The organism is Paenisporosarcina quisquiliarum (assembly GCF_043641925.1).
GTDB lineage: Bacteria > Bacillota > Bacilli > Bacillales_A > Planococcaceae > Paenisporosarcina > Paenisporosarcina quisquiliarum_A.
Genome location: NZ_JBHZRU010000004.1, coordinates 1 through 206,611, shown reverse-complemented (window position 1 = coordinate 206,611; position 206,611 = coordinate 1). Strand labels below are relative to the sequence as shown.

Annotated in this window: 217 protein-coding genes, 17 tRNA genes, 1 rRNA gene, 2 riboswitches and 2 other annotated features; of the genes, 64 read left to right on the top strand and 171 right to left on the bottom strand. The window is 37.7% G+C overall.

The genetic code is table 11. From position 1 onward, the window contains the following. Window positions 1–216: 216 nt before the first annotated feature. The 24 genes from ACHUE4_RS05200 to acpS all read right to left on the bottom strand — a co-directional run bounded on the left by ACHUE4_RS05200 (window position 217) and on the right by acpS (window position 12,517). A tRNA-Gly gene (locus ACHUE4_RS05200) sits at window positions 217–290 on the bottom strand. A 26-nt stretch (window positions 291–316) separates the two neighbouring features. Next, window positions 317–393: transfer RNA gene (locus ACHUE4_RS05195), tRNA-Arg, on the bottom strand. 8 nt (window positions 394–401) lie between these two features. After that, window positions 402–487: transfer RNA gene (locus ACHUE4_RS05190), tRNA-Leu, on the bottom strand. 62 nt (window positions 488–549) lie between these two features. Beyond that, window positions 550–625: transfer RNA gene (locus tag ACHUE4_RS05185), tRNA-Lys, on the bottom strand. Window positions 626–647: 22 nt separating this feature from the next. After that, a tRNA-Gln gene (locus tag ACHUE4_RS05180) sits at window positions 648–722 on the bottom strand. A gap of 10 nt (window positions 723–732) precedes the next feature. Beyond that, window positions 733–808, bottom strand: a tRNA-Asp gene (locus ACHUE4_RS05175). Window positions 809–811: 3 nt separating this feature from the next. Continuing rightward, window positions 812–888, bottom strand: a tRNA-Met gene (locus tag ACHUE4_RS05170). A gap of 242 nt (window positions 889–1,130) precedes the next feature. Continuing rightward, window positions 1,131–1,205: transfer RNA gene (locus ACHUE4_RS05165), tRNA-Glu, on the bottom strand. 6 nt (window positions 1,206–1,211) lie between these two features. Further along, window positions 1,212–1,286 (bottom strand) — tRNA-Asn (locus ACHUE4_RS05160). 88 nt (window positions 1,287–1,374) lie between these two features. Then, window positions 1,375–1,830 carry a SprT family protein gene (locus tag ACHUE4_RS05155; protein WP_394188313.1) on the bottom strand — a complete coding sequence of 152 codons (456 nt, stop codon included), beginning with the start codon at window positions 1,828–1,830 and terminating at the stop codon, window positions 1,375–1,377. Window positions 1,831–1,893: 63 nt separating this feature from the next. Next, a complete protein-coding gene (locus tag ACHUE4_RS05150) occupies window positions 1,894–4,062 on the bottom strand; it encodes a Tex family protein (RefSeq protein ID WP_394188312.1) in 2,169 nt (722 codons plus the stop codon). A gap of 118 nt (window positions 4,063–4,180) precedes the next feature. Beyond that, complete coding sequence (locus tag ACHUE4_RS05145; RefSeq protein WP_394188311.1) at window positions 4,181–4,780, bottom strand: PP2C family serine/threonine-protein phosphatase; 600 nt, start codon at window positions 4,778–4,780, stop codon at window positions 4,181–4,183. Further along, entirely contained in the window at window positions 4,780–5,562 is a 783-nt protein-coding gene (gene sigB, locus ACHUE4_RS05140) for an RNA polymerase sigma factor SigB (protein WP_394188310.1), read from the bottom strand. The genes ACHUE4_RS05145 and sigB overlap by 1 nt, the downstream gene beginning before the upstream one ends. Further along, window positions 5,540–6,010, bottom strand: a complete 471-nt coding sequence (rsbW, locus tag ACHUE4_RS05135) for an anti-sigma B factor RsbW (protein ID WP_394188309.1) — start codon at window positions 6,008–6,010, stop codon at window positions 5,540–5,542. Before rsbW ends, sigB begins: the two co-directional genes overlap by 23 nt. Further along, entirely contained in the window at window positions 6,007–6,342 is a 336-nt protein-coding gene (locus ACHUE4_RS05130; protein WP_394188308.1) for an anti-sigma factor antagonist, read from the bottom strand. The genes rsbW and ACHUE4_RS05130 overlap by 4 nt, the downstream gene beginning before the upstream one ends. Before the next feature lie 72 nt (window positions 6,343–6,414). Further along, entirely contained in the window at window positions 6,415–7,428 is a 1,014-nt protein-coding gene (locus ACHUE4_RS05125; protein WP_394188307.1) for a PP2C family protein-serine/threonine phosphatase, read from the bottom strand. A gap of 15 nt (window positions 7,429–7,443) precedes the next feature. After that, entirely contained in the window at window positions 7,444–7,845 is a 402-nt protein-coding gene (locus ACHUE4_RS05120) for an anti-sigma regulatory factor (RefSeq protein ID WP_394188306.1), read from the bottom strand. Between the two features lie 2 nt (window positions 7,846–7,847). Then, window positions 7,848–8,210, bottom strand: coding sequence for an STAS domain-containing protein (locus tag ACHUE4_RS05115; RefSeq protein WP_394188305.1), 363 nt, complete (start codon window positions 8,208–8,210; stop codon window positions 7,848–7,850). Further along, the gene (locus ACHUE4_RS05110) at window positions 8,207–9,037 is read right to left on the bottom strand and encodes an RsbT co-antagonist protein RsbRA (RefSeq protein WP_394188304.1); all 831 of its coding nucleotides are present in this window, start codon (window positions 9,035–9,037) and stop codon (window positions 8,207–8,209) included. Before ACHUE4_RS05110 ends, ACHUE4_RS05115 begins: the two co-directional genes overlap by 4 nt. A gap of 145 nt (window positions 9,038–9,182) precedes the next feature. Further along, window positions 9,183–9,533, bottom strand: coding sequence for a type II toxin-antitoxin system PemK/MazF family toxin (locus ACHUE4_RS05105; protein WP_394188303.1), 351 nt, complete (start codon window positions 9,531–9,533; stop codon window positions 9,183–9,185). Between the two features lie 4 nt (window positions 9,534–9,537). Beyond that, window positions 9,538–9,819 carry a transcriptional regulator gene (locus ACHUE4_RS05100; protein ID WP_394188302.1) on the bottom strand — a complete coding sequence of 94 codons (282 nt, stop codon included), beginning with the start codon at window positions 9,817–9,819 and terminating at the stop codon, window positions 9,538–9,540. 132 nt (window positions 9,820–9,951) lie between these two features. Further along, window positions 9,952–11,052 carry an alanine racemase gene (gene alr / locus ACHUE4_RS05095; RefSeq protein WP_394188301.1) on the bottom strand — a complete coding sequence of 367 codons (1,101 nt, stop codon included), beginning with the start codon at window positions 11,050–11,052 and terminating at the stop codon, window positions 9,952–9,954. Window positions 11,053–11,093: 41 nt separating this feature from the next. Continuing rightward, the gene (locus ACHUE4_RS05090; protein ID WP_394188300.1) at window positions 11,094–12,104 is read right to left on the bottom strand and encodes a LolA family protein; all 1,011 of its coding nucleotides are present in this window, start codon (window positions 12,102–12,104) and stop codon (window positions 11,094–11,096) included. 59 nt (window positions 12,105–12,163) lie between these two features. Next, a complete protein-coding gene (gene acpS / locus ACHUE4_RS05085) occupies window positions 12,164–12,517 on the bottom strand; it encodes a holo-ACP synthase (RefSeq protein ID WP_394188299.1) in 354 nt (117 codons plus the stop codon). Between the two features lie 71 nt (window positions 12,518–12,588). On the opposite strand from acpS, the gene ACHUE4_RS05080 reads away from it, so the two are divergent. Continuing rightward, on the top strand, window positions 12,589–13,200 hold the full coding sequence (locus ACHUE4_RS05080; RefSeq protein WP_394188298.1) for a rhomboid family intramembrane serine protease: 612 nt from the start codon (window positions 12,589–12,591) through the stop codon (window positions 13,198–13,200). A 297-nt stretch (window positions 13,201–13,497) separates the two neighbouring features. Here the strand turns inward: ACHUE4_RS05080 and ACHUE4_RS05075 are convergent, their stop codons facing one another. The 7 genes from ACHUE4_RS05075 to ACHUE4_RS05045 all read right to left on the bottom strand — a co-directional run bounded on the left by ACHUE4_RS05075 (window position 13,498) and on the right by ACHUE4_RS05045 (window position 22,306). After that, entirely contained in the window at window positions 13,498–14,985 is a 1,488-nt protein-coding gene (locus tag ACHUE4_RS05075) for a PH domain-containing protein (protein WP_394188321.1), read from the bottom strand. Beyond that, entirely contained in the window at window positions 14,978–15,457 is a 480-nt protein-coding gene (locus ACHUE4_RS05070) for a PH domain-containing protein (protein WP_394188297.1), read from the bottom strand. Before ACHUE4_RS05070 ends, ACHUE4_RS05075 begins: the two co-directional genes overlap by 8 nt. A 792-nt stretch (window positions 15,458–16,249) precedes the next feature. Then, entirely contained in the window at window positions 16,250–17,779 is a 1,530-nt protein-coding gene (locus ACHUE4_RS05065; RefSeq protein ID WP_394188296.1) for a DEAD/DEAH box helicase, read from the bottom strand. A 420-nt stretch (window positions 17,780–18,199) separates the two neighbouring features. Beyond that, window positions 18,200–18,919: an alpha/beta hydrolase gene (locus ACHUE4_RS05060; RefSeq protein WP_394188295.1), complete on the bottom strand. Its 720-nt coding sequence runs from the start codon at window positions 18,917–18,919 to the stop codon at window positions 18,200–18,202. Between the two features lie 52 nt (window positions 18,920–18,971). After that, complete coding sequence (locus ACHUE4_RS05055) at window positions 18,972–20,342, bottom strand: UDP-N-acetylmuramoyl-tripeptide--D-alanyl-D-alanine ligase (protein WP_394188294.1); 1,371 nt, start codon at window positions 20,340–20,342, stop codon at window positions 18,972–18,974. A gap of 11 nt (window positions 20,343–20,353) precedes the next feature. After that, window positions 20,354–21,445: a D-alanine--D-alanine ligase gene (locus ACHUE4_RS05050; RefSeq protein WP_394188293.1), complete on the bottom strand. Its 1,092-nt coding sequence runs from the start codon at window positions 21,443–21,445 to the stop codon at window positions 20,354–20,356. A 90-nt stretch (window positions 21,446–21,535) separates the two neighbouring features. Continuing rightward, window positions 21,536–22,306: a hypothetical protein gene (locus ACHUE4_RS05045; protein WP_394188292.1), complete on the bottom strand. Its 771-nt coding sequence runs from the start codon at window positions 22,304–22,306 to the stop codon at window positions 21,536–21,538. A gap of 153 nt (window positions 22,307–22,459) precedes the next feature. On the opposite strand from ACHUE4_RS05045, the gene ACHUE4_RS05040 reads away from it, so the two are divergent. After that, the gene (locus ACHUE4_RS05040; RefSeq protein WP_394188291.1) at window positions 22,460–23,647 is read left to right on the top strand and encodes an FtsW/RodA/SpoVE family cell cycle protein; all 1,188 of its coding nucleotides are present in this window, start codon (window positions 22,460–22,462) and stop codon (window positions 23,645–23,647) included. A gap of 209 nt (window positions 23,648–23,856) precedes the next feature. Here the strand turns inward: ACHUE4_RS05040 and ACHUE4_RS05035 are convergent, their stop codons facing one another. Further along, complete coding sequence (locus ACHUE4_RS05035; RefSeq protein WP_394188290.1) at window positions 23,857–23,994, bottom strand: Lmo0850 family protein; 138 nt, start codon at window positions 23,992–23,994, stop codon at window positions 23,857–23,859. 197 nt (window positions 23,995–24,191) lie between these two features. On the opposite strand from ACHUE4_RS05035, the gene ACHUE4_RS05030 reads away from it, so the two are divergent. From ACHUE4_RS05030 to ACHUE4_RS05010, 5 genes are all read left to right on the top strand, one after another. Continuing rightward, window positions 24,192–24,632 carry a CBS domain-containing protein gene (locus ACHUE4_RS05030; RefSeq protein WP_394188289.1) on the top strand — a complete coding sequence of 147 codons (441 nt, stop codon included), beginning with the start codon at window positions 24,192–24,194 and terminating at the stop codon, window positions 24,630–24,632. Between the two features lie 163 nt (window positions 24,633–24,795). Beyond that, the gene (locus ACHUE4_RS05025) at window positions 24,796–25,134 is read left to right on the top strand and encodes a metal-sensing transcriptional repressor (RefSeq protein WP_394188288.1); all 339 of its coding nucleotides are present in this window, start codon (window positions 24,796–24,798) and stop codon (window positions 25,132–25,134) included. Window positions 25,135–25,149: 15 nt separating this feature from the next. After that, window positions 25,150–25,365, top strand: a complete 216-nt coding sequence (gene copZ, locus ACHUE4_RS05020; RefSeq protein ID WP_394188287.1) for a copper chaperone CopZ — start codon at window positions 25,150–25,152, stop codon at window positions 25,363–25,365. Between the two features lie 100 nt (window positions 25,366–25,465). Then, complete coding sequence (locus ACHUE4_RS05015) at window positions 25,466–27,880, top strand: heavy metal translocating P-type ATPase (RefSeq protein WP_394188286.1); 2,415 nt, start codon at window positions 25,466–25,468, stop codon at window positions 27,878–27,880. A 279-nt stretch (window positions 27,881–28,159) separates the two neighbouring features. Next, complete coding sequence (locus ACHUE4_RS05010; RefSeq protein ID WP_394188285.1) at window positions 28,160–29,341, top strand: MFS transporter; 1,182 nt, start codon at window positions 28,160–28,162, stop codon at window positions 29,339–29,341. Between the two features lie 14 nt (window positions 29,342–29,355). On the opposite strand, the gene ACHUE4_RS05005 is transcribed toward ACHUE4_RS05010, so the two are convergent. After that, complete coding sequence (locus tag ACHUE4_RS05005; RefSeq protein ID WP_394188284.1) at window positions 29,356–30,669, bottom strand: MFS transporter; 1,314 nt, start codon at window positions 30,667–30,669, stop codon at window positions 29,356–29,358. A gap of 111 nt (window positions 30,670–30,780) precedes the next feature. Here ACHUE4_RS05005 and ACHUE4_RS05000 point away from each other — a divergent pair, with 111 nt between their 5' ends. Next, window positions 30,781–32,016, top strand: a complete 1,236-nt coding sequence (locus ACHUE4_RS05000; RefSeq protein ID WP_394188283.1) for a helix-turn-helix domain-containing protein — start codon at window positions 30,781–30,783, stop codon at window positions 32,014–32,016. A gap of 496 nt (window positions 32,017–32,512) precedes the next feature. On the opposite strand, the gene ACHUE4_RS04995 is transcribed toward ACHUE4_RS05000, so the two are convergent. Beyond that, entirely contained in the window at window positions 32,513–34,078 is a 1,566-nt protein-coding gene (locus ACHUE4_RS04995) for a GNAT family N-acetyltransferase (protein WP_394188282.1), read from the bottom strand. Window positions 34,079–34,272: 194 nt separating this feature from the next. Continuing rightward, window positions 34,273–35,166 carry a DUF4097 family beta strand repeat-containing protein gene (locus ACHUE4_RS04990; protein WP_394188281.1) on the bottom strand — a complete coding sequence of 298 codons (894 nt, stop codon included), beginning with the start codon at window positions 35,164–35,166 and terminating at the stop codon, window positions 34,273–34,275. Between the two features lie 274 nt (window positions 35,167–35,440). Here ACHUE4_RS04990 and cls point away from each other — a divergent pair, with 274 nt between their 5' ends. The 5 genes from cls to queF all read left to right on the top strand — a co-directional run bounded on the left by cls (window position 35,441) and on the right by queF (window position 39,481). After that, the gene (gene cls, locus ACHUE4_RS04985) at window positions 35,441–36,895 is read left to right on the top strand and encodes a cardiolipin synthase (protein WP_394188280.1); all 1,455 of its coding nucleotides are present in this window, start codon (window positions 35,441–35,443) and stop codon (window positions 36,893–36,895) included. 108 nt (window positions 36,896–37,003) lie between these two features. Then, a riboswitch (PreQ1 riboswitch) is annotated at window positions 37,004–37,047 on the top strand. 125 nt (window positions 37,048–37,172) lie between these two features. Next, window positions 37,173–37,841 (top strand): 7-cyano-7-deazaguanine synthase QueC, encoded by a 669-nt coding sequence (gene queC, locus ACHUE4_RS04980; protein ID WP_394188279.1) that lies wholly within the window; start codon window positions 37,173–37,175, stop codon window positions 37,839–37,841. Then, entirely contained in the window at window positions 37,838–38,263 is a 426-nt protein-coding gene (queD, locus tag ACHUE4_RS04975; protein ID WP_394188278.1) for a 6-carboxytetrahydropterin synthase QueD, read from the top strand. Before queC ends, queD begins: the two co-directional genes overlap by 4 nt. Continuing rightward, complete coding sequence (gene queE, locus ACHUE4_RS04970) at window positions 38,257–38,967, top strand: 7-carboxy-7-deazaguanine synthase QueE (protein WP_394188320.1); 711 nt, start codon at window positions 38,257–38,259, stop codon at window positions 38,965–38,967. The genes queD and queE overlap by 7 nt, the downstream gene beginning before the upstream one ends. Window positions 38,968–38,983: 16 nt before the next feature. Further along, window positions 38,984–39,481: a preQ(1) synthase gene (queF, locus tag ACHUE4_RS04965; RefSeq protein ID WP_394188277.1), complete on the top strand. Its 498-nt coding sequence runs from the start codon at window positions 38,984–38,986 to the stop codon at window positions 39,479–39,481. Window positions 39,482–39,911: 430 nt separating this feature from the next. Here queF and ACHUE4_RS04960 read toward each other — a convergent pair whose 3' ends face one another. Both ACHUE4_RS04960 and ACHUE4_RS04955 read right to left on the bottom strand, forming a co-directional pair. Then, window positions 39,912–40,322 (bottom strand): GNAT family N-acetyltransferase, encoded by a 411-nt coding sequence (locus ACHUE4_RS04960; RefSeq protein WP_394188276.1) that lies wholly within the window; start codon window positions 40,320–40,322, stop codon window positions 39,912–39,914. 479 nt (window positions 40,323–40,801) lie between these two features. Further along, on the bottom strand, window positions 40,802–41,710 hold the full coding sequence (locus ACHUE4_RS04955) for a M15 family metallopeptidase (RefSeq protein WP_394188275.1): 909 nt from the start codon (window positions 41,708–41,710) through the stop codon (window positions 40,802–40,804). A 123-nt stretch (window positions 41,711–41,833) separates the two neighbouring features. Between ACHUE4_RS04955 and ACHUE4_RS04950 the strand changes: the two genes are divergently transcribed. Next, window positions 41,834–42,988 carry an MFS transporter gene (locus ACHUE4_RS04950; RefSeq protein WP_394188274.1) on the top strand — a complete coding sequence of 385 codons (1,155 nt, stop codon included), beginning with the start codon at window positions 41,834–41,836 and terminating at the stop codon, window positions 42,986–42,988. 231 nt (window positions 42,989–43,219) lie between these two features. On the opposite strand, the gene ACHUE4_RS04945 is transcribed toward ACHUE4_RS04950, so the two are convergent. The 5 genes from ACHUE4_RS04945 to ACHUE4_RS04925 all read right to left on the bottom strand — a co-directional run bounded on the left by ACHUE4_RS04945 (window position 43,220) and on the right by ACHUE4_RS04925 (window position 46,969). Next, window positions 43,220–43,756, bottom strand: a complete 537-nt coding sequence (locus tag ACHUE4_RS04945; RefSeq protein ID WP_394188273.1) for a superoxide dismutase family protein — start codon at window positions 43,754–43,756, stop codon at window positions 43,220–43,222. Window positions 43,757–43,821: 65 nt separating this feature from the next. Next, complete coding sequence (locus tag ACHUE4_RS04940; protein WP_394188272.1) at window positions 43,822–44,067, bottom strand: hypothetical protein; 246 nt, start codon at window positions 44,065–44,067, stop codon at window positions 43,822–43,824. Window positions 44,068–44,193: 126 nt separating this feature from the next. Beyond that, the gene (yidC, locus tag ACHUE4_RS04935) at window positions 44,194–44,958 is read right to left on the bottom strand and encodes a membrane protein insertase YidC (RefSeq protein WP_394188271.1); all 765 of its coding nucleotides are present in this window, start codon (window positions 44,956–44,958) and stop codon (window positions 44,194–44,196) included. 163 nt (window positions 44,959–45,121) lie between these two features. Further along, window positions 45,122–45,904, bottom strand: a complete 783-nt coding sequence (locus tag ACHUE4_RS04930) for a helix-turn-helix transcriptional regulator (protein ID WP_394188270.1) — start codon at window positions 45,902–45,904, stop codon at window positions 45,122–45,124. 168 nt (window positions 45,905–46,072) lie between these two features. Further along, a complete protein-coding gene (locus tag ACHUE4_RS04925; protein WP_394188269.1) occupies window positions 46,073–46,969 on the bottom strand; it encodes a diacylglycerol/lipid kinase family protein in 897 nt (298 codons plus the stop codon). A gap of 85 nt (window positions 46,970–47,054) precedes the next feature. Here ACHUE4_RS04925 and ACHUE4_RS04920 point away from each other — a divergent pair, with 85 nt between their 5' ends. Beyond that, on the top strand, window positions 47,055–47,705 hold the full coding sequence (locus tag ACHUE4_RS04920; protein ID WP_394188268.1) for a LytTR family DNA-binding domain-containing protein: 651 nt from the start codon (window positions 47,055–47,057) through the stop codon (window positions 47,703–47,705). A 129-nt stretch (window positions 47,706–47,834) separates the two neighbouring features. On the opposite strand, the gene ACHUE4_RS04915 is transcribed toward ACHUE4_RS04920, so the two are convergent. Together ACHUE4_RS04915 and ACHUE4_RS04910 are read right to left on the bottom strand one after the other, a co-directional pair. Further along, window positions 47,835–48,176 carry a hypothetical protein gene (locus ACHUE4_RS04915; RefSeq protein WP_394188267.1) on the bottom strand — a complete coding sequence of 114 codons (342 nt, stop codon included), beginning with the start codon at window positions 48,174–48,176 and terminating at the stop codon, window positions 47,835–47,837. A 98-nt stretch (window positions 48,177–48,274) separates the two neighbouring features. Further along, on the bottom strand, window positions 48,275–48,712 hold the full coding sequence (locus ACHUE4_RS04910; RefSeq protein ID WP_394188266.1) for a GNAT family N-acetyltransferase: 438 nt from the start codon (window positions 48,710–48,712) through the stop codon (window positions 48,275–48,277). A 107-nt stretch (window positions 48,713–48,819) separates the two neighbouring features. Here ACHUE4_RS04910 and ACHUE4_RS04905 point away from each other — a divergent pair, with 107 nt between their 5' ends. Further along, window positions 48,820–49,302 (top strand): GNAT family N-acetyltransferase, encoded by a 483-nt coding sequence (locus ACHUE4_RS04905; RefSeq protein ID WP_394188319.1) that lies wholly within the window; start codon window positions 48,820–48,822, stop codon window positions 49,300–49,302. A gap of 23 nt (window positions 49,303–49,325) precedes the next feature. On the opposite strand, the gene ACHUE4_RS04900 is transcribed toward ACHUE4_RS04905, so the two are convergent. From ACHUE4_RS04900 to ACHUE4_RS04870, 7 genes are all read right to left on the bottom strand, one after another. Continuing rightward, window positions 49,326–49,838, bottom strand: a complete 513-nt coding sequence (locus ACHUE4_RS04900; RefSeq protein ID WP_394188265.1) for a DUF4064 domain-containing protein — start codon at window positions 49,836–49,838, stop codon at window positions 49,326–49,328. A 329-nt stretch (window positions 49,839–50,167) separates the two neighbouring features. After that, complete coding sequence (locus ACHUE4_RS04895) at window positions 50,168–50,449, bottom strand: GNAT family N-acetyltransferase (protein WP_394188264.1); 282 nt, start codon at window positions 50,447–50,449, stop codon at window positions 50,168–50,170. Window positions 50,450–50,481: 32 nt separating this feature from the next. Further along, complete coding sequence (locus tag ACHUE4_RS04890; RefSeq protein WP_394188263.1) at window positions 50,482–51,450, bottom strand: ring-cleaving dioxygenase; 969 nt, start codon at window positions 51,448–51,450, stop codon at window positions 50,482–50,484. 969 nt (window positions 51,451–52,419) lie between these two features. Then, on the bottom strand, window positions 52,420–53,334 hold the full coding sequence (locus ACHUE4_RS04885) for a DUF1002 domain-containing protein (protein WP_394188262.1): 915 nt from the start codon (window positions 53,332–53,334) through the stop codon (window positions 52,420–52,422). Window positions 53,335–53,493: 159 nt separating this feature from the next. Further along, window positions 53,494–54,360 carry a CvfB family protein gene (locus ACHUE4_RS04880; RefSeq protein ID WP_394188261.1) on the bottom strand — a complete coding sequence of 289 codons (867 nt, stop codon included), beginning with the start codon at window positions 54,358–54,360 and terminating at the stop codon, window positions 53,494–53,496. Window positions 54,361–54,383: 23 nt separating this feature from the next. Next, window positions 54,384–54,806 carry a transcriptional regulator MntR gene (gene mntR, locus ACHUE4_RS04875; RefSeq protein WP_394188260.1) on the bottom strand — a complete coding sequence of 141 codons (423 nt, stop codon included), beginning with the start codon at window positions 54,804–54,806 and terminating at the stop codon, window positions 54,384–54,386. A 74-nt stretch (window positions 54,807–54,880) separates the two neighbouring features. Continuing rightward, window positions 54,881–55,162: a late competence development ComFB family protein gene (locus ACHUE4_RS04870; RefSeq protein WP_394188259.1), complete on the bottom strand. Its 282-nt coding sequence runs from the start codon at window positions 55,160–55,162 to the stop codon at window positions 54,881–54,883. A gap of 118 nt (window positions 55,163–55,280) precedes the next feature. Here ACHUE4_RS04870 and ACHUE4_RS04865 point away from each other — a divergent pair, with 118 nt between their 5' ends. Then, window positions 55,281–55,436 carry a lmo0937 family membrane protein gene (locus ACHUE4_RS04865; protein WP_394188258.1) on the top strand — a complete coding sequence of 52 codons (156 nt, stop codon included), beginning with the start codon at window positions 55,281–55,283 and terminating at the stop codon, window positions 55,434–55,436. 120 nt (window positions 55,437–55,556) lie between these two features. Here ACHUE4_RS04865 and ACHUE4_RS04860 read toward each other — a convergent pair whose 3' ends face one another. Genes ACHUE4_RS04860 through ACHUE4_RS04850 form a run of 3 tightly spaced genes read right to left on the bottom strand, consistent with a single transcriptional unit; the run spans window position 55,557 to window position 59,157 of the window. Beyond that, a complete protein-coding gene (locus tag ACHUE4_RS04860; protein ID WP_394188257.1) occupies window positions 55,557–56,675 on the bottom strand; it encodes a GNAT family N-acetyltransferase in 1,119 nt (372 codons plus the stop codon). Between the two features lie 21 nt (window positions 56,676–56,696). Continuing rightward, window positions 56,697–58,805 (bottom strand): heavy metal translocating P-type ATPase, encoded by a 2,109-nt coding sequence (locus ACHUE4_RS04855; protein WP_394188256.1) that lies wholly within the window; start codon window positions 58,803–58,805, stop codon window positions 56,697–56,699. Continuing rightward, a complete protein-coding gene (locus tag ACHUE4_RS04850; protein WP_394188255.1) occupies window positions 58,792–59,157 on the bottom strand; it encodes an ArsR/SmtB family transcription factor in 366 nt (121 codons plus the stop codon). The genes ACHUE4_RS04855 and ACHUE4_RS04850 overlap by 14 nt, the downstream gene beginning before the upstream one ends. A 279-nt stretch (window positions 59,158–59,436) precedes the next feature. On the opposite strand from ACHUE4_RS04850, the gene ACHUE4_RS04845 reads away from it, so the two are divergent. Both ACHUE4_RS04845 and ACHUE4_RS04840 read left to right on the top strand, forming a co-directional pair. Beyond that, a complete protein-coding gene (locus tag ACHUE4_RS04845; protein WP_394188254.1) occupies window positions 59,437–59,856 on the top strand; it encodes a universal stress protein in 420 nt (139 codons plus the stop codon). Window positions 59,857–59,913: 57 nt separating this feature from the next. After that, the gene (locus tag ACHUE4_RS04840; RefSeq protein ID WP_394188253.1) at window positions 59,914–60,894 is read left to right on the top strand and encodes a DmpA family aminopeptidase; all 981 of its coding nucleotides are present in this window, start codon (window positions 59,914–59,916) and stop codon (window positions 60,892–60,894) included. A gap of 351 nt (window positions 60,895–61,245) precedes the next feature. On the opposite strand, the gene ACHUE4_RS04835 is transcribed toward ACHUE4_RS04840, so the two are convergent. From ACHUE4_RS04835 to ACHUE4_RS04810, 6 genes are all read right to left on the bottom strand, one after another. Then, window positions 61,246–61,590: a fluoride efflux transporter FluC gene (locus ACHUE4_RS04835; RefSeq protein WP_394188252.1), complete on the bottom strand. Its 345-nt coding sequence runs from the start codon at window positions 61,588–61,590 to the stop codon at window positions 61,246–61,248. Next, window positions 61,587–61,931, bottom strand: coding sequence for a fluoride efflux transporter FluC (locus tag ACHUE4_RS04830; RefSeq protein ID WP_394188251.1), 345 nt, complete (start codon window positions 61,929–61,931; stop codon window positions 61,587–61,589). Before ACHUE4_RS04830 ends, ACHUE4_RS04835 begins: the two co-directional genes overlap by 4 nt. Before the next feature lie 19 nt (window positions 61,932–61,950). Beyond that, entirely contained in the window at window positions 61,951–64,317 is a 2,367-nt protein-coding gene (locus ACHUE4_RS04825; RefSeq protein ID WP_394188250.1) for a penicillin acylase family protein, read from the bottom strand. Between the two features lie 117 nt (window positions 64,318–64,434). Then, window positions 64,435–65,907, bottom strand: coding sequence for a potassium/proton antiporter (locus ACHUE4_RS04820; protein ID WP_394188249.1), 1,473 nt, complete (start codon window positions 65,905–65,907; stop codon window positions 64,435–64,437). 90 nt (window positions 65,908–65,997) lie between these two features. Further along, window positions 65,998–66,924: a UDP-N-acetylmuramate dehydrogenase gene (gene murB / locus ACHUE4_RS04815; protein ID WP_394188248.1), complete on the bottom strand. Its 927-nt coding sequence runs from the start codon at window positions 66,922–66,924 to the stop codon at window positions 65,998–66,000. Between the two features lie 75 nt (window positions 66,925–66,999). After that, window positions 67,000–67,308 carry a winged helix-turn-helix transcriptional regulator gene (locus ACHUE4_RS04810; RefSeq protein WP_394188247.1) on the bottom strand — a complete coding sequence of 103 codons (309 nt, stop codon included), beginning with the start codon at window positions 67,306–67,308 and terminating at the stop codon, window positions 67,000–67,002. A gap of 214 nt (window positions 67,309–67,522) precedes the next feature. On the opposite strand from ACHUE4_RS04810, the gene ACHUE4_RS04805 reads away from it, so the two are divergent. Next, window positions 67,523–68,050: a YceI family protein gene (locus ACHUE4_RS04805; protein WP_394188246.1), complete on the top strand. Its 528-nt coding sequence runs from the start codon at window positions 67,523–67,525 to the stop codon at window positions 68,048–68,050. Window positions 68,051–68,709: 659 nt separating this feature from the next. Here ACHUE4_RS04805 and ACHUE4_RS04800 read toward each other — a convergent pair. Then, window positions 68,710–70,875, bottom strand: coding sequence for a bifunctional diguanylate cyclase/phosphodiesterase (locus tag ACHUE4_RS04800; RefSeq protein WP_394188245.1), 2,166 nt, complete (start codon window positions 70,873–70,875; stop codon window positions 68,710–68,712). A 190-nt stretch (window positions 70,876–71,065) separates the two neighbouring features. On the opposite strand from ACHUE4_RS04800, the gene ACHUE4_RS04795 reads away from it, so the two are divergent. Together ACHUE4_RS04795 and ACHUE4_RS04790 are read left to right on the top strand one after the other, a co-directional pair. Further along, window positions 71,066–72,793 carry an ABC transporter ATP-binding protein gene (locus tag ACHUE4_RS04795; protein ID WP_394188244.1) on the top strand — a complete coding sequence of 576 codons (1,728 nt, stop codon included), beginning with the start codon at window positions 71,066–71,068 and terminating at the stop codon, window positions 72,791–72,793. Window positions 72,794–72,934: 141 nt separating this feature from the next. After that, window positions 72,935–73,300, top strand: a complete 366-nt coding sequence (locus ACHUE4_RS04790) for a DUF2500 domain-containing protein (RefSeq protein ID WP_394188318.1) — start codon at window positions 72,935–72,937, stop codon at window positions 73,298–73,300. 95 nt (window positions 73,301–73,395) lie between these two features. On the opposite strand, the gene ACHUE4_RS04785 is transcribed toward ACHUE4_RS04790, so the two are convergent. Next, the gene (locus ACHUE4_RS04785) at window positions 73,396–74,031 is read right to left on the bottom strand and encodes an FMN-dependent NADH-azoreductase (protein WP_394188243.1); all 636 of its coding nucleotides are present in this window, start codon (window positions 74,029–74,031) and stop codon (window positions 73,396–73,398) included. Between the two features lie 118 nt (window positions 74,032–74,149). After that, the gene (locus tag ACHUE4_RS04780) at window positions 74,150–74,857 is read right to left on the bottom strand and encodes a DsbA family oxidoreductase (protein ID WP_394188242.1); all 708 of its coding nucleotides are present in this window, start codon (window positions 74,855–74,857) and stop codon (window positions 74,150–74,152) included. A gap of 105 nt (window positions 74,858–74,962) precedes the next feature. Between ACHUE4_RS04780 and ACHUE4_RS04775 the strand changes: the two genes are divergently transcribed. Then, window positions 74,963–75,751, top strand: a complete 789-nt coding sequence (locus ACHUE4_RS04775) for an AAA family ATPase (protein ID WP_394188241.1) — start codon at window positions 74,963–74,965, stop codon at window positions 75,749–75,751. Window positions 75,752–76,143: 392 nt separating this feature from the next. Here ACHUE4_RS04775 and ACHUE4_RS04770 read toward each other — a convergent pair whose 3' ends face one another. Beyond that, window positions 76,144–77,073, bottom strand: coding sequence for a manganese-dependent inorganic pyrophosphatase (locus tag ACHUE4_RS04770; protein WP_394188240.1), 930 nt, complete (start codon window positions 77,071–77,073; stop codon window positions 76,144–76,146). Between the two features lie 47 nt (window positions 77,074–77,120). Continuing rightward, window positions 77,121–77,558, bottom strand: coding sequence for an RrF2 family transcriptional regulator (locus tag ACHUE4_RS04765; RefSeq protein WP_394188239.1), 438 nt, complete (start codon window positions 77,556–77,558; stop codon window positions 77,121–77,123). 154 nt (window positions 77,559–77,712) lie between these two features. On the opposite strand from ACHUE4_RS04765, the gene hmpA reads away from it, so the two are divergent. Further along, a complete protein-coding gene (hmpA, locus tag ACHUE4_RS04760) occupies window positions 77,713–78,897 on the top strand; it encodes an NO-inducible flavohemoprotein (RefSeq protein WP_394188238.1) in 1,185 nt (394 codons plus the stop codon). Window positions 78,898–79,473: 576 nt separating this feature from the next. Here the strand turns inward: hmpA and ACHUE4_RS04755 are convergent. Together ACHUE4_RS04755 and ACHUE4_RS04750 are read right to left on the bottom strand one after the other, a co-directional pair. Further along, the gene (locus ACHUE4_RS04755; RefSeq protein ID WP_394188237.1) at window positions 79,474–80,268 is read right to left on the bottom strand and encodes an alpha/beta fold hydrolase; all 795 of its coding nucleotides are present in this window, start codon (window positions 80,266–80,268) and stop codon (window positions 79,474–79,476) included. 77 nt (window positions 80,269–80,345) lie between these two features. Continuing rightward, window positions 80,346–81,137, bottom strand: coding sequence for a GNAT family N-acetyltransferase (locus tag ACHUE4_RS04750; protein WP_394188236.1), 792 nt, complete (start codon window positions 81,135–81,137; stop codon window positions 80,346–80,348). A gap of 241 nt (window positions 81,138–81,378) precedes the next feature. On the opposite strand from ACHUE4_RS04750, the gene ACHUE4_RS04745 reads away from it, so the two are divergent. After that, window positions 81,379–82,176 carry a GNAT family N-acetyltransferase gene (locus ACHUE4_RS04745; RefSeq protein ID WP_394188235.1) on the top strand — a complete coding sequence of 266 codons (798 nt, stop codon included), beginning with the start codon at window positions 81,379–81,381 and terminating at the stop codon, window positions 82,174–82,176. Between the two features lie 40 nt (window positions 82,177–82,216). Here ACHUE4_RS04745 and arsC read toward each other — a convergent pair whose 3' ends face one another. From arsC to ACHUE4_RS04715, 6 genes are all read right to left on the bottom strand, one after another. Continuing rightward, entirely contained in the window at window positions 82,217–82,636 is a 420-nt protein-coding gene (gene arsC / locus ACHUE4_RS04740; RefSeq protein ID WP_394188234.1) for an arsenate reductase (thioredoxin), read from the bottom strand. A 17-nt stretch (window positions 82,637–82,653) separates the two neighbouring features. Continuing rightward, window positions 82,654–83,949, bottom strand: coding sequence for an arsenic transporter (locus ACHUE4_RS04735; protein WP_394188233.1), 1,296 nt, complete (start codon window positions 83,947–83,949; stop codon window positions 82,654–82,656). A gap of 14 nt (window positions 83,950–83,963) precedes the next feature. Next, the gene (locus ACHUE4_RS04730; RefSeq protein ID WP_394188232.1) at window positions 83,964–84,329 is read right to left on the bottom strand and encodes an ArsR/SmtB family transcription factor; all 366 of its coding nucleotides are present in this window, start codon (window positions 84,327–84,329) and stop codon (window positions 83,964–83,966) included. Window positions 84,330–84,661: 332 nt separating this feature from the next. Further along, window positions 84,662–85,792 carry a M20 peptidase aminoacylase family protein gene (locus ACHUE4_RS04725; protein ID WP_394188231.1) on the bottom strand — a complete coding sequence of 377 codons (1,131 nt, stop codon included), beginning with the start codon at window positions 85,790–85,792 and terminating at the stop codon, window positions 84,662–84,664. 180 nt (window positions 85,793–85,972) lie between these two features. Further along, window positions 85,973–86,491, bottom strand: coding sequence for a type 1 glutamine amidotransferase domain-containing protein (locus ACHUE4_RS04720; RefSeq protein WP_394188230.1), 519 nt, complete (start codon window positions 86,489–86,491; stop codon window positions 85,973–85,975). Window positions 86,492–86,555: 64 nt separating this feature from the next. Beyond that, window positions 86,556–87,146 carry a DNA-3-methyladenine glycosylase gene (locus tag ACHUE4_RS04715; protein WP_394188229.1) on the bottom strand — a complete coding sequence of 197 codons (591 nt, stop codon included), beginning with the start codon at window positions 87,144–87,146 and terminating at the stop codon, window positions 86,556–86,558. A 67-nt stretch (window positions 87,147–87,213) separates the two neighbouring features. Here ACHUE4_RS04715 and ACHUE4_RS04710 point away from each other — a divergent pair, with 67 nt between their 5' ends. Together ACHUE4_RS04710 and ACHUE4_RS04705 are read left to right on the top strand one after the other, a co-directional pair. After that, window positions 87,214–87,516, top strand: coding sequence for a nucleotide pyrophosphohydrolase (locus ACHUE4_RS04710; RefSeq protein ID WP_394188228.1), 303 nt, complete (start codon window positions 87,214–87,216; stop codon window positions 87,514–87,516). 90 nt (window positions 87,517–87,606) lie between these two features. Next, window positions 87,607–88,401 (top strand): SGNH/GDSL hydrolase family protein, encoded by a 795-nt coding sequence (locus ACHUE4_RS04705; RefSeq protein WP_394188227.1) that lies wholly within the window; start codon window positions 87,607–87,609, stop codon window positions 88,399–88,401. Window positions 88,402–88,492: 91 nt separating this feature from the next. On the opposite strand, the gene ACHUE4_RS04700 is transcribed toward ACHUE4_RS04705, so the two are convergent. The 6 genes from ACHUE4_RS04700 to ACHUE4_RS04675 form a co-directional block, all read right to left on the bottom strand. Next, the gene (locus ACHUE4_RS04700; protein WP_394188226.1) at window positions 88,493–89,404 is read right to left on the bottom strand and encodes an ABC transporter substrate-binding protein; all 912 of its coding nucleotides are present in this window, start codon (window positions 89,402–89,404) and stop codon (window positions 88,493–88,495) included. 12 nt (window positions 89,405–89,416) lie between these two features. Then, window positions 89,417–90,058: an ABC transporter permease gene (locus tag ACHUE4_RS04695; RefSeq protein ID WP_394188317.1), complete on the bottom strand. Its 642-nt coding sequence runs from the start codon at window positions 90,056–90,058 to the stop codon at window positions 89,417–89,419. Beyond that, on the bottom strand, window positions 90,051–91,028 hold the full coding sequence (locus tag ACHUE4_RS04690; RefSeq protein WP_394188225.1) for an ABC transporter ATP-binding protein: 978 nt from the start codon (window positions 91,026–91,028) through the stop codon (window positions 90,051–90,053). The genes ACHUE4_RS04695 and ACHUE4_RS04690 overlap by 8 nt, the downstream gene beginning before the upstream one ends. A 137-nt stretch (window positions 91,029–91,165) precedes the next feature. Beyond that, a complete protein-coding gene (gene abc-f / locus ACHUE4_RS04685) occupies window positions 91,166–92,761 on the bottom strand; it encodes a ribosomal protection-like ABC-F family protein (protein ID WP_394188224.1) in 1,596 nt (531 codons plus the stop codon). A 269-nt stretch (window positions 92,762–93,030) separates the two neighbouring features. Then, on the bottom strand, window positions 93,031–93,393 hold the full coding sequence (locus ACHUE4_RS04680) for an MmcQ/YjbR family DNA-binding protein (RefSeq protein WP_394188223.1): 363 nt from the start codon (window positions 93,391–93,393) through the stop codon (window positions 93,031–93,033). Continuing rightward, complete coding sequence (locus ACHUE4_RS04675; RefSeq protein ID WP_394188222.1) at window positions 93,394–94,254, bottom strand: GNAT family N-acetyltransferase; 861 nt, start codon at window positions 94,252–94,254, stop codon at window positions 93,394–93,396. It lies immediately after the preceding gene. A 199-nt stretch (window positions 94,255–94,453) separates the two neighbouring features. Here ACHUE4_RS04675 and ACHUE4_RS04670 point away from each other — a divergent pair, with 199 nt between their 5' ends. The 4 genes from ACHUE4_RS04670 to ACHUE4_RS04655 all read left to right on the top strand — a co-directional run bounded on the left by ACHUE4_RS04670 (window position 94,454) and on the right by ACHUE4_RS04655 (window position 98,542). Then, window positions 94,454–95,041 (top strand): RNA polymerase sigma factor, encoded by a 588-nt coding sequence (locus ACHUE4_RS04670; protein ID WP_394188221.1) that lies wholly within the window; start codon window positions 94,454–94,456, stop codon window positions 95,039–95,041. Continuing rightward, window positions 95,022–95,771: an anti-sigma factor gene (locus ACHUE4_RS04665; RefSeq protein ID WP_394188220.1), complete on the top strand. Its 750-nt coding sequence runs from the start codon at window positions 95,022–95,024 to the stop codon at window positions 95,769–95,771. The genes ACHUE4_RS04670 and ACHUE4_RS04665 overlap by 20 nt, the downstream gene beginning before the upstream one ends. A gap of 764 nt (window positions 95,772–96,535) precedes the next feature. Beyond that, window positions 96,536–97,897, top strand: a complete 1,362-nt coding sequence (locus tag ACHUE4_RS04660; protein WP_394188219.1) for a copper amine oxidase — start codon at window positions 96,536–96,538, stop codon at window positions 97,895–97,897. 3 nt (window positions 97,898–97,900) lie between these two features. Further along, a complete protein-coding gene (locus tag ACHUE4_RS04655) occupies window positions 97,901–98,542 on the top strand; it encodes a class F sortase (RefSeq protein ID WP_394188218.1) in 642 nt (213 codons plus the stop codon). 17 nt (window positions 98,543–98,559) lie between these two features. On the opposite strand, the gene ACHUE4_RS04650 is transcribed toward ACHUE4_RS04655, so the two are convergent. The 7 genes from ACHUE4_RS04650 to ACHUE4_RS04620 all read right to left on the bottom strand — a co-directional run bounded on the left by ACHUE4_RS04650 (window position 98,560) and on the right by ACHUE4_RS04620 (window position 103,703). Continuing rightward, window positions 98,560–99,102 carry a P-loop NTPase family protein gene (locus ACHUE4_RS04650; RefSeq protein ID WP_394188316.1) on the bottom strand — a complete coding sequence of 181 codons (543 nt, stop codon included), beginning with the start codon at window positions 99,100–99,102 and terminating at the stop codon, window positions 98,560–98,562. After that, a complete protein-coding gene (locus ACHUE4_RS04645; RefSeq protein ID WP_394188217.1) occupies window positions 99,092–99,463 on the bottom strand; it encodes a VOC family protein in 372 nt (123 codons plus the stop codon). The genes ACHUE4_RS04650 and ACHUE4_RS04645 overlap by 11 nt, the downstream gene beginning before the upstream one ends. 43 nt (window positions 99,464–99,506) lie before the next feature. Continuing rightward, window positions 99,507–99,848, bottom strand: a complete 342-nt coding sequence (locus ACHUE4_RS04640) for a DUF6054 family protein (RefSeq protein WP_394188216.1) — start codon at window positions 99,846–99,848, stop codon at window positions 99,507–99,509. Between the two features lie 162 nt (window positions 99,849–100,010). Further along, the gene (locus ACHUE4_RS04635) at window positions 100,011–101,228 is read right to left on the bottom strand and encodes an MFS transporter (RefSeq protein WP_394188215.1); all 1,218 of its coding nucleotides are present in this window, start codon (window positions 101,226–101,228) and stop codon (window positions 100,011–100,013) included. Window positions 101,229–101,426: 198 nt separating this feature from the next. Continuing rightward, window positions 101,427–102,236, bottom strand: a complete 810-nt coding sequence (gene zupT, locus ACHUE4_RS04630) for a zinc transporter ZupT (protein ID WP_394188214.1) — start codon at window positions 102,234–102,236, stop codon at window positions 101,427–101,429. A gap of 88 nt (window positions 102,237–102,324) precedes the next feature. Continuing rightward, complete coding sequence (locus tag ACHUE4_RS04625) at window positions 102,325–102,984, bottom strand: uracil-DNA glycosylase (RefSeq protein ID WP_394188213.1); 660 nt, start codon at window positions 102,982–102,984, stop codon at window positions 102,325–102,327. Window positions 102,985–103,082: 98 nt separating this feature from the next. Next, window positions 103,083–103,703 (bottom strand): phosphatase PAP2 family protein, encoded by a 621-nt coding sequence (locus ACHUE4_RS04620; RefSeq protein WP_394188212.1) that lies wholly within the window; start codon window positions 103,701–103,703, stop codon window positions 103,083–103,085. A 173-nt stretch (window positions 103,704–103,876) separates the two neighbouring features. Here ACHUE4_RS04620 and ACHUE4_RS04615 point away from each other — a divergent pair, with 173 nt between their 5' ends. Then, entirely contained in the window at window positions 103,877–104,221 is a 345-nt protein-coding gene (locus ACHUE4_RS04615) for a YflT domain-containing protein (protein WP_394188211.1), read from the top strand. Window positions 104,222–104,289: 68 nt separating this feature from the next. On the opposite strand, the gene ACHUE4_RS04610 is transcribed toward ACHUE4_RS04615, so the two are convergent. Together ACHUE4_RS04610 and ACHUE4_RS04605 are read right to left on the bottom strand one after the other, a co-directional pair. Next, window positions 104,290–105,147: a DUF6612 family protein gene (locus ACHUE4_RS04610; RefSeq protein WP_394188210.1), complete on the bottom strand. Its 858-nt coding sequence runs from the start codon at window positions 105,145–105,147 to the stop codon at window positions 104,290–104,292. Between the two features lie 241 nt (window positions 105,148–105,388). Further along, a complete protein-coding gene (locus ACHUE4_RS04605) occupies window positions 105,389–106,876 on the bottom strand; it encodes a peptide MFS transporter (RefSeq protein ID WP_394188209.1) in 1,488 nt (495 codons plus the stop codon). 182 nt (window positions 106,877–107,058) lie between these two features. On the opposite strand from ACHUE4_RS04605, the gene ACHUE4_RS04600 reads away from it, so the two are divergent. Further along, complete coding sequence (locus ACHUE4_RS04600; RefSeq protein ID WP_394188208.1) at window positions 107,059–108,777, top strand: ABC transporter ATP-binding protein; 1,719 nt, start codon at window positions 107,059–107,061, stop codon at window positions 108,775–108,777. A 52-nt stretch (window positions 108,778–108,829) separates the two neighbouring features. On the opposite strand, the gene hflX is transcribed toward ACHUE4_RS04600, so the two are convergent. From hflX to ACHUE4_RS04570, 6 genes are all read right to left on the bottom strand, one after another. Continuing rightward, window positions 108,830–110,101 carry a GTPase HflX gene (hflX, locus tag ACHUE4_RS04595; protein ID WP_394188207.1) on the bottom strand — a complete coding sequence of 424 codons (1,272 nt, stop codon included), beginning with the start codon at window positions 110,099–110,101 and terminating at the stop codon, window positions 108,830–108,832. Window positions 110,102–110,455: 354 nt separating this feature from the next. Then, window positions 110,456–111,085 carry a TetR/AcrR family transcriptional regulator gene (locus ACHUE4_RS04590; RefSeq protein WP_394188206.1) on the bottom strand — a complete coding sequence of 210 codons (630 nt, stop codon included), beginning with the start codon at window positions 111,083–111,085 and terminating at the stop codon, window positions 110,456–110,458. After that, window positions 111,085–111,882 (bottom strand): ABC transporter permease subunit, encoded by a 798-nt coding sequence (locus ACHUE4_RS04585; RefSeq protein WP_394188205.1) that lies wholly within the window; start codon window positions 111,880–111,882, stop codon window positions 111,085–111,087. Before ACHUE4_RS04585 ends, ACHUE4_RS04590 begins: the two co-directional genes overlap by 1 nt. Continuing rightward, entirely contained in the window at window positions 111,872–112,771 is a 900-nt protein-coding gene (locus ACHUE4_RS04580; RefSeq protein ID WP_394188204.1) for an ABC transporter ATP-binding protein, read from the bottom strand. The genes ACHUE4_RS04585 and ACHUE4_RS04580 overlap by 11 nt, the downstream gene beginning before the upstream one ends. A 134-nt stretch (window positions 112,772–112,905) precedes the next feature. Then, a complete protein-coding gene (gene putP / locus ACHUE4_RS04575) occupies window positions 112,906–114,390 on the bottom strand; it encodes a sodium/proline symporter PutP (protein WP_394188203.1) in 1,485 nt (494 codons plus the stop codon). A 154-nt stretch (window positions 114,391–114,544) separates the two neighbouring features. After that, the gene (locus ACHUE4_RS04570; RefSeq protein ID WP_394188202.1) at window positions 114,545–116,182 is read right to left on the bottom strand and encodes an AMP-binding protein; all 1,638 of its coding nucleotides are present in this window, start codon (window positions 116,180–116,182) and stop codon (window positions 114,545–114,547) included. A gap of 145 nt (window positions 116,183–116,327) precedes the next feature. Then, window positions 116,328–116,472, top strand: a riboswitch (FMN riboswitch). Window positions 116,473–116,776: 304 nt separating this feature from the next. On the opposite strand from ACHUE4_RS04570, the gene ribE reads away from it, so the two are divergent. From ribE to ACHUE4_RS04545, 5 genes are all read left to right on the top strand, one after another. Then, complete coding sequence (ribE, locus tag ACHUE4_RS04565) at window positions 116,777–117,406, top strand: riboflavin synthase (RefSeq protein ID WP_394188201.1); 630 nt, start codon at window positions 116,777–116,779, stop codon at window positions 117,404–117,406. 12 nt (window positions 117,407–117,418) lie between these two features. Continuing rightward, window positions 117,419–118,612, top strand: a complete 1,194-nt coding sequence (locus ACHUE4_RS04560; RefSeq protein ID WP_394188200.1) for a bifunctional 3,4-dihydroxy-2-butanone-4-phosphate synthase/GTP cyclohydrolase II — start codon at window positions 117,419–117,421, stop codon at window positions 118,610–118,612. Between the two features lie 13 nt (window positions 118,613–118,625). Continuing rightward, window positions 118,626–119,093, top strand: coding sequence for a 6,7-dimethyl-8-ribityllumazine synthase (ribH, locus tag ACHUE4_RS04555; RefSeq protein WP_394188199.1), 468 nt, complete (start codon window positions 118,626–118,628; stop codon window positions 119,091–119,093). Between the two features lie 155 nt (window positions 119,094–119,248). Further along, window positions 119,249–119,797 (top strand): histidine phosphatase family protein, encoded by a 549-nt coding sequence (locus ACHUE4_RS04550; protein WP_394188198.1) that lies wholly within the window; start codon window positions 119,249–119,251, stop codon window positions 119,795–119,797. Window positions 119,798–119,917: 120 nt separating this feature from the next. After that, complete coding sequence (locus ACHUE4_RS04545) at window positions 119,918–121,078, top strand: class I SAM-dependent methyltransferase (protein ID WP_394188197.1); 1,161 nt, start codon at window positions 119,918–119,920, stop codon at window positions 121,076–121,078. A 101-nt stretch (window positions 121,079–121,179) separates the two neighbouring features. Here ACHUE4_RS04545 and ACHUE4_RS04540 read toward each other — a convergent pair whose 3' ends face one another. The 4 genes from ACHUE4_RS04540 to ACHUE4_RS04525 all read right to left on the bottom strand — a co-directional run bounded on the left by ACHUE4_RS04540 (window position 121,180) and on the right by ACHUE4_RS04525 (window position 123,795). Beyond that, complete coding sequence (locus ACHUE4_RS04540) at window positions 121,180–121,554, bottom strand: hypothetical protein (protein WP_394188196.1); 375 nt, start codon at window positions 121,552–121,554, stop codon at window positions 121,180–121,182. A gap of 105 nt (window positions 121,555–121,659) precedes the next feature. Further along, the gene (locus ACHUE4_RS04535) at window positions 121,660–122,319 is read right to left on the bottom strand and encodes a Dph6-related ATP pyrophosphatase (protein WP_394188195.1); all 660 of its coding nucleotides are present in this window, start codon (window positions 122,317–122,319) and stop codon (window positions 121,660–121,662) included. After that, window positions 122,319–122,813, bottom strand: a complete 495-nt coding sequence (locus tag ACHUE4_RS04530) for an AAA family ATPase (RefSeq protein WP_394188194.1) — start codon at window positions 122,811–122,813, stop codon at window positions 122,319–122,321. Before ACHUE4_RS04530 ends, ACHUE4_RS04535 begins: the two co-directional genes overlap by 1 nt. Continuing rightward, on the bottom strand, window positions 122,803–123,795 hold the full coding sequence (locus ACHUE4_RS04525; RefSeq protein ID WP_394188193.1) for a GNAT family N-acetyltransferase: 993 nt from the start codon (window positions 123,793–123,795) through the stop codon (window positions 122,803–122,805). The genes ACHUE4_RS04530 and ACHUE4_RS04525 overlap by 11 nt, the downstream gene beginning before the upstream one ends. Before the next feature lie 108 nt (window positions 123,796–123,903). Between ACHUE4_RS04525 and ACHUE4_RS04520 the strand changes: the two genes are divergently transcribed. Both ACHUE4_RS04520 and ACHUE4_RS04515 read left to right on the top strand, forming a co-directional pair. Beyond that, on the top strand, window positions 123,904–124,158 hold the full coding sequence (locus ACHUE4_RS04520) for a hypothetical protein (RefSeq protein WP_394188192.1): 255 nt from the start codon (window positions 123,904–123,906) through the stop codon (window positions 124,156–124,158). 534 nt (window positions 124,159–124,692) lie between these two features. After that, window positions 124,693–125,748, top strand: coding sequence for a GtrA family protein (locus tag ACHUE4_RS04515; RefSeq protein ID WP_394188191.1), 1,056 nt, complete (start codon window positions 124,693–124,695; stop codon window positions 125,746–125,748). Between the two features lie 13 nt (window positions 125,749–125,761). Here the strand turns inward: ACHUE4_RS04515 and ACHUE4_RS04510 are convergent, their stop codons facing one another. The 9 genes from ACHUE4_RS04510 to ACHUE4_RS04470 form a co-directional block, all read right to left on the bottom strand. Next, complete coding sequence (locus tag ACHUE4_RS04510; RefSeq protein WP_394188190.1) at window positions 125,762–126,226, bottom strand: NUDIX hydrolase; 465 nt, start codon at window positions 126,224–126,226, stop codon at window positions 125,762–125,764. Further along, window positions 126,186–126,878, bottom strand: coding sequence for an HAD family hydrolase (locus ACHUE4_RS04505; protein ID WP_394188189.1), 693 nt, complete (start codon window positions 126,876–126,878; stop codon window positions 126,186–126,188). Before ACHUE4_RS04505 ends, ACHUE4_RS04510 begins: the two co-directional genes overlap by 41 nt. A 45-nt stretch (window positions 126,879–126,923) precedes the next feature. Next, on the bottom strand, window positions 126,924–127,859 hold the full coding sequence (locus ACHUE4_RS04500) for an HD-GYP domain-containing protein (RefSeq protein WP_394188188.1): 936 nt from the start codon (window positions 127,857–127,859) through the stop codon (window positions 126,924–126,926). A gap of 189 nt (window positions 127,860–128,048) precedes the next feature. Next, a complete protein-coding gene (locus tag ACHUE4_RS04495) occupies window positions 128,049–129,590 on the bottom strand; it encodes an SPFH domain-containing protein (RefSeq protein ID WP_394188187.1) in 1,542 nt (513 codons plus the stop codon). 18 nt (window positions 129,591–129,608) lie between these two features. Next, a complete protein-coding gene (locus tag ACHUE4_RS04490) occupies window positions 129,609–130,130 on the bottom strand; it encodes a hypothetical protein (protein WP_394188186.1) in 522 nt (173 codons plus the stop codon). Between the two features lie 735 nt (window positions 130,131–130,865). Then, window positions 130,866–131,498, bottom strand: a complete 633-nt coding sequence (locus ACHUE4_RS04485; RefSeq protein WP_394188185.1) for a pentapeptide repeat-containing protein — start codon at window positions 131,496–131,498, stop codon at window positions 130,866–130,868. Between the two features lie 20 nt (window positions 131,499–131,518). Next, entirely contained in the window at window positions 131,519–131,899 is a 381-nt protein-coding gene (locus ACHUE4_RS04480) for a DUF3221 domain-containing protein (protein WP_394188184.1), read from the bottom strand. Between the two features lie 57 nt (window positions 131,900–131,956). Then, window positions 131,957–132,409 carry a GNAT family N-acetyltransferase gene (locus ACHUE4_RS04475; RefSeq protein WP_394188315.1) on the bottom strand — a complete coding sequence of 151 codons (453 nt, stop codon included), beginning with the start codon at window positions 132,407–132,409 and terminating at the stop codon, window positions 131,957–131,959. A 2-nt stretch (window positions 132,410–132,411) separates the two neighbouring features. After that, on the bottom strand, window positions 132,412–132,879 hold the full coding sequence (locus ACHUE4_RS04470) for a hypothetical protein (RefSeq protein WP_394188183.1): 468 nt from the start codon (window positions 132,877–132,879) through the stop codon (window positions 132,412–132,414). Between the two features lie 106 nt (window positions 132,880–132,985). Continuing rightward, window positions 132,986–133,190 (top strand) — a binding site (T-box leader). A 119-nt stretch (window positions 133,191–133,309) separates the two neighbouring features. Here ACHUE4_RS04470 and proS point away from each other — a divergent pair. Next, a complete protein-coding gene (gene proS / locus ACHUE4_RS04465) occupies window positions 133,310–134,740 on the top strand; it encodes a proline--tRNA ligase (protein ID WP_394188182.1) in 1,431 nt (476 codons plus the stop codon). A gap of 174 nt (window positions 134,741–134,914) precedes the next feature. On the opposite strand, the gene ACHUE4_RS04460 is transcribed toward proS, so the two are convergent. Next, on the bottom strand, window positions 134,915–135,340 hold the full coding sequence (locus ACHUE4_RS04460; RefSeq protein WP_394188181.1) for an NUDIX hydrolase: 426 nt from the start codon (window positions 135,338–135,340) through the stop codon (window positions 134,915–134,917). Window positions 135,341–135,351: 11 nt separating this feature from the next. Further along, complete coding sequence (locus ACHUE4_RS04455; protein ID WP_394188180.1) at window positions 135,352–136,086, bottom strand: glucose 1-dehydrogenase; 735 nt, start codon at window positions 136,084–136,086, stop codon at window positions 135,352–135,354. Between the two features lie 206 nt (window positions 136,087–136,292). Here ACHUE4_RS04455 and ACHUE4_RS04450 point away from each other — a divergent pair, with 206 nt between their 5' ends. Then, window positions 136,293–137,234, top strand: a complete 942-nt coding sequence (locus ACHUE4_RS04450; RefSeq protein ID WP_394188179.1) for a 3-hydroxyacyl-CoA dehydrogenase NAD-binding domain-containing protein — start codon at window positions 136,293–136,295, stop codon at window positions 137,232–137,234. Window positions 137,235–137,274: 40 nt separating this feature from the next. Here the strand turns inward: ACHUE4_RS04450 and ACHUE4_RS04445 are convergent, their stop codons facing one another. The 11 genes from ACHUE4_RS04445 to ACHUE4_RS04395 all read right to left on the bottom strand — a co-directional run bounded on the left by ACHUE4_RS04445 (window position 137,275) and on the right by ACHUE4_RS04395 (window position 146,659). Next, window positions 137,275–138,942, bottom strand: a complete 1,668-nt coding sequence (locus ACHUE4_RS04445; RefSeq protein ID WP_394188178.1) for a hypothetical protein — start codon at window positions 138,940–138,942, stop codon at window positions 137,275–137,277. 119 nt (window positions 138,943–139,061) lie between these two features. After that, window positions 139,062–140,006: a dipeptidase gene (locus tag ACHUE4_RS04440; protein WP_394188177.1), complete on the bottom strand. Its 945-nt coding sequence runs from the start codon at window positions 140,004–140,006 to the stop codon at window positions 139,062–139,064. Between the two features lie 32 nt (window positions 140,007–140,038). After that, complete coding sequence (locus tag ACHUE4_RS04435) at window positions 140,039–140,542, bottom strand: GNAT family N-acetyltransferase (RefSeq protein ID WP_394188176.1); 504 nt, start codon at window positions 140,540–140,542, stop codon at window positions 140,039–140,041. 27 nt (window positions 140,543–140,569) lie between these two features. After that, entirely contained in the window at window positions 140,570–141,172 is a 603-nt protein-coding gene (locus tag ACHUE4_RS04430; RefSeq protein ID WP_394188175.1) for an FMN-binding negative transcriptional regulator, read from the bottom strand. Between the two features lie 16 nt (window positions 141,173–141,188). Continuing rightward, a complete protein-coding gene (locus tag ACHUE4_RS04425; RefSeq protein ID WP_394188174.1) occupies window positions 141,189–141,881 on the bottom strand; it encodes a Type 1 glutamine amidotransferase-like domain-containing protein in 693 nt (230 codons plus the stop codon). A gap of 11 nt (window positions 141,882–141,892) precedes the next feature. Then, window positions 141,893–142,285: a nucleoside 2-deoxyribosyltransferase gene (locus ACHUE4_RS04420; RefSeq protein ID WP_394188173.1), complete on the bottom strand. Its 393-nt coding sequence runs from the start codon at window positions 142,283–142,285 to the stop codon at window positions 141,893–141,895. Between the two features lie 25 nt (window positions 142,286–142,310). Then, window positions 142,311–142,505, bottom strand: a complete 195-nt coding sequence (locus ACHUE4_RS04415) for a YwbE family protein (RefSeq protein ID WP_394188172.1) — start codon at window positions 142,503–142,505, stop codon at window positions 142,311–142,313. A 260-nt stretch (window positions 142,506–142,765) separates the two neighbouring features. After that, window positions 142,766–143,410 carry a YIP1 family protein gene (locus tag ACHUE4_RS04410; RefSeq protein WP_394188171.1) on the bottom strand — a complete coding sequence of 215 codons (645 nt, stop codon included), beginning with the start codon at window positions 143,408–143,410 and terminating at the stop codon, window positions 142,766–142,768. A gap of 275 nt (window positions 143,411–143,685) precedes the next feature. Next, window positions 143,686–144,447: a 3D domain-containing protein gene (locus ACHUE4_RS04405; RefSeq protein ID WP_394188170.1), complete on the bottom strand. Its 762-nt coding sequence runs from the start codon at window positions 144,445–144,447 to the stop codon at window positions 143,686–143,688. A gap of 167 nt (window positions 144,448–144,614) precedes the next feature. Beyond that, window positions 144,615–145,415 carry a protein phosphatase 2C domain-containing protein gene (locus ACHUE4_RS04400; protein WP_394188169.1) on the bottom strand — a complete coding sequence of 267 codons (801 nt, stop codon included), beginning with the start codon at window positions 145,413–145,415 and terminating at the stop codon, window positions 144,615–144,617. Window positions 145,416–145,804: 389 nt separating this feature from the next. Beyond that, window positions 145,805–146,659 carry a GAF domain-containing protein gene (locus ACHUE4_RS04395; protein WP_394188168.1) on the bottom strand — a complete coding sequence of 285 codons (855 nt, stop codon included), beginning with the start codon at window positions 146,657–146,659 and terminating at the stop codon, window positions 145,805–145,807. Window positions 146,660–146,836: 177 nt separating this feature from the next. Here ACHUE4_RS04395 and ACHUE4_RS04390 point away from each other — a divergent pair, with 177 nt between their 5' ends. Continuing rightward, on the top strand, window positions 146,837–147,286 hold the full coding sequence (locus ACHUE4_RS04390) for an OsmC family protein (protein ID WP_394188167.1): 450 nt from the start codon (window positions 146,837–146,839) through the stop codon (window positions 147,284–147,286). 120 nt (window positions 147,287–147,406) lie between these two features. Here ACHUE4_RS04390 and ACHUE4_RS04385 read toward each other — a convergent pair whose 3' ends face one another. The 3 genes from ACHUE4_RS04385 to ACHUE4_RS04375 all read right to left on the bottom strand — a co-directional run bounded on the left by ACHUE4_RS04385 (window position 147,407) and on the right by ACHUE4_RS04375 (window position 149,707). After that, on the bottom strand, window positions 147,407–148,480 hold the full coding sequence (locus tag ACHUE4_RS04385) for an ATP-binding protein (protein ID WP_394188166.1): 1,074 nt from the start codon (window positions 148,478–148,480) through the stop codon (window positions 147,407–147,409). A gap of 178 nt (window positions 148,481–148,658) precedes the next feature. Beyond that, window positions 148,659–149,048 (bottom strand): NUDIX hydrolase, encoded by a 390-nt coding sequence (locus tag ACHUE4_RS04380; RefSeq protein WP_394188165.1) that lies wholly within the window; start codon window positions 149,046–149,048, stop codon window positions 148,659–148,661. Window positions 149,049–149,191: 143 nt separating this feature from the next. Further along, window positions 149,192–149,707, bottom strand: coding sequence for a TraR/DksA C4-type zinc finger protein (locus ACHUE4_RS04375; RefSeq protein WP_394188164.1), 516 nt, complete (start codon window positions 149,705–149,707; stop codon window positions 149,192–149,194). A gap of 125 nt (window positions 149,708–149,832) precedes the next feature. Between ACHUE4_RS04375 and ACHUE4_RS04370 the strand changes: the two genes are divergently transcribed. The 3 genes from ACHUE4_RS04370 to ACHUE4_RS04360 are packed head-to-tail and all read left to right on the top strand — an operon-like array spanning window position 149,833 to window position 151,588. Further along, entirely contained in the window at window positions 149,833–151,023 is a 1,191-nt protein-coding gene (locus ACHUE4_RS04370; protein ID WP_394188163.1) for a YbfB/YjiJ family MFS transporter, read from the top strand. Continuing rightward, the gene (locus ACHUE4_RS04365) at window positions 151,001–151,372 is read left to right on the top strand and encodes a VOC family protein (RefSeq protein ID WP_394188162.1); all 372 of its coding nucleotides are present in this window, start codon (window positions 151,001–151,003) and stop codon (window positions 151,370–151,372) included. The genes ACHUE4_RS04370 and ACHUE4_RS04365 overlap by 23 nt, the downstream gene beginning before the upstream one ends. Window positions 151,373–151,384: 12 nt before the next feature. Next, window positions 151,385–151,588: a 2-hydroxymuconate tautomerase family protein gene (locus ACHUE4_RS04360; protein WP_394188161.1), complete on the top strand. Its 204-nt coding sequence runs from the start codon at window positions 151,385–151,387 to the stop codon at window positions 151,586–151,588. A 49-nt stretch (window positions 151,589–151,637) separates the two neighbouring features. On the opposite strand, the gene ACHUE4_RS04355 is transcribed toward ACHUE4_RS04360, so the two are convergent. Beyond that, entirely contained in the window at window positions 151,638–152,135 is a 498-nt protein-coding gene (locus ACHUE4_RS04355; RefSeq protein WP_394188160.1) for a GNAT family N-acetyltransferase, read from the bottom strand. Between the two features lie 138 nt (window positions 152,136–152,273). On the opposite strand from ACHUE4_RS04355, the gene ACHUE4_RS04350 reads away from it, so the two are divergent. The 3 genes from ACHUE4_RS04350 to ACHUE4_RS04340 all read left to right on the top strand — a co-directional run bounded on the left by ACHUE4_RS04350 (window position 152,274) and on the right by ACHUE4_RS04340 (window position 154,322). After that, window positions 152,274–152,720 carry a MarR family winged helix-turn-helix transcriptional regulator gene (locus ACHUE4_RS04350; protein WP_394188159.1) on the top strand — a complete coding sequence of 149 codons (447 nt, stop codon included), beginning with the start codon at window positions 152,274–152,276 and terminating at the stop codon, window positions 152,718–152,720. Between the two features lie 66 nt (window positions 152,721–152,786). Continuing rightward, entirely contained in the window at window positions 152,787–154,109 is a 1,323-nt protein-coding gene (locus ACHUE4_RS04345) for an NAD(P)-binding domain-containing protein (RefSeq protein ID WP_394188158.1), read from the top strand. 18 nt (window positions 154,110–154,127) lie between these two features. Then, entirely contained in the window at window positions 154,128–154,322 is a 195-nt protein-coding gene (locus ACHUE4_RS04340) for a hypothetical protein (protein WP_394188157.1), read from the top strand. A gap of 32 nt (window positions 154,323–154,354) precedes the next feature. Here the strand turns inward: ACHUE4_RS04340 and ACHUE4_RS04335 are convergent, their stop codons facing one another. From ACHUE4_RS04335 to ACHUE4_RS04325, 3 genes are all read right to left on the bottom strand, one after another. Then, window positions 154,355–154,594, bottom strand: coding sequence for a hypothetical protein (locus ACHUE4_RS04335; RefSeq protein WP_394188156.1), 240 nt, complete (start codon window positions 154,592–154,594; stop codon window positions 154,355–154,357). Between the two features lie 34 nt (window positions 154,595–154,628). Continuing rightward, on the bottom strand, window positions 154,629–155,111 hold the full coding sequence (locus ACHUE4_RS04330; RefSeq protein WP_394188155.1) for a DinB family protein: 483 nt from the start codon (window positions 155,109–155,111) through the stop codon (window positions 154,629–154,631). Between the two features lie 434 nt (window positions 155,112–155,545). Further along, window positions 155,546–157,243 carry a M3 family oligoendopeptidase gene (locus tag ACHUE4_RS04325; RefSeq protein WP_394188154.1) on the bottom strand — a complete coding sequence of 566 codons (1,698 nt, stop codon included), beginning with the start codon at window positions 157,241–157,243 and terminating at the stop codon, window positions 155,546–155,548. Between the two features lie 176 nt (window positions 157,244–157,419). Between ACHUE4_RS04325 and asnB the strand changes: the two genes are divergently transcribed. Beyond that, a complete protein-coding gene (gene asnB / locus ACHUE4_RS04320) occupies window positions 157,420–159,267 on the top strand; it encodes an asparagine synthase (glutamine-hydrolyzing) (RefSeq protein WP_394188153.1) in 1,848 nt (615 codons plus the stop codon). 324 nt (window positions 159,268–159,591) lie between these two features. Here the strand turns inward: asnB and ACHUE4_RS04315 are convergent, their stop codons facing one another. The 4 genes from ACHUE4_RS04315 to ACHUE4_RS04300 form a co-directional block, all read right to left on the bottom strand. Beyond that, window positions 159,592–160,356: a MerR family transcriptional regulator gene (locus ACHUE4_RS04315; RefSeq protein ID WP_394188152.1), complete on the bottom strand. Its 765-nt coding sequence runs from the start codon at window positions 160,354–160,356 to the stop codon at window positions 159,592–159,594. 341 nt (window positions 160,357–160,697) lie between these two features. After that, the gene (locus tag ACHUE4_RS04310) at window positions 160,698–161,540 is read right to left on the bottom strand and encodes an aldo/keto reductase (protein WP_394188151.1); all 843 of its coding nucleotides are present in this window, start codon (window positions 161,538–161,540) and stop codon (window positions 160,698–160,700) included. Between the two features lie 202 nt (window positions 161,541–161,742). Further along, window positions 161,743–162,501, bottom strand: coding sequence for a hypothetical protein (locus tag ACHUE4_RS04305; protein WP_394188150.1), 759 nt, complete (start codon window positions 162,499–162,501; stop codon window positions 161,743–161,745). Continuing rightward, window positions 162,485–163,006 carry an RNA polymerase sigma factor gene (locus ACHUE4_RS04300; RefSeq protein ID WP_394188149.1) on the bottom strand — a complete coding sequence of 174 codons (522 nt, stop codon included), beginning with the start codon at window positions 163,004–163,006 and terminating at the stop codon, window positions 162,485–162,487. The genes ACHUE4_RS04305 and ACHUE4_RS04300 overlap by 17 nt, the downstream gene beginning before the upstream one ends. A gap of 788 nt (window positions 163,007–163,794) precedes the next feature. On the opposite strand from ACHUE4_RS04300, the gene ACHUE4_RS04295 reads away from it, so the two are divergent. After that, the gene (locus ACHUE4_RS04295; RefSeq protein ID WP_394188148.1) at window positions 163,795–164,031 is read left to right on the top strand and encodes a hypothetical protein; all 237 of its coding nucleotides are present in this window, start codon (window positions 163,795–163,797) and stop codon (window positions 164,029–164,031) included. Here the strand turns inward: ACHUE4_RS04295 and ACHUE4_RS04290 are convergent. From ACHUE4_RS04290 to dacB, 3 genes are all read right to left on the bottom strand, one after another. After that, the gene (locus ACHUE4_RS04290) at window positions 164,020–164,739 is read right to left on the bottom strand and encodes a YebC/PmpR family DNA-binding transcriptional regulator (protein ID WP_394188147.1); all 720 of its coding nucleotides are present in this window, start codon (window positions 164,737–164,739) and stop codon (window positions 164,020–164,022) included. The genes ACHUE4_RS04295 and ACHUE4_RS04290 overlap by 12 nt on opposite strands. 141 nt (window positions 164,740–164,880) lie before the next feature. Then, entirely contained in the window at window positions 164,881–166,272 is a 1,392-nt protein-coding gene (locus ACHUE4_RS04285; protein WP_394188146.1) for a bifunctional metallophosphatase/5'-nucleotidase, read from the bottom strand. A gap of 135 nt (window positions 166,273–166,407) precedes the next feature. Beyond that, window positions 166,408–167,901, bottom strand: coding sequence for a D-alanyl-D-alanine carboxypeptidase/D-alanyl-D-alanine endopeptidase (gene dacB / locus ACHUE4_RS04280; RefSeq protein ID WP_394188145.1), 1,494 nt, complete (start codon window positions 167,899–167,901; stop codon window positions 166,408–166,410). A gap of 409 nt (window positions 167,902–168,310) precedes the next feature. On the opposite strand from dacB, the gene ACHUE4_RS04275 reads away from it, so the two are divergent. Beyond that, window positions 168,311–170,047: a methyl-accepting chemotaxis protein gene (locus tag ACHUE4_RS04275; protein ID WP_394188144.1), complete on the top strand. Its 1,737-nt coding sequence runs from the start codon at window positions 168,311–168,313 to the stop codon at window positions 170,045–170,047. An 85-nt stretch (window positions 170,048–170,132) separates the two neighbouring features. Here ACHUE4_RS04275 and ACHUE4_RS04270 read toward each other — a convergent pair whose 3' ends face one another. Further along, the gene (locus ACHUE4_RS04270; protein WP_394188143.1) at window positions 170,133–170,459 is read right to left on the bottom strand and encodes a hypothetical protein; all 327 of its coding nucleotides are present in this window, start codon (window positions 170,457–170,459) and stop codon (window positions 170,133–170,135) included. Between the two features lie 413 nt (window positions 170,460–170,872). On the opposite strand from ACHUE4_RS04270, the gene ACHUE4_RS04265 reads away from it, so the two are divergent. Together ACHUE4_RS04265 and ACHUE4_RS04260 are read left to right on the top strand one after the other, a co-directional pair. Continuing rightward, complete coding sequence (locus ACHUE4_RS04265) at window positions 170,873–171,685, top strand: DUF2785 domain-containing protein (protein WP_394188142.1); 813 nt, start codon at window positions 170,873–170,875, stop codon at window positions 171,683–171,685. An 85-nt stretch (window positions 171,686–171,770) separates the two neighbouring features. Further along, window positions 171,771–172,042: a binding site (T-box leader), on the top strand. 62 nt (window positions 172,043–172,104) lie between these two features. Further along, on the top strand, window positions 172,105–173,316 hold the full coding sequence (locus tag ACHUE4_RS04260) for an MFS transporter (RefSeq protein ID WP_394188141.1): 1,212 nt from the start codon (window positions 172,105–172,107) through the stop codon (window positions 173,314–173,316). Between the two features lie 64 nt (window positions 173,317–173,380). On the opposite strand, the gene ACHUE4_RS04255 is transcribed toward ACHUE4_RS04260, so the two are convergent. From ACHUE4_RS04255 to ACHUE4_RS04245, 3 genes are all read right to left on the bottom strand, one after another. Then, window positions 173,381–174,103, bottom strand: a complete 723-nt coding sequence (locus tag ACHUE4_RS04255; protein WP_394188140.1) for a ZIP family metal transporter — start codon at window positions 174,101–174,103, stop codon at window positions 173,381–173,383. Between the two features lie 99 nt (window positions 174,104–174,202). Beyond that, a complete protein-coding gene (locus tag ACHUE4_RS04250; RefSeq protein ID WP_394188139.1) occupies window positions 174,203–175,192 on the bottom strand; it encodes a phosphotransferase enzyme family protein in 990 nt (329 codons plus the stop codon). An 18-nt stretch (window positions 175,193–175,210) separates the two neighbouring features. Further along, on the bottom strand, window positions 175,211–175,834 hold the full coding sequence (locus ACHUE4_RS04245) for a histidine phosphatase family protein (protein WP_394188138.1): 624 nt from the start codon (window positions 175,832–175,834) through the stop codon (window positions 175,211–175,213). A gap of 88 nt (window positions 175,835–175,922) precedes the next feature. On the opposite strand from ACHUE4_RS04245, the gene ACHUE4_RS04240 reads away from it, so the two are divergent. Beyond that, window positions 175,923–176,108, top strand: coding sequence for a hypothetical protein (locus ACHUE4_RS04240; RefSeq protein WP_394188137.1), 186 nt, complete (start codon window positions 175,923–175,925; stop codon window positions 176,106–176,108). Window position 176,109: 1 nt separating this feature from the next. On the opposite strand, the gene ACHUE4_RS04235 is transcribed toward ACHUE4_RS04240, so the two are convergent. The 5 genes from ACHUE4_RS04235 to ACHUE4_RS04215 form a co-directional block, all read right to left on the bottom strand. Continuing rightward, window positions 176,110–176,262 carry a hypothetical protein gene (locus ACHUE4_RS04235; RefSeq protein WP_394188136.1) on the bottom strand — a complete coding sequence of 51 codons (153 nt, stop codon included), beginning with the start codon at window positions 176,260–176,262 and terminating at the stop codon, window positions 176,110–176,112. A 21-nt stretch (window positions 176,263–176,283) separates the two neighbouring features. Beyond that, window positions 176,284–176,484, bottom strand: coding sequence for a helix-hairpin-helix domain-containing protein (locus tag ACHUE4_RS04230; RefSeq protein ID WP_394188135.1), 201 nt, complete (start codon window positions 176,482–176,484; stop codon window positions 176,284–176,286). A gap of 15 nt (window positions 176,485–176,499) precedes the next feature. Beyond that, window positions 176,500–176,667 carry a hypothetical protein gene (locus tag ACHUE4_RS04225; RefSeq protein ID WP_394188134.1) on the bottom strand — a complete coding sequence of 56 codons (168 nt, stop codon included), beginning with the start codon at window positions 176,665–176,667 and terminating at the stop codon, window positions 176,500–176,502. Window positions 176,668–176,689: 22 nt separating this feature from the next. Beyond that, window positions 176,690–177,826, bottom strand: coding sequence for a DNA polymerase III subunit beta (gene dnaN, locus ACHUE4_RS04220; RefSeq protein ID WP_394188133.1), 1,137 nt, complete (start codon window positions 177,824–177,826; stop codon window positions 176,690–176,692). 193 nt (window positions 177,827–178,019) lie between these two features. Next, on the bottom strand, window positions 178,020–178,616 hold the full coding sequence (locus ACHUE4_RS04215; protein ID WP_394188132.1) for an NlpC/P60 family protein: 597 nt from the start codon (window positions 178,614–178,616) through the stop codon (window positions 178,020–178,022). A 253-nt stretch (window positions 178,617–178,869) separates the two neighbouring features. Here ACHUE4_RS04215 and ACHUE4_RS04210 point away from each other — a divergent pair, with 253 nt between their 5' ends. Genes ACHUE4_RS04210 through ACHUE4_RS04200 form a run of 3 tightly spaced genes read left to right on the top strand, consistent with a single transcriptional unit; the run spans window position 178,870 to window position 179,985 of the window. Beyond that, window positions 178,870–179,322, top strand: a complete 453-nt coding sequence (locus ACHUE4_RS04210) for a GNAT family N-acetyltransferase (RefSeq protein ID WP_394188131.1) — start codon at window positions 178,870–178,872, stop codon at window positions 179,320–179,322. Between the two features lie 14 nt (window positions 179,323–179,336). Further along, entirely contained in the window at window positions 179,337–179,678 is a 342-nt protein-coding gene (locus tag ACHUE4_RS04205) for a hypothetical protein (RefSeq protein ID WP_394188130.1), read from the top strand. Window position 179,679: 1 nt separating this feature from the next. Beyond that, the gene (locus tag ACHUE4_RS04200; protein ID WP_394188129.1) at window positions 179,680–179,985 is read left to right on the top strand and encodes a hypothetical protein; all 306 of its coding nucleotides are present in this window, start codon (window positions 179,680–179,682) and stop codon (window positions 179,983–179,985) included. A 100-nt stretch (window positions 179,986–180,085) separates the two neighbouring features. On the opposite strand, the gene ACHUE4_RS04195 is transcribed toward ACHUE4_RS04200, so the two are convergent. The 3 genes from ACHUE4_RS04195 to ACHUE4_RS04185 form a co-directional block, all read right to left on the bottom strand. Further along, window positions 180,086–180,553, bottom strand: a complete 468-nt coding sequence (locus tag ACHUE4_RS04195) for an SMI1/KNR4 family protein (protein ID WP_394188128.1) — start codon at window positions 180,551–180,553, stop codon at window positions 180,086–180,088. Then, the gene (locus tag ACHUE4_RS04190; RefSeq protein ID WP_394188127.1) at window positions 180,550–180,678 is read right to left on the bottom strand and encodes a hypothetical protein; all 129 of its coding nucleotides are present in this window, start codon (window positions 180,676–180,678) and stop codon (window positions 180,550–180,552) included. Before ACHUE4_RS04190 ends, ACHUE4_RS04195 begins: the two co-directional genes overlap by 4 nt. Before the next feature lie 286 nt (window positions 180,679–180,964). Then, window positions 180,965–181,309 (bottom strand): zinc ribbon domain-containing protein YjdM, encoded by a 345-nt coding sequence (locus ACHUE4_RS04185; RefSeq protein ID WP_394188126.1) that lies wholly within the window; start codon window positions 181,307–181,309, stop codon window positions 180,965–180,967. 201 nt (window positions 181,310–181,510) lie between these two features. On the opposite strand from ACHUE4_RS04185, the gene ACHUE4_RS04180 reads away from it, so the two are divergent. Beyond that, window positions 181,511–182,065, top strand: a complete 555-nt coding sequence (locus ACHUE4_RS04180) for a YdhK family protein (RefSeq protein ID WP_394188125.1) — start codon at window positions 181,511–181,513, stop codon at window positions 182,063–182,065. A gap of 134 nt (window positions 182,066–182,199) precedes the next feature. Here ACHUE4_RS04180 and ACHUE4_RS04175 read toward each other — a convergent pair whose 3' ends face one another. Genes ACHUE4_RS04175 through ACHUE4_RS04165 form a run of 3 tightly spaced genes read right to left on the bottom strand, consistent with a single transcriptional unit; the run spans window position 182,200 to window position 184,195 of the window. Further along, complete coding sequence (locus tag ACHUE4_RS04175) at window positions 182,200–182,679, bottom strand: hypothetical protein (RefSeq protein ID WP_394188124.1); 480 nt, start codon at window positions 182,677–182,679, stop codon at window positions 182,200–182,202. Window positions 182,680–182,737: 58 nt separating this feature from the next. Continuing rightward, window positions 182,738–183,607 carry a phosphotransferase family protein gene (locus ACHUE4_RS04170; RefSeq protein ID WP_394188123.1) on the bottom strand — a complete coding sequence of 290 codons (870 nt, stop codon included), beginning with the start codon at window positions 183,605–183,607 and terminating at the stop codon, window positions 182,738–182,740. 54 nt (window positions 183,608–183,661) lie between these two features. After that, window positions 183,662–184,195: a 2'-5' RNA ligase family protein gene (locus tag ACHUE4_RS04165; RefSeq protein ID WP_394188122.1), complete on the bottom strand. Its 534-nt coding sequence runs from the start codon at window positions 184,193–184,195 to the stop codon at window positions 183,662–183,664. Between the two features lie 111 nt (window positions 184,196–184,306). Between ACHUE4_RS04165 and ACHUE4_RS04160 the strand changes: the two genes are divergently transcribed. From ACHUE4_RS04160 to ACHUE4_RS04145, 4 genes are all read left to right on the top strand, one after another. Then, complete coding sequence (locus tag ACHUE4_RS04160) at window positions 184,307–184,654, top strand: DUF3221 domain-containing protein (RefSeq protein WP_394188121.1); 348 nt, start codon at window positions 184,307–184,309, stop codon at window positions 184,652–184,654. Between the two features lie 122 nt (window positions 184,655–184,776). Beyond that, window positions 184,777–185,820, top strand: a complete 1,044-nt coding sequence (locus ACHUE4_RS04155; protein ID WP_394188120.1) for an ArsR/SmtB family transcription factor — start codon at window positions 184,777–184,779, stop codon at window positions 185,818–185,820. Further along, window positions 185,817–187,034, top strand: a complete 1,218-nt coding sequence (locus ACHUE4_RS04150) for an MFS transporter (RefSeq protein WP_394188119.1) — start codon at window positions 185,817–185,819, stop codon at window positions 187,032–187,034. The genes ACHUE4_RS04155 and ACHUE4_RS04150 overlap by 4 nt, the downstream gene beginning before the upstream one ends. A 413-nt stretch (window positions 187,035–187,447) precedes the next feature. After that, on the top strand, window positions 187,448–188,350 hold the full coding sequence (locus ACHUE4_RS04145) for a GNAT family N-acetyltransferase (RefSeq protein WP_394188118.1): 903 nt from the start codon (window positions 187,448–187,450) through the stop codon (window positions 188,348–188,350). Between the two features lie 245 nt (window positions 188,351–188,595). Here ACHUE4_RS04145 and ACHUE4_RS04140 read toward each other — a convergent pair whose 3' ends face one another. The 13 genes from ACHUE4_RS04140 to ACHUE4_RS04080 form a co-directional block, all read right to left on the bottom strand. Next, window positions 188,596–189,504 carry an ABC transporter ATP-binding protein gene (locus ACHUE4_RS04140; RefSeq protein ID WP_394188117.1) on the bottom strand — a complete coding sequence of 303 codons (909 nt, stop codon included), beginning with the start codon at window positions 189,502–189,504 and terminating at the stop codon, window positions 188,596–188,598. A 22-nt stretch (window positions 189,505–189,526) separates the two neighbouring features. Next, window positions 189,527–190,717, bottom strand: coding sequence for an ABC transporter permease (locus ACHUE4_RS04135; RefSeq protein ID WP_394188116.1), 1,191 nt, complete (start codon window positions 190,715–190,717; stop codon window positions 189,527–189,529). A 13-nt stretch (window positions 190,718–190,730) separates the two neighbouring features. Further along, window positions 190,731–191,849: an ABC transporter gene (locus tag ACHUE4_RS04130; RefSeq protein ID WP_394188115.1), complete on the bottom strand. Its 1,119-nt coding sequence runs from the start codon at window positions 191,847–191,849 to the stop codon at window positions 190,731–190,733. A 250-nt stretch (window positions 191,850–192,099) separates the two neighbouring features. Then, entirely contained in the window at window positions 192,100–193,902 is a 1,803-nt protein-coding gene (gene glmS / locus ACHUE4_RS04125; protein WP_394188114.1) for a glutamine--fructose-6-phosphate transaminase (isomerizing), read from the bottom strand. A gap of 510 nt (window positions 193,903–194,412) precedes the next feature. Then, window positions 194,413–196,017: a gamma-glutamyltransferase family protein gene (locus ACHUE4_RS04120; protein ID WP_394188113.1), complete on the bottom strand. Its 1,605-nt coding sequence runs from the start codon at window positions 196,015–196,017 to the stop codon at window positions 194,413–194,415. A gap of 102 nt (window positions 196,018–196,119) precedes the next feature. Beyond that, complete coding sequence (gene glmM / locus ACHUE4_RS04115; protein ID WP_394188112.1) at window positions 196,120–197,472, bottom strand: phosphoglucosamine mutase; 1,353 nt, start codon at window positions 197,470–197,472, stop codon at window positions 196,120–196,122. A gap of 28 nt (window positions 197,473–197,500) precedes the next feature. Beyond that, on the bottom strand, window positions 197,501–198,760 hold the full coding sequence (locus ACHUE4_RS04110; RefSeq protein ID WP_394188111.1) for a CdaR family protein: 1,260 nt from the start codon (window positions 198,758–198,760) through the stop codon (window positions 197,501–197,503). Next, entirely contained in the window at window positions 198,753–199,589 is an 837-nt protein-coding gene (gene cdaA, locus ACHUE4_RS04105; protein ID WP_394188110.1) for a diadenylate cyclase CdaA, read from the bottom strand. Before cdaA ends, ACHUE4_RS04110 begins: the two co-directional genes overlap by 8 nt. 636 nt (window positions 199,590–200,225) lie before the next feature. Beyond that, window positions 200,226–200,852, bottom strand: a complete 627-nt coding sequence (locus tag ACHUE4_RS04100; protein ID WP_394188109.1) for a zf-HC2 domain-containing protein — start codon at window positions 200,850–200,852, stop codon at window positions 200,226–200,228. Window positions 200,853–200,863: 11 nt separating this feature from the next. Continuing rightward, window positions 200,864–201,427, bottom strand: a complete 564-nt coding sequence (gene sigW / locus ACHUE4_RS04095) for an RNA polymerase sigma factor SigW (RefSeq protein WP_394188108.1) — start codon at window positions 201,425–201,427, stop codon at window positions 200,864–200,866. Window positions 201,428–201,644: 217 nt separating this feature from the next. Beyond that, window positions 201,645–202,550, bottom strand: a complete 906-nt coding sequence (gene rocF / locus ACHUE4_RS04090) for an arginase (protein ID WP_394188314.1) — start codon at window positions 202,548–202,550, stop codon at window positions 201,645–201,647. 70 nt (window positions 202,551–202,620) lie between these two features. Further along, the gene (locus ACHUE4_RS04085) at window positions 202,621–203,202 is read right to left on the bottom strand and encodes a GNAT family N-acetyltransferase (RefSeq protein ID WP_394188107.1); all 582 of its coding nucleotides are present in this window, start codon (window positions 203,200–203,202) and stop codon (window positions 202,621–202,623) included. Between the two features lie 32 nt (window positions 203,203–203,234). Then, on the bottom strand, window positions 203,235–204,305 hold the full coding sequence (locus ACHUE4_RS04080) for a citrate/2-methylcitrate synthase (RefSeq protein ID WP_394188106.1): 1,071 nt from the start codon (window positions 204,303–204,305) through the stop codon (window positions 203,235–203,237). 105 nt (window positions 204,306–204,410) lie between these two features. Here ACHUE4_RS04080 and ACHUE4_RS04075 point away from each other — a divergent pair, with 105 nt between their 5' ends. Further along, window positions 204,411–205,292, top strand: a complete 882-nt coding sequence (locus ACHUE4_RS04075; RefSeq protein ID WP_394188105.1) for a LysR family transcriptional regulator — start codon at window positions 204,411–204,413, stop codon at window positions 205,290–205,292. Window positions 205,293–205,362: 70 nt separating this feature from the next. Here the strand turns inward: ACHUE4_RS04075 and ACHUE4_RS04070 are convergent. From ACHUE4_RS04070 to rrf, 9 genes are all read right to left on the bottom strand, one after another. Next, window positions 205,363–205,435 (bottom strand) — tRNA-Ala (locus ACHUE4_RS04070). Window positions 205,436–205,455: 20 nt separating this feature from the next. Continuing rightward, a tRNA-Lys gene (locus tag ACHUE4_RS04065) sits at window positions 205,456–205,528 on the bottom strand. Window positions 205,529–205,533: 5 nt separating this feature from the next. After that, window positions 205,534–205,608 (bottom strand) — tRNA-Gln (locus tag ACHUE4_RS04060). 14 nt (window positions 205,609–205,622) lie between these two features. Beyond that, window positions 205,623–205,706: transfer RNA gene (locus tag ACHUE4_RS04055), tRNA-Tyr, on the bottom strand. Between the two features lie 15 nt (window positions 205,707–205,721). Continuing rightward, window positions 205,722–205,797 (bottom strand) — tRNA-Val (locus ACHUE4_RS04050). Between the two features lie 157 nt (window positions 205,798–205,954). Then, window positions 205,955–206,029, bottom strand: a tRNA-Glu gene (locus ACHUE4_RS04045). A 33-nt stretch (window positions 206,030–206,062) separates the two neighbouring features. Further along, a tRNA-Thr gene (locus tag ACHUE4_RS04040) sits at window positions 206,063–206,135 on the bottom strand. A gap of 8 nt (window positions 206,136–206,143) precedes the next feature. Beyond that, a tRNA-Asn gene (locus ACHUE4_RS04035) sits at window positions 206,144–206,218 on the bottom strand. Between the two features lie 101 nt (window positions 206,219–206,319). Continuing rightward, window positions 206,320–206,435, bottom strand: a 5S ribosomal RNA gene (gene rrf, locus ACHUE4_RS04030). Window positions 206,436–206,611 lie beyond the last annotated feature (176 nt).

Here is a 206,611-nt window from a genome sequence, read left to right as displayed (position 1 = left end):
TCAAACTCTCCATAATAGGTGAGTCGATTAGCTCGACTTTGTTGCTGGCGTCAAAAATTTTGACGTTTATAATGAACGGTTAAGTTCAAGTTTGTTTTCGATACCGACAGGTGTCGGCGGAAGAAAACGTTTTTTGCTTTGAGCACCGAAGTGCTGTCCGCATATTTCGTTGACGTTTTGCTGTTCAGTTTTCAAGGTTCATGGTTTTGGTAAAATTGGAGCGGGTGAAGGGAATCGAACCCTCATCATCAGCTTGGAAGGCTGAGGTTTTACCACTAAACTACACCCGCGTTATATAATTATTATAGAAAGTTTTTGGCGCGCCCGGCAGGAGTCGAACCCACAACCTTCTGATCCGTAGTCAGACGCTCTATCCAATTGAGCTACGGGCGCAAAATTTTTGGTGCGGCCGAGAAGAGTCGAACTTCCACGGGATTTCTCCCACTAGGCCCTCAACCTAGCGCGTCTGCCATTCCGCCACGACCGCTTAAGCAAGTTAAAGACAATATTTATTGTACAATAGTATTTTATGAAAGTCAAGATAAAAAATGGTGAGCCATGTAGGATTCGAACCTACGACCCTCTGATTAAAAGTCAGATGCTCTACCAACTGAGCTAATGGCTCATCTCATTAAAGAAAATGAAATTGGCTGGGGTACCTGGATTCGAACCAGGGCGTGACGGAATCAAAATCCGTTGCCTTACCGCTTGGCTATACCCCAAGAATAAAAATGGCGGTCCCGACGGGAATCGAACCCGCGATCTCCTGCGTGACAGGCAGGCATGTTAACCGCTACACCACGGGACCAGTTGGTTGCGGGGGCAGGATTTGAACCTGCGACCTTCGGGTTATGAGCCCGACGAGCTACCGTGCTGCTCCACCCCGCGATAATATTATTAGTTGTTACTGTATTTCCAACGCATTACTCATAATGGACATCTTCCTCGGCTAAAGCCTCCGTCGATGTTAATCGCTTTCTTCGTAAAGCGATAAAACATTACGTCTTCCACGCTTCGCTTGCGTCGACGTTAATCGCCATCTTCGTTTGGCGATTTGCTCCACCACTTATCATTCTTAAAGAGTTAAAGGGTTTTGCGTAAAGTATGTAAGAGTTAGAAGATAAATTAGTTGGTGACCCCTACGGGATTCGAACCCGTGTTACCGCCGTGAAAGGGCGGTGTCTTAACCGCTTGACCAAGGGGCCAAATAATGGCTCCGAAGGTAGGACTCGAACCTACGACCAACCGGTTAACAGCCGGTTGCTCTACCACTGAGCTACTTCGGAATAATGTTTGAATGTAATCGACTTTTCTTATTATAGTGACCTCATCCACAATCGTCAACCTCTTTTAGCGAATTAATCCAAACAAATATTATTCAACTTTTAATAATGCCCCTGAACACTTGCCACACCGATATTTTTGTATATTTAAACGAATTTTCCGTCTATATAATTGACCACATATTTTGCATCCATATGTATGCTGAATCTTGTTTACTCTTCTTTTCGCAACTCCTAAACTTGCACAAAATCGAGGTGCATTTGTTTGTTTCATTAATTCCCGGAAGTCCAAATCCCGATGTTTATATCCCTTTCCTTCTATATGTAAGTGATAATGACAAAGTTCGTGACGGATAATTCCTTCTAATTCATCTCTTCCGTGAAGCTGGAATGCTAGTGGATTGATTTCAATATGATGAGATCGCAGCATATAGCGCCCTCCTGTAGTTCTTAAGCGAGCATTAAAATAGGCTAAGTGCTTAAACTCCTTACCAAAAACAGTTGCCGAAATGTTTTTGACTAATTCGTGTAATTCTTCGTTATTCAAGACCATCATCCTTTACATTGTGTAAAACCTGCCCATTTTATACATCATGGGCAGGTTTAATAATCAATTTTGTTTTTCAGGCGAAAGCATGGTTAGTGAAATACGACCTTTGGATTTTTCAACTTGTTCAACCCAAACAGTGACAATGTCTCCTAGTGAAACTACGTCTAGAGGATGTTTAACAAATCCTTTTTTAAGCTTGGAAATATGAACAAGTCCATCTTGTTTTACCCCAATGTCTACAAAGGCTCCAAAGTCGACTACATTTCGCACTGTCCCCTGTAGTTCCATTCCACTCGCTAAGTCCTCCATTTGAAGAACATCTGTTTTTAATAAAGGCTGTGGGAATTCATCACGAGGATCACGAGATGGTTTCTTCATCGTATCTACTATATCTCGCAAAGTAATTTCACCAACATCCAATTTTTCACTTAATTCTTTTATTGGCAGGTCATTTAATTTGATTTCCGCTTCCTTTGAACCGATATCTGATTTAGTTAATCCTACAGTTTTCAATACTTCATCGGCAATATGATAGCTCTCTGGGTGTATACCAGTTGCATCGAATGGATTTTTAGCGTCCGGAATTCTTAGGAAACCAATTGCTTGTTCATATGTTTTTGCACCTAGACGCGGAATTTTTTTCAATTGCGCTCTAGATGTAAACTTGCCGTTTTCATTTCTCATTTTCAAAACGTTTTCGGCTACCGTTTTTGATAGACCCGACACATATTGTAAAAGTGAGGCAGAGGCTGTATTGATGTTAACTCCTACTTGGTTAACAGCTGTTTCTACTATAAATGTTAATGAGTCATTTAATTTCTTTTGGGATACGTCATGTTGATATTGCCCTACCCCTACTGCTTTAGGTTCAATCTTTACTAATTCTGATAGTGGATCTTGAAGTCGTCTCGCAATTGAAACGGCACTTCGTTGTTCAACTTGAAGATCTGGGAATTCCGCTCGCGCTGTATCAGATGCTGAATAAACACTGGCTCCCGCTTCATTCACAATAACGTAAGATACTTCTCGGTCTATTTGCTTTAAGCATGAAACGATAAACTGCTCAGTTTCTCTTGAAGCTGTACCATTACCAATGGCGATGATTGAGATTGGGTAGCGCTTTAAGACGTCTAAAATACTTTTCGTTGAAGCTGCTACATCCGCTCTTGGTGGATGCGGATAAATAGCCGATACTTCTTGAAGTTTACCCGTATCATCAACTACTGCTAATTTACAGCCTGTTCGATAGGCAGGGTCAACTCCTAGCACTACTTTCCCTTTCATTGGAGGTTGCAGTAAAAGATTTCTTAAATTCTCAGAGAAGATATGAATCGCCTGTGTTTCTCCCTTTTCTGTCAACTCTGTACGTATTTCACGTTCGACAGATGGTGCTATTAAACGTTTGTAAGAGTCTTCTATTGCTTCCATGACTTGTGGAATGCTTGGTGATGAACTATTTGAAGGAATCCATTCGTCACGCATTTTACTTAGGATTCGTTCAGTTGGAGCATTCAAGGAAACTTTCAAGATATCTTCTTTCTCACCTCGATTTAATGCTAAAACTCGGTGAGGTACAATTTTCTTTACCGGTTCTGCATAGTCGTAATACATTTCAAAGACGCTTTTTTCATCAGCCTCTTGTTTTTTCACGACCGATACTATGGAGCCTTCTGAACGCGTTAAGTTACGAAGACTTTCTCGAATTTTAGGATCGTCAGCAAATTGTTCCGCGAGAATCTCACGTGCCCCTTGCAAAGCCTCCTCAATATTCATGACTTCTTTTTCTTCATTTACAAAGTCTTTTGCAAGATCTTCAGGTTTTGTATTTGAAAAAGCGAATAGTAAGGCTGCTAACGGTTCTAGACCTTTTTCTTTTGCAATCGTCGCTTTCGTTCTTCTCTTTTGTTTGTACGGACGATATAAATCTTCTAGACGCTGTAAAACGGTAGCGGCTTGTATTGAGTTTGATAACTCATCTGTAAGTTTGCCTTGTTCTTCGATTAATCGTGTGACTTCTTCTTTACGTTGTTCTAATTGTTGTATGTATCGATAGCGATCTTCAACCGCTTTAATTTGCACTTCGTCTAATGAACCCGTTGCTTCCTTACGATAACGAGCGATGAAAGGAACTGTATTTCCTTCCTCAAGTAAGTTAATCACTTGCTGTGCTTGTTGGGGTCTTACATTCGTTTCTTTCGCAATTCGTTGCATCATTTGTTTTGCATCCATATGATTCACCCTTTCAGTGTTCCCTCTACATTTTATCACTAGGTAAACATTAAGTGCACTTCAAAGGGGAAATCTGTTTTTCAGTTTTCCTATTTGAAATAAAAAAACCCTCTCCGAATTACTGGAGAAGGCTTCCTGCGATGAATGTTGCATCATCACCATGTTCAATTGTATGAATTAAAGTTTGATGTAAATCGAATGCTCCAGAACTCTTTCTCATTGATTCTTTCGGATTGTTCATCACAACCCCATCAGAATGAAGTAAAAATAAGTCACCTGGTTTATAGATATATTTTTGAGTTCTAAGTTTTTGAGGTCTTCCTGATAAGTAACCCATTACTGGTAATGGGTAAATCATTTTCTCATCATCTCTACGTGTCATATAAAATTTGATGTTGCCGACGCAACTGTACTCGATTGTCTTAGCGGCAAAGTCCACCTTCACAATTGCAACTGCTGCACCTCTTTTGTGCATCATTAATTCGTTGCTTCTGAGGAGAAGTTCATCAATTGTTTCATGATGATATTCAGCTAAAATCATTGGAATGATTTCTGAAGATTGTCTTGCTATTGGACCATTACCTAAACCATCCGCGATGGCACATAAAAAGTACTGATCATTCATAAACGTAAAGTAAGTATCTCCACATTCATGGTTTCCTTCTTTGGCTTCTTGATAGACGAATACTTCTAGATACGGATGTCGGATTGAATCCATTATGATACACCACCAGCTGCTAATATCGCATCTTGCAGTTTTTTAATTGCCTTACGTTGTAATCTAGAAACATGCATTTGTGAAATGCCTAACTTTTCGCCAGCCTCTTTTTGGCTTAACTGATCAATATATGTATACTGAATCACTTCTTTTTCACGCTCAGAAAGGACACTCAATGCATTTGCCACTAACATTCTTTGATCTGTTTTCTCGTATTCGTCATCTTGTTTCCCAATGACATCAAACAAAGTAATTGTACTGCCGTCTGAATCCGACTCTAGGGAATGGTCCATTGAAAGAGCTTGATAACTCTTGCCCATTTCCATTGCTTCCAATACGTCATCTTCATCCACTTCTAAATACTCAGCAATTTCAATCACTTTTGGAGAACGTTGAAGTTCAGTTGTTAGTGTTTCTACGGCAGATTTAATGCGCGGACCAAGTTCCTTAATTCGACGAGGAACGTGCACCGCCCATGTTTTATCACGTAAAAATCGTTTAATTTCACCAATGATGGTTGGGACAGCAAATGCTTCAAACGTTCTACCAAAAGATGCATCATATCGTTTGATAGCACCTAAAAGTCCAAGCATACCAACTTGAACAATATCTTCGTGATATGACTTTCCGTTTGAATATTTTCGTGCAATCGATTCAACCAAGCGTTGATAATTTAAAACTAAATTAGTTTGTGCGTCTTCATCGCCATGTTCTTGATAAGCTTGTATCCATGTTAAGATTTGTTCTTTTGTTTGCTGATTAGGAGGAGATAGTTTCGACATTCTCTTCCACCTGCTCTTCTCCGACATACTTTGTCATGAATACTGTTACGCCTTCTTGGTGATGGACTTTTACTTCATCCATTAGCGTTTCAATCAAATACAGCCCAAGTCCTCCTTCTCTTAAGAATTCCACTTCTTGCTGTTCGTGGTAAGGACCAACTTTGGCTTTTGTTTCTTCGAAATTAAAACTTTTCCCATGATCGGCAACCATGATTTCAATGCGATCTTCGTATAAAGCACAACCAACTACAACTTCGCCTTCATCCACACCTGCATAAGCGTGTTGAACCGCATTTGTAATCGCTTCACTTGAAGCGATTTTCAAATCTTCAATGTCGTCATAAGTAAAACCTACGCGACTAGCTAAACCGGATATAGTTAAACGCGCTACCCCAACGTATTGAGGTTTTGCTGGAACTCTTATTTCTACATAATCGAAAGGTCTCATGACTCGCTACCACCTTTATCATCTGTTTCAATATCCATAATTTCACCAAGACCCGTAATATCAAACAATCTTTTTAGACGAGGCGATAATCCCGTTAGTTTCACATGACCTTCATTAGCATTCACATTTTTGAAGAATGCCACGATCACACCTAATCCAGTACTGTCCATATACGAAACATCTGACAAGTTAAGTTCGGCTTGTAAACCTTTTTTCAACTCTACAGTCGATAATTTTTCTCGTAGCATTGGTGCTGTAAATGCATCGATTTCTCCACTAATAAATCCTTTTACAAAATCGTTATCATTTTTAAATACAACTTGAATATTCATCTAATTGACACCCCGTCCATCTATATATACATCTAATTTCCTATAACTTACCATACCACTCGCTTGTCAGTTTCAAACATTCGAATCCGTTTTTTTATAAATTACAAGCGTAAAATCATCACGCAGTTCAAAATCCTGCATTTTTTCCAACTCTTTATAGACAGTATCTACTATCACTTGTGCAGGTTTATCTCTCAAAGAACTGATTAGAGATAAAATGATGTCTTGTTCAATAAATCCTTCTTCGGTTCTACATTCCGTCACACCATCCGTCATCATCACAACTAAATCACCGGCCTTCAAGGTAATATCATGTTGATTGTACGTGACATTAGGAACTACACCTAATAGCAATCCTTTGGCATGCAATTCCGAAAAAGTTTCGGTTGCTGAGTCGAAAAAAAGAGCAGGTTCATGACCTGCAGATGCATATGTAAAGACCGAGTTTGTTACATTATATCTGCCATAAAACATAGAAATGAACATATCATCATCTACACTTTTTTCAACAATACGGTTAATAACATCTAGAACGATTGCAGGATCAGTATGTGAATCTTGAAGACTATCCATCCCATACTTAACCATGGACATGCATAAAGCTGCCGGAATACCTTTACCGATTACGTCAGCAACGGCTACTCCAGCGTATTCAGAGTTATCACTTAGAAAATAAATATAATCCCCATTCATTTGTCTAGCTGGGACAGATATCATCCCTATTTCTAATCCATTTATCGTGGGAACAGTAGTCTTTAATAAAGTTTTTTGAACATTTGCTGCCAAATCCATTTCCAACTTCATCTCTTCTTGACGTTGAAGAAGGCTTTGATGTTCTTTAAGAGCAAGACCATAACGAATCATCATTTCAATTAACAAATCAAATGAATGCCAAACATTCACTGGTAATTCAGGTTGCATTTCCTCTAAAGCAGCTTTGTGAATACTGATCACGTCTTCAGGGGCAATGTTTTTTTGAATCAATTGACGGCTGAAATTTTGACCCGCATATAAGTTTTGCTCTGTTTGCCGCATAACATATTGACGCATGATTTCTTTATATTGCCGTTCAATTTCTTGAGGCATTTAAGCAAAACCTCCCTACCTAATCCATTTTGTCGCTTTTATAACTGTTCCTTCACCGAGAACAGTTTCCACTTTGAAATCGTCCATTAAACGTTTAACTCCCGGCATTCCAGCTCCTAAACCGCCTGAAGTAGAGAATCCATCCTCCATCACTTTTCGAACATCGGGTATCCCCGGCCCTTCATCTGATGCGATGATAATGATTCCAAACAAACCGCCTTCTGTTATACGTTCAATTTCAATTTTCCCTTTTCCCGCATATAAGTAAATATTACGAGCGAGTTCACTAATTGCTGTTGTGATACGCGCTTGGTCGACTGTGCCAAACCCAACTTCTTTTGCCTCATTTCGACCAAGTTGTCTTGCAGCAACAATATCCCACTCCGTTAAAATTTCTACAGAAGACTGATAACCCATTTCTAGGCCTCCAATTCTTGTTGGAGTTTTTCAAGACCATTTTCTAAGTCTAAAGCCGTCATTACATCTTCTAGTCTAATTCCTAATTCAATGAGTGTAATGGCCACTGCCGGTTGAATTCCAGTAATTACAACTTTCGCCCCCATTAAGCCAGACATAGAAATAACGTCACCTAATACTTTAGCGATAAATGAGTCTATGAAGTCAATTGGAGTTAAGTCAATGACAACACCTCTTGCACTAGTTTCATGCATTTTAGTTAATAAATCCTCTTGAAATTGGAGAGCAGTTTGATCATCCAATTCCCATTGAATAGATACGATAAGTACATCTTTTAATTTAAGTATGGGAATGCGTAAATTCAATCTTCATCCACCTCCACGATTTGACGATTAGTCCAAGCTAAAGCTTGTTCAACTCCACGTTGTAATGTGCTAGTTGTTGTGAAATCTTTTAAATTAATACCTAGAGTTACAATTGTTTGCGCTATTTCAGGTCTGATACCAACTAACATACATTTCGCTCCAACTAATCGAACAGCATCTGCCGCTTGAATAATATGATGAGCAACCATCGTGTCAACTACAGGTACCCCTGTAATATCTAGTAGTACTACTTCGGCACGATGCTTAACAACACCTTCTAATAAGTTTTCCATTATTAGTTTTGCTCGCTCAGTGTCGATTGTACCAACTAAAGGCATAACTGAAATTTTATCGAATACTGGGATTAATGACGCTGAAAGTTCTTGTAACGCAATTTTTTGTAACTGAACAGTTCGTTCCCAAGTTTTCGCATATGTTTCAACGATTCCGTCCCGCATTGGAGTAATCCAAGCAGCGAAAGTCATCACATATTCTTTCATATTATCTTCTCTAATCGTTCCATTCTCTTCAAGCATTGTATAGACGACTGTTGTAAAATGAGTAATTGCTTTCATAACAAATGATATTGACCAACCGAATCGAACGACTTTATTCGTAAAATCTTTTAATCGATTTTCATAGTTTGATTCGCCTTCATAAAGGTTTGAAATCATTAACTCTGCAAATTCGCGGCTCGTTTTATCGATTACATCTTGCGACATGATTTGGAAGAATCGTTCTTCTGAGTCATCCTTCATCATCTCTTGCCATCTTGATATGATTTCTTCTAAATTATCTTGAATGAATGTAGCCATCTGTTTATTCATCTAGTTCCAAAAGCCTCCCCGTGACAAATTTATATCTATTTTATATTGTATAGGAAAAATGAAAACTACACACGTTTTTTAATCCGATGTAAAAAAACACCATACGGTAGACAGTCCGTTTGGTGTTTTTTAGGGTTATGTATGATTAAAATTTAACAAGGCCCAGACTTATTTCTAGCGCCTCATCGACCGCATCCATCAAGACATCATCTAATTGTGTAATTTTATCAGTTAGTCGCGACTTATCAATCGTTCGCAATTGTTCGAGCAAAATAACGGAATCCCGTTCAAACCCATACTTTTTAGCATTGATTTCTACATGCGTTGGTAATTTTGCTTTTTGAATTTGCGCCGTGATTGCCGCAATGATGATTGTTGGGCTGAACCGATTTCCAATATCGTTCTGTATCACCAAAACGGGTCGAGTTCCACCTTGCTCAGAACCGACCACAGGCGATAGATCAGCGAAAAAAACGTCACCGCGTTTTACGTTCAAATTTTCATCCTCCGCTTACGAGACGCTCCACAGTATGCTCCGCTTCGTATTCCAAATGCAAGCATTCACTTGCGATGGATAAGTTAATATGCGACATCTCGACGTAGCCTTTAATCATGGCTTCTCGTATAAGATTTGGTTGAAGATGCTTACTTGTTCTTTTTGTGGAAATATAAACAAACTCTCCTGGCTCAGCCAGTTGTTGCTCTTTCTGCTCTACAAGATTGCGCACAATTTGTCTAGGAAGCTTAACTAAAACTTCCTTTGTCTCTTTTTTCTCATTCACAGCTAACACCTCCGACAAAACCCGTCCCTCTTTTCAATACTTTTTTATCTTACCATTCTAAAACGACAATGAGAAGACAAATAAGGAAAATATCTGACAATATTTTTTAGTTACGTCGGATGGTGTCGAATTTCAAGGAATATATACCCGAGGTACTCGTTCACTGATGATACAAGGGACCTCGTAGGATATGGTGTTTAGTTTTTCTGCCCATTCTTCTACATGAATTATTTCGTTGTCTTGTCTGCCTAAAAGAACTACTTTTTCTCCGATTGGGACTTCTTCATCTAAACGAATCATACATTGATCCATACAAATCCGACCGACAATCGGCACTCTTCTTCCACCAACTAAAACTTCTTGCCCACTTAGTCCCCTTAACAATCCGTCTGCATATCCTATAGGTAAGGTAGCAATCCATTCACTTTGTTGCGTACGATAGGTTGCACCGTAACTGATAGCAGTAGCTTCAGGCACACGTTTAATAAATGCAACTTCTGTATGCAAGGACATGGCAGGTGTTAAAGGAAACGGCAAAATTCCACTGACATATGCTGAAGGTGACAATCCATATAAAGAGATGCCGAAGCGAACCCCATCAAATAATGATTCATTCCTAATGAGTGCAGCTGCGCTATTGGCGGCATGCACCACTCTGGGCTTGTCATTAAATAACCGAAGGAAATTCTTAAATTTCGACATTTGTTCTTTATAATGGCTTTGATCTTCCTCATCCGCAGTTGAAAAATGAGTGAATACACCATCAAGTTCAATATCATCTCGTTGATGAATTAGTTGAAGGATGGACTGTAAATGATTTTCGGAATAAATCCCTAATCGCCCCATTCCAGTATCCATTTTTAAATGGATCTTCAGGCGATGAGATAGAGGCGGGATTTGGTTCATCCACATTTCATCAAATACTGTCACCATGATATTTAATTCAGCTGCGACACTAGCAAATGTAGGTGAAGATGCCCCCATTACAAGAAGAGGCGATTCGATGCCCTCTTTTCGCAACCGAATCGCTTCATCTGGAGTTGCCACCGCAAGCATACTCGCTCCTGCCTCCATGGCGACCTTGGATACTTTTACAGCTCCATGACCGTAGGCATTCGCTTTTACAACCGCAATAATCTCTAATGGCTTGTTTATATGCGTTTGTAGGTTCAGTATATTCATTTTTATCGCATTCAAATCAATTGCTGCAAAAGTTGGTCTATAAAAATCCATATATATTCCTCATTTTCAGATGCGACGAGCTGCAACTATATTTATTTCATATCTTGAGTGGTCATTGAACCAGCAACCATCATCATTTCTTCACGTGACATAGAGTCAGAAGCTAAATAGAATTGAACGCCATTTTGTTCCCACGTAATGGATTTATCCGTAATCGCACCAATCGCAAATCCTAAATCAGCCGGATCGCCTGGAGCAGTAACTGGCAACAGTGCACCATCCACGAAACTCACTGGAGATTGAATAATCGTAAACTCTTTGTCTCCACCATACGTTAAAATGACACGATCTTTGTTTTCGTTTTTCATTATTTTTTCATCTATCATCGTTACACTTTCCCATGGTATTGATGGGTAGTGTGTTTCAAACGTCGTTTTTGGTTCTTCCTTAGCTGTTTCATTGTCATCTGTTACATCAGTTGGACTGTCTGCTTTATATTCTGAAGCACTTCTTGACGTTCCTAAAGTAATCTTATCAAAAGTAATTAAAATTTGTTCTTCTTTTTGATCGTTCAAAATAGAAACTTTTGTTGGCAACAAAGTTTTTTTGCTTATATGAATCTTTTGAGTTGGCAACATTTTTTGGTGACTATTTCTTGTTTTCGTTTCAAATACATAAGAGGTTTTATTTTCCGTCATGACAGCGGCCTTATCTTCTTTGATGTCTTTAGCAAGGGAGCCGATTAAATATGCTTGGCTATTTTTTTCTGGCCATTCACTTTGAAACTTATAGGTTTTGCCTAAAGAAGGCGTTGTCACAAAGACTCCCTCTTTGTTTCTTACAATCGTTTGAGACATGTCTTCTCCAGATTGAGTCACTTTTACTCGATATAAATCTGGTTTCGTGTGCCATACATCCACTTCATAGAGACGTGGTTCGGACCCAGTTTTAATCTCCATTTTTGCATCGAGCTCATATCCTTTAGTGTCTACCCATTTGTTGCTAAGCTTTTTCAAAACATCCTCTTTGGAATCTGCACCACAAGCGGCTAATACAAACATCATCATCAATAACAAAATTCCTGCGGTTAAACGGCTGCGCACATCGGTTCATCCTTTCTCTTTTCGGTCCGTTGAGACATCTTATGAGAAAGGGACAGGGATTATTCAACCAAAACAACTTGAGCGGCAGCGAATTGTTTTGTATGTGTGATACTTACAAATCCGTTCACTTCATTTTCTTTAAAATAAAGTACAGGTTTACCTAATTCATCCGGTAATATTTCGATATCTTGAAAGCTACAATCTTTACCTATACCAGTCCCTAAAGCTTTCGCGAAAGCTTCTTTAGCTGCAAATCTTCCTGCTAAAAATTCGGTTCGTCGATGTTCAGTTAAAGAAGAAAATTTTTTTATTTCTTTTTGGGTTAAAATTCGTTCCACAAATTTTACGGTACGTGCATGAATGGTCCGTATTTTTTCTATTTCTGTCACATCTAATCCTATTCCAGTAATCATTACAGACTTCTCCTTTCAAAATAACTGAATTAAACGGTATAATACTATTCATACAAATAAGAGGTGGATACATGTTTACTAGAAGAGAAAATTTAAAACAATACATGCAATTTTATCCTGTGGTTTCCACACTAATTGCTTTGAATATCATGATCTATGTATTAACGATTTTACCTATCATTGGTGACTTTGTATTTTACTTTGGCCTTGGTTCAAATGCTTTAATTTCTGAGGGTGAATGGTGGAGATTCGTTACGCCAATGTTTTTACATGGCGGGTTACTCCATTTGTTATTTAATATGTTTTCATTGTATTTATTCGGACCTGAACTTGAAAAATTAGCTGGCAAAGTGCGCTTCCTTACAATTTATTTTATGGCAGGGTTGTTTGGAACAATGGTCACGTTTTTATTACAAGACCTAGCTTATAATCATGTTGGTGCTAGTGGAGCAATTTACGGTATTTTCGGCGCCTTCGCTGCATTGGTTTATTACGCAAGAAATACGATGCCTCAATTAAAAGGTATTATCGTTCCAATTATCGTTATCAGTGTTATTATGACATTTTTACAACCAAATATAAATATTACCGCCCATTTAACTGGATTAGTTGTCGGATTTTTAATTGGTTTAAGCTACTTCCATCCTAAACGAATCATTAGTTGGAAAATGAGAAAGAAATAAGGGATTGTTATTTGTCTTCTCTAAACAGGCAGGACTGTCTCAAAAGTCAATTTGTGACTGAGAGATAGTCCCGTTTTTGTGTAGGGATTTCCATTCCAGACGGACGCTTTCCGCGGGCATGGCTTCAGTCTCCTCGTCGCTTCGCTTCTCCGGGGCCTTCAGCTCATGCTATTCCCACCGGAGTCGCCGTCTTCCACTACAATCTACCGCCAAAAACAATTTAGAATTCACAAATGTTGTATACATAAAAAGGTGTCCACAAAGTAAATTTACATTACTTTGTGGACACCTTTTTACTTACTTATTTTTCGGTTCATACCACGTCATGATTTGTTCAGCATCTTCTAAGTTTAAATGCTCTACTTTAGCTGTAGCGCCTAATAATCCTGATTTGATGGTTGTTTCTACAGAAGCCAAAGCACTTCTTTTTTGAAATGGACTTTGTTTGATTTCAAATTTTTGCATCCGTTTTTTCTCTAAGATGAACGTATACAAACTAATTCCTCGATAACGTAAGGACAGTTGATTGCCCAAGATCGAAAATGCGGCTGAGCGGTGTTGCCAAATTCCAACAAGCATCATGATTGGAACGAGCAGCAATGAAAGTAACCCGTAAGGATAATAAAAATAGCTGACGGCACCAATTACAGGAATCATCCATATGAAATCAATTCGATAGTAGAACGGCTTTGCTTTTGCAGGTGAAGCAATCCAAGAATGATTTACCTCCACATTAGGGAAAAGTTCTTCAATATACTTTTTCACTTCACTCTTTTTTATTAATGGAAATAAACGAATCTTTTGGTCCTTTTCAGAAAGTGAACCACCTGCACTTTCCACAGTGACTGTGCAGTAACCAAATAACTGTCGGAGGGGATTTTCTACGATTTGTATTCCTTGAACGCGTCCAAGTGGAATCGTAATTTTTTTCTTCTCTAGTAACCCTCGAGTTAAAACGATTTGGTCACCTTCTTGCCATATCGTAAATTGATGATAGTTTAATGTTGTTAAAACCACTGACAATATCCACGTAATTAACAGAAAGACAAAGACACTTAGTGCGACCATTAAGACGCCAAATTTTAAAAACACAACGACTTCATCATAAATACGTTCATAAGGAATTAGTTCCGAGAATTGAGAAACAAATACCGCTAAACCTGATAGTACGACCCCTATACCTCCAGAAGTTGTAGCTAAAACGAGTAATTCTTTACTAGTCATTTGGTAGATTCTCTTCGTTTTAACTGTAGATTCTTCCAAAGACATTTCTTCTTCAACTAAATGTGCTTCGCTTAATTTAGATGAGGATTTTCTTCTTTTGGCATCGGCTAACTCTTTTTCAATCCGACTTGCTGCACTTTTTGTAATAGCTGTCAGTTCAGCCTCAGCTTCATCAGAAACACCAGAACCCGCAGTTTCTATTTTTAATTTAACTAGTTTAAACGGGCGATGAAAGATACCCTCTGTATAATTGACACTTTGAATACGCTCAAACGGAATGTATCTTTTCTTTTTCACAAATAAACCATATTCAATACGAAGTTCGTCGTCCTCGAACCAGTAAACAAAACGCTTCCATTTGATAATTCCACTTGTTAAAACGAGCGTTAAAACAAGCGCACCAATGATATACGGGATATAACTTGTCCATCCCCCTTCCCCTCCGCCTTGAAAACCATTTGCTACAAAAACGATAACGAACGGGAAGATTAAGTCCTTCAATCCTTTTACAAAATTAATGACGGCAGAGATGGGATGAAGTTTAAAACGCTCTTCAGACATCATCTTCAGCCACCCTTGCCAAGGTAGAGATTCGAGATCTAAGTTCATCTGCCTCGGCCGTTACTAAAGCAGGAATCGTATGACTTGTCGCAGCAGTAGAAATCGTAATAGATGCTAGGTCGTGCTTTCTTAAAATTGGACCTTGTTCCGTATCAACATGTTGAACTCGAACCATCGGGACCAACGTCCGTTTAACCACAAACAACCCATGCTGCAATTCAATTTCTTCTTCTCTCACTTCATATCTCCAACGCAACCATCTCAGCTTTGGAAATAAATAAATGAATATGTATCCATATGCTACCGGAATCACAATACTTACTATGTAAATCCACATCGGTCCTTCAAGCCACCAATTTAATGCGCTCGCACCAATCGCTAAAAGAACTATTATAACAGTGTGCATGACACCATATATCCTCCACACTTTTAACCCTTTAACTGAAATTCGATTGACGGGTTCATTTCTCATTCAAACACCTTCTTTCTCTATGCATACGATATTACAGGAAAAATGTTTCATTATAAATGTGATTAGGATATTTTTTGGATATTAAATTACGTGTAAACACTTATTTAGGAAAGCTTGCTCTTTCATCTGTCTATCTTTCTCTTTCAACAGACAATCTTTCTCTCTCACATTGATATCTTTCACTCAATTTCATGTTTCATGCGCTTTTACCCAATTATTTACCAATTTCCAGCATGGATTTAGATTAACTTGATTGAAATAGATGGTGGTTGGTTATTTCCTACGCTTTCCGCGGACGAAACGCAAGCCCTCTCGGCTGTTAAAAATCTATGCTCCTGCGATTATTCGTTGCCTGTGGAGTCTCGCGTATTTCGTTTTTCCGCAGGAGTCTTCAGTAATAGCCAACCACTTTCCTCCAAAATGGTTTGTAGAGGCATGCATGTTTAAGTATTTTTTTAGTAGTCATGCCGCTGAATTAAATTTGTAGTTGGCAGTTATAAAATCAATTGTGTTTATCCTTATATGAGTAAAACGCACATTGTTATATCTATTTTTATACCGATTTCTGTTGATTAAAATGGAGGCGGCGACTCCAGCGGAATCAGCAAGAACTGAAGACCCTGGACTGAGCAACGCGAGGGAAGCGGCTGAAGTCTTGCCCGCGGAAAGCGTCCGCAGCAATGGAAATCAACATAATTATTTGTCAACAATCTGAAGAAGTAGTATGCACTGTTTTTTCTCAAAACAAAAAAATACCACAGTCGGTTAGGACTGTGGTATCTGAAATTTAATTTAGCTTTCACGACGTGAAGATGTACGTGGACGTCCACCTTTGCTAGTACCTTGAGATGATGAAGAACCATCACGAGGACCGCTACTGCGACGTGATCCACTACGATCATAACCGCGACTAGAAGAACCTGATGAACTACGTCCACCACCACCACTGCGATTGCCTTTATAGCCTCCGCCGCTGCGTCCGCCTCCGCCCTCTTTACGAGATGGCAATGGGCGTTCTTCAGAAATTGATACCGGTGTATCACTTGGCTCACGAGTCATTGATTTTAATGCTGCTGCAATAATATCAACTGCTTCATGTTTTTCAAGTAATTCCGTTGCGAATGAACGGTAATCACCAATATTGTTTTTGCTAACCATTTCAGAAAGTGACTCAACAGCTAGACGTTGTTGACCAACTAGAGCCTCATCAGAACTTGGTGGGCGTAATGGTGACATACGTTTTTTCGTTGTTTCTTCAACGATACGTAGGTAACCCATTTCACGTGGAGTAACAAAAGTTACTGCCACACCACTTTTACCAGCACGGCCAGTACGACCGATACGGTGAACATAGCTTTCTGGATCTTGTGGAATATCGTAGTTATAAACGTGAGTAACGCCTGTAATATCAAGTCCACGTGCCGCTACGTCAGTAGCAACTAGGATGTCAATTTTGTTTTCTTTAAATTGTTTTAATACAGACATACGTTTCGCTTGGCTTAAATCACCATGAATACCTTCAGCAATATAACCACGGATGCTTAATGCATGTGATAATTCATCAACGCGGCGTTTCGTACGACCAAAGATGATCGCTAATTCCGGTTGGTGAACGTTAATTACGCGAGACAAGATATCGAATTTTTCACGCTCATGCGATTTAACGAAAAATTGTTCGATGTTTTCAACTGTCATTTCTTTTGATTGGATCTTAACAATTTCAGGGTTTTTCATGAATTTCTCTGCAATTTTTTGGATTGGTTTTGGCATAGTTGCTGAGAATAACAACGTTTGACGTTCAGCCGGAACACTTTCCATAATTGTGTTGATGTCTTCAATGAAGCCCATGTTTAACATTTCATCCGCTTCATCTAAAATAAGCGTTTGAACGTTATCCAATTTCAAAGTACGACGGTTAATATGGTCTAAAAGACGACCAGGTGTACCCACGATAATATGTGGATTGTTTTTCAATGCACGGATTTGACGTCCAATTTCTTGGCCACCGTAAACAGATAAAATTTTCACACGTTTGTCTTGACCGATTCGGTAAATTTCTTCTGAAACTTGAATCGCTAATTCACGAGTTGGTGCAATAATTAGACCTTGAATGTTGTTGTTTTTAGGGTCAATTTTTTCAATTAATGGAATACCAAACGCAGCTGTTTTACCAGTACCCGTTTGTGCTTGACCGATAATATCGCGGCCTTCCATACCGAATTTAATTGTACCTTCTTGAATCGGTGTTGCTTCTTCAAAACCCATACGTTTTACGGATTTTAATGTTGATGCACTAATATTTAATTCTGAAAAATTTGTCAAAATTTAATCTCCTTTTTCTTTACATTTGACAAATGGTTACATTTCAGATGAAGTTGCGGCAAATTCGAGCCTATACGAGGAACGTTTCCGTTACTTAAAATTCTCTGTAGTTTAATCAGAGGGGACTTATATTTAAAGGAAAGCCCGGTCTTTTGCCGAGCGGTTCGATCAGAGGGAAGCATGTTGGAAAACGCAAAATACACGTTTTCGAAAGCGGCCAGTTTAACATCCACTAAACGAGCGTTTAATGAGTTTAGGTGCGACTCGCAGTTTTGATAATCTTAACAAAACATCCTACCCTTAAAAATTGAACAAACCGTTATGTTCAAAAAAAAGTCCTCTTCAACAAGCGAAGAGACTTTACAAAATGTATCCATTGCTCTAAACACTTTAACATGATTTGCCACCATATGCAATTAATCAGCCACAGTCACAATTATTAGTTTTCTCTTGGGGTTGTAGAAATAACATCACACGTTCGAACCAATCTTCACAGTCGTCGCTATAACAAATATGGTGTTTTCCGCTTTCAGATATAATCAATTCTTTTTCAGTGCTCCCTAGATTTTCGAATAAGTATTCCGCTGTCGCAAATGGTACGATGCCATCCTTTCGACCCTGAACAATACATACTGGCGTTTTAATGGAGGCATAATAAGGCTCGACCATTTTCACGATCCGTAAAAATTCAATGGTTGCTTTAAGTGGGGTGTGGGTCAGTTTATATTCATATAAATGATAAAATGTATTCGTCGCTAGCTTTCGGTGTAACATGTCAGTCATGATATCTTTGACATCTTCTAATAGTTGTCCACCACTTATATATTTTGCAGCTGCACTTAATAACACCACACGGTCCACTTTATAACGCTGTGCTAAATATAAGGCGATTAATCCTCCCATAGAGAAGCCTACAATAACGACTCGATCCACTTCTTTTTGTAATAAACGAAGTGCTTGCTCAGCCTCCATCATCCAATTCTCAGCTGTCATTTTTTTTAAAGAAAGTGTAGGACCATGACCGGGCAATGTCGGTGTTTTGACAACCCAGTCTGTTTTAAGATTGAGGAAATCCACAAATGGTTGAACTTCATATGGACCACCAGTAAAACCATGTATGCACAACACTCCTGTTTTCATCTCCTACACCTCTTCTCAACTAGTATGATTCATTCTTTCATAAACCATGTGTTCAAATTTCTTTAAAAGGTTCAATCACTTTTTCTAATGCCATGCCTCGAGACCCTTTAACTAAAATCATGCTATTTGACGAGGTTTCTTCACGTAATTTTTGAATAATTGGTTCGTAATTAGTCTCTGACCACAACAACCGATCTTCTGGCCAGTCATTTTGTAGATCTTCATATAAGTGCTTCATTCTAGATCCATATAAACAAATTCCTTGAATTGATTCTATAGGAAGAAACTTAGCTACTTCTTGATGGAATTGCTTTTCATTGTCACCTAATTCCAACATATCTCCAAGGACAACCCACTTCTCTGGGCGAATTTTAGAATCCGTTAAAAATTCTAAAGCTGCTTTCATGGAAGTTGGAGCAGCGTTATAGGCATCGTTAATAAACAATGCTTCATTAGACGCTGGAATAACTTGCATCCGCATGTCTGTTAAAGACACTTGCGCTAACGATTGATGAATCTGCTCACTACTCAGCCCCGCTTCATGAGCAATTAAAATCGCGACTAAAGCATTCTTCACTTGATGTTTACCGAGCACAGGAATGGAATACGAACCTGTCAGCAATCCTGTTACATCAAACTGACTCCCTTTTTCAGTCGCTTGAATATTTAAAGCAGAAAGAGCATTCGTTTGTTCATATCCAAAGGAAACTGCTTCTCCCTCAAATGTTTTGACAAACGGCTCCAATAAAGGCTCATCTCCATCAAAGAAAAGTTTGCCACCCGTTTGAAGACCTTCCACTATTTCAAACTTAGCTTTTGCAATTCCAGACCTTGAACCCAAATCTTGCATATGTGCTTCACCAATATTCGTAATCACTACATAATGAGGTTCCGCTAAATGGGATAAGAACTCAATTTCTCCAAAGCCACTCATACCCATTTCTAATATGGCAAATTCGGTCTCTTCGTCTAAATCTAAAATCGTTAAAGGTAAGCCTAAATTATTATTAAAATTACCCGCTGTTTTTTGAACGCGGAAAAACGGAGATAATACACCCGCTACTAAATCCTTTGTGGATGTTTTACCGTTTGACCCTGTAATTCCAATGAACGTCGCTTGATGTTCCGAACGATATAATCTAGCCATTTGTTGCAACGCTTTTTCGCAATCTTCTACTAAAATAATAGGTAGATCACTAGGCGGATTGGGCTCATCACTTTGCCAAAGAGCTGCAGAAGCTCCTTGACTAAAGGCTTGTTGCACATATTGGTGACCATTTACACGTTCCCCTTTAAAAGGAATGAATAAGTCACCAGGGTGAAGCGTTTTGGTATTAATAGATACCCCAGTTACGATTACGTCTAAATGTTGATCTAAATCTTTTTCTAACCACTTAGCTATTTGACTTAATTGTTTTTTCATTTATTCCACACTCAATCCATTTTGTATTGAAGCTGTTGTTTTTCAGCGTGACGCTCAATTGCCAATTCGATTAATTGATTAATTAATTCCGGATAGCTTACACCCGTATGCTGCCATAGAAGTGGGAACATGCTAAATGGAGTAAATCCAGGAAGTGTATTCACTTCATTAATTAACACCTCATGATCATCCGTCACAAAGAAATCTGCACGAACTAAGCCAGCACAATCTAACACTTTGAATGCTTTAATCGCCATATCTTCCATCGTCTTTTCGATGTCTGTAGAAATCTCTGCAGGAATAATCATCGCTGTATTGCCATCTTTGTATTTCGCTTGGTAGTCATAGAAATCTTTCAATGGTTTGATTTCACCAGCCACCGAACATTTAGGCTCGTCGTTACCAAGAACACCCATTTCGATTTCACGCGCTTTAATGCCTTGCTCTACAACAATTTTACGATCATATTTCAATGCAAAATTCACGGCTTCAATAAACTCTTCGCGGTTCGTCGCCTTGCTAATTCCAACACTTGAACCTAAGTTTGCTGGTTTAACAAAAACTGGCCAATTTAATGTTTGTTCTACATTATCAAGCCATTTCTGTTGATTATTTTGCCATTCTCTTCGAATAAAATGCACATAAGGTACTTGTTTTAAGCCTACTTGTGCAAATAGTTGCTTCATGACAACTTTGTCCATCCCAGCAGCTGAAGCCAAAACACCATTTCCGATATAAGGAAGGTTCAATACTTCTAGCAATCCTTGCACGGTACCGTCTTCTCCATTTGGGCCGTGAAGAACTGGGAAGATCACATCCAAAGTTGATTCTTCATCAGTTGAATCTGAATCACTGATTAAAAAGTTCGTAATATTATTTGATAACTCTTCATCCGTTGAACTTTCAATTTGCAATTGTTCTATAGACTCGACAGGAGCTTGAAGTTCTAGGCCTTTTCTCCATTCGCCTTCTTGCGTGATGTAGATAGGGTACACTTCATATTCACTAAAATTTAACGCTTGCGTAACTGCACATGCAGTAGACAGCGACACTTCATGTTCTGCTGATTTACCACCATATAATAAGCCAATTCTCTTTTTCATCTATATACCTCCAGTTGTTGGATACGTTAAGTTTATCACGAACTAACCATACCCATGAATTGAAATTAAAAAACAATCCCTTGCACTAATTTATGCAAGAGATTGTAGGTGGAAACGTATAGTTTCCTCTGGACGTTCCCCTAAAATGGAGGTTAATTCGTCCCATACTTCATCAGGAAAGACATTTTCCGGTAATAAACGCACTTCAACTTCATAAATAGATTTAGGTTTTTCCTGTTTATATAAAGATATAAGAACACCTTCTTTTAATAACGGTCGCAATGCCTTAACATCTTCGACTGTCATAATAGGGAAGCTTTGTTTTGTTTTGCGTCTCCAAAAAGCAGAACCTTTTTCTTTATCTTTCACATAATTGTTCATAACATTTACAACCAACTCTTCGGAATCGACTAATTCTCTAAAATAAATTTTTGTCATACTCTCTTCTTCATTCGCCAAATAAACAAAGCGATTTTGAAGTTGGTAATAAAATGGTGGTCGAATTGCCTCTTTCTTGTGACCCATATATAAAAGTTCAGCTTGTTCCTGTGGCGTTAATGTATTCAATTTTCGTTCTTCAGCAAAATCAATAAATCTCAAATCGGTTGGGGAATCGACAAACTCTTTGAGAAATGAACGAATTTCGTCAGCGGGAACAAACTCGAATTGTGTATGCATATTAAATGACCCGTCTTCGTATTGATGTTTCAGGAGCAATAAATTCTGCATGGGACCTGCAGATAAGACAAACTGTTCCAATGTTAATCCACTAAAAATAACGAATTGGTCTGTCTCATTCATATGTATATAAATATGGTGAATATAATCTTCTGCATCACGTGCTTTTTTCACCACGATCATCACTCCATTTCTCCCTCTATTATAAGCAGTCTTTATGAAGAATGAAACATTTGAACGAAAGATTCGTCATGACTAACTGCACAAGCAAATCAGATGAAGTTACGGTATAATGAAACAACAAATTGACTTCAATTAGAAATTTAGGTGACATATATGGAAACAAAGAAAAGTTTTGCGGACCGTTTTGACTGGACGCTCGCTTTTATCTTATTTTTATTTTTAATCGTAAGCTTATTCGCCATCTCTTCGGCACAAACAACTGGACAGTATGGGATGAATTTTATTCCTAGGCAAGCATTTTGGTATGTAGTCGGTGCAGTCATTATTGGGTTTGCCATGTTTTTCGAACCCGAACAATACAAGAAAATGTCGTGGGGTCTTTACGCAGTAGGGATTTTCTTGCTGATTATTTTAATCTTTATGCCTGAAGGAAAAGGACAAATTGGTGAATTACGTGGTGGAGCAAAGAGCTGGTTCCACTTGCCTGGTCTTGGTAGTATACAACCTTCCGAATTCATGAAAACCTTTTTCATTTTAACAGCCGCACGCTTGATTAGTTCTCATCACGAAAAATTCCCGATGAAATCACTTAAAACGGACTTACTACTTCTTGGCAAAATTGTTGCGACTGCTATATTCCCGTTGATTTTCATCATGCAGCAACCCGATTTAGGTACATCTCTTGTATTTATTGCCATCACTGCTGCCTTAATTATAGTTGGCGGCATTACTTGGAAACTTATATTGCCTATTTTTGCAGGTACCGCAATTGTAGGTGGATTCCTTTTATGGATGGCTGTCTTTATGCAAGAATTTTTACAAGAAAAATTCGGCTTTAAGCCCTATCAGTTTGGACGAGTCTATTCGTGGTTAGATCCTGAATCTTATGCATCTGCTGAAGGGTATCATTTAATCAATTCTTTAAATGCCATTGGCTCTGGTGAAATCTTCGGCAAAGGTTTTCAAAATCGAGAAGTCTATATTCCAGAAAATCATACAGATTTCATCTTTAGTGTAATCGGGGAAGAATATGGCTTTATCGGCGCAAGTATCGTCGTCAGTTTATTTTTCCTATTAATCTATCATTTAACGAAAATAACTTTACAGTTAAAAGATCCTTTTTCTACCTATGTTTGTGCAGGTATTATCGCTATGGTCACTTTCCATGTGTTCCAAAACATCGGGATGACGATTCAATTGTTACCAATCACAGGGATCCCGCTTCCGTTTATTAGTTACGGGGGAAGTTCTCTCATGGGAAATATGTTGGCGTTAGGATTAGTATTTAGTATGAAATTCCATCACCGAACGTATATGTTCGGTTCAGATGACGATGAGTAAAATCGAAATAAGCTGTCCAGACATTCAGTAATACCTGAATGACTGGACAGCTTTTTTTATTAAAAAGAAACGAATTTGATTCCAATAAAAGACGCACCTTCGAACCATAAGTTTTAGATTGATTTGATTTTTTGCATAAAAAAAATACTGTTAAGTTTTCGTTTTCTTAACGATTACTGAACAGTACTGATTTCTATTTACTTTTGAATTTAGCCTTGAGACTGTGGTGATTGCGCTGGTGGTGCAAGTGCTTTCAGCATTTCTAGGCGAGATTTGGTCATTGTCACGGAAACGCCTAGTTTAGACAAATTGGAAACGATTCTTTTCAAATCTACTTCTTTCGCCATTCAATCCACCTCTACCTTTCCTCTGCTTTATTTAACGCATCAAATTCAAAAAAGTTTCATTTAAATCGATTAAATTATTTGACTTTTTTCATCACGTCTATATAATAACACGATTTCACTCTTTTAAATCTTTCATTTATGTTACATATTTTAACCTAATGTAAACCATACTAAACGTTATTAAAGGAGGTTATTATGTGAAAATCGAAAATGTGATGACTCGAGACATTGTGACTTGCTCTCCAAATGATTTGGTACATGAGATTGCACAAAGCATGCGCGCTTTAGACATTGGCTGTATGCCAGTAATGGATCAGCAACGAGTTATTGGTATGATTACTGACCGTGATATTGTAACAAGGGCTGTTGCTAAACCCGGACACCCATATGTGAAAGATGTCATGACGAAAGAAGTGATTTCTGTCGGCCCAAATGCTACTACTGAAGAAGCCGCGGAAATTATGGCGCAACATAAGATTCGACGTATCCCAGTCATAAAAAATGATCATCTTATTGGTTTCGTTGCACTAGCGGATATAGCCGTACCTGCTGAAACCGTTGCTGATGCATCATTAGCTCTTCACCAAATTTCTGAACCTCGACATAACGAAGAACAATCTCCCGAAACTTATCATTAAGTTTCGGTTTTTTTATTTGCAAACTGTACTATCTTACCTTTAGACCATGTTTATATTCTCAAGTAAAGCCGGTTTATAACATTGTAAAAAATATAATTCTTTTTGCTTTACATACCCCTAGGTGGTACATTATAGTAAAGAAAAGATCGGGAGGTAAGTTGATATGACATCCCAAATACCTGAAGTTTCATTCATGACCGAACTCGAATCAGATCCATCTTGTAGAAAAAGTCACCATCCAGATTCCGTGAAAAAAGATTTAACGACTCGATTAAATCGAATTGAAGGACAAATTCGCGGAATTAAGGGTATGGTTGAAAAGGACATTTATTGTGATGACATCATTACACAATTGTCCGCTACTCAATCTGCTTTGAATAGTGTGGCTAAAGTTCTTTTAGATGGTCATTTAAAAGGCTGTGTGAAAGATCGTTTGGCTGCAGGAGATGTAGAAGTATTAGATGAATTACTTACAACCGTACAAAAATTAATGAGAAAATAAGAGGAGGAAACAAAAATGGTCGATCACGTAACGTTAAATGTAGAAGGTATGTCTTGTGGGCATTGTGTTAAATCAATCGAAAACAGTGTAACAGCAATCTCTGGTGTTGATAATGTTCAAGTTCATTTAGAAAATGGGACTGTCGATGTTGAGTTTAACAAAGATGTCGTAGCTATCGAACAAATTACAAGCACGATTGAAGAACAAGGTTACACAGTCGGAAACGAATAAAAGTACCAATAAAAAATGACAAGCTTGCAACCATCTTGGGTGCAAGCTTTGTTTTAACATTTTACATACCCCGTTACGGTATGTTGAAGGAGGAAAAAGTATGCCTGAAATAAAAAAAGATTTATCACTTACTGGAATGACCTGTTCAGCCTGTGCAAATCGAATCGAAAAAGGTCTTCAGAAAATGGAAGGCGTCACTTCCGCTTCTGTTAACTACGCGACAGAAAAAGCACATATTCAATATGATGATAAATTACTAACTTCTCAGCAAGTAGAAGAAAAAGTACGGTCCCTTGGTTATGACGTTGTCTCTGAAGAAATCGACTTACGAATTCAAGGAATGACCTGTGCTGCCTGTTCAACGAGAATTGAAAAAGGCTTGAATCGATTCAATGGTGTATCCGTTGCCAACATTAATTTAGCACTGGAAACAGGAAAAGTTACGTTTAATCCTAATCAAACTTCTCCAAACGAAATTGTGAAGAAAATTCAAGACATGGGGTATGACGCAACGTTCAAGCAAGATGACACTGCTGAAACAGTTGATTATAAGAAGGCTGACATTCAAAAGAAAACGCGATTATTCTGGATATCGGCTATATTATCTCTTCCTCTATTATGGACAATGGTTGGACATTTTTCTTTCACGTCAAATCTTTACGTACCAGAGGTATTAATGAACCCCTTTGTGCAATGGGCACTCGCAACACCTGTTCAGTTTTGGATCGGTTGGATATTTTACAAAGGTGCTTATTATGCATTGAAAAATAAGAGTGCCAATATGGATGTGTTGGTGGCACTTGGAACATCCGCTGCTTATTTTTACAGTGTTTATTTAGTCATTCAAAGCTTGCAGCACAATGAAACTCATATGTTAGGTCTATATTTTGAAACAAGCGCTGTGTTGATTACGTTGATTTTATTAGGCAAAGTGTTTGAAGCTCGTGCCAAAGGACATTCGTCTGACGCAATAAAAAAACTCATGAATCTCCAACCAGCCATTGCTCTCGTAGAGCGAGACGGTTCAGTTGTCGAAATTCCAGTAGAACAAGTACAACAAAATGATGTATTAGTTATTAAACCAGGTGCTTCTATTCCTGTTGATGGCGTCATTGTGTCTGGCTCTTCAGCTGTAGACGAGTCGATGTTAACAGGTGAAAGCTTGCCCGTTGAAAAAGGACCACAAGACGAAGTTTTTGCGGCTACGATCAATTCAAATGGCGCACTTCGCATGACCGCTACTAAGGTAGGAAAAGAAACGGTCCTGTCATCGATTATCCGTGTAGTTGAAGAAGCACAAGGTTCAAAAGCGCCGATTCAAAGATTGGCTGACAGAATCTCAGGGATTTTTGTACCAATCGTTGTGGGTATTGCGGTCATCACATTCATCAGCTGGTTCTTTGTTGTCGATCCAGGTAACTTTGCTGCAGCTTTAGAAAGCACGATTGCTGTACTCGTTATCGCTTGTCCATGTGCACTCGGTCTTGCAACCCCTACTTCGATTATGGCCGGATCTGGTCGATCAGCAGAGTTAGGGATTTTATTCAAAACGGCGGAAGCTATGGAGAATACAAAATCGATTAATACTGTCGTTTTCGATAAAACTGGAACAATCACTAAAGGAAAACCTGAAGTAACGGATTTTGAAGTACTTGAATCCTTCGATCGTGAAGTGCTGATCAGTCTAGCTGCAAGCGCAGAACAACTATCCGAACATCCAGTTGCTCACGCCATTACATTGTATGGTCAAGAACTGAATTTACCTCTAGTTGAGAGTACATCGTTTAAAGCGATTCCTGGACATGGAATTGTGGCGACGGTTGATGCAAAAGAAGTAATCATGGGAACACGAAAACTTTTAATGGATCACTCAATTGATGTGTCGACTAAGTTAGACTTAGCTTCTACATTTGAAAACTCAGGCAAAACCGTGATGTATATGGTCGTCGACGGCGAACATGTTGCGACCATCGCAATTGCAGACCAAATCAAAGAAACGTCTAAAGAAGCGATTGCTTCCTTAAAAGAAATGGGCATTCATGTTGTGATGCTGACAGGAGATCAAGAAAATACCGCACAAGCCATTGCACAGCAAGTTGGTATTGAACATGTTGTGGCAGGTGTATTACCTGCTAAAAAAGCGGATGTCATCTCATCACTTCAAGCAGAAGGTCGTAAAGTGGCAATGGTCGGTGATGGCATTAATGATGCACCAGCATTAGTTGTTGCTGACGTTGGAATCGCGATGGGTACTGGAGCGGCGGTCGCAATGGACGCAGCAGATGTAACCCTAATGCAAGGAGATTTATTGCGAGTTGCGGATACACTTGAGATGAGCCGTCTAACCGTTCGAAACATTAAACAAAATCTCTTTTGGGCACTTGCATATAATTCAGTAGGGATTCCTATTGCGGCTGCTGGACTACTAGCCCCTTGGATTGCTGGAGCGGCGATGGCGTTTAGTTCGGTATCGGTTGTACTGAATGCATTACGTCTTCAACGAGCGAAGAAATAGGAATTTGATTATGGAGGGAGCTTCTGCTTTGGCAGAGGCTTCTTTTTATTGTAACGATGGCGGGTTAGTTGGTGATAATTTGGCGTTTGAGGAAGATATTTAGCGATAGACTCGCATTTATTGGCGTTCGCCTCATTTTTCAGACACGAGTCTCTCCCCCTCCATCTATAAACATTTTCCTATCGATTAAAGTTTTCTACCCCACCCTTGTTGTTTGCGAGCTTGTTTGCGAGTAAAATGAACATTAAGGTTATGAGTTGAGAAAGCAGGTTTTTTTAAATGAAGAAAGCCATTTTATTATTAATGTCCATACAGTTTTTTGTGTATTTAGGATTTGGCATTATCATTCCGATTTTGCCTGAAGTTATTTTAGATCAGGGATATAGCGAGGTACATGTGGGTGGTTTACTTACTATTTATGCGCTAGCTTCCTTTTTTACAGCTCCGTTATGGGGTGCGTTATCTGACCGTACAGGCAGAAAGAGATTAATTTTAATCGGTTTAACCGGGTTTAGTATGAGTTTTATTATCTTTGCAGGTTTTATTGAAACATTGCCTATGCTTTATGTGTCTAGAATTGTTGGTGGTATTTTTTCTGGGGCATTATATACGGCTGTTACTGGATTTGTTGCGGATATGACTACGGAAGAAGAACGTAATAAATATATGGGCTTGCTCGGTATGTCCATTGGTTTAGGATTCATCTTTGGTCCTGCAATTGGTGGAATTCTAGGTGAATTTTCACTTCAATTGCCTTTCGTTGCTTCTGCCGGTTTGACCTTGGCGTTGCTTGTTTACGCATCGATTATCTTAAAAGAACCTGAAACGCGTGGTGAGGCTAGAAAAAGAGCCATCGTCCCTAAGGGTGCAAGTCAATTATGGAAGTATCGAATCCGTTACTTGTTCCTGTTTTCGTTTATGGTTACCTTTTTACTGGCGGGCTTAGAAGCTACGTTCCAATTATTCCAAATCGATAAAATCTCCATTACTCCCCTTCAACTTGGATACTTGTTTATGGCGAGTGGATTAGTTGATGCCATCATTCAAGGTGGCGTTGTTCGTCGAGTGAAAAATGGTCAAGAAACAAAATGGATTATGGGTGCTCAAGTGGTTACAGCTATAGGCTTAATATTATTGTTATTTACCGAAAGCTTATTGTGGGCTGGTTTTGCACTAAGCGTGTTTACTGCGGGTAATGCACTTGCTCGAACGGTATTAGTTTCTTTAACTACGAAAGAGTCTGGTGGTATGTATGGAACAGCCGCCGGAATGACGTACTCCATGGACAATATGGGACGGATTATCGGTCCATTGCTATTCACATGGATTTTCATCGTCAAGCCTGACCAGATTTACTTGCTATCGGCTATTTTAGCTTTACTTTCAATCGGACTCATTGTTTTATTCCGAAAATCACACACATCATTAAAAAATGAAAATCCAGCTCCCTCGACTAATTGAGGAAGCTGGATGTTTTATTTTGATGCAATAACTGGTTCGACGATGTTCGTTTGAACCGATTTATCATCCATTTCTGGATGTGCTTTGCGAATAATAACTGGGCGTAGCATATACACGACAGCTGCTATCATAATAACGCTTGAACTTATCAAAATGTACTCCGCTGGCACGATATCAAATAAGAATCCGAATAAAACCATCGATAATGGAAGTAATGACATAGACATCGTTTCTAATAGACCAAAAACACGTCCCCTGAATTCTTCATCAATTCTCTTTTGCATCATAACTCCGATCGGCGTATTAACGAATATTAAGCAAATCCCAAATGACAACATTAGACCAATATAGAATCCAACAATTCCTATATACGGTAGCTCAATCATTAAAGGCAAAGTAGCTAATCCCATTAATAGCCCCATAATCAGTATCCCTCTTTTCACTACAAGTAAAGGGAATTTGATTTCTTTCCGTGTAGATAAATAAATGGAGGTGATAAGCATTCCTACTGAAAGTGCTCCTTCAGTAATTCCAAAATGAGCGGATTCAACTTTTAATCCATCCACTAGAATATAAGCGTAACCCACTGTAAATGCTCCAAAGAAGAAGTTAATAACCAATGCAACCCAAACAACTACTTTTAATATAGGATGTTGTTTTAAATACGCAATACCCGCTTTCATGTTTTGAAGCATTGTTTCTTTCGTTTCAACCACTTCATTAGACACTACTTTTTTCGAGAATAAATTAAAATCCATTGTTGCTTCAAGGAGAACTGCGATAAAGTAACTCACCATATTAATAATTAAGAACATCTCGATTGAAACAAGTCCAAATAATAACCCACCAACAGCTGGACCACCGATTGATGCGATTGACATCGACATTTGGTTAAATGACATCGCTTTTTGAATTCGTTCTGAGTCAACTAAGTTAGCGATGGAAGAACTGAACGTCACACCTGCAAATAAAGAAGTGATGGAAAGAACGATTTCAGTTAGGTAAATGGCGATTAATGATATGCCAATCGTCATGCTTACTGTCAATAAAGCGGCTACTGCTACAACACTACATATTTGAGCCACAATCACTATGGTCTTTTTGGAATATTTATCAGCTGCATAGCCAGCAAAAGGAGCCAGGATGACCCTAGGCAAAATGCTACAAATAAGAACGAGCGCGAAACTAGTCGCAGAACCAGTGATCGATAATATATAAAAACTTATTCCAAATGTAAAAACGCTAACTCCAAAAGTTGAAATTAATTTACTTAGTGTAAAAGTCCATAAATGTTGTGTGGCTTTTTTTAACTTTAATGTCTCATCCATTTGATTTAATCTCCCTTTGTTTAATTTAATTAAACAAATAATAACATGAAAAAACTTCCCTTGCAAGCAAAAGTTTAATATAATTAAACTAAATAAAAAGGAGCGATTTAAGTGGATACAATTGGATCACGAATACGTCAGTTGCGAAAACAGCAAAAGTATACGCTTGAAGCGTTAGCTGGCAATCAACTAACAAAAGGTATGTTAAGTTTAATCGAAAATGGCAAAGCTCAACCTTCTATGGAGAGCTTATCTTATATCGCACAACGGCTTGGTGTGGAGTCTTCTGAGTTAATGGAAGATGTTAGTCAAACTGAAAAAAGAAACCTACTGGAACAAGTTGAAAAGCTTTACAACGTATATCCCACAGAATTAAAGGATGAATATACCCAAATTATCGAATTGATTCATCCTGTCGTCGAAAAACTTTCACTTAGCTATGAATCAGCACGTTTACTTGATATTTACAGTCGCTGTAGCTACAACGAAAAAAGATCAGACTGGGAAAAGTATTATCATCAAGCAATGAACTACTACGAACAATTACATCTTCATAATCAACGTGCATCCCTTGCATTGTTTAAAGGGATGATTCAATTCATTACACATGATTATGGAGAAGCTTTAAACGTCGTTTTACAAGAACATGCATCGATTGATGCCCCACTCGATGCCATGACGACCATCGACTATTTGTACGTAGAATCCATTTTATTTTCAGCAGTTGGGGATTATGAAAAAGCACGCACAAAAATGCAGGAAGCCTTATTATTTTCGAAAGAACAACGTACATTCTATCGAATGGATGATTTATACCGACTAGCTTGTTTTCAAGCAATAATAAATGAAAATGAGGAAGACCGAATTTATTATTTGCTTAAAGTTAGACAGTATGGGGAATTTGCTGAAAATAAGGACGCAACAGCAATTGCAGAGTTATTGGAAGCACATTACTACAACTCCTTTTCGCATGATTATGAAAACGCGTTGAAATCAATTGAAAATTTCCTCAAAGAAAACAAAGATGACTCAAGTGATAATCACTACTTACTAGAAAAAGGAAAAGCATTGTATGGTCTCGGTCAAATTGAGAACGCTTTAGCCTTACTTTCACAATACAAAGTTCCTAAATATTTACATCATCCATATGATTTATCTATGTCGTATGAAGTTCATACGTATTTAGCATTATGTCATGACCATTTAGGTGATTCTGAAAAAGCTTTGAATGAAGCAAAAACAGCCTACGATTTAATTATTGACCTCCCTGAAACTCCTTACAAGAAATTCATTATGAACACCTATTTATCTCTTACCGATAAATACAGTACTAATAAAAAGCAGTGACCTTCAAAAGGGTCACTGCTTCAGACTGTAGACAAAAGGCTGAAAATGTTTGTAACATCATAAAATTCGACTCATCAACTATTGCACTTGATTAGAAAAGAATGTGGTCGGCTATCTGTCACTGACAGATGAGCCTGTGAGGTCTAGCGTGTTTCGTTTTTCCACAGGAGTCTTCAGAAATAGCCGACCACTCTCTTAGAAAAATCGTTTGGAGAGCCATGCTTACAAAAGTGATTTCACATGCATATTCACATATTTAAAAATGATTGTTTAGTAGATAATTAATTACCGTTTCGCCATTACTGAACTTTATAATTGGGATTTCTGTTGATTGGAATGGAAACGGCGACTCCGTGGGGAATAGCGTGAGCTTTAGACCCTGGACTGAGCTCGCGAGGGAAGCGGCTAAAGTCATGCCCCCGGAAAGCGTCCGTTGCAATGGAAATCAACATTTATATATTTATTTACAGACTAAAGCAGTGACTCTTCAAAAGGGTCACTGCTTTTCATATGCTAAATAATTGCTTAACCATTCTCTAAATTTTTCAAAAGACTGCTCAAAATTAGGTTGAATGATCGACATTTGAACCCATTCTCTTTCTTTTAAGTATAGGCTCTGATCATGTAAATCAAATCCTGACAAACGAGCATCATCCCCAAGATATTGAGGCAACGACTTCGTCTTAAATGTAACAATCATTGGGTAACCTTGTTGAGTCAAAAACTCCAATTCAAGCTGTTGTTCAATTTCTCGTAGCATGGAGAATCTTTCATTAAGTTTTGCGTACCGATTATCATTTGTATATGTCTCTAAAGCGACTTCTAAACCTTCAAGCATTTGTGATGAAACCGTAAATGGAATCTTACCTTCTGCGTAACCGCCTAAATCCAAATACGTCGGCAGACACAAAGATTCATTAATTAAATGATTTGAAAACACAAAGGCTAAACCTGTCATGGATCCGATTGCTTTCCCACTAACACCTGTCGCTAGATAAACGCCTTTTAAATTAAAAGAAAGTGCTCCAAAAGAACTGATGCAATCTAAACACAGATGAATTCCATTCTCTTTGCAAAGTTCTCGCAGCTCATATAAATCGTTTAGCATACCTGTAGACGTTTCTCCGTGAACCGCTAACAACCAACCGTAAGCATTTTTATTTATAAGGTTATTCATGTCTTGCTTCTCAAAGGATTGACCCCACTCGATATTCATTACATCGAACTCTAGATTCCACCTTTTCGCTTGATGCATTAATCGTTCACCGAATGCCCCGTTCACTAATATAAGACCCTTCTTCTTTAAAAGACTGATTTGTGCCATCATGGCTTCATTGGCAAGAGTCCCGCTTCCTGATAATAAGTGAACATATTCAGTTCCACTTAAATTCTTCAACTTTTCTTGCACTCTTATTAACCGTTCCGAAAATTCATAGGAACGATGAGATATTGGTGATCGTTGAAACACGTCTTTTAACTCTTGAGTTAATTCATTGGGTCCCGGAAAGAACGTATGCTTCTTTTGCTGGAAACGGGCAGCAATCGATTGTTCGTAGCGTTGTTTCGTTAAATACATGGGAACAAAAGACGCCTCTTCATTCCCAACTGGATCGGCGAATGCTTCAAATCCTAATTGTCGATACAGTTTTAATTCTCGGACCGTTCCTGAAATGACAGCAGCTCCATACCCTTTTTCATAGGCATAGTCAGCAAATGCTCGTGCTAGTAAGAAAAAGACTCGTCCTTTTCGATATTCTTTTCGAACCGACAGCAATCGGATTTCACAGAGTTTACCTTCAAGCGCTTCCTTGGGTAAAGCCTGTTCCACTTCTCCTATTTTTTTATCAAGAGAGAATGGACGCTGATCCCGAAGCGCAATCATTCCGATAAGTTGCTGATTCTTTAAAACAATTAAATATGTGTTCTCATGATGAAAAACATCCTGCCGTTTTCCACTCGGATGCGGAGCATGTTGTGGGATTTCTTCCACAAACGTGTCATAAGTTAATTTAGCAATTTCCTCGAATTCATGTTCACTTCGAGCTATTTTGCACCAATACATACAATCACCTTCTACCGTTTATGAATGTTAACGTTTTAAAATTTGATAAGTTCGATGTTCGGTGAAGTTTCTTCCTATCTATTTAATAGCAGTTTAAATGAATTTAGCCTATTAGAGAATATATGGAGTCACATAGATTAATATGAACCCAAAAAAAAGACCACAACCTTATTCGGTTATGATCTGATATGTTGTTATCTTAAGGTAAAATCACCTGAACTAGTTCGTGCAATAATCTTTGGCTCTTTTGACCCTTTGAATGCTTGAATATGATTGTCTTTTTTCACTTCAAAATAAATCTCGGGTATTCGAACTCGCCCGTCACCAGACGAACTTTTAAATTCAACTTCTACATCATTTGGTGCGTGTTGAAGGTCAATCTTTATATCTCCACTTGTTGATGCTAATTGCATATCATCCATTAATTGACTTAAGTCAATTTCTACATCTCCAGAAGTAGATTTAAGATCCATTTTCCCACTGCATTCTTGAATACTTACGTCTCCAGATGTTGATTCAGCCCTAATGACAGTAGCCATCGATTGCTTCACTTCTACATCTCCACTTGAAGATTGATGGGACATGAGATGTGCTTTGGCGTTAGAGATTTTAACATCCCCACTACTCACTTTCGTTTTTAACGAACTTCTCACATTCACGTCTTTTACATGTATATCTCCAGAAGATGCTTGGAGTTGAACGGAATTAAGCTGAACCTTTTCTAAAGAAATATCACCAGATGTGCCTTTCATGACGATGTCTTTATTAAATTTCATTGGAAGCTGGACTTGTAAAGTTAAACTTATTCGTTTAAATCCTGTCATCCACTTTTTATCATTCACTTTCGCTTCAATGATTAGAGTTGAGCCACTTTGATTAGTATGAATCCGCACATCCTCTTCCAACGAGCTACTAACTTTCCCCATTAATACAAGCTGGATTTCCTCTTGCTCGGTTTGAGTAACTTCCATATCGATAAATGAGCTGCTGATTTCGATCTGCTCAATTTGATCCACCGACACTTTTTCTTCTTGATAAACATCCTTCACGTGACCAAAAAAACCTTCAGATTTAACGATTGCGAACATATTAATTCCTCCTTAACCTTTGTTGTAAGTCAACTTTATCAAAAAGGACTTCCAAATTTATCCGTCTTGAGGCTGAGTAGAGAACGGACGCAAGTTGTGTTTTGTTTCAGACTGTATGCATATTTTCCAAGAATCAGTAAAAGAAGTTTGTCATTTGAACATTTGAGGTAAACTAAATTCAGCTTGACTATCAAAGATAGGAGATACTCTTCTTTCTTTGTTTTCGATAAGCTATACTTATAAAAATGAGAAGTAAGTTATCAGGAGGATCCTAATGATTGCGAATATAATCAGTATTGGAATTACAGCTATCATCACGTTAAATATATTTTTAGCAATCGTTTTAATTTTTTTAGAGCGTCGTGACGCTTCATCTACATGGGCGTGGTTAATGGTGTTATTTTTTATTCCAATTCTCGGATTCCTTATATATTTACTTTTGGGCCGACAATTAAGGAAGAAACATTTATTCCGTTGGGAAGGCCGCGACAAAATTGGCATTGATAAATTAATAGATTATCAGTTAGATGCCATTGAACAAGGTACTTTTGAATTCCGACTGGATGACGCTTTAGACTATAAAGATTTGATTAATATGCATCTCCGCAACAATCATGCGGTGTTAACTCAAGATAATGCTGTTCAAATATTCAATGATGGCGAAGCCAAGTTCAATGCTTTAATAGAGGATATGGAACAGGCGAAGGATCATATTCATGTGCAATACTATATCTTCCGTTTAGATAGTTTAGGTCAACGTATTCATGATGTGCTGATTCGTAAAGCGAAGCAAGGTGTAAAAGTCCGCCTCTTATTTGATGATATGGGATCTCGAGGCGTACGCAAAAAACACTTTAAAGAACTGGTCGATTTAGGTGGAGAAGTAGAAGCTTTCTTCCCTTCAGTTATGCCCCTCATTAATCCAAGACTTAATTATCGAAATCACCGCAAAATCGTCGTAATTGATGGACGAATCGGATACATTGGCGGCTTCAACGTTGGCGATGAATACCTTGGGTTAGATCGGAAATTCGGTTACTGGAGAGACACTCATTTACGCATTGAAGGTAGTTCAGTTCATCCTCTTCAAACTCGTTTCATTTTGGATTGGAATCAAGCTTCAACCAATTCGGATATTGAGTATTCAGATCGATACTTCCCTGCTATCCCTTTAAAAGGGTCAGTTGGTATACAAATTGTGTCCAGTGGTCCTGATTCTGAATGGGAACAAATTAAAAATGGATATTTGAAGTTAATGGCGATGGCCAAAGACTATATTTATATTCAAACGCCATACTTTATTCCTGATGCTAGCTTTATGGATACATTACGAATCGCTTGCTTATCAGGAATTGATGTACGAATTATGATTCCAAATAAACCTGACCATGCATTTGTGTACTGGGCTACGTATTCATATGTAGGACAATTATTAAAAGCAGGTGCAAAAGTTTATATTTATGATAACGGTTTCCTGCATACGAAGATGATTGTGGTGGACAATGAAGCATCCACAGTAGGTACTGCAAACATCGATGTTCGTAGCTTTAAATTAAACTTTGAAGTGAATGCATTTATTTATGATCGTGAGACTTCACGTGAACTCGCAGAATTATTTGAGCAAGATATGCTTCTATCAACCGAACTGACGATGGATCTTTATAATGAACGCACTAGACTGATTAAAATGAAAGAATCTTTCTCGCGCTTATTGTCACCTATTTTATAATTGAAAGTCATTTGTAATGACCGTTAAACGTGGTTTCATCACGTTAGCGGTCTTTTTTGGTTCTATCATCTACGGAGAATTTGTGCTACTATGTACGATGTAACTAAATAGAAAGAGGTTCGCAAACTCCCTCTATAAAAAACTAAGGTGAAAACTGTCGATTTACTATGCAGTTTTTTTGTTTTGATTCAACAAATGCCAGAAGGTTTTACAACCTATTTCTGTCCACCTAACCTGGAGAAGTCGAATACTCATTCTTCCAAAGGAGAAATGAGAGATGAAAAAAGAAAAAGCAGTTGTTGTATTTAGTGGAGGTCAAGACAGTACGACTTGTCTACTGTGGGCATTAACTCAATTTGAAGAAGTGTATACCGTTACCTTTGACTATGGACAAAGACATATAGAAGAAATCACTTGTGCCAAAGAAATAGCTGAAAAGCTGAATGTGCCATTCAAACTTTTGGATATGAGTTTAATTAACCAACTTTCTGCTAATGCACTTACACGTAGTGACATTGAAGTGACAGAAGGTAAAGATGGCGAATTGCCTTCCACCTTCGTGCCTGGGAGAAATCATTTATTCCTGTCATTTGCAGCAGTTTACGCGCAATCTATTGGCGCACGTCATATTATTACAGGCGTTTGTGAAACGGATTTTAGTGGATATCCAGATTGTCGGGATGTTTTCGTAAAGGCTTTAAATGTTTCGATTAACTTAGCGATGGATTCTTCTTTAGAATTCCATACACCACTCATGTGGTTAGACAAAGCCGCCACTTGGAAACTCGCAGATGAGTTAGACGCACTTGAATTTGTGCGTAACAACACCTTAACTTGCTATGAAGGCGTTCGTGGGGATGGCTGTGGTACTTGCCCATCTTGTATACTGCGTGCGAACGGATTAGCCACTTACCTTGAAGAGAAGCAAGGAAGTGATTTAACATGATGCAACAAATGTATCCTCAAACTCAACATTCGTATCGATACGAATTAAATAAAGACATGCATTTATCTGCAGCTCACTTCATTCCACATGCGGATGCAGGAAACTGTCAGTTCATGCATGGACATACGTATTTCTTCAACATCACGATTGCCGGCGATGAATTAGATGATATGGGTTTTTTGATTGACTTTAAAGAACTTAAAAATTTAGTCCATAAACGCTATGACCATACTGTTTTGAATGAACACCCTGAATTTAAACAGACCTTTCCTACAACGGAACGAATCGCAGAACAGGTGTGGACGACAATTTCTAATCATTTAAAAACACGTCCTCATCAACCGAAGTGTTTGCAGGTTTTCGTTCGTGAAACACCGACAAGTTATGTCGTATATCGTCCGAAACCGGAGGACTTATTATGAAAATACCTGTAATGGAGATTTTCGGTCCAACGATACAAGGTGAAGGAATGGTTATTGGACAAAAAACCATGTTCGTTCGCACAGGCGGATGTGACTATTCATGTTCTTGGTGTGATTCCAAATTCACTTGGGATGGTACAGGTAAAAGTACCGCTATGAAAGCCGAAGATATTATTCATTCGTTAAAAAAAATTGGTGGCGACGCCTTTTCACATATCACGATTTCAGGTGGGAATCCCGCTCTTCATAAAGGACTTGGAGAATTAGTGAATCAATGTCACGAACAAGGTTGGAAAGTGGCGATTGAAACGCAAGGTTCTTTTTGGCAAGATTGGTTGTTATCTATTGATGAGGTTACCATTTCTCCTAAGCCGCCAAGTTCCAAAATGGTGACCGATTTTGATAAGCTCGATGCTTTTATTGAAAAACTGAAAGATTCAAACATAAGCTTAAAAGTCGTTGTATTTAATGAAGATGATTTTAGCTATGCCGAAATGATTCATTTACGTTACCCAGGAGTTCCATTCTTTTTACAGATTGGGAATGATGATGTGTTAACGATTGATGATCAGGCGTTAGTTTCTAATTTACTGAAACGATTTGAATGGTTAATTGATCGATCGATGAAATCGTTTGTTATGAACGATGCTAAAGTATTGCCTCAATTACATGCTCTTTTATGGGGGAATAAACGCGGTGTTTAAAAAGGAGGAACGAACCATGAGTGGTCGTCAGAAGGAAGAATTGCAAGATATCAGTCTGTTAGGAAACCAAAATGTACATTATGATTTCTCTTACAATCCTGGTGTATTAGAATCGTTTGATAATAAACATCAATATCGTGATTACTTCGTAAAATTTAATTGTCCTGAGTTTACATCTCTTTGCCCGATTACAAACCAGCCAGATTTCGCAACGATTTATATTAGCTATATTCCTGATGTGAAAATGGTAGAAAGTAAATCGCTTAAATTGTATTTATTCAGTTTCAGAAATCATGGCGATTTTCATGAAGATTGCATGAATATCATTTTGAATGATTTAGTGAAGTTAATGGATCCCCGATATCTAGAAGTGTGGGGTAAATTCACACCTCGTGGAGGGATTAGTATTGATCCGTATACTAATTACGGTAAGCCAGGTACAAAATACGAAGAAATGGCTGCACATCGTTTAATGAATCACGATATGTATCCAGAAACAATTGATAATCGATAAGGTAGAACAAGAGGGAGTGTCTAAAAAGTCATCTTAAATTGACTTTTAGGGCATTTCCTTTTTTATTTTTTATATAAAAACAGATCTGGTGAAGCTACTGATTTCCGTTGCATGCGGACGCTTTCCGCGGGCGGTCCGTGAGCCTCCTCATCGCAAGCTCTTGCGGGGTCTCACCTGGACACGCTATTCCCGCTGGAGTCGCCGCCTTCCACTACAATCATTTAACTGGTAGAGAAAAAGATCATTATTTCCTACCTGTATTATTTTAGAGACTTTTATTTAGACAGCTAATTGTCTCTTTTCAGAGGTGTAAAACAAGAACTAGTTCTAGCTCTTATTAATCCTAATTTACAACTTAGCTTATTAAACATAAGTACCCCTTAGTTGATCCTTGTAGCACATGTTGAACAAAAAATATTACAATTAGCACCTAATTTAGCTTAGCAAAAGCTACTAAAGAACCTTTATCACAAGATTGAAACCCATTTTTTTCATAAAAGTTTCTAACTTCAGGTGCTTCTTCTGTTAAAAGAACCTTTTGACGGACGTCATTATACTTTTTCAGAATCTCTTGTAAAAGGTGGGTAGCAATCCCTTGGTTTTGATAGCTATTCAAAACAAGGATATCTTGAATATAAACAATTGTTAAACCATCACCGATAACACGAATTAATCCAACTAACCGTTCTCCACTCCAAGCAGATATTACTTCTAAAGACTGTAACAATGCTTGTTGAAGAAGTTCTAAATCTTTTGTATAAGCAAACCATTCTACGTCGTTATATAATTTTTCTAAATGCTCTTTATCGATATTTTTACTGTTTCTAAAAGTAATTCTCATCTTCTTTTCCTCCTCAAATTTTATTTTGGAGAGCGATTACGTAATTTAACCATTGTATTAAACCTCCTTTAAATCTGCTTTATAATTCCCAAAAAAAGTTTTTTATTATGTAAAAATCAGACGATATAGTACCAGAAGATTAAATCTACTCGACCAACAGCCAACAACATATATCTCAATTCGACGTCTTCCCCAATATACCTTTTAAAATCTCAGTCCAGGGTCTAAAGCTCTTGCACCTGCCGCTTCGCTTTCGGTGCACAAACCATCTGCTAATCCCCTCAGAGTCGCCGCTTCCATTTCAATCAGCAAAACATTTGTAACCTATAAAAATAGTTACAAAAAAAATACCATGAACACTTGGTTCATGGCATTTACTTTCAATTTTTTAAAAAGAATCAATAACCAGTAGAGATAAATCAATCATTTTCTCCACGCGTTTTTGAGTCATATTTATTGGTCGACAGTTGTTATGTGCTCTATAACTCTAAATATTCTTCTAGCGTTAATTTATTTGTGTACATATCTGTTGCTGGTCCTACGCCTACAAAACGAAAGTGCCATGATTCGTGCATATAACCTGTTATTTCTTCTTTACCAATAGGGTAGCGAAGGATGAAGCCATACTCGTGAGCATGGGTAGCCACCCATACTCCCGCTGGCGTTTCACCGAAGGTTGGAGAAGCCCAATGCTGTTCAAAGTTCTTTTCACCAATATCAAAGGCTAGACCAGATTGATGTTCTGAGTAACCTGGTCTCGCGCTGTAACGGTCAGCTTCTGCTTGCCCATCTTTTTCAACATATTGGTTGTATAGCGTTTCTTGTCGTTCAAACGCTCGGTACGTGCTAAATGCGACTAATTCAAAGCCATCTAGTCTAGCAGCTGCTGCCATTTTTTCAAAGGCTTCACGTGCTTCTTTACTTTCACCAGGTGCATAGGTAGAAGGGAGAGGATACCGTTTGTTTGCAACTAGAATCCCTTGAATGAAAGTTGGATTTGCAGGTAGCACTTGATTTGGATCATAGCTATTTGCTGCTGGTTTTTCAATCGGCACTACAGGATCCTCCTTCTTCGGTTTTTCAGGTGCAGGATTAGGTTGAGCAGGTTCTTCTTTAGGCGGAATTTCTTCTGTACTATTATCCTCTGAATCTCCTTTAACTGGCGGTTCTGCTGGTTCGGAATTCTCAGGTTGCTCAGGAGTTGCGTCCGCCACTTTTTTCGAATAGCCAACTTCGGATAAGCTTTCTTCAACATCCCAATTATGAAGTCCTAACCAAATAATTGGAACGAGTAATATGAGTAAACCTCCCCCAATTAATAGGGGTGTTATCCACTTATTTTTTGTTTTATTTAATTTGTTGAATTTGTTATTTTTACGAGATTGCATGAGAAGCCTTCTTTCATTATACTTATCTTCATTTTACCATTATTTTAGTGGAACGTTACACTCATCTTTACTTTTCCGATATAATACATTAGACATGCTAAATAGATTAGAGGTTTCGTTATTATGAATTATCAAAAGTGGCTTTCGGTTAATTTCTTTGCCTTCTTTTTCACGTGGGGTGTATTTTCACCTTATTGGACAGGCTATTTGATCATTGTGAAAGACTTATCCGTTCCGCACGCTAGTATTATTATGGGAGCGGGCATGGTGGCACGCGCATTATCAACTTTCGTTATTTTTCCAGCTGCAGCCAAAAAAGCGTCTATTCGCAAGGTTATGCTATGGACAGCTGGGCTGTCTTTATTTACGATGGCTCTATATATTCCCGCAGATTCGTTTGTTTTCTTACTTCTCATCACGATTTTGTTCAGTGTGATTTATCCGATTTTATTGCCAGCAATGGAAAGTAGCGCTTCTGTTTTGATGCAGAGTGAACGTATCCATTATGGAAAAAGTCGATCGTTTGGTTCGCTTGGATATACCGTTGGTTTATTAATTATAGGTGCTACGACGGCGATTTGGAGCGAAGAGTCGATTCTTTGGGTCATGCTGATTGGACTAGCTAGTATGTGGTTCCTTCATACACGCCCTTCACCAGCTATTTTAACTAAAGCACCTGAACAGGTTTTACAAATTGATACGAAATCACAGTGGAAGAAGTTATTTTCTTCAAAACCATTTGTCGTAGTTCTGATTCTAGCAATCCTTTTACAAGGTGCACATGCATCTTATTACAATTTCGGATTTATTTATTTACAAGAACTTGGTGTGAATAGTTTTTACATCGGTATCGTTCTGAATGTTGCGATTCTATTAGAAATTCTTTTCTTCTCACGGGCAGACGCTTTGTTCTCCAATACTAGAATTTCGACGATGTTTATGATTGCTGCAATCGGTTCAACGATTCGATGGATTTTAATCGCAGCATTCCCCATTGTATGGGTTTTTGTTTTATCTCAATTTTTACATGCCATTTCCTTTGGTGTTGCACATTATGCTTTCATGCAGTTCATTTCAAAACGTTTATCACATGATGCAATTCCTGCAGCACAGGGTATGTACGCCGCACTTGCGATGGGCTTGAGTACAGCAGTTTTAACATTCGCGGGTGGTTATTTATATGATTTCAGTCCAGGTCTTGCCTTTTTAGGTATGGCACTTTGTTCAATACCTGCTATTTTCATCATCATTTTTACACGCAATAAACACCAGTACTAAAGTCTCAAATTTGTATCTTACGGACACAAAGATCCTTTTCATTTCGAATGTTTATAACAAGAAAACATGAAATGGGAGTGAATATTGATGTCACGAATTTCAAAATTCGAAGTACTATTATTAATGCAGCAATTAGATGAACTATTAGAAAATAGACAACAAGATAAATCAAAACATAAAAAAGCAAAAAAACACGGCAGCCAATAATTGGTTGTCGTGTTTTTTCTTTACTCAATCGATAATCCCACACGCAATGCGATCACCAGAATTCCCTGATGGATCAGTCACATAATCGTCCGGCCCTGCATGGATAATTAGTGCACTGCCATCCTCATCAAGCAATGAATTCTTCCTTCCTTTTTCAAGCGTCACATTAGGCGTTATAATTTCTAAATCTACAGTGCCGTCTTTCGAGACATTCAGATTAGGCAGGTCACCCGCATGATAGCCTTTTGGATTATCAAAACCGTGTTCTTTACCTGATGGGTTCATATGCGCTCCAGCAGTTGTAAACTTCGGAGGTTCACACTTCCCTACTTCATGAAAGTGGATTGCTTTTTTACCTGGCTCTAAATCCTTGAGAACCAATCGGATTTTTACGCCTGTCTTCGTTTCTGTTAATTCTGCAGTTCCAATCCCTTTTCCGTCTGAATTTACGATTGAAGTAGCCAGCTTATGCTCAATCTCACCACTAACTGGAATCATCATATTTTGTTGGCTGCATCCAGCCATAAGTAAAATTAACCCTATCAACATCCATTTCTTCATAATAAAAAACCTCCATGATAATGACGTGTCATTAGCATGATGGCTTTATTTTTCAAAATTATACGTTATAGGATGACTGTTAATAATACGACAATAAATGCAATCACAAAAAAAATCGACATGCCCTTCATCCATTTTGCTTCTTTTTCAAATCCTTTTTCTTTAAAACTGACTGCTCGGTAACCATTCGATAAGGCAAATAAAGCAGTCATAAACAATACGGCTAAATTGATATTTCCTTTAATAATAAAAACAAGAGCCGCTATACTGACAGCTGCAATTAATATTCCTGCAATCCACTTACGATTCATTTATTAACACCCCTTCATTCATTTGAATCCATATTAAAAATAGCATTTATCCACAAATAAACCAACATACTTAAAAGGGAACTGACCAAAGTCATATTTAACGACTTTTTAGACAGCTCCCTTTTTTTATTCTTCTAATGCTTTTTCTGGATGATTTGAATAAAATTTACGCCCAATATATGTTTGGATGATTAATAGTATCCCACCAACTGTCCAATACAGTGGCAATGCTGCCATTGAAGTGAATGACACAAACATGATCATAATTGGTGAAATATAAACAAACATCTTCATTTGTTGTTTCTGTTGCTCAGGAACAGTCCAAAGTGACACTTTAGCTTGTAGGAAATAAACAGCACCAGCAATTAGAGTCATAATGATATCTGGTTGTCCGAGACTATACCAAAGAAATTGATGACTTTTCACATCTGGCGAATAGAGAATCGCAAAGTAAAGTCCCATGACGATTGGCATTTGAATAATAACTGGCAAACAGCCCATATTTAAAGGGTTTACGTTATGTTTTCTATAAAGGCCCATCATTTCTTGTTGCAATTTCATTTGTTCTTCTTTGTCTTTTGCAGCTTTAATTTTCTTTTGGATTTCGTCCATTTCTGGCTTCATCGCGTCCATTTTCACTTTCATACCTTGTTGGTGCTTATAATTGCGAAGCATCAAAGGCATTAAAACTAAACGGATTAAGACTGTAATGGCAATAATAGCGAGTCCAAAACTTCCATTAAAGAAATCACCGAAGAAATTTAGTAAAAAGTCGAAAGGTTTTACAAAAATGCTGTAGAAGTACCCTTCTTTATTTTCAATACCAGAACATCCACTTAGGAAAAGTGTAACAAAGATCAGCATTGAAACTAATCCGATTTTCTTTTTCAATAGATTCACCTTCATCTTTTCAAACTATAAAGAAGTATACCTTTTTTAATAGTCGAATTCAAATGCTTGCTAGAAAAATCCAGGAAGTTCCGATTGATGTGACAAGGTTATGTCATTCAATCCAACTCAGTGCAACGAAAAAAGAGCCGTTATAAACGACTCTTCATCCTGTTGTCGGTAGAGAAAACCTAAAGTATTCATGTTCCTTATGGTCTCTGAATTGCTTGGGTGTTACACCGGTGTATTTTTTAAAGATACGTGTGAAGTAGCTTTGATTACAAAAATGATATTGCTTTGAAATATCCGAGATGTTTTTATTCGTGTGGCGTAAATAATATTGCGACTCTTCTACTCGTCTTACATTTAAATATTCAACTAATGTGATTTGAACATGTTCTCTAAAAATTCGAGACAAATGACTTGTGCTCACATTAAAGTGTTTTGCGATATCTTCCACCGATAGTTCTGACTCCACTTCATCATTGATGAACAAAATCACTTTATTCACAGTTTGGTGGCTGAATGAAGGTTGTTTTCGTTCAGAAATAACGAGAATGAAAAAATCGATTAAATCATCAGCAAATTGTAAAAATGCCGCATCATTCATATCGTTATCAATCATGTCTATACAAGCTGTGTTAAATGCGAATGCTTTCTTAGATGGGACTTGATTTTCATACAATTTCCTCGCCATGATTGAAGACAATACTGTAAAGTAATGACGAACGCCACGGATTGTTTGTTTACCCGCTCTTAAAGAGATGCGATCAATAATACTTCGTAATGTCTTTTTTGCTTTTTCGGTTTCTAGATGATGAATTTGATATAACAGCTGATTTTCCAGCTCAAAAAAATCTTCGACACCATCAAACTGACTCGAAATTTCAATCTCTTTCATGTACTTCTCGGAAATTTTTTCAGTTCCTGATAAATGAATTTGTTGCATAGACTCCCCATCTTTCCTTTTAATACACCCTAGCGTATCAAACCATTACGTTAACTATATAACGAAAATACGCCTATGAAAATAGGTTTATGTGTTTTTGGTGAAATATTTATTAATTTATAAAAAATAGGTATTTTTACATACCCTAATTTACTCTATTGTACTAGATTATCTTTCATTTCGCATTGGAATTAGCACATTCAAGTGTCCTTTTAACACTTCTACGTCTATTGGCGTATGGCATCCTTCATCTCCATCTAAATTACATGACAGTTCAGGATTTGTTTTAATATGTGCTTTTTCGGTTTTAATCATCACTACATCTGGATCTTCCTCAAGTTTACCTAATAGAACAGCAGTACCCATTCTCATAAAGGCTGGTAAGCCAGCACTTTTCACAACAAATACGTGTAAAAGTCCATCATCCGTTTCAGCTTTCGGAGCTAACTTTTCAAAGCCTCCAACAGAATTAGTAAGGGCTACAAGAACAAGCACGGCTTCGCCTTCCCAAGTTCCATGATCATGTTGCACATACACTTGTGTTTCATCTTTCGAAGTCAATGCTTTAAATCCTTCGATTAAATAGGCAAGGGTACCAAGTTTTGTTTTTTGCTCAACAGAAACGAGCGAAACACTTTCTGCAACTTGCCCTATGGCTAAAATATTCATGAAATATTTATCTGAAGCTTTTGCTATATCGACGTAATGAGGTTCTGCTGTTTTTAACGATTCAATCGCTTCATGAGGATCCAAAGAAATGCCTAAAGCACGCGCAAAATCATTTACAGTTCCAAGTGGAATAAATGAAAATAATGGCCGATGCGCTTGTTCAGCAATTCCGTTTACCGCTTCATTAATCGTACCGTCTCCACCCATTGCAGTCACTAAATCGTATGTTTCGTCACATGCCTGGCGTGCGAATTTCATCGCATCCCCTTCGCCCTGGGTTTCCTTCACCTCAACATCATAGCCCATGGACTCCAGAGTTTTTATCGTTTCTTCTTTAAACGTACTTGCTAACTCTTTACCGGAAGATGGATTAAGTATAAACATGGCTTTTTTCAATCAAATTGCCTCCTCTGATTTAATTCGAACTATGATAAACTAGTTTTTATACATATACATAATATAGCAAATGAGGGGTTTCAAATTGGATTCAACATCTATTGAAGAAGTCATGAATGTTATGCGTGAGTTTTTTCCGAGCCACGCCTCAATAGCAATAGCAGACACAAAGGAATTTATCTTTTATCAACCAAGCAATCAAATTGACTTACATATACAAAATGGCGACCTTGTAAAAGAAGGTACTGCTACTCATAAAGCATTAAGCACCGGAAGAAAAGTGACAGAGTTTATTGATCCGTCGGTATTTGGTATTCCCTACTATGGAATGAGCATGCCCATTCGGGAAGACGGCAAAATTAAAGGCGCAGTAACAGCCATCTTACCAGAACCTCCATCCTCTTTTTTAACCAACTATTTAACAATAAAAAAAGGAGAATGCTGGTATCCTGTAAAGCAAGAATCTGTTCTGTTTTTAGAAACTCAATTCAGAAAAACCTTAGTAAAGACAGATTCAATTGAAGGGTATCACCGATTAAATTTAAGTGAGCTTGAACTCTTTCTGACGCCGACATTATTTGTTAGATGTCATCGATCCTACATCGTCAATATAGACTTTATTCATGAAATTCAACCTGATTCTCATTCAACATTTTTATTAATAATGAAAAACGGAACAAGAATTCCTGTCAGTCAGCGCTACGCTAGTTATTTCAGAAGATCTTTAGGATTCTAGTAAATTAATCAGAATATTCTTTCTTTTGAGGTTTTATTAACATATAATAAAGACAGAAATGAGAAATTCACACGAAAAAAGAGAAGGCTGTAATCTCGATTTGAGACTTGGCCTTCCTTCTTTCTATTATCAGTTGTTTAGTGTCGTAGTAGTATTTTCTTCGTTCTCGTTATTACTTACTGAATCATTGTTTTTCGTTTTACTCTGTACTTCATCGTTATAATATTGAACGCTGGTCATAGCACCCTCATCCACCATCGTGTTATCATCCACATCATGAGGATCAGAATGGCCTTGTTTAGTAGAATTAGTTTGAGTATGTTTTTGAGATTCTATAAACGAATTAACTTTCGTTTTTGTATTATTAAAAGCAACTAATGCTTTTTCTCGATTTTCTGGTTTGCTAAAGTACGCATATGCACCAGCTGCTAAACCTGCGAGTAATAAAGAGCGATTATTCCCTTTTGCCATTTTCATCATTCCCCCAATTTTTTTGTTATACATCTATTCAATCAATACCCTTAACTAGGACTTGTTACACTTTTTAAATGTGTCAAATTGATTACACTTTAATATTTGACCATATCCACATGAGGAATGTTATCTTCTAAGTACTCGTCAGATATGGCTTTAAATCCAAATGATCCATAGAAATGAGCTAAATGAGCTTGTGCCTGTAATTGAATCTCTTGATTCGGCCATTTAGCTTCAATGAATTGAAGACATTCGTTCATTAGCTCTTTCGCTAATCCTTTTCCACGTGCCTCTTTCTTAACAATGACTCTTCCAATAGAGATGCGTGAGTATTTCAGACCGCTAGGAAGAATTCTAGCATAAGCTAACGGTTCGGTATTCTCTACAAATGCTAAGTGATATGATTTTTCATCATATCCGTCTAATTCTGGGTATGGACAGTTTTGTTCCACAATAAAAACATTGACGCGTAATTGGAGATATGAATAGAGTTCGTGTATCGATAGTTCGTTAAATGCTTGTTGCTTCCACATACTTTCTGCCCCCTTTGAGTGATATTATTTCACATGTGTAGTAAGGAAGCGAAATATTTGGTATGATAGCGGAAAGAATTTTGAGGTGAATTGACTTGATACGATTAATGACTTTTGAGGATATTGAAGCTGTTCAGTTAATCGCTAAATTAAGCTGGCAGGACACATATGAAGGAATCATTCCGACTGAAATACAAGATGTATTTGTAGAAAAAGCATATTCACGCGCGATGTTAATGAAAAGAATCGAAAAGACTTCTATGTACGTAGCTTTACATCAAGAAAAAATAATAGGTTTTGCAAACTTTACTAGAGTCGATGAAGATGGAGATGCGGAATTAACAGCTATTTATATGCATCCGAATCATCAAAAATTCGGATTCGGTAAAAAACTGCTACAAACAGGTCTTGAGAAAATTCAAGATGCTAATCAGCTTTTTGTATATGTTGAAAGTTTAAATGAAAAAGGCCGATTATTTTATGAAGCAAGCGGCTTTGAACTATTAGAAGAATTCGATGAATATTTTGAAGGCCATCCATTAAGCACTGCAAAATATGTTTATTACATAAAAACACCTGTCAAAAATTAATTTGACAGGTGTTTTTATTTTATTTACAACGGTTGATGCGGCGTTGTAGTTGTGTGTGTTTCTGTTTCAGCTTCCGTGCGGTAATAAGGATCTTCTACATAGTGCACTGGTGTTTTTCTTACAAAACACATAATCGCTGCAATGTAGAATAAAATTGGTGCTAATAAAAGAATACCTGATAACAATCCAGCAAAGATAAATAAAATCCCCGCCGTTTTTGGACTCTTATTCTTCGAAACTTTTACAACAGCAATGATGCTTAGAATGACACTAAGTAATAGTAATGCTACAAATACCCAACCAACTACTCCTACTACATCCATTCCACCAGCAAGAATATCCTTCGTGTATTCCATTTCTTGTTGAGTCAACGTAGGGTCTGCCATGATTTCTGTTTCAATCATGTTTTGAACTTCCGTTGTGTTCAACGCATTAGCACTGAAAACAGCTAGAGTTACGATAATTAATAAAATGACATTTAAAATAGTACCTATAATACCTAAAGCTACTTCACCAGTTCTGCTCAAATCATTCACCTCTCCTTTAAATCTACTTTAAATAATACGAAACAAATTGTTTATTGGTTTCATATTTTCATCATTCCCTACATAATTTTAGAATAAACATGTTTATAGGTATAAATTGGTGGGTATATATTTAGTAACACCAACTTGAAAGGAGCAGATGAAAAATGAAAGAAAAATTAGTATTTAACCAAGCAGATTTCATGTACACAATGGTAGGTGCTTCTGTATTAACAGGATTTTTATTTGTATTCACTCAAATGTGAGGAGTAACTATATGACAATGGACAAGAATACATAAAAGGCAATCCACTACTGATAATTAGCGGATTGCCTTTTAATTATGCCTTAATGTCTTCGTATTCAGAAGACTTTTCAAAAGCAGTGACAACATACGAACAAACTGCTTCCATTTTTAAATCCTTTTCACGAGCAAATTTAGCTGCTTGATCTAGCAACTCTTTTGCTACACCCTTACCTCTTAGAGAGGGAGAAACAAAAGTATGATCCATCACCATTACATCACCTAATAATGTCCACGTAATTTCCCCTAAAGTTTGACCATCTTTTTCATACACATACGCATATGCATCATGACCTAATTCTTTAAACTGGAATTCCATTTCACCACTCCTTTTTTTCAGTCTAGCATAATTTATTCTTTTAATGTTAGTGGACGCAATTTCGCTTCGATTTGATCACGTTGTGGTTCTAAAAATGGTGGCAATGCTAGTCTCTCCCCTAAAACATCCATTGATTCATCGGTTGCAAATCCGGGTTCATCCGTTGCCAATTCATAGAGGATACCATTCGGCTCGCGGAAATAGATGGATTTAAAGTAGTATCGATCCACTTTTCCTGACGTCATAAAACCTTTCGAACGTAAGAAAGCATCCCATTGATCGTATTCTTCCATCGTTTTAACTCGAAACGCTACGTGATGAACACTTCCCCGACCAGGTCTTTCCATCGGCAAATCTGACCGTTCTTCGATATGAACCTCAGAAGCTGGACTTCCTTCACCAACCGAGAACACAGTAATATCTGGCATACCATCTACTGATGATGCATAAGATCCAACCTTTTTAAATCCGAGTACTTCTGTTAACACTAATTGCGTTTGTTCTGCACGACGAACTGTAAGTGTGACATGACCAAGACCAACTAGAGCAAATTCTTCTGGAACACCTGCTCCCGCCCAAGGTATTCCATAAGGTACACCCAGTCCATCATCTACGACTAACATGAGTCGAGATCCTTCGAAGTCTTCAAAGTACATGGTTTTTCTACCGAATCGATCAACAATAGCTTCAAAGGGAACTTGGTATTCCGTAAATCGTTTTTGCCAATACTGTAATGCTTCCTCACTCTTCACTCTAAAGGAAGTATTACTAATACTTGAAACACCCGGTGTTGTTTTTGCTGCATTCGGAATATCAAAATACGTCATATCCGTTCCCGGTGTTCCAACTGCATCTGCATAAAACAAATGATAAGAAGATGGATTATCTTGATTGACACTTTTTTTCACTAATCGCATGCCTAAAATCCGTGTAAAGAAATCATGGTTTCTTTCTGCATTTGCTGTCAGTGCAGAAACATGATGAATGCCTGCTAATTTCATACTAAAACCTCCGTTACATAATATATCTCGAATTCGAGATAATGTTTTTTAAAGTTTATCATGAGTCCTAACATTTTACAATTTCTTCAACTCGGTTTGAGATAGTATATATTAGTTTTGGTTAACTACAAATGGATTATCCATGAAAATGGAAATCAAACCGGTTTCACAGCCTATTAAACTAAGTAATCCACACCATCTAAACTCGTCAACATCTAAGAGACATGGAGCGCCCAGCGAAATGGCTCCCATTTAAATGGTTTTGGTTTTCGCTTCGCTTCTGTTGAAAGAATCGGGTTTCAATGAGGAGAGCACTTGGTTAATGAGACGGATTTTATAGGATTGATTTGCTTTTGAACATTTATCAATCAAAATGAAGGGTTTATCAATCAAATTAAACATTTATCAATCAAACTGACGATTTATCAATCAAACTCAACCTTTTATCAATCAAACACGTCTCACAACCTAGTTGACTAGGTGAACCGACTTACACTCGCCAACAGCAAAGAGACATGGAGCAGCCAGCGGAATGGCTGCCATTTAAATGGTTTTGGTTTTCGCTTCGCTTCTGTTGCAAGAAGCGAGTTTCAATGAGGAGTGTACTTGGTTAATGGGACAGATTTTATAGGGTTGTTTTGCCTTTGAACATTTATCAATCAAAATGAAGGGTTTATCAATCAAATTAGACATTTATCAATCAAACTGACGATTTATCAATCAAATTCAACCTTTTATCAATCAAACACGTCTCATAACCTAGTTGACTTGGTGATATCTTTAGTAGGTTACGGATTGGAATGGAAAAGGCGACTCTAGCGAGATAAGCACTATATGAAGACCCTGGACTGAGCATCGCGAGGGAAGCGGCTGAGGAAGTGCTCGCAGAAAGCGTCCGTCGCAATGGAAATCACCATTTTTATTTGTCTACAAAACAAAAAGCCTCCCAAATAGGAGGCTTTCACATTATTAGTTAAACAATCCGCGGATTGAATCGATTAAGTTGTTAAAAAAGTTTTTTACACCTTGCCAAAAACCTTCGTTATCAACGATATTCCCTAATTTGTCTTCAATTGTTTTACTTAAGTCATCTAGTTGCGTTGACCATTGACTGAAGTCGATATCTAATTGTCGAATGCGGTCCATTAGATCAACAAGAAGTTGTCGATCTTCTGGGCTTAGTTCAATTTGAAGTTTTGTTAATTGATCTTGTACAATTTTTTCTACTTCTTCTTTAGAAGCTGGATTTAATTCAGCAATGTCTTTTTTAATTGCTGTTAATAACTCACTTACTTTTTCTTCATCCACACCCGATTCATTGGAAAGAATGGTTGCGACTGAAAGTTCTTCATTGGCTACATCTGTACGTTCTGTATCGAGTTTTTCACCACTAACTTCATACGCTTTGTAGATCCCAACGAGTGCCGAGTGACCCGTTACTTTTTTCGGAGCAGCGACTTCAACTGTTGCATCTTCGATACCAGCTGTTAGCATGGCATTTGCATACATTTCAGCTGTTACTTGTGTGATATTTTCTTCTGTTACGATATCGATAACTAAGCCTTTGCCTTTATCTTGACGGGTAATTTTTGCGGAGGAGAACATTCTTGCTGAAGCATCTCCATCTTTAATGTAAGTGACTAAATCGTCACCATCAACCGTGATTTCTTCAACTTCAGCTTCATCTGCTACGCTAAGACTTTCTTTTACGCTCGCCTTTTCAGATTCTGTCAAGTCTGCACCATAGACCACGATTGGCATACCGAATTTTTCATTAATGCCTTCTCCGTTAGATGACGAACCTGTACTTGCCATCGCTCCAGTAGGTAGTACTAATAAACTCGCTAAAAAGATCGAAGCTAATTTAAACCCTATTTTTTTCATATATTTTCTCCTTCCAATCTTAAAAATCTATTTAATCCTCGGGTAGTATCTACTTACATATTTATTACCCTATGTATAATTACGAAAAAAAGCACAAAAAGTTTCAAGGAGGAAAAACCCTCTTTCTCTTTTTGTGCCCTAAGTATTCTTTTTATAAACCTAAATGACAGATTTCACAATGGTCCAGCCGTCTTTTTGCTCGACTTTTCCTTCTTTCATTAACTTACCTAAAGCACGCTTGAAAGCTGCTTTACTTAAATTGAACATCTCAAAAATTTCATCTGGAGATGACTTGTCTGTAAACGGCATTTTCCCGCCCGCTTGTTGTATGTAGCGATAAACAGTTTCTGCATCATCACCTAAACGTTCTTGCTTACGTGGCAACATGGAGCCATTTAACGAACCATCTTCTTTTACACCAATTATGCGTACTTCAACTTCTTCCCCTAAACGCGGTTCTGCCAATTGTTCCGTATGATGAACAAAAACTCGGTAACCTTGTGGTGTGGAAATAAAGAATGATCCGACTGGTAATAATCGATAAGCACGAGCTTTCAAGTTTTCATTGAAAACAGATGTTGGTGCTTCTACGAACGACTCTGCCACTTTGTCTTCAGTTGCTAATCGACCAAACAAATTCCCTTTGTAATCTGTACGTAATGACATGTACAGATGGTCACCAATTTTTGGCCACAAAGATTTAATAAGAGGCAAATCGGTTCCTTTTACCATAACTTCCCGAGAACTTCCTATATCAACAGAAACTCCATCGCGGTCATCCGTTTTAATAACACGAGCCCAACCAAATGTATCTTTCGTAATTTGTGGCAATGTTGCAGTAGCACTTAGGTTGCCACGACGATCCATGAATAAAAATACTTTGATCGTGTCGCCTTCTTGTACTTCTTCAGGAGCCTCCGAACTATTAATAGGAATTTCAATTTCACCATTAGACAAAATCCATTTAGACTCGTCCTTCTTCTTAACTTGAAGTTCAACGATATCACCAGAAACTAATTCACTCATTCAACGCACTCCTTTCAATCCTGTTAGTCAGATTGCTGACTTTCTTTCAGTTCTTCAAGCTTTTGAATAAATTGAGGGTTTTCTTCCATCACTTGAATTAAATCTGCAATTCGGTCAATCGAATTCCAACTCAAATGATGTTCGATCCCTTCTACATCGTCGTATATTAAATCTTCTTGTACTCCGATTAATCGCAAAAATTGTTCCAGCAAGTCGTGACGTTTCACAAGACGTTTCCCAAGCTTTAAGCCTTTAGGCGTAAGCATTAGTCCACGATATCTTTCATAAACAAGATATCCATCTTTATCAAGTTTTTGCACCATTTTTGTAACGGAAGAAGGAAGAACTGAAAGAGATTCAGCAATATCCGAAACACGCGCATATCCTTTTTGTTCAATTAACATATATATTTGTTCGATATGATCTTCCATACTGGGTGTCGGCATTACACGAATCCTCTCTTTCCATAGCTTATATAAGTGTACTATAGACAAGAATTCTTCTCAACGAATGGGATAGGTTACTTTTCTAGCGGAGGATGTTTTGGGTATTTTCCAACGACATGAATGGCATGTATGATTCGTTTATTAATCCATTCTAAATTTTCAGGTGAATTTAATTGGTTGAAAGCTGCTTCTCTCCCAAAGTCAGATGTAACGTACTGACTTGGTACAGAATTTAAGCTGAGGGCAACGATATCCATTTCACATTTCGAGCATTTGCAGAAAGTCTGATATTCAGACCCTCTCAATAAAACAGCCACGAGTCCACTAATAATCTCTTCCATGACATTTGTTAACATTGGTTTTTTCAGATGAATTCACTCCTTTTCATGATTATTTTTGTATTTTGGTTTAGCGTTTATAAATCAAGGGTAACTTTTAATTATCAAAGCCTAAACGCAGAGAGGGTGAATCAGAATGGGTAGAATGCTATGGATGATTATCGTCGTATTACTTATTATTTGGTTATTAGGACTTGTACTTAAAATCGGCGGCGGTTTAATTCACTTATTACTATTAATTGCAGGTGTCATTTTAATTTTCCAATTAGTGACTGGAAAACGAAAACTGTAACAAAAGGGATGTCCGTATCATGCGGGCATCCCTTTTTGTACGGATTTAAAAGTATACACGCAGTTCATGAATTTTAAAATCAATTCCACTTATCCGATATGGGACAAGTGGATTTTTATATTATTTAGTTTTTGCATACACACATGTATCTCGAACCAACTTCCCGTCTGCTGATAGACCTTCTTTGATTAAAATACCTTCTAATGGGAATTTTAATCGCTCTGCAACAGCGCGACTTCGAACATTATCGGTATCACATCTAATCTCCACTCGCCTAACTCCAAGATCTTCAAAAGCAAATTCAGTTAATCGTTCAGCTGCCTCTGTCATATATCCCTTACCTTCAAATCGACTATCTAGCCAGTAGCCAATTTCAACTTTAGGAATCTTCCAGTTTATACGATGATACCCACTGCATCCAATAAATTCGCCCGTCTCTTTTAAAAACAGATGCAAACGCAAATCTTTTCGCGTAATAAAATCAGCCATAGCTAATCGAACGTTTTCCGTTGTTTCTTCGAGCGATTGTATTTTTTGAGCCCATGGCATCCAAGCTTTTAATGCTTTGTGAGACATTTTGATGCTTTCCAAAATATGTTCAGCATCTTCTAATTTAGGAGCCCTTATTAACAAGCGTTCTGATTCAAACGCATCCGGAAAATTTCTCATCGCTGGATGCACTTGCGTATCCGTTTCCACCGCTGTCTGCGAGTCATCCCAATGTACAGGCGTTGTCGTACCTTGCAAATAATCTTCTCTCGTCATTCCATATGTGATTGCATCGTAATACGATTTTTCTTTTGGAGAAAACCAGGCTTTACGAAGATGACCTTCTTTTACAAACCCAACTCGTTCAAATGTTTTTCTCATCGCGAAATTATCTTGGCGTGTATGTCCTTCTACTCGAATTTTTTCTTCGGGTAGACTAAATACATAATCAGCTACTTTTCTTAGAGCAGCTGGACCATACCCATGACCTCGATGGCTTTCAGCTATGCGTAAATCGAAAACTGGGATTTCATCCTGCAAATCAAACACTTTGACGATCCCCACTTTAACCTGGTCTTCATTTTCCACCCAAAACGTTTTCACTTCATCGGATTCGTATCCGCCTTCTTCTATTGTTTTTTCGATGATTTCTCTAGCTGGATTTGAATTGCCATGAAACGGCCAATTATTTGTCGTCATAAAATGAATGAGCTGTTCTTGCTCTTCCATTGTCCATTCAGTTAATCTCATTATTTAACCTCCGAGCATGCATTACTTTTGAATTTTTAGGAGCCTCATTGAATTTAGCACGACAAGTAGTGTGGCACCCATATCTGCAAAAATGGCAATCCAAAGGGTTAACAACCCTGGAATGATTAATAGTAACGCAACTATTTTTAATCCTAAAGCAAACATAATATTTTCTTTAATAATACGCAATGCTTTTCGGCTTAATTGAATCGTATAAGGTAGTTTTTCTAAATCGTCTGCCATCAATGCGACATCCGCTGTTTCTAAAGCTGCATCTGTTCCAGCTCCACCCATAGCAATACCTACAGAAGCAGCTGCTAATGCCGGAGCATCATTCATTCCGTCACCAACCATCGCTACTCTTCCGCGCTCAGCAATTAAGCTTTTAACCGCCGTTAGTTTATCCTCTGGCATTAATCCCGCACGAACATCCGTTACACCAACTGTTTTAGCAATCGCATGTGCAGTTGTCGGATGATCTCCTGTTAACATAATAACGTGCTTGATGCCTAGGTTTTTTAATTTTGTAATAATGGATCGACTTGAACTTCGAACATCATCTGCAACCGCTAAATGACCAATATACATATTTTCACGGAGTATAATCATGACTGATTTCCCTTGAGATTGTAAGTCTTCTATTTCTTCTTGTACTTTTTCGGTAATGGTGGTCTTTTCATTCGCCCATTTCATACTACCGATAGACACGGGTATTCCTTGTAAAGTAGCTTCAATCCCTTTCCCTGTAATGGACTGAAAGTTTTCAACTACAACAGGAGATACATCAATTTTTGCTGCGTAGCTCATGATGGCACGCGCTAAAGGATGAGCGGAGTTTGCTTCAACCGACGCTGCAATGTGGATGATTTCTTCTTCGCTGACTACACCATTTGTAGCTACATCCGTTACTTCAGGAAAACCGTTTGTTAACGTCCCTGTTTTATCAAAGGCAATGGCTTGTAATCGACCCATTTCTTCTAAATAAACGCCGCCCTTAATCAGCACACCTTGTTTCGCAGCGTTTCCAATGGCCGTTACAATGGCAACTGGCGTGGATACAACGAGAGCACAAGGGCATCCCACTACAAGAACCGCTAACCCTTGGTAAATCCATGCCTGCCAATCTCCTACAAATAAAGGAGGGATGATCGCTACGGCAATCGCAATTAGAATAATAATCGGTGTATAGTATTTAGCGAATTGATCGACAAATTTTTGAGAGGGTGCTTTTTCTGCTTGAGCTTCTTCAACTAAATGAATAATTTTAGCAATTGTCGTATCTTCAACGCGCTTCGTCACACGTACTTCAAGAGCACCTTCTTCATTTAATGTACCCGCAAACACTTCATCCCCAATTATTTTCGTTACCGGCATCGACTCACCTGTAATTGGTGCTTGATTTACGGAAGAATTCCCTAAAATCACTTCACCGTCCATCGCGATCTTTTGACCGGGTTTGACGATTAACACATCGCCGATTTCGATATCTTCAGTTCCTAATTCCATAACTTGTTCATTTCTTCTAATTGAAGCTTTTGAAGGAGCAATGTCCATTAATTGACGAATCGACTGTCTCGCTTTCGTCATGGAATAAGCTTCTAATGCTTCACTAACAGCAAATAAGAAAACGACAACTGCCGCTTCACGCCATTCTCCTATGATGGCTGCCCCGATGATCGCAATCGTCATCAGTGTTTTCATATCAAAGTAAAATCGGGATAAATTTTGTAACCCGCTCCAAAACATCGAGTATCCTCCGATCGCAATTGACGCGACAAAGAAACCAATGGCAAACGGATCCGCTTCGCTTGTTTGGAATGAAATAACGGTTCCGATGATTAATAAAACAAGTGAAACAAAAGTAATGACATTCTCTTTTCGCTTATAAAACGGAACGATTTCAATCACTCGATTACCTGTAACCGGGTGTACTTTTATTCCGTCAAAAGCTCCCGCCTTTTCCAACTCTTCAATCGTAGCTTTCCCTACTAGACGGACTTTGGAAGCACCGAAGTTCACATTAACTTCTTTCACTTCAGGCAATGCTTGAATATTCTTTTCGAATTTCATCGCACAATTAGCGCAAGTTAAGTTTTCTAATCGGTATTCTTGCTGTTCAGATGCTTTCATTTAAGACACCTTCTTCCGCATGCTCGTATGCAATTTTAACCAGCTGACTCACGTGAGAATCAGCTAGACGATAATAAACGAGCTTTCCTCTTTTTTCGGATTTCGCTAAATCTATATCTTTTAAATACCTTAAATGATGAGAAGCAGTTGCAGTAGATGACTGGATAATAGCAGCTACATCACAAACACATAGTTGTTCTTGAATCGTTAAGGCATAAGCTATTTTTAACCGTGTCTCGTCAGCTAACGCTTTGAAAATCACGGTCATCCCTTTTAGGTTAGGCAAATTTGCTTTTACTTTTAAAACATCCTCTTCGTGGACACAAGTCGTTTCACAAACCTCTGTTTTCACTTTACTCACTCCTTATTCAAACGTTCATTTGATTGTTAGGTTTAGTATATGCTCCTTAGAAATGATTAGCAAGGATATTCAAATCATGGTTTGAATATTATTTATTTCAGCTTTTTCATCGCAATGTTAACTTCGAAACATGTGTGTTCACTACAACAATAAAACAACCGCACCGATTAATTTTGCCAGTCAAAAAAGGAATTAAGGTTTATCATAGAGAATAGTTAGGGAATCAATTACGTATAGAATACAGAATCGAATTGTTTGGGGGGATTACTCATGTATAAACGAATATTGGTTGCAGTCGATGGCTCTTCACACTCAAAACGAGCAGCAAGTCATGCTGTTTTTCTAGCAAGTACACAGTCAGAAGTTCATGTTACCCTGCTATATGTATTGGATTATGACAAAACATCTCCAGATCTCGTTCAACAACTGACAAGCGAAGAACTCCATGAAGACCGACGAAATAAAATCTTGCCAATTGAAGACATGTTCGTTTCAAAGGGTATCCATACAGAGATTAAACTATTACATGGTGATGCAGGACCCGTTATTGTGGAACATGCGAATCAAGAAAAGTATGATATCGTTGTAATCGGCAGTAGAGGGTTAAACACATTACAAGAAATGGTACTTGGAAGTGTCAGCCATAAAGTAGCGAAACGAGTACATTCACCCGTTTTATTAATAAAATAACAATCAGGACTGACCTAACTAATGGTCAGTCTTTTTGCAATGTTAGGAGTAGTTCACATGAAAAAAGGATTATTAAATTTAATAACGGATGTACCTGGTGTTCAAGTAGGTCATGTCACGTTAGAGGAAAAATTGAATGAGCAGGATACAATTTGTACCGGAGTTACCGCCATACTCCCCCATTCAGATGATCCATTTCAATATAAAGTTCCTGCAGAAAGCTTTGTATTAAATGGCTTCGGCAAAACAGTCGGGTTGATTCAACTTGAGGAATTAGGTCTCATGGAATCGCCAATTATGCTTACCAACACATTTAGTGTGGGTGCTGTTTTAGAAGGAACCCTTTCTTATATGTTAGAGAAAAATCCAGAGATTGGAGATTCCACAAGCTCATTGAATATTGTGGTCGGTGAATGCAATGATAGTTATTTAAATTCCATGCGTTTAATGGCGGTGCGACCGGAACATGCAATAGCAGTACTTGAATCAGCCGCAATCGGTGAGTTTGAACAAGGGGCTGTCGGTGCAGGAAAAGGAATGATTTGTTACGGAGTGAAAGGTGGAATTGGAAGTTCGTCTCGAATCGCTGAACATGAAGACTTGGCTTATACGACAGGCGTCCTAACTCTCACGAATTTCGGGAGAGCTAACGAATGTAAAATAGCCAGCTGGGAACAGGATACCCTTGAAAAACCAGATGGATCTGTCATTATTGTTGTCGCGACAGACGCTCCTGTTGATGCGAGACAATTAAAGCGTCTTGCCAAGCGTGCAGCAATCGGGCTTGGTCGAACTGGAACCCATATACATAACGGAAGCGGAGATATCATTATTGCTTTTTCTAATGCAAATAAAGTTCCTCACATATCTAAAGAAGCGTTTGTACATCAACAGGTATTACGTGATGACCATCCCATGATGAATGAACTTTTTCAAGCGGTCATTGAATCCACTGAAGAAGCAGTTTATCAATCAATTCTTCATGCTGAAACGACCACTGGAAGATTAGGCCGAGTCATTGAAAAAGGCATCTTTTAATAAAGGAAAGCCAGCCCTCAAAGTTAGTGAGGGCTGGCTTTTTTTGTGATGCGTAGGTATACTCGTCACTTTTATAAATTTACTCGTCAACTTTGAGATTTTACTCGTCACTTTTGAACATTTACTCGTCACATTTCACCTTTTACTCGTCAAACCCAAAAACTACAGATCCACCAACCTATATAAAACCGCTACTTGGCGAATGCAGAAAAGCCAGCCCCCAAGACAGTGAGGGCTGGCTTTTTGATTGATGCATCAGTTTACTCGTCAACTTTGAACATTTACTCGTCAACTTTGCGATTTTACTCGTCACTTTTGAACATTTACTCGTCACATTTCATCTTTTACTCGTCAAACCCAAAAACTACAGATCCACCAACCTAAGCAAACAAATAAATACCCACCTACAAGAGTAGCCACGGCATATAAAACCGCTACTTTTCGTTTACCTGTAAACCAGCATTCAACTACCTGGACCGCAAACGTCGAAAACGTGGTAAATGCACCTAAAAACCCAACGAGCCAAAATAGATTCCAGTCTGTTTCAAGAAGTGCCAAAGACAGACTGGCTCCCATCAACAAAGAGCCGAGCCAGTTAATTAAAAGAATCCCGGTTAATCCTTGAATTTTTAGAGACACTGCATATCGACTCATCGCACCGAGCATCCCGCCGATAGCTAAAGAAAGGAGGGTCATCTCGATCCGCCCCCTAACTTAAAACCACCAGCCGCTGCCACGATACACGTTATGGTCATTCCTAGACCATATAGAGTTCCCGTTAGCACACTGTTCTTCATAAAGGCCAGCCATTCTCCCGAGAAGGTGGAAAACGTCGTAAACGAGCCCAAAATGCCTGTGGTGACAAATAACGCTTTCTCTCTCTTTACTTCTTTCATTTTATGAAAGACAAATCCTAAGACAAAGCTACCTATGATATTGGCAATCCATAACCCTGTTGAGGGGAATAAAACCAGAACTGCAAATCGTAATAATGTTCCGACCATGCCGCCTAAGCCAACCCATATGAAGTTTTTCATGTTCGAAACACGTCCTTATTTAATCAGCCTTCAATTTTAATACATGCTCTTTTTCTTGATTTCCACTAATGACGGTTTCATGATACTCGCCTTCAGCCCAGTCGTCTACCTGGTTGTGGAACCAATCAGATTTCATGTGACCACTTTGACCGGGTCCGACGATATGATAGGCACTTGATAAATCAGCTAAGTCCGCAACAAATCGCCAGGAAGCACCGTGGTCAACTGATCCATCTTCTTGGAATCCAGCAGCTTGAACAGTAATATTCGAACCACCAACCGGTACTGACTTCGGATTTAAGAAATACGCAAATACGGGTGAAGCACCTGAGAGCGGGTGATCAAATGTAAGTTGATGATAATCTCCCCACTTCCAGTCTCCTACGTCTTCACCAAACGTATCTTCTATAGAGGCTACCGAATCTACAAATGATTGATAAACCCATTTGTCAACTCCCCCCTTTTCAGTTACCCACGCACCCTCTTGACCTGCATATCCATCACGCATCATTTGATCGGTGATATTGCCTTTTCCTGCTAGCATATCATAGACGTCTTTAGGCATCTGATCTTTAAACAACGTCATTGGAAGCTGCTTAATCCATTTATGATAAATGAGCGGAGCGGCAGAATTAGCTTCATCTACTTGATTCCAATTTTTCAATTCTTTCAACAGTTCACTGTATTTATTTTTAGTATCTAATTTTTCTACTGATCGAACCATGTCATCCATAAATTCTCTTGCTTGAAGATTATGCTGGTCCATTTGTAAGTCCATCATATCTTCTTTCGTTAGTTTATCGCCTTGTTTTAAAACCTCAGCAATTCGTTCATAGCGGTATGACTGAGCCCAAAAATCCGTTAAGTGATAAGGGTAAGATTCATCCACGACTTGATTGTTCGCAGTGGCAATAAATCCTTCATCTGGATTTACGACAGTTGGGAGCTCATCATACGGCACGAATCCATCCCATCCATACTCACTTGAATTTCCTGGCACAGGAAGTTGAGCATCCCCTAACTTACGGATCGGAATTCTTCCGTTCGCTTTGTACGCAATCGTTCCGTCCTTCGCTGCAAAAACGAAGTTTTGTGCAGGTGCATGGAAATCTTCCAATGCTGTTTCAAACTCTTCCCAATTGGTGGCTTTATTCATATTCAATACAGCCTGTAATTCCAATGTCGGATCAAGCGCCGTCCACTGCATGGAGAACTGAGCACTTGGTTCTTCCTTGTCGAACATGACATTCGAAATGATTGGACCATGACGGGTAACCACTACTTCAAAATCGATTGTTTCTCCGTCTTTAACTTTAATCGGTTCTTTCCGAACAGTTGCTTGCTCCCACTTGCCGTCGTATTCAAATTCAGTCGGTTTTTCTGGATTTGGTGTTTCGATATACAGATCTTGCACATCGGGTCCTACATTCGTTACACCCCAAGCAATTTCTTCATTGTGACCTAAAATAATCCCTGGAATTCCTGCAAAAATGACCCCACTTACGTTTTGTTCAGGTGACTGCAAATGCATTTGGTACCAGATGGATGGTGTACTCAGACCTAGGTGTGGATCATCTGCTAATAAAGGCATTCCCGACTCCGTCTTATCACCCGAGACAACCCAGTTATTACTTCCATTGAACTCGTTTGGAATAACTTCCGGCATAAACTGTCCTGCCACTTCTACCTGATTCTCTAAGTTCGCTTCGATAATAGCGGGTTTGTCTTCAGGGTAAGTAATGAACAATTCGCGAGCCTTTTCTTCTGGAAAATTCCCTAGTGCCCAGTGCCGAATCGCTAGACTCGACCAATGACCACCTAAATCGTACGCCATAAATTTACCAATCGTTAAGGAATCTACTTCTGTCCATGGTTCCGGCTCGTAACCTAGCAACTTAAATTCAAAAGAATACTTTCCAGCTTCCTTCGCTTCAGCCATATAGGCATTGACGCCTTCTGCGTACCATTTAAGAACTTGTTTCGCTTCTTCCCCATAACCATCCCATGAATCTTTAGCTGCTTCTCTTAAGCTAAATGTTCGAAAGAATTGATCCGTAGTCACGGCTGCCTCTCCCACAACTTCAGACAATCTCCCGCTAGCTTGTCTTCGTGCTAAATCCATTTGAAACATTCGGTCTTGTGCTTGCACAAACCCTTGTGCTCGGTATAAATCCGCCTCATTTTCCGCAAGAATATGTGGTACCCCCTGCTCGTCTCTTGTAACTGTCACTTCTTGATCTAAAATCTCGACTGTCATTTCACCAGAAATTTGAGGTTTAGATTTTCCTATGTATACGTTAATGGCGACTACTGCAATGATGAGCAATAAGACAAGACTGCCTACAATCCATAACAACCACTTTCCAAGTTTACGTTTCCCCTTCATTCCCCTAATTCCCCCTAGACTTCTTTCTTATGAAATTCGCCTAATTTATAGAATTCTCCTGCACAAAGAAAAAACTATTTAGTGTATCTAAACAACGATACGCTAAATAGTTTTTGTTTATTTCATATTTTCTTCGGCTAACACTAATTTCACATTTTTCACTTGATCTTTCTCCGTCAAAATATATAACACGTCTTTAGGCTCTAACTTTGTTGACCCAGTTGGCATAACCAAATCACCATCACGAATGATTGCGCTGATGACGGTTTTCTTTGGTAATCCAATTGTTTGAAGGAGCTGCCCAGCGAATGGCGACGAGGCTGAAAGTTCGACTTCTAGCATCTCAGCATTTGCTCGATCCATGGATACGAGCTCTAAAGAGTGTATGCGTTTTGGAACAGCTGGTCCGTTTAATTTCAACAAATTCGCGACGACTGGAATCGTTGATCCTTGTAATAAAGCAGAACTTAACACAATGAAAAATACGATATTAAAATAAAGATGGCTATTTTCCATACCTGCTAACATGGGGAATGTAGCTAAAACAATCGGTACTGCTCCGCGTAACCCTGCCCAAGAAATAAACCACTTCTCCTTGAGTGTGTAAGGGAAGAAACTAGTTGAAATAAAGACAGCAATGGGTCTAGCAATTGCTATCAGGACAAATGATAATACGAGTCCTTTCCAAATTAAATCCCAGTCAGCGAGTTCACTCGGGAATACAAGTAACCCTAAAATCACAAACATGGCAATTTGCATAAGCCATGCAAAGCCTTCGTGGAAACTGATGATAGAATGACTATGTCTTAATTCACGGTTTCCAATTATCATGGCAGCTATGTAAACAGCCAATAGACCACTTCCACCTAATACAGCTGTAATACTATAGATGAAGACAGCAAATCCAGCTGATAATACGGCATAAAGTCCACCTGCATCTAATGTGATTTTATTCATCGTCTTAGAAGCAAAAATTCCTAGTCCAAATCCAAATAAGACGCCTAAGCCCATTTGTAAAAAGAACATCCCCGCTAACGACCATGCGGACGTATCAGGCATCATAATCCATTCGATGAAAACAATCGTTAAGAACATGGCCATCGGATCATTCGTTCCAGACTCAGCCTCTAATGTTGATGACAGTTTCTGCTTGATATTTTGACCCGCTAATACAGAAAATACAGCAGCTGCATCCGTAGAGCCAACGATGGAACCTAGAAGAAAGGCTTCTAACCAGCCAATCCCTAATACATAATAAGCTGCTACAGCAACAATGGAAGTAGTCACCAAAACGCCTACCGTTGCTAAAACAATTGAACCGCCAAGAACTGGTTTGACCTGTTTCCACTGAGTTTGAAGTCCACCTTCAAATAAAATAATGATTAGAGCTAATACACCAACCATTTGTGCTACTTTTGCGTTTGAAAAATAGATAAGTCCAGAAATATCACTACCTAATAACATTCCTAAAAATATAAAGAGAATAAGGGCAGGAACTCCTGCGCGAGCTGACAATTTCGTCATCAATACGCCACTTAAAAGAAAAATACCCATTAAAAGAATGGCAAAATCTGTTGTGAAATTCTCCATTAGTCCCTCCTTGCATAACCTGTGATGTTATCTATATTGTACAGGAAGAAGGGTGAATTTAGCACAAAAAAGCCTTGAATTCAAAAGAATTCAAGGCTTTTCTTCTACATTTTCACCAACGATTTTCACTTCTAGTTCGAGGTCAATTCCGAATACATCTTTTACCTTAGATTTAACCATTTCAATCGTTTGTATATAATCCGTTGCAGTGGCATTGTTTTTATTCACAATAAACCCAGCATGTTTTGTCGATACCTCTGCTCCACCGAAGCCCTTACCTTGCAATTCACAATCTTGAATCAGCTTCCCTGCAAAATAACCAGGAGGTCTTTTGAAGACACTTCCTGCTGAAGGATATTCTAATGGTTGTTTCGATTCTCTTAAATGTGTTAAGTCGGCGATTTTTGCATCAATTGCTAATTGTTCACCTTCAGCTAAATCAAATTCAGCAGATAAAACATAATATCCTTGTTTTGTAATGACACTCTTGCGGTAGTCTAATTCAAGTTCCTCTTTAGAAAGAACGAGTTTGACTCCTTCTTTTGTTAAAACAGTTGCTTGATAAATAATGTCTTTTATTTCCCCACCATAAGCTCCAGCATTCATGGCCATTGCTCCGCCAATTGAACCTGGAATTCCACAAGCAAACTCAAGACCCGTTAACTTTTCTTTCGCCGCCGCTCTTGATACATCAATAATATCAACGCCTGCTTCTGCTAGGACTCTTGTTCCATTAATTTCTATACGATTAAGCATTTGCAAATTTAATACAATACCACGTACTCCACCATCACGAACAACCATGTTCGATCCGTTTCCAAGGAGTAATAAAGGAACATTATTTTGATGTGCATACGCAACTACAAAAATAGTCTCTTCTTCGGATAATGGGGTGACATAAAGGTCTGCGAGACCACCCATTTTGGTCATTGTATGCAAGTTTAGTGGTTCATCTATTAAGACACAGTCATGTGCTAAAGTTGCTGTTAAGTCTTCATACCAACGTTGTTTAGTCATGTAAAGCCAAATCCTTTCGGTTACCTCTTTCCATTGTATAGTATGCGTTTTAACCGCAGATTTGACAAGTGGAAATCACGATAACCATACTTTTGACCACTGTTCGATTCCAGCAATTGCATCTTTAAGCCCTCTGCCCTTATCGGTTAATGAGTATTCTACTTTAACTGGAACATCTGTATACACACGTCGTTCCACGATTCCTTCTTTTTCTAGCTCTTTTAAACGTTCTGAAAGCAGTCGACCACTAACAGGTAAAGCAGACTCAATTTCATTAAAACGCTGGGGACCATCTAACAATTGATACAAAATCAAACCCGTCCAACGTTTCCCTATTAACTCCATCGCCTTCGATAAGCGTGGACACAAAGTAGTTTCTTTCATATTCCATCACCTCTTATTGCATCCATTATAACGGAAAACTACCTACATGTAACGCGATAAGTAATTACATTACTATTTATAACCTATTAACATTTAATTATTAAAACTATTTTATCTTGAATTAAAACTATTTTAATTCAAACATATTGACATCGAGATATTTAGCATATATAGTTAACTTAGAAATAAAAAAACCCCTTGGAGGATGATTATGATGAAAAAATGGAACGTAGACGCAGCTCACTCAACTTTAGGTTTTTCAGTAAAACATATGATGGTGTCAAAAGTTCGAGGAAATTTCGGTGAATTTGATGCTCATGTTGAAGCAAACGAAACAGACTTAACAGGCGCAAATATCCAATTCAACATTAAAGTACCTAGTATTAACACGAATAGCGCAGATCGCGATAACCACTTACGTTCAGCTGATTTCTTTGATGCTGAGACATACCCAGAAATTAAATTCGTAGCAAACAACATTACGAAAAAAGGCGATGACAAATACGATATCGCTGGTGATATGACAATTAAAGATGTTACTAAACCTGTTGTTTTCGATGCTGAATACGAAGGAAAAGGAACAAATCCTTGGGGACAAGAAGTTGTCGGCTTTACAGCTGAAACAAAAATCAACCGCAAAGATTTCGGTTTAACTTGGAACCAAGCACTTGAAACTGGTGGTGTATTAGTAGGAGAAGACGTAAAACTTTCTCTAGAAATTCAAGCAAACCCAGCTGAATAGTTTATGAAAAAAGATATCATCTAATTCCTATTCGGAATCAGGTGATGTCTTTGACTTTTTTTAAAAAAAAATTAATCCCTACAAGGTTGATTTTCGCTCCTTGCGGATGCTTTCCGTGGGCACGGCTTCAATCTCCTCGTCACTTCGTTCCTCCGGGGTTTTCAGCTCGTGCTGTTCCCACTGGAAAGATTAGGACCAATGGATTTGGTGCTAATCTTTGCGACGAAGCTAGCGCAGCGATGCAGGAGCAGGTGTTTTACGCCGCCTTCCGCTGCAATCAACGATATCCACTTAAAACAGGATAATTGTCAATCAAACATTTTTATTATTGAGATATGAAATATGAAATTGAAGATTGTTGAAGTGAACTTGTTTTGATATCTATTAGAAGTTGATCGGCAATTTCTGAAGACTCCTGCGGAATAAAGAAACAAGCTAGACCCCACAGTCAACGAATTGTGCACAATTCGTTTGCGACGAGTAACCGCAGGAGCATAGGTTTTTAACAGACAAGGAGGCTGGCATTTCTTCCGCGGAAAGCGAAAAAAATAGCCAATCAACTTTTTTTGATCGAGTATAAAAGTTAAGAACTTGAATTTTACTCAGGTATCACCTAATCAAAAAAATGCAATTCCCTCTCAATGAAGGAATTGCATTTTTTAGTATGTCCATTTTTGATCAATCAGTTTGATGGCAAGTTCAGCTACCATCGGACGGCTGATAAGGAATCCTTGAATTTTATGAGCACCCATTTCTTTTAATAAAAACAATTGCTCTTCTGTTTCGACACCTTCCATTACCGTGGTCATGCCTAAGTTTTTAGCGATATCCAAAATTCCTTGTAAAATAATTTGTGACTTTTCGCCTTCATTTTCCATAGTCATCAAGAATGAACGATCCACTTTAACATGTTGTATTGGTAAAAGTTTTAAAATCGACAAAGATGAGTAACCCGTTCCAAAATCATCTAATGCAGTTTGAACACCGTATTCGTTTAGCTCCGTCAATAATACAGATGCTAATTCACTGTTTTGTACAGCGACCGTCTCCGTAATCTCGAACATTAAACTACTAGGTGAAATACCAACTTCTTGAATAATCGACTTCATGTCATTCATGAAATCGGGATGCATCATTTGTTTGACTGAAATATTAATTGCTACGTGGAAACCATCATGTAACTCATTTTCCCACTGTTTTACTTGCAGTGCCACTTGTCTTATAATCCAACGACCCACTGGAACAATTAAATCATTATCTTCAAGTAATGGAATAAATTCAATGGGTGAAACGGCTCCAATTAATGGCGACTCCCATCGAAGTAAAGCCTCAAAGCTCTTGATTTTTTGCGTTGATAATTCATATACCGGTTGGTAAACCATGTAGTATTCATTATTATGGAGTGCATGGACAACATTATTTGCTATTAATCTTGCACGTTCATTCTGATTTGCTAATTCTTGAGAGAAGAAGACTGCACGATTTCCACCTAGCTTCTTGGCTTCTTGTACAGCAAATGTTGCATCTTGCATCATTAAGTCAGGCCAATCACCTAATTCGGATTTTCGTATCCCAAGACTTAACGTCATCCATATGCTTTCAAACGTTGAAAGCTCAAGAGGTTCTCCCATTAACTTCACTAAAGCAGTTGTCATTGTTTTTAATTCTTCTTCATCTTGTGTAGAAACCAGTAATACGAATTCATCTCCACCAACTCGATACAAATCATTACGATTAGCAAACTCTTGAATTTTATTACTTACTTCAAAGAGTACTCTGTCACCAATTTGATAGCCATTCCGCTCGTTTATTTCTTTAAAACGGTCTAGATTCACAAAAAATAAAGTGAAATTCTTAAAGTTTGTTGGATCCAAGTCTCTTTTCAATTTTTCTTCAAGTACGACACGGTTTGGTAAGTTCGTTAATAAATCACGTTTCAACAAATTGTCTTCACGTACTTCGTTTCTTCGTATGTAAAATAAGATTCCGCATAATATCAAGAATGTCACAGCAACAACTAATGTATTGCGCCAAAAAATCGTTGAAATCCGATTATCTAGAGCATTTGTATAGGAATCGACGAGCACTGTCCAATCAGCTCCTGCACGTTGGAACATGACAAAATGCGCCGAATCTTCCTCAACTAAAATCGAACCACTCTCTTTTACTTTCATTTGTTCTTTAATATCTGCTGCATAATTGAATCGATTATCAAATGGCTCATCTGTCGTCGAAAAAACTAGTTGTTCTTCTTTAAATAAATACAGACTGCCTGGAAGACTTGACTCTTTCGCCACGGAACCTAGAATATTTCCCATATTCACGACACCAGACAGAACGCCAATTACTTCATCACCCTTTTTAACTGGGAGTCGAATGGCCGTTACTATTTGATCTGGATCTTGGTAAAGGGGAAATAAATCACTAAACACCACTTCACCTTGCAAAGCGCGTTCAAATGATTCAATCTGATTCACTTTAAAACGTGATCCATCACCAGCTAACGTTTCACCTTCTGGGTTAATGAAGCCTAAAGATGTGAAAAAGGGCATCTTGTCTCGTTGATCTGCCAAGAATGCTATGATTTCTTCATCAGTACCATCTAATAACACTAAATAATTGGCGATAAGTTCTAATTCTGCAACTCGTTCATTCGAAAATTTGTTCGTTTCGTCTGTAAAGTTCTTTAACAATTCATTCGTTTCATTATCTACAGTTTCAATCACATATTGTTTCGTATCTTGATAATTAATTATGGTTAATGCAACGACTGTCAGAAGAATTAATGAAAGTAATACATAAGCTTGTATTTGCCTTTTTGACACTTCGTCACACCCTAACGTTCGTCTCTTTTTGTATATGTATCATTAAATGTAATTAAATACCATTTAAATTTATCCTTCCATACATATACATTGTCGAACAATGTCAGAAAATAGTCAATGTGTTTTATGATATATTTATATCAGTTTAAGACAATTCTATGCCAATAGATGATACGAAAGGAGTATTTTGATGGAAAATAAAAGTGAAAAATCGACAAAACCTTTTTTCCAATTAATGAAATCCTTAAAATGGCCTATTGGCGTTACCATCTTCGCCATCTTGCTCGCTCTAGCAGAAACAATAACGGGTTTAGTCGTTCCTTTAGTTACAAAAAATTTAGTTGATACTTTAACAACTTCCAGCATTGATTGGAAATTAATCTTATTATTATTAGGCGTTTTTCTACTTCAAGCTGTAGCTGGAGGAGTTTCCTATTATTTACTAACATTTATCGGTGAAACGATTGTGGCTGATTTACGGAGAAAGTTGTGGAGAAAAGTTTTACGTTTACCAATTCCTTTTTATGATGCCAATGAAACTGGCGAAACAATGAGCCGCATTACACAAGATACATCTATACTTAAGCAGCTAATCACAGGTCATTTAGTCACTTTTGTATCAGGCATTATCTCTGTTGTTGGTTCTGTTATCATCCTGTTTTTCATTGACTGGAAAATGACCATGATTATGTTAGTAAGTGTGCCTATTTCCATGGCTATTATTATTCCGCTCGGGCGTAAAATGCATAAAGTGGCAAAAGGTACGCAAGAAGAAATGGCCAAGTTTTCTGGTTTACTTGGACGTGTTTTGTCAGATATTCGTCTTGTGAAATCCTATCGTGCAGAAGAAACAGAGAGTGTAAAAGGTGACCGTGCGATTGGTGAGCTATTCCAATTCGGACTGAAAGAAGCACGCATTCAATCGATTATTTCACCTTTGATGACTTTATTAATGATGGGTATTCTTGTGCTCATCCTAGGTTATGGAGGTATGCAAGTATCTAAGGGCGAGTTATCAGCAGGTTCTCTCGTTGCGATTATCTTTTATTTATTCCAAATCGTGGTGCCCTTTGCACAAATGGCGTCCTTCTTTACTGCCTATCAAAAAGCGGTTGGGGCGACAGAACGCATTCAGTTCATGCTGGAGCTTGATCATGAAACCATCTCAGGATCTCCTAAACAAAGTGAAGATAAACTACGATTCGACAACGTTAGTTTTTCTTATAATGAAGACAAAAAAATCCTGAATGATGTATCTTTTGAAACCACACCTGGAACAGTCACCGCATTTGTTGGACCAAGTGGTGGGGGTAAAACCACCATTTTCTCTTTACTCGAACGTTTTTATGAACCCGACAGCGGAAAGATTTACATTGGAGATGTTCCAATAGATGAATTTCCGCTTGGTGATTGGCGTGGACGACTTGGATACGTGTCGCAAGAAAGTCCACTAATGAACGGTTCACTCTTTGACAATATGACCTATGGCTTAGATGCAAAGCCTTCTGACGAGCAGTTGAAGGAAGCCGCGATTGCCGCCAATGCGTGGGAGTTTATCGAGAAGTTACCTCAAGGTGTGGAAACCTTAGTTGGTGAACGAGGCATGAAACTATCCGGTGGTCAACGTCAGCGAATTGCGATTACCCGAGCATTGTTATACAATCCACAAATTTTACTGTTAGACGAAGCAACCTCTAATTTAGACAGCGGTTCAGAAATTTTAGTTCAAGAAGCACTCCAAGTATTAATGAAGGGTCGCACTACATTAGTGATCGCCCATCGTTTAGCAACTGTCCTTCATGCAGACCAAATCTTGGTGTTAGAGGGCGGAGAGATTACGGGTAGAGGAACGCATAGTGAATTATTCGATTCACATACATTATATAAAGAGTTTGCGCTAGGTCAAGGGTTGTCGTAGGAAGAGTGGCAATGTGTAGAAACTCCTAAGGATAATAGCTATCTACACAGTTAGGTCGCCTCCTTTTCTCGCTTGAAACTATTCTAGTAATGATTCGTACAATATAGTAGCTTACTATTTTAAGGAGTGTTTAATTTGTCGATGGATCCATATTCTTCGGGTGGTTTTGATTTATTTGGAGCGATGTTCGTTATTATCCCCGTCCTTATAATTGGTGTTTTTATTTTTATTTTCGTTAAAGGTATTAGTGAATGGAGCTCGAATAATAAATCTCCAATTCTTAGTGTCCCTGCGGAAGTTATAACGAAACGTACGCGAACTTCTGGCGGTCATGGGAATTCTGCTGCCAGCACTTCTTATTACGTAACTTTTGAAGTACAAAGTGGAGATCGTATCGAACTTCGAGTAAATGGTTCGGAATTTGGTATGTTGGCAGAACAAGACTTAGGGATTTTGACATTCCAAGGGTCACGCTATAAAGGCTTTGAACGAGACAAAACGGTATAGAACGGCAAAAAGAGGAATGGACATTGTGTCCACTCCTCTTTTTTATATCGTTTAATACGTGTAAGAAACGACTGAGCTTAATTCTTTTATTCCTTTTAGACTGTTACTGTAGCTAAACGAGATGCGACAGTTTTCACGTCTTCCATTCCGTCTGCAATGATTTGTTGTGCACGATCTGGGAATTGGTTGTGTCCTTCGATGATTACTTCTTCAATGTCCGTGATGCCGAAGAAATTCATAATCAGACGTACATAGTTTACGCTCATTTCCATTGGTGCCATTTCTGGTGTTGAGTAAACGCCTCCGCGTGCATTTAAAATGATTACTTTTTTATCAGGAACTAAACCAACTGGCCCGTTTTCACTGTATGCGAACGTAACACCTGCTCTATAAATGTAATCGATAAATGTTTGTAATGGTGCTGGAATTGTTTTATTCCATAACGGAAAGGCAAACACGACAACGTCTGCATCCATAAAAGCATCCATTGCTTTGTTAGCAGCAGTTAAAATACGTTGCTCGATGTCGTTTAATGGCTCAGCTTGAGCTGATTTGCCCATTGCGTTAAAGAAGTCTTGACCGAAGTAAGGCATATCTTCTTCAAACACATCAAATGTTTGGATATTCAAATCTTTGCCCTTCGTTAATTCATTCATAAAGACTTCATGCATTTTACTTGAAATGCCTTCTGTAGAAGGACGATTATTTGCTTTTACGACTAAAATGTTCATTTATATAACTCCTCTAATGCTTTAAATTTTATCTTGATTTAAAATATCTTCAATTCAAGGTATATGAATATAATAAAAGAGCCGTCTTCAAAAGTCAAAGACTATGCTCTCTCATCAATTAAATATCACATGAATCATCTTTACAGATTCCTACATCGTCTTGACCGAGCGTCTGAAGTTTCGGCGATATTCCTTCTTCTTCAGCAACTTTCTTTAATGCATCCGCAAAAGCTTCTGCTGGTTGAGCTCCAGAAATAGCATATTTGCGGTTTATGACGAAAAACGGCACACCTTGTACACCAAGTAACATACCTTCTTGAACATCTTGCTTTACTTCGACTTCAAATGCATTTGAAGCTAATACTTCAGCTGCTTTTTCACGGTCTAGACCGATTTCTTCAACTACATCTAATAACACATCATGACGACCAATTTCTTTTGTTTCAATGAAATGAGCTTTTAATAAACGTTCATTCACTTCTGCAGGCTTCCCTTGACTCTCTGCCCACTTTGCTAAACGATGAGCATCAAAAGTGTTAGCGTGTTTAATTTGATCGAAATCGTATGTTAAACCTACCGTCTCCGCTTGTTGACTAACCGAGGCTGTCATTTTTTTGGCCCCTTCAGGTGTCGTATTATATTTTTCAGCAAGTATTTCGTATGTCGATTTATCTGAAGTTGCTGGAGAGTTTGGATCTAATTCATAAGCTTTGAATTGAATTTCGATATTTTCTGATAGTCCTGATGACGCAATTGCTTCTTCTAGTCGTCGTTTTCCTATATAACAAAATGGACAAACATAATCTGACCATACTTCTATTTTCATGTCATTCACCTCAAAATCAATTTTAGAGTGTTCCATAAAAGCTCGCAATCATTCTGCCTAGCAGATCGATTTATGCTAAAGTTTTGATAAAGGAGTGTGTTCTTAATGATATTACGTGAAGTTATTCGAAAGAAACGTTCTTCTAGAACGAATTACCCGTTCAATCTTCCTTTGATTCAGCAATTCGAATCGCTCGTATTTTCAAACCCTGTCACGATCCTTGCAGGAGATAATGGTTCTGGAAAAACAACTTTGCTTGAAGGAATCGCAGCCGCGAGTGGAAGCATTTTAATTAGTGGAGAGTATATAGAAAAAGACACTTCTTTTTCTCATGCATATGATTTATCTGAGGAGCTTAAACTGATTTGGTCTGTTCGAACCAAAAATGGATTTTTCTTTCGAGCCTCTGATTTCATTACATACACACGTGAATTAGCCAATATGCGTGAAAGCGCGCGGATTACTTTAGAAGAAATTAAGAGAAGAGATCCTTTCAGCCTAGAAGTACTCCCTTATGCCCGAACGTATTCTGAGCTACGTCACTTATATGGCGAAGGCCTAGATGTGAGGTCGCACGGAGAGAGTTTTCTGGATTTATTCCAAGCGAGATTTAAACCGAATGGTTTGTATATTCTCGATGAGCCTGAGGCACCTTTGTCTCCAAATAAACAATTGTCATTCTTGGCTATCATGCATGACATGGTTAAAAATGGTGCACAATTTATCATTTCCACTCACTCACCGATCCTAATGGCATACCCTGAAGCTACCCTGCTTGAAATTCAAGATGATCAGCTTGTCCCAACAACATACGATGAAGTGGAGCATGTTCGGTTAACCTCAGATTTCATGAAAGACCCACAGCGGTATTTGAGGCATTTGCTTGATACGTAAAAAAACGAGGCTTATGACTTTGCGAGACTAATGAGACTCCCCAACAGCAAATGGACATGAAGCGACTAGCGAAATTGCTCCCATTTGAATGGTTTTGGTTTTCGCTTCGCTTCTGTTTGAAATAAGTGTGTTTCAAATCAGAGTGTACTTGGTTAATGAGACGGTTTTTTGAAGATTGATTTGCTTTTGAAAATTTATCAATCAAACTGACGGGTTTATCAATCAAAATGGGAATTTATCAATCAAACTGACGATTTATCAATCAAATTCAGCCTTTTATCAATCAAACGTGTCTCAAACCAAGTTAACTAGGCGAGCCAACCACTCTGCATATCTCCGCGATACCTAGATACGTAAAAAGCCGATTCTCTAAATTGAGAACCGGCTTTTGTTTATTCACTTAAAGCTTCTGTTAAGACTGGTACTACTTGCTTCTTACGAGAAACAACGCCTTTTAATAAAGCTACGTTGTTAACGAAAGGCACACCAAATGCTGCTTCAGCTTTGCTTGCTTGATTGCCTAATGCTAATGCAACTGAATCGTTGTTTAAGATATCAGTCACGACGAAGAAGAACAAATCGAGTCCTTTTTCCGCAATGTTTCTGTAGATTAAATCTTCCAATTCAACTTGACGGTTCATAATGTCGTTCACATCAACCGCATTTACTTGGGCGATTTCTACTTTGTACTCACCCATTCCGAACTCTTTAGCATCTAGCGTTAATAAATCTTCAAGCGTTTTATCGCTTAAATCCGCTCCAGCTTTCAGCATCTCCATTCCGTATTCTTCAGCATTCACGCCTGCGATTACTTCAAGTTCTTTTGCCGCTGCGATATCTTGTGGTGTGCATGTAGGCGATTTAAATAATAAAGAATCTGAGATAATGGCAGATAGCATTAACCCAGCCATATTAGCAGGGATATCTACTCCATTTTCTTTATATAATTTATTCAAAATCGTTGCTGTACAACCAACGGGTTCTGCACGGAAATACAACGGATCTGCGGTTTCAAAATTAGCGATTCGGTGATGATCGATAACCTCGATAACTTGTACCTCATCTATATCATCCACACTTTGTTGCTTTTCATTATGATCCACTAAAATAATTTGTTGAACTTCAGTTCCAGCTTTTTCAATCAAACGTGGAGCTTCAACACCAAACGTTTCAAGGGCAAATGATGTTTCATTTTGCACATCACCTAAACGCACCGCTTCTGCATCCATTCCTAGTTGACGCTTTAAATGTGCATAGACCAGTGCAGATGCAATTGAATCTGTATCTGGATTTTTATGGCCTACTACAAATACTTTTTTCATGAGAATCCTCCATTATTTAAAACTTATCGCTGTTTATTTTAACATACCTATTTCATAAACAAAATGGCACCGAGCTCTTCTTTATTGACCAATAAATCCTGTAATGTATACGCATCGAGTACTGATAAATACGCTGTTAAAGCTTGATGTAACAAATTTCTTAATTTACACACTGGCGTTATGACACAGCGATTAGATGCACAATTAAAACATTCAACAAGATAGAAATCATCCTCCATCTTCTTGACTATTTCGCCAACATTAATATTTATTGGATCATGTGCTAGGCGGATTCCGCCACCTCTACCACGAACGGTTTCAATATAGCCATGTTTCCCTAATTCATAAGTGACTTTCATTAAATGATTTTTCGATATTCCATAAGCTGTTGAAATTTCTTGTATCGTTGACAACTGTGATCTTTCTTTTGACCCAACGTACATTAATACGCGAAGTGAAAAATCAGTGTACATAGTTAATCGCATATTTCACCGCACTTTCTCCATCCTCATTATACCGAGTATGTCTTTTCCGTGAAAGAAATGTGTCTAAAATATTAAAGATGTATTTTATATATTGCTTTAAAATTTTCTCAGGCGTAAGGTAAAGCTATCAAATGATGAAGGGTAGGAAAAACAAATGTTATCTTCTCAAACAATCAAAATCGTCAAATCTACTGCACCTGTCCTAGCGACCCACGGAACTGAAATCACAACGGTTTTCTATAAGAATTTATTTTCAGCTCATCCAGAGCTATTGAATATTTTTAATCATGCTAATCAAAAACAAGGTCGCCAACAAGCGGCTCTTGCTAACACCGTATATGCTGCAGCTCAACATATCGATAATTTAGGCGCCATTTTACCTGTAGTAAAACAAATAGCGCATAAACATCGCTCTTTAGCTATAAAAGCTGAGCATTATCCAATCGTTGGAGAACATTTACTTGGAGCTATTAAAGAAGTTCTAGGCGATGATGCAACGGATGACATTATTCAAGCTTGGGGAGAAGCATATGGCGTAATTGCAGATGTATTTATCCAAGTAGAAAAAGACATGTACAATGATGCGGCAACTCAAACAAATGGATGGGATGGATTTAAAGACTTTACGATTGTTAATAAAGTCGAAGAATCAGATGTCATCACATCATTTTATTTGAAACCAGCAGATGGAGCTGGCCTTCCAAGCTTTAAACCAGGTCAATACATTACGATTCGTCTTAGCATTCCTGGTGAAACGTATCTATTTAATCGCCAATATAGCTTGTCACAATCACCTGGCCAAGACACGTATCGAATTTCTGTGAAAAAAGAAAATGAAATGAATCCAAATGGGAAGGTTTCAGTCTATCTCCACGAAGCCATTCAAGTTGGTGATTCGATTGAAGTAACTGCACCTGCAGGGGATTTCTTCTTAGATGTCGAGAGTACTCGTCCGGTTACATTAATTAGCGGTGGTGTAGGCGTTACTCCAATGATGAGTATGTTAGAAACCATTTCTAAAACGACACCAACTCGACCTGTAGCCTTTTTACATGGCGCACGAAATAAAGCCTTGCACGCATTTGACGAAGATGTTCGTACGTTATTGTCCACTATGGAAGACACAACCATCTTAACTCTATATTCTGATGAAAATCGAATGCTGACTAAAGAGTTATTAGCAGAGAACGTACTTCCAACTAGTGATATCTACGTGTGTGGACCTGTACCATTTATGAAAGCAATGATTAACACTCTTTATGAATTAGGCTTTGCAGCAGATCGCGTTCATTTTGAGTTCTTCGGTCCTGCTGTTTCACTTGAACCTGTAACAGTTTAAATTTAAAAAAGAATAGCAAGCACTCAATGTGGTGCTTGCTATTTCGAGACTGTGGACAAATAAACAGTATTGCTTTCCATTGCAACGGTCGCTTTCCGGGGGGCATGGCTTTAGCCGCTTCCCTCGCGAGCTCAGTCCAGGGTCTAAAGCTCACGCTATTCCCCACGGAGTCGCCGTCTCCATTCCTAGCAACCGGAATAAAATACATTTATATTTAAGAGAATAACTTTTAATTTTTATGCCTGCTCCTTAGGGAATTTCTTCTGCATGTCTTATAAACTGTAATCATAATTATGCAAACTGTTCACTAGGAATACGGTTGGCTATTTCTGAAGACTCCTGCTGAAAAACGAAATACGCTAGACCCCACAGGCAAAGAATTGTGCACAATTCGTTTGCGACGAGTAACCGCAGGAGTGTAGGTTTTTAACAGCCGAGGAGGCTAGCGTTTCGTCCGCGGATAGCGAAAGAAATAGCCAACCAACATTTTTTAATCACGTTCAAAAGTCGAATTTTCAAGGTATTTATACAAACTGTAACTCTTTTGTCTACATTTATTGAAAAAAAGCTATCACCTTAAATGGCGATAGCTTTCTTGTTTTGAATCATGGAAATAAAATCAATCGACAGCTCATTAAACATGTCCGGCTGATCGATGTTACATACATGACCTGAATCTTTAATTTTAATTAATTTAAATTCTTCATTTCGACGTACCAATTCTTCCACAGGTGGCATAAATAAGTAGTCTTCTTCCCCCATTAAAAATAAGGTGGGGATAGAATTTGTTTTCATTTGTAGTCGAGATAAATATGGATTTATTAACTTAGTTAATGAAAACCATTTAATAAACTCTTTTTGACACATTTTCTTCGCTTGATTCACAAAAACCATGCGAGATTCTTCATGACGTTTCTTCGGCATGATAATCCAAGCGAACAATTTGTATAGCAACATATAGGGAATAAAACGCTTTGTCATACGCCCTGTCCATAAAAGTACTTTTGTACGGATATCCAGTCGAATAATTGCTCCACCTAATATTAAGGAAGAAATTCTTTCTGGAAAACGTTCTGCCATTGTTTGCGCAACAATTGTTCCTAGGGACATACCAATTACGTGTGTTTGTTCTAAATTTAGTTCATTCAATACATCTTTAACTTCATCTGCAATATGCGCAAATGAGTCGCCTTTTTTCCAACGACCACGAGCAGATTTACCGTGACCTCTTAGATCGATTAATAAGACATTATGGTCTTTTCTAAATTCACGTATTTGTTTGTACCAAATAGATGAACTTCCTCCTGCTCCGTGAACGAAAGAAACCCAAGGGGCTGATTCTGATGTGATATATGTTTTGTAGTGAAGCACTATCCTCAAACTCCTCTATCAATCTCTTTCTTCTATTAAACAACGGATACGTAGAGGGTTCAACAGTTTCGATCAGATTAATATGTCCACATGCTCCATTTTCCGATGTCAACAAAGCCAATACGCTTGTAAATAGAGCCCGCAGCGGGGTTGTCATAAAACAGACACAACATTTTCCCTTCCGCTAAAAGTTCCCTGCAAAGCTTCGACATACAGTATGAAGCTAACCCTCTATTTTGATGACTTTCTAATGTACCTACGCCAACAATCATCGCTGATTGACTGTTTTCAGCTGTACTAGAAGCAGAGCTAACAATGACATCGTCTTCTTTAATAAAGTATGCATGACCAAATCCTTTTTCTAAGCTAGATCTCTTATGTTCAACACTATAATTCCCTTCAGCAAATTCTGGAATTGCCTTCATTTGAGCAATAATAGCTCCTGCATCTTCTGGCACAGCTTTTTCAATTAACATGTCAGCTGGAATTTCAGGCAAATGGTCGGCTGTTTCACACTTAGCGTAATACATGACACGTGGTTTTTTTGGTTCTCGCTTTATATATGGAGTGATTTTATTCACCATTTCTTCGATTCCTGATAAATATGTAAAGTTTGAATCTTGATTAATAACTGAGGCAACTCCCTCGTGATCAAAGGTTGCAGGGGCATACAAAATAAAGTTCTGATCATACTTTAATAAAACTGCTCGCAGTTCCCCAGATTCGGAAAAATCTCCCCATAGTGTTTGAATATCAGAGTGAAATCCGTAACCTTCGATATCACCGATAATGAATAAATTCTCAGCTGGTTTTGCTGATACAAAGCTCATTGTTAATGTACGATCTTGCTCTACTAATTTTCTAATCATATTTCCAAATTCCCTTCACGTGACTTTCGTCTTAGTTTTTTCCAGTAATTATTTTTCTTAAATTACATAATATTTGGAATATTAAGTTCACATTGCCTATTTTAAAGTGTATCATATCATTTACAGGAAATAATTTACCAGTCCCAAAAATAAATGAGCATAAAGTAGTGTATTAGTTATATATATATGGTAAAATAATACCGTTGATGTCACTCACATCAATTTAGAAAGAAGGTTTAATATGTCTAAAAAAATGGAAAAAAAGTATATTCCTTTAGCTACGTTTTTTGCAGAATCGACAATTAATGAACTGACACTCACATATACAGCCATGGAAAATATTATCGGACAACAATTACCAAATGCGGCCTATTTAAATAGTAGCTGGTGGAAGAAAACAAAACCACCTGCCTTACATTTTCAAGCATGGACTGAGTCAGACTATCATGTAAAAGAGATTGAGTTAGGACGTTCAGTTACGTTCGCTAAAACATCAGACTCTTTATTTGAAGTCCACTCCGGAAATAAAACCGAAGAAATTTTGATCATTCGTCCAGCGGATCTTGAAGACGCTCGATCCATTATCAATCTTCATTCAGCAATTGATGCTGAATCGGATTTTATGATGTTCGGTAAAGATGAACGAAAAATGACCGTTCAAGGGATTCGAAAACGAATTGGAGAATGGAAAAGGTCTCTAAATTCCGGCATGTTTGTCGCAATTTTAAATGGGGAGTTCGCTGGGTTTGTTGTCCTAAACGGCGGAACTGCTCCTCGCTCAAAACATCGAGCTTCACTCGTAATTGGTGTATTGTCAGCTTACTACGGGAAGAATGTGGGTACATCCCTCATGAAAAAAGCCGAAAGTTTTGCTCACGAAGTCGAGATTCAACGGATTGAACTAACTGTTGTTGAAAACAACGAGCGTGCAATAGCCTTATATAAAAAAATGGGCTATAACATAGAAGGAACTCGTCCTCATTCTTTAAAAATTGATGATCAATTTGTTAACGAACTTTATATGGGTAAAATTATTTAAAAGCGACATGGTGGAATTTTCTCCGCCATGCCGCTTTTTCTTATTTACCAGTTTTTCCGAACTCTTCGATGCGTTCACTGATTTCGTCACGAACTCGTTGGAACACAGCCCACTTTTCTTCTTCCGTACCCTCTGCGCGAGCAGGGTCGTCAAATCCCCAATGCCATCTTGTCACATGTGGAGGTGTAATCGGACATTTGTCATTCGCATCCCCGCATAACGTTACGACATAGTCTGCACGGTTTAATAACTCAGTATCAATCGTATCTGATGTTTGATTGCGAATATCGATTTCCACTTCATCCATTGCTTTAATCGCATTTGGATTTAGGCCATGCGCTTCAATTCCAGCTGAATAAACATCAAATTGATCACTCAAATGTTTATGACCAAAGGCTTCCGCCATTTGTGAACGACATGAATTACCTGTACATAAGAAATACAAAATCTTTTTCTCCATTTTAAAATCATCCTTTTCTAGTGAATTATTGTTAACCAAAGGTAAAGACCAGTTAATGTAATGAATAAGGTTGGTACTGTTAAGATAACCCCCACCTTAAAGTAATAACCCCACGAGATTTTTACTCCTTTTTGACTTAACACGTGTAACCAAAGCAGTGTTGCAAGTGATCCAATTGGCGTCATTTTTGGACCTAAATCTGATCCAATAATATTCGCATAAATCAATGCTTCTCTCGTAACGCCAGTCGTATTCGTTTCAGCAATTGCCAATGCATCAATCATAACTGTTGGCATATTGTTCATAATCGAAGATAAGATGGCTGCGATAAAGCCCATTCCTAGAGTGGCTGCATATAATCCATGACTAGCTGACCATTCAATCACCACTGCTAAGATCGACGTCAATCCAACGTTACGAAGTCCATAAACGACAACATACATACCAATTGAAAAGAACACAATCGCCCACGGTGCACCCTTAATAACTGCAGCTGTATGAACAGCTTGACTACGTCTAGCAATTAATAAGAATAGTATCGCAACAATTGAAGCGATGATTGAAACTGGGATTTCGATTGTTTCGCTTAAGAAATAGCCAATTAACAACACACCTAGAACATACCAAGACACATGGAACATTTGAATATCTTTTAGAGCAGTTTTAGGTTCTTTCACCATTTTTTCATCGAAATGTTTCGGAATTGATTTTCCAAAATACAAATACAACACCAACATACTTGCAGCTAAACTAAATAGATTTGGAACAAACATGCGAGATGCATATTCAATAAAACCAATTCCAAAAAAGTCTGCGGATACAATATTCACCAAGTTACTAATAACGAATGGCAACGAAGTGGTATCTGCAATAAAACCAGAAGCCATAATAAACGGTAAAATCATTTTCTCTTTAAAATCTAATGCACGAACCATTGCCAATACAATTGGTGTAAGAATTAGTGCTGCCCCGTCATTTGCGAATAAAGCCGCTACTCCTGCACCCAATAAAGTAACTAATAAAAACATACGGATTCCGCTTCCTTTAGCGAATCGAGCCATATGTAAAGCAGCCCATTCAAAGAATCCGATCTCATCTAATATAAGAGAAATAATAATTAACGCAATAAAGGTTAATGTCGCATTCCAAACAATCCCCGTTACGTCAATCACATCTTGAAAATTAACAACCCCAACTAATAGAGCTACTGCAGCTCCTGCCATCGCTGACCAACCGATTGACAATCCACGTGGTTGCCAAATAACAAATACCAACGTGACCAAAAATACAAGACTAGCTAACCAAACATCCATTATTTCGCTCCCATCTATGCTTCACACATTACTTTTTTTCCTTCTTTAATCAAATCATCTACTGTACGTTCAGGTGATGGAAGTAAACTCAACAAATGAATCAAAACAGGATACTGGGGATGTCTGATTTGAAGTGACCAAATCGTCCATCTTCCTCTCTTTTCTTCTGAAACGATCCCCGCTTCTTTTAACTTTTTCATATGCTGACTAATTGCCGGTTGCGTCATATGAAGCAACTCAGTTAATTCACACACACATAACGACTGATGCATGAGATGAGTTAAAATTCGCAATCGATTTTGATCTCCAATACCTTTTAGATACTGTTCAAGCTCTAAATAATCCATAAGCATCTCCTTATGTGTTATATTCATTTTCATTATATAAGCATCCACTTATGAAATCAATAGTGAATTGTTTAATGTTTTGTGTGATTTTCTTAAAGTTTGTAAACCTTGTTCTTTCACTTGTTAATCTTGCTCTTTCAATTGTCGATCTTGTTCTTTCAACAACAAATCTTGCACTCAATTTGGTTTTCTATGAGCGAAAGCCCAGGAGTTTCCAGTTCTATTATTTTCCAAAACAAAAACACAGTATGCACTTAAAAATCGTGCAAACTATGTTTTCCACTAAATCTATATTCGGTTTCCTATAGAGCCCACTCAAGAAAACACCACCTTGAACAGAAAGTTTAAGGTGGTTAAAAGGGATCTCATTTCTTTATTTCTTCAGCTGTTAACAATACTACACGTGCAAGGATGTCACTTCCTGTATGAATACATTCTTCGTTAAACTTCATTTTAGGATGATGTAAACCTGGAGATAAATCACACCCAAGCCCTAGCATGGTCGCTTTTAATGTTGGTACATGAGCTGAATAAAAATGGAAATCCTCTCCGCCTGGTGTAACAATCGGCGGTTGCACATACTCTTCACCTAATACACCAGCAATCGCTCTTTCCATTAACTCACATGCATCTCCATCTACAATTGCCGCAACCAAGTTCGAGTGAACCGTTACATCAATGACAACACCGTATAAATCTTCCACATGTTTGAGAACATGGTGAACTTTTCCATTTAAAAGCGTCATCACGTCATTGGTTTGAGCACGTAAATCGATGCTAAATGAGGCATTCCCTGGAATAATATTTCCTGTCTCGCTACCAGCATGCAGTTTTGTCATTTTCGCTGAATATGGAGTCATTGAATCTAAGCGTATCCCTTGAAGACCTTGGACGATTGCTGCACTGACTTCAATTGCATTTACTCCTAAATGTGGTCTCGCTGCATGTGCATCTTGGCCGATTATTGTTCCTTGTAAAATAGATGCGGCTCCATGGTGAATGGCTGGAGAAGCAGTACCATCGCCAATTTCTTGAATCGGTCTTAAATGCACACCAAATAAATAGTCAATATCATCGATAATGCCTTTACTAACTAATTTTTCGGCACCTTTTCCTTTTTCCTCAGCGGGTTGGAAAATCCATTTAAAACGAACGTTTTTAGGAAAGCCTTTTTCTTTTAAATGGAGCAATGCTCCAAAAGCCATTGTCATATGGGCATCATGTCCACAGGAGTGATTGGCTTGGAACACTCCATCTACCTCCTGCCATAAAGCATCAATGTCTGCTCTAACCCCAATGCATGTAGGTCCTTCTCCGATTTCCACATATAACCCGGTACAATCATCAAAGGTTTTCACAGTAAATCCTTCTTGTTCAATCAACTTTTTCAAATAAGCTGTTGTTTCAATTTCCTGCCAACTTGCTTCCGGATGCGTATGTAAATAACGAAAAACTTCATCCAACTTTTGTTTGTTTGTTAACAGTATGTCATTCATTCTTTCCACCCCAAAATTTTCTCTATCTACTTAGCTTATCGTATGCAGAAGAAATAATTAAAGTCTTTTTGAAATAAATCATGATAACAATATTTTCTATTTGAATTACATGCCGTTCACTTTATAAACTTAGTTTTTCTTTTCAAAAAAACAGCCCCGCGGTAGCAGGACTGTGCATCATTATACTTGTTCTAGTAGTTTTAATGATTCTCGATTAAATGCAGGTAAATCTTCAGGCGTTCTACTTGTCACGAGTTGATTTTGACAAACCACTACTTCTTTATCCGCATACTTAGCACCAGCATACTTCATGTCTTGAGCAATCGATTTAAATCCAGTTGCGTCTCGACCTTCAAGTGCTTTTGCACTTATTAATAATTGCGGTCCATGACAGATGGCGAAAACAGGTTTTTTCGCATCCATAAACGCTTTTGAAAATTCGACAAAGCGTTCGTCAGCGCGTAACTGATCCGGTGAAAACCCACCTGGAAGAAATAACGCATCAAAATCTTCTGGCTTCACATCATCAATACCGTAATCAATGGTTACATTTGCTTCGCCTTGTTTTCCTTTTATTTCGTTTCCAGCTTTTTTCTCAATCGTGAAAACCTCATGACCAGCATTATTAAAAGCTGTAGACGGCTCAATGTATTCCGAGTCTTCAAACATATTTGTGATTAACGTTGCAATCTTTGCCATTTCCAATCACTCCTTAAAGTTTGTACTTTCCTACTATTCCACCTAATTGAATTCCTAAACGTAATTAGCGGTATTTGGAAACCATCGGATGTCCTTTTTCAGAAAAACGATATGGGTAATGAACAGCTTCGCCTGTATTTTGTATCCCTACTCTTGGTCCGATTTCCACTTCAGAAATTCCGGGACCCTCCGCAATATAGAGCGGTTGTTCAGACCAATGGTGTCCATAATAGTTCATCGTCACACCTAAAGCTTTCGCTAATTTCCCTGGTCCATTTGACCAATCTTTACGCGAGATGTTTCCTCGGAATTTCTGCATCAAGTCTTCGCCAGCAATTGGTTCGCCAGCTCGAATCAGAATCGCTTGAGGAATTCCAATTGGGCCACTGACAACATTCATAAGTGTGTGAGTATGCATTTGATATGTATAAACAAGACCCGCTTTTCCAAACATGATCTCTGTTCTCTTTGTTTTTCGATTGCCAAAACTATGTGCTGCTCGATCTTCAGCACCCATGTATGCTTCTGTCTCGATAATTTTTGCAGCAATAACACCTTCCGGATGTTCATGAACAACATATTGGCCAAGAAGTTTTTCAGCTAATTCGAGAGTGGGCTTTTCAAAGAATCCCGGATGTATCGGTCGAAAATGCATGTATATCCCTCCTGTTTTTATTATACTAAAAGAAAGAAATTACTTTAGTTGAAGGAGATGGAGTTCCATGAAAGAACTAATAAATGAAATTAATCAATTTAACACTGATCGCGGCTGGGGTCGTAATCATGACGCAAGAAACTTGGCCATCTCTATCTCTTTAGAAGCAAACGAATTACTCGAATGTTTTCAGTGGCAATCTGCAGAAGATTCAATTGCTAAAGATAAACAAGCCATTATCGATGAAATGGCTGATGTGTACATCTACTTGTTGCAACTTTCAGATGTACTAGGTGAAGATTTAGTACATGCAGCACGGGAAAAGATGAAAAAGAATGCTATTAAATACCCTATTCAAGTGAGAACCTAAACGGAAACTTGAGTTTGTTTCCATTTTCCTATTGCTTAATTATTGTCTGAATATTATATTAATGGAACAACTAGGCAAGGAGTGACCCCCATGAAAAAATGGAAATGGTTAATTTGGATTGCTGCGGGGACACTTTTACTCTTCTACACCCGAACAGATACAAGGCAAGACCAAGCAAGTGCAAATGAAACCTTAATCAAAACGTACGATCCAAAATATAATCCTGATCAAACGATGATTGACTACCTAATATTCAGATCTATGTTAAGTGGTGAAGCAAGAATGGCGGTTACAGGAAGTAGTGTAACCAGAGGTTCTGGTTCTAGCCATCAATCCAAGACGTGGCGAGGAATAATTGAAAAAAATTTACGTCAAACGCATCCTGCCTTAAAGAACTTGATTGTCAGTAATCATGGTCATTCGGGATATACGTCCGTTCGTTTACTTGAAGATCATGTGAAAAATCCGATTCTATTAGAAGAACCGGATGTGTTATTTATTGAAACCTCGGTCATAAATAATCACAACAAAAACGTTACGCTTGAAGACACTTTTGCTTCGTTGGACGAGCTTTACTCGCTTTACACAACAGCGCTACCAGATGTGCGAATATTATTCCTTTCACCAAATCCTTGTACCGAAAATAAATTCGGTCCTCCTATTAATCAATTGGGGTTAACGTTTACTGACTATGTAGAAAAGACAGCTTCTTATATTCAGGAAAAAGGCTGGTTCTATTTTGATACACATGGCGCCATGACTGAACAAATGAATGCTCTTAATATCACACGACCATCTACTTTAAAGGACGGCATTCACCCAAATGACCGCGGGTACAAAATATGGGGGCAAGTATTATGGACATTTATGCAAAAGTCTATCTAATGTGATTTCGTTAAAGTCCGCCGCAAAGGAAATCAACAATTTTTTATTTATCTGCAGTATAAAAGGCTACCGAGGGTAGCCTTTTGTTTATTTATTCTTTAATTAAACCCGCTTCAATTAAGAATTCGCGAGCAACGTCTTCTGCTTTTTCTCCGTCAATATCTACGCGAGCATTCATTTTTTGCATGTCTTCAACTGAAATTTTCCCTGCTAATCCATTCAAAGCTTCTTCTAGTTCTGGATATTGCTCTAATGTTTCTTGACGAACAATTGGAGCTGCATCATATTTCGGGAAGAATCCTAAATCATCTTCTGTAATCGCTAAATCAAAACGCTCAATGCGTCCGTCTGTAGTGAAGGCAGGAATTACATCCACATCACCTTGTTTAACAGCTTCGTACATAACGTTAGGATCTAAACTTTCGGTTTCAGCAAATTCAAAGGGATACACTTCGACCATAGCATCATAGCCATCTCCTGGTCGTTCATAAAAAGCATGAGGTGCACCAAATACCATTTCTTCATTTTTTGATGCTTCCACTAAATCCGAATACGTTTTAGCGTCATATGGTTTGTCCTTTGTATAGGCTAATGTATACGTATTTTCAAAGCCAAGTGGTTCTAACCATGTCACGCCATATTTCTCTTCGTATCCTTTTCGAACGCGATCTAACACTTTTTCTGAACTTTCTCCTTGCTCAAGCTCTTCTCCAAGGACTGATTGTAAACCAGTACCTGTATATTCAACATATACGTCAATGTCGCCTTTTTCTAATGCAGGCGTCAAGATAGCTACTTCTCCTAAACCTTCTTCATATTCAACCGTATAGTCGGTATTTGCTTCGATATACTGTCCAATGATTTGAGGTAATATGAATTGCTCTGTCCACGGTTTACCACTAACGATAATCGGTTCTGCAGAATCTCCATTGCCACTGTCTGAATTACAGCCAACTAAAGCGATTGATGCTACTAATGCTAATCCTACGAGTCTTTTTTTCATTCATTGTTCCTCCTAAGTGGTTTTCATTCCTTTTGGTGTAGCTTTCTTTTCAACCCATTTTAATAATAAATCAAAAGAAATCGCGAGCAGAGCTACAGGTAAAGCTCCAGCTAGTACGAGCGAATTATTATACGATTGCAAACCTCGGTAAATGACATCCCCAAGACCACCCGCACCTACAAAAGTAGCTAATGTGGCAATACCAACTGTTAAGACAGTGGCTGTTCGAATGCCCGCCATAATAAATGGAAGAGCTAATGGGAATTCAATTTGTGTTAATATTTGTGACCTTGTCATCCCCATGCCTCGTCCTGCTTCCGTAATAGAGGAATCCACACTAATAATGCCTGTGTAGGTGTTTCGCAAAATCGGTAATAGTGCATAAATTATAAGTGCGATTAATGCCGTATTCGAACCTATTCCCATTAAAGGAACAAGAAATCCAAATAAAGCTAAACTAGGTATCGTTTGAAAAATAGCCGTAACACCAATGACTGGCTCTGCATATTTTCGATATCTAGCGATTAAAATGCCGAGTGGGAGTGCAATGGCAATCCCAATAGCTAATGCAACAAAGGAAAGATAGATATGTTCAACAAATGCTTGTTGAATTAAGTCTGATCGACTTTGAATTGTTTCGATAAAATTAGTCAGCATGGTTGCCACCTTCTTCCTTGGCAATAACAGCTCTTAATAGAGAAGTTTGATCAATATATCCAACAAATTCATTGTTGTGTCGAATAGCTAGCAAACTCACATTTGGCTTTTCTAACAACGCGATCGCTGTTTCGATCGAATCAGTTGAACTAATCTCTTCAACGTGTTCACTCGTTTTTGCTTGTGAAAAGAAACTAGTTAGTTCGTGAATCTTACGTTGTGCGAAAGTTCTTTGACGATTAATTCGTTCTTGGCCAATAAAGTCTCGAACAAAGTCATTTGCAGGTTCATTAATTAGGTCGTCAGGTGAACCAATTTGTTCGACTTCACCTTCTCGCATCACAATAATGTTATCTGCAATTTTAAGTGCTTCATCCATATCGTGAGTAACGAAAACGATTGTTTTTTGAATACGTTGTTGAAGACTTCGGAGTTCTTTTTGAAGTTGCTCACGACTAATCGGATCTAGAGCACTGAATGGCTCATCCATTAGCACAATATTGGGATCTCCCGCTAGTGCACGAACTACTCCGATTCGTTGCTGTTGACCACCACTTAATTCCAGTGGGTATCTTGGCAAGTAAATATCCGGTTCTAGTCCAACCGTGGTCATTAACTCTCTAACACGAAGCTGTGTTTTTTCATCTGACCACCCTTTTAATTTAGGAACGAGTCCTGCATTTTTTTCTATGGTCATATGAGGGAGTAAACCAATTCGCTGAATCACATACCCAATTGATCTTCTTAGCTCTACCTGGTCTGTATCTTTTATCGATTTTTCATCAATTAAAATATCTCCTATTGTAGGAACTTCTAACCGATTAATCATTTTCATTAATGTCGTTTTCCCGCATCCACTTGGTCCAATAATTGCTGTCAATTCTCCAGTTGGAATCGTTAATGACACGTTTTTCAAAGCTTCTGTACCATCAGGGAACTTCTTTGTTACTTGATCGAATCGAATCACAGCCTCAGCTCCTTTGTAAGCTTCGTATGTATATCATATTTTTAATACCCTTATTACTATAGAATTATGCACGAATACCTACCGCTTTACAAAAATAAGTACGCCTTCTCTAAGAGTTTAGAGAGAGCGTACTCATACTAATCTTTTAATGATCTGATTTTCTTAGTTAAATCTTTAAACTTTTGGTCTAATTCTTCGTAACGACAATCCTTCTTTTTCAAAAAACTTAATTCTCCTAAAATCGCTTGCCTTTCTGTTTCGAGCCTCATCAATTCCAAGTCTTTTTGAGATTCTTCCTTATGACTCAACCAATCTTGATAACCCATTTCAATTTTTTTGAGTTGTTCCCCTTCAAATATAAGAAGTTTAGTACAAAGCTTCTCAATCATATGTCGGTCATGCGTAACTAATAGAACGGTTCCAGGATAACTTAACAACGTATTTTCCAACTGTTCTGTTGAAGGTAAATCTAAATGATTCGTTGGTTCGTCTAAAATCAAGACGTCTTTTTTCTCAAGCATGAAGGCCATTAATTTGATTTTCAAGCGTTCTCCCATACTCATTGAGCCGATTGGTAGTTGCCAATGGTCTTTCGTAAAACCTAAGTTTTTCATTAAAGTTTGAATTTGTCCTCTTTCTACATAATCTTTTGGCTGAAACCACTCAGCAGGTGATCGCTCAAGGGGCAGGTCTTGGATTGTTTGGCGCAAGTATCCGATATTTTGGCTAGCTGTTTTCCACAACTCTCCTTCAAATGGTTCCTCTCCCATCAGCATTTTTAGCCAAGTTGTTTTGCCACTCCCATTTGATCCTATAAGGGCTACTTTTTCTCCTTGTCTGATGGTAAAAGAAGAGTTAGACCATAAAATTCGGCCTCCAAAAGTCTTCGATACGTTTTTAGATTCGATTATTCGATGACCTTGTTTTCGATTACCCTCCATGGAAAATGTCACATCAAGATCTTCTAGCGGTTTCTCGATTGTCTCTTTCTCTAATTCTCCCTCTAAACGCTTTCGCTTTGAGCGAATTTGTACATCCATTTTTTTAGCCTTTACACGAAAATACTCTTTATATCCATCTTGTTTGGTCGAATCAGCATGTGCTTTTGAAGACCAATTTTGAAGAGCAGCAATTTGTTCATCAATCCGAGCAATCTTTTTTTGCTGTTCCTCATAAAGTCTCGATTGCACTTTTTTTCTTTCTTCTTTTTCTTTCCGATACGCAGAATAATTTCCCTCGTACGCAGTTATTTGTTGATGTCCTACTTCCCAGATGGTTGTTGCTACTTCATCTAAAAATGAACGATTATGTGAAACGACTAAGATTGTTCCCGAGTAATGACGTAATTGCTTAACCAACTCAACTAAACTTTGTTGATCCAAGTGATTGGTTGGTTCATCTAAGAGCAATACTTGAACATGTTGTGAAAAGGCTTTGGACAGTCTTCTCTTCATCTGTTCACCACCACTTAGCACATCGAATGGTTTGGATGATTCAGACTCCACTTCTTGTTTAAGATAATATGTTGATGGTTTATTGCCATACCAATGAACATTCCCTTCAGTTGCTTCAAAATCGCCAGCAAGAAAGGATAATATCGTAGATTTACCTTCCCCGTTTCCACCCACAATGCCAATGCAGCTGCCTTGCTTTATATCTAACACGACATTTTTTACAATAACCCGGTCTCCATACTCTATCTTCACTTGCTGAATTTTACCTAACACAGTCATTCTAATTCCCCCTATTTTGGAGAATAAAAAAAATCCTCCATTAAATTCGGAAGGATTTTACGTACCCAAATAGACCATCATAGATAATACTCAAGTGATGAAGAGTAACAATGGTGGTGTGAAAAATGGGCAGACTAATCCTATTTCCGATTTACGCAAATTTATTTATTTGCTAAGAAATAAGATTATTTATCCATTGTTCACCCATCATCCCTTCAAACTCATTAAACCAATTATAGCAAATTCATTTTAAGTTGACTTGTCATTTCCTAGCATTCCTCTAAAATATCTCTTTGCGCTTTCTTCGTTAGTCCAGAAAACACTAATTGATAAGAATGAGCAATTAATTCATGAAACATATCAGCCGATATTTCTCCGTTTAATGAAATTGAAATCCAATGTGTTTTGTTCATATAGTACCCTGGGTTTATTTCATTGTATTCTAATCGTAAAACTTCAGAACGATTGGGGTCACATTTCACAGATAGAATAGGCGTTCCTTCTTTATTTTCACCAATCATAGCAAACATCTTTCCGCCGACCATATACCGATCAGCTTGCCAATCTTCTTGGAAATCAAATGTACTACCTGGATGTTCCTGACACATCGTTTTTAGTTGAGTTAGTTCCATTTAGTTTCCTTCTTTCTCAACAAATTCGATGTGAATCGAGTCGGCAATTTTCCGATAGCCTATTTCTTGGTAGATTTTATTGGATGTAGGGTTTAACATATCCGTGTAAAGCACACAGAAATCGAACGTCTTTAATAATTCCTGACTGCCTGCAGCAACCATTGTTCTTGCATAGCCCTTTTTGCGTTGTTCTTTAGGTGTGAAAACAAAGGATACAGTAACTCCGTGTTCCGATGGTCTAGACTTTTTCATCATCGATACAATTTGTCCTTCATCTTCCCATAAAAACACTTCATTTTCTTTAATAAATTGAAGGACTCTCTCCTTAATCTGAGCAATTGGCGTTTTTGTAATCCCCGTATCATTCTCGAAATTTTGATACCATTGTTCAATAAGTGGCGCATCCTCTATATTTGAGTACCTCCAACTACCTGTTGTACCCTCAAGAGATGGCGTTACTTGATCTAATCGGTATAAGCCTTGATCCATTAAGACTTTTGAGTTTTTATCCGTTTTTAATTTCCACTTTTCGGTGAAAGCAAGAATCACTGTCTTTATTCCAACTACTGAGGGAACTTGAATTTCTCGGTTGAATAATTCATCCACCAAAAAATCGATTACTCTGTCTTTGTCCTGTTCATCGATCACGATTAAGTTTAGTGGATGTGGTGGAGTCATTTGAAGTAAAGCTAGAAGTTTACCATCCTCTACAATAGAGACCATAAAATATTCTTGGTATCTTCCATTTTTGATGCCTTGCAGAACGCCATAAAACAAACTATAGATATCCTCATGTTTCAATAAATAAGGTTCAGCAATTGTTGCAAAATCTTCTGGATGTTGATGTACCTTAAAATTCATATACGTATCCCCTTTTTCTTTTATCAAATGGTACACATTTTTACATTAATTGTCACTACTAATTTTATAGAATTACAGACTTATCTTTTTAAAAAGTGATCTTTTTCCAGTTTTCATTCGTTATCTTGAAGAGTAGAAGTTGTATAGACTTTATGCCTTCGGTATGATGAAGTAAGGATTCTATCAGAGGGGGGTAAAAATGAATACGCACACGGATGCACAGCTCTATGAAAATCTCAGGAATAAAGATCAATCTGCACTCGAAGAATTATATAACCGCTACGAGCGACTCGTTTACTCCTTCGCCTATCGTATGACACAGAACGCTCAGCTTGCTGAAGATACTGTTCAAGATGTCTTCATGAAGCTTTGGAGGGAACATGCACCTTATACAGAAGATAAAGGGAAGTTTTCTTCATGGCTACTAACAATGACACGCAACACATCCTTAGATGCTTTGAGGAAAAAGACGCGACAACAAGAAGTTGGATTACTTGATAAAGATGCAGAGCAAATGAAAGTACCTATAGAAGAGTTACCTGAACAAATGCTAGAGTGGAAAGAAAAAGGATCGGTGTTAAAAAAAGCAATGACACGTTTAAAAGAAGAACAACGAACCATAGTTGAACTTTTCTATTTTCATGGATTGTCTCAAGAATCCATATCAACGAAACTCGACATACCGCTCGGAACAGTGAAAAGCCGAATACGTTTAGCCTTACAACATTTACGAAAACATTTAGAAAATGAAAGGGGGATGTCACCAAATGGAACGTCAGATGTGTGATCGACTCGTTGATTATTTTAACGGCCAATTAAGTGAAGTTGAACAACATGCTTTTGAAAAGCATTTAGCAACTTGTGCGGATTGCCAAGAAGAACTTGCTGAGTGGCAACTATTAACGGAAGACTTGCCTTATGTATCGGATTCCATAACTCCCCCTGAAGGAATGAAGGAACGCGTATTAGGTAGTATATTAGGTGAAACACCAGTACCAAATGAAATACACGAAAAGCCAATTGTGCCAGATGAGGTTTTATTACCAGTTAATAAAAAACGCGTAATTTCATGGTTCCCCGCAGTAGCAGCGGCTCTTATGCTGTCAGTTGGTGCAAATATCTTTTTAGCCTCTATCGTAAAAAACCAGCAAGAAGATATCGTCGCACAAGGAGAAGCTGTAGATCAGTTACTCGCTTATGTGAATTTAACCCCTGTTGCGGGTAATGCCACTGGTACTGCTTCGATTGTGAAACACGGTGAAGAAACGCGGGTAGTTGTTCAAGCTAGTTCTCTTCCAGCACTATCCAATGATGAAGTATATCAAGTTTGGTTAATTGGAGAAGATGGACCTGAACGTGCAGGCACATTTAAATCAGACTCACAAGAAGGTGCAGTGGTATTCACTATTCCTGAAGATATGAATCAAGATTGGACGCAAGTAGCTGTTTCACATGAACCGAATTCAGAAAGTGAAACACCACTAGGTAATGTGTTAATGGCTTCTGATTTTAAATAAAATACATTGAGGCTGTACAAAGTCAGAGAAGATTGACTTTGTGTACAGTCTCTTTTCTTTGTACATTTTTAATTGCTCTCCACTAAATATGAAGGTGGTCAGCTATTTCTTTCGCTTTCCGTGGACGAAACGCAAGCCTCCTCGGCTGTTAAAAACCTATGCTCCTGCGGTAACTCGTCGCAAACGAATTATGCACAATTCGTTGCCTGTGGGGTCTAGCGTATTTCGTTTTTCCGCAGGAGTCTTCAGAAATAGTTGACCACTTTCCCATTAAACTAGTTTGCAGAATCATGCTTACAAAATAAAAATGCATTTTCAACATGGACAAAAATGATGGTTTAAATAAGTTTGCAAGTAATACAAACAAATGTTGAAATCCTTCTACGAACATAAATGCACATTATTACGCTCAATTTACAGCGATTTCAGTTGATTGGAATGGAGGAGGCGACTCCAGCGGAATAAGCACGAACTGAAGACCGAGGGACAAAGACTAAAAACGCCACATCACGTGGCAACGTCTTTGAAACCAACATCCTGTTGGCCTCCGCGGAAAGCGCCCGCCGCAATGGAAATCAACATTTTTATTTGTTATTAGTCTGAAAGACATCACTTTGCTCCGTTAAGGAGTAAAAGCGATGTCTTTTTATATGTAGAAATAAAATTTATTAAATATTCTTTTAAAAAAAGTGATCCAAAGTGAAATTAGCTTCGTTAGCTATTCGAAACCAAATAAAAACTAAAACAAAGGGAGAGATTTCAAAATGAAAAAACGTACATTATTAGCAGTTCCATTATCAATGAGTTTATTAATTCCTACAGCGGTTATGGCAGAAGATCACGGATCAAAAGCAAATGGAGGAAATGCAGACACGAGTGTTTCTACTCCAGCTTCTGAACTACGATCAGCGTTAGGACATTTATTTACTGAACATGCTTTCTTAGCAATTGAAACATTGAAAAAAGGTGCTGACGGCACAGAAGACTTTGATGCTTTAGCTGGTGCACTTGGACAAAATACGGATGACTTAACAGCAGCTGTTTCTTCTGTATATGGAGAAGAAGCTGGAGCACAATTCAAAGAAATTTGGAGTTCTCACATTGGTTACTTCGTAGATTATGCAACTGCTACTGGAGCTAACGACCAAGCTGGGAAAGATAAAGCAGTTGAACAACTTGGTGAATACATTGTTGAACAAGCAGCTTTCTTGGAAACAGCAACGGAAGGTCGTTTAAAAGCAGCAGATCTAGAAGCTGGACTTAAAATGCACGTTGACCAACTAGTATGGGCATTTGATAGTTATGTTGCTGGCGATTATGAAACATCTTACATGAACGAACGCGAAGCAATCGGTCATATGACAATGGTAGCAGCTGGTCTTTCTACAGCTATTATTGATCAGTTCCCGGACAAATTTGAAAATTCTATGGCTGTAACTCCTGCAGCAGATTTACGTGCTGCGCTTGACCAAGTATTCACAGAGCATGCTGGTTTAGCAGTAATGGCTATGCAAAATGGTGTAGATGGTGACCCTGATTTCGATGCTTCTGCTGCAGCTTTATTAGCAAACGCGGATGACTTATCAGCAGCTGTTGCTTCTGTTTACGGTGAAGAAGGCGGAGCAGCATTTGAAGAGATTTGGAAATCACATATTGGTTACTTCGTTGACTATGTAACTGCTACAGCAAATGATGACCAAGCAGGGAAAGATAAAGCAATGGAAGAATTAGACGGCTATATTGTTGAACAAGCTGCATTCTTAGCAACTGCTACGGAAGATCGTTTACCAGCTGCAGACTTAGAAGCAGGATTGACTGAACACGTAGACCAATTATTAGCAGCTTTTGATCAATATGTTGCTGGTGACTATGAAGCTTCTTATGCTTCTATGCGTGAAGCTTATGCACATATGTTAATGCCTTCAGCAGGATTATCACAAACAATTGTTGATCAGTTCCCAGATAAATTCAGCGGACAATCTATGCCAGACGGAATGCCTAAAACGGGGATGGGTGGTACAGCGGACCAAGATGGTATGCCTTATGAGTGGTTCCTACTTGGCGGTTTATTAGCAGCAGCTTTAGGTGGCGCATTTACATTACGCAGACGTTCAAACGAGGCGTAAAATATGAAGAAATGGTATGGTGGAATTCTCGGACTTAGTCTTCTTCTCACGGCTTGCCAAGCAGAAGAAGCAGCTCCGGAACCATCCGTAGAAAAACAAGAGGTTTCCAATACGGAAGCCTCTTCTTCTACAAAAACAGCTTTAACTTTAAATGACAGCCAACTAACTGCTTCTAAACTCATAAAAGACGAACGTCAAGGGATTTCTCCTTCTCGATTACGGATTCCTGCTATCAATGTAGATGCTCCAGTAGACGCTACTGGCCTACTTGATAACGGTGAAATGGATGTACCGAATGATATTGTATCTACTGGATGGTTTGAAAATGGATATATGCCTGGTGAACCAGGTAACTCCGTAATTGCCGGTCATGTCGATGGCAAAAATGGACCTGCTGTATTTTATGATATAGGAAAATTAGAAATTGGGGATGAAGTGCTCGTTACTAGTGATGAAGGCCAGGAGCTAACGTTCGTTGTTGAACGAGTAGAGATTTACCCAGTAGATGATTCTCCTTTAAGAGAAATCTTTGGCTTTAGTAATGGTAGTCGTCTGAATTTGATTACCTGTACTGGAGAATATAACAGAGAAGGTTCATTTTATGAGGATCGTCTAGTCGTTTATACGACTTTAAAAACAACTTGAAAAGAGTGAGTCGTCCTTTATGCAGGATGATTCACTCTTTTTTCTGTTGCCGTTTGTAAAGAAAGCCATTGATTAACTTCCCTCGGTGATTTAAGTGTTAATACTTCTGCTGGTGTTTTAGATAAGGTTTCTAAAATTTCAGGTTTTGCATCCTTCGGAAATCGCCAAATCCATCGCACAAATTCCAAATCAATTTTTTCTGGACAGTCTGTTCCCATATCGGGTCTAGTTGTCCCACGATAGGTCCATGCTCGTTTACATGCTCGATAAACACAAAGAATATTTGAGAAATCGAGGAAAATAATGAGATCTGCATATTCAGCTCTCATGGCTAAAGTCGAATCATAATTGCCATCAATAATCCATGCCGGTCTTGTCATTTCGGTTTTAACTTGTTCAATAAACTCTGGTTTTGGAGAAGGTGTCCATCCCGGTTTCCAAAAAAGGGAGTCCAAATGTATGACCGGTAAACTCCACAATTCTCCAAGTTTTGTGGCTAAAGTAGACTTTCCCGCTCCTCCAGAACCTACGATTAAAATACGCTTAAATTCAGGCTGCATCTTCTTCAAATGAACAGACTCCTATCGTATTGCCATCCAAATCTTTAAATTGGAAAAACTCCACGTTTCCCCCACTTTGTACGGGAGAAGCTTCCACACCTGAATTCAGCAAATGTTGATGTGTAGCATGAATATCAGAAGTATATAAATTGAACCACTCGTGTTCTTCAGGCTTGGTAGAACCCATCTGTGAAATACGTACAAGTGTAAATGCTGTATCACCACTACCAATATTCATTGCTGCGTACCCATTTTCTTCATCATGCCATCTTAATGTAAAGCCACACTTTTCTTCAAACCATTTAATCGAACGATACGTGTCTTGCACAGGTAAAAATACGGTGTCAATCCTCTTGAACATGGCCGTCTCTCCCTTGCAGTGCATATTTAGTAGCTTTATTCTATCAACTTATGATGTGTTCTGCTAGCGTCTTCTCAATACTATTCGCAAAACTGTCTCCCGCTCCCCAATCAAAACGGAAAAACACGCCTTCCCCCCCCCCTGATGCAACCGCATGAACCTTAGTCGTACCATCAAAATTATCAATCGTCACAGTCATGGAAGCTCGATTAGATGTTCTCATGAAATATTTTTCTAATACAAACACAATAACTTCATTATCCCCTAATGATCTTTTGTAGTAGTCAATTAACTTTCCTGAAATGCTTCCTTTAGTAAATCCATTATTAATCATATTCATCGCTTCACTTGGACTAATCTTAACGTTAAATTCTCTAACACTCATATGTAATCCCCCTTTCTTTACTATACGAGATGGATATGGGAAAAGTTTCTAATTGTTTTGACTTGCCTTCGAAATATGAAAAACGTTGAAACAAAAATCATTATATAGAAAAAAGGACTATCTCATAGTCACTAAATGACCTAGGAGACAGTCCCAGAAGAATTATTCAAGTTCTAATTGTTTTGTTTCTTTCCCTAAAAAAATAACAGCTAATACGCCAATAACAATCGCGATACAGAATACGCCAAAAATCCAACCAATCTCATAATTTCTCATAACTAAAGTACCAACCAATAGTGGTCCTAAAATTCCACCGATTCGTCCAATGGCTGCGGCCATCCCAGTTCCCGTAGCACGAATGACAGCAGGATATTGTTCAGGAGAATAAGCATACAGAGCTCCCCAAGCTCCTAGATTAAAGAATGACAAGAATGCACCTGAAACGATTAATAACGTTGTAGTTTCGGCATTCCCAAAAACAAATGCACTAGCTGCTGTCCCAAGTAAATAGGTTACCAAGACAAATTTGCGCCCCACTTTTTCAATTAACCAAGCGGCTGTGAAATACCCTGGTAGCTGAGCAATCGTCATGATTAAAACATATTCAAAACTCTTAATCAAACTAAATCCTTTGATGACCATAACACTTGGTAACCATAAAAACATACCGTAATAAGAAAAGACAACTGTAAACCATAATATCCAAAGCATAATCGTAGGCTTCACATAAGGTTTTGACCAAACTTCTTTAATGTTTTGTTTAAATGTACGATCTCTTACTCGTTTCGCTGTAAATTGAGGTGAATCAGGTAAATTCAAACGTAAGTAAATTGCGTAAAAAGCAGGTAAGGCTGTAATAAGCAAAGCTATTTGCCAACCATACTTAGGAATGATGAAGTAAGAAATTAAAGCGGCGATTAACCATCCTGCAGCCCAAAAGCTTTCAAGTAAAACAACAACGCGTCCACGTTCTTTTGCTTCGACACTTTCAGCAACCAAAGTAGATGCTACTGGTAATTCTCCACCTAGACCCATTCCAACAAAAAATCTAAGGAACATAAATACACCAACAGACCATGCTAATGCCGAAAGACCACTAGCGACGGAAAATAACACAAGCGTTATAATAAATATCTTCTTGCGTCCCACACGGTCAGCAAAGATTCCAAATACGAATGCCCCGACTGCCATCCCAATTGAATTCACACTACCTATCCAGCCCATTTGTTCAGGAGTTAAAGACCATTCGATTGCAAGGGCAGCAATTACGAAGGATAAAATCCCCACATCCATTGCATCGAACATCCAGCCTAAGCCAGCTATACCTAGTAATTTATTTCGAGAAATTGACTTCACTTCAGTTTCTTTCATCGTTGTCATACTCATTCCCCTTGTCTTGACACATGTCATCATTTGTCTTTACACATCAGTATAGTTGTATAGGATCGTTCTAGCAATAGAGAAAGAAGAAGCTTTCAAACAAGATAAGCACTTTCTTAATTGAGATCCGATTACTTTAACTTTCATGTAACTAAAAAAGTGTGTTTCTAATTGAACTCTTAGAAACACACTTTTCCCTTATGCTAATAATAATAAACTCAAAGCCATAACAGCCATCCCACCCACTACACCGTAGATTGAAAGATGGGCTTCGTCATACTTTTGCGCCGCTGGTAATAACTCATCTAATGAAATGAACACCATAATTCCAGCAACAGCAGCAAAAATCATCCCAAACATAACTGGATTGAGGAAAGGCATCAATATCAAAAAGGCGACAATCGCTCCTACAGGTTCTGCTAACCCTGATAAAAACGACCATTTAAATGCTTTCTTTCGATTGCCTGTTGCGTAATAAATAGGGATCGCTACTGCAATTCCTTCTGGAATATTATGTATAGCAACAGCTATTGCTATAGCAATTCCTAAATTAGGATCTTGCATAGCAGAAATAAAAGTCGCGATGCCTTCCGGAAAATTGTGAATTCCTATGGCTAATGCGGTGAATATTCCCATACGCATCAGTTTCGTATATTCATCATTGGTAGGCTTAATATCCATTTCTTCTACGCCTTTGACTTCATGAGGATTCGTAGATTTAGGTAATAATTTATCAATTAATGCGATGACTAATATCCCACTAAAGAATCCAATAACGGTCAACCAATATCCTTGAGTAGAGCCAAGCTCATCTACTAATGAGTCTTTTGCTTTCACAAATATTTCAATCATTGACACATAAATCATGACACCTGCTGAGAAACCAAGTGCTAAAGATAGAAATTTTGTGTTCGTTCGCTTCGTTACAAATGCAAGCAGACTTCCTATACCCGTTGCTAGTCCCGCAAACAACGTTAAGGCAAGTGCAAATAATACATTCCCGTCCATAATCCCACTACTTTCTATACTATCTATTGGACTTATTGTATGAGAAAAGTTTCCTTAACACAACTTCTTTTGGTTTGGAGAATAATTACTAAGACTTCTTATCGTTGATTTCCTTTAAATACTCACCGATTTGTTGCCAATCTTCTTCAAGTAAATCCCTTAATGATGGTCTGTAAAATATGGAAGCTGGATGGAACGTTGGAACAATAGCATAGTCTTCTTGCGTCCAACTATAACCATCATCATCAAGTGTTTTTAAATATTGAATCGATCTCTCTAATTTTTGTCCATGTAATTCTGTAACCTTGGCTTGCTTTCCAAGCAGTCGTTGTAGACCGATTGTTCCTAAAGTGACAATAAGTTGAGGTTGGACATGTTTGATTTCATAATCTAACAATGGTGCATGCGCTAATATTTCAGGTCCTTTCGGTGCGCGATTATACGTTCTTTTAACAAGAGTTCCATCTCGTTCTTTTTTAGTTCCCCATTTAAACGGCCGACTTCTAACACTAGACGTTATATATACATCTTCTCGACTTAAACCGATACTCGCCAATGATTTCATTAACTCTTTTCCAGCACGTCCTGTAAACGGGATTCCTGTATCGATTTCATTTTCACCAGGTGCTTCTCCTATTAACATTAAAGAAGGGTTGTAAGGACCATAACTTCGAACAAAACCTTGCACATCAAACCCATTTATTCGTTGTCTACCAAGTTCTTCAAGATCGTCCGTAATCGAAATCATGCAATCAACACCCTTTCAACGAATTCGGTATTCAATCAATCTATACCCGAAAATAGAGAAATAAAAAGCCTTACGTCAAAATTCAACGTAAGACTTGATTAATCTGCTATTGGCTTTCGTTTATTCATCATTCGAGTGCGCCATTCATACCAAATGACAACGATAATGAAAAATGAATAACCTATCATCCAACCTGCCAAAACATCCGTACCATAATGATTATTCCCTGCTATACGAGAAAGTCCTACCAATAATGTGAGCGTAATGGCACTTATCCATACGCCAATTCGCCATTTTAAAGAAGCGTGATTTTCTGTCATAAAATACGCATATGTAAATAAATATAATAATCCAACCATCGCATGATTAGATGGAAAACTAAAACTCGTTAACTGATGAGGCATATCCGGTCGAACACGTTGAATCCACTCTTTTAATAAATGATTTAAAAGGTTGCCTCCACCTACAGAAAACAAAACAAAGAGCATGCCACGATAATTATTACGTCGAAATAGCAGAAAAAGCACTAATAATAGAGTCGCTGATGCAATCCAATAAGGTTCTCCAATATGATGGAAAAATCGAACGAATTCATTCCCAATGAAGGCTTCACTTAGTTCTGCATCAAATTTAACCATTTCTTCATGTGTGAAATTAAAAAACAAGAGGACAAAGCCAATAAACGTAATAATCCCTAAAGAAAAAAACCATTTCTTCAATCGAATCTACCTCCTTACGTTCAATTATTCTAGCATATTTTTATAAAATCATTTTGATACTAGGTCGAAAACATGTGACTTTCGTTCGAAATTCAACTAATTTCGTTTAAATTTTGTCCAGAGAGGTAAAGTAGTATCGTGTCAGAGCAAATGATTTGAAGGAGGAATTTAAAATGAGTGTTACCTATAAAGAGTATTTAACGGATGAAGAAGCTATTCGCGGAATTCAAGAAATTAAAGCTAAAGGTGTACTAGAAGACGATATTTATGTCCTTACTCATGAAGATCACCGAACAAGTCAAGTTGCAGAAATGGCAGATGCGAACACAGTTGGTATTACGGAACAAGGTTTAGGTACTTCGATTGCTAATGTTTTCCGTAAAAAAGGTGACGAACTTCGTGCCCAATTCGAGGAGTTAGGATTTTCTAAATCCGAATCAGAACAGTTGGAACAAAAACTAGATCAAAACAAAGTAGTGGTAGTCGTTAAAAACTCACCTGCTGGATTTACTTATTAAAAGTTAATATACCAAGTACGAATAATAAAGATCAGGCCGTCTAAGATATTCTTAGACGGCCTGTTTTATTACATTTCCTGAGCATTATCGATAATTTCTTGCGGAATTTCTATTTTCTCAACTTCATTGTACTTACTATAGGTAGATTTAAGATTTTGAGCCAACTTCATCTCTTCCCCTTCAACCACCATCGTCATATCCATAATCATATTTAAGGCTGTTGTATTAAATGTTTCTTTATCGATAAATATTTCATAGTTTACTTTTTCGATATTCATCTCTTTTAAGAGTTCTTGTTCTTCCACCATCATGTCTGGCATTGTCTCGGCTAACTGCTTTTGAATTAATTCATTAAATTTATCACCTGAAGCTGCAAGCTTTAACACATAAGATGAATCAGTTTGTTCAAATGTAAAGTCATCTTTGAATGCTTCTAAGTCTTTTAACTGTTTGGCAGGATCTGCTTGCTTTTGAGACATTGACATAATTTGCTCATACATATCTGAGGGCAATTTCGTCCATTGGTTTGACATGCTATCAAACATATAGAATCCTTGCTCTGTCATATAGCTTTCCATTTTCATATCATCCGCTTGTTCAGATGATGGCATGCCTGGCATAGTCATCGATGTTGTTCCTTTTTGATATAAACTTAAAGGTTCAATCACCATATCCATATCCATTTTGGAAGTCGTTTCCATCGAAATTTCTTGTGATGGCACTTCAATTAGTTGTGTCATATCGATGTATGCGCTTAAACTTTTGATACTTTCAGATTGCTCCATAGATTTCTTAAAAACATCTTGTAGAGTTAAATTACTTGTTTGTTCGGTTTTTGTGCCCGGAGTGGGGGTTGCTGTATCATTACATGCCACTAACCCGAATGATAAAGTTGTGACAGCTAGAAGCATCGACCATTTTTTCATCACGATATTCACCGATCCTTTCAATTCATGTTCTTATGTTTACGAGTTTACATTGAAAAGGTTTCAATTGGAATTTTTTTATGGAGGAAAGGGAATTTTTAGGTAATAATTACTTGCTAGTTATAGGTAAATTTGTTTAGAAATAAAGAAAAAACGATCGAATGAACTTATAGGTCGTAAAAAAGAGGCTTCCAATTAGTCTGATTTCAATGACTAATTGGAAAGCCTCTTTTTGTATTAATTATCTAACGCCACGCATGTAACGTTGAATGATCGGAGCTGATAAGAATAGAACCAGTGCCAGAACAATTGCAATGGCACCAATCACACCAAAGTACATAATTTCAGTTTCAGGATTGTACAACTTAACTACCTGTGCATTGATTGCTTGCGCAGCAGCACTCGTTAAGAACCATAGACTCATTGTTTGAGCTGCAAACGCTCCAGGCGCAAGTTTTGTTGTTGCAGATAATCCAACTGGAGATAATAATAATTCACCCATAACTACTAGGAAGAAGCTTAATACTAACCAATACGGACTAACCAATGTATCCGTTCCGTTTAAGTACGCAGGAATAATCATAACTAAAAATGAAGTTCCAGCAAAGAATAGTCCTAGTGCAAACTTTTTAGGTGTAGATGGCTGTCTTTCACCTAAACGAACCCATAGCCATGCAAATAGTGGAGCAAATGCAATGATGAATAGTGGATTCAATGATTGGAACCAGGCAGGTGAAATCTCCCAAGAACCAATTGTTAAATCTGTACGTTGGTCTGCATATTGAGCCAAAATAATGGATCCTTGCTCAGCAATTGCCCAAAAGACCATAGCTGAAATAAATAATGGAATGTACGCAAGAACACGAGACTTCTCATCTGCATTCGTTTTAGAACTACGGTACATAACAATGAAGAAAATCGTTGGAATGACAATACCTAAAATCGATACAATCATCGTAAACAAATCAATGGTCATGATGCCTTGTTGAATTAAGAAATAACCAATTAGTAAGACAATCGCAAAACCGATGAAAATTCTAGAAAATACTTTCTTTCTATCTTCCTTAGCAAGAGGATTCGGTACATATGATCCTGCCAAACCAAGATATTTCTTTTTCGTCACCATAAAGACAACTAATCCAAAGAACATACCAATAGCAGCGAGTCCAAATCCAAGGTGGAAGTTATAGTTTAATCCAATTGTTCCGACAATTAATGGCGCAAGAAATGCACCCATGTTGATACCCATGTAGAAAATACTGAACCCTGAATCACGACGAACATCGTTATCAGAATATAAATCACCAACAATACTCGAGATATTAGGTTTTAATAAACCTGTACCGATAATGATTAATGCCATCGAGATAAAGAGAGTAGTTAATCCGCCTGGTAATGCTAATACAGCATGGCCAAGCATAATTGCTATACCACCATAAAATACGGTTTTCGTTGTACCGAATAATCGGTCAGCAATCCATCCACCAATAATCCCAGACATGTAAACGAGTGACCCGTATACCGCCATAATGGAGTTTGCAGTAGATTGCTCTAAATTTAAGCCGCCTTGATTTAGCTCATAGTACATATAGTAGAGCAAGATCGCACGCATACCGTAGTACGAAAAACGCTCCCAAAATTCAGTGAAGAATAAACTAAGCAAGCCTTTAGGATGTCCAAAAAATCCTTTTTGAGGAACTGATTGGACGATATCTTGTTTTGTAATCATGTTACATCCTTCTTTCCTCTATTTTAGAATAACTTTAACAGTGTATACTTCCCTTTTTTATTTGTCAAAAAACCTTCGAGCCTTGAAATAACTCACTTTCTTTCGTGTTTAGAAGCTTCTATTCGTTTTATAGAAATTTTTCAGTTATAATTCTTTGTATCAAATCACCAAGGAGAACTCTCATGATATCGAAATTCTTTTCTTACTATCGTCCCCATCGAAGGTTATTTATCATCGACTTTACCAGCGCTATTGTCGTAGCCATTTTGGAGCTCGCTTTTCCATTAGCTGTCCAGTGGTTTATTGATACACTGCTTCCAACTAAAGATTGGGGCACAATTGTTACTGTCAGTGTGTTACTACTTCTCGTTTACTTAATAAGTACGTTTTTACAATATATCGTCAGTTATCTTGGTCACAAGCTAGGTATTAATATCGAAACCGATATGAGAGAGCAGTTGTTCACTCATGTACAAAGACAATCATTCCGCTTTTTTGACAATACAAAAACTGGTCATGTCATGAGTCGGATTACCAATGATTTATTTGATATTGGCGAACTAGCACACCATGGTCCTGAAGACTTTTTCATTGCCATCATGACCTTTATCGGTGCCTTCGCGATTATGTACAATATCAATCCCGAGCTTGCCATTATCGCCATTATTATGATTCCTTTCCTAATTCTATTGGTTACGTTCAGTAATATTAAAATGAATAATGCATGGAAGAATATGTACATAAAAATTGCAGATGTAAATGGGCGAGTTGAAGATAGTGTTTCCGGAGTTCGTGTTGTTCAGTCTTTTACAAACGAAGAATTTGAAATTCAACGCTTTCGAAAAGATAATGGTCAATTTAGATTGGCCAAGTTAGTTGCCTATAAAGTAATGGCAGGCACTCATTCGAGTATTTTCATGATGACCCGTCTAATGACACTCGTAGTTTTGGTCGTTGGCGCATGGTTCTTAGTGAATGACCGTTTATCATACGGTGAACTCGTTAGTTTTGTTTTATTTATTAATGTATTAATAAAACCAGTGGATAAAATTAGTGCGTTACTTGAACTTTACCCAAAAGGAATGGCTGGATTCAGACGATTCCTGGATTTAATTGATCAAGCTCCTGAAATTGTGGATCGTCAGAATGCTCACAAAGTGAATCATTTGCAAGGAAATATTTCCTTTGACGATGTGCATTTTAGTTATGATCAGCACCAAACTGTCCTTTCTGACATTAACCTACAAGTAAAAGCTGGAGAAACGGTTGCATTTGTAGGTCCTTCAGGAGCAGGAAAGACGACCATTTGTTCATTAATCCCGCGTTTTTATGATGTCAATGAAGGATCCATCAGCATTGATGGTCTGGATATTCGTGATATGACCAAGCATTCCCTTCGCTCGCAGATTGGAATTGTTCAGCAAGACGTCTTCCTATTTACAGGCACTATACAAGAAAATATTGCCTATGGTAAAAAAGATGCTTCACCTGAAGAAATTATGGAAGCAGCAAGAAAAGCGCACTTAGAAGAATTCATTTCTGAACTTCCTGAAGGATACGAAACTCAAATTGGTGAGCGCGGCTTAAAACTTTCAGGTGGACAAAAACAACGATTAGCTATTGCACGAATGTTCCTGAAAAACCCGCCAATATTAATTTTGGATGAGGCAACCTCTGCTTTAGATACTGAGACAGAGAAAATTATTCAGCAATCCCTAACCGAACTAGCAGAAAATCGAACGACTCTAATAATCGCTCATCGATTAGCCACTATTCGAAATGCGGATCGTGTAATCGTCGTTACAAAAGAAGGCATTGTTGAAGATGGATCTTACTCAGACTTAGTAGAAGCAGACGGCATATTCGCTCGTCTTCATAATATCCAGTTTGAACAAATTTAAAATTCAATGCATACAAAAACGCATGGCCGATGAAATCGGGCCATGCGTTTATTTACTTACCTAAAACAAATTCTTGGTAGCGATCATAATCGGCCTGCTTTAATTCCACTTTCATTAACGTTCCATCTTCCTCATATTCCGAGGATTGAACAGATGCTTGGTCATTAAGATAAGACACTACATCACCGCGTTCATAAGGAATTAACATTCGACATGTCTTATAATCACCAAAAATATTCGCACGAATCATATCGAGTAATTCGTCTAATCCCACACTCTCTTTAGCAGAAATCCAAATATTATTTCCGCTTACATGAGGGTAATTTAAACCTGCTAAATCCGATTTATTAAACACATCAAGTGTAGGTACATTTTCAACACCCACCGCCTGAAGAGTTTCGTTCGTTACTTGCATCATGTAGCGGTGTTCATCATTTGAAACGTCTACAACATGGAGCAACAAGTCAGCTTCTCTTGCTTCTTCCAGTGTGGAGCGGAATGCCTTCACAAGATGGGTCGGAAGCTTACTAACGAATCCTACTGTATCTGTTAACAAAAATTCCTTTTGATCTGGCAATCGAATTTGGCGCACAGATGTTTCAAGCGTTGCAAAAAGCATATCTTTTTCAAATACTTGTTTGTCATCAATTTGACCTGTTTTTGTTAGCAAACGATTCATTATCGTAGATTTCCCAGCATTTGTATAACCAACAATTGAAACGACTGGCACTTCATTTTTCTTACGTTGCTTTCGCTGAGTGTCTCGTTGATCTTTTACATGTTCTAAATCACGACGAAGTTTGGCGATTTGATCTTCAATTTTTCGGCGATCGAGTTCTAGTTTTGTTTCACCAGCACCTCTGTTTTTAAATCCGCCACCTGTGCCTCCGCCTTGTCGACCTAAAGAGGCCCGTAATCCGACTAATCGTGGAAGCATGTACTGCAATTGAGCTAACTCTACCTGCATTTGCGCTTCTTTTGACTTAGCCCTCCGCGCAAATATATCGAGTATCAACATCGTTCGATCAATCACTTTACACTCAAGCGTTGCTTCTAAATTACGAATTTGAGATGGAGAAAGCTCATCATTGAAAATAACTAAATTAGCATCAGCCTCTTCAAAAAATGCTTGAATTTCTTCCATTTTCCCTTTCCCTACATACGTTGCAGGATTCACTCGATCTAAGTTTTGAGTCACTTCTCCAACAACCTCGACATTTAATGCTTCAGCTAAATTGTGCAATTCCTCTAACCCATATTCAAAATGCTCGTCTTTTTTTAAATTAACACCAACAATAATGGCGCGTTCGTTTAACTCATCCATTCATTCGTCCTCCTCTTGAATCTGCTGAGAGAAAATCGATCACCCTTTTTTTACCAATAAATAAGTATAGAAAAAGAGAGCAGATGAGTCGCTCTCTTTCTTTGAAAATTATGTTTGGTTTTCAAAATGGACAGACCTATCCCGATTAAACTGCTCAGCAGTTCTTTGCATTATTCAGTTTCATCGCAAAGTGTTCCATCGGAATTTATAGTCAATCATTTGGAAAACCTCCGTTCCTTAAAGTAAAACTATCGTACCATATCCGTTAAAATAGTAACAACTCTCAAGTAGGATTGTCTAAACTACATCCAACTATTCCTCCAGAAATAGTCGCAGATGCAGCCATCCTTTTCTCTACGCCCGACTAACGCCATGTTTTAGTACATCAATAATAGCATCCAGTTCTAGCAAAACAGACTCTTTATTGAGAATTAATTCGTTATATTTTCCAGCATATTGTGAAATTAGACGTTGAGCAAACCTGTCTAGTACTGTTCGTATAACATCCTCCACCAATGAATTGTCGATGCCCTCTCGTAAACGATAAGTTTTAAGTAATCCATAAATAGCCTGATCACTTAAAGGTTTCATTTCTTGAGATTTTTGCAGAATTAGTTGATGAATTTCGTCGCTTAATGATTTCGGTGCGTTACTAAATGCTTGTATTAACAATTGATATTCCATTGGATATTTTATAGCAGCTTTTATTTTTGTTTGAATGAATCGCTTTAATTGAACGAAAAAGTCTTCATCACTTGAAGTCCATTCATTTTCTACTTCGGTAGCTAATAAATGAATGGAATTCTCTATAAGTAACAAATATAATTTTTTCTTGGATTGATAATGGTGAAACAGTAAACCTTTTGAAACACCTGCAGCCTCTGCAATTTGTTGGGTAGAAGTCTGATGGAATCCATGGTTCACGAACTGTTGCTTTGCGGCATGGAAAATTCTTAGTTGTTTATCATCTATCTGTATAGTCATTACACAATTAAATCCTTTTTGTGATATTTCATTATGGCGACCGCTAGTGAAATTATAATGACGGTCAACATAATAAGAATGTAAACCGGGTTTATAGTTGCATGCTCGATAATATAAGCAGAAGTTACATATTCAAAAGGTGTAATCCACTTTAATCCTGAAAGTTTATCTGAAATACTTGCCACTATGCTTAAGAAATAACTTCCTAAAACAATACCTAAAGCAATGGACGTAACCATTCGTTGTTTACGGAAAAACGCGGATATGCCAAATGCAATAGCCGCAAAAGTGACATGTAACATGAAAGGAGCAAGAGAAATCATGATAAATGTTTGTGTATCAACTTGATCATCCCCTGCTACACGAAACCCGACATAATTAATGAGTGTAATCATTGCATTAAATACGAGTAATACAGCAAGAACTCCAGCCGCTTTTTGCAAAACGACTTGAATACGAGAAATAGGTTTGGCTAATAAAAACTCGATTGTCCGATCACTTTCTTCCTTTACTAAAATTCCTCCTGCTAACAACGCGGCATATATACTGCCAAATAACGTGACAAATAAATAGCCTTCAATGGCATAAAATCCAAGGGCAGTATCAAATCCAAGTTGATCGATATTAAATGCTTTCAGCATAGCCTCAGGGTAAAGTTTTAATAAATCTTGTAACTGATCTTTATTTTCTGCGAATTGTGGGTAAATGCTCATAATTAGAAAAGACATTCCACCAATTGCCAATACCCATATCCACAGTGCTTTTTGCGCTCTTCTCCATTCTCGTTTAAAGACCATTTTGTTCACCTTCCTTGCTCTCATAATAATGCATGAAAACCTCTTCTAATGTTGGTTCAGATATCGTCACATCGTCAAATGGAACTGTCCGAATTTGCTCCAACAAGGCTTTTGTATTTCCATTGAAAATAAATTCATACGTCGTATCGGTGATGTGTTCTTGCAAAACGCCTTCAATTCGAATCTTGTTTTCTTCTTTATTCCTAAAGTGGAGATGCACTTTTTTGAAATGATTAGCGTGCATATCATCCATATTTTCAATCTTAATGATTCGACCTTCTTTAATAATCGCCACACGATTACACAGTTTTTGAACCTCACTTAAGTAATGTGAAGAAAAGAAAATGGTGGTTCCTTCCGCTTGCAACTCTTTTAATACCTCGAAAAAGATCGATTGCATTAGTGGGTCTAATCCTGCTGTAGGTTCATCTAATATTAAAAGCTTTGGATGGTGCATCAACGCTTGAATGATTCCAACTTTTTTCTTATTTCCGAAAGACAAATCTTCTATTTTTCGACTTGTATCCAACTGAAATCTTTCTGCTAACTTCATAGCATTTTTCGATGCATCATCTTTATAAAAGCCTGCTGAAAATCTAAATAATTCCTCCACTTTCATATCGTCATAATAATGAACTTCCGAAGGTAAGTAACCAATGCTTTGTCTAATTTTTTTAGCATCTTTCACAATATCCATCCCAAGAATTTTTGCGGAACCACTACTCGGGTATAAAAAGTTTAATAACGTTCGTATGGCCGTGCTTTTCCCAGCTCCATTCGGTCCTATAAAACCAAATATCTCACCTTCATGCACTTCAAAACTGACATCATCTATCCCTCTTGCTTTCCCATAACTCTTTGACAATTGAGTAATTTCAATAACCTTCACAGTTAAAACCCCCTTATAACAAATTATTATTCCCATTCATTTCCTATACTATATGCCTCGCTGACCAATCGGTCAATAGGGAATAAAAAAAGACTGATTTAATGCGCAAAACACATTAAATCAGTCTTCCATCTTTATCTGTCTCTCTTAAGTAAAACCATCGTTTCATCGAATTCTTTTTCAATTTCTTCATTGCGTCGGTAAGTAACTAAACTCACCACTACTGCAACGATTAAACATAAAATAAACCCTGGAACGATTTCATACATTAAGCCTTTGAGTTCTTCATTATTCCCCCAAATAACAACAGTAATGGCTCCAACAATCATCCCTGATAAAGCGCCCCAAGAAGTTAGCTTTCTCCAGAACAATGAAAGTAAGATAACCGGACCAAATGCTCCACCGAAGCCAGCCCATGCATATGCAACCAATTCTAAAATTGTTGCGTTTTTCTCCCATGCAATGAACATCGCAATTAACGAAATCGCCAATACCGCAAATCTCCCAAGCGTTACATATTGTTTATCTGTAGATCCTTTTTTAATAACAACTTTATAAATATCTTCGATCAATGCAGATGATGTAACGATTAATTGTGATGAAATCGTACTCATAATAGCTGCCAATACAGCCGCTAACATAATTCCTGCAATGAACGGATGGAATAGAAATTGTCCTAAAGTGATGAATACCGTTTCAGGATCTCCTAATTCTTTTCCAGGATTTTGTTGGAAATAAGCAATACCAATTAAGGCAGTTGCTACTGCTCCCAATAGACTTAAAACCATCCAGCCGATACCAATACGACGAGCATGTTTCGTTTCTTTAACAGAAGATATAGCCATAAAACGAACAATAATATGAGGTTGACCGAAATAGCCAAGTCCCCATGCAACAGCTGATAATACACCTAATACGGATGCACCTTCAAGCATACTTAAACGTGATGGATCCACTTCACGAATACTTTCAGTGGCACCATCGAGTCCACCAACGATGAACAGACCGACAACTGGCACTAAAATTAACGCCAAGAACATGATGACCCCTTGCACAAAGTCAGTATAACTTACTGCTAAAAACCCTCCGAATAATGTATAAGCAATAACAACAGCCGATACGATTAATAATCCCGTATGGTAATCAAGTCCGAATGAACTTTCAAAGAATAGTCCACCTGCAACCATTCCTGACGATACGTAGAAAGTGAAGAATAATAAGATAATAATCCCAGATACGATACGCAATGCTCTAGATGAATCTTTTAATCGATTCTCTAAGAAACTAGGAATGGTAATTGAATCATTCGTTACTTGTGAGTAGACACGAAGTCGTGGTGCTACTAATAACCAATTAAGATACGCACCAACAGTTAAACCAACTGCAATCCATGCTTCGACTAATCCCGTAGCATAAATAGCACCTGGTAGACCCATTAATAACCAACCTGACATGTCAGATGCACCAGCACTAAGCGCTGTTACAGAAGGTCCTAATGAACGTCCTCCTAACATGTAATCAGTTAAATTGGATGTTCGTCTGAAAGAATAATAACCAATGAAAAGCATGGCTGCCATGTAAATAATAATAGCAATTAATTGATACCCATAATCACTCATACTTGTTCCTCCTTTGTATTTTGTTATGGTTCCTCAAATTCATCATAACATGCATACGGAAGAAGGACGAGGGTAATCTAAGAAAAACATCTCCGCAAAATACAGTATTACCAACGTTTTACAGATGATTTTATTTCCCGGGAAATATGTCGAATTATGGGTTCGATACTTTTTCTTTAGACATTTCACGTAAAAGATATTTTTGAATTTTGCCTGAAGCTGTCATTGGATAGGTATCCGTAATTTCAATATATTTTGGAATCTTATGATGTGATATCTTACCTTTACAATAATCACGAACTTCGTCCACATTTAATTCCGTATTATCTTTAGGAATGATCCATGCCATTAGTTCTTCTCCATACTTTGGATCAGGTACGCCAACCACTTGAACATCTTGTATTTGTGGATGTTGATATAAAAACTCCTCGATTTCGCGAGGATATACATTTTCTCCTCCACGAATCACCATATCTTTAATACGTCCGGTAATTTCGATATATCCATCGGAATCCATAATCGCTATGTCTCCAGTATGTAACCATCCTTCACTGTCGATAGCAGCTTGAGTTGCTTCGTCATTTTTATAATAACCCTTCATAATTAAATACCCTCGTGTACAAAGTTCCCCAGGAATACCTTGACCAACTTCTTCACCTGTTGCAGGATCAATTACTTTCACCTCAACATGAGGATGCGGTTTTCCAACTGTTGAAACACGCTTTTCAATTTCATCATCCGCTTTAGTTTGTGTGATGACTGGAGAAGCTTCCGTAAGTCCATAACAAATCGTTATTTCATTAGCACCCATGTCCTCAATTACTTTTTTCATCACTTCTATTGGGCAAGGAGATCCAGCCATAATTCCTGTGCGTAAACTTGATGTATCAAATTGACTATAATCCGGATGATTTAATTCGGCAATGAACATCGTTGGCACTCCGTGAAGCGCCGTACATTTTTCATCTTGAACAGCTTGAAGAACACGTTTTGGCTCGAATTGTTCTACTAACACCATTGTCGAACCATGGGTAACTGCAGCAAGAGTTCCCAGGACACAACCAAAACAATGGAAGAAAGGCACTGGAATACATACCCGATCTTCTTGCGTTAGGTTCATGAAGTCACCAATAATTTGTGCATTATTAACAATATTCATGTGGGTCAACATGACCCCTTTAGGAAAACCAGTTGTGCCTGATGTGTACTGCATATTGATGACATCATCATGATGCAATTCATGTAAGCGAAGCTCTAATTCTTGATCAGACACCTTTTTTGCAAAAGATTCAAATTCACTCCAAGTGAAAATCCCCGGAAACTGATTTTCGCTCATTACGATAACTCTCTTAAAGCGTGGGAGTCTTTCCGATTGAATATTTCCTTTTTCTGCAGTTTTTAATTGCGGGCAAACTGCATGAATAATATCTATATAAGAAGTCCCTTTAAATTCTTCACCTAAAATGAGCGTCGTGGCATCTGACTGTTCCAGTAAATATTCTAATTCTTTCTCTTGATAATTTGTATTCACCGTTACTAACACGGCACCCATTTTCCCAGTAGCAAATTGACTTAACAACCACTCTCGCTTGTTATCTGACCAAATGGCGACATGTTCCCCTTTTTCAATTCCGATCCCTATAAACGCTTTAGCTAAATGATCTGTTTCTTCATCGAATTCTTTATACGATTTTCGGATCTGATGCTCCGGATAAACATATGCATCTGTATTTGGAAAGCGTTTAGCCATATCTTTCAAAACCGCTCCAACACTTTTCTGAATTAACATCATGATGCCCCCCTGTAAAAAAATTCAATTCCAAATCTATTATAACAAAATTCAGATTAATATGAATTCTTGTACACAAAGAAAACACACTATAAAAAAGGTGGGAATTTGATATTCATGCTATTATGTAAGGAACAATTATACGAACAGAATTCCTCGGGGCAAGGTGAAATTCCTTACCGGCGGTGAGCAGAGCACAGTCTGTAAGTCCGTGACCCGATACTTGTAAAAGTAGCGGTGGAGTTGGTGAAAATCCAACACCGACAGTATAGTCTGGATGGGAGAGGAATTCTGAAACGTTTATTTGTTATGAATAAAAAGGAGGTTTAGTTTTAGAATCAAGGAAATTTATAAAATAAATTGACTACGAATATTTACTTAATTCGACGTTTTTTTATCTTTGCTCTATTCATGCGGATTCGTGTCACATAAATCACGCTTTTTCGTGTACCCTAAAAAAGGTGCACGAGTTTATTAGATATGCACAAACTTCTGAAATCTCTTTCCTTACCACCCTCGCCCCTTGGTGGAAAATCCAAATACCTTTTAATCATCACTTTATAATTAAATATGCTATCTAGAAGGAGGTTACTTCATTTGTTCACCGGAATTATTGAAGAGATTGGTGTCATAACTTCCATACAACGTAAGCCTCGTGCGCTTGAAATAACCATTCGTGCAAAAAATGTCTTAGATGATGTAAAAAGAGGAGACAGCATATCTATAAATGGCGTCTGTCTAACAGTCTCTTCTTTTACAAATGAGCTTTTTGTAGTCGATGTAATTCCAGAAACTTTTAATTCAACGACACTATCTTTATTAAAAATGAATTCTAAAGTCAATTTAGAAAGAGCGATGGCTGCGAAAGGTCGGTTCGGTGGTCATTTCGTCAGTGGTCACGTTGATGGGATTGGCGTAATCCGTTCGATAAAAAAAGAAACGAATGCTATTTCCAAGAAAATCGAATTAAATCCTACCCTCATGAAATATATGATGGTCAAAGGTTCTGTTTCAATTGATGGAACGTCATTAACGGTGTTCCATGTCGATCGAACATCGATCACAATTTCTTTAATTCCAACGACACAAAGTGATTCATTGCTTGGTCAAAAAGGAATTGGTGAAAAAGTGAATATTGAATGTGACATGCTTGCTAAATATTCAGAACGACTACAGACATCATCAACAAATATGTCGAAGGAATGGCTTCAAGAACACGGTTTTTAAAGGAGGATTCACATGTTTTATACAGTTGAAGAAGCAGTAGAAGCCTTATCAAAAGGACTAGCCATCATCGTAGTTGATGACGAAGATCGAGAAAATGAAGGAGACTTTGTTGCATTAGCAGAGTTCGCGACACCTGAAGTAATTAATTTAATGGCTTCAGAAGGCCGAGGACTCATTTGCGTTCCGTTAGCTGAAAAACTGGCTCGTCAACTTCAATTTGGTTTAATGACAGATCAAAATACAGATCCCTATGGGACAGCATTCACGATTAGTGTCGATCACAAAGATACAACGACTGGTATTAGTGCATTCGAACGTTCTCATACCATCCTTCAGATGATTAATCGTGATTCGACAGCAACGGATTTTAAAAGGCCTGGACATGTATTCCCGCTAATCGCAAAAGACGGTGGTGTACTTAAAAGAGCTGGTCATACTGAAGCAGCAGTTGATTTAGCTTTATTAGCAGGCTCTTCACCAGCAGGAGTCATTTGTGAAATCATGAATGACGATGGCTCAATGGCACGACTCGATGATTTAATGCTAATAGCTAAACGTTTAAATATCGGAATCTTAACCATTGCCGATTTAATTTCATATAAACGAAAACACGAAAAACTGATTACACGCGAAGTGGAAATAAACTTACCTACTGAATATGGGGACTTTAAAGTAGTTGGTTACACTGAAACCTTAACCGGCAAAGACCACATTGCTCTCATTAAAGGAGACATTTCGGAAGAAACACCCGTCCTTACTCGGGTACATTCAGAATGTTTAACTGGCGATGTCTTTTCTTCTAGAAGATGTGATTGTGGTTCACAACTACATTCATCTTTGAAACAGATTGAGGCTGCAGGATCAGGTGTGCTACTTTATATGCGTCAAGAAGGCCGAGGGATTGGTTTAATAAATAAATTAAAAGCATACGCTTTTCAAGATCAAGGCTTAGATACTGTGGAAGCCAATCAAAAACTAGGTTTTGCAGATGATTTACGTGAATATGGAATTGGCGCTCAAATTTTGAGGGATCTGGGCATTCGCAAGATGAAGCTTTTAACGAATAACCCGAGAAAAATCTCTGGAATTGACGGTTATGGATTAGAAGTAACTGAACGTGTGGCAATAGAAATCCCACCTCATTTAGATAATGAAGAATACATGAAAACAAAAAAATCAAAACTGGGACATTTCCTAAGTTTATAAAGGGGTTCAACTCATGACTACACATTTAGAAGGTTATTTAATTGGTTCAGATTTAAAAATTGGCATTGTAGTAGGTCGATTTAACGAATTTATCACAAGTAAATTATTAGGCGGCGCAGAAGATGCACTGAAAAGACATGGCGTAGACGATGCAAATGTAACAATTGCTTGGGTGCCTGGTGCGTTTGAAATCCCACTCGTTGCAAAGAAAATGGCAGCTTCTAAGAAATATGATGCCGTCATTACTCTTGGAACAGTGATTAGAGGATCTACTCCTCACTTCGACTACGTATGTAACGAAGCCGCTAAAGGTGTTGCAAATGCTGGATATCAGCACGATATACCAGTCATCTTCGGTGTCCTAACAACCGACACGATTGAACAAGCGATTGAACGTGCTGGAACGAAAGCTGGGAATAAAGGCTGGGAGTCTGCAACTGCTGCGATCGAAATGGCAGACTTAATGAAAAAATTCTCTTAAATACAACACTGAGACTTTTCCGTACTTATAAAAAACACGTGTGAAATTTACAGTTTGAAGGGGTGTCCCAAAAGCCATAACAGTGGCTTTTAAGGATGCCCCTTTTTACATAGATCACTTTCTATAATAAACTTGCATAACAAGGAGTGATTGTAATGAGAACGATTTACCTAATCAGACATTGTTCCGCCACTGGTCAAGCTCCAACTGCCGCGTTAACTTCAACCGGATTCCAACAAGCACAAGATTTGGTTTCATTTTTTGAAAATAAAGAAGTAGAACATATCATTTCGAGTCCTTATCTTCGAGCAAAACAATCGATAACGCTAACTGCTTTATGTAAACAACTTGAAATTCAAACCGATTCTCGATTAGCCGAACGAATTTTAAGTGATATAGACTTACCTGATTGGATGACTCAACTTGAACAAACTTTTACTGATATGGATTTAGTACTCCCTGGTGGTGAATCGAGTCGCGAAGCAACTAATCGTGCAATCGAAGTCATTAAGGAAGTTCCCAATCATTCTATCTTGGTTACACACGGGAATTTGATGAGTCTAGTATTAAAGCATTTTGATGACTCGTATGGTTTTCATGAATGGAAATCACTTAGCAACCCAGATGTGTACATGCTCACTATTAATAACTCATCCACAAATATTTCACGAGTTTGGAATGAGAAAAGCAACACACCAACTTAATTGTGTTATGGCAGACTATTCCTTTTTATTCCAGCGCGCGAATGCACACCCAACTTTCAAAGTGGTGCCTAATTAATGTGTTAAACTTACACAAAAGACAATCGAAAAGAAGGCGAATTTATGGAATATATTGATATGTTTCAACAGCTTCTGAAGCTTATTGAAAAAAAAACATTAATAGCAGCAACGGTTAGTCAACCTCGTTCAAAGACCGACGAAGTAAAACGTGTGAAAATGAAACCTGTTGAATTAAAAGGTATTTATCATATTCAATTGGAATATCAATATGAGCGTGTACTCAAACATGAAAATATAGAGCTTTCAAACTTAGCACCAAAGCTTGAAGAGTTACTTCAACAATTCCGCCAAGTTCAAGCTGAATTTGAGGAACAAAAAATTCATATACAGCTTTCTAAAAAGTTTAAAGTGTTATGGAAATCGGATCAGGTTCAAACAAAAAAGATAGTAAACCTTTCTCATAACCGTAAAAAGAACTACTTATTAAGTGAAGATATAGCTTACCCATTCCTTGTCAGATTAGGTGTACAAACCCCTGATGGCAAAGTCAAAAAACAGAAGCATGATAAATTTCGTCAAATCAATCGTTTCGTCGAATTTATTGACGATGCACTTGAATATTTACCGAAAGATCGACCAGTACGAATTTTAGATTTCGGTTCAGGAAAATCTTATTTAACGTTTGCTCTTTATCATTACTTACGAATTGAAAAAGGGTTAGATATTCGCGTTACAGGACTTGATTTAAAAAAAGAAGTCATTGAAGAGTGTCAACAAATCGCTAAAGATTTAAATTATGATCATCTGGAGTTTTTAGTTGGGGATATTAATGATTACAACGAAGAGACAGCTGTGGATATGGTAGTAACACTTCATGCTTGTGACGTTGCTACAGATATGGCACTTGCTCGAGCAGTAAAATGGGGAGCAAAAGTTATTTTGAGTGTCCCTTGTTGTCAGCATGAATTAAACTCACAGCTTTCTAGTCCGACACTCGATGTTATGCTTCAGCACGGGTTAATTAAAGAGCGTTTTGCCGCTCTTGCAACTGATTCAATCCGAGCAGAACTATTAAAATTGGTAGGCTATGAAGCACAATTGCTCGAATTTATTGATATGGAACATACACCAAAAAACATCTTAATTCGTGCTTATTTCACAGGCAATAAACCGAGTGAAGATGAACAGAAAAAGTACAAAGCATTTATCGATTTTTTAGGTGCCACTCCATTTTTAGAGAAAGAATTAGTCGAGTATCTATAAATTTCTTTGAATATAAAATAAAAACCAAAATAGGTATCCAATTAACTGTACGATTGGATGCCTATTTTTTTATTCATAACGGTTTGCTTCTAAAAGAAAAATCACTTTTCTCCGTATTTTCCGTTCCTAATTGCTTTTCTATATTTACCATCTTCTTCAATGGCTATGGCTTCTTCCGTACTTATTCCTTTTATAGCGTAAAATTTTGTACCTTTTTGATAGGCATTAGAAAAATTTCCAGAGTACGTTCCTTCCATATCCGAATACTTTGTTACTTCGCCTATTTCTTCACTTATGTCATCGATATATTCATCACTTATTCGATAAATGTACCCTTCCCAAACAACAGACGAAAATGCCCAATCCGCTGAAGATGTGCCATCCCCACTGCCTGAAATACTATTAGAGCAACCTGTTACAATTGAGAAAAATACAGAAAAAATAAATAGGATAGACAAATACTTTATGGATGTCAAAAATATTCCCCCTTCGTAATCAGTCGTAAATTTACACTAAAACGAAACGGCCAACCTTTTTAGGGATGGCCGTTTTCATTTTCTCGTAAAAAAGTTTGGATATCCTCACTTAATCAGGGAAACATCTAAAAAAACATAATCTTCGTTTTCGCGAACATCTCCAAACGTTACTGGTACACGAGAAGAAAAGATAGGACCATTAATCACGATTGTATGGAATTCCCCATTTTCACCACAGGAGTCAATACCAAGCGCTTCTAACTCGTTCATTAACTCAAAAGTAAATGTTCTACCTATATACGATGAAGGCATCATCTGCGTATTAATGACGACAATTACTGCTTCAAATCCCACTTTTAACATTTCTTCCAAAATGGATCGGCGTGGCTCTTGCCATAATGGATGGATCGGAATAATTTCTGATTTAGCACATGTTTTTTGAACCCATTCTAGATGCCCAACCAAGTCGATATCACCAAAAACCCCGTGTGTAATTCCATCTGCACGACACTCATCCATGGCTTCAATAAATTTCACTTCATAATCGGTCCATCCCGCTCCACGTATCATTAACGGAATACCCACACGATCAGCTTGTGCTTGGACAACTTCAAATGGCAAAGCATGAGATTTTGAAATGGTTTCATCCTCTTGAAACATCGTTAATAATTTTTTTGGCGTCATGCCTGATTGAATCGCTCTATAATATGCCATCGCGGAATCTTTCCCACCACTCCAAGATGCCACAAATGGTTGATTCTCCATTAAAAAACTCCTAACTCTTTGCCATCTTGTATTTCAATTGACTTTGCTTGTACTTCTGACATAATCGATCTAACTTGATGTTTGTAAATCGTTTCATATTGATATGTCCATTTGAACATTCTGCCATAAATTGTCCATGTTGGCGTATAACTTATAGGATCAATGCCTCTTTTTTGTCTATAAAATCGTTTGGAAAATCGATAAATCCGAACTGATACAGAGGGATTCAAAAAAATAATCAGATTCGCTTTTTCAAATGACACATCTGCCCAGCCTAAATGAGTGCCTTCAATAATCCAAGATTCCTTTTGAATTACCTCTTTTAACAATGCATCGCGGTATTCAGTTGAATTCCTCGTATCTCCATTTGGACCTCTGGACCATACCATATCATCCAAAGTGAACATTGGAATACCCTGTGCTTCCGAGAGTTTACGTGTTAGAGTGGTTTTCCCGCTTCCCACTGGTCCAATAATCCGAATTCTATTTGCCATGGGCCCAAGCAATTCGGTTATCTACTGTACGAAGCATGCGCACCATAAATGGCTGATATCCCATCTTTGGCCAGAAATAAGAAGAAAGATGATTTGGTGTATGCCAATCAGCTAGACAATAGCGATATCCCATTTCTTTCAGCTCATTTACACTAAAATCAGTTAATGCTTTGCCAATCCCTCTTCCGCGCAACTCGGGGTTGGTAGAAGCTGCAGGTAATTCCACGCATCTCTCTGGTGTGTACATAGTATCACTCGCTTCAACTTCATAGTACACGTGAAAACCTGCAGGAATTCCTCTTTCTTCTCCTAAAAAAACAATTGCTTCCGCATCACTCGCAAGTGAAGCATATCCGCTTTTTACGTCTTCAAGTGTTTCTTTCGTAATTGGATTCCAGGAAGGGGCAGCTGCTTGATGAATACTATTCCATCTAGACATTTTTTTAAGTAATTCTTCATCATTTTCTACGCTCTTACGTACTTGAATATTTACTTGATCTTTGTTTTTCGCTTCATATTGATTCATATCTAGAACTGCATATTTTTGATCGAAACGGAATCCTTGTTCTAGCCATTCATTTAACTGACGGTCATTACCTAATGGAGCGAAGATTATATGCTGAAAATAACCATGTTTGATCCACTCTGAACCCGCCTCTGCATACATAAGTCGAACCAATCTCGGATGTTCTGTCACGTCAATTGCAAAAGAAGGATAGCTGATTAATATATGCCGACCTTTTTGTGCGTTTTCTTTAAACTCATAAAGTAAATAGCCAATAACCTTGCTATTTCGAAGGGCCACCAGTCCATTCACAAATGGTTTTTTCATTTCTGAGCGTAAAATATTCTCTGTTTCATCTGGATTCTCAAATTTTTCTGGTAAAAATGGATATTTGGATCTCTCTGCTGTTTGACGAAGCGATAAAATTTCTGCCATTCGCGGAAGAAATCGTTCATCTAACCCAACAAATTGTATCATTTTCAGAACCCCTTTCTATTTTGTCTTTCCTATTTGACTAACATGAATTTATCTTTCTATAGCCTCTATGAATTGCTATACTTGTAGCATTCAAGGAGGTTGATGTTAATGCCGTTAAAACGAGTAGCTTATGGGATGATAATGGCTGGGACATTAATCATTGTGCGATTCATCGATTTACATGTGTATAATATGTCCACATTTGTTGCCATATTATTTTTAATCGCGATTATGGTTATTAGTTATAAAATTGTCGATCGTATTGCATGGTTAGATCGAGAAATTTCGAGAAATACGTATTATTTAATAAATGTAGTGGTTGTTTCATTATTGATTCTCGCTTTTTATTCATTAGAGTTATGAACTAGTAATATTCACATTGTTTCAGACTTCAGAAAAAATAGTATTAGTTATTTACTATAAAAATTTCATTACTAATCTATTGCACATGATAAATAAAAATTGAGGGCTAGGTGTTTCGTTTTTCCGCAGGACCCTTCAGAAATAACGGACCATTTTTTTAAAAAATAGTGTGCAGAGTTATATTTACTGCGATTTCAGTTGATTGGAATGGAGGCGGCGACTCCAGCGGAATCAGCACGAACTGAAGACCCTGGACTGAGCATCGCGAAGGAAGCGGCTGAGGTCGTGCCCGCGGAAAGCGTCCGCCGCAATGGAAATCAACATTTATTAAATGTCTGCAGTCTGCAGAAAAAAAAAGTCTCTTTCTTTTCTATTCCACTTAACTCTCCTAAGGTTTTGTGAGCACCCCTTAAATACTGCTATTTAGTTCAGGATTTTCTTATACTTTTAAAGATTCGACATACGTTTTTCAATTCCTTTTTTTCAGCTTGAAGTTAGAAAGATATGGGTAAAGGGAAATAAGGAGGATTTTGCATGGATACTACTTGTATTTTAATTGCAGCCTACAAGCCAGAACAATCATGTCGAACCACGATTGAAGAACTAGTTGACGTAGGCTTTACAAACATCTTGGTTGTGGATGATGGTTCCGGTCAAGATTATAAGCCTTTTTTCCACTCAATTGGAAAATTACCCGAAGTTAAAGTCCTATCTCACGCTGCCAATCAAGGGAAAGGACGTGCGATAAAGACTGCATTTCATTACATACTGAACCATTGTCCTCATATTCAAAAAATCATTACTGTTGATGCAGATGGTCAACATTTGACGAAAGACATTTGCACCTTACTAAAATCCTCATATGATTATAATGGCATTGGCTTAGGAGTTCGAGATTTTGATCAAAAGCATGTTCCTTTTCGAAGTCGCTTTGGCAATAAACTCACTCGAAATCTATTTCGATATACCACAGGGATTGGAATTACTGATACACAAACCGGATTACGATTATTTTTAAGAAAACAACTTCCATGGTTACTGTCAATAAAAGGTGAAGCCTTCGATTACGAGTTAAATCTGTTAGCTGCGACTAAGGATGAAGGAATACCGATATATGAGGTGGAGATTGAAACTGTGTATACCAAAAATAATGAATCATCCCATTTCCAACCCATCAAGTCATCGATGAAAATTTATCAAGTGTTCTTGAAGTTTGCCCTATCAGGAGTCGCTTCTTTTGGTTTAGATATGGCTTTATTTGCGTTGTTTATATGGCTTTGGAAAGATAATGCCCCAGAACTTTATATAGTGATTGCAACGATTATTGCTAGAGTCATCTCTGGAACGTTCAATTACATCATTAATCGAAAAAAAGTCTTCAAAAAAGGTGACGAACGGTCATTTATTAAATATGTGATTCTCGCAGTTATTATCATGGTTCTGTCTGCTAGTCTTGTTCACGGAGCGTATGATCTATTAGGAAAAGGCGAAATCGTGATAAAAGGAATCGTCGACAGTCTTCTGTTCTTAGTTGGTTTTATTATTCAAAGGGAATGGGTGTTCAAAAAGAAAAAGCCGAAGCACAATTAATTGTGCCTTGGCTTTATTTGATGATAGGGGTTTGTAATCCATTGACCCAATCCATGATGAACCGTTTTTGATGAGAGTTAATATTGTCTGGTAGATCGTGTTTATCGAAGTATTGATGCGCGTGACTTTCATCACTAACTTGAATTAAATCACCATTTACCGTTGTGGTTAAGAAAATCAGTTGAATGCTATAAACTTGATCTCCATTTGCATAACTGGCATAACCCTCTCGGCCAGAGTAAACGCCAAATAACTCAAGTTCTCCTGCAGTTAATCCGGTTTCCTCTAATGTTTCTCTTCGAGCGGCATCCTCTACTTGCTCACCCATTTCAATAACACCACCTGGAATTCCCCATACATCGGCATCTGTTCGATGTTGCAATAAAATCTGGTTATTTTGTTCAATTATTATGCCACAGCCAACAGTTAGTAATGTTTCATTCCCGATCATTTTTCTCATGTTTTGTATGTAATTCATTATTTTCTCTCCTGTTCAAGATACTTAGGATTTCATTCAATTCGTGTATTTCCTCGTCTGCATTGGCCTGTTTATATACATCATTCCTTTTCCATATGGTTAGTAATCCTACTTTTTTCGCTGCTTCAATATCATTAATAGGATGGTCCCCAACATAAAACGTTTCTTCTGGCAGCAAATTTAATTGTGATAACGCTCGTTGAAAAATCAAAGGATTTGGTTTTGAAATCCCTTCAGACTCTGAGATGAGAACAACTTGAAAGTAGGCTTCAATCCCAAGCGCCTGGATGCTTGCACGTTGTCCTTCGTATCGCCCATTCGTTATCAATCCGATTACATATTTTTGTCTCTCTAATTCTTTAAGTGTTTCATGTAACCCCTTATATGGGACGCAAAACTCGTGGAAATGATGCATATAATCATCAAATAAAACATTCTTAAGATGATTTGACCAATTATTCTCTTGAACTATTTGCGAATACACTTGCTCTTTCCTTATATATCCATTTTCATCAAGTTCGATTATTCGATCGCAATACAGTTTTCGATTCATGGATAGATCAAATTTAGCATGTTGAGCTATACAGAAAGCTTTTAATGTAGAATGCCGATCGAGTAAAGTTCCATCCAAGTCAAATATAATAGCCTTCACATTCATCACTCCTATAGAAAAAGACCTGGAAAGTTCCCAAGTCTTTTAACGCCATTTAAATTCTTGATCATGTAGTAATTTTAAGAATGCATCGACAACAGTCGGATTGAATTGAGTCCCTCTGCCTTTAATTATCTCTTGAATTGCTTCTTTAATGGTTAGAGCATTTCGATAAACGCGATCAGTTGTCATGGCATCGAAAGAATCTACCACTGATACAATTGATGCTTCCAAAGAAATTTCTTCCCCCTTTAAACCATAGGGATATCCTTTGCCGTCATACCGCTCATGATGTTCTTCAACGATAAATGCAGCATCACGTAACCAAATGATTTCATGCTCCCTCATCATCTGAGCCCCTTTAACGGTATGAGATTTCATCAATTCCCACTCTTCAGATGTAAGTTTGCCTGGTTTGTTTAGAATTTCAATTGGGACAGCCAACTTTCCAATATCGTGGAAGTAAGCTCCCCAGCGTAGCATCGTAACACGTTCAATTGGCTGTCCTAGTTTTTTCCATAATTCAATGGAGTAATCTTTTATTCTTGAACAGTGGTGAAATGTGTATCCATCTACTTTTTCAATAGCAGCAGCATCTCGCTGAACAATTTCTGTATTTCTAAAATTAGTTTCAAATTCTTCCGTGGACATTTCTACAAGTATTTCCACAGCATCTTCCCCATAAAAAGACAGGAGTTCAGGGTACTCTGATGCATCAAGTGTTTCTCCTTCATTTAAAATGAAAGCATGACCTTCATATTGAACTTCTAAGGTGCCTTGTACGACTGTATATTTCTCAATTCCACTTCCTATTCCTTTTGTATAACGCACCCAAAAAGACCGGTTCGGAAGCAATGAAAAAAGACTATAGGCCACATTATCTGTTTTCCCTATATATGTAGACATTGCATGACCCACATCATTGCGAGGTAGACTCGTATTTTCTTTTATATATTTTATTTGTTCCCTCGTTAGCTTCATAAATGCCTCCATACGAAAAAACGTTACACGTATTCTTACACTCACTCTACCGAATATCATGACCTATGTCATTACAATTCGACATAATTAGTCAGTTTTTTTAGTATTTATACATATAGTCTCTCTACATACACTATTTCGATGAAGAAAGTAAAAATCCCTCTATTTTTTAATAGAGGGATTTGATATTTAGATAGAAACTTCTTCTTCAGCTTTTTCTTCTTTTTTCTTCTCCTGCATTTCGTACGAAATTCGATCTAAACTTGGGCGCAGTGTTCCCTTACCCGAGTAGTTCTCTAACATTTCTTTCACATCGATACCTGAAGAAGCTTTTAGCGTTTCTTGAAGAGTAGACATTAGATTCGTTGCATAGGAAGTGATTTTATTCGCTCCACCGCCTTCTCCACCACCAGTGTCAACAACTGTAATTTTGTCGATATTCGCTAATGGACTAGCAATTTGTTTCGCATATTCTGGCATCATACGAACGATCATGTCTAATACAGCTGCTTGACCGTATTGCTCGAACGCCTCTGCAATTTTACGTTTTGCTTCTGCTTCAGCAAGACCTTTCAGACGAATGATATCAGCTTCAGATTCACCTTGTGCTCGTTCAGAATCTGCTTTCGCTTGACCATCTAATCGTACTTTTTCTGCATCCGCGTGTGCTCGAGCTTCAATTCTATATTTCTCAGCATCGGCTTCAGCCATTTCACGTGATTTCGCAGCCGCAGCATTTTGTTCAATTGCATAACGATCAGCATCGGCTTTCTTTTTAACCTCGGAGTCATATTGCTTCTCGCGACGTAAAATTTCTTTTTCTTCAAGTTCAATTTGTTTTTGACGTTCGATGATTTGAATTTGCATTTCCTGTTCCATTACTTCTTGTTTAGAAACAGCTGTTTGAAGTTCGTAAGCTTGGTCAGCACGTGCCTTTGCAATGTCTTGCTCACGACGATATTCAGCTACTTTTAATAAATTCTCTTTTTCAGCTAGTGCGATTTCAGTAGCGCGTTCAATCTCTGATTTTTGAGCTTCTTTTGCAGCTTCCGCACGTTTAATACGCGTTTCTTTATCTGCCTCTGCCGTTGCAATATCTGCATCACGTTTCACTTGTGCGATTCGAGGCTTACCAAGTGAATCTAAGTATCCGTTCTTATCACGAACATCTTTAATTGTGAATGAAACAATAATAAGACCCATTTTCGCTAAATCTTGTGAAGCCACACGTTGCACTTCTTGAGAAAACTTATCGCGGTTTTTGTAAATTTCTTCGACTGTCATTGATCCTAAAATAGAGCGTAAATGACCTTCTAATACTTCTTTTGCTTCGTTTTCACGATCTTCTTTTGATTTCCCTAAAAACTGCTCAGCCGCAGTCGCTATTTCCGAGATTGATCCACCGATTTTAATAATTGCTGTTCCATCCGCCATTACTGGAACGCCCTGCTCTGTATATACTTCTGGAGTTGTCACTTCTAATTTACTTGATAACAAGCTAAGTGGTTGAGATTGTTGGAATACTGGAAATACGAATGTACCTCCACCGCGAATGATTTTAATTCGGTTGCCAGAATCATCTGTGTGCACCGTTTTAGAACCTAAATAACTACCAGTTACAATCAAAGCTTCATCTGGTCCGACTGTTTTATACTTTGTTACGTAAACCCCAATAATTGCTAATAAGATAAATGCCGCAATCCCTATAACGACCATAGTTCCTAACTCCATACTCAATTCCCCCATTTTCTATTTTTTGAAATCAAATGGCTCATATTCCCTTACGAGAAATGTTCCGTTTGTTACTTCAATAATTAATACTTCTTTTCCATAATCAATTTCTTCATTGTCATAGCCTGCAGAACGCTTGGATACTAAACCGGATATCGTTTCAATGACAATTTCACCAAAGCCATCTGCTGGAATAGGTGTAATTACTTTCCCAACTTGACCAGCAAGCGATTCATCTGTATATGCAATTGAAACTTCTGCATGCGACATCGGTAGAAGAAATAAAAAATAGAGGAGTACATCAAAGAGTGCTCCTGCCACTAAGCTAGTGATTAAGATCGACCAGCTATTCCAGGTGGTTAAACTTTCTAGAAGATAACCGGATGCAGATGCAAATGTGATAAACGCCATGATGATTGTTGGATTAAGAAAAGGAATTCCCTCTCCAATCCCTTCTGCCACATCTCCAAAAAACACATACAAAATAGTTGCAGCGCCCATAAAGAGCAACACGTAGAAATACATCTGTTCAATCGTCATGTCATTCACTCCCATTTAACCTAATCTTTAGTGGTTATTAGTAAATACGAAGTACAAAACGAAAAGTTTCATTTTTCAAAAATATTCGTTAAAGTTTTGGTTAGGATGAGTTCTTGAAATCGGACAAGCTGTTTTTTGATGATTCCTATTTGAATATTTGTTATATAATTAGTAGAAATTAACAATTTCATTTAGGAGAGATTACATGAAATTAATTCTCAAATTTGCTGTCGTTATATTTCTCATCTTGATATTAGCTGTTTTTTATCTTCCTGGAATGATTGACCGCTTTTAAACGAAACAAGTTGCGAAAGATGTCTTAAATCATTTATTTGCACAAGAATTTGACCAGGCATTTGAAGGAATTCATTATTACGATCAGGCAACTGATTTAGAAGCAACCATAACCTATAAGGAAGCACAGAACATTTGGGTTAAGCGACTGAAGGAATTAAAAGAAGATGGTACTTATATTATTGGGTACGATCGGTTGCGTGTTAAATTGGATGACACGTATCCAGAAGGTGAAGTAGATTTAATTTTAATGGAGAACGGCAAACAAACCGTTAAAAAGGACGTGTATTTATGGTTGGGGATTAGGGAACTTTCAATATTACAGTGGTGATCTTAATTATGATGAAATAGAGGAATGGGAAAAGGCGCTGAGTGGTCATATAGAGAGTGCACTATAATTAAAACAGCTTGTACACCATAGAGGGATACAAGCTGTTTAATTTATTCTTTTATGACAAGTCCAAGTGATTTTGCAAATCCCAAGGCTTGCTCTGTGGACACGGTACAGCCAGCTAACTTTTCAACACTAACTGTTACTTGTTCGTATGTACATGAACTCAAATCAATAGTTGCTAAACTTGTTTCAGTAAAGTTTACTCCATCAAGATCACATGAATCTAATTCCACTTTTGTAAAACCAGATTCAAAGAAATCGGACTTGCTAAGTGCGGTTTGTTGAAAACGTACATTCTTAAACTGACTAAAGCTAAACGAAGCATAGTTCGCCACACTATCTTGTATAAGAATATGCCCCAACCTACTTTGAGAACATTGCATTCCAACTAGTTTTGACTGGTTAATCTCTAAGCGATGTAAGATAGCGTCCCCCATATTCACGTTGGATAAATCACACCGATCAAACCGACAATCGATGAATTCTACCTGTTCGAATTGCACCCCATCAAATGATACATCTTGAAAATGAATTTGATCAAATGTAATTTTGCCTTCAGGTAATTCATTAATCCCCCACGAACGAATGATTCCTCTAGAAATATAGCGGTCTTCATCTAATAAGCTCTCAACATCTATTTCATAGAGCTCTTTCGGTAATTTTGGTTTGTCTATTTTCAAGAGAATTCCTCCAGTACGACTTATTCCTCTATCTTATCAACTCTTTTTGCACTTGCTTGGCCAGGGTAAGATTCTGCCACGCGGTCAAACTTCACCTTCAAGCGATCATATTGTTTAATTCCATCCAATTGATCAATTGATAAAGAAAACCATATAGCATTTAGTCCTTCATTCAAAAGTTCGTCTGTTGACTTCCCTTCTGCTTCTTTTAAAGTAATTCCTTCAATTAGCAGGACTTTTTGGTCATCTATTTCTACAACAAGGCCTTCCATTTCCATTAGATCACTTGAATCAAGTTGATCTAAACTTGTATTAAAAAACCATTGTATTGATCCAAAAGCAAGCACAATTGCTAATAAAACAAGTCCAATGATTAAAAAGACAGCACGTTTTCCTTTCATATGGATAACCTCCTAAATCTGTATTCGAACAAAAAAGCTGAGAACATATTCTCAGCTTTATAATTCATAACTTAGTCGTATCATATCTCTACAAATCAAACCATTTTCAGTGATTTTTTCATCGTAATGACGTGTAAAGTAATCGAAGTCCACTCCAACAATGCGGAACCCACATTGTTGATACAAACGTAATTGTGGGATGCTCGAATTGCCAGTGCCAATTTCAATTTGTGCATAACCTCGTTTGGAAGCTTCCTGCACAGCAAAGTGAATAAGTTGTTTTCCAAAACCTTGTCCTTGCATTGATTCACACACAGCAATATTCATGATTTCCACAATTGTTTTAGCGGTTTCTTTTACAACGCAAATAGCGATTATTTTTTGCTCTAGCTCTCCAACATAAATAACAGCATTTTTGACATACTCCTGCACGATGAGACGAGACGGGTCAGCTAATAAAAGTAAATCCCAAGGTAATTTTTCATCGTTTGTTAACGTGCGGATGTTCATATTCATTTAGATGAAGTGCGGAACCCTTCGCCTAACAAATACTCTTCAGCTTCATCATATGATTCATAGCTCTCTTCTAAATTGATGCCATGGTAGATGTTCCAAAGTGTATCTTCGTGTATAAGCTTCAATTCTTGTCCTTCTCTGTTATTCCATACTTGTTCTTCTACCGTCTCTTCTTCAAAGACTTCTTCCTCAGAAAGAATGCCAATTGAATCTTTAACCATCTCACGAAGTTCTTCTTCAGATGCTTCACGAATGTTCAGCATGCCCTTATTATCCGCATTGTATTTCTTTAAATCTCCAACAAACACAAAACCATTGCCATTTGGATGTAGATGATAAATAACTGTTTTTTTATCATACAGACTTCCCTCAAAATGATAATTCACACGTTTTAGGGAAACGTCTTTTTTAGTTAGTTCAGGAAATGATTCTATAATTGCTGTTTTTTCTTCAAATGTTAGCATAATGCGCCTCTTTTCATAATGTATCTTTGGGTAATTATATCACATCAGACTTCAAAAAATTAATTGACAGTATGAAACATTACCGGCTATAATCACACAAATATAGTTTTAAACGTTGATAAGGACTAGTAAAGATGAATGTGTTTTTTTAGAGAGGGAGTTGTGTGGTGAAAGACTCCTAAAAACCAGCTCTTGAACCTGCCTTTGAGTTCGATGTCGAAAGATAGTCGCGGCGACAGTCGTTATCATGTAAGAGTGTGAAGCTTTGCTTCAAATGAGGGTGGTACCGCCATGTGAAATTGGTCCCTTGTTTGTAGCAAGGCTTTTTTATTTTAACGGTTTGGCAAAATTTTTGGTTTGTTTTACGCCACCGTCTACTTCAATTTTTGTAAAAACAAAACGGAGCTATTCTAAGAAAGAGGTGTTTTCTATGTCAAAAGAGTTCGTGAAAAGTATTACTGCAATGGATGATGATTTTGCCCAATGGTTTACAGATGTAGTAACAAAGGCTGAATTAGCGGATTATTCTACGGTTCGTGGATCAATGATTATTCGACCTTATGGTTATGCCATTTGGGACAATGTTAAAAATGCTTTGGATGGACGCATTAAGGCGACGGGTCATGAGAATGTTTATATGCCCCTTTTCATACCAGAATCTTTATTACAAAAAGAGAAAGATCATGTTGACGGTTTTGCTCCTGAGGTTGCTTGGGTTACGCATGGAGGCGACGAGAAACTTGCTGAACGTTTATGTGTACGTCCAACATCTGAAGTATTATTTTGTGAGCATTTCAGCAACATCATTCATTCTTACCGAGATTTACCAAAGCTTTATAACCAGTGGTCGAATGTGGTTCGTTGGGAAAAAACGACGCGTCCATTCTTACGTACGCTTGAATTTTTATGGCAAGAGGGACATACCGCTCATGCCACTGAAGAAGAAGCTCAACTAGAAACATTACGTATGCTAGATGAATATGCAGCGTTGTGTGAAGAATGGTTAGCGATTCCAGTCGTTAAGGGGAAAAAGACAGAGAAAGAGAAATTCTCCGGTGCTAAATCGACTTATACGATCGAGACTTTAATGCATGATGGGAAAGCTTTGCAATCAGGAACTTCTCACAATTTCGGAGATGGATTCGCACGTGCGTTTGACATCAAATATCTAGACAAAGAAGGCAAACAACAATATGTTCACCAAACATCTTGGGGTTTTACGACTCGTATTATTGGAGCAGTAATAATGGTTCATGGCGATGACCGCGGTTTAGTAATGCCACCAAAAATCGCTCCAACTCAAGTAATGATTGTGCCGATTGCTCAACACAAAGATGGTGTTTTGGATTATGCATATTCGTTAAAAGACAGTTTACAGCATGTTGCACGAGTAGGAATTGATGGAAGTGATAAAAAACCAGGGTGGAAATTCAACGAGTATGAAATGAAAGGCATTCCAGTTCGATTAGAGGTTGGACCAAAAGACATTGAGAAAGGTCAAGTTGTCCTGGTCCGCCGAGATACTGGAGAAAAAATCATGGTTTCAACTGATGAATTACAAACAAAAATCCCTTCGCTGTTAGAAGAGATACAACAAGATTTATTAGAAAAAGCATTGGATCATCGTGAAGAAAATACATCTATAGCTACTTCTTTCGACGAATTTAAAGACCATTTAAATAAAAAGCAGGGCTTTATAAAAGCTATGTGGTGTGGTGATGTTGCATGTGAAAATTTCATTAAGGAAGAAACGACTGCCACATCACGATGTATTCCTTTTGAACAGGAAAGACTTAGTGAAACCTGCGTATGTTGTGATAAATCAGCAACAGAAATGGTTTACTGGGCAAAAGCATATTAATCACTAACGTGAAGACTTACTTTTAATTCGATATAAAAAAGGGGATTCCGAAAGTCATCTTACACACTTTTGGGAATCCCCTATTTCTTTAATACTTTAAGTTCAATTTGTGTAATAAAGGGTTGGTGTGCTCAACGAATTAATCTCCATATTAGAAAAAATACTTCTGAAATATCAATGAGAATTAGTTGTTGCACCATTTAATAATTTTTTTAAAAACTCTGTATCATCGGGATAGGTCATCGGTAAAGCATCTAATTCATCTATTGATTTCCACGCAACTTCTAAAATAAGTTCATCTGGATCTTGCACGGTTAATTCACCTTGTATGATTTTCACTTGAAAATAGCGTAACTCAAAGGTAATTGCATGTTGGTCAAGAGAACCTTTTTTATCATAAATTTTAGAAACGACTTCAACTTGTAAGCCTGTTTCCTCTTCCATTTCTCGAACACAACATTCTTCAAATGTCTCATTTCCTTCAATTCCACCTGATGGAACACTCCATTTAGCTTCTTCGTCTTCACCAGCTTGAAGAACCATTAACACTTGATTTTGCTCATTTATACAGACGCCTGCGGCACCTTTCCAATGAAACATCGTAAACCTCCTTAATGTTCATAAATCATTTTCCGAGTCATCCCGCCATCAACTACGAGATTAATCCCTGTCACAAAATCGTTTTGGGGATCAGTTAAATACAAACAAGCCTTTGCAATATCCGATGGTTTACCAACACGTTTAGATAAATGTTGTTCATGATCAATATCACGTAAATCATTATAAGCTGTCGTTTCAATCCAGCCGGGTGAGATCGCATTCACAGTAATTCGATGTTCTGCAAGTGAGGTAGCAAGTGCATGCGTGATTGCTACAATTCCACCCTTTGAAGCCGCATACGCTTCCGAATTGGGTTCAGACATCATTGCTCTTGTTGAAGCAATATTGACGATGGACCCGCCACTTTCTTGTTTGCGCATATATACAGCAGCTTCCCGTGAACACAAGAAAACACTTGTTAAGTTGGTGTTGATTACGTCAGTCCACTCATCTAATGATAGGTCAAACAAGTTTTTAAACTCACTCTTCCCTGCATTATTAATGACGATATCAATTCGACCAAACTGTTTAACTGTTTCTGTCATTAATTTTTTTATATCTGATTCTTTTCGTACATCTGTTTTAATAAATAGACTTCCGACCAATTGTTCACTAATTTCTGTTCCAAGTTTTTCATTCATATCTGCGAGAACAACTTGGGCACCTTTTGCGATATAAGCTTCAGCTATACCGCGACCAATGCCTTGAGATGCTCCCGTAACAATAACAACCTGTGCTTGTACCATTCCGAAACCTCCCTAAAATTAACCCTATCGAGTCCACCATTCATTCACGACAATGATAATGATAACAACCGCAAATGCAATAATATAAAACCATTCTGGTACTCCACCAAAACCAACCATTATAACCACCCTATCTGTATGACAAAATTCACACATCTTCTTTCCTTATGATACCATTAATTCAGAAAAACTTAGGAGGATCAATCATGACTAAACTTCATGCTGATTTAGAACGATTTAATCCAGTCACAGTTATAGGGGCTGGAACTATTGGTCTTTCGTGGGCTACCTTATTCCTAGCACACGGTTTAACCGTCCGATTATATGATCCGAGAAGTGATTTACAAGAAGTGGTTGACCAACATTTTCAATCGATTGGGTCAACATTAGACTTGTTAGGATTACCTTCAACGGGATTTATGGAGAAATTGACTTTAACTAGTGACCTTCAATTTGCTGTAGAAGGTACCTCATTCATTCAAGAAAACGGACCAGAAAAACTTGAACTCAAACAACAACTCTTTGCCGAAATAGAAACGTATATTGGCCCACACGCCCTATTAATGTCTTCATCATCCACATTACCCGCAAGTGAGATTACTGCCAAAATGAAAGACAAAAGTAGAATGCTAATCGGTCACCCATTTAACCCACCATTAGTCATGCCCTTAGTAGAAGTGGTACCGGGTTCATTCACATCTAAAGAAGCTATTAAAGACTCCATGGCATTTTATGTTGCACTTGGAAAAGCTCCGCAACTTATACAAAAGGAAGTGTTCGGTTTCGTGGCCAATCGGTTACAGTTTGCTATGTTGAGAGAAGCCTTGTACTTGGTGGATGAAGGTGTCGTTGCAATGGAAGATGTTGATGAAATCGTCAAAGATTCGATAGGGTTGAGATGGGCAGCTTCCGGACCGATGCTTGGCATGCATTTAGGTGGTGGGCAAGGCGGAATGGAAGCTTTCATGCGCCATCTTGGACCAACGATGGAGAAAAGCTGGGCTGCGCAAGGTGATTTAATGTTAAATGAAGAAACGATTCAACGTTTAGCACAAAAATCACGCGCTTCTTATGGAGCTTCATCTATTGATGAACTCGCAAAAACACGTGATCAAAAGCAAATGGCCATCTTAAAAACACGCAATTAACATAGAAAGGCTGTCTCCAAATATGGGAGACAGCCTTTGTTTATTCTAATCCATTTATCGTTAATTCTTTGACAGGCAAGAACAATTCACCTGTATTTAAATATGTGACATTGACGACATCTTTTACTTCTAAATAAATTGCATAAGGTGCAACTTCCGTTGAAACAATATAGTTTGTTCCATCCGTTAAGCGGAAGGAAACAATCGTGAAATCTCCAACACGTTCTTTGTAAACACGATCAATCGTTCCATTCGCTGTTGCTTCCTCAGCACTTGAACTTCCATCGACACTACTTCCACCCCGTTGCAAAGCCGTCTTATATAGCTTCAAGGCTTCATTAGGCGTATTTCCATAAGTAGAAATTTCAGGATTAGCTGCAGATACAATAAAGTAGTTTTGCAAAAACCCATTTGCATCAAGTACAGGTGTTAACCAGCTTGCCTCTCCATAGAAGTTATATAGAATCGGCATTTCACCAAACCATTTTTTCTCAATGAATTTTTTCTCAACGATTTGCAAAGCTCCAGAAGAATCCATATAAGAGTCTTCTAAATTACCTGTATAATAAATGGCTTCTCCAGTTCTAGCATCAGTTAAGGAATAGCCAAGCATAGAATCTACACCTTCTTTTGGACTCGTAAAATCAGTGAAGTAAAACATAGAACCTTCTTCGTTGAAAATTGGGCTGACATTCGATTCTGTTCCCTCATCTGACGGGATTTTGACATCCTTCTTACCAAATAAACTATTCCAAAAACCATGTACATAATTACCAAAATAAGAATTTTGTACACTCACTACTTCAGGGGATACGGCTCCATCGATAAACGAAGGAACTTCTTTCAATGAATAAGATTTCACATCACCAGATTGTGGATTTACCACCGCTACTCCAGTCACTTCAAAGCCATTTCGTGCAGAAATAAATTTACCATATGAACGAATATAATGTGGCTTACCTTCATCATCTATTTCCAATTGCATATCTCCATAAAAAATAGTTTCAGGTAATTCTAAACGTAAATGACGTGCTACATTCTTATGAAAGAATGAAGAAGGTGTATACGTCATTTCAGCATCCTTAAACTTTGGATTGTCTGAAGAATCTGTTGCACTCATTGTAAAATATCCTGGTGTCGTATCTCCATTCATCCATTTAAAGAAACCTGAGAATTCGACAGGTGCAATGTAAACAAATTCTTCATTCACTTTTTGAATTTGTAGTCTTCCCAACTCGTAATAACTCGTATTCGGCACTTGACCGAATGCTTTTTTCATTTTATTACGCGCAAATTGCGGTGGTACACTTGCCGGTGTTTTTGTTTCGTCAAATGCTTCAATCTCTACTTCTTGATCCATAACTGCTGAATCGAATTTTTCATTCGCATTAAATAAAACAGCACTTAATATATATGCTCCAAACGCGAGAGCCGCAATAAATAGAACGCCTTTGACAAGTTGTTCTTTCCTTTTAGATATAAAGGCACCGAGGCCAGTAGCTAAAATGGCAAGTGGCCATAGAGCTGTTAAATTCCGATCTATATTAGTTACGTAGTAAAACAAAAATATAACAATCGCTAATACGATAGCGGTGCCAATTAATCCTGCTACAATTCCTTTTTTCTTTTCTGTTGGCAACGTCAGTGGCACAATTAGTAAAGTCGCAACTACTGCTATGGCAACACTATAAAGTAGGGTTAATCCCATATGAATTCCTCATTTCTTAGGTGTACTAATATTACTTACGGTTTCGCCCGTAAAAAGTTTCAGATCCCCGTTCGAAATCATTACTTTCCCACATAAACACAAAAAATAAAAAGTGATCGCTAGCTAGTAGCAATCACTTGTTGAATGTAGTTTTTAAAATTATTTGCTGCAATTCCTCGGATTTGATGATCTTCAAAGTGATCTTTTAAAGCATTGATGACACGTTGTGTTTTACTCGCATCTTGCAAATCTTCAATAAATACAGATATTCCATCAAAGTCTGACCCTAATCCAAGATGTTCAACACCAACGATTTTCGCCAAATGCACAAAATGATGCATGAAATCTTCAATGGTAACGGATTTCACTTCTTTTTTAATGAACAAAGGATAGTACACAAGATGAATATGTCCACCTTTGCCAACTAAAGCCTTCGCTTGGTCATCCGTTAAATTGCGAGGATGATTACATAGACTACGAGCATTCGAATGACTGGCTATGACATGTTTCGCTTCCTTTAATACATCCCAAAAAGACTGTTCATTTAAATGAGATACGTCGACAATAATGTTTCGATTGTTTAACAATTTTACTACTTCATGACCAAATGGAGTTAATCCTAAATGGGAAGGTTCGTCGGCTCCATGTGCTACTGCATTCACTTGGTTCCATGTTAGACCAACAAGTTTTACGCCTGCATCCAATAAAAGCTCTAACTTTTCAAGACTTTCACCAATCATATCGACACCTTCAATTGTGAGGACTGCACCAATTTCTTGTTCACCCAGTTGATCGAGTTGTGACCAATCTGTTATATGAATGATATCAGGATTTGGTGCAAGAATATGAGAGTGAAATAACTCTATTTGTCTAATCGCCGACATGAATTTCTTTGCAGGAGACAAGTCTGCCGCAACAAAAATAGCAAAAAACTGGACATTTACTTTACCGGCTAGAAGTCTCTCTTTATTCGCTTGAAGGGAAGGATCGTTATGAAATGACACAGGTTCATCCATGATCGATAATTTATATAAGACGTCACAATGTAAATCGATTACGTTCATTTCATTCCTCCAAAGTATTTTTATCAATCTCGTTAGAATAGAAGATGCATATACACTTCATCAACGTACCTCGAACCTGATTTCATTGCATTCTGTTCAACCCCAAAAGATACGAACCCTAATTGTTTATACAGTCGAATAGCTGGTTCATTAGAAGAAACGACTGTTAGATTGATTTTTTCTATACCTGACCATTGTTTAGCAAAAGAAATTACGTTTTGTAATAATTTTGTCCCCACTTTTTGACCACGAACCTTAGGCGTTACATAAACAGCAAGTAGATTGATTCGATGTTTTAACTTTGATGCTTGTTCTGCAGAGACTGTCATTGTTCCAACAAGTTCTTCACCAATGAAAGCTCCGATTGTCGCACTCTCTTTTGAGTCTAAATTTTTGGCTACTCGAATTAATGGATTCACGCGAGCCATTGCGTCAACATAAGTTGTTGCAAACGCTTCTGGATTTTGTTGTAGAGCTTCTAAACGTAATCGCCAGTACTCTGACGCATCGTCCCCTGTTAATTTTCGTATCTCCATGCTAATGCTCCTTTAATGAACGTACGATTATCGTTCCATCCACTTGGCAATCGATTGTTCTTGGGGTTTACCCGTATTATGTAAGGCGGTTATTACCCGCTCCCGTCGTTCTTTCGAATGATTTTGGCTCAACTTCGCTTTTCCCTCCATCTGATCAATGGAAATCGTAAAGCCCACAACACCTTTTGAAAGGTTTGCAATCATATCATTTTCTACATCATTTAACGTATAATTACTCGTTTGATCCTCGTATTTTAACGTTAAATCGACCATTGATTGCCAAAGACGCGGATCCTCTTCATTCATTATATGAACCTTCCCTTTCACATGAACCGTAACATAATTCCATGTGGGTACGGTATTTTGAGTTTCGTACCAAGAAGGCGAGATATAACAATGTGGACCTTGAAAAACGACGAGTACTGACTCGCCATCAAGGTCCTTCCATTGTGGATTACCTTTAGCGAAATGCCCCACTAAATGATGTCCGTCATTGGTTAATAAAAAAGGCAATTGCGTTGCACAAGGTTCACCCTCATTTATAGAGAAAAGAGTAGCGAAGCCAAATTCATGAATTATCTCTTCCATGTCCTTACGCTCCGTTATTTTAAAATAAGGAGGAATATACATTGCAAAACCTCATTTCTTAATCCTCAGTACCTAAATAACTCGTTGAAAGTTTTGTTTCTTTTTCTGTATCCACTCGATATCCTGCCGCTTCTGGTCGTGAGCTTACAACTGTATGCAATTCTTCATCGATGAAATGAAGTGCGGCTCCATCGTCTGCTGCATATCCGCTACTAATCTTCCCATCACGAATAAATGCCTGATACGAAGGACGACGATCTTCTTCGCCGTCATAATGTGGACTGTGACTGCCTCGAAGAATCCCTAGACAAGCGATTGGTTCGAGACCTGTGCCATATGAATCGGTAATCCCTTCTTCAAACCAACAAAGTGAACCCGCACTCAATCCCGCTAAAATAGTTCCGTTATCATACGCTTGGCGAATAATGACGTCTAATTCCCATTCACGCCATAACGCCATCAAATTTTTTGTATTTCCCCCACCAACATAAAGAATGTCTTGTTCCATCACGAAACTTTTAATGTCTCGTGTATGAGGTTTAAATAATGACAAATGAGTTGGTTCACAATTCTCTCCTCGAAATGCGTGATAAAACCGTTCAATGTATCCTTCAGCGTCTCCACTAGCAGTTCCAATAAAGCAAATCTTTGGTTTATCACTCTTACTTTGACTCAAAATATATCGATCCAATAAAGGATTTTCTGGTTCCATTGAGAAACCGCCACCACCTAAAGCAATAACCTGTCTCATTTACATTCCTCCTAGCTTGGAAATATGAACTTTACTTTATCTATACACATCTCTATAGATCCAAAACACTTTTCGATTTCTGGTAAATGATAAAATGTGGTTGAAAATTCAATATCCATCATTTCACAATCCGGTGCATAAAGAATAATCTTCTTCTTACCTGCAATAGCAAGTCCGAGTTCTACGTGCGTTCCTTTTCCGCCCGGTAAAACAATGAGAACCAATTCCGAATCTTCAATTGCAGCTTTTTCGAGTAAGCCAATTCTTTGTAATTCCTCAGCTGAATCCACTCGCTCATTCAAAGTCCAGTCATATGTTAGCTGCCACCCCATTTGTGTAAGTCTGTTTGTAAGGGTACGAACTTGATTTATATTTTGAAAACTCGATGCGACATAAAACTTCATATACATCCCACTTTCATTCTAAACGTTAGAGAATCTCACAAACTCGTCCAACTTGTCCATCTTCTAGCCGTACTTTAATTCCATGAGGATGACTCTGAGAATTTGTTAACAAATCTTTGACGACGCCTTTCGTTTTCATACCAGTACGTTGGTCTTTCTTTAAAATCACATATACTTCTATTCCTGGTTTTACATCTGCACGATTTTGTCCGTTTGCCATATTCATCATCCTTTCTTGTACTAATCTTACCATTAGAATAGACAAAGCGTGCACCAAAGTGATGCACACTTCTAGACTTTCAAGTAACTAAGCGGTTTTTTTACACCACCTCATTTTCAATCAATAGATGACGCTGTAAATATAGTTAATAATGTCCGTTGATATAGAGCTTGTATAGAGATGTGATATCGGTAACAGTCCAAAAATTGAAAACGCTAGCTCAACGAGTGAAATCTCGTGAACTAGCGTTTTTTTCATAATTAAATGACAATGGCTGCGAAAAACATCATAACGAATATAATCCCAATGATAAAGAACACTATAGCCGGAATCATAAGGGTTGCGAATCCTCTCCAACTTGAGAACTGATGCACCTCTCCTATCGATTGACTCTGTATGACAATCATCCATATAGAATAAATGATCATAATAAGGGCTGAGAAAATCATCCATATAATCATTGAGGCACTAATACCGCTTAGAGGATCTACTTGATTCCCATTGTAGGTGATAACGGAAGAAAGAATGAAGTATGGGGATAGCCAAATCGCTGGAATCGTTACTACTCCCATCGCTTTCGCCATTTCTCCAAATGTCCCTACTCCCCCCATCCATTTCCCAACAAACGTAAAGATAAGTGAAGATAATCCAACTCCAAGTAAACTTAAAAATGGACCAATCACTAAAGATGCTAAAATTAGGACCCCTAACTGAAAATTAAGAGTAGAACTTAACTCTCCGAGAGCATTAAATCCATTCGGTATACCTGCAATTGCAGCGATAATGAGTGCATATTTTAATGATTTATTCTCAAGAACATAGCGGATGGTCTTTCTCGTTGAAAGCCAAATTGAAAAAAACGGGTTCAGCTTTTCATTTTCATGAATGTACGTCGGTTGTTGCATTTTAATCCCCTCCAATAACTATGTATACGGTTCAAAAGTGAATTTAACACATCTTTTTAATGAGAAACTACACGTCCACGAAAAAAGCGGTAAGTCTCCACACTCACCCTTTTAATAAAGTTTGAGATTCTCATACTAATAGTAAAGATGTAAAATTCACTCATCTAATCCTATACTTATTCGGTAAAAATAGGAAGACCATAGTTAGAAAACAAGCTCCTTAACCATATGTAAAACACAAAAAAAGATGAGCACAAGGCTCATCTTTTACTCTATTAATCTAAAATTTTAATTGTAACTGTTTTTCTACCCCAGTTTAGAGCATCTTGTTGACTTGGAATGAATACGTCAATGATATTACCTTTGATAGCTCCACCAGTATCACCGGCGATTGCTTCTCCATAACCTTCAACCCATACTCGTGAACCTAATGGAATCACTGAAGGATCCACTGCGATTACTTTTTGGTTTGGGTTTGAACGTAAATCAATTCCTGTTGCTGTTACTCCAGAACATCCAGCACAATAAGCTGTATATGCTGTTGCTGTAACAGTCATCTCTTTAGCAGAAGATGCAGTTTGCGCTGCTACTGCCGCTGTTTGAGTAGTACTTGTTGTGGATTTAGTAGGTGTAGATGCTTGCGAAGTGTTGGTTGCGACACTTGCCGAAGCTACTTTTTTCCCATCAAGAATGAACTCATCACCAGGATGAATTAAATCACTAGATAAGTTATTTAAGTTTTTCAACTCATTAACTGACATATTGTGATCTGTTGCAATTTTATAAAGTGTATCACCTTGAACAACTGTGTAAGTGTTGATGATATCTTCAACTTTAAGCTCTTGCGATGGATATATAAGAGTTGAATCTAATTCGTTCCATTCTTGTAAGTCTGACACGCTAACATTATTGTCTTGTGAAATCGACCATAATGTATCTCCTGATTGTACCGTATGAACGCTAGATGCGGATGCTTGTCCCGCCGCTCCTACTGATAATGCTGCAATTGCAGTTAGTGTAACGATTTTCTTTTTCATGTGAATAATTTCCTCCTTTTCACTAACGACCATAAGCATACCACCCTGACATGTCAGAACGATTGCAAGGTCATGTGTAGGAGTTATCAATTACATGACAGGATTCGACATTCTGTTATATATGTAATATATACATAAATACCCATTTACTTCTTCTAAGTAAGGGCTTACGCATTACTAGGCTTAGTTGCTGTTTCTGAAATATGTATCTGCCATGATAGAATCGTCGTGCTATCTCGTACATGGTTATTTTCAATTTCAATCAACAACTGTTGCACGCCCTCTTCAATCGAGCATCCTTTGAATTCTTGAAAGATTGCAGTTGGATTGTTAAACGGTTCATTCGGACACTCAATTAAACCGTCCGTGGTCAAGAGAATGTGATTAACCCCCGTTCTCAATTCTTTAATCCCTCTACTATAAGAAGGAACTGGCAAATCAAATGTATTTACTTGCCCTATCCATTCATAGAAACTTCGTTGGTTCAGTTGAACTTCACCTAGCGCATTTAGTTCTGGATGTAAGACGTACAATAGACAATCCCCAACCGATAACCACCACGCATACTTTCCTTTTCGACCGACAAACAGCGCCGCAGTTTCACCAGTCAAGGCAGCACAGTCTTTTTTGAATTCTTTTTTATTTAAAATATTGAGCACAAGATCTTCAATTTCTTGAAAGGCTACAGATAAAGACTTTGACATAATTTCACGAATTCTTTTCTCTTCGTCTAAAAATGTGGCTACCACAAGTTCAGCACTTTCTGCCGTATTATGTGCATCTAGTAAAATAGTAAACTCCCAGTCTTCTTGCGTATTTAAGAAAACCAAACATCCATCTTCATTTTTGTATTGACCTGCCGTTGAACATCCCCCAAAATGTCCTGCTATAAGATGCTCGATTTGAATTGTCTTTTTTTCATCCACATAATCCACCCAGCTCCCAACCCAGCTATACGTGCTTAACATCTTGAACCCCTCCATATTATCTGATCATGCTTATAGTATAACCTTTCCCCATTTATGTAGTGATTTCAAAATCCACTCTAAACGACGATTCACCAAAACAGTAACACCCGCCAAGCGCTAGCGGCGGGGCAATTAAGATCTTAAAACATGGATTGGTGCTGCCCGCTTCGCTTCGGCAGCCTTTCCTGTTGGCGTAAGCCATTTACAATTACAACTGAGATGGCTGTTTTTCTAACTGAGATCGTCAAAATTCTAACTGAAACCTCGATAATTCTAACCAAGATTGCAATTATTCTAACTGAGGTGTAATTCGACATCGAAACTCACAAAGAGAGGCTGGGACAATATAAAAAACCGCCAATCCATTTGGACAGCGGTCTCAAGTTCTTCTATTCTCTTTCTAGGATAAACCCAATTCTTTGTAAGGCTCTTTCTAGAGTTGACTCAATCATGATATCTTTCAAATCGGCATGCACTTGTATAGCATTCATGGCCATACTCGGTTGAAAACCAGTGACAATCGGCTTCACACCAATGATTCCTAAAATATTTACTAGTTTTAATAAGGCACCACTTACGGTTTGATTAATTTGGGTAACGGCAGATAAATCGACGATTAAGTAGTCCAAATCGTATTGTTGACTTTTATGTAATGCAGTATGGATAATGTTTTCTGCTCGTTGAGCAGTGATTTCACCGATTATTGGTAAAATCGCAACGCCTTTCGTAACAGGGACAAGTGGTGCTGATAGTGTCTGAATATGCTGATTCGCTCGATCTAATTCCAGTACATAAGTTAGGATCGAAGCCATCGTTTCAAAAACTGCTATTTGCTTATCTGTGAATTCCATCGTTTTAGTATCGAGTCCACAAATCGTCCCGTAATTTTCTCCATTTTCATAATAGATTGGAATGCCGATAAATGAACCGCTCCCTAAATTCTCCGTCACAGCTAGTTGCAGAGATTTTGGATTTTGCGTGATATCTTCAATCAATAAAACCTCTTTCCCCTGGTCGACACTCAACTTACAATAAGTATCATTAAAGGGAAGTTCGTCACCTTCATTGATTAGGGTTTCATTTACATTAACCGCTTTTATAATTCTATTCGTTTTCGTATCATTTCTAGCAATAAACAGGGTATTCATATCAATGATATTACTCATGACATGTAAAATACTCTGAGCAGCTTCGTCAAAGTTCTTATACGTTTTCCCTTTTATGGCTAATAATCGCTCATCCATGTCTCCATCCCCTTGAATCAATAAAGTGTGTATTAAGAGTGTACCATTAATTTCAGATTCTCTTAAATTAAAGCCTTCCTGAGCATAATAAATCTTTCATCGTCGCAATTTAAAATCATTATTCTGCTATTTTTTGCGCAAATCATTTACACTAATTTAGAAAAGAGGTGGCCTAGTATGGCATTACATAGTTTTTATTTAAAAGCAGATTGGCCTGGTCTACGCAATGATGTCGGAACCATCGAAACTAAAAACTTACAAACAAAGGTTTCAATTCCTCCTGAAATGGATGGACCTGGGATAGGTACGAACCCAGATGAAATGCTTCTTGGAGCAGCGGCTACCTGTTATATTATTACACTAGCTGCCATGATGGAGAGAAGCAAACTTCCTAAAGTAAGTTTATCTATGGATTCTGAAGGAATTGTGGATGTCACAAATGGGGTAATTACCTATAAAAAAATAATTCATCGTCCAAAAATTGTTTTAAATTCTGATGCATCCATTAAAGATTTATCACTGGCACAACGACTTGCTGAAAAGGCTGAATCTTCCTGCATGATTAGTAGAGCTCTAAACGGTAATGTTGAAATTGATTTGCAAGCAGATATTCTCATTGATTCATGACTATCAATCCCCTGTATTATTCAAAGCTTCAAATCCATCCACGTCTTTTTAGACATAATAAAGAGGTGTTCTAAAAGTCATCAAAAGACTTTTAGAACACCTCTTTATCTACTAACTCATTCAAACTGTGTCCGCTTGAATCGGCAGTTGAACATTAAATGTGGTCCCTATTCCTAATTCACTCTGCACTTGAATATGACCACCATGGTCATTAATCGTGGTAAACACTTGTGTTAAACCTAACCCAGTCCCATCAGACTTACTTGAATAAAATGGTGTTCCTAATAACTTGAGCTTATCTTTATGAACGCCTATGCCAGTATCAATAATTTTCACATAGACAGAGTTATCTTTATAAAAATGTTCGATTCTAATCTTTCCTTCAGAAGGCATTGCTTCTAATGCATTTTTGATTAAATTAAAAAATGCTTTTAAAAACAGATTCCTCTTTCCATAAATACACTGATCTGAATCTCTCAAATCCAATTCAACTTCAATGTTATATAACTTATCTTGAAATAAAAACATCAATGATGTTAATTCTTTACATAAATTGATTCTCGTAATAGGTTCTGCATATAAGTCTGGCTTTGAAACTTGAAGCAAATTCTGCAAGGTGTCAATTGCCTTTTCAAGCTCGATTTCCATTGTCGTTAAATAAGGATGAGAGCTACTTTCTTTTAACAATTGCAAAAACCCTTTAACAGCAGTAAGTGGATTACGTACTTCATGCGCTATTCCAGCTGCAATTTGACCAATGGAAACTAATTTTTCTCGGTCATTTAAAAGTCTTTCAGCTTCTTTACGCGTAGAAATGTCACGTAGGACAGTTTGAATGCATTTTCGACCACCAAATTGAATGGGATGACAATACAATTCAATTTCCACTGAGGTTCCATCAGAACAGAAAATGGTTTCCTCAACTAAATCTGAAGGACTTTGATCTAGCATTCCATTTGCAATGCGATGTTTGATCTTTTCTTTGCTCTCTTCTCGAAAGACCGACAATACATTCATCCCAATTAAATCCTCTTTATTTCCTTTCAGAAGATTCGCTCCTGATTGATTAATATATAGTATTTTATAATCTGAGTGAATGATGACAGTTTCAACGGAATACTCAATTATTCGGGCATACAACAAATCATTTTGCAACATATCATTTGACGTGTTCTTTTCAACCAGTTGATTCATTAGACATCTCCGATCTCTAACCAATTCCCTAATAAAGTAGAGTAGAAAAATTCCATGGACATTATAGTAGATATATTGAAATAACTAAAATGAGAAAATTCAATTAATTTAATATAATTAATGCTATTGTAACCGATAAGTACCATTTTGGAAATATTTATTTAATGATTTTTAGCCTTTAGTCATAAATAATGTCTAATATTTCTAAAGGGCGTATATCGTATAGTCTTAAATTATCCTTTTCTACCAATATCGGCGTATAGGTTCCTCTATCTATGTTTGTTTGTAAAAATTCTTCTCCATCGCCTGTACCGAACTCACCTTTTATGTAATTTGCACGAAAATAATACTGAAGTTTATTATTAAATGTTAGAGTTGTTAGGAGCTTTTCAATTTCGATATCAATTCCTAGCTCTTCTTTTACTTCACGAATAGCTGCGTCTTCTGGCGTTTCTCCTTCTTCAATTCCCCCACCTGGAATAACATAATATTCATGGTTATTTCTAACCCTCTTTATTAAGGCAATCTTTCCATCTAGTTCTATAATTGCCCCACTTCTTTTTCTCATATATCCACGTCCAGTCTTTCTATTTGGCGGTTCTCACTATGCTCACTTCATAGTGAGACGTATTTCTCCAATAAAACGTTACATGTATTCAAAAAAAAATTCAAAAAAAAGCGAAGACCTAATTTGGTCCTCGCTTTTCTGCATTATTTGTACAAATCTTTTTGATTATCTTTATCAACGTCTTGCGGAGTGTCTGATGATCCGAATTTTTCTACGTCTTCAAAGCTGTCCTCATAATCACGGACACCACCCTCATCTTTTACTGGGTGTTCAGTCGACGAACCGAGAATCGCTTCTTCAGATGGGCGACTGTCTGTATCGAAGTCATGATTTGCGTGTTCGATACAAGTACGTGCCATTGGAAGTGCTTCTAAACGTTCGATTGGAATCTCCTCACCACATACTTCACATTTACCATAAGTGCCTTCTTCCATAGCTTTTAATGCCGATTCAAGTTGTTCAATTTCATCGACTTTATGTTGTTCAATTGCCATTTCTGTGTTTTGATCCGTTAAATCAGTTGCATTATCGGCCGGATGGTTGTCGTAATTCGATAACTCCGTCGTTTCTAAATGCTTGTCAGTATGTAAACGACCTTTCACATCTTCAAGTTCTTTTGTTAATTGTTCTTTTAGTTTGTTTAATTGTTTTTGTCTCATTATTTTGTTCCTCCAGGTTCTTTTCGCTTTCCCTATCTATTTCCTTTATCGAAGAAATCAAACCTTCTTTTCAAAATTCTGCTTAAAGATGTATGATGAATAGAGGAACTTGAGGAGGAACGCTTGTGTCAAAAAATCCCTATACACTTGTTATTGGCGGCGTTTTTGCTCTTTTTATTGCCATGAGCATTGGTCGTTTTGCTTACACACCGATATTACCCTATATGCAAAAAGAAGCTGGTTTCACGACGCAATTTGCAGGATTCTTAGCTTCAAGTAATTATGCGGGCTATTTAATTGGCGCCATTATTGCCTCTATAGTTCCTTTAAAACGGAATCGAGCTATATATTTACGATTTAGCATCATCATCAGTATTTTATTGACCTTATTAATGGGTCTTACATATAGCCATACCTCATGGATGATTTGGCGATTTTTATCTGGCATTATGAGCGCTTTCGTATTTGTTTTGGCATCTAGTCTTATTCTAGATCAGTTAGCAAAACAACGGAAACTCGGATGGGTCGGCGTCATGTATGGCGGGGTTGGTCTTGGTATTTTTGTTTCTGGTTTACTTGTACCCATACTAATTGAAACATTCAATTATGAAGGTGCCTGGATTGGACTAGCCTTAGTCGCTAGTGTTCTTGCAATTATCGTATTTTCAACAGTAACAGAAGACAAAACTATACATTCGTCTGGAGAAACGTTGGTTCCTGTAAAAACGTTTAAAGCACCTAAGTGGCTACCTTGGCTACTCGCTTCATATGGTTTAGAAGGTCTCGGCTATATTGTGACAGGAACATTCATCGTTGCAATTGCTGATCAGACTCCAGCTTTTAGTGGCAACGCAACAAATGTGTGGGTGTTAGTAGGACTGGCTGCCATCCCGTCGTGTGTTGTTTGGGCGTATTTTGGTCATAGATTCGGCTATATGCTGTCACTCATGATACTTTTAATCATTCAATCCATTGGAATCGCTTTACCGGCCTTATCTGATTCTTCACTCAGCTTTTATTTGAGTGCCGTATTATTTGGTGCAACATTTATGGGTGTTACGACATTAGCCACTGCTTTTGCTCGGAATAAAAACCCACTTAATAGCGCTAAAACCATCGCCATTATGACCACTATCTATGCGCTTGGTCAAATGATTGGCCCATCTGTTGCAGGAATTTTAACCACGGAAACAGAAAGCTATACATGGGCATTATTAGGAGCATCTGCTTTTGTTATGATTGGCGCGTTTTTCTTATTGCCTTTAGTTAAACAGGAAAGGATTGAACAAGAACATGACGTACATCAAACGAATTGATCATATTCAACTTGCTGCACCTGTTGGAAGTGAAGATCAAGCACGAGAATTTTTTCAAGGTATTTTGGCATTAGAAGAAGTCGAAAAACCGGAGGAATTAAAGAAAAATGGTGGGGTTTGGTTTTCTAACGGACACGTTGATATTCATGTTGGTGTTGAAAACACATTCGTCCCTGCAAAAAAAGCCCATCCTGCTTTTGAAGTGAATCAGATTGAAGAGTTTTCTTCGTTCCTTCAAGAAAAAGGGCTTGAAATACAAGTCGATCACAAACTACCAGGAGCCAAACGTTTTTATCTTCACGACCCTTTTGGAAATCGATTAGAGTTTTTAGAATGGGTTGAAAAATAAGGAGGAATTAGATTGCCTTATGTAAATATAAAAATCACAAATGAACAAGTCACTCCAGAAAAAAAGGAACAGTTAATTCAAGGCGTGACACAATTGCTGGTTGATGTATTAAATAAAAACCCAGAAACAACAGTCGTCGTTATAGATGAAGTCGATACTGATAATTGGGGTATTGGCGGAAAATCCGTAACCAATCGAAGAAAAGAAGAGAAGTAAAATCCCGTTTTACAGACGGGATTTTTCTTTTTCAGTTTTCACTCAGCATTTAAACCGTTCCTACAATCTCACTTCGCTTTTCTAAAAGAACGTTATCTCTCCACACTCCATCCATTTTGCCCATCCGCTCGTGTATCCCTACTAAACGAAAACCACAGGATTTGTGTAATTGTATACTGGCTTCATTCTCTGGGAAGATAACAGCTTTTAATGTCCAAAATCCCTCTTTCTCTGAAACGCGAATCAATTCAATTAATAGTTTTTTACCGATCCCTTTGCCCTTCGCTTTTGGATGCACATAGATGCTAACTTCACCTACACCAGCATATACGGGACGCGCGGAAGTGTAGAGCACTTTAGCAAAAGCGACGACTTCCCCATCTGTTTCAATAACCAAATGACAGTTTGGATGAGATGTTTCCATCCACTTTTCATATGAAGGAGCTTGTGTTTCAAACGTTGCGTTTTTCGAACGAATCCCTTCTTCGTAAATTTCTTTTACTGATGGCCAGTCTGAAGGAGTCATGGATCTAATATTCGCTGTCATATTTTTCATCTCTTTTCTTAGTTTTTTTAGTGTTAAACGGTATGTAAGAATTTCGAGAAATCATAATAAAAAATTTTATTGGAAATATAGTTGCATTATGCAAACGATTAGCGTATAACTATTAGTAAGAGGTGAACCATGGATAACAAACGTGAATTATTTCAAGTGCTTACACGTCGCTTTGGTCTTTTGAATAAAAACTGTTGTTCGGTTGGCGCAATCGATATCTCCACAGTTCATAGTCATATAATATATGAAATTGACAAACAACACGAACCTACGATGCAACAAATTGCCGAAACACTTGCTATTGACGTTACAACGTTTAGCAGACAAATTCAAACACTAATTAAAATGGAACTTGTGACAAAATCACCTTCTTTAAATGATAAGCGTTATTATGTGTTAGCCTTAACAACGCAAGGAAAGTTTATGGCTTCTACTATAGAAGCTTCTATGAACAACTATTTAGGCGAAATCTTTTCACATATGAATGAATTCGAACAAGAAACAGTATTACGATCCATTAAGTTATTAAATAACGCGATGTCCAAATCAAGTGTTTGCTGTACACCATTATTGTGAGCAAGAGAAATCTTGCTCATTTAATAAAACAATACTTGTAAAATACAAATTAAAAGGAGAGTCTACATGACGAACAAAATGAGTTTCAACATTTTAACGAATTGCTGTGAATCACCAAAAGATACTACTCAAGTTAGTCATTTGCCCGTTGCTATTATAGGCGCTGGACCTGTTGGGTTAGCAGCTGCTGCACATTTAGTAGACAAAGGTGAACAGTTCTTTATTATTGAGGCAGGTCCGCAAGTTGGCCACCATATTCAACAATGGGGCCATGTTCGATTATTTTCATCATGGAAGTTCAATATTGATCATGTTGCCAAACGTTTACTTGAAGACAGCGGGTGGAAGTCACCTGTATTAACTAGACTTCCTTACGGAAAAGATTTAATCGAGGAGTACCTACAACCCCTTTCACAATTACCAGAAATAGAACCTTATCTTCACCTCAACTCAAAGGTAGTTGCCATTAGTAAAAATGGGTTAGATAAAATGAAAACCGCAAATCGTTCTGATCAATCCTTTGTGATTTATGTAGAAAAAGAAGGTCACACAGAACGTATGGAAGCACGTGCAGTCATTGATGCTACTGGGACTTGGGGAAGTCCAAACCCAATTAACGCAGACCATATTTGGACGAAAGAAGAAATTGAACTCAATCATCATATTTCTTATGTCATTCCTGATATTAAAGGAAAAGACCGATCCACCTATGAAAACAAACATATAGCTGTGGTTGGCGGAGGTCACTCTGCCATTAATACCATTCTCGAATTAGCTGAACTTGACGATGTTCAAATCTCATGGATCTTAAGAAAAAACCGCGTACAAGAAGCTTACGGTGGAGAAGAACTAGATGCTTTACCAGCACGAGGACAACTAGGTTCAAGAATCCATCAACTTGTTGATAGTGGCAGAGTAAAAGTGTATACACCTTTCTATATTCAAAAAGTGGCCCGCTCCGAAAATGGCATTCAGTTAACTGGAGTGGTTCGTAATGAAGAACAAACGATTATGGGGATAGACAAAATCATTTCTAATACCGGCAGTAAACCTGACTTCTCATTCCTTCATGAAATCAGATTGGATTTAGATCCTGCTACAGAAAGCGTTACAAAGCTCGCACCACTTATTGACCCAAATGTCCATAGCTGTGGAACGGTCCGCCCTCATGGTGAACTAGAGCTTCGCCAACCTGAAGCAAACTTTTATATGGTCGGGATGAAGAGCTACGGCCGTGCACCAACATTTTTAATGGCTACAGGGTATGAACAAGTTCGTTCAATCGTCGCTCACATAACTGGAGATTTGGATGGCGCAAAACGCGTTGAATTGGAATTACCGGAAACTGGTGTCTGCAGCACAGGCATTAAGGGAAAAAGTTGCTGCTAAATTCGAGGGGGAATTATGATGGTTGTCAATAATGGCGGCAATTTATCTCAAGCCTATTTTCGTGCCTATCTTAACTTGATTATCACAGCAAAAGCTTGCTCCGCTCTATGCGCTAAACAATATATGCTTGAACATTTTTTCAAAGGCAATCCCAGTCATTTTGGACCTGTTTCGTATGAATCCTTTGTTCAAGCCACCAATGAAAGAGAATAAAAGTGAAGACACAGTTCAGTAGAATTGTGTCTTCATTTTTTATTGTCTTTTTCATTCCCACGTTTAAAATTCCCCGTGATCTTAGCCAGTGCAAGTTGCACATCCTTGTCTGTTTCTGCTTGCTGAATTCGTGCGATCAGTCGTTCAGCCTCTTTACCTTTCACAACTTTTATTCCCTTACCCGCATAATCAATAAAAACTGTGTTGCTTTTACTGACACGGTAAGAAAATACTTCTTCATTTAACCGATTTCTCTTATCAATATTACTCATAGAACTCCCCCTCTTCTTCTGGAACCTCAAATGATTAATGGAGATGAACACCTAATCCTTTTCTAATCAGATTTGCAGAAACAGGTGGTTTTCCAAGTTCTCTCGACCAAACGGATATTTGACCGATATGATGGATTTCATGTGCAATAACATGACGCATAATTTCTCCCCATGCCAACTTAATGACAGTGCCATCCGCTCTTGTTTCTTGCAAGAAATTATGTTCAAATTCACTTTCCCAATCTAATACAAAAGCTTTTACTTCTTCTTTGAATAAATCATTTAACTCCATAACTTTTTCTAAACTTTGATAGTCATCAAAGTTTTCTTGAAAACCCGGAAAACCTTTCATAATGCGAATCCAACTCCACTCCGCATCAATGATATGGAACAAAGTATGTAAGATTCCGCCTACTCCGCCTGTTCGCACTTTTAAAAGATCCTCTAACGGAACATCTTTACACCATTCAAACCACTCTTCTCGAATCTGCCAATTGTACTGAAATAACGTCTGCATGAATTGCCTCCTTTGACTTTGAACCTATTTCTTTACAATGATTTACGTTCTAGACGGACGCGTTACGCGGGCATGGCTTTAGTCTGCTCAGAACTGCGTTCTTCCGGGGCCTTCAGCTCATGCTATTCCCGCTGGAGTCGCCGTCTTCCACTACAATCTAGCACTAACTAATACATATATAGGTGAATGAACGTATACGAAAAATCGGTTTTTCATATAAAGGAAATAATAAAGTAGACACCTTTATAGGAGCCTGCAACTTCTATGTGATTTCAAGCGCAAACGATGAGAAAATGATTCTTTTCTCTTCACCTGAATTTTACTATCTACTTATTGAAGAGTTTTGGGTTTTCTTTTACCGACATCCGTAAACCTTTACTTTGAAAACAATATAAGAAAGAAGTTGAGAAAATGAATTCTCAACTTCAAATTGTTTATAAATTTTTGTCGTCTACTGAATTTAAGTAATCTTCAATTGTGCCAATAACAGATTCCACGCAACCTTCTTCAAAAGGTGATATTAAATTCGCTTCAGCTACAAGCTTTGTAAACGATTTTGAACCGCCTAATTGACATAGGTGTAAATAATCTTTCCAAGCTGATTCTTGGTCTTCTCTTGAGCGCTTCCAGAACTGGAACGCACAGATTTGAGCTAATGTGTAATCAATATAGTAGAACGGACTATTATAGATATGGCCTTGACGTTGCCAGAATCCGCCCGCTTCCAAATAACTATTGCCATCAAAATCACGATGAGGTAAATAAATGCTTTCGATTTTACTCCATGCAGCTTTTCGTTCTGTAGGAGTCATCTCAGGATTTTCATAAATCTCATGTTGGAATTCATCGACAGCAACACCATATGGTAAGAATTGAAGTGCACCACTCAAGTGAGCAAATTTATATTTTTCCGTTTGCTCTTTAAAGAAATACTCCATCCAAGGCCAAGTAAAGAATTCCATACTCATTGAATGAATTTCACATGCTTCAAACGTCGGCCATAAATATTCAGGAATACCGATATCACGACTTGAGTACACTTGGAACGCGTGACCCGCTTCATGTGTTAACACATCAATATCGCCTGATGTACCATTGAAATTCGAGAAGATAAATGGCGAATTGTATTCTTCAATGAATGTACAATAGCCTCCTGACTCTTTCCCGGTCTTCGCTTCTACGTCCATTAGTTTTCGGTCTGTTAAGAAACGGAAGAACTCGCCTGTTTCAGGTGATAACTCATCATACATTTTAGATCCATTTTCAATAATCCAATCCGCTGAACCTTGAGGAGTCGCATTGCCTGAAATGAAGTTTAACGATTCATCATAAAACTTTAATGAATCAACACCAATACGCTCTGCTTGACGCTCATATAATTTACTCGCCAAAGGCACGATGAAATCACGAACTTGATCACGGAATTTTTTAACCATTTCCGCATTGTAATCAACACGCATCATGCGGATATAGCCTAGTTCAACAAAGTTTTTATAGCCTAAAGTAACCGCAATTTTATGGCGAACTTTTACAAGCTTATCAAACAGGTCATCAAACTTCTCTTCATTTCCTGCGAAGAATTGAGTACTTGCTGCTAAAGCTTGTTTACGAATTTCACGGTCAGTGGATTCCCTGTACGGACCTAATTGAGCTAACGTTAACGTTTTCCCATCAAATTCAACTTGTGCTGAAGCGACAAGTTTTGAATACTCAGAGGATAACTTATTTTCTTGTTGCATCAATTCAATGATTTCTGGCGAGAAAGCCTTTATCGAATAATCAGCTAGATCAAACAGCTGACTTCCCCATTTTTCTTCTAACTCGTTTCTGAATTTAGATGAAACAAGTTCTTTGTAGTAAGCAGTTACTAATTCTTCTAACTGAGGAGATACTTCATCAAAGTAATCTCTTTCTTTTTGGTAGAACTCGTCCTTCGTATCAATGGATGCACGAATAAATGCCAAGTTTGCTTGTGTAGAAAAAGATTCTCGGAATTCATTAATTTTAGCAATAGCCTCACTTTGTTGTTCCATTGAATCTGCTTCTTTAAAAGCAGTTAACAATCCTTCAAAGCGGTCTTTGGCTTCTTCAAAATTCGGACGATTATACGTATATTGATCGAATGTTACCATTTTCAAAATTCCCCCTAGGCAAATAAAATATGTAATCTATACTAATTATTTAATTGTTCACTATATTATGACAAAACACAATGCTTTTCCTTAGGAATTCTAAATTTTTCATCATAATAATGAAACTTTGCATACATTTATAAGATGAAGGTTTTGATTAGAGAGGATGAAGTTCAATGTGTGGCATAACTGGATGGGTTCATTTCCAGCGTGATTTATCGCAACAAGAACAAATGATTGAAAAGATGACAAAATCATTGGCAAAACGCGGTCCAGATGATGAAAATATGTGGCTAGATCAACATGTGGCTTTAGGTCATAGAAGGTTAACAGTAGTTGACCCCATTGGTGGAAAACAACCGATGATAAAGGACCATCAAAACCGCAGATATATCCTTAGTTATAACGGTGAATTATATAATACGGAAGACCTTCGAAGTGAATTACGAAAGAACGGTCATACCTTCTCAGGCCATTCTGATACGGAAGTATTGTTAACATCTTATATTCAATGGAAAGAAAGATGCGTGGATTATTTTAATGGGATTTTTGCATTTGCTATTTGGGACTCGCACGAACAAAAGCTTTTTGTTGCCCGGGATCGCCTAGGTGTGAAACCACTATTTTATGCCGGACGCAACGGCGGTTTCATTTTCGGCTCAGAATTAAAAGCAGTGCTTGCTCATCAAGATGTTTCACCTTCGATTTCTACAACTGGATTGGCTGAATTACTAAGTTTAGGTCCTTCCAGAAAACCAGGTTCTGGTGTGTTTGACCAAGTCAATGAGTTAAGACCAGCTCATGCACTCACGGTTTCCCGCCAAGGATTGCGGATTTGGCGTTATTGGAACGTTAAAAGTGAAAGACATACAGATAGTTTAGAAGAGACAGCTGAAAAAGTCCGTTTTCTTGTGACCGATGCGGTCGAGCGTCAACTTGTATCAGACGTACCACTATGTACGTTTTTATCAGGTGGCGTTGACTCGAGTGCCATTACTGCGATCGCTGCTAATCATTATAAGCGAGAAGGATTAGGACAGCTTCATACGTATTCCATTGACTATGAAGGAAATGATACACACTTTAAAGCGAATGACTTTCAACCAAATGACGATACGCCTTGGATTAATAAGATGGTCGAAACATGTGGGACCACTCACCATTCATCAATCATTACACAGGACCAGCTCATTTATGAATTGACGGAAGCGGTACATGTTCGAGATTTACCAGGCATGGCCGACGTGGACTCTTCCTTACTTTGGTTTTGTCGAGAAATTAAACAAGACTTTACAGTGGGACTTTCAGGAGAGTGTGCGGATGAAATCTTTGGCGGATATCCTTGGTTTCATCAACATGCGGATTTGTTTGGGAAAGGGTTTCCTTGGATGCGGTCAACACAGGAGCGTTCAACTTTATTGAAAGATGGATGGCAACAAAAGCTGAAACTTGAGGATTTTGCCTCACAAGCGTTTTCAGAAGCTGTAAATGAAACTCCTAGACTTGATGGAGAATCTGAAATTGATGCAAAACGTAGAGAACTATTCTATTTAAATATGACTTGGTTTATGACTACCTTGCTTGACCGTAAAGACCGCATGAGTATGGGAGCTAGTCTTGAGGTACGTGTACCATTTGCTGACCATCGCTTAGTGGAATATGCGTGGAATATTCCTTGGGAAATAAAAATGGCTGGAAATCGAGAAAAAGGCATTTTGCGAAAAGCGTTGGAAGGACTATTACCTGACGAAATCCTCTACCGTAAAAAGAGTCCATATCCGAAAACGCACAATCCATACTATACTGACCAAGTTCAACTTTGGTTGAAAGATATATTAACGGATAAGAACTCCATTCTTCACGAAATCTTCGATCGAACCCGTTTAAATGAGCTTGTGGAGTCAAAAGGCAATGCATTTAAAACACCTTGGTTTGGTCAATTAATGACTGGTCCTCAACTACTTGCTCATTTAGCACAGATGCATGTGTGGTTTAAGGATTATCACATTCAATTGATTGATTAGCATCCAAAAGTCTTGAAAGGTTCATGTTAAACCTCATTTTGCTGTATCACGAAGTAGTAGCTGATTTTCATTGCGTCGGACGCTTTCCGGGGAGGCCAACAGGATGTTGGTTTCAAAGACGTTGCCACAGGACGTGGCGTTCTTAGTCTTTGTTCCTCTAAAATCCGCTCCAGGGTCTAAAGTTCGTGCTTATCCCCTCGGAGTCGCCGCCTCCATTCCAATCAGCACAAAACTTATAGATTTTAAGAGATTTCACTTCTGCGATTGAAACTGAGTATTTATACAAAAGAGTATCGATGTTTTAAACATCGATACTCTTTGTTGTTATTTTCTCATTCCAGTAAATATATTGATGGCATCTCTTAAAAATTCTGCTGTTCCAGGTTGTTCTTTGTCGTAGTACGCAGTGAATCGTTCGTCATCCACATACATTTGGGCAAGCCCTGCGTGCGCTTCTTTACTGTATTCATTCCAATAAAACATGAGCCACTGTTTGTGTAGTTCAGCCACTTCTTGTGCTAGTGCACTTGACGGGTCACCTTGTTGATAGGCTTCCGCTAATTTATCCGTGATTTCTTGTGCCAGTCGAGTCACCTCGTCGTGTTGTGCTTGACTCATGTTTTTTACTTTAGCATTCGATTTGTTTACCGTCTCATCACCATACTTGTCGCGAATTTCTTTCCCATATGTCTGTTCGTTATCATCGATTAATTTTTGTTTAAAACCTTCAAACTTTTCTTGGTCACTCATAGTCATCGTCCCTTCTTTCGTAGAAATTGTTTTTTCCACATTGGCAATCAACTGATCGAGTTGTGCTCGTTTGTCGAGGAGTTGGCTTCGATGGGTACGCAATGCTTGAGTAGCATCGAATGATGGCGAAGTGATTAGTTTTTTAATTACTTCAAGCTTGATTCCTAATTCACGGTAAAATAGGATTTGCTGTAGTTGATCGACTTCTTCTTGCCCATAGATTCGATACCCTGATGAATTGATTCTCGCCGGCTTGAGAATACCCATTTCATCATAATACCGCAGTGTCCGAGGACTCACTCCCGCTATCTTACCTAGCTTTTGCACTGTATATTCCATTCTGTCACCTCCTGACTCCTTCACTTTACACCTTTACGTAACGTCAATGTCAAACATCTTTTTTCTAATGAAAAACGGAGCAGTGTGACAACTTTAGTCACTTGTTTAATTGTTTGGTTTTCGTGAATTTTAGAATAGAGATGCTGAATCCTTGAATAGGGTCGATGAAATCGAGAATCACATAATCCAATTCGAGAATCAGCCGAACGAATCCTTGAATGCACCATGCGAAATGGAGAATAATCACTTTTTAAGCATCGCTGTAATGGGCATGTTCTTTCAAAGTTTGAGAATATCACCTTCAAAAAAACACCATCCGCCTCAGCGAATGGTGTCATGGGTTAAAAATCAAAATTATCAGGGTCTGGACCTGTACGTTCATTTTTATTCAAATCATCAATACGTTTCATATCTTCATTTGATAATTCAAAATCGAAAATAGAGGCATTTTCCACGATTCGACTTTCGTTAATCGATTTAGGAATGGTTACCACTCCATTTTGTAAATCCCAGCGTAATATAATTTGTGCAACTGATTTATTATACGTCTGTGCGATTTCCTTTAATGTTGGTTCTTCTAACAGTTTCCCTTGCATTAGCGGAGACCAAGCTTCAAGTTGTATTTTATTTTCTTTACAGAATGCTTGTAGTTCTTTTTGCGTTAGGCTTGGGTGATATTCTACTTGATTGACCATTGGAACGATTTCCGCGTCAGCCAACACATCTTTTAAATGATGGATGTGGAAATTACTTACGCCGATCGCTTTTACTCGATTTTCTTTATAAATCGTTTCTAAAGCACGCCAAGTCTCTTTATATTTCCCTTCAACTGGCCAATGAATTAAATACAAATCTAAATACTCAAGTCCAAGTTTTTTCAAACTTTCTTCATAAGCAGCTAGAGTTGTTTCGTAGCCAAAATCAGAATTCCACACTTTAGAAGTAATAAATAACTCTTCTCTAGAAATTCCGGCTTCTTTTATTCCTTCGCGAATCCCTTGTCCTACGCCTTCTTCATTTTTATATATAGCAGCTGTATCAATACTTCTATAACCATTTTTAATAGCAGTTTTTACGGCATCAATAACACTTGGTCCTTCTTCTACTTTAAATACGCCTAGGCCGAACCATGGCATTTCCACTCCGTTATGTAAGGTAGTGGTCGCTTGTAAATTTGTCGTCATATGATTTTCGTCCTCCTTAAAAGTACGTTAGGAGAAAGTATAGCAGTTTAAAAATTAATTTTGAAGAAAAGCAACTCCATAATTTTAAGGATTGCTGAAGTGATCCTTTCTAGTCACCCTACACGCACTAACAAACTTCATGTGTTTTTCATGCAAAAATAAACTTTGATTTCAAATATTATCAAGTAACATAGTTAGGATATTAATATCCTTTGTCTTCATTTATTTTTTCCAGTAACCCACCGACATCACGGATTGATAACTTTCCAATTCTTCCCACCTCTGAAAGAATTGCCATGCCATTTATTTCGTGATGTGAAACTTTTCCCGCGTTGTTTGTATATTCTATCTGTGCAACAAAGTCATAATTCTTAGGTGACGATTCGTTTTTACTTTTATTTACTTGTATATCCATAACATTCATTTGATAACGAACTTCCTCCAGTTCCGTACTTAAGTGGTACTGAAAAGCCTGATTAGTAGGAATAAGGTGTTCATAAGCATTGTCCGTATAGTAAGGTCCATATGTTTTTTTCACTAATTCCTTATAGGCAAGTAATTCTGCAGAATCTGCGGGAAGTTGAAAACCCGCCGAACCTTCTGGCAAGTTTTGACTAATTTCATTCATTTTTTTATTTATGTTTTTTTGGATAAGAATATATTCCTTATTAGGAACCGTAAATTCTGATTTAAGGACTGCCCGTACGGCTGCTATATTTTTATCTTCAGAAGCAATTTCATCTGCCAAATGATTAGATGGATTTTCCGTATTTATTAAACTAAAAGTAAGAAAAGTAGCTACTGCAATCATTGCAATACCAACAATAATTGGGGCTATATATCGATTTTTCTTTCCTACTTTCCTTTCCAGTTTCAGTAGACTGGTTCTTCTTGCTTCATTTGAACGGTCAATATGCTTCATTTCTTTAAAACGTTCATCAAATTCATTTGATAGACTCATTGTTAAAACCTTCCTTTCCATAAATTTCTTTTCTTAGAGCTTCAATTCCTCGTGACATTTTTGTTTTCACTTTCGCTTCTGTCCAACCTAAGATATAGGCCGTCTCTTTAATGGAACATTCATTCACTTTTCTGAGAATCAGAACATCTCGATAATCCTTTTTCAGTCTATTTAAGGCTGTGTGTAACTCTTGTAGAGCCTCGTTCGTTTGTGCAGCATTCTCAGGAGATGAAGACTGATGGTCGATGTCATTTTCATTTCCCCATTTAAAAAACTGTATAATTTTTCTCCTTCTAAAGTGATCGTATGTAACATTTCGGGCTATTTTCAGAAGCCACGTTAATACTGAAGCTTGTTTATTAAAATGGATTAAGCTCTTTATAGCTTTATAAAACGTTTCCTGCGTCAAATCTTCAGCGGTTTCTTTATGACGTACAAGCAGAAAGATAAAGTGATAAACCCTGTCACTATAATCTAAATACAACTGTTCTACATCCTTTTCCATGAAATTCAACTCCTTATACCAATCATAGACGAACCAAATAACGAAAAGTATCGTTTTTACCGTTAATAATCAATTCATAATTCCGTGTTATAAAAGAACCAAGTACATTATATTTATTATTGTATTTGAATTAGTGAAGCGGAAGGTGGCGACTCCAGCGGAATTAAGAAGTCCTAATGAGACCCCGCAGTGAGTTTCGCGAACGAGGAGGCGATCGCCCGCGGAGAGCGTCCACTTGAAGCGAAACAAGAAAATGTAGTTTTTAAATGAAGGTTCACCCTTACTGAAAAGAGTGCAACTAGGTTGTATAATATCCATGTCAAAACCGATTATTTGATGAAACGCACTCGAGTGGGAATATAAGGGACAAGCATTGACATTTTGTCAGATATGTGTCAAAATAGTTAAGTTAACAAGTAAGGTAGCAATTAAGATTTGAAATTCTGGCATCTACTCGATGTATTTGATTAAACTTATTCACACTGGCGCGACTATAGGGTCGCAAGGACGTAAAAGAAGGTAGGGTTTACGTTGCTTAAGGAACACACCCAGTGGACAAATGACCGCGGCACGGAAAGCAAGGAACACTTTCTTAGGAAATTATTCCCCGAATAATCGGGATGAAAAATATCATTCAGAGCTTTATGTTATCTTATTAATCAAAGGGACATGTCTTAAATGGCATGTCCCTTTTCCAATTCTCTTTGAATTAGCTGAATCTACAATTTGAACAATTTCGATGAATATCATAAGCTAGAGAAGTAAGTATTTCTAAAGGAGTGGAAACGATGGCAAAATCGAATGCTAGTAAAAAGCGTGCTCACCAGTTGCGTAACACAGGCCGGGATGCTTCTGAGTTTAGAGGACAACATGTGATGAGTACTCATGTTAGAAAAACAAAATCCAAACAAGAACAGCTGTATATGAAAGCACAAAAACACAAAAAGCAATTCCGCGGAGGTTACGAACCATACGGAATTGCTTTTTATTATGTTTTTAATCGCTTCAAAGTTTTATTCGCCTAAGTCGACGTTATGATACACCTGTTGTACATCTTCTAAATCTTCAATCGCATCAATCATTTTCTCGAATTGAGCTTGTGTATCTGCTTCAAGCGTAATATCGTTTTGAGCTAACATCGTTAATTCAGCTACTGTGAATTCAGTAATACCTGCGTTTTTGAACGCTTCTTGAACCGCGTGGAATTGATCGGGTTCTGCATAAACAATCACAGATTCCTCTTCTTCCAATACATCGCGAACATCTACGTCAGCTTCTACTAATAATTCAAATACTTCATCAGCTGATTTTCCTTCAATCCCAATAACAGCGGTAGCATCAAACATGTACGCAACAGAACCACTCACACCCATGTTCCCACCATTTTTCCCAAATGCCGCACGAACATCAGATGCAGTACGGTTTACGTTGTTTGTTAAAGCGTCAACGATGACCATCGAACCGTTTGGACCAAAACCTTCATAACGTAATTCATCGTAACTTTCTTCTGATCCACCTTTAGCCTTCTCAATGGCACGATCTACAATAGTTTTTGGAACACTATATGTTTTAGCTCTTTCCAAAACGACTTTCAGTGCGCGATTCGATTCTGGATCTGGCTCTCCTTGTTTTGCAGCTACATAAATTTCACGACCAAATTTCGCATAAATTCTACTTGTATTTGAATCCTTTGAGGCTTTCTTTTCTTTAATATTATTCCACTTACGTCCCATATCTGTTTCACTCACTTTCAATATAAGTATCGATTTCACTATTATAAAACATGTTCATTTCTATTATTCTCACTGTTGAATTATACACTAACAGGGCAATACTTTTCGAGTCCTATTATGAAACTGGCAGTCTTTCGATACCTATACCTTCACTGGTGTAGCCAATTTCCATCGATTCAAATAGGCTTGATCAATAAATTCACATCGATTTGCATATGCACGAATCACGTCTTTAATCTCTTCCGCTTGATACTGATCATTTCGGTTGTTAGCTAATGTAGGGTAGCCAGATCCTCGTTGCAAATAATCTGAACTTGCAACTGAATACCAACGGTCGTCTTCAAGAGGTTTACCGTCTAGTATGACATCATGTACACATTTTCCATCATGTACAATTTCTGTATTACTCGAAACGTGCAGACGTCCGGCGAATTTGCCTCGGAAACCTGGACCTCTCCCATCCGCTAAACACGTTTGGGCATCTAGTGCTTGTTCCAATGCCTGTTTAATGTCTTTACCTAATACATCAAACGTCGTCGGATTCAGTGGTGAAGGACAGATTTCAATCAATTTTTTATTTGAAACATCATCAAACAATCCTGCGTTCGCAATCCCACTATTCATTAAACCAATTTCGCATTCCAACGAATCTCTTAACCCATCTGCAATGAGATTCGTTAAAGGATTCTCTCCGATCACATCATGCCACAATGGTTGTGTAAGCTTATACAATGGCTGACTCAACGCTTCAATTGCTCTTTCTTTATTCACTTTTAAAATAGCCAAAATTCGTTCATCCGCTTCTACACCATTTGTTTCTATAGTTTCTGAATGAAGAAGGGTGACCTGTTGGTCTTTTATTTCAATATCGACAATCCCTATATACTCACCATATTTTCCAGCACTATTTAATATAGTCCCTTCTATTATTTTGGCTTCTTTGTAGAGCTTGTGATCATGTGCAGACAGAATGACATCTAATTCTGGTATCTCTTTTGCTAATTCGTCGTCTGCGAAAGTACCTACATGATTCAACAAAATGCAAAGATCATATTTCCCTTTATTCCGCTCGAGTTCATTTACAATTGCCTCTTTGTATGAATGCATATGTACGCCTAACCCCTCGTTGAAAACACCCATATCTGGCGACGATCCGGTGATCAATATACGCAGGTTGTTCTTATGAAGAATAACACTTGGGAAGACACCTTTAATCGCACTTAAATCTTTTTTCACTAAGTTATTACTGATAAAAGGCATAAAACTATTGCTCGCCATGTATTCAAGTGTATGAATGCCGTTAAACATTTCGTTATTACCTATGGTCAGAGCATCATACCCAACTTCCTCAAGCAGCTCGATAGCCGCCATACCTTTTGTACCTTGTAGTTCAATACTTCGGAAGTCAGCAAAATCGCCACCATCTAGTATTAATGTGTGTTCTTGAGTTGATTGTTTAATGATCGTGGATGCTTTAGCAAGCTGATCAAAGTGGCTATGTATATCATTTGTATGGAGTATTCTAAGTCTCATGTTGTTCCCTCACTATTCTTCTGAATGTATATGCTATTCTATATTACCTTTTATTTCCCTTTAATTGGGACGAAACGACATAACAAAAGGCTGCATCATTTCTCATAGAAAAGAAATAATGCAACCTTGTTTAAGTTAATTAGTCGTTTTAGAGTTAGCAATTGCTGATGCCATTCGGTCAATTACAGGCACGGTGCTAGACTTTGTGTTTTGAGTTTGGATGGTGAATATAAGCCACTCGCCATCCTTCGTTTTCGCATAACCTGCTAATGCACTAACATTATCCAAGCTCCCTGTTTTCGCAATCACGTTGTTTTTTGCAGGTGCTAGTTTTAGTCGCGTTCTTAATGTCCCACCAACAAAGCGATCATAGCCACCAGCGATTGGCATTCCTCTTAAGAAACTGCCATACCAAGGTTCAGAGCGAACTTTATGGAGCAATAAAGACAATTGACTAGATGGAATTTTATTCGCATGTGACATCCCTGATGCGTCTTCGAATACACATTTGTTCACGTCAAGACCAACAGACCCTGCATAATCCCGCATAACTTTTAAGCCATTATTCCAGCTTCCAACGCCATACTTAACTTTGCCCATTTCTTTCGCAAGTACTTCAGCATGCGTGTTATTGCTTAGTTTTAAGAAAGGAACCATCAGTTCTTTCACAGTCATTGATTTTTTAGAAAGTAATACGCGAGCATTTTCAGGAACTTTTCCGCGCAACACTTTTGATGTAGAACTGAACGTAATTCCTTTTGAGGCTAATGACTTTTTGAATACATCAAGCGCGTAGGCTGTCGGATTTGATACAGCAATCCACTCTTTTTTACCAGCAGTCGCAAGTGGTGCATTCCCTGTAATTATGATTTTGTTCGTGCCATATTCACGTTCGATTTTCAGTGTATTTTTATATCCTTTAGGTACAGTTTTGGATTTATTAATGACGCGCACAATATTTGTTGCTGGCGTTAGTGTCACTTTAGCAACTCTTCCATTGACTGAAGGTTTCGCTTCCACAATGACTGACCCTGCATCATAGTCTGCATTCGGTGACAATGTAAGAGCTGAAATTTGAGCCGCATAATAATACGATTCATCTTCCTTTGAAATACCTGGTGATAATCGTTGAGTATCGTACCATGTATCGTCGCCAATTAGATGTCCTGAAACTCGTTTTACACCACGATTAGCTAAAGTTGAAGCAAAATTATCAAAATCTCGTTTCAATAAAGTCGGATCACCTTTTCCTCTCAAGTACATATCACCTTTTAAAGTACCACTTTTAACAGTGCCGTTAGTTAGAACATCAGTAGAGAATCGATAGTTTTCACCTAATGTTTCTAAAGCAGCAGAAGCCGTCAAAATTTTCAAAGAGGATGCTGGCGTAATTCCTTTGTCAGCATAATATTGATACACAATTTCTCCGTTTGATGCTTTTCGAATCGTTACACTTGAAGCTGCAGCTTTCATTCGACTATCTGTCATGATGCTATTAATGGAATTCTTTAGGCTTGAATATGAAGTAGCTGCTTGAACTGTCGAAGTTTCTGAAACAGGTGTTAATACCATTCCACTAAACATGATTGCAGTAGTGAGACCAATTAATATTTTTCGTCGAATTTTCACATCTTACCTCCTGAATTTACATAATTACCTATTATTTTAGCATGAAATTATCAGATAATATTGTTTATTATGACCTATGTACACAATATAGCCAAATTGCCTAAAATCTCGACGTTTTACAACTTGTTGGAAATAAATCAAATTCATCTAGTCATTTAGACTATTTTAGTATGACACCGGACCAATGTTCTATGTATCGTTGCTGACTATTAAACTTGGAAATTCGAAGCCTAAAGTTGTAAATTTTGATGCTAATGTTGTAATTTTGAACGCTAATGTTGTAATTTCTGCATGTAAAGTGGTCTTGTTAAGGATTTAATATCCATATTTATTTTGAGAATCTGTAAAATTAAGTGAATTTTTGTCGAAATAAGAGTAGAACATATATACATACAAATGAGGGTGGATTATGAAAAGTATTAAATCAAAGCTGTTTATTGTTAGTTTTTTATTTTTACTCGTTCCTAGTTTAATTTTAGGGACGATCAGCTACACTTCAGCAAAAAATGGATTAGACGAAGCTGGAGAACAATCGATCAAAAATGCAGTTACTCAAGCTCTGCAATTAATTAATGCTCTAAACGAACAAGTAGAAGCTGGAAGTTTGCCTTTAGAAGACGCTCAAGAACAAGTAAAAGTCTATCTTTTAGGTGAAATGAACAGTGAAGGTAAACGTCCGATCAATAAAGACATTGATCTTGGTGAAAACGGATATTTTGTGATTTACGATGAAGAAGGTCTTGAAGTTGCTCACCCTTCCATCGAAGGTCAAAATATGTGGGACGCTCAAGATAAAGAAGGCAAGCTTCTTGTGCAAGAACAAATTGCAACCGCGGTAAATGGCGGCGGATTTACAACTTATTCATGGAATTACCCAAACAATGAAAACAAAATTGGTCAAAAGATCATGTATAACGCGTTTGATGAGAACTGGGGATGGGTTGTAACAGCTGGTTCATATATGGATGACTTTAATGAAAGTTCAAATAGTATCTTATGGACGGTTTTATTTACCGTTATTGGCTCATTATTAATTGGAACGATCTTGATTTATTTATTTGCCAACCACATTTCAAAACCAATTCAAGCTGTTAATAAACAGCTGGCTGAATTAAGCGAAAATAACATGACCGTAGAAAATCTTTCATTTAAGCGAAAAGATGAAATTGGTCAGTTAGCTTCTAGTTTGAACCGAATGAAAGAAAATTTACATCAAATGATTGCACAAATTTCAAATGTTTCACACGCTCTTGCAGCTTCTTCCGAACAGTTAACCGCGAGTGCGGAAGAAACGAATTTGGCGACAGAACAAATTGCTGGATCCATTCAACAAATTTCTGATAACGCTATACAAGAGACACAAATGGCTAAGGTCTCAGAAAGCACAGCTCAAACAATGGCAAGCAATTTAGAAACGATACAACACCATGTTGAAGATGTCTCAAAATCAGCAAATGATTCCTATGTGAAAGTACAACGAGGAAAAGAAGAAATTCAACATTCATCAGACAAAATGCTAGAAATTCAAGAAAAAACATCACAAGCTGCATCTGCGATTCATGAATTAGGAAACAAATCCAATGAAATCGGAAACATTGTTGGCTTGATAACAGACATTTCCACACAAACTAATTTACTTGCTCTAAATGCAGCCATCGAAGCTGCTCGTGCAGGCGAACATGGTAAAGGATTTGCTGTAGTGGCTGATGAAGTTCGTAAACTTGCAGAAGAATCGAATCGATCAGCTGCTCAAATTAGCCAACTAGTTGCAGACATCCAAGTCGAAATTAAACAATCTGTTCAAACGATGGCTGAGGGTGAAGAAAAAGTTCAAGAAGGTATCGTGTCCATTGAAAGAACTGGACGAGAGTTCGAACAAATTGAATCATCGACCGATGAAATCGTTAAAATTGCAAAAACGGTTTTAGATTCAGTTAAAGATGTAAATGAAGGCACTGAAAAAATGGTGAAGGCTGTTTCAGATACGACTCAAATGGTCCTACAATCTTCAGCTGAAGCTGAAACGGTTGCTGCCGCATCTGAAGAACAAAGTGCTTCTATTCAAGAAGTTGCTTCTGCCTCTGCTTCTCTTTCAAAAATGGCTGAAGAACTTAGTGGGATTGTTAGTAAATTTAAGCTTCACTAATATTGAAAAATGATAAAGCCACATTCTTCCTATACTTATGGGAAGAATGTGGCTTATTTTTATGCATGGCATATAAATATGTTTATTACTCTGGTAATCTTTTTTCAAAACGTATGTATGAATATATTCGATAGCCCAAAATTAAAAACAGCAATAGTCCAGCAAACCTCATAGGTCCTTCCAAAAAGACAATAGCTCCAATACCGACTACTGTTGCAATGACTGTTGTTAAATTTCCTGCGACTCCGTTAATTGGCTCATTGCTCACAACTAGAGTTCGGAATCCTTTTAAATCTTTCGCATAGCAATCCTCATGATATGTCACAACTTCAAACATAATTGTTGTTGTGATTAGATCTCCTCGAAACTTAATCTCTTTTCCACATTTTTCACAATACACACCTTTATTCACCTTTAACTCCCCCGAGTCGATTATTTATTTTTTATAATAAAAAATCTAATAATAAAATCCAAACCATCTTGATTTCCACTTCAGGTGGACGCTTTCCGTGGGCACGGCTTCAATCTCCTCGTCACTGCGTTCCTGCGGGGCTTTCAGCTCGTGCTGTTCCCACAGGAGTCGCCACCCTGCGCTCCAATCAACGAGATCTGTTTAAAATAATGAATATTGATAAATAACCAATTTAATATTCAGTTTTACTATAGAAATTAGGAATTATGAGATTGATTCAAGATTTTATAGATTATCAAATATTCCAAACATTCATGTGCTAATATTATCACTAGGACTTGAATTTGGAAAACATTACAAAACAAAAAAAGAATTGTGTTAGTAACATAACAAAGAAAAAGAGGAACGATAAAATGACTACTTACATAGCTGATCTGAAACGTATCATCTCTGGTGAATCAATAGAAATTTCTCATGAATTTTTGGATAAAATGATTGAGAATATAAGCTCTGTAGACCCCGAATTAAGAGATGAATTAAACTACAGCGCGTTTTGGAAATTAATAAACAATGAGCAATTGTCTAAACAACAAATAGAATACATTTTGACGGTATTATTGGATCAAGATTTGTTAATGGCTGCTATTGAAAACCCAGAAAGTGATGCAGTCTTCACTCGCTCATTTACTGTTCTATTTTTTGCAGCTATCTTACATGTAGACGACTCAAAAAAGATTGTAGATGAGGAATTAGTTAGACGAACAATTGATGCTTCCCTGCAATATTTAATGAAGGAACAAGATTTAAGAGGATTCGTTGAGAAAAAAGGCTGGGCGCATGCCGCAGCTCATGGAGCAGATTTAATGGAATCAATCGCAAAACATCCATTTAGCACTGAAGAAGATGCGTTGAAAATATTAACTAATATTCACCAAATCTTTTCGATTGCAACAGGATTTAAAGATGATGAGGAAGAAAGAATCGCCCGCTCCTTCGTCACCCTTTCTCAACATCATCTGAACGAGTCTCAATTAAGCGCATGGCTTATGAATCAAGCACAGACATTAAAAAAAGTGAAAAATGATACGAATAAATTACAATCTTACTATTCTTTACTAGCTTTCAAGAATTTTTTAAAGTCTACTTTTTTTCTTCTCGAAAGAGAAAATATCCACGATTCTTTGCAAGATACGATAAAGGAACTCGTTAAAGAAATTATGTACTAAATCAACAATTGGAATGGTTACTATTTTTGAAAAAAATAAATTTTTTCTATACAAATCATTTTTACATATGCTATGATTACAAAAATTAACAGCGATGAAGAGAAGAGTACGTACATCATTTTCTTTAACAGAGAGCCCTGGTAGCTGCAAAAGGGTAAGAAAAGATTTACCGAAACAAGACTCCGAGCTTCACATAGGACCGGTAAAACATATGCATTTACTGGAGATTGTGTGACGGATGCTCCCGTTATGAAGCTATAGTATACGCAAGGTTTTCTTGCCGTACTTGAAAAGGTGCTGATGGTGACATCAGGACAAACTGGGGTGGTACCACGACATGTTGATCTCGTCCCCAAGACAAATCGTCTTGGGGGTGGGATTTTTTATTTTGGTTCAATAAACATGTCGGAGGGATATATATGTTGAATGAAAACAAGAAAGCCTTTGTTACGTATTTAAGTGCAGTGGGTATTGCAAATGTTGGTGGGTGGATTTATTTATTAACCGTTAATCTACTAGTATTTGAACGAACGGGGTCAGCTTTTGCTGTTGCGGGCTTGTATATGATTAAACCCTTTGCCTATATGCTGGTCGGGTCTTGGGCGGGAAGTGTGATTGATCGGACGTCTACGAAGCATTTGATGATTTTCTTAGATATTGTAAGAGCTTTCCTCGTTCTATCCATTGCTTTTATGGATTCAATTTGGATGATTTATGTGTTTGTGTTGTTCATTCAAATGGCGAGTGCCACGTTTGAGCATGCTTCTTTTAGCTACATAACGAGATTACTACCAGAGCATGCTCGATTAAAATTTAATGCATTGCTAAGCTTTGTTCATTCTGGTGCATTTGTTTTAGGACCAGCGTTGGCTGGAATTTTGTTTATAGTAGGTACTTTGGAAATGGCTTTATTCGTTAACGTCGGTACGTTTTTAGTTTCAGCGTGTCTTACTTTATTGTTACCTAATCTGATATCAATTTCTACTGAGTCTACACGAGTAAGCTTTCGAGATATCCGTACCGATTGGGGATTAGTTTGGAACTTCAGTAAAATTGCCTTTCCCTTTGTAGTCGTTTATATGGGCTTTCAAGGGGTGATGCTCTTAACTGCAGCACTCGACTCCATGGAAGTAGCTTTCGCAAAAGAGGTACTTCACTTGTCGAATGCTGCTTATGGTTCCTTAGTTAGTGTTGCAGGAATTGGATTCCTTATGGGAGCAGCATTAACCAATGGGCTTGTCCGCATTCTATCAGCTAAACAACTGATGAGTGTTGGAACACTCTTCGTTTCTTTTGGTTACCTTATCTACAGTCTTTCAACAACCTATTTGGTGGCAAGTATCGGATGCTTTGTCCTTTGCTTTTTCCTTTCACTTGCCAATACAGGCTTTATTACGTTCATACAAGAGCATATACCTGTTGATATGATGGGTAGAATATCAAGTTTGTACGGCATGGTTTCTCACTCCATTCAACTTCTTGTTGTGTTGGTTATGGGGATATTCGCAGAATGGTTTTCTGTAAAAGAAGTGGTGATAGTGGGATCTGTTTTTATGTTAATCGTGGCGTCTTATTTAATTTTCACTGTGAGCCGACTAAAGCATGAAACCGAACTTGTTTCATACTCGTAGAAAAAATGACCATTTTTAACATAAAAAAAGCAGCTGATTTCTTTTTCAGCTGCTTTTTGATTGCTTAAATAAATGAAAAATAAATGCCGATGAATCCAAATCCAAGAAGAGCTAAAATGAACATTTGAAAGGAAGGTATGATTCTAACGGCTTCAACTAATATCTCTTTAATGGTGACCATATAAATCATTCCAATTGACAGACTCATTAACAAAGACCACATTAAAGGGTTATCTATCCCGAGCGTACGTCCTACAAATGCTCCCGCTCCAACCGGTAAGGATACGAGGAGAGTAAGTAAGATACAAGTTCTTTTTCGTATCCCTGCCATAAATAACGGAGTGAAAACAATAATCCCCTCTGGAACATTGTGAAGCAAGATGGTTTGAAGAATGGCACGTGTAATATCAGGGTCAGACGTAACACCCAAACTTATTCCAATCGGAAAATTATGTATAGCGATTCCAAATAACAGCATCAATCCGGTAAAGAAAGCAAAACTATTCTTCCCTTTCTTTCTTCGACTTATTATGAATGCTGCCACCCGGTGTAAAATAACGAACATAAAAAGGCCAAGAAAAACGCCAAGCACAACTGTCCACCAGTTACCCATCTCGATTGCTTCAGGAACCACTTCAAAACTGAGCAAACCGAGAATTAGCCCTCCACAAATACAGTAGATGACATCTGTACGGTTTTCGAGCCCTTTCGTAAACCACGCGATGAATCCCCCGAGCCCAAAACCAACCATTGTCAACAAAGTTCCGCTCACCCAAATAGAAGACATCTCATCATCCTTAACCTATCTGTCTATTAAGGTTATATGGGAGAAGAAGTGTAATTATGATGATTTTGAAAAGTAACCACAGCGCATTTGGTTTTGTCTTCAAGATGTATAATTCCCATGTTTTTTTAAAACTTCTTGATATGGTACAGTTCCCTGTTTTATCGATTCTTCCAACTTAATTAATTTTGTTTCTTGCCATTCTTCTAAGCAATCTAAATCCCAAGCACTTTTAAATAATAGGAATAAAAACAGTTCTCTCATCCGAAGAAAAATAGAAACTAATTTCATGTCGTCATCGGTTATAAATCGATATGACCTATATCCATTAAAAAAATTTGTAATGAAAACTTCGTGAAATTCTGCCCAATCTGGATGGAAGGACTCACCGGTCCATAATGCATGATATAAACTAACCGCTAAATCTTGTGCATACCAGTTATATGCACAATCATCAAAATCAAATAATATAAGTTCATTTTCTACAACAAAAAAGTTACCTTGATGGAAATCGTTATGAATTAGCCCAAAAGTATCTTTTGTTTTTAAAAAAGTCTCTAATTCCATTTCCATGCTTTCATAAGCATTCGCTAGTTTTGGGTCGACTTTATCAATTAGGGAAGGAATAGGATTGATTTCACCACTATTCTGAATAAAGAAAGGTCGTGTGAATTCCTGGTTTGTTTCACTTACAATGCTATGTATCTTAGCAATCGTTCTTCCCCAATTCCGAAAGAAGTTAGCATTCCATTCAGAGCGATTTTGTACATCAATGTGTTTTCCATTGAAAAACTCAAATAGAACGACCCAATAGATCAATCCATTACATTTAAATGATGTAATGGATTGATCATGGAATTGAAAAGGTGAAATCGTTTTGATTCCATTCAGATTGATTGTTTCCATAAATGCGAGTTCTGCATGCAATTGTTCTTTTGTTCTCTTTTTTGCCAAAGTTACTCTAGCAACTAGTTTGAATTTGGCATAGGTAAAGGAAAATACTCTATTTTGTAGACCGCCATTTATTTCAATTACATTTGATATATGATTGTTCAAGCTCTCTTCTAAATGCTTCTTTAATTCTAGTTCCATGTTTTACCTCTAATTAAATCATTCTTTTTCCTCGTACTTTAATTCAATTAAATGTTCTTGTTTATTTAAAAACCAAACAATTCGTTTTTGATTCTTTGTTTCAATTAAATGAATCCCAGTATCCCCGGTTGGGTAAATAAATTCCGTATTAATTGGTTGGCGAAGAAAGCTGTTGAGTAGATTTGAAATGAGTCCCCCGTGAGAAACAAGGACAACTACATCATGTTCTTGGTAATCAACAAGAATTTTACTTAAAACATTTTCTGCTCTAAATCGAATGTCTAATTCCGATTCCCCATCTTGAATGGGTACATGAATGGGTCTCCCTCCTGCAGGCAAGGGATATTTAATGGCAGCTTCTTCTCTCGATAGTCCAGCTAATACCCCATTATTGAATTCCTTCAATAGTGGTTCTTCAATAAGTTCACAGCCTATTTTTTCGTTCAGGATAGCAGCTGTCTTCCTAGCTCTCTTCAAAGGACTTGTCAGTATCAATTGCGGGGAATACGTTTCTGCTACATACGTTGCCATCAAATCCGCTTGTCTCTCGCCTAAAGAAGTTAAAGGAAAATCAGCTCTTCCTTCATGTACATCTAACAAATCAGCTTCTGATTCTCCGTGTCTAATAAGTAATAGCTTCATTTCTTCTCCTTTTATTCCTAATCTTCCAATTTAATGTTAAAATAAAGTTAGCTAAATATTCTGATATTTAACGAGAGGTGGAATTAGGTTGATGTGGATTATTGTTGGTTCAATTGTGTTTTTCCTATTTGGAATTGGCGGATTTATTGAATGGCGTAGAAAGAGAATAAATAATCATCCTCACATTTCGACGTCCTCGGCTACAAGACCAGGTGAAAGTCAGAATTATACGATGGGTAGCCATGAAAATGTTTCAGGAAACATTAATCAATAATTTAAAACTTATTGTAAATGAAGGCTACGACATAAAAAACGACTCCGATAATTCCAATTGCTAAAGAAATGACTAAAAATCCATATATAAATCCACGAATAGAAGCAAATGCATCTAAGAAGAGATTTTTGATCATATCTACTAATTTTTCCATCGGTACAACACCTCTTCTTGTTTATGACTCGTCCGAAAAAGACAAACCCTTTTCAAAAAGGGCTTCTCTTAGTCGTTCAATCGCTTTCGGACCCATCCCATGCAGCTTCATTAATTCCTTTTCACTAACTTCAGCCACTTGCTCCAGTCGTAAATAACCCGCTCCTTCAAGCGCTCTGTTAGCAGGTTTACCAAGATTTTGAGGTATATCACTTTGTGTCAATGTCATACCTCCATCTTATAATCCATTAAAATCTTTTCTGCCAAGTTTTACGGAAATTTCTTTTAAAATTCTATTTCTCTCTTGTTGAGACTTAATGATAGTTATAGCCACCCATACAACAAACCCGATGACTGCCACATAAAAAAATAATCCTAAAAATGACATGAATGCAAGTTGAGTCATTTAACTTCCTCCTCTTTCAAAATTAATATGTACGAACAGGAACGATTAATTGTAGAATTGCTTCGTCGTTTACTGGCTTTAAAATAAACGGTCTCATAGGACCTGTAAATTCAATTGTGACTTCTTTACCTTCCAATGATTTCAGTGCATCCATCATATACTTAGCGCTAAACGAAATCTTTAACTGTTCTCCAATAAGGGATGTGGTTTGAATTTCCTCTTTCACCTTTCCAACCTCCGGTGAGTTTGAAGATACTTCTACCATATTTTCTTCATTTGATTTTACCTGAACAATATTATTCCGTTCTTCTCTTGCCAATAATGAAGCTCGATCTATTGCCTGAAATAAAGATTTTCCATTCATCGTGACAGTTGTTTCATATTCACTTGGAATGAGACGTGAGGTATCAGGAAAATTCCCTTCTATCAAACGAGAATAGAAAAAAACAGTTTTTGTTTTGAATAAAACTTGTTGTGGTGTAATGGCAATTTGAATGAGTTCAGTCGAATCTCCAATTAATTTACTTAATTCATTTAAACTTTTCCCAGGAATGACGGCACTAAATGATTCTTCGACTTCATGGTCCAGTTTAATGATTCTTTTCGCTAACCGATGGCTATCCGTTGCCACACAGATTAATTCATCATTTTTTATTTGCCAGTGTACACCCGTCAAAACTGGACGACTTTCTGATGTTGAGACGGCAAATACTGTTTCTCGAATAATGGATTTCAAAACATTCGCCGGCAAATCAAACCGATACTCATCCTTAAGTTCAGGAAGTAATGGATACTCTGTCGCATCAAGTCCTAACACGTGGAATTCTGATTTCCCCGACTGAATATGTGTTTGATAATGGTCATTTACTGTTAAGTCCACTTCGTCTTCTGGCAACTTTCTCATGATTTCATTAAAAATTCGTGCAGGCAATACAATCGACCCTTCTGTATGTATATCGATAACTAGATTTTCATTATCCACTGCCTCAATGAAAGTTTGAATGGCCATATCTGAATTACTGCCCGTTACTGTTAGACCCGAGTTGTTAAGATCTAATTTTATTCCTGTCAAAATAGGAAGCGTCGTTTTTGAGCTAATTCCTTTCATGACATCATTTAATGCTTGCAATAGACGGTCCCGCTTCATTGTAAATTTCATTTTTATCCTCATTCACTATGTATTTTGATCTGCGACTAAAAATTGAATATTTCTACTTTTTTCTAGTATACACTTAATTTACTAAATGATTTTCAACTTTTTTTGTAAATGAAACAGAAAAACGCTCAGCTAGTAGAAGTCTACTAAGTTGAGCGTTCGTTTTATGTTTTAAATTCATTTTAACACTTATGTATTAAATGACTCGCTGTGCCCACATGAATTTCTGTTGCGTCCATGGTCCCCAAATCGTAAAAATCTCTACGCTTTTCGCGGAATTCAGGTTGCTGATCCACAGCCCATTCCCCATATAGATTCCGACATGTGAGATGGTTTTCCCATTGTTTGCAAAAAACATAAGATCACCTTTTTGCATATCTTTAAATTTAATTGATGTCCCAGTATGCGCTTGTTCTCCACTTGTTCGAGGTAGCTGAATCCCAAATTTAGCGTAAATATGTTTTGTCCAGCTACTACAATCAGCTTGATAAGGTGCAAGTGTAAAATCTGCTCCATATACATACTTTGTTTGTGTTTCAAGCGCTTTGGCATAATCAATAATGTCGTTCGCCTTATTAGGTGTCCTCACAACTACGGATTGGCCAATGTTTAATTGATTAATATTCGCGATCTGTGGGTTTAAAGAACGTAGATCATAAAAATTCATTTTGTATTTCCAAGCGATGTTTCCTAATGTATCTCCCTTTTGAACTTGATATCCAGCTGATGCACTAGCTGAAATTGAAAAGGTCAAAGCTAAAGAAAGTAAAGAAATTCCGATGCGTTTTTTCATGCTGATTAATCTCCTCTAACATTCATCATAGGTTTTTGCAAAAAGAATATTTATTAATTCTTCTCCTTTCCTAATCCTATTTTCAAAATTCTCAGTATTAATAAATACTTTTCCCGAGTATAGCATGGGAACTTCGGCAGAAATCGTGGTAATTATTGCCTTGTTTCAATAGCTTAATAGATTTTCTATTTCCATCCATTAACAATAAATGTATGCTAAGTAATATAACAAGATAGATTGAGAGGAACTTTAAATGCTACGTCTAGTGGAGATAACTAAGGATAATTGGAGAGATGTCATTCGGTTACGAAGCGCAGAGGATGAAGTAAATCGTCAATTTGAAAGGTTTATTGCTTCTAATACAGTTTCGTTAGCACAGGCAAGTATCGAAGGAACATGGACAACACGAGCTATTTATCATGACGACCAATTGATTGGCTTTGCTATGTATGGATATGCCGAAGAATTGGGAGGCTATGAAATTTGCCGATTAATGATTGACTATACGCAGCAAGGTAAAGGCTACGGGAAGCAAAGTATAGCCCTCATTCTAGACGAGTTAAAGAAGATTGAGGATTGTAAAGATGTCCTCATATGCTTTGAACCAGAAAACGAAATCGCTAAAGCACTGTATGAACAAGTTGGATTCGACAATACAGGCCAAATAACACATGGAGAATTGGTATATAAATTATCTTTTGAATGAGGAAGTGAAACTCGATGACAATGGAAGAAGGAACAATGGGATTATTAGAAACAAGTATCTTTATCATCTTGGCTATTTCCATAATGATTGTTATTTATTTATTCATATCCAAAAACAGAAGACCACATCGAATGGCATATGGATTCGTCCTTGGCCATCTCGTATTCCTAAGCTTGTCAATGATTCCTGCTCTAGCTGCAATCAAGTTTAATGTAAATCACCCAATGGCTTCAGAAGAAACTACCCTATTTTTCGGAATAGCTGGTGGTTTATGGACTATCAGCATGGTGCTTTTACTTGTAGGATTGGTGAAGTTTTCTAGTAACAAAAATAAGAATAAAATGAGTACTTCTTAAAATGCGTTTACCCTACAGTCTGTTGCGTGAAATTCAGCTCAAAAATTATGTTCCAGAAGCTATTGACTATGGATTAAAAGAAGTTGAATTTGAACAATTTATAAAGTTAATGGAAAATAGAGGATTTTTAGAGCGCGTCTTGCGAGTAGGCAATCAATATTGGTATTCCATTAAAAATGCGCGATTAACAAAGTCGGGATTAGCTCTACTTGAGGAATACAAGCACTATGAAGAAGAATACCCAGAAAGAGATCAGCTGAAAGATTGGGTAAAGCTAGATCGATACCAAGAAAGATCGCATGATTAATAGGAACAGAAAATGGAAAAGTGCACCCTAAATAAGGGTAGCACTTTTCATTTAGATGCTGACTTTTAACCAAGCTCGAAATCGATTAACCGGTTCACCGTCAGGGACTTACGGAATCTTTAGTAAAAGGCAACCACTGGTCGTCTTCTTCTCCAACAAAAGCAAGTCTAGACCAGTTCTCAAGGAGCTCAACAAAGTTGTCAGCCAACTTATATCCATGTCCCTCTCCTTTTTCATGATTCAAGTAAATGACAGGTGCATCCACCCCATCAGTTAAATCAAATGCAAGATAGTCGCCATTACCAACAGAACAAAAAGCTAATTTGTTATCCCAGATTAAATCATCTTCATCTGCCTCATCGGGATAAATACAGTCGCTCCAATACTCTATTTCTTCCTTCAGTTGCGGAAGTGAATGCAAATCCCAATGAATTCTACCACTGAATATATTTCTAAATTCATTCGGAAGCTTCATATCTTCATGAAGGAACCACTTAAAACTAAAGTTAGAAGAAAACTCTAGTAACACCTTTTTAAAACTAGATGGTAGCTCTTTTTCAATGATCAACTCATTCGATTAATATCTTCTAATGTAGCTACAGGACCGATAAATTCTCCGATAATTTTCGCCTCAACCTGTGCAACCGAACACTTTATTGTATTTATTCTTTCCTTAAAAGAATCATAATCCACCTGATCCCACCTTAACTTTCATTTATATAGTTAGAAACTTATTGGGTGAATTTTATCTCTAGTTCAGTAGAGGTTAAAAGAGGTGATTCGTTACTCAACCTTAGATCTAATGCTTTATTGTAATAAAACATTGTTTTATCATATCTCCGCCTCGATTTGAATCCTATTGATTACAATTCCAGTTCTTTTACAAAAAACCTTCAAATTTATGTAAATAAAATCAATTAAAAAGGAAAGCTTTGCACATAAGCGTACAAAGCTTTCCTTTTGGTTATTGCAGTAGTTATTAACCTTTTTTAACAAACTCCCATTTCAATTTCATTGGACCAAATCCATCAATCTTACAATCGATATCATGATCGCCATCTACTAAACGGATGCTTTTCACTTTAGTTCCTATTTTCAAAACAGATGAACTTCCTTTTACTTTTAAATCTTTGATGACTGTAACTGAATCTCCATCAGTTAAAACATTTCCGTTTGCATCTTTAACGATTTTTGTTTCTTCACTATTTTCAGTGTCCCCAGCTAACGTCCACTCATGTGCGCATTCCGGACAAACTAAATGGCTTCCATCTTCGTACGTATATTCTGAATTACATTTTGGGCAATTTGGTAAAGCATTTGTCATTCCATTTCCTCCATTGCTGCATTTCTAATCGTTGATGTTACATATCCACTTTAAGTATACCTTTCTTAAGTTCAAAAAAAATAATGGTTTCAAAACTTTGATGTATATTCGTAGTAAGTTTTAAACTACAATAAAAATGTTAAAATGTGTAGCTGTAAAAAATCCGGGTATACTCGGATTATAAAAAGGAGTGTTTCATGAATGAAAAAAATGCCAAAACATTTACTACTTGCACCTGCTATTGCCCTACTTTTAGGAGCATGTTCAGATTCACAAACAGATCATGACAACATGGAAGATACAGATCACGAAAATATGGAAATGGATCATTCTTCTTCTGGTGAAGTGCCAGAAGGATTGAAAGACGCAGAAAACCCAACATTTGAAGTTGGCAGCCAAGCTATGCTTGAAACCGACCATATGCCAGGAATGAAAGGTGCCGAAGCAACGATCGTTGGTGCTTTTGATACCACAGCCTATACTGTTGGATACACTCCAACGACTGGTGGAGAAAAAGTAACCGGTCATAAATGGGTGATTCATGAGGAACTTAAAGATGTTGGCGAAGAAACGCTTGAGCCAGGAACTGAAGTTGTCTTAGAGGCAGATCATATGGAAGGTATGGATGGTGCTACAGCCGAAATCGAATCAGCAGAAAAAACAACGGTTTACATGGTTGACTACACCCCTACTGATGGTGGAGAAAAAGTAACTAATCATAAATGGGTTACCGAAAGCGAACTTTCTTCTAAATAAGATTCTACAATTCGATATGAAAATCATTAGAGCTTGTTCATTTATTGAACAAGCTCTTTTCATTTACTTCCAATCCAAAGAATCTAAAAGGAGTTTAAAATTTTTCATGAACTTTTCTTTTCCTTCGCTTTCTGTTATTCACACATCCCAGTTCTCCCAAAACCAATCCCTGTTAACTGTTCCATCTCATTCTTATATGGATCAAATGAAAATGTTGTATCATCTTCGGTGAAGAATCGGTAGATTTGTTTTTCATTCATTGCCAGAATGGTTTTTGGGCATTCCGTAACTATAGAAACATTATATTTTTCTTCAATCTTTTCTTTAGCCTCTTTATAAGTAATGTCTGGTTTAACAAACTCGAATACTAAAATTGTGCCACTAAGGAGTATAAAGAATACTATCGTTACTTTAAGCGCATTTTTCAGATTGTCCCTTTTATGCAAGGAAAATATAGTCATCAGGAGAAAGATGAGTAACGATATAGGAAAGCTTACAAATTCAACAGTTGAATTTATTTTCTCAAAAGAAACTGCTTCTCTATACATATAGACAACAGCTACTACTGTACATATTAGATACGCTGAAAGTACTGCTATATCTCTCTTCTTCATTAATCTCTACCCCATGACAACGGAAATTTCCAATCTTTTTTTCTTTCACGACAATCCATCATCTAAGAAAATCTTTTAAGTATGCTAGATTCTCTTCCAAAAACGATTGATTCTTTTCGATCCCTCTTCTTTTACACCAACCAATTGAATTAAAGGCATCTGTGAAACGATAAAATGGTAAAACTGTTTGTAAATCAATGATTGGACGAATTGACTCATAACCCTTTTGAAAGGCTTCCATTGTTCCAGGGTATTTTACAAAAATATCACGATTGATTTTTGTGAAATCAATTTCGGTCGAACCAATTCGAACACTTTCAAAATCAATGATGCCCACCACTTTATTTCCATGAACTAAAATGTTTCCTGGTCTAAAATCCATATGTACAAATCTTGGTCCGTCAGGTGAAGGTAGTAATTTTTGATGTTGATCAAAATAGTGCAAAGACTGCTCATATAAACGCGTATCTATTACTTCCTTTACATCTTCTGCAAATGAGTAAAATTGTTTTTTAATAAATTCTGTCCATTGTTCATATTCATTGGAAACAGAACTGTTGAAATCATCTTCATACGGCTCAATGGAATGAAGCTTTGCATGAATGACTCCAATATCGTAGGCTAAATCAACATCGACCTCCCCAGTAATTGGCGAACCATTAATTGCCGATAATAAGAATGCCCCTGTTATAACTTCATTTCCTTCCCAATAATTCAATACTTGTGGGACAGGTAATTCATGTTGTAACCGTTTCAATACGTCATACTCCCGCTCCAGTTTCACCTTGCTATAAGGAATTTTTATAAAGACCGTCTGATGATCCTTTAACTTAATTTTATAAACTGAAGAACTAAAAGATTCTGGAACATCCTCGATTGAAAGCACATCCAAATCAAATTGTTTAATTACATGCTGCACCTTTTCCAATTCACAAAACACTCCTAATTATCCTGATCCATTACAGGAACAAGTCATTCAACTTTATTTATCTAGAAAAATATCTAAATAAGTTTCATATCGATTCTTTTCAATGTTTAGTTCGTAGATTCGAATAAAATCCACTTCAAAACTCGGGTAGGGAGTTAACTCTTTTACAGCTAACTCTTCCATTTCTTTTAGTTGTTCTTTTGAAAGACCGTATTGTTCTTTTCCTAATGTTAAGTGAGGAACAAAGTCATCAAGTTCAAAGTACTTTTTGATTAAGTCATCTGTTGGTGAAATTTCTTGGACAATCTTTTGATGTAATTGAAGTAATTCACTTGATGAGCCACTTAAATAAAGAATATTATCTCCAAAGTACATCGGCTTACCTAAAGACATTTGAAATGGTTTGAAATGATTACAGACCTTTTCTACTGCATCAATCCACTTTTTATCTGGAGTTAACCCGCCTTGTGCTTTTAACGTGATGTGTGGTTCGACGCCTAAATGGTTCATCCATTTCGTTTGAAAAAACTCAATTCGTTTTAAATATTCTTTTGGTGGTACAATTCCGATAAAATATTCTTTATTCACTCGTCTCATTCCTCTACACAATTTAGTATGTTATTATTTTACCAGAAAATTCAAAATGTACGAATGGAATTAATGAATGAAACAAATAGGTTAATAGAGGAGAGAAAGTAAGTGGTCAAAAAAAGATTATTAATTGCTTTAATATTATTTGTCAGCGCTACGATATTCCTCACGGCATGTACGAATCCAGAGCCTGAAAAAGAACACAATACCATGGAAGGTTTTGTGGCAAAAGTCGATGGCAGAGTTGTCCTAGTTGTTAGTGGATTTAAAGGTAATATCAAAGAAATGACAGAGGAAGAAATTATTACAAAGGCTTACCAGTCCGCATACTTTACCTTCAATGAAGAAGTCGTAAATATAAAACAAGGAGACCAGGTCAAAGTTTGGTATGACGCTATAGATAAATCACTACCCGCATCTGGGTCAGGAACAAAGATTGAACTAATAGATAAGTAAATTACAAAACCAATATCAAATCATGATGTTGGTTTTTTATTGCTACAACTCTAAATATTTATTCGAAATATATTGAATTTTAAATTCCATTAATTTAGAATAATTTTAAAGGTGGTATCTATATGAATTATTTAAACTACACTCATCCAATTGAAACAATATCCTTGGTCGTTGAATCTACTCCAGTCTGGGAATCAATTCTAGGAATAACTGGATTCACACACTCGCAATTAAGACATACGTTTGAGTTTGACGAATGGTGGACAACGGGACAAAAATCTATGTCAAAATTACTCATTAAACATTTAGAAGTGATCGAGAAGACGAATTTGTGGTTTGGCTTAATATTGCTCCAGGAAAAATTTTCAGCTACTTCAATTATTGAGTTCTCTAAACGTCTTAATGAAATGACGATGAACGAATTTTATCGAACTGTTTTACCATATAAGGATCGTTTTTCTGAACCAATTCGAAAATCTCTCGCAGCACAATATAAAGACGGGGATTCTTTTGAAACATATGCCTCTTACTTTCATGGTCATGAATATTTAGAGGAATATGTTCTCCATCTTGGTTACTTATCACATCAAGAAATATGTGATTTATACAAGAGCATATTAGAAGAATGGTACAACTGGATCATAAAGAATCCGAAATGGGACAAATGGATACGCGCTTTGGATATTGAACAGAAACAATATAGTTCCCTGGAAAGTGATAAACCTTTGGAAATGATTGAAGTAATTACTCGAGGAGTCAAATATATTCCCGAGCCTTCCGTATGGACTGTCAAAATGATTCCTCAAGTAACGTATCGCCCATGGACATTAGTCATTAGAACACCAGATACAAAATTATACTTTTATCCTTTGAATGAAAAATATTTGTTAGAGGCAGGTAGCCCTTCTACGGAATTGGTTCGAGGACATAAAGCGCTTGGTGATGAACTTCGGTTAAAAATACTGTATGAATTAGTCAATAAAAACTCTTCGCTACAGGAATTGAGCAATCAATTTAATATTTCTAAGACGACACTTCATCATCAGCTTTCTTTATTAAAAGCGGCTAAGTTTATACAGGTTGAAAAAGGAGTCTACTCTGCCAATCTATCTCAGATTCAATCATTTTCTAAACGTCTCAATCAATACCTTGTTGAGCCAATATGAAAAAATACTCTAAATCCTTTAAAGCACTTTGGATAGGAGAAATTGTTTCTGAGTTTGGAGGTGCAGCAGGAGCAATTGTAAACGGATTATTGCTCTATGAATTGACGGACTCAAAGGAATGGATGGCTGCCATCTGGCTGATCTATTTTATTCCCTCCCTACTATTACAAGTAATAAGTGCACCATTTCTGAACCATGTCGTGAAGGAGAAAATGCTTCGCAATATTCAGCTAATCCGTTCATGTGCATACCTTCTTCCACTAGGTGGGTATTTAATAGGATCAGACATAGGAATTATGATCGGTTTGGTAGTACTTCAATTCATTTTGGGATTGATGCAACCCATTTTTGCCAGTCTATCATTTTCCCTACTTCCTGAGATTTGCAATGAGGACGAGCTTGTTGAAGCAAATGGCGTTTTGGACACTACGCTTCGACTCATGATTATTATTGCTCCAGGTGTAACCTCATTATTGTTACTGGTAATACCAATGCACTTTATTTATGGAATTTCCTCGATTATGTTTTTGGTTAGTTTTTTTGCACTCTCTCGAATACCTCGATCCAGTAAAAAAACCGTCGCAACGTGGACAAAAAAGTTTTGGTGGGAGGAAATGAAAGAGGGTTACCATACATTTTTTAAATACCCAAATTTATTGCGACTGACCTTCCTTTCATCAACTGTTCAATTTGCTGTAGGAGCAACAATAGTTTTAAGTGTGCCTTTTATAAGAGGTGTACTTGAAGGTCAACCATGGGAGTATGCCGTTTTCAAAGGTGCTTTTCCAATCGGTTATCTTATCGGGATGGTCATACTGACAAAAATACCGAAAAACAGTCAAACGATGTATGTTGGATTACTTGGAGGTGGTCTATCATTTATACTTCTGTTTTTTGTCCACTCGGTACCCTTCGCTTGGACCTGTGAACTATTTGGTGGAATGTTGTTCCCTCTATTTAATGCACAAAATGCTGCTATTTTTCAAAGAGAGGCTCCTCGGGAACGCTTGACACAACTAAGTGCAGTACGCTTATTTTTCTTCAGGGTGACGATGCCAATTGGGATTTTATTTGCATCTTCTGCATTTATCGATATCAGTACTCGTCTAACATATTTGATAATCGGAATGGTCATTGTCCTACCTGCTTTGTTTTACTTATTCACATCTTTATTGCAACCTAAAAGATTGATTGAATCTAATAAGACCTTTTAAAAAAGGCTATGTTCAGTAACGGGTTCTGCTTTCGAGTACTAATCCTAAAATAACATTTCAAAAGGAGTGTCAAATCGCATTGATTTCGACACTCCTTTTTTCTCGATTTATCGGAATTTTTCTACAACACGCATCCATTGGTACTACAAAACGCACTATTATTCATCAAAGTTTATGATGCAGTTTGAAATACTCTTTCAGTTATCTATAATAGCTCGGAAATGGAACTATCAATTAAATAATTCGGTTATTAAATAAGGCTATTTCACTTTGAAAGGTATTATTTTTTTATGATAAAGAGATTGTTTAATTTTGAGAATTTTGAAATAATTGGTATTAGTTAAGGGGTGGGATTGTTTTTTTGATAAGAGAAGAAACATATAAAAATACAATTGAAAAGTTGAGGTTAGAGAATGGCTGTAGTATACAGAAAATATAATGCTATAAATGACTATAAAAAAGTTTGTACCTTCTTAGAAAATAGTTATGAGTTTTATGGAACTAGGTTTGATAATAATCTAACGCTGTTTGAGTTTCAATGTGCACTTTCACTAGGATTACAAGAAAAAGCTAAGAGTATTGATGAAGTGCTAGATAAAGTATTTCTTTGGTTCGATGAAGATCAATTAGTTGGATTACTAGAAGAGGATGCATTTTGTTTGGCACAAAATTATAGGTTCCTTTTTGATGAAGTTGTTAAAGTTGGAGAAGAAAATTATTCTAACGCTGAAAACCTAATGGAATGGGAAGTTTACGAAAAAGATTTAGACTATGAGAATACCTTATTAAATAGAGGTTATTCAAAATCTGATGAATACTGGGTAAGAAGGGATTTTGAATTAACTCAAACACAAGTACCTGACAATGAGTTGCCTGAAGGATTCAAAATAGAATCAGTTCCAAATCTTAAAGAATTCGACGAAGTATATATGGCATATAAGCTATGTTATGGAATCTTATTTAATAAGAAAATACTTCAAAATTTAATTGAAACATCAACTTATAGAAAAGAGTTAGACTTAGTAGCAGTGGGACCAGATACGAACGTAGTAGCTTTATGTAGCGGAAGATATGAGGAAGCGAATAAATTAGTTACTATAGAAGCTGTATCTTGCTATCACGATTATAGAGAAAGAGGCATTAGTAAAGCATTATTAATACACCAGTTAAAGGCTGCAAAGGAATTAGGTGCGAATAAAGCTACTGTATATACTGCTATGCCAGAAAAGTATCCAGCCCCCAATAAGCTTTACGAATCAGTTGGCTTTAAACTAGTTGGAAGAAAATACGTTTGGAGAAAGGTTAACATCATATAGATTTGATGACATAGATTCAATCTATATAAAAGATAGAACTACAACTCAAAATGGTATGTATAACGATACACTCTAGATGTTGCATTTAAGAGGTACCAAGTGAAGTTATACACCATTAAAACAGATCGGTCAGAGGAATCAGCCACTGACCGTTTTTAGTGCGATTCTTCATTTCTGAACATATGCATTATTTTTCTATTCATAGCACACCAACACTAATCATCTCTATTAACAAACAGATATCGTCATCCTTCTTGATAATACATTGAATACAAGTCATTTAACGTGACTTTCCCAAAACTGAACTCTGTTATTTCATTTACTTTTAGAAATTCTACAACATTTCCTAGTTTCTTAGAATCATATCCGCGGACATCTATTAGAGTACTTCCATTTCGTAATGATTTTACGTCGGTTTCCGGAAATTCATTTGAAAGCTTTTCTTTTAAATGATCTGTCAGCTCTTTTATTCGAACGGTTGTGATTTCTCTTTCTTCGAAGCCTGGAGATATGTCATTCACATGTATTAACTCCCCATTTTTCATAAAGAAAATGCGATCCGCGTATTTCTCTAAGTTTTCCAATAGATGTGAAGCTACAATCACTGTTTTTCCTTCTGACTTCTTTTTAACAAGGATTTTCGAAATAAGTTCGACATGAGTAGGGTCTAATCCATTCATCACTTCGTCCATCAGCATCACTTGTGTATCTGATACAATTTGCATCGCAAAACAAAGTCTTTGGCGCATACCTAATGAATACGTCCCTGTATGTTTATGGACATACGACTCCATTCCTAATTCTTTAATTGTTTGGTCAATCAATTTTGGATTACTGTTCCACATGGATGAATAGATTTTCAAATGTTCTTTTCCAGAAATCTGATTATATAAGTCACTCTGATCAGGCATCATGGAGACTAGTTGACGAATTTTCACTTCATTCTTTTTAGTTGTATATTGTAATTCCTGATTTAAAATGACTTTTCCGCTACTCGGATTGATATAGTTCATAATGACATTCATAAGCGTAGACTTCCCGGTCCCATTTGGAGCTACCAAACCAATAATTTCTCCAGGTTTGAATGTAACAGAAACTTCTTTTAAAATGTCTCTACCTGTAAACTGCACACCAATTCTTTGTAACTCAATCATGTCTTCCCTCCATCTCTACCCGCTAAAGTAGTTTAAACTTACTTCGATTACTTATTAAAAAAGTGAAGAACAGAAACATACACGTACACAATCCGATAATGACTAGTCCATTTCCAAATGTGAGGGCTTCGGAAGCGTAGAGGTAATTGCGATACCCCGAAGTAATCTGGCCAACTTGAACATAGCTCGTTGGATACCAATGAAAATCTTTAATAGCACCAATTCCTCTAGTAAAACACATCAATTCTGCAAGTACTAAAACGCTGGCTACCAATAAATTTGCAAACTCATTTTTTAACATCACACTTGCAAGTAATACCAATGAAATAATAAGGGAAAACCAGAAAATAATTAATAGCATGTTTTGAATTAAATATTCCCACATCATCCTATTAGAAAAGATATCATCAGCTATATAAATAGGAACAGGCAAACCAAAATCACCGAATCCATTTTGAACACCAATGATGAATAGACCTACCGAAAGTGGGATTATTGCTAAAACGCTACCTATTAAGGAAACGGCGCCTTTAACCATCAACTTTCGCCAATCTGATAGTGGTAACCCTTGTAACAGCGTTGGATGCCGTCTATCCTTCAATACAATATCCACGGTGAAGAGTATACAGCTCACGATAAGAATTAACGGTATGTACGAGTTTAATAACCGTTGTAAGGTTTGTAACGCAGTCCGTTCCTCGAAAATATTGATAGTTAAATCAGAATTGACTTCTGTATACCCTTCGTAACGACTTGCATTATATAAATATCCAAAGTGCCCGTCCATCGTCGCATAATTATTTCCAAATGTGTAATACCCCGGATTGTAGTATAGAACCCCGCCTCCACGATAAAAAATCATGTTATCAGAGTACGCATACCACTTATATGTAGCCTCCGCATATTCTTTCAAATTGTTCTGATCAATCGCATCTAATCTTTGTTTATCGTATTCGTTCCATTTTGGAAATATTGCCGCCGCATACCTGGTTAAATGGTGCGTCCCATCATTTATCACAACATTGTTTAGAAATTCTTCCCTTGTTTCATATCGAGCCTCAATTTCATTTACATCAACTTTTTCTATCGGATTATAGGTTGGAGCTATTTTTATTGCAAAATAGCAAGAAAAGAAAAGGAGAATGATGTAAATGGCGATATTTTTTTTATTGCTAATGAATTGAAAAAATTCTAATTTAAAATATGCCCACATAATTTTCACTCTCCTAGACCCTTTTTAGTTTGCCAGTAGTCAAAAAGAACTTTACAGCGACTACCATTAAGACAATACTCATCCCGATATAAATAAGTCCATGTGTGGTATTGAGGACTACGGGATTTGCGAGGTCGAGTGTCTGCCCATTTAATAAGTGAGAAAAATTCATATAGTTAAATGGATTATACGGAATTAGATTCATCAAATTTGGAAATAGCATAGGGACAATAAATAATAACAATTCAACAAACAACGTCAAATACATATTCTTCAATAAGACATTCAGAATGACTGATAGAAGAATTGTGAAAATGGAGATAAGAATCATATATAGTAGCGCTACACCTATGTACTTGTAGATTGGATATACGGTAAATACACCATCAAAGACTGGAATTGGATAAGAAGGATTTCCTGCTCCTTTAAAAAATAACAATGGGAGGCTGAAAATAAATAACTCTACAATAAATACACCTACTATAAGCATTGTTGCGATACATTTAGCGATCACATACTTATCGAACGTAATCGGATAACCCTTGATTAATGACGTATGTTGAAAATCTTCTATCATGATTCCACATGTATAAATACTTATAAAAACAAACCACACCGAGCCTAACACTACAAATAAATAGGATAGAAATTGAAAGTATGTTAAAGAATCTATCGATAAAGGAATTCCCGGTTGATTCATATAGTCATAAAACACTCGATCCAACTGATTTTCTATTTTCGAAGGTAGATAACTCTCTACATTGTCAAAGCCCTCCATACCAAAGGATTTAGTTCTTAAATCAGCGAGTTCAATCGCTGCATCCATAAACAACTCTGGTCGATTCATTTTTATGGCCATTCTTTGCTTAGATACTAATAGTTGCTGGAGCACTAAATTTTTATATAGATTACTCCCATTCCCACTATCTGTAGCATCAACATTTTGATATTGACTCAACGCAGAAGATAATGATTGATATTCACCCGATTTTTCTTTAACCGCATTTCCTAAATCCTCCGTTTTCACGAAAAACATCAACCCAAATACAAATAAGGCCACACTAATACATGCGAAAATATTTCTTTTATTTGATCTCTCTAGGACAAAAAAGGTCTTTAACATGTTCCACATACATATCCCCCAAGCAAAAAATTCTTTTAAAGAACAGCATATTCTAATCTCTATCTGAAATATGATTCTATCAATCAGTAATTACCAATTTTTCTATATCATTCAACCATCATATATAAAAATTTGGTTATTCACAATATTCATTTTTCTTTTAGACATAAAAATACACCCCGTTAGATTCATATCTAACGGGGTGTATTGGGCAAATTTCTAATCAAATCTACTATATAAATCAATCAGTATTTAAATCCTATTCAACCGTAACTGATTTAGCTAAGTTTCTTGGCTTATCAACGTCACAGTCGCGGTGAAGTGCTGCGTAGTAACTGATCAGTTGTAATGGAATAACAGACACTAGTGGTGTTAGTAAAGGATGCACTTTTGGTAATACCAATGTGTCGCCTTCTTCTTCCATGCCTTCCATTGCAATAATACACGGATTTGCTCCACGAGCTACTACTTCTTTTACGTTTCCGCGAATGTTCAAGCTCACTGCTTTTTGAGTCGCAAGAGCGAAGATTGGCGTACCGTCTTCGATTAGGGCAATCGTTCCGTGTTTCAATTCGCCACCAGCGAATCCTTCTGCTTGAATGTAAGAAATCTCTTTTAGTTTCAATGCGCCTTCCATGCTGACAGCAAAGTCCAAGTTACGACCGATGAAGAATGCATTGCGAGTTGTTGATAAGAAGTCTCGAGCGATTTGCTCCATTTCTTCTTTAGAATCAACCATTGCCTGAATAGCATTTGCCACGATCCCTAACTCTTGAACGATATCGAAATCGACCTCACGTCCCGCTTTTTTCCCTGCAACTGCTGCTGTTAATGCAAGAACCGCGATTTGTGCTGTATATGCCTTTGTAGAAGCTACAGCAATTTCAGGACCTGCATGTAATAACAACGTGTGGTCTGCTTCACGAGATAGCGTAGATCCCTTCACGTTTGTTACTGTTAATGTTGGGTGACCAAGTTCTTTGATTTTCACTAGAACTTGACGGCTATCTGCTGTTTCACCTGATTGCGTGATGAACATGAACAACGGCTTTTCAGATAGTAACGGCATGTTGTAACCGAACTCACTTGAAATATGAACTTCTACAGGGATTCCAGCAATTTTTTCGAAGTATTCTTTCCCAACTAACCCAGCGTGATAGCTCGTTCCAGCTGCAATGATATACATACGATCCGCTTCATTCAAAGCCGTTAAAATAGCTTCGTCGATTTCAAGATTACCATTTTCATTTTGGTATGCTTGAATGATTTTACGCATTACAGCTGGCTGCTCGTCAATTTCTTTTAACATATAGTGAGGATATGTGCCTTTTTCGATGTCGCTCATATCTAATTCAGCCGTATATGATTCGCGCTCGATGACAGACCCATCTAATTTTTGAATTTCAACAGACTCTTTTTTAACTATTACCATTTCTTGATCGTGAAGTTCCACGTATTGGTTCGTTACTTGCAACATTGCCATCGCGTCTGAAGCAACAACATTAAAATCTTCTCCAAGTCCAACTAATAACGGACTCTTGTTTTTTGCAACAAAAATCGTTTGCGCTTCTTCTGAATCTAATAAAGCAATCGCATACGACCCGTGTAAAAGTGACAATGTTTTACGGAATGCTTCACCCGTTGTCATGCCATCTTTAGAGAACTTCTCGATTAGTTGAACAATGACTTCTGTATCTGTATCAGACTTCATCTCAACACCAGGTAAATATTCTTTTTGTAATAAATGATAGTTTTCAATTACACCATTATGAACCAATGTAAAACGTGCTGATTCACTTTGGTGTGGATGAGCGTTTAACTGATTCGGCACACCATGTGTTGCCCAACGTGTATGTCCAATACCTGTTTTAGCGTGAACATCTAGTTCAACTGCTTCACGCAAGTCAGCAATACGGCCTTTTTCTTTAAATACAGTAACACCATCTTCATTACGAACAGCAATACCGGCTGAATCGTATCCACGGTACTCTAATTTTTCTAAGCCTTTTAATAAAATCTCTTTCGAATCTAATTCTCCAATGTATCCAACAATTCCACACATAATATATAATCCTCCAATAGTTTAAATTCATCAAAAATAAGCGTCCTGCAAAGCGTGCAGACGCTGTAGATGTGCCCTCTTCTTCCTTTAATCGCAAAATCACTTTTACGGTTTAAGAACAAGAATTACGACCGGGCATCGCGGCCGGGAGGTATCCGCCGAATCTTCGATACTCCTCCTCCTCGTCTGCTGAAGATCCATTTCGTCCGATTTCTTCAGCTCAGGCGCTATCATTGTTTTCCTATTTTTGACGTGCGTTTTTTCACTCCTTTTGCACGGTGACGTAGTCAGTTGTCAATGACTTACAGTTACGTCAGCACACCTATCATACTGAATTCACGCACAAACGTCAATAAAGTACTTATACCCATGGCATGATACCTAAAAACCTATTTAAGCAGATTTCCATACTTTACTAGTTTTATGGTTTTATTAAAAGAATTGAAATCTGAGTACCGAGTCACTAAAAAACACGATTGTCTCCATCACAAGACAATCGTGTCAGCATGTTTACCAAGTAGCAATCGAACCATCTGTTCGTGATTCTGTACCACCTTGCAGGACTCCTGTTTCAGGGTTTCGCCAAATAATTTGACCGCGTCCAAAACTACCGGTGTCTGTAGCAACTTGGATTTGGTGCCCTTTTCTTGCTAAAGCCTGTGCTAGCTGATTTGGAAACTCTGGCTCAACAAGAACAGTTTTGCCTTGCATCCATTGCCAACGCGGCATATCAAGAGCAGCTTGTGGATTCAGTAGATAATCTACAGTATTCACAACGACTTGGAAATGCCCCTGCGGTTGCATATATCCTCCCATGACACCGAATGGACCCACGGCTTGCCCATCTTTCGTTAAGAATCCAGGAATAATGGTATGATATGTTCGTTTCCCTGGCTTCAAAACATTTGGATGTGCGTCATCTAATGAGAAGTCATGACCACGATTTTGCAAGGATATGCCTGTACCTGGTATGACAATTCCTGAGCCGAATCCCATGTAATTACTTTGAATATATGAAATCATATTTCCTTCTTCATCGGCTGCAGCTAAATACACGGTTCCACCCTTCGGTAATTCCATTGGTTCAGGTGTAGACGCTCGCTCTTGAATTCCACTCGCACGTTTTACTGCATAGTCCTCTGATAACAAGTTTTCCGTCGAGATGGGCATGTCGTCCCGTTCAGTGATAAAGGCTTGGCCATCCGTAAATGCCAGTTTCATTGACTCAATTTGTTGGTGATATGTATCGGCATTTTCCCACACAGGTTTTTGTAGTTGTTTATATAAATTCAGAGCCATCAATGCGATCATACCTTGACCATTCGGTGGAATTTCCCATACATCATATCCACGATAATTGGCTGATACAGGCTCGACCCATTCTGGTTTATAGCTCACTAAATCTTCTTTCGATAAATAGCCATCATGTTTATTCATAAAAGCATCAATTTTGTCAGCAAGCTCGCCATCATAAAAAGAACGTGCATTGGTTTGTGCAATTGAACGAAGTGTACTCGCATGTCCAGGTGAAGACCACATTTCTCCGATTTCTGGTGCACGGTCATTCGGTGCAAATGTCTCAAACCAAGAAGCAAATTCTGCAGAAGTAAACGTTGTTTTGTACTTCTCATATGCTAGCTTCCAGTACTTCCCTAGAATTGGTGTTAACGGATAGCCTTCTTCTGCATATCTGATAGCGGGTGCTAAAACTTCATTTAATGAAAGCTTCCCAAAACGCTCCGATAATTCTGCCCAAGCAGCAGGTACTCCTGGAACAGTAACAGGAATCACACCGAATACAGGCATTTTTTCATGTCCCTTCTCTCGGATTGCTTTAGCTGATATGGACTTTGGTGCTGGACCTGAGGCATTTAAGCCATGCAGTTTATCCTTTGTCCAAACAAGTGCAAATGCATCTCCACCAATACCGTTTGATGTTGGTTCCACAACAGTTAGCGCTGCAGCTGTTGCAATAGCTGCATCAATCGCGTTGCCACCTTTTTGTAATATTTCTAAGCCCGCTTGAGCTGCCAGTGGTTGCGAAGTTGCGACCATTCCCTTTTTTGAAAAAACGGTATTACGTTTTGCTGCATAAGGCTGATATAGATAATCCATTGAAAATCCCCCTTGAAATTAAAGTCTTTCGACTATCGTAACAAATTTTCAGACAAAAAGAAAAAACCAGTTCTCTCAAAAAGAGAAAACTGGTTTCAATTCTTATTCTGCTAAGCCCATTTCTGTACGCACAACTTCTGCAATACGTTCAACGTAGCGTTCGCAATCTTCTTTTGTTGAAGCTTCAACCATCACTCGCACTAGAGGCTCAGTTCCAGAAGGACGAACAAGTACACGTCCGTTTCCAGCCATTTCAGCTTCTACTTCAGCGATTACTGCTGCAACTGTTGCATTGTCCGTAACACCATGCTTGTCGGTTACACGAACATTCACTAGTTTTTGTGGGAATATCGTCATTTCAGCTGCTAGATCCGACAATTTTTTACCTGTTATTTTCATGATATTAACAAGTTGAAGACCCGTTAATAAGCCATCACCAGTAGTATTATAGTCTAAGAAGACAATATGTCCTGATTGTTCGCCGCCTAAGTTGTAACCGCTGTTTTTCATTTCTTCTACTACATAGCGATCACCAACTGCTGTTTGGACACTCTTCATGCCATGAGATTCAATGGCTTTATAGAAGCCCATGTTACTCATCACAGTAGAAACAACTGTATCATGCTTCAAACGACCTTCTTTGTGCAAATGCTTCGCACAAATATACATGATTTGATCACCATCGACTACTTGACCTTTTTCATCAACAGCAATTAATCGGTCGCCATCTCCATCAAATGCAAGACCAACATTCGCACCCTTATCTACAACGTACTTAGCCAATACCTCTGGGTGTGTAGATCCAACACCTTCATTGATATTTAAACCGTTTGGTGAAGCGCCCATTGTTGAAAGGTCTGCATCTAAATCAGCAAACACGTGAGTTGCTAAAGATGATGTTGCACCGTGCGCACAGTCTAAAGCGACATGAATGCCTACGAAATCTTCATCTATAGTTTGTTTTAAATAACTAATATATTTTTGTCCACCTTCGAAGTAGTCAGTAACAGAACCTAAATCTTTACCAACCGGTCGAGGTAGTTCATCATTTTCAGCATCAAGAAGTGCTTCAATTTCCGCTTCTTGGTCGTCAGACAATTTAAAACCATCTGAACCAAAGAATTTAATGCCGTTATCTGCTACCGGATTATGGGAAGCAGAAATCATAACACCCGCTTCAGCACTCATTACACGAGTTAAGTATGAAACTCCCGGTGTGCTGATTACGCCTAAACGCATTACTTCTGCACCAACAGAAAGAAGTCCCGCTACAAGTGCTCCTTCTAACATATGACCAGAAATACGTGTATCGCGACCAATTAAAACTTTTGGTCGATCAATTGCGCCTTTCGTCAGCACATATCCACCGATACGCCCTAATTTAAATGCTAATTCAGGTGTTAGTTCGCTATTTGCGACACCACGTACACCGTCAGTTCCAAAATATTTACCCATTATATATTCTCTCCTTCAAAAACCAAACTTAAGTGCGCTCAACGTTAACAGTGATAATCGGCGATGAAACAGTCCAGGTTCCATCTTCTAAACCTTCTACTTGAACATCTAATTGATTCTCACCCGCTAGGGCGTCACTTGCGTCTACGTATAATTGAAAATCTTTTTCTTCTAAAGCATCGAGGTACGTATTCAGACCTTTTACAGTTAATAATATCTGTCCATTCTCAGGTTCTAGAAATGAATACGAATCGGATTCAGTTAAACCTCGAACCACTATATTAACATCTTCAAAATTTCGTGACTCAATTAAAGCACTATCATCTTCAATTATTTCTTCATCCACAGGAGCAGGCGTAACATCCGCCGCTACTTCTATCTCTTCTTTAGATATTCTTGACACACCTTTTGGAACAGGGATTTTCACTTTAATTGTGCCCGATTTTTCCAAGGTGCTAACATCTACCTCTAGTGGAAGTGTATCAAGACTGTCGATGACTGCTTTATTACCAAATACTCGAACAGTCTTAGTTTTTGGTGTTAATTCATTAATCACTACACCGTCTTTAATCGTACCTGATTGCTGAAGAGAAATTGGAATCTCTCTGCTATATTCTTCAATTTCAACTGTAACCTCAACTTCTGCAGGCTCAATGGTAACATTCAGTTTTGACAGGTCCTTGTCCAAAACTTTGACACTTGCTTCTTGTGTAAATGTCTCATTTAGACCTTGATCTCCACCAACAGTTGCTTTGACATAACTAATGCTTTCAATAACGCTTTTTGCACCCGTGATTTGAACACGTTCCGGACTAGATTTCATGCTCGTCACCACAAAATTTTCTGCGAGTAAACGTTCATTAAACTCTGGATCCACCCGTAATTCTCTGGTCACTTTTTCTTCTATATTCACTTCAATATAGGCTGGATCTAATTTGGACTCTACTTTTTCATACAGGTTTTCCACTTGTACCATCACTTCGTGTTCACCCATATTTAAATTTCGCAAATCTACAAATACCGTAAAATCCTTTAATTGCTTCGCTGTTTGCACAAACGAAGTTGGCCCTTCAATTGTCATATCAACCGTTTCAGGAACTCCAGTAACAACTAAATTATCATCATCGTAATACACCTCTACAGGAATATCGCGAATAATATCTGTCATATTGCCGCTATTTGCTGCATTTAAGCTTTCGTCTCCTGATTTAGCCGAGAGAAACAAAAGCATGGCTAGAAGCAGCGCTGTGATTCGCAAAAACCACGGGCTATCCATCAATTTATCCATTCTTTTTCCCCCTCCATGACCACTTGGAGCTACTCACTAATTCAGGTTCAGGTCCAAACCAAACTTTGCGTAAGCGCGTTTCAAATTCTTCAATAGACAGGTTTCTATGAAGGTCACCGTTAGAAGTTAAGCTAACAGCTCCCGTTTCTTCTGAAACAATAATCGTGATAGCATCCGTTACTTCACTTATACCAAGTGCTGCACGATGTCTTGTTCCTAAATCTTTCGATATAAAAGGACTTTCTGATAGCGGCAGGTAACAAGCTGCTGCTGCTATTTTATTCTTTTGCATAATAACTGCTCCATCATGGAGTGGTGTATTGGGAATAAAAATATTAATTAATAATTCCGATGTCACTTCTGAATTCATTTGAATACCAGTTTCAATGTACTCATTCAAACCCGTTTCTCTTTCAATGGAAATCAGTGCACCAATTCGACGTTTTGCCATATAGCTAATTGATTTTGTCATCGCTTCAACTAAACGATTTTGCTCTTCTGCTTCTTGCAAATTCGATCGAGCGAATAACTTACCACGACCTAGCTGTTCTAGAGCACGTCGTAATTCAGGTTGGAAAATAATAATAATCGCTAAGAAACCCCAGTTGATGACTTCTTGCAGCAACCATTCGAGTGTATCTAAACCGAACGCTTCTGTTAATATTCGTGCAATGATAATCACAAAGATTCCTTTTAATAATTGAACAGCTTTCGTTCCTTTTATTAACGTAATAATCTTATATATGACGAACCACACTAATAACACATCAAGTATATTAACGAGCACGTTTACCGGCGTTAAATCTGTAAATTGGTCAATAAACGGCATGTGGCACCCCCCGCTCTTCTACACGTATTCATATGGACTAAGTATAGCATAAAGTGTTGTTACTCTGCTTTATCCAAATGAAAAGCCTACCCTGAATGGGGAAGTCTCTGTAATGAAGATAAAAGAATAAGAGTTCATTACAAATGAGGATGGTCGACTATTTTCGCTTTTCGTATATGTAACGCTAGTCTCCTCTGCTCATCCGTCTCTGACAGCTGAGCCTGTGGGTTCTAGCTTGTTACGTTTTTCCGCAGGAGTCTTTATAAATAGCCGACCACTTTCCTACTAATTTAGTTTGCAGAGTCATGCTTACAAATGGTGAATGTAAGTGTATCTAACACTTATTTAAAAGGGACAATTTTTACAATGAGTTAAATTCCACATATTTAACGGTAAGAAAATCTCTCTTGAAAAGACTTTATTTCATTTAAACGAATTTTTATCTAAAGCGATTTCAGTTGATTGAAATGTAGGCGGCGACTCCAGCGGAATCAGCAAGAACTGAAGACCCTGGACTGAGCATCGCGAGGGAAGCGGCTGAAGTCTTGCCCGCGGAAAGCGTCCGCCGAAATGGAAATCAACATTTTTCCCCCAAATGAAAAGCCTACCCTGATTGGGTAGGCTAATTTTCTTCATTTATTCAAACAAGGACATCATGTCGCTTGCTCCGTCTTTCATCTTGTACCAAAGCCAATCGAAAACTTGATCGATTTCTTTTATTTCACCTGTTACATTGGCTGTTGAAGCCATATAATTGTCGCCGCTAATATTCCCATTAATAACCGTCACATTTCCATTTACTTTTCCTTCAATTTGTAAGTCCCCATTTTTAACCACAAGGTCACCTTCAATGGTCTCGCCGGCAGGAACGATTACTTTTTCCCCTTCGACTACAAGATTCGGTTGTTTAGTAAATGAAAAGTGTTGATCTTCATTAAAACTTGAAAATAAAGTGGCACTCATTAAAATCATAAACAAGGCTGCCGCACTTAACATGGGATGGCTATGAAACCAACGCTTCATACCTGCACGAGATGGCTCTTTCGGCAATCTTGCCGTTACGGCTGCCGTAAAATCATTCGGTGCTGCGATATGTGACGCGCTTTGTACAAATGCCACGACTTTACTTAACTCCTGCAAATGCTGTTGACATGATGGACATGTAAGCAAATGGGATTTAAGCTCCAGTTCATGTTCACGGCTAATTTCGCCATCTAAATATTCATGCATATAGTGAACGAAATGATCTGGACACCTATTCATCGTGATACCTCCTACATATTACTTAATTGTTTCCGTAGCGCTTCTCGACCTCTGTGGATTCGTGTTTTCACGGTTCCAAGAGGCATATCTAAAATATCGCTAATTTCTTGAAGTGGCAAATCTTCCATATATTTTAAAACAATCACTGCACGGTATTTATCTGGCAGTCGACTAATTTCATACTGAACACGTTCCTGCATTTCCATTTTCAACACTTCGTCTTCCGGTAATACATCGGTCGAGGCGATTTGCGAATACATATTCAAACCTTCCGCACCCGCAACCTCCGCATCTAAGAAATAATCCGGCTTCTTCTTTCTTATACGGTCGATACACAAATTGGTTCCAATTCGGTACAACCAAGTTGAAAATTTTCTTTTTGTATCAAACGTATGTATGTTCACAAATGCTCGAACAAACGCTTCTTGCGCTATATCTTCTGCTTCGTGTTTATTTCCAAGCATCCGATAGCACACGCGATACAATTTATCTTGATACAGTTCGACAATCTCCGCGAATGCGTTTTGATCGCCTTTAAGAACTTCTTTTATTCGTTTATTGACCAACGCATCCATCGTGATTTCCCCTCCGCTCAAGCGGCTGTCTTACTTATACGCACTAAGGTATCGACAGGTTTCATTTTTTTATCTATTTTTTTAATTATATCAAAATACATTTCAAAATACTTACATTTATTGAAAAAGAATTTATTGTTTAGAACATTCAATATGTTGAAATAAAAACAACCCAGTACTCTCATTTACAAGAATACTGGGCAATGTAAAGATATGATTATAGTAATTTTTCGCCGAATAAAGAGCCCATCAATGCTACAGCAACGTCCGCTGTTTTATTCTTTTCGTCTAAAATTGGGTTTACTTCAACAAATTCAGCCGAAGTAATCATTTCAGAACTAAATAGCATTTCCATCGCTAAATGGCTTTCACGGTAGCTTATACCACCTGGTACAGGTGTTCCAACGCCTGGTGTATAAATTGGGTCAATTCCATCTAAATCAAGAGACAAATGAACACCATCTACTTCGCGGTCTTTTAAGTACCACATAGCTTTGTTCATAACTTCGGTCATTCCTAATTTGTCGATTTCGTGCATTGTAAATACTTTAATACCTGTTTGTTTAATCAATTCACGCTCACCTGGATCAATCGAACGAGCACCGATAATGACAACATTTTCAGGCTTGATTTTTGGAGCAAAACCACGGATGTTAACTAATTGCTCATGACCTAGACCAATGCTGACTGCAAGAGGCATACCATGAATATTACCTGAAGGTGAAGTATCACCCGTGTTTAAATCTGCATGCGCATCATACCAAATGACGCCAAGATTTTCATAACGGTCACCTAGTCCAGCTAACGTTCCAATCGCAATACTGTGATCGCCACCTAAAACAAGTGGGAATTGACCATTTTCCATTACTTCATGTACTTTATTCGCAAGTGATGTACTTGCGTCTGTCACTTCTTTTAAATTGCGAAGGTTTGTATCCGTTGGTGCTGTTTTTTCTGCAGCAGCAATTCGAATGTCACCCTCGTCTGTCACTTTATGACCAATTTCTTCTAAGCGTTCTACAACTCCCGCATAACGGATTGCGCTAGGACCCATATCAACCCCGCGACGATTTTGTCCTAAATCCATAGGTACACCGATTAAAGATATATTTAAATTATTCATCATTTTATACCTCCCCATTTACTTAACTCTATTGTAAATGGCGGAAGGCACTTGGCTCAACCTAACATTATTATGCATATTTATTCATATTATTTAGTAGTTGTTCTTTCAACTGTGGCCACTCATCATTAATGATCGAATAGACTACCGCATTTCTAGGCAAGCCAGTTGAACGAATGCGTTCATTGCGTAATATGCCCTCTTTACTGGCACCAATTCGTTCAATCGCTTTTTGAGAACGGAGATTGTCAGCATCTGTTTTAAACTGCACTCGAATAAACCCCAACGTCTCAAAAGCATACGAAAGCAATAAATATTTGGTTGTCGTGTTCACATGTGTTCGCTGATAATTCTCTCCATAGAAAGTCGATCCAATTTCGCAAGATTTATTCAAAAAATCGATAGTATACATACGTGTTGAACCCATAACTTCGTTCGTTTCTGAGTCAACCACTGTATACACAATCGTGCCGTCCGATGTAGTCATTTGACTTAAACCTGCGTCCATCCATTTTTCAAATTCTTCGTAAGTTTGCAGTTGATTGAGCATATGGGTAAACGTTTCTGGCTTCGTTATACGCCATAAGGCTGCGCTGTCGCTTTCCTGCATAGGGCGCAAAGTCACGTTGTTATGAATTAAAATCGACGTCATCTTTAAATCTCCTTACGAATGCTTTTCTTCTATCATACAAAAGATTTGCCCACATATACCGATTGCGGTCTAAATATCGTACGATCATCGATTTGTTCCATTGCATGAGCTGTCCACCCGACAATGCGTGCCACACTAAATGTCGGTGTAAATAGAGCGGCATCCATTTGAATAGCTCGCATAATGGCTGCCGCATAAAATTCAACATTTGTGTATAAATTCCGACCTGGTTTATGTTCATTGAGTATTTGAATAATTTCTTTCTCAGCATATGAAGCCAAGTCTAACCATTTATCATCCCCTTGAAGTTCTAGACATTTTTCTCTCAGTAAGATCGACCTCGGATCTTCTGTCTTATAGATTCTGTGACCAAACCCCATGATGCGCTCGCCTTTTTCAAGTTTGCTTTCAATCGTTAATCTCACGCGTTCTGTTGACTGAATTTCATCAAGTAAATCCAACACACCAGATGGTGCACCTCCATGTAACGGACCTTTCATGGTTCCTAGAGCCGATACAATTGCAGATGGAATGTCTGATTCAGTTGAGATTGTCACTCTCCCAGCAAAGGTAGATGCATTCATGCCATGCTCCATCGTTAACATCAAATACGTCTCTAGCGCAGCTACTTCTGTTGAAGTTGGGGATATCCCTGTTAATAAGTATAAATAATTTGCAGTATGACCTAATTCTTCATTGGATTCTAAAGGCTCTAAATCTTGATTTTGACGATATAAAAATGCCACGATTACAGGCAATGCCGCGGTTAATAAAACCGATTGATCATAAGATGAATTTTTCAGAAAATTCGGCGTCGCATAAGCGGATACAGCTGTTCGAACCCCATCCATAAGTTGAAGATTTTTAGGTAAAGTTCGAAGCAACTGGATAACATGCTCCGGTAACTTCCGTCCTTCTAAAAATAAGGACGAGGGCTTACTATGCACACCTGTCCATAAGTAGGTGGATAACTTTTCAAAACTAGCGTTTGCAATGAGGTTATCCACAAGTTCTCCACGATATCTTAATTCTCCTTTTTCACCGTTTACCGATGCAATTTTTGTCTCAACTGCCACCACATCTTTTAATCCTTTTTGAAACATATATACCGCCTCCTATATATCAAGTATATGTCCTTCTGTTGATAATAAAAATTGAAGATATATAATTGATTCAATAAGAATTATTAATCGAAGGTAGGCATTCATATGGAATTACAATGGTTAAAAACGTTTACAGTAGCTGCGGAAACTTTGAACTTCAGGAAAGCATCTGAGCAACTAATGCTCTCTCAACCAAGCGTAACTATCCACATCAAATTATTAGAAGAGTTTTTAGGAATCGCCTTGTTTGAGCGAATAAATAATCGGGTGACCTTAACGAATGCAGGTAAACTCTATGTAACGGAAGCACAAAAAATTCTTCATCAAATGGAAGAAAGCATCCAACATATACACGCGTTTAAACAAGGCTTTCGACATAAATGGACGATTGCCATATCTCCATTAGTTGCTGAAACCATTTTTCCTTCAATTTTACGCACATTTATAGAAAAGCATCCACAACTTGAAATTACAATACGGGTAGAAGATTCACAATTAATCGAAGAACTTGTGGATAACGAGATTGTTCATATAGGTATTTCGGCTTTGCCCACAACTTATAAACATATTCAGTCCATTCCGATCTTCGAAGAGTCCCTTCTGTTAATTGGTCCTAGAGATGCGTATGACGACGAAGCTGGACCTCCAATTGATAGTCTCGAGTATTTACAGTCACTGACCCTTTTCACCCATCACCACCCTGTATTTTGGGATGATGTTTTAATAAGACTTAGAAAAGAAGTACCAGGAGTTCGGACAATGAAGGTTTCTCAAGCCCATATAACAAAGCGCTTTATTCAAGAAGGACTTGGAATATCCATCCTGCCACACTCAATCGTACGTAGAGAACTACTAGAGGGGCGAATCATGCATATACCGTTTGATTTATTTGAGCTTCCTAAGGTATCGACTTATGTGGTGGTAAAGAATAAACGAGATTTAGAGGAGGAATTTATCGATTTGTTGTCGACTTATTATTTTGGATAAGATCGTTTTGAATGATTTATAAAATAAAAAAAACGCTTGGAATGAATGAACATTCCAAACGTTTTTATGATGGAGCCTAGCGGGATCGAACCGCTGACCTCCTGCGTGCAAGGCAGGCGCTCTCCCAGCTGAGCTAAGGCCCCGAAAAATATGAAAATAAAAGTGAGCCATGTAGGATTCGAACCTACGACCCTCTGATTAAAAGTCAGATGCTCTACCAACTGAGCTAATGGCTCAAAAATGGCTGGGGTACCTGGATTCGAACCAGGGCGTGACGGAATCAAAATCCGTTGCCTTACCGCTTGGCTATACCCCAATGCGATTAAAAAATGGTGGAGGGGGGCGGATTCGAACCGCCGAACCCGAAGGAACGGATTTACAGTCCGTCGTGTTTAGCCACTTCACTACCCCTCCAAGGGTAAAAAACTATGGTGGAGGATGACGGGCTCGAACCGCCGACCCTCTGCTTGTAAGGCAGATGCTCTCCCAGCTGAGCTAATCCTCCGTTAAAAAGAATGAAAAGCTGCGCATTTCGTTGTCAATTCACGCATTCATGTCAGTCACGTACGTTTGTACGCTCTTTCACTCATTTGATCATTTCCTAGAACTACTTGCTTTTGATTCTTTTTACGTACTGGTTAAAGTTACGTAAAAAGTATAAATGGTGACCCCTACGGGATTCGAACCCGTGTTACCGCCGTGAAAGGGCGGTGTCTTAACCGCTTGACCAAGGGGCCTCTTATGTATAACGAGTATGTATTTGGAAAATAAGCTTCCAACCGGGCTCGAACCGGTGACCTCTTCCTTACCATGGAAGCACTCTACCTGCTGAGCTATGGAAGCAAGATAAGTGGCTCCGAAGGTAGGACTCGAACCTACGACCAACCGGTTAACAGCCGGTTGCTCTACCACTGAGCTACTTCGGAATAGAAATAAAAAAGCATAGATTCGGTCTCAAACAACTTTCCCGATTAGGTAATCATTGCCCGGAGAAACCAATTTAGTTTTTCTTAATAGAAATAAAAAAGCCTAGCGACGTCCTACTCTCACAGGGGGAAACCCCCAACTACCATCGGCGCTAAAGAGCTTAACTTCCGTGTTCGGTATGGGAACGGGTGTGACCTCTTTGCCATTATCACTAGACTTTTTCGTTGAACCAAGTTTAATTATAACAATTATACCTTGAGTTTCAACAGTATTTGCTATTAAATTGAAAGATTGCTCTCTCAAAACTGGATAAATCTTCATTGAAAGCATTCACATTCATTATGGTTAAGTCCTCGATCGATTAGTATTCGTCAGCTGCACGTGTCGCCACG

Bases quoted from the DNA above. Each gene is read 5' to 3' on its own strand.
- ACHUE4_RS05150 (WP_394188312.1), bottom strand. From the start codon at position 4,062: ATGGATGCAAAACAAATGATGCAACGAATTGCGAAAGAAACGAATGTA.
- ACHUE4_RS05145 (WP_394188311.1), bottom strand. From the start codon at position 4,780: ATGGATTCAATCCGACATCCGTATCTAGAAGTATTCGTCTATCAAGAA.
- sigB (WP_394188310.1), bottom strand. From the start codon at position 5,562: ATGTCGAAACTATCTCCTCCTAATCAGCAAACAAAAGAACAAATCTTA.
- rsbW (WP_394188309.1), bottom strand. From the start codon at position 6,010: ATGAGACCTTTCGATTATGTAGAAATAAGAGTTCCAGCAAAACCTCAA.
- ACHUE4_RS05130 (WP_394188308.1), bottom strand. From the start codon at position 6,342: ATGAATATTCAAGTTGTATTTAAAAATGATAACGATTTTGTAAAAGGA.
- ACHUE4_RS05125 (WP_394188307.1), bottom strand. From the start codon at position 7,428: ATGCCTCAAGAAATTGAACGGCAATATAAAGAAATCATGCGTCAATAT.
- ACHUE4_RS05120 (WP_394188306.1), bottom strand. From the start codon at position 7,845: ATGGGTTATCAGTCTTCTGTAGAAATTTTAACGGAGTGGGATATTGTT.
- ACHUE4_RS05110 (WP_394188304.1), bottom strand. From the start codon at position 9,037: ATGAATAAACAGATGGCTACATTCATTCAAGATAATTTAGAAGAAATC.
- alr (WP_394188301.1), bottom strand. From the start codon at position 11,052: ATGGATTTTTATAGACCAACTTTTGCAGCAATTGATTTGAATGCGATA.
- acpS (WP_394188299.1), bottom strand. From the start codon at position 12,517: ATGATTACTGGAATAGGATTAGATGTGACAGAAATAGAAAAAATACGG.
- ACHUE4_RS05080 (WP_394188298.1), top strand. From the start codon at position 12,589: ATGTTTACTAGAAGAGAAAATTTAAAACAATACATGCAATTTTATCCT.
- ACHUE4_RS05075 (WP_394188321.1), bottom strand. From the start codon at position 14,985: ATGTCTGAAGAGCGTTTTAAACTTCATCCCATCTCTGCCGTCATTAAT.
- ACHUE4_RS05070 (WP_394188297.1), bottom strand. From the start codon at position 15,457: ATGAGAAATGAACCCGTCAATCGAATTTCAGTTAAAGGGTTAAAAGTG.
- ACHUE4_RS05060 (WP_394188295.1), bottom strand. From the start codon at position 18,919: ATGAAAACAGGAGTGTTGTGCATACATGGTTTTACTGGTGGTCCATAT.
- ACHUE4_RS05055 (WP_394188294.1), bottom strand. From the start codon at position 20,342: ATGAAAAAACAATTAAGTCAAATAGCTAAGTGGTTAGAAAAAGATTTA.
- ACHUE4_RS05050 (WP_394188293.1), bottom strand. From the start codon at position 21,445: ATGAAAAAGAGAATTGGCTTATTATATGGTGGTAAATCAGCAGAACAT.
- ACHUE4_RS05045 (WP_394188292.1), bottom strand. From the start codon at position 22,306: ATGATCGTGGTGAAAAAAGCACGTGATGCAGAAGATTATATTCACCAT.
- ACHUE4_RS05040 (WP_394188291.1), top strand. From the start codon at position 22,460: ATGGAAACAAAGAAAAGTTTTGCGGACCGTTTTGACTGGACGCTCGCT.
- ACHUE4_RS05035 (WP_394188290.1), bottom strand. From the start codon at position 23,994: ATGGCGAAAGAAGTAGATTTGAAAAGAATCGTTTCCAATTTGTCTAAA.
- ACHUE4_RS05025 (WP_394188288.1), top strand. From the start codon at position 24,796: ATGACATCCCAAATACCTGAAGTTTCATTCATGACCGAACTCGAATCA.
- copZ (WP_394188287.1), top strand. From the start codon at position 25,150: ATGGTCGATCACGTAACGTTAAATGTAGAAGGTATGTCTTGTGGGCAT.
- ACHUE4_RS05015 (WP_394188286.1), top strand. From the start codon at position 25,466: ATGCCTGAAATAAAAAAAGATTTATCACTTACTGGAATGACCTGTTCA.
- ACHUE4_RS05010 (WP_394188285.1), top strand. From the start codon at position 28,160: ATGAAGAAAGCCATTTTATTATTAATGTCCATACAGTTTTTTGTGTAT.
- ACHUE4_RS05005 (WP_394188284.1), bottom strand. From the start codon at position 30,669: ATGGATGAGACATTAAAGTTAAAAAAAGCCACACAACATTTATGGACT.
- ACHUE4_RS04995 (WP_394188282.1), bottom strand. From the start codon at position 34,078: ATGTATTGGTGCAAAATAGCTCGAAGTGAACATGAATTCGAGGAAATT.
- ACHUE4_RS04990 (WP_394188281.1), bottom strand. From the start codon at position 35,166: ATGTTCGCAATCGTTAAATCTGAAGGTTTTTTTGGTCACGTGAAGGAT.
- cls (WP_394188280.1), top strand. From the start codon at position 35,441: ATGATTGCGAATATAATCAGTATTGGAATTACAGCTATCATCACGTTA.
- queC (WP_394188279.1), top strand. From the start codon at position 37,173: ATGAAAAAAGAAAAAGCAGTTGTTGTATTTAGTGGAGGTCAAGACAGT.
- queD (WP_394188278.1), top strand. From the start codon at position 37,838: ATGATGCAACAAATGTATCCTCAAACTCAACATTCGTATCGATACGAA.
- queF (WP_394188277.1), top strand. From the start codon at position 38,984: ATGAGTGGTCGTCAGAAGGAAGAATTGCAAGATATCAGTCTGTTAGGA.
- ACHUE4_RS04960 (WP_394188276.1), bottom strand. From the start codon at position 40,322: ATGAGAATTACTTTTAGAAACAGTAAAAATATCGATAAAGAGCATTTA.
- ACHUE4_RS04955 (WP_394188275.1), bottom strand. From the start codon at position 41,710: ATGCAATCTCGTAAAAATAACAAATTCAACAAATTAAATAAAACAAAA.
- ACHUE4_RS04950 (WP_394188274.1), top strand. From the start codon at position 41,834: ATGAATTATCAAAAGTGGCTTTCGGTTAATTTCTTTGCCTTCTTTTTC.
- ACHUE4_RS04945 (WP_394188273.1), bottom strand. From the start codon at position 43,756: ATGAAGAAATGGATGTTGATAGGGTTAATTTTACTTATGGCTGGATGC.
- ACHUE4_RS04940 (WP_394188272.1), bottom strand. From the start codon at position 44,067: ATGAATCGTAAGTGGATTGCAGGAATATTAATTGCAGCTGTCAGTATA.
- ACHUE4_RS04930 (WP_394188270.1), bottom strand. From the start codon at position 45,904: ATGCAACAAATTCATTTATCAGGAACTGAAAAAATTTCCGAGAAGTAC.
- ACHUE4_RS04915 (WP_394188267.1), bottom strand. From the start codon at position 48,176: ATGGCAAAAGGGAATAATCGCTCTTTATTACTCGCAGGTTTAGCAGCT.
- ACHUE4_RS04910 (WP_394188266.1), bottom strand. From the start codon at position 48,712: ATGTGGAAGCAACAAGCATTTAACGAACTATCGATACACGAACTCTAT.
- ACHUE4_RS04905 (WP_394188319.1), top strand. From the start codon at position 48,820: ATGACTTTTGAGGATATTGAAGCTGTTCAGTTAATCGCTAAATTAAGC.
- ACHUE4_RS04895 (WP_394188264.1), bottom strand. From the start codon at position 50,449: ATGGAATTCCAGTTTAAAGAATTAGGTCATGATGCATATGCGTATGTG.
- ACHUE4_RS04890 (WP_394188263.1), bottom strand. From the start codon at position 51,450: ATGAAATTAGCAGGCATTCATCATGTTTCTGCACTGACAGCAAATGCA.
- ACHUE4_RS04885 (WP_394188262.1), bottom strand. From the start codon at position 53,334: ATGAAAAAAATAGGGTTTAAATTAGCTTCGATCTTTTTAGCGAGTTTA.
- ACHUE4_RS04880 (WP_394188261.1), bottom strand. From the start codon at position 54,360: ATGAGTGAATTAGTTTCTGGTGATATCGTTGAACTTCAAGTTAAGAAG.
- mntR (WP_394188260.1), bottom strand. From the start codon at position 54,806: ATGCCGACACCCAGTATGGAAGATCATATCGAACAAATATATATGTTA.
- ACHUE4_RS04870 (WP_394188259.1), bottom strand. From the start codon at position 55,162: ATGTTAACAAATGTCATGGAAGAGATTATTAGTGGACTCGTGGCTGTT.
- ACHUE4_RS04865 (WP_394188258.1), top strand. From the start codon at position 55,281: ATGGGTAGAATGCTATGGATGATTATCGTCGTATTACTTATTATTTGG.
- ACHUE4_RS04860 (WP_394188257.1), bottom strand. From the start codon at position 56,675: ATGAGATTAACTGAATGGACAATGGAAGAGCAAGAACAGCTCATTCAT.
- ACHUE4_RS04855 (WP_394188256.1), bottom strand. From the start codon at position 58,805: ATGAAAGCATCTGAACAGCAAGAATACCGATTAGAAAACTTAACTTGC.
- ACHUE4_RS04845 (WP_394188254.1), top strand. From the start codon at position 59,437: ATGTATAAACGAATATTGGTTGCAGTCGATGGCTCTTCACACTCAAAA.
- ACHUE4_RS04840 (WP_394188253.1), top strand. From the start codon at position 59,914: ATGAAAAAAGGATTATTAAATTTAATAACGGATGTACCTGGTGTTCAA.
- ACHUE4_RS04835 (WP_394188252.1), bottom strand. From the start codon at position 61,590: ATGACCCTCCTTTCTTTAGCTATCGGCGGGATGCTCGGTGCGATGAGT.
- ACHUE4_RS04830 (WP_394188251.1), bottom strand. From the start codon at position 61,931: ATGAAAAACTTCATATGGGTTGGCTTAGGCGGCATGGTCGGAACATTA.
- ACHUE4_RS04825 (WP_394188250.1), bottom strand. From the start codon at position 64,317: ATGAAGGGGAAACGTAAACTTGGAAAGTGGTTGTTATGGATTGTAGGC.
- ACHUE4_RS04820 (WP_394188249.1), bottom strand. From the start codon at position 65,907: ATGGAGAATTTCACAACAGATTTTGCCATTCTTTTAATGGGTATTTTT.
- murB (WP_394188248.1), bottom strand. From the start codon at position 66,924: ATGACTAAACAACGTTGGTATGAAGACTTAACAGCAACTTTAGCACAT.
- ACHUE4_RS04810 (WP_394188247.1), bottom strand. From the start codon at position 67,308: ATGAAAGAAACTACTTTGTGTCCACGCTTATCGAAGGCGATGGAGTTA.
- ACHUE4_RS04805 (WP_394188246.1), top strand. From the start codon at position 67,523: ATGAAAAAATGGAACGTAGACGCAGCTCACTCAACTTTAGGTTTTTCA.
- ACHUE4_RS04795 (WP_394188244.1), top strand. From the start codon at position 71,066: ATGGAAAATAAAAGTGAAAAATCGACAAAACCTTTTTTCCAATTAATG.
- ACHUE4_RS04790 (WP_394188318.1), top strand. From the start codon at position 72,935: ATGGATCCATATTCTTCGGGTGGTTTTGATTTATTTGGAGCGATGTTC.
- ACHUE4_RS04785 (WP_394188243.1), bottom strand. From the start codon at position 74,031: ATGAACATTTTAGTCGTAAAAGCAAATAATCGTCCTTCTACAGAAGGC.
- ACHUE4_RS04780 (WP_394188242.1), bottom strand. From the start codon at position 74,857: ATGAAAATAGAAGTATGGTCAGATTATGTTTGTCCATTTTGTTATATA.
- ACHUE4_RS04775 (WP_394188241.1), top strand. From the start codon at position 74,963: ATGATATTACGTGAAGTTATTCGAAAGAAACGTTCTTCTAGAACGAAT.
- ACHUE4_RS04770 (WP_394188240.1), bottom strand. From the start codon at position 77,073: ATGAAAAAAGTATTTGTAGTAGGCCATAAAAATCCAGATACAGATTCA.
- ACHUE4_RS04765 (WP_394188239.1), bottom strand. From the start codon at position 77,558: ATGCGATTAACTATGTACACTGATTTTTCACTTCGCGTATTAATGTAC.
- hmpA (WP_394188238.1), top strand. From the start codon at position 77,713: ATGTTATCTTCTCAAACAATCAAAATCGTCAAATCTACTGCACCTGTC.
- ACHUE4_RS04750 (WP_394188236.1), bottom strand. From the start codon at position 81,137: ATGATTAGAAAATTAGTAGAGCAAGATCGTACATTAACAATGAGCTTT.
- ACHUE4_RS04745 (WP_394188235.1), top strand. From the start codon at position 81,379: ATGTCTAAAAAAATGGAAAAAAAGTATATTCCTTTAGCTACGTTTTTT.
- arsC (WP_394188234.1), bottom strand. From the start codon at position 82,636: ATGGAGAAAAAGATTTTGTATTTCTTATGTACAGGTAATTCATGTCGT.
- ACHUE4_RS04735 (WP_394188233.1), bottom strand. From the start codon at position 83,949: ATGGATGTTTGGTTAGCTAGTCTTGTATTTTTGGTCACGTTGGTATTT.
- ACHUE4_RS04730 (WP_394188232.1), bottom strand. From the start codon at position 84,329: ATGAAAATGAATATAACACATAAGGAGATGCTTATGGATTATTTAGAG.
- ACHUE4_RS04725 (WP_394188231.1), bottom strand. From the start codon at position 85,792: ATGAATGACATACTGTTAACAAACAAACAAAAGTTGGATGAAGTTTTT.
- ACHUE4_RS04720 (WP_394188230.1), bottom strand. From the start codon at position 86,491: ATGGCAAAGATTGCAACGTTAATCACAAATATGTTTGAAGACTCGGAA.
- ACHUE4_RS04715 (WP_394188229.1), bottom strand. From the start codon at position 87,146: ATGCATTTTCGACCGATACATCCGGGATTCTTTGAAAAGCCCACTCTC.
- ACHUE4_RS04710 (WP_394188228.1), top strand. From the start codon at position 87,214: ATGAAAGAACTAATAAATGAAATTAATCAATTTAACACTGATCGCGGC.
- ACHUE4_RS04705 (WP_394188227.1), top strand. From the start codon at position 87,607: ATGAAAAAATGGAAATGGTTAATTTGGATTGCTGCGGGGACACTTTTA.
- ACHUE4_RS04700 (WP_394188226.1), bottom strand. From the start codon at position 89,404: ATGAAAAAAAGACTCGTAGGATTAGCATTAGTAGCATCAATCGCTTTA.
- abc-f (WP_394188224.1), bottom strand. From the start codon at position 92,761: ATGACTGTGTTAGGTAAAATTCAGCAAGTGAAGATAGAGTATGGAGAC.
- ACHUE4_RS04680 (WP_394188223.1), bottom strand. From the start codon at position 93,393: ATGGAACTAACTCAACTAAAAACGATGTGTCAGGAACATCCAGGTAGT.
- ACHUE4_RS04675 (WP_394188222.1), bottom strand. From the start codon at position 94,254: ATGAATTTTAAGGTACATCAACATCCAGAAGATTTTGCAACAATTGCT.
- ACHUE4_RS04670 (WP_394188221.1), top strand. From the start codon at position 94,454: ATGAATACGCACACGGATGCACAGCTCTATGAAAATCTCAGGAATAAA.
- ACHUE4_RS04665 (WP_394188220.1), top strand. From the start codon at position 95,022: ATGGAACGTCAGATGTGTGATCGACTCGTTGATTATTTTAACGGCCAA.
- ACHUE4_RS04660 (WP_394188219.1), top strand. From the start codon at position 96,536: ATGAAAAAACGTACATTATTAGCAGTTCCATTATCAATGAGTTTATTA.
- ACHUE4_RS04655 (WP_394188218.1), top strand. From the start codon at position 97,901: ATGAAGAAATGGTATGGTGGAATTCTCGGACTTAGTCTTCTTCTCACG.
- ACHUE4_RS04650 (WP_394188316.1), bottom strand. From the start codon at position 99,102: ATGCAGCCTGAATTTAAGCGTATTTTAATCGTAGGTTCTGGAGGAGCG.
- ACHUE4_RS04645 (WP_394188217.1), bottom strand. From the start codon at position 99,463: ATGTTCAAGAGGATTGACACCGTATTTTTACCTGTGCAAGACACGTAT.
- ACHUE4_RS04640 (WP_394188216.1), bottom strand. From the start codon at position 99,848: ATGAGTGTTAGAGAATTTAACGTTAAGATTAGTCCAAGTGAAGCGATG.
- ACHUE4_RS04635 (WP_394188215.1), bottom strand. From the start codon at position 101,228: ATGACAACGATGAAAGAAACTGAAGTGAAGTCAATTTCTCGAAATAAA.
- zupT (WP_394188214.1), bottom strand. From the start codon at position 102,236: ATGGACGGGAATGTATTATTTGCACTTGCCTTAACGTTGTTTGCGGGA.
- ACHUE4_RS04625 (WP_394188213.1), bottom strand. From the start codon at position 102,984: ATGATTTCGATTACGGACGATCTTGAAGAACTTGGTAGACAACGAATA.
- ACHUE4_RS04615 (WP_394188211.1), top strand. From the start codon at position 103,877: ATGAGTGTTACCTATAAAGAGTATTTAACGGATGAAGAAGCTATTCGC.
- ACHUE4_RS04610 (WP_394188210.1), bottom strand. From the start codon at position 105,147: ATGAAAAAATGGTCGATGCTTCTAGCTGTCACAACTTTATCATTCGGG.
- ACHUE4_RS04605 (WP_394188209.1), bottom strand. From the start codon at position 106,876: ATGATTACAAAACAAGATATCGTCCAATCAGTTCCTCAAAAAGGATTT.
- ACHUE4_RS04600 (WP_394188208.1), top strand. From the start codon at position 107,059: ATGATATCGAAATTCTTTTCTTACTATCGTCCCCATCGAAGGTTATTT.
- hflX (WP_394188207.1), bottom strand. From the start codon at position 110,101: ATGGATGAGTTAAACGAACGCGCCATTATTGTTGGTGTTAATTTAAAA.
- ACHUE4_RS04590 (WP_394188206.1), bottom strand. From the start codon at position 111,085: ATGACTATACAGATAGATGATAAACAACTAAGAATTTTCCATGCCGCA.
- ACHUE4_RS04585 (WP_394188205.1), bottom strand. From the start codon at position 111,882: ATGGTCTTTAAACGAGAATGGAGAAGAGCGCAAAAAGCACTGTGGATA.
- putP (WP_394188203.1), bottom strand. From the start codon at position 114,390: ATGAGTGATTATGGGTATCAATTAATTGCTATTATTATTTACATGGCA.
- ACHUE4_RS04570 (WP_394188202.1), bottom strand. From the start codon at position 116,182: ATGATGTTAATTCAGAAAAGTGTTGGAGCGGTTTTGAAAGATATGGCT.
- ACHUE4_RS04560 (WP_394188200.1), top strand. From the start codon at position 117,419: ATGTTTTATACAGTTGAAGAAGCAGTAGAAGCCTTATCAAAAGGACTA.
- ribH (WP_394188199.1), top strand. From the start codon at position 118,626: ATGACTACACATTTAGAAGGTTATTTAATTGGTTCAGATTTAAAAATT.
- ACHUE4_RS04550 (WP_394188198.1), top strand. From the start codon at position 119,249: ATGAGAACGATTTACCTAATCAGACATTGTTCCGCCACTGGTCAAGCT.
- ACHUE4_RS04545 (WP_394188197.1), top strand. From the start codon at position 119,918: ATGGAATATATTGATATGTTTCAACAGCTTCTGAAGCTTATTGAAAAA.
- ACHUE4_RS04535 (WP_394188195.1), bottom strand. From the start codon at position 122,319: ATGGAGAATCAACCATTTGTGGCATCTTGGAGTGGTGGGAAAGATTCC.
- ACHUE4_RS04530 (WP_394188194.1), bottom strand. From the start codon at position 122,813: ATGGCAAATAGAATTCGGATTATTGGACCAGTGGGAAGCGGGAAAACC.
- ACHUE4_RS04525 (WP_394188193.1), bottom strand. From the start codon at position 123,795: ATGATACAATTTGTTGGGTTAGATGAACGATTTCTTCCGCGAATGGCA.
- ACHUE4_RS04520 (WP_394188192.1), top strand. From the start codon at position 123,904: ATGCCGTTAAAACGAGTAGCTTATGGGATGATAATGGCTGGGACATTA.
- ACHUE4_RS04515 (WP_394188191.1), top strand. From the start codon at position 124,693: ATGGATACTACTTGTATTTTAATTGCAGCCTACAAGCCAGAACAATCA.
- ACHUE4_RS04510 (WP_394188190.1), bottom strand. From the start codon at position 126,226: ATGAATTACATACAAAACATGAGAAAAATGATCGGGAATGAAACATTA.
- ACHUE4_RS04500 (WP_394188188.1), bottom strand. From the start codon at position 127,859: ATGAAGCTAACGAGGGAACAAATAAAATATATAAAAGAAAATACGAGT.
- ACHUE4_RS04495 (WP_394188187.1), bottom strand. From the start codon at position 129,590: ATGGAGTTAGGAACTATGGTCGTTATAGGGATTGCGGCATTTATCTTA.
- ACHUE4_RS04490 (WP_394188186.1), bottom strand. From the start codon at position 130,130: ATGACGATTGAACAGATGTATTTCTACGTGTTGCTCTTTATGGGCGCT.
- ACHUE4_RS04480 (WP_394188184.1), bottom strand. From the start codon at position 131,899: ATGAAAGGAAAACGTGCTGTCTTTTTAATCATTGGACTTGTTTTATTA.
- ACHUE4_RS04475 (WP_394188315.1), bottom strand. From the start codon at position 132,409: ATGAACATCCGCACGTTAACAAACGATGAAAAATTACCTTGGGATTTA.
- ACHUE4_RS04470 (WP_394188183.1), bottom strand. From the start codon at position 132,879: ATGCTAACATTTGAAGAAAAAACAGCAATTATAGAATCATTTCCTGAA.
- proS (WP_394188182.1), top strand. From the start codon at position 133,310: ATGTCAAAAGAGTTCGTGAAAAGTATTACTGCAATGGATGATGATTTT.
- ACHUE4_RS04460 (WP_394188181.1), bottom strand. From the start codon at position 135,340: ATGTTTCATTGGAAAGGTGCCGCAGGCGTCTGTATAAATGAGCAAAAT.
- ACHUE4_RS04455 (WP_394188180.1), bottom strand. From the start codon at position 136,086: ATGGTACAAGCACAGGTTGTTATTGTTACGGGAGCATCTCAAGGCATT.
- ACHUE4_RS04450 (WP_394188179.1), top strand. From the start codon at position 136,293: ATGACTAAACTTCATGCTGATTTAGAACGATTTAATCCAGTCACAGTT.
- ACHUE4_RS04445 (WP_394188178.1), bottom strand. From the start codon at position 138,942: ATGGGATTAACCCTACTTTATAGTGTTGCCATAGCAGTAGTTGCGACT.
- ACHUE4_RS04440 (WP_394188177.1), bottom strand. From the start codon at position 140,006: ATGAACGTAATCGATTTACATTGTGACGTCTTATATAAATTATCGATC.
- ACHUE4_RS04435 (WP_394188176.1), bottom strand. From the start codon at position 140,542: ATGGAGATACGAAAATTAACAGGGGACGATGCGTCAGAGTACTGGCGA.
- ACHUE4_RS04430 (WP_394188175.1), bottom strand. From the start codon at position 141,172: ATGTATATTCCTCCTTATTTTAAAATAACGGAGCGTAAGGACATGGAA.
- ACHUE4_RS04425 (WP_394188174.1), bottom strand. From the start codon at position 141,881: ATGAGACAGGTTATTGCTTTAGGTGGTGGCGGTTTCTCAATGGAACCA.
- ACHUE4_RS04420 (WP_394188173.1), bottom strand. From the start codon at position 142,285: ATGAAGTTTTATGTCGCATCGAGTTTTCAAAATATAAATCAAGTTCGT.
- ACHUE4_RS04415 (WP_394188172.1), bottom strand. From the start codon at position 142,505: ATGGCAAACGGACAAAATCGTGCAGATGTAAAACCAGGAATAGAAGTA.
- ACHUE4_RS04410 (WP_394188171.1), bottom strand. From the start codon at position 143,410: ATGCAACAACCGACGTACATTCATGAAAATGAAAAGCTGAACCCGTTT.
- ACHUE4_RS04405 (WP_394188170.1), bottom strand. From the start codon at position 144,447: ATGAAAAAGAAAATCGTTACACTAACTGCAATTGCAGCATTATCAGTA.
- ACHUE4_RS04400 (WP_394188169.1), bottom strand. From the start codon at position 145,415: ATGTTAAGCACGTATAGCTGGGTTGGGAGCTGGGTGGATTATGTGGAT.
- ACHUE4_RS04395 (WP_394188168.1), bottom strand. From the start codon at position 146,659: ATGGATGAGCGATTATTAGCCATAAAAGGGAAAACGTATAAGAACTTT.
- ACHUE4_RS04390 (WP_394188167.1), top strand. From the start codon at position 146,837: ATGGCATTACATAGTTTTTATTTAAAAGCAGATTGGCCTGGTCTACGC.
- ACHUE4_RS04385 (WP_394188166.1), bottom strand. From the start codon at position 148,480: ATGAATCAACTGGTTGAAAAGAACACGTCAAATGATATGTTGCAAAAT.
- ACHUE4_RS04380 (WP_394188165.1), bottom strand. From the start codon at position 149,048: ATGAGAAAAAGAAGTGGGGCAATTATAGAACTAGATGGAAAGATTGCC.
- ACHUE4_RS04375 (WP_394188164.1), bottom strand. From the start codon at position 149,707: ATGAGACAAAAACAATTAAACAAACTAAAAGAACAATTAACAAAAGAA.
- ACHUE4_RS04365 (WP_394188162.1), top strand. From the start codon at position 151,001: ATGACGTACATCAAACGAATTGATCATATTCAACTTGCTGCACCTGTT.
- ACHUE4_RS04355 (WP_394188160.1), bottom strand. From the start codon at position 152,135: ATGACAGCGAATATTAGATCCATGACTCCTTCAGACTGGCCATCAGTA.
- ACHUE4_RS04350 (WP_394188159.1), top strand. From the start codon at position 152,274: ATGGATAACAAACGTGAATTATTTCAAGTGCTTACACGTCGCTTTGGT.
- ACHUE4_RS04345 (WP_394188158.1), top strand. From the start codon at position 152,787: ATGACGAACAAAATGAGTTTCAACATTTTAACGAATTGCTGTGAATCA.
- ACHUE4_RS04340 (WP_394188157.1), top strand. From the start codon at position 154,128: ATGGTTGTCAATAATGGCGGCAATTTATCTCAAGCCTATTTTCGTGCC.
- ACHUE4_RS04335 (WP_394188156.1), bottom strand. From the start codon at position 154,594: ATGAGTAATATTGATAAGAGAAATCGGTTAAATGAAGAAGTATTTTCT.
- ACHUE4_RS04330 (WP_394188155.1), bottom strand. From the start codon at position 155,111: ATGCAGACGTTATTTCAGTACAATTGGCAGATTCGAGAAGAGTGGTTT.
- ACHUE4_RS04325 (WP_394188154.1), bottom strand. From the start codon at position 157,243: ATGGTAACATTCGATCAATATACGTATAATCGTCCGAATTTTGAAGAA.
- asnB (WP_394188153.1), top strand. From the start codon at position 157,420: ATGTGTGGCATAACTGGATGGGTTCATTTCCAGCGTGATTTATCGCAA.
- ACHUE4_RS04315 (WP_394188152.1), bottom strand. From the start codon at position 160,356: ATGGAATATACAGTGCAAAAGCTAGGTAAGATAGCGGGAGTGAGTCCT.
- ACHUE4_RS04310 (WP_394188151.1), bottom strand. From the start codon at position 161,540: ATGACGACAAATTTACAAGCGACCACTACCTTACATAACGGAGTGGAA.
- ACHUE4_RS04305 (WP_394188150.1), bottom strand. From the start codon at position 162,501: ATGAGTCTATCAAATGAATTTGATGAACGTTTTAAAGAAATGAAGCAT.
- ACHUE4_RS04300 (WP_394188149.1), bottom strand. From the start codon at position 163,006: ATGGAAAAGGATGTAGAACAGTTGTATTTAGATTATAGTGACAGGGTT.
- ACHUE4_RS04295 (WP_394188148.1), top strand. From the start codon at position 163,795: ATGGCAAAATCGAATGCTAGTAAAAAGCGTGCTCACCAGTTGCGTAAC.
- ACHUE4_RS04290 (WP_394188147.1), bottom strand. From the start codon at position 164,739: ATGGGACGTAAGTGGAATAATATTAAAGAAAAGAAAGCCTCAAAGGAT.
- ACHUE4_RS04285 (WP_394188146.1), bottom strand. From the start codon at position 166,272: ATGAGACTTAGAATACTCCATACAAATGATATACATAGCCACTTTGAT.
- ACHUE4_RS04275 (WP_394188144.1), top strand. From the start codon at position 168,311: ATGAAAAGTATTAAATCAAAGCTGTTTATTGTTAGTTTTTTATTTTTA.
- ACHUE4_RS04265 (WP_394188142.1), top strand. From the start codon at position 170,873: ATGACTACTTACATAGCTGATCTGAAACGTATCATCTCTGGTGAATCA.
- ACHUE4_RS04260 (WP_394188141.1), top strand. From the start codon at position 172,105: ATGTTGAATGAAAACAAGAAAGCCTTTGTTACGTATTTAAGTGCAGTG.
- ACHUE4_RS04255 (WP_394188140.1), bottom strand. From the start codon at position 174,103: ATGTCTTCTATTTGGGTGAGCGGAACTTTGTTGACAATGGTTGGTTTT.
- ACHUE4_RS04250 (WP_394188139.1), bottom strand. From the start codon at position 175,192: ATGGAACTAGAATTAAAGAAGCATTTAGAAGAGAGCTTGAACAATCAT.
- ACHUE4_RS04245 (WP_394188138.1), bottom strand. From the start codon at position 175,834: ATGAAGCTATTACTTATTAGACACGGAGAATCAGAAGCTGATTTGTTA.
- ACHUE4_RS04235 (WP_394188136.1), bottom strand. From the start codon at position 176,262: ATGGAAAAATTAGTAGATATGATCAAAAATCTCTTCTTAGATGCATTT.
- ACHUE4_RS04225 (WP_394188134.1), bottom strand. From the start codon at position 176,667: ATGACTCAACTTGCATTCATGTCATTTTTAGGATTATTTTTTTATGTG.
- dnaN (WP_394188133.1), bottom strand. From the start codon at position 177,826: ATGAAATTTACAATGAAGCGGGACCGTCTATTGCAAGCATTAAATGAT.
- ACHUE4_RS04215 (WP_394188132.1), bottom strand. From the start codon at position 178,616: ATGAAAAAACGCATCGGAATTTCTTTACTTTCTTTAGCTTTGACCTTT.
- ACHUE4_RS04210 (WP_394188131.1), top strand. From the start codon at position 178,870: ATGCTACGTCTAGTGGAGATAACTAAGGATAATTGGAGAGATGTCATT.
- ACHUE4_RS04205 (WP_394188130.1), top strand. From the start codon at position 179,337: ATGACAATGGAAGAAGGAACAATGGGATTATTAGAAACAAGTATCTTT.
- ACHUE4_RS04200 (WP_394188129.1), top strand. From the start codon at position 179,680: ATGCGTTTACCCTACAGTCTGTTGCGTGAAATTCAGCTCAAAAATTAT.
- ACHUE4_RS04185 (WP_394188126.1), bottom strand. From the start codon at position 181,309: ATGACAAATGCTTTACCAAATTGCCCAAAATGTAATTCAGAATATACG.
- ACHUE4_RS04180 (WP_394188125.1), top strand. From the start codon at position 181,511: ATGAAAAAAATGCCAAAACATTTACTACTTGCACCTGCTATTGCCCTA.
- ACHUE4_RS04175 (WP_394188124.1), bottom strand. From the start codon at position 182,679: ATGAAGAAGAGAGATATAGCAGTACTTTCAGCGTATCTAATATGTACA.
- ACHUE4_RS04155 (WP_394188120.1), top strand. From the start codon at position 184,777: ATGAATTATTTAAACTACACTCATCCAATTGAAACAATATCCTTGGTC.
- ACHUE4_RS04150 (WP_394188119.1), top strand. From the start codon at position 185,817: ATGAAAAAATACTCTAAATCCTTTAAAGCACTTTGGATAGGAGAAATT.
- ACHUE4_RS04145 (WP_394188118.1), top strand. From the start codon at position 187,448: ATGGCTGTAGTATACAGAAAATATAATGCTATAAATGACTATAAAAAA.
- ACHUE4_RS04140 (WP_394188117.1), bottom strand. From the start codon at position 189,504: ATGATTGAGTTACAAAGAATTGGTGTGCAGTTTACAGGTAGAGACATT.
- ACHUE4_RS04135 (WP_394188116.1), bottom strand. From the start codon at position 190,717: ATGTGGGCATATTTTAAATTAGAATTTTTTCAATTCATTAGCAATAAA.
- ACHUE4_RS04130 (WP_394188115.1), bottom strand. From the start codon at position 191,849: ATGTGGAACATGTTAAAGACCTTTTTTGTCCTAGAGAGATCAAATAAA.
- glmS (WP_394188114.1), bottom strand. From the start codon at position 193,902: ATGTGTGGAATTGTTGGATACATTGGAGAATTAGATTCGAAAGAGATT.
- ACHUE4_RS04120 (WP_394188113.1), bottom strand. From the start codon at position 196,017: ATGGATTATCTATATCAGCCTTATGCAGCAAAACGTAATACCGTTTTT.
- glmM (WP_394188112.1), bottom strand. From the start codon at position 197,472: ATGGGTAAATATTTTGGAACTGACGGTGTACGTGGTGTCGCAAATAGC.
- ACHUE4_RS04110 (WP_394188111.1), bottom strand. From the start codon at position 198,760: ATGGATAAATTGATGGATAGCCCGTGGTTTTTGCGAATCACAGCGCTG.
- cdaA (WP_394188110.1), bottom strand. From the start codon at position 199,589: ATGCCGTTTATTGACCAATTTACAGATTTAACGCCGGTAAACGTGCTC.
- ACHUE4_RS04100 (WP_394188109.1), bottom strand. From the start codon at position 200,852: ATGAATAGGTGTCCAGATCATTTCGTTCACTATATGCATGAATATTTA.
- sigW (WP_394188108.1), bottom strand. From the start codon at position 201,427: ATGGATGCGTTGGTCAATAAACGAATAAAAGAAGTTCTTAAAGGCGAT.
- rocF (WP_394188314.1), bottom strand. From the start codon at position 202,550: ATGAATAATTTAAATATATCTTTAATCGGTGTACCTATGGATTTAGGA.
- ACHUE4_RS04085 (WP_394188107.1), bottom strand. From the start codon at position 203,202: ATGACGTCGATTTTAATTCATAACAACGTGACTTTGCGCCCTATGCAG.
- ACHUE4_RS04080 (WP_394188106.1), bottom strand. From the start codon at position 204,305: ATGTTTCAAAAAGGATTAAAAGATGTGGTGGCAGTTGAGACAAAAATT.
- ACHUE4_RS04075 (WP_394188105.1), top strand. From the start codon at position 204,411: ATGGAATTACAATGGTTAAAAACGTTTACAGTAGCTGCGGAAACTTTG.